Source organism: Dyadobacter psychrophilus (genome assembly GCF_900167945.1).
In the GTDB taxonomy this organism is placed as follows: Bacteria; Bacteroidota; Bacteroidia; order Cytophagales; family Spirosomataceae; genus Dyadobacter; species Dyadobacter psychrophilus.
This window is the reverse complement of sequence record NZ_FUZA01000002.1, coordinates 634388-865073: the sequence shown is the minus strand read 5'-3', so window position 1 is coordinate 865073 and position 230686 is coordinate 634388. Positions and strand designations below refer to the sequence as shown.

Annotated in this window: 175 protein-coding genes and 1 tRNA gene (2 of these 176 cut by a window edge); 87 read left to right on the top strand and 89 right to left on the bottom strand. The window is 46.4% G+C overall.

Annotated elements, in window-relative coordinates; translation table 11 throughout:
• The 4 genes in view from B5X68_RS10610 to B5X68_RS10595 are tightly spaced (at most 60 nt apart) and all read left to right on the top strand, a layout consistent with a single transcriptional unit that may run on beyond the window.
• Nucleotides 1–305: the final stretch of a hypothetical protein gene (locus B5X68_RS10610; protein WP_082214652.1), read on the top strand. 1045 nt of this gene lie to the left of the window's left edge; only the last 305 of its 1350 coding nucleotides appear in the window; the start codon falls outside the window, past its left edge; the stop codon is at nt 303–305.
• A gap of 60 nt (nt 306–365) precedes the next feature.
• Nucleotides 366–626, top strand: coding sequence for a hypothetical protein (locus B5X68_RS10605; RefSeq protein ID WP_082214651.1), 261 nt, complete (start codon nt 366–368; stop codon nt 624–626).
• Nucleotides 623–898: a Txe/YoeB family addiction module toxin gene (locus tag B5X68_RS10600; RefSeq protein WP_212567996.1), complete on the top strand. Its 276-nt coding sequence runs from the start codon at nt 623–625 to the stop codon at nt 896–898. Before B5X68_RS10605 ends, B5X68_RS10600 begins: the two co-directional genes overlap by 4 nt.
• A gap of 3 nt (nt 899–901) precedes the next feature.
• The gene (locus B5X68_RS10595) at nt 902–2176 is read left to right on the top strand and encodes a dipeptidase (protein WP_082214650.1); all 1275 of its coding nucleotides are present in this window, start codon (nt 902–904) and stop codon (nt 2174–2176) included.
• 13 nt (nt 2177–2189) lie between these two features.
• On the opposite strand, the gene B5X68_RS10590 is transcribed toward B5X68_RS10595, so the two are convergent.
• From B5X68_RS10590 to B5X68_RS10580, 3 genes are read right to left on the bottom strand one after another with little or no spacing between them, the layout of a single operon-like run.
• Nucleotides 2190–3296, bottom strand: a complete 1107-nt coding sequence (locus B5X68_RS10590; RefSeq protein WP_082214649.1) for an NADH:flavin oxidoreductase — start codon at nt 3294–3296, stop codon at nt 2190–2192.
• Between the two features lie 15 nt (nt 3297–3311).
• Nucleotides 3312–3611, bottom strand: coding sequence for an ArsR/SmtB family transcription factor (locus tag B5X68_RS10585; protein ID WP_082214648.1), 300 nt, complete (start codon nt 3609–3611; stop codon nt 3312–3314).
• A gap of 30 nt (nt 3612–3641) precedes the next feature.
• On the bottom strand, nt 3642–3878 hold the full coding sequence (locus tag B5X68_RS10580; RefSeq protein WP_082214647.1) for a hypothetical protein: 237 nt from the start codon (nt 3876–3878) through the stop codon (nt 3642–3644).
• A 21-nt stretch (nt 3879–3899) separates the two neighbouring features.
• Here B5X68_RS10580 and B5X68_RS10575 point away from each other — a divergent pair, with 21 nt between their 5' ends.
• Complete coding sequence (locus B5X68_RS10575; RefSeq protein ID WP_082214646.1) at nt 3900–6326, top strand: ABC transporter permease; 2427 nt, start codon at nt 3900–3902, stop codon at nt 6324–6326.
• Between the two features lie 63 nt (nt 6327–6389).
• On the opposite strand, the gene B5X68_RS10570 is transcribed toward B5X68_RS10575, so the two are convergent.
• From B5X68_RS10570 to B5X68_RS10550, 5 genes are all read right to left on the bottom strand, one after another.
• The gene (locus B5X68_RS10570; RefSeq protein ID WP_082215309.1) at nt 6390–7361 is read right to left on the bottom strand and encodes an endo alpha-1,4 polygalactosaminidase; all 972 of its coding nucleotides are present in this window, start codon (nt 7359–7361) and stop codon (nt 6390–6392) included.
• 122 nt (nt 7362–7483) lie between these two features.
• On the bottom strand, nt 7484–10669 hold the full coding sequence (locus B5X68_RS10565; RefSeq protein ID WP_082214645.1) for a M64 family metallopeptidase: 3186 nt from the start codon (nt 10667–10669) through the stop codon (nt 7484–7486).
• 56 nt (nt 10670–10725) lie between these two features.
• A complete protein-coding gene (locus tag B5X68_RS10560; protein WP_141110264.1) occupies nt 10726–11202 on the bottom strand; it encodes a hypothetical protein in 477 nt (158 codons plus the stop codon).
• A 324-nt stretch (nt 11203–11526) separates the two neighbouring features.
• Nucleotides 11527–12549 (bottom strand): LLM class flavin-dependent oxidoreductase, encoded by a 1023-nt coding sequence (locus tag B5X68_RS10555; RefSeq protein ID WP_082214643.1) that lies wholly within the window; start codon nt 12547–12549, stop codon nt 11527–11529.
• Between the two features lie 139 nt (nt 12550–12688).
• A complete protein-coding gene (locus B5X68_RS10550) occupies nt 12689–14821 on the bottom strand; it encodes a T9SS type A sorting domain-containing protein (RefSeq protein WP_082214642.1) in 2133 nt (710 codons plus the stop codon).
• Nucleotides 14822–15108: 287 nt separating this feature from the next.
• On the opposite strand from B5X68_RS10550, the gene B5X68_RS10545 reads away from it, so the two are divergent.
• Together B5X68_RS10545 and B5X68_RS10540 are read left to right on the top strand one after the other, a co-directional pair.
• Nucleotides 15109–15645, top strand: a complete 537-nt coding sequence (locus B5X68_RS10545; protein WP_082214641.1) for a YceI family protein — start codon at nt 15109–15111, stop codon at nt 15643–15645.
• Between the two features lie 165 nt (nt 15646–15810).
• Nucleotides 15811–16266, top strand: a complete 456-nt coding sequence (locus B5X68_RS10540; protein WP_082214640.1) for a hypothetical protein — start codon at nt 15811–15813, stop codon at nt 16264–16266.
• Here B5X68_RS10540 and B5X68_RS10535 read toward each other — a convergent pair.
• Nucleotides 16240–16815, bottom strand: coding sequence for a hypothetical protein (locus tag B5X68_RS10535; RefSeq protein ID WP_141110263.1), 576 nt, complete (start codon nt 16813–16815; stop codon nt 16240–16242). The genes B5X68_RS10540 and B5X68_RS10535 overlap by 27 nt on opposite strands.
• Nucleotides 16816–17080: 265 nt before the next feature.
• On the opposite strand from B5X68_RS10535, the gene B5X68_RS10530 reads away from it, so the two are divergent.
• Both B5X68_RS10530 and B5X68_RS10525 read left to right on the top strand, forming a co-directional pair.
• Nucleotides 17081–21190 (top strand): hybrid sensor histidine kinase/response regulator transcription factor, encoded by a 4110-nt coding sequence (locus tag B5X68_RS10530; protein WP_082214638.1) that lies wholly within the window; start codon nt 17081–17083, stop codon nt 21188–21190.
• A gap of 134 nt (nt 21191–21324) precedes the next feature.
• The gene (locus B5X68_RS10525) at nt 21325–22545 is read left to right on the top strand and encodes an amidohydrolase family protein (RefSeq protein ID WP_212567995.1); all 1221 of its coding nucleotides are present in this window, start codon (nt 21325–21327) and stop codon (nt 22543–22545) included.
• Between the two features lie 88 nt (nt 22546–22633).
• Here the strand turns inward: B5X68_RS10525 and B5X68_RS10520 are convergent, their stop codons facing one another.
• From B5X68_RS10520 to B5X68_RS10465, 11 genes are all read right to left on the bottom strand, one after another.
• Nucleotides 22634–25780, bottom strand: a complete 3147-nt coding sequence (locus B5X68_RS10520) for a glycoside hydrolase family 92 protein (RefSeq protein WP_082214637.1) — start codon at nt 25778–25780, stop codon at nt 22634–22636.
• A 14-nt stretch (nt 25781–25794) separates the two neighbouring features.
• Complete coding sequence (locus B5X68_RS10515; RefSeq protein WP_170916624.1) at nt 25795–27954, bottom strand: FN3 associated domain-containing protein; 2160 nt, start codon at nt 27952–27954, stop codon at nt 25795–25797.
• Nucleotides 27955–27967: 13 nt separating this feature from the next.
• Complete coding sequence (locus B5X68_RS10510; protein ID WP_082214635.1) at nt 27968–29428, bottom strand: DUF1501 domain-containing protein; 1461 nt, start codon at nt 29426–29428, stop codon at nt 27968–27970.
• A gap of 15 nt (nt 29429–29443) precedes the next feature.
• Nucleotides 29444–31765, bottom strand: coding sequence for a PSD1 and planctomycete cytochrome C domain-containing protein (locus B5X68_RS10505; RefSeq protein ID WP_082214634.1), 2322 nt, complete (start codon nt 31763–31765; stop codon nt 29444–29446).
• A gap of 313 nt (nt 31766–32078) precedes the next feature.
• Complete coding sequence (locus tag B5X68_RS10500) at nt 32079–33944, bottom strand: RagB/SusD family nutrient uptake outer membrane protein (protein ID WP_082214633.1); 1866 nt, start codon at nt 33942–33944, stop codon at nt 32079–32081.
• 14 nt (nt 33945–33958) lie between these two features.
• Nucleotides 33959–37126, bottom strand: a complete 3168-nt coding sequence (locus B5X68_RS10495) for a SusC/RagA family TonB-linked outer membrane protein (protein WP_082214632.1) — start codon at nt 37124–37126, stop codon at nt 33959–33961.
• Nucleotides 37127–37454: 328 nt separating this feature from the next.
• Nucleotides 37455–38186 (bottom strand): GntR family transcriptional regulator, encoded by a 732-nt coding sequence (locus tag B5X68_RS10485; RefSeq protein WP_082214630.1) that lies wholly within the window; start codon nt 38184–38186, stop codon nt 37455–37457.
• Nucleotides 38187–38252: 66 nt separating this feature from the next.
• Complete coding sequence (locus B5X68_RS10480) at nt 38253–40004, bottom strand: class I mannose-6-phosphate isomerase (protein WP_082214629.1); 1752 nt, start codon at nt 40002–40004, stop codon at nt 38253–38255.
• A 2-nt stretch (nt 40005–40006) separates the two neighbouring features.
• On the bottom strand, nt 40007–40945 hold the full coding sequence (locus B5X68_RS10475; protein WP_082214628.1) for an ROK family protein: 939 nt from the start codon (nt 40943–40945) through the stop codon (nt 40007–40009).
• Nucleotides 40946–40957: 12 nt separating this feature from the next.
• Nucleotides 40958–42328, bottom strand: coding sequence for a sugar porter family MFS transporter (locus B5X68_RS10470; protein ID WP_212567994.1), 1371 nt, complete (start codon nt 42326–42328; stop codon nt 40958–40960).
• 2 nt (nt 42329–42330) lie between these two features.
• Complete coding sequence (locus B5X68_RS10465; protein ID WP_170916623.1) at nt 42331–43557, bottom strand: DUF5005 domain-containing protein; 1227 nt, start codon at nt 43555–43557, stop codon at nt 42331–42333.
• A 203-nt stretch (nt 43558–43760) separates the two neighbouring features.
• Here B5X68_RS10465 and B5X68_RS29195 point away from each other — a divergent pair, with 203 nt between their 5' ends.
• The 4 genes from B5X68_RS29195 (at nt 43761) to B5X68_RS10450 (ending at nt 48868) form a co-directional block, all read left to right on the top strand.
• Nucleotides 43761–44969 carry a glycoside hydrolase domain-containing protein gene (locus tag B5X68_RS29195; protein WP_229208360.1) on the top strand — a complete coding sequence of 403 codons (1209 nt, stop codon included), beginning with the start codon at nt 43761–43763 and terminating at the stop codon, nt 44967–44969.
• Nucleotides 44932–46128, top strand: coding sequence for a glycoside hydrolase family 92 protein (locus tag B5X68_RS29190; RefSeq protein ID WP_229208359.1), 1197 nt, complete (start codon nt 44932–44934; stop codon nt 46126–46128). The genes B5X68_RS29195 and B5X68_RS29190 overlap by 38 nt, the downstream gene beginning before the upstream one ends.
• 118 nt (nt 46129–46246) lie before the next feature.
• The gene (locus tag B5X68_RS10455; protein WP_082214626.1) at nt 46247–47239 is read left to right on the top strand and encodes an exonuclease/endonuclease/phosphatase family protein; all 993 of its coding nucleotides are present in this window, start codon (nt 46247–46249) and stop codon (nt 47237–47239) included.
• A gap of 138 nt (nt 47240–47377) precedes the next feature.
• Nucleotides 47378–48868, top strand: a complete 1491-nt coding sequence (locus B5X68_RS10450; protein WP_082214625.1) for a choice-of-anchor I family protein — start codon at nt 47378–47380, stop codon at nt 48866–48868.
• Nucleotides 48869–48924: 56 nt separating this feature from the next.
• Here B5X68_RS10450 and B5X68_RS10445 read toward each other — a convergent pair whose 3' ends face one another.
• Genes B5X68_RS10445 through B5X68_RS10435 form a run of 3 tightly spaced genes read right to left on the bottom strand, consistent with a single transcriptional unit; the run spans nt 48925 to nt 52243 of the window.
• Nucleotides 48925–50088: a glycosyltransferase family 4 protein gene (locus B5X68_RS10445; protein ID WP_082214624.1), complete on the bottom strand. Its 1164-nt coding sequence runs from the start codon at nt 50086–50088 to the stop codon at nt 48925–48927.
• Nucleotides 50089–50090: 2 nt separating this feature from the next.
• The gene (locus B5X68_RS10440) at nt 50091–51074 is read right to left on the bottom strand and encodes a lysylphosphatidylglycerol synthase transmembrane domain-containing protein (RefSeq protein ID WP_141110262.1); all 984 of its coding nucleotides are present in this window, start codon (nt 51072–51074) and stop codon (nt 50091–50093) included.
• The gene (locus tag B5X68_RS10435; protein WP_082214622.1) at nt 51071–52243 is read right to left on the bottom strand and encodes a glycosyltransferase family 4 protein; all 1173 of its coding nucleotides are present in this window, start codon (nt 52241–52243) and stop codon (nt 51071–51073) included. The genes B5X68_RS10440 and B5X68_RS10435 overlap by 4 nt, the downstream gene beginning before the upstream one ends.
• A 382-nt stretch (nt 52244–52625) precedes the next feature.
• Between B5X68_RS10435 and B5X68_RS10430 the strand changes: the two genes are divergently transcribed.
• The 3 genes from B5X68_RS10430 (at nt 52626) to B5X68_RS10420 (ending at nt 58599) form a co-directional block, all read left to right on the top strand.
• Entirely contained in the window at nt 52626–55985 is a 3360-nt protein-coding gene (locus tag B5X68_RS10430) for a SusC/RagA family TonB-linked outer membrane protein (RefSeq protein WP_082214621.1), read from the top strand.
• Between the two features lie 10 nt (nt 55986–55995).
• Complete coding sequence (locus tag B5X68_RS10425; RefSeq protein ID WP_082214620.1) at nt 55996–57534, top strand: RagB/SusD family nutrient uptake outer membrane protein; 1539 nt, start codon at nt 55996–55998, stop codon at nt 57532–57534.
• 147 nt (nt 57535–57681) lie between these two features.
• Nucleotides 57682–58599, top strand: a complete 918-nt coding sequence (locus B5X68_RS10420) for a cation diffusion facilitator family transporter (RefSeq protein ID WP_082214619.1) — start codon at nt 57682–57684, stop codon at nt 58597–58599.
• Between the two features lie 23 nt (nt 58600–58622).
• On the opposite strand, the gene B5X68_RS10415 is transcribed toward B5X68_RS10420, so the two are convergent.
• The gene (locus B5X68_RS10415; RefSeq protein ID WP_082214618.1) at nt 58623–60332 is read right to left on the bottom strand and encodes a tetratricopeptide repeat protein; all 1710 of its coding nucleotides are present in this window, start codon (nt 60330–60332) and stop codon (nt 58623–58625) included.
• 170 nt (nt 60333–60502) lie between these two features.
• Nucleotides 60503–61600, bottom strand: a complete 1098-nt coding sequence (locus tag B5X68_RS10410; RefSeq protein WP_082214617.1) for a class I SAM-dependent methyltransferase — start codon at nt 61598–61600, stop codon at nt 60503–60505.
• Between the two features lie 278 nt (nt 61601–61878).
• On the opposite strand from B5X68_RS10410, the gene B5X68_RS10405 reads away from it, so the two are divergent.
• The 5 genes from B5X68_RS10405 to B5X68_RS10385 all read left to right on the top strand — a co-directional run bounded on the left by B5X68_RS10405 (nt 61879) and on the right by B5X68_RS10385 (nt 66063).
• Nucleotides 61879–62592 carry an ABC transporter ATP-binding protein gene (locus B5X68_RS10405; RefSeq protein ID WP_212567993.1) on the top strand — a complete coding sequence of 238 codons (714 nt, stop codon included), beginning with the start codon at nt 61879–61881 and terminating at the stop codon, nt 62590–62592.
• On the top strand, nt 62592–63365 hold the full coding sequence (locus tag B5X68_RS10400) for an ABC transporter permease (RefSeq protein WP_082214616.1): 774 nt from the start codon (nt 62592–62594) through the stop codon (nt 63363–63365). Before B5X68_RS10405 ends, B5X68_RS10400 begins: the two co-directional genes overlap by 1 nt.
• A 46-nt stretch (nt 63366–63411) precedes the next feature.
• Nucleotides 63412–64443: a sensor histidine kinase gene (locus B5X68_RS10395; RefSeq protein ID WP_082214615.1), complete on the top strand. Its 1032-nt coding sequence runs from the start codon at nt 63412–63414 to the stop codon at nt 64441–64443.
• Nucleotides 64440–65123 carry a LytR/AlgR family response regulator transcription factor gene (locus B5X68_RS10390; RefSeq protein ID WP_082214614.1) on the top strand — a complete coding sequence of 228 codons (684 nt, stop codon included), beginning with the start codon at nt 64440–64442 and terminating at the stop codon, nt 65121–65123. The genes B5X68_RS10395 and B5X68_RS10390 overlap by 4 nt, the downstream gene beginning before the upstream one ends.
• A gap of 169 nt (nt 65124–65292) precedes the next feature.
• The gene (locus B5X68_RS10385; protein ID WP_170916622.1) at nt 65293–66063 is read left to right on the top strand and encodes a CPBP family intramembrane glutamic endopeptidase; all 771 of its coding nucleotides are present in this window, start codon (nt 65293–65295) and stop codon (nt 66061–66063) included.
• 10 nt (nt 66064–66073) lie between these two features.
• Here the strand turns inward: B5X68_RS10385 and B5X68_RS10380 are convergent, their stop codons facing one another.
• Nucleotides 66074–69622 (bottom strand): carboxypeptidase-like regulatory domain-containing protein, encoded by a 3549-nt coding sequence (locus tag B5X68_RS10380; protein ID WP_082214612.1) that lies wholly within the window; start codon nt 69620–69622, stop codon nt 66074–66076.
• Between the two features lie 200 nt (nt 69623–69822).
• Between B5X68_RS10380 and B5X68_RS10375 the strand changes: the two genes are divergently transcribed.
• From B5X68_RS10375 to B5X68_RS10365, 3 genes are read left to right on the top strand one after another with little or no spacing between them, the layout of a single operon-like run.
• Nucleotides 69823–70308: an RNA polymerase sigma factor gene (locus B5X68_RS10375; RefSeq protein WP_082215305.1), complete on the top strand. Its 486-nt coding sequence runs from the start codon at nt 69823–69825 to the stop codon at nt 70306–70308.
• Nucleotides 70301–70942 carry a hypothetical protein gene (locus tag B5X68_RS10370; RefSeq protein ID WP_082214611.1) on the top strand — a complete coding sequence of 214 codons (642 nt, stop codon included), beginning with the start codon at nt 70301–70303 and terminating at the stop codon, nt 70940–70942. The genes B5X68_RS10375 and B5X68_RS10370 overlap by 8 nt, the downstream gene beginning before the upstream one ends.
• Nucleotides 70943–70955: 13 nt before the next feature.
• A complete protein-coding gene (locus tag B5X68_RS10365) occupies nt 70956–71459 on the top strand; it encodes a hypothetical protein (protein ID WP_082214610.1) in 504 nt (167 codons plus the stop codon).
• A gap of 53 nt (nt 71460–71512) precedes the next feature.
• On the opposite strand, the gene B5X68_RS10360 is transcribed toward B5X68_RS10365, so the two are convergent.
• Nucleotides 71513–72118, bottom strand: a complete 606-nt coding sequence (locus B5X68_RS10360) for a DinB family protein (RefSeq protein WP_082214609.1) — start codon at nt 72116–72118, stop codon at nt 71513–71515.
• A gap of 219 nt (nt 72119–72337) precedes the next feature.
• On the opposite strand from B5X68_RS10360, the gene B5X68_RS10355 reads away from it, so the two are divergent.
• Complete coding sequence (locus B5X68_RS10355) at nt 72338–73315, top strand: hypothetical protein (RefSeq protein ID WP_082214608.1); 978 nt, start codon at nt 72338–72340, stop codon at nt 73313–73315.
• 51 nt (nt 73316–73366) lie between these two features.
• On the opposite strand, the gene B5X68_RS10350 is transcribed toward B5X68_RS10355, so the two are convergent.
• Nucleotides 73367–74533, bottom strand: coding sequence for an FAD-dependent oxidoreductase (locus B5X68_RS10350; RefSeq protein WP_082214607.1), 1167 nt, complete (start codon nt 74531–74533; stop codon nt 73367–73369).
• Nucleotides 74534–74624: 91 nt separating this feature from the next.
• Between B5X68_RS10350 and B5X68_RS10345 the strand changes: the two genes are divergently transcribed.
• Nucleotides 74625–75584: a helix-turn-helix transcriptional regulator gene (locus B5X68_RS10345; protein ID WP_082214606.1), complete on the top strand. Its 960-nt coding sequence runs from the start codon at nt 74625–74627 to the stop codon at nt 75582–75584.
• Nucleotides 75585–75591: 7 nt separating this feature from the next.
• On the opposite strand, the gene B5X68_RS10340 is transcribed toward B5X68_RS10345, so the two are convergent.
• The 8 genes from B5X68_RS10340 to kdpF all read right to left on the bottom strand — a co-directional run bounded on the left by B5X68_RS10340 (nt 75592) and on the right by kdpF (nt 85276).
• On the bottom strand, nt 75592–76614 hold the full coding sequence (locus B5X68_RS10340; protein WP_082214605.1) for an LLM class flavin-dependent oxidoreductase: 1023 nt from the start codon (nt 76612–76614) through the stop codon (nt 75592–75594).
• A 103-nt stretch (nt 76615–76717) separates the two neighbouring features.
• Nucleotides 76718–78451 carry a HAMP domain-containing sensor histidine kinase gene (locus B5X68_RS10335; RefSeq protein ID WP_082214604.1) on the bottom strand — a complete coding sequence of 578 codons (1734 nt, stop codon included), beginning with the start codon at nt 78449–78451 and terminating at the stop codon, nt 76718–76720.
• A 25-nt stretch (nt 78452–78476) separates the two neighbouring features.
• Nucleotides 78477–79601 (bottom strand): universal stress protein, encoded by a 1125-nt coding sequence (locus B5X68_RS10330; RefSeq protein ID WP_082214603.1) that lies wholly within the window; start codon nt 79599–79601, stop codon nt 78477–78479.
• Between the two features lie 14 nt (nt 79602–79615).
• On the bottom strand, nt 79616–80716 hold the full coding sequence (locus B5X68_RS10325; RefSeq protein ID WP_082214602.1) for a porin: 1101 nt from the start codon (nt 80714–80716) through the stop codon (nt 79616–79618).
• A gap of 82 nt (nt 80717–80798) precedes the next feature.
• Nucleotides 80799–81356, bottom strand: coding sequence for a K(+)-transporting ATPase subunit C (locus tag B5X68_RS10320; RefSeq protein WP_082215304.1), 558 nt, complete (start codon nt 81354–81356; stop codon nt 80799–80801).
• 35 nt (nt 81357–81391) lie between these two features.
• Nucleotides 81392–83431 carry a potassium-transporting ATPase subunit KdpB gene (gene kdpB / locus B5X68_RS10315; RefSeq protein ID WP_082214601.1) on the bottom strand — a complete coding sequence of 680 codons (2040 nt, stop codon included), beginning with the start codon at nt 83429–83431 and terminating at the stop codon, nt 81392–81394.
• A gap of 66 nt (nt 83432–83497) precedes the next feature.
• Nucleotides 83498–85186 (bottom strand): potassium-transporting ATPase subunit KdpA, encoded by a 1689-nt coding sequence (gene kdpA / locus B5X68_RS10310; RefSeq protein ID WP_082214600.1) that lies wholly within the window; start codon nt 85184–85186, stop codon nt 83498–83500.
• Between the two features lie 12 nt (nt 85187–85198).
• Nucleotides 85199–85276 carry a K(+)-transporting ATPase subunit F gene (gene kdpF / locus B5X68_RS29460; protein ID WP_141110293.1) on the bottom strand — a complete coding sequence of 26 codons (78 nt, stop codon included), beginning with the start codon at nt 85274–85276 and terminating at the stop codon, nt 85199–85201.
• A gap of 451 nt (nt 85277–85727) precedes the next feature.
• Here kdpF and B5X68_RS10300 point away from each other — a divergent pair, with 451 nt between their 5' ends.
• Together B5X68_RS10300 and B5X68_RS10295 are read left to right on the top strand one after the other, a co-directional pair.
• On the top strand, nt 85728–89264 hold the full coding sequence (locus B5X68_RS10300; protein WP_082214598.1) for a PAS domain S-box protein: 3537 nt from the start codon (nt 85728–85730) through the stop codon (nt 89262–89264).
• 11 nt (nt 89265–89275) lie between these two features.
• On the top strand, nt 89276–89677 hold the full coding sequence (locus tag B5X68_RS10295) for a response regulator (protein WP_082214597.1): 402 nt from the start codon (nt 89276–89278) through the stop codon (nt 89675–89677).
• A gap of 21 nt (nt 89678–89698) precedes the next feature.
• Here the strand turns inward: B5X68_RS10295 and B5X68_RS10290 are convergent, their stop codons facing one another.
• Together B5X68_RS10290 and B5X68_RS10285 are read right to left on the bottom strand one after the other, a co-directional pair.
• Nucleotides 89699–90286, bottom strand: a complete 588-nt coding sequence (locus tag B5X68_RS10290) for a Crp/Fnr family transcriptional regulator (RefSeq protein WP_082214596.1) — start codon at nt 90284–90286, stop codon at nt 89699–89701.
• Nucleotides 90287–90348: 62 nt separating this feature from the next.
• The gene (locus B5X68_RS10285) at nt 90349–90933 is read right to left on the bottom strand and encodes a DUF308 domain-containing protein (protein ID WP_082214595.1); all 585 of its coding nucleotides are present in this window, start codon (nt 90931–90933) and stop codon (nt 90349–90351) included.
• Between the two features lie 184 nt (nt 90934–91117).
• Here B5X68_RS10285 and B5X68_RS10280 point away from each other — a divergent pair, with 184 nt between their 5' ends.
• Together B5X68_RS10280 and B5X68_RS10275 are read left to right on the top strand one after the other, a co-directional pair.
• Entirely contained in the window at nt 91118–91936 is an 819-nt protein-coding gene (locus B5X68_RS10280; RefSeq protein ID WP_141110261.1) for a helix-turn-helix domain-containing protein, read from the top strand.
• A gap of 105 nt (nt 91937–92041) precedes the next feature.
• Nucleotides 92042–92464 carry an LIC_13387 family protein gene (locus tag B5X68_RS10275; RefSeq protein ID WP_082214594.1) on the top strand — a complete coding sequence of 141 codons (423 nt, stop codon included), beginning with the start codon at nt 92042–92044 and terminating at the stop codon, nt 92462–92464.
• Nucleotides 92465–92483: 19 nt separating this feature from the next.
• Here B5X68_RS10275 and B5X68_RS10270 read toward each other — a convergent pair whose 3' ends face one another.
• Entirely contained in the window at nt 92484–93158 is a 675-nt protein-coding gene (locus B5X68_RS10270) for a response regulator transcription factor (protein WP_082214593.1), read from the bottom strand.
• Nucleotides 93159–93161: 3 nt separating this feature from the next.
• Nucleotides 93162–94583, bottom strand: a complete 1422-nt coding sequence (locus tag B5X68_RS10265; RefSeq protein ID WP_082214592.1) for a sensor histidine kinase — start codon at nt 94581–94583, stop codon at nt 93162–93164.
• Between the two features lie 123 nt (nt 94584–94706).
• On the opposite strand from B5X68_RS10265, the gene B5X68_RS10260 reads away from it, so the two are divergent.
• The 13 genes from B5X68_RS10260 to B5X68_RS10200 all read left to right on the top strand — a co-directional run bounded on the left by B5X68_RS10260 (nt 94707) and on the right by B5X68_RS10200 (nt 112670).
• Nucleotides 94707–95480, top strand: coding sequence for a GLPGLI family protein (locus B5X68_RS10260; RefSeq protein ID WP_082214591.1), 774 nt, complete (start codon nt 94707–94709; stop codon nt 95478–95480).
• 4 nt (nt 95481–95484) lie between these two features.
• Nucleotides 95485–98277 (top strand): TonB-dependent receptor, encoded by a 2793-nt coding sequence (locus tag B5X68_RS10255; protein WP_082214590.1) that lies wholly within the window; start codon nt 95485–95487, stop codon nt 98275–98277.
• A 345-nt stretch (nt 98278–98622) separates the two neighbouring features.
• Nucleotides 98623–99054, top strand: coding sequence for a hypothetical protein (locus B5X68_RS10250; protein ID WP_082214589.1), 432 nt, complete (start codon nt 98623–98625; stop codon nt 99052–99054).
• Between the two features lie 12 nt (nt 99055–99066).
• A complete protein-coding gene (locus B5X68_RS10245) occupies nt 99067–100224 on the top strand; it encodes a hypothetical protein (protein WP_082214588.1) in 1158 nt (385 codons plus the stop codon).
• A 22-nt stretch (nt 100225–100246) separates the two neighbouring features.
• Complete coding sequence (locus B5X68_RS10240; RefSeq protein WP_082214587.1) at nt 100247–102595, top strand: protein kinase domain-containing protein; 2349 nt, start codon at nt 100247–100249, stop codon at nt 102593–102595.
• Nucleotides 102596–102742: 147 nt separating this feature from the next.
• A complete protein-coding gene (locus tag B5X68_RS10235; protein WP_082214586.1) occupies nt 102743–103714 on the top strand; it encodes an aldo/keto reductase in 972 nt (323 codons plus the stop codon).
• Entirely contained in the window at nt 103715–104548 is an 834-nt protein-coding gene (locus tag B5X68_RS10230; protein WP_082214585.1) for a helix-turn-helix domain-containing protein, read from the top strand.
• Nucleotides 104545–105114: a Crp/Fnr family transcriptional regulator gene (locus B5X68_RS10225; RefSeq protein ID WP_229208358.1), complete on the top strand. Its 570-nt coding sequence runs from the start codon at nt 104545–104547 to the stop codon at nt 105112–105114. The genes B5X68_RS10230 and B5X68_RS10225 overlap by 4 nt, the downstream gene beginning before the upstream one ends.
• A gap of 94 nt (nt 105115–105208) precedes the next feature.
• Nucleotides 105209–105598: a RidA family protein gene (locus B5X68_RS10220; protein WP_082214584.1), complete on the top strand. Its 390-nt coding sequence runs from the start codon at nt 105209–105211 to the stop codon at nt 105596–105598.
• Between the two features lie 219 nt (nt 105599–105817).
• Entirely contained in the window at nt 105818–106729 is a 912-nt protein-coding gene (locus tag B5X68_RS10215) for a helix-turn-helix domain-containing protein (protein ID WP_082214583.1), read from the top strand.
• Nucleotides 106730–106821: 92 nt separating this feature from the next.
• Nucleotides 106822–108210 carry a TolC family protein gene (locus B5X68_RS10210; protein WP_082214582.1) on the top strand — a complete coding sequence of 463 codons (1389 nt, stop codon included), beginning with the start codon at nt 106822–106824 and terminating at the stop codon, nt 108208–108210.
• Between the two features lie 41 nt (nt 108211–108251).
• The gene (locus B5X68_RS10205; RefSeq protein WP_082214581.1) at nt 108252–111512 is read left to right on the top strand and encodes an efflux RND transporter permease subunit; all 3261 of its coding nucleotides are present in this window, start codon (nt 108252–108254) and stop codon (nt 111510–111512) included.
• A 24-nt stretch (nt 111513–111536) separates the two neighbouring features.
• Nucleotides 111537–112670, top strand: coding sequence for an efflux RND transporter periplasmic adaptor subunit (locus B5X68_RS10200; protein ID WP_082214580.1), 1134 nt, complete (start codon nt 111537–111539; stop codon nt 112668–112670).
• A 63-nt stretch (nt 112671–112733) separates the two neighbouring features.
• Here B5X68_RS10200 and B5X68_RS10195 read toward each other — a convergent pair whose 3' ends face one another.
• The 9 genes from B5X68_RS10195 to B5X68_RS10155 all read right to left on the bottom strand — a co-directional run bounded on the left by B5X68_RS10195 (nt 112734) and on the right by B5X68_RS10155 (nt 125434).
• Nucleotides 112734–114362, bottom strand: a complete 1629-nt coding sequence (locus B5X68_RS10195; RefSeq protein ID WP_082214579.1) for a RagB/SusD family nutrient uptake outer membrane protein — start codon at nt 114360–114362, stop codon at nt 112734–112736.
• Between the two features lie 11 nt (nt 114363–114373).
• Nucleotides 114374–117430, bottom strand: a complete 3057-nt coding sequence (locus tag B5X68_RS10190; RefSeq protein WP_082214578.1) for a SusC/RagA family TonB-linked outer membrane protein — start codon at nt 117428–117430, stop codon at nt 114374–114376.
• A gap of 149 nt (nt 117431–117579) precedes the next feature.
• Nucleotides 117580–118587: a DUF6807 family protein gene (locus B5X68_RS10185; protein ID WP_082214577.1), complete on the bottom strand. Its 1008-nt coding sequence runs from the start codon at nt 118585–118587 to the stop codon at nt 117580–117582.
• 36 nt (nt 118588–118623) lie between these two features.
• Nucleotides 118624–119943 carry a Gfo/Idh/MocA family protein gene (locus B5X68_RS10180; RefSeq protein WP_170916621.1) on the bottom strand — a complete coding sequence of 440 codons (1320 nt, stop codon included), beginning with the start codon at nt 119941–119943 and terminating at the stop codon, nt 118624–118626.
• 35 nt (nt 119944–119978) lie between these two features.
• Nucleotides 119979–121154 carry a four-carbon acid sugar kinase family protein gene (locus B5X68_RS10175; protein ID WP_082214575.1) on the bottom strand — a complete coding sequence of 392 codons (1176 nt, stop codon included), beginning with the start codon at nt 121152–121154 and terminating at the stop codon, nt 119979–119981.
• 5 nt (nt 121155–121159) lie between these two features.
• Entirely contained in the window at nt 121160–122203 is a 1044-nt protein-coding gene (gene pdxA / locus B5X68_RS10170) for a 4-hydroxythreonine-4-phosphate dehydrogenase PdxA (RefSeq protein ID WP_082214574.1), read from the bottom strand.
• Entirely contained in the window at nt 122203–123126 is a 924-nt protein-coding gene (locus B5X68_RS10165) for a dihydrodipicolinate synthase family protein (protein ID WP_082214573.1), read from the bottom strand. Before B5X68_RS10165 ends, pdxA begins: the two co-directional genes overlap by 1 nt.
• Nucleotides 123110–124279 (bottom strand): iron-containing alcohol dehydrogenase, encoded by a 1170-nt coding sequence (locus tag B5X68_RS10160; RefSeq protein WP_082214572.1) that lies wholly within the window; start codon nt 124277–124279, stop codon nt 123110–123112. Before B5X68_RS10160 ends, B5X68_RS10165 begins: the two co-directional genes overlap by 17 nt.
• 123 nt (nt 124280–124402) lie before the next feature.
• Nucleotides 124403–125434, bottom strand: a complete 1032-nt coding sequence (locus tag B5X68_RS10155; RefSeq protein ID WP_082214571.1) for a LacI family DNA-binding transcriptional regulator — start codon at nt 125432–125434, stop codon at nt 124403–124405.
• Between the two features lie 238 nt (nt 125435–125672).
• On the opposite strand from B5X68_RS10155, the gene B5X68_RS10150 reads away from it, so the two are divergent.
• From B5X68_RS10150 to B5X68_RS10100, 10 genes are all read left to right on the top strand, one after another.
• Nucleotides 125673–127241: a sodium:solute symporter family protein gene (locus tag B5X68_RS10150; protein WP_082214570.1), complete on the top strand. Its 1569-nt coding sequence runs from the start codon at nt 125673–125675 to the stop codon at nt 127239–127241.
• A gap of 179 nt (nt 127242–127420) precedes the next feature.
• Nucleotides 127421–127690, top strand: coding sequence for a peptidase associated/transthyretin-like domain-containing protein (locus B5X68_RS10145; protein ID WP_141110260.1), 270 nt, complete (start codon nt 127421–127423; stop codon nt 127688–127690).
• Nucleotides 127691–127931: 241 nt separating this feature from the next.
• Entirely contained in the window at nt 127932–128855 is a 924-nt protein-coding gene (locus tag B5X68_RS10135) for an ABC transporter ATP-binding protein (RefSeq protein ID WP_082214567.1), read from the top strand.
• Nucleotides 128852–132463: an ABC transporter permease/M1 family aminopeptidase gene (locus B5X68_RS10130; protein WP_082214566.1), complete on the top strand. Its 3612-nt coding sequence runs from the start codon at nt 128852–128854 to the stop codon at nt 132461–132463. The genes B5X68_RS10135 and B5X68_RS10130 overlap by 4 nt, the downstream gene beginning before the upstream one ends.
• 204 nt (nt 132464–132667) lie before the next feature.
• A complete protein-coding gene (locus B5X68_RS10125; RefSeq protein ID WP_082214565.1) occupies nt 132668–132970 on the top strand; it encodes a hypothetical protein in 303 nt (100 codons plus the stop codon).
• 349 nt (nt 132971–133319) lie between these two features.
• Nucleotides 133320–133598: a transcriptional repressor gene (locus B5X68_RS10120; RefSeq protein WP_082214564.1), complete on the top strand. Its 279-nt coding sequence runs from the start codon at nt 133320–133322 to the stop codon at nt 133596–133598.
• A 195-nt stretch (nt 133599–133793) separates the two neighbouring features.
• Nucleotides 133794–134702 (top strand): TolB-like translocation protein, encoded by a 909-nt coding sequence (locus tag B5X68_RS10115; RefSeq protein WP_082214563.1) that lies wholly within the window; start codon nt 133794–133796, stop codon nt 134700–134702.
• A gap of 197 nt (nt 134703–134899) precedes the next feature.
• A complete protein-coding gene (locus B5X68_RS10110; RefSeq protein WP_082214562.1) occupies nt 134900–135460 on the top strand; it encodes a helix-turn-helix domain-containing protein in 561 nt (186 codons plus the stop codon).
• Nucleotides 135461–135556: 96 nt separating this feature from the next.
• On the top strand, nt 135557–136792 hold the full coding sequence (locus tag B5X68_RS10105; RefSeq protein WP_082214561.1) for an ice-binding family protein: 1236 nt from the start codon (nt 135557–135559) through the stop codon (nt 136790–136792).
• Nucleotides 136793–136879: 87 nt separating this feature from the next.
• Complete coding sequence (locus B5X68_RS10100) at nt 136880–137188, top strand: hypothetical protein (RefSeq protein WP_082214560.1); 309 nt, start codon at nt 136880–136882, stop codon at nt 137186–137188.
• A gap of 44 nt (nt 137189–137232) precedes the next feature.
• On the opposite strand, the gene B5X68_RS10095 is transcribed toward B5X68_RS10100, so the two are convergent.
• Nucleotides 137233–139434 carry an alpha-galactosidase gene (locus B5X68_RS10095; RefSeq protein WP_082214559.1) on the bottom strand — a complete coding sequence of 734 codons (2202 nt, stop codon included), beginning with the start codon at nt 139432–139434 and terminating at the stop codon, nt 137233–137235.
• A 65-nt stretch (nt 139435–139499) separates the two neighbouring features.
• A complete protein-coding gene (locus B5X68_RS10090; protein WP_229208357.1) occupies nt 139500–143474 on the bottom strand; it encodes a hybrid sensor histidine kinase/response regulator transcription factor in 3975 nt (1324 codons plus the stop codon).
• A 249-nt stretch (nt 143475–143723) separates the two neighbouring features.
• Here B5X68_RS10090 and B5X68_RS10085 point away from each other — a divergent pair, with 249 nt between their 5' ends.
• The 3 genes from B5X68_RS10085 to B5X68_RS10075 are packed head-to-tail and all read left to right on the top strand — an operon-like array spanning nt 143724 to nt 151554.
• A complete protein-coding gene (locus B5X68_RS10085; RefSeq protein WP_082214557.1) occupies nt 143724–146738 on the top strand; it encodes a SusC/RagA family TonB-linked outer membrane protein in 3015 nt (1004 codons plus the stop codon).
• 20 nt (nt 146739–146758) lie between these two features.
• Nucleotides 146759–148486, top strand: a complete 1728-nt coding sequence (locus tag B5X68_RS10080) for a RagB/SusD family nutrient uptake outer membrane protein (RefSeq protein ID WP_082214556.1) — start codon at nt 146759–146761, stop codon at nt 148484–148486.
• An 11-nt stretch (nt 148487–148497) separates the two neighbouring features.
• A complete protein-coding gene (locus tag B5X68_RS10075; RefSeq protein ID WP_082214555.1) occupies nt 148498–151554 on the top strand; it encodes a PA14 domain-containing protein in 3057 nt (1018 codons plus the stop codon).
• 44 nt (nt 151555–151598) lie between these two features.
• Here the strand turns inward: B5X68_RS10075 and B5X68_RS10070 are convergent, their stop codons facing one another.
• The 3 genes from B5X68_RS10070 to B5X68_RS10060 form a co-directional block, all read right to left on the bottom strand.
• On the bottom strand, nt 151599–153038 hold the full coding sequence (locus tag B5X68_RS10070) for an energy transducer TonB (protein WP_082214554.1): 1440 nt from the start codon (nt 153036–153038) through the stop codon (nt 151599–151601).
• Between the two features lie 190 nt (nt 153039–153228).
• Nucleotides 153229–154149, bottom strand: coding sequence for a helix-turn-helix domain-containing protein (locus tag B5X68_RS10065; RefSeq protein WP_082214553.1), 921 nt, complete (start codon nt 154147–154149; stop codon nt 153229–153231).
• 77 nt (nt 154150–154226) lie between these two features.
• Nucleotides 154227–154988: an SDR family NAD(P)-dependent oxidoreductase gene (locus B5X68_RS10060; RefSeq protein WP_229208356.1), complete on the bottom strand. Its 762-nt coding sequence runs from the start codon at nt 154986–154988 to the stop codon at nt 154227–154229.
• Between the two features lie 278 nt (nt 154989–155266).
• Between B5X68_RS10060 and B5X68_RS10055 the strand changes: the two genes are divergently transcribed.
• Entirely contained in the window at nt 155267–156316 is a 1050-nt protein-coding gene (locus B5X68_RS10055; RefSeq protein WP_082214552.1) for a PDDEXK nuclease domain-containing protein, read from the top strand.
• Nucleotides 156317–156392: 76 nt separating this feature from the next.
• On the opposite strand, the gene B5X68_RS10050 is transcribed toward B5X68_RS10055, so the two are convergent.
• Entirely contained in the window at nt 156393–156977 is a 585-nt protein-coding gene (locus B5X68_RS10050; RefSeq protein WP_082214551.1) for a DUF4142 domain-containing protein, read from the bottom strand.
• A gap of 229 nt (nt 156978–157206) precedes the next feature.
• On the opposite strand from B5X68_RS10050, the gene B5X68_RS10045 reads away from it, so the two are divergent.
• Nucleotides 157207–157851, top strand: a complete 645-nt coding sequence (locus B5X68_RS10045; RefSeq protein WP_082214550.1) for a hypothetical protein — start codon at nt 157207–157209, stop codon at nt 157849–157851.
• 50 nt (nt 157852–157901) lie between these two features.
• Here the strand turns inward: B5X68_RS10045 and B5X68_RS10040 are convergent, their stop codons facing one another.
• Nucleotides 157902–158729, bottom strand: coding sequence for a helix-turn-helix domain-containing protein (locus B5X68_RS10040; RefSeq protein WP_082214549.1), 828 nt, complete (start codon nt 158727–158729; stop codon nt 157902–157904).
• Between the two features lie 119 nt (nt 158730–158848).
• Between B5X68_RS10040 and B5X68_RS10035 the strand changes: the two genes are divergently transcribed.
• Nucleotides 158849–159721 (top strand): 3-keto-disaccharide hydrolase, encoded by an 873-nt coding sequence (locus tag B5X68_RS10035; RefSeq protein WP_082215300.1) that lies wholly within the window; start codon nt 158849–158851, stop codon nt 159719–159721.
• Here the strand turns inward: B5X68_RS10035 and B5X68_RS10030 are convergent.
• The 5 genes from B5X68_RS10030 to B5X68_RS10010 all read right to left on the bottom strand — a co-directional run bounded on the left by B5X68_RS10030 (nt 159681) and on the right by B5X68_RS10010 (nt 172677).
• Entirely contained in the window at nt 159681–162038 is a 2358-nt protein-coding gene (locus tag B5X68_RS10030) for a TIM-barrel domain-containing protein (protein ID WP_229208355.1), read from the bottom strand. The genes B5X68_RS10035 and B5X68_RS10030 overlap by 41 nt on opposite strands.
• A 144-nt stretch (nt 162039–162182) precedes the next feature.
• A complete protein-coding gene (locus B5X68_RS10025; RefSeq protein ID WP_082214547.1) occupies nt 162183–163349 on the bottom strand; it encodes a glycan-binding surface protein in 1167 nt (388 codons plus the stop codon).
• Between the two features lie 19 nt (nt 163350–163368).
• Complete coding sequence (locus B5X68_RS10020; protein WP_082214546.1) at nt 163369–164994, bottom strand: RagB/SusD family nutrient uptake outer membrane protein; 1626 nt, start codon at nt 164992–164994, stop codon at nt 163369–163371.
• A gap of 34 nt (nt 164995–165028) precedes the next feature.
• Nucleotides 165029–168238: a SusC/RagA family TonB-linked outer membrane protein gene (locus B5X68_RS10015; protein ID WP_082214545.1), complete on the bottom strand. Its 3210-nt coding sequence runs from the start codon at nt 168236–168238 to the stop codon at nt 165029–165031.
• Between the two features lie 302 nt (nt 168239–168540).
• Complete coding sequence (locus B5X68_RS10010) at nt 168541–172677, bottom strand: hybrid sensor histidine kinase/response regulator transcription factor (RefSeq protein WP_082214544.1); 4137 nt, start codon at nt 172675–172677, stop codon at nt 168541–168543.
• A gap of 152 nt (nt 172678–172829) precedes the next feature.
• Between B5X68_RS10010 and B5X68_RS10005 the strand changes: the two genes are divergently transcribed.
• The 3 genes from B5X68_RS10005 to B5X68_RS28610 all read left to right on the top strand — a co-directional run bounded on the left by B5X68_RS10005 (nt 172830) and on the right by B5X68_RS28610 (nt 175333).
• Nucleotides 172830–173672, top strand: coding sequence for a glycerophosphodiester phosphodiesterase family protein (locus tag B5X68_RS10005; protein WP_082214543.1), 843 nt, complete (start codon nt 172830–172832; stop codon nt 173670–173672).
• Between the two features lie 121 nt (nt 173673–173793).
• Nucleotides 173794–174183 (top strand): DoxX family protein, encoded by a 390-nt coding sequence (locus B5X68_RS10000; protein ID WP_082215299.1) that lies wholly within the window; start codon nt 173794–173796, stop codon nt 174181–174183.
• Between the two features lie 928 nt (nt 174184–175111).
• Complete coding sequence (locus B5X68_RS28610) at nt 175112–175333, top strand: hypothetical protein (protein ID WP_141110257.1); 222 nt, start codon at nt 175112–175114, stop codon at nt 175331–175333.
• 19 nt (nt 175334–175352) lie between these two features.
• Here B5X68_RS28610 and B5X68_RS09990 read toward each other — a convergent pair whose 3' ends face one another.
• From B5X68_RS09990 to B5X68_RS09975, 4 genes are all read right to left on the bottom strand, one after another.
• Nucleotides 175353–175865, bottom strand: a complete 513-nt coding sequence (locus tag B5X68_RS09990; protein WP_141110256.1) for a hypothetical protein — start codon at nt 175863–175865, stop codon at nt 175353–175355.
• Between the two features lie 59 nt (nt 175866–175924).
• On the bottom strand, nt 175925–176431 hold the full coding sequence (locus tag B5X68_RS09985; RefSeq protein WP_082214540.1) for a hypothetical protein: 507 nt from the start codon (nt 176429–176431) through the stop codon (nt 175925–175927).
• Nucleotides 176432–176567: 136 nt separating this feature from the next.
• Entirely contained in the window at nt 176568–177326 is a 759-nt protein-coding gene (locus B5X68_RS09980; protein ID WP_082214539.1) for a response regulator, read from the bottom strand.
• A 20-nt stretch (nt 177327–177346) separates the two neighbouring features.
• Complete coding sequence (locus B5X68_RS09975) at nt 177347–179131, bottom strand: sensor histidine kinase (protein ID WP_141110255.1); 1785 nt, start codon at nt 179129–179131, stop codon at nt 177347–177349.
• A 392-nt stretch (nt 179132–179523) separates the two neighbouring features.
• Here B5X68_RS09975 and B5X68_RS09970 point away from each other — a divergent pair, with 392 nt between their 5' ends.
• Nucleotides 179524–181746 (top strand): T9SS type A sorting domain-containing protein, encoded by a 2223-nt coding sequence (locus B5X68_RS09970; RefSeq protein WP_170916619.1) that lies wholly within the window; start codon nt 179524–179526, stop codon nt 181744–181746.
• 84 nt (nt 181747–181830) lie between these two features.
• On the opposite strand, the gene B5X68_RS09965 is transcribed toward B5X68_RS09970, so the two are convergent.
• Both B5X68_RS09965 and B5X68_RS09960 read right to left on the bottom strand, forming a co-directional pair.
• Nucleotides 181831–184431: an ABC transporter permease gene (locus B5X68_RS09965; RefSeq protein ID WP_082214536.1), complete on the bottom strand. Its 2601-nt coding sequence runs from the start codon at nt 184429–184431 to the stop codon at nt 181831–181833.
• A complete protein-coding gene (locus B5X68_RS09960; RefSeq protein ID WP_082214535.1) occupies nt 184428–184766 on the bottom strand; it encodes a PadR family transcriptional regulator in 339 nt (112 codons plus the stop codon). The genes B5X68_RS09965 and B5X68_RS09960 overlap by 4 nt, the downstream gene beginning before the upstream one ends.
• Before the next feature lie 338 nt (nt 184767–185104).
• Here B5X68_RS09960 and B5X68_RS09955 point away from each other — a divergent pair, with 338 nt between their 5' ends.
• Nucleotides 185105–185653 carry a DJ-1/PfpI family protein gene (locus B5X68_RS09955; protein ID WP_082214534.1) on the top strand — a complete coding sequence of 183 codons (549 nt, stop codon included), beginning with the start codon at nt 185105–185107 and terminating at the stop codon, nt 185651–185653.
• Nucleotides 185654–185682: 29 nt separating this feature from the next.
• Here the strand turns inward: B5X68_RS09955 and B5X68_RS09950 are convergent, their stop codons facing one another.
• From B5X68_RS09950 to B5X68_RS09940, 3 genes are read right to left on the bottom strand one after another with little or no spacing between them, the layout of a single operon-like run.
• On the bottom strand, nt 185683–187098 hold the full coding sequence (locus B5X68_RS09950) for a TolC family protein (RefSeq protein WP_082214533.1): 1416 nt from the start codon (nt 187096–187098) through the stop codon (nt 185683–185685).
• A gap of 14 nt (nt 187099–187112) precedes the next feature.
• The gene (locus tag B5X68_RS09945) at nt 187113–188450 is read right to left on the bottom strand and encodes an HlyD family secretion protein (RefSeq protein ID WP_229208354.1); all 1338 of its coding nucleotides are present in this window, start codon (nt 188448–188450) and stop codon (nt 187113–187115) included.
• Nucleotides 188425–190110 (bottom strand): ATP-binding cassette domain-containing protein, encoded by a 1686-nt coding sequence (locus tag B5X68_RS09940; RefSeq protein ID WP_082214532.1) that lies wholly within the window; start codon nt 190108–190110, stop codon nt 188425–188427. Before B5X68_RS09940 ends, B5X68_RS09945 begins: the two co-directional genes overlap by 26 nt.
• A 127-nt stretch (nt 190111–190237) precedes the next feature.
• Here B5X68_RS09940 and B5X68_RS09935 point away from each other — a divergent pair, with 127 nt between their 5' ends.
• From B5X68_RS09935 to B5X68_RS28600, 4 genes are all read left to right on the top strand, one after another.
• On the top strand, nt 190238–190933 hold the full coding sequence (locus B5X68_RS09935) for a TetR/AcrR family transcriptional regulator (protein ID WP_229208353.1): 696 nt from the start codon (nt 190238–190240) through the stop codon (nt 190931–190933).
• Nucleotides 190934–191021: 88 nt separating this feature from the next.
• Entirely contained in the window at nt 191022–191441 is a 420-nt protein-coding gene (locus tag B5X68_RS09930; protein WP_212567992.1) for an LLM class oxidoreductase, read from the top strand.
• A 29-nt stretch (nt 191442–191470) separates the two neighbouring features.
• Nucleotides 191471–191815, top strand: a complete 345-nt coding sequence (locus tag B5X68_RS28605) for an NAD(P)-binding domain-containing protein (protein WP_141110254.1) — start codon at nt 191471–191473, stop codon at nt 191813–191815.
• Nucleotides 191800–192066 (top strand): NADPH-dependent F420 reductase, encoded by a 267-nt coding sequence (locus B5X68_RS28600; protein ID WP_141110253.1) that lies wholly within the window; start codon nt 191800–191802, stop codon nt 192064–192066. The genes B5X68_RS28605 and B5X68_RS28600 overlap by 16 nt, the downstream gene beginning before the upstream one ends.
• 81 nt (nt 192067–192147) lie before the next feature.
• On the opposite strand, the gene B5X68_RS09920 is transcribed toward B5X68_RS28600, so the two are convergent.
• Nucleotides 192148–192447 (bottom strand): chemotaxis protein CheB, encoded by a 300-nt coding sequence (locus B5X68_RS09920; protein WP_262485861.1) that lies wholly within the window; start codon nt 192445–192447, stop codon nt 192148–192150.
• A 39-nt stretch (nt 192448–192486) separates the two neighbouring features.
• Between B5X68_RS09920 and B5X68_RS09915 the strand changes: the two genes are divergently transcribed.
• Nucleotides 192487–192684 carry a response regulator gene (locus tag B5X68_RS09915; RefSeq protein WP_082214529.1) on the top strand — a complete coding sequence of 66 codons (198 nt, stop codon included), beginning with the start codon at nt 192487–192489 and terminating at the stop codon, nt 192682–192684.
• 182 nt (nt 192685–192866) lie between these two features.
• Here the strand turns inward: B5X68_RS09915 and B5X68_RS09910 are convergent, their stop codons facing one another.
• The 3 genes from B5X68_RS09910 to B5X68_RS09900 form a co-directional block, all read right to left on the bottom strand.
• Nucleotides 192867–194084 carry a serine hydrolase domain-containing protein gene (locus B5X68_RS09910; protein WP_141110252.1) on the bottom strand — a complete coding sequence of 406 codons (1218 nt, stop codon included), beginning with the start codon at nt 194082–194084 and terminating at the stop codon, nt 192867–192869.
• Nucleotides 194085–194231: 147 nt separating this feature from the next.
• Nucleotides 194232–195239 carry a class I SAM-dependent methyltransferase gene (locus B5X68_RS09905; protein ID WP_082214527.1) on the bottom strand — a complete coding sequence of 336 codons (1008 nt, stop codon included), beginning with the start codon at nt 195237–195239 and terminating at the stop codon, nt 194232–194234.
• Nucleotides 195240–195284: 45 nt separating this feature from the next.
• Nucleotides 195285–196535 (bottom strand): styrene monooxygenase/indole monooxygenase family protein, encoded by a 1251-nt coding sequence (locus B5X68_RS09900; protein ID WP_141110251.1) that lies wholly within the window; start codon nt 196533–196535, stop codon nt 195285–195287.
• Nucleotides 196536–196727: 192 nt separating this feature from the next.
• On the opposite strand from B5X68_RS09900, the gene B5X68_RS09895 reads away from it, so the two are divergent.
• On the top strand, nt 196728–202358 hold the full coding sequence (locus B5X68_RS09895) for a hybrid sensor histidine kinase/response regulator (RefSeq protein WP_082214525.1): 5631 nt from the start codon (nt 196728–196730) through the stop codon (nt 202356–202358).
• A 10-nt stretch (nt 202359–202368) separates the two neighbouring features.
• On the opposite strand, the gene B5X68_RS09890 is transcribed toward B5X68_RS09895, so the two are convergent.
• Nucleotides 202369–202695, bottom strand: coding sequence for an Hpt domain-containing protein (locus tag B5X68_RS09890; RefSeq protein WP_141110250.1), 327 nt, complete (start codon nt 202693–202695; stop codon nt 202369–202371).
• A complete protein-coding gene (locus B5X68_RS09885; RefSeq protein ID WP_082214523.1) occupies nt 202692–203390 on the bottom strand; it encodes a response regulator transcription factor in 699 nt (232 codons plus the stop codon). The genes B5X68_RS09890 and B5X68_RS09885 overlap by 4 nt, the downstream gene beginning before the upstream one ends.
• 322 nt (nt 203391–203712) lie before the next feature.
• Here B5X68_RS09885 and B5X68_RS09880 point away from each other — a divergent pair, with 322 nt between their 5' ends.
• Nucleotides 203713–204510 (top strand): hypothetical protein, encoded by a 798-nt coding sequence (locus B5X68_RS09880; RefSeq protein ID WP_229208352.1) that lies wholly within the window; start codon nt 203713–203715, stop codon nt 204508–204510.
• A gap of 132 nt (nt 204511–204642) precedes the next feature.
• Here B5X68_RS09880 and B5X68_RS09875 read toward each other — a convergent pair whose 3' ends face one another.
• From B5X68_RS09875 to B5X68_RS09865, 3 genes are all read right to left on the bottom strand, one after another.
• Complete coding sequence (locus B5X68_RS09875) at nt 204643–205752, bottom strand: ThiF family adenylyltransferase (protein ID WP_082215296.1); 1110 nt, start codon at nt 205750–205752, stop codon at nt 204643–204645.
• 16 nt (nt 205753–205768) lie between these two features.
• The gene (locus tag B5X68_RS09870; protein WP_082214522.1) at nt 205769–206530 is read right to left on the bottom strand and encodes a hypothetical protein; all 762 of its coding nucleotides are present in this window, start codon (nt 206528–206530) and stop codon (nt 205769–205771) included.
• 323 nt (nt 206531–206853) lie between these two features.
• A complete protein-coding gene (locus tag B5X68_RS09865) occupies nt 206854–207234 on the bottom strand; it encodes a winged helix-turn-helix transcriptional regulator (protein ID WP_082214521.1) in 381 nt (126 codons plus the stop codon).
• 141 nt (nt 207235–207375) lie between these two features.
• Here B5X68_RS09865 and B5X68_RS09860 point away from each other — a divergent pair, with 141 nt between their 5' ends.
• The gene (locus tag B5X68_RS09860) at nt 207376–208167 is read left to right on the top strand and encodes an SDR family oxidoreductase (protein WP_082214520.1); all 792 of its coding nucleotides are present in this window, start codon (nt 207376–207378) and stop codon (nt 208165–208167) included.
• A 21-nt stretch (nt 208168–208188) separates the two neighbouring features.
• Nucleotides 208189–208512, top strand: a complete 324-nt coding sequence (locus tag B5X68_RS09855; protein ID WP_082214519.1) for a cupin domain-containing protein — start codon at nt 208189–208191, stop codon at nt 208510–208512.
• A 124-nt stretch (nt 208513–208636) separates the two neighbouring features.
• On the opposite strand, the gene B5X68_RS09850 is transcribed toward B5X68_RS09855, so the two are convergent.
• The gene (locus B5X68_RS09850) at nt 208637–209143 is read right to left on the bottom strand and encodes a cupin domain-containing protein (RefSeq protein WP_082214518.1); all 507 of its coding nucleotides are present in this window, start codon (nt 209141–209143) and stop codon (nt 208637–208639) included.
• Between the two features lie 18 nt (nt 209144–209161).
• Between B5X68_RS09850 and B5X68_RS28900 the strand changes: the two genes are divergently transcribed.
• Nucleotides 209162–209305 carry a hypothetical protein gene (locus B5X68_RS28900; protein WP_170916617.1) on the top strand — a complete coding sequence of 48 codons (144 nt, stop codon included), beginning with the start codon at nt 209162–209164 and terminating at the stop codon, nt 209303–209305.
• A 331-nt stretch (nt 209306–209636) separates the two neighbouring features.
• On the opposite strand, the gene B5X68_RS09845 is transcribed toward B5X68_RS28900, so the two are convergent.
• The 5 genes from B5X68_RS09845 to B5X68_RS09825 form a co-directional block, all read right to left on the bottom strand.
• Nucleotides 209637–209711 (bottom strand) — tRNA-Arg (locus B5X68_RS09845).
• 105 nt (nt 209712–209816) lie between these two features.
• Entirely contained in the window at nt 209817–210488 is a 672-nt protein-coding gene (locus B5X68_RS09840) for an NUDIX hydrolase (RefSeq protein ID WP_082214517.1), read from the bottom strand.
• Nucleotides 210489–210507: 19 nt separating this feature from the next.
• A complete protein-coding gene (locus tag B5X68_RS09835) occupies nt 210508–211191 on the bottom strand; it encodes a hypothetical protein (RefSeq protein ID WP_082214516.1) in 684 nt (227 codons plus the stop codon).
• 114 nt (nt 211192–211305) lie between these two features.
• The gene (gene glgB / locus B5X68_RS09830; RefSeq protein ID WP_082214515.1) at nt 211306–213315 is read right to left on the bottom strand and encodes a 1,4-alpha-glucan branching protein GlgB; all 2010 of its coding nucleotides are present in this window, start codon (nt 213313–213315) and stop codon (nt 211306–211308) included.
• A 123-nt stretch (nt 213316–213438) separates the two neighbouring features.
• Nucleotides 213439–214647 (bottom strand): dipeptidase, encoded by a 1209-nt coding sequence (locus B5X68_RS09825; RefSeq protein WP_082214514.1) that lies wholly within the window; start codon nt 214645–214647, stop codon nt 213439–213441.
• Between the two features lie 241 nt (nt 214648–214888).
• Here B5X68_RS09825 and budA point away from each other — a divergent pair, with 241 nt between their 5' ends.
• From budA to B5X68_RS09810, 3 genes are read left to right on the top strand one after another with little or no spacing between them, the layout of a single operon-like run.
• A complete protein-coding gene (gene budA, locus B5X68_RS09820; RefSeq protein ID WP_082214513.1) occupies nt 214889–215701 on the top strand; it encodes an acetolactate decarboxylase in 813 nt (270 codons plus the stop codon).
• A gap of 37 nt (nt 215702–215738) precedes the next feature.
• On the top strand, nt 215739–216761 hold the full coding sequence (locus tag B5X68_RS09815) for an alpha/beta hydrolase (protein WP_141110249.1): 1023 nt from the start codon (nt 215739–215741) through the stop codon (nt 216759–216761).
• Nucleotides 216762–216769: 8 nt separating this feature from the next.
• A complete protein-coding gene (locus B5X68_RS09810; RefSeq protein WP_082214511.1) occupies nt 216770–217399 on the top strand; it encodes an HAD family hydrolase in 630 nt (209 codons plus the stop codon).
• Here B5X68_RS09810 and B5X68_RS09805 read toward each other — a convergent pair.
• On the bottom strand, nt 217396–217899 hold the full coding sequence (locus B5X68_RS09805) for a DinB family protein (protein WP_082214510.1): 504 nt from the start codon (nt 217897–217899) through the stop codon (nt 217396–217398). The genes B5X68_RS09810 and B5X68_RS09805 overlap by 4 nt on opposite strands.
• Before the next feature lie 96 nt (nt 217900–217995).
• On the opposite strand from B5X68_RS09805, the gene B5X68_RS09800 reads away from it, so the two are divergent.
• Both B5X68_RS09800 and B5X68_RS09795 read left to right on the top strand, forming a co-directional pair.
• The gene (locus tag B5X68_RS09800; protein ID WP_082214509.1) at nt 217996–218808 is read left to right on the top strand and encodes an AraC family transcriptional regulator; all 813 of its coding nucleotides are present in this window, start codon (nt 217996–217998) and stop codon (nt 218806–218808) included.
• 79 nt (nt 218809–218887) lie between these two features.
• Complete coding sequence (locus tag B5X68_RS09795) at nt 218888–219271, top strand: VOC family protein (RefSeq protein WP_082214508.1); 384 nt, start codon at nt 218888–218890, stop codon at nt 219269–219271.
• Nucleotides 219272–219559: 288 nt separating this feature from the next.
• On the opposite strand, the gene B5X68_RS09790 is transcribed toward B5X68_RS09795, so the two are convergent.
• Nucleotides 219560–222028, bottom strand: coding sequence for a M1 family metallopeptidase (locus tag B5X68_RS09790; protein ID WP_374754818.1), 2469 nt, complete (start codon nt 222026–222028; stop codon nt 219560–219562).
• 150 nt (nt 222029–222178) lie between these two features.
• Here B5X68_RS09790 and B5X68_RS28895 point away from each other — a divergent pair, with 150 nt between their 5' ends.
• The 3 genes from B5X68_RS28895 to B5X68_RS09780 are packed head-to-tail and all read left to right on the top strand — an operon-like array spanning nt 222179 to nt 225074.
• On the top strand, nt 222179–222340 hold the full coding sequence (locus tag B5X68_RS28895) for a hypothetical protein (RefSeq protein WP_170916616.1): 162 nt from the start codon (nt 222179–222181) through the stop codon (nt 222338–222340).
• Nucleotides 222341–222363: 23 nt separating this feature from the next.
• Nucleotides 222364–222651 (top strand): hypothetical protein, encoded by a 288-nt coding sequence (locus B5X68_RS09785; protein WP_141110248.1) that lies wholly within the window; start codon nt 222364–222366, stop codon nt 222649–222651.
• Nucleotides 222652–222698: 47 nt separating this feature from the next.
• A complete protein-coding gene (locus tag B5X68_RS09780; protein WP_082214505.1) occupies nt 222699–225074 on the top strand; it encodes a prolyl oligopeptidase family serine peptidase in 2376 nt (791 codons plus the stop codon).
• Between the two features lie 52 nt (nt 225075–225126).
• Here B5X68_RS09780 and B5X68_RS09775 read toward each other — a convergent pair whose 3' ends face one another.
• Nucleotides 225127–225636 (bottom strand): hypothetical protein, encoded by a 510-nt coding sequence (locus B5X68_RS09775; protein ID WP_082214504.1) that lies wholly within the window; start codon nt 225634–225636, stop codon nt 225127–225129.
• Nucleotides 225637–225913: 277 nt separating this feature from the next.
• On the opposite strand from B5X68_RS09775, the gene B5X68_RS09770 reads away from it, so the two are divergent.
• From B5X68_RS09770 to B5X68_RS09760, 3 genes are all read left to right on the top strand, one after another.
• On the top strand, nt 225914–226699 hold the full coding sequence (locus tag B5X68_RS09770; protein ID WP_082215295.1) for a 3-keto-disaccharide hydrolase: 786 nt from the start codon (nt 225914–225916) through the stop codon (nt 226697–226699).
• A gap of 99 nt (nt 226700–226798) precedes the next feature.
• Nucleotides 226799–227683 (top strand): cyclase family protein, encoded by an 885-nt coding sequence (locus tag B5X68_RS09765; protein ID WP_082214503.1) that lies wholly within the window; start codon nt 226799–226801, stop codon nt 227681–227683.
• Nucleotides 227684–227712: 29 nt separating this feature from the next.
• The gene (locus B5X68_RS09760; protein ID WP_082215294.1) at nt 227713–228477 is read left to right on the top strand and encodes an SDR family NAD(P)-dependent oxidoreductase; all 765 of its coding nucleotides are present in this window, start codon (nt 227713–227715) and stop codon (nt 228475–228477) included.
• A gap of 2 nt (nt 228478–228479) precedes the next feature.
• Here the strand turns inward: B5X68_RS09760 and B5X68_RS09755 are convergent, their stop codons facing one another.
• Nucleotides 228480–229763, bottom strand: a complete 1284-nt coding sequence (locus B5X68_RS09755; protein ID WP_082214502.1) for a PQQ-dependent sugar dehydrogenase — start codon at nt 229761–229763, stop codon at nt 228480–228482.
• A 218-nt stretch (nt 229764–229981) separates the two neighbouring features.
• Between B5X68_RS09755 and B5X68_RS09750 the strand changes: the two genes are divergently transcribed.
• Nucleotides 229982–230311 (top strand): hypothetical protein, encoded by a 330-nt coding sequence (locus tag B5X68_RS09750; RefSeq protein ID WP_082214501.1) that lies wholly within the window; start codon nt 229982–229984, stop codon nt 230309–230311.
• 126 nt (nt 230312–230437) lie between these two features.
• Nucleotides 230438–230686: the 5' portion of an AGE family epimerase/isomerase gene (locus tag B5X68_RS09745; protein WP_082214500.1), read on the top strand. 930 nt of this gene lie beyond the right edge of the window; 249 of the gene's 1179 nt are visible here — the first part of the coding sequence; the start codon lies at nt 230438–230440; its stop codon lies beyond the right edge, outside the window.

Here is a 230686-nt window from a genome sequence, read left to right as displayed (position 1 = left end):
TGATCTCCATGCTCGACTGGCCTGGTCCCTTTTCGCAGTATCACGCCTCCAACTCCCAGCCTCATTGGATCACCGAGATGATGGTAACCAAAAAGGAACCATTCAATGCGGAGCGACTGCTTTTATCGACCGGGATCGTTGCATATAATATGGAATCAAACTGGGAAAACGGCAAGTACTCCGCCGTGGGGCGCCGCATCGAAACGCCATTTATGAACATGAAATACCGTTCCACAAGAGGCGCGCAATTCAGCACCGGCCAGCGCCCGCCGAATGTGCCTTATATGCGGGGGTTCAGTGAATAGGTTTCAGTAAGTTTTTATCTCATAAAACTTTTTATATTTGTGTACCAAAAAAAGTACACTATGGCAATCATCGAAACAACAAGCAGACAGTTCAGAGAGAGGCAAAAGGATTTTTTCGAAATGGCCGACAGAGGAGAAAAAGTGGTCATCAGAAGAGGACGTAAACAAACATATGTGCTTACTCCTGTATCGGAAGACGACCTTTATTTCACTCCCGAAATGATTCAGCGCATCAAAGATTCGCAACAGGAGATTAAAGACGGGAAGTCCACAGTTATCAAGACGAAAGAGGAGCTCGACGCATTTTTTGATAGCCTGTGATATATACCATTGTTTTTTCGGATAAAGCAAAAGAAGACTTACAATTCCTGAAAAAATCTGAGCCGCAGGCATATAAGAAGGCTAGGCTGTTAATCGAGGAGCTTTCAGAACATCCTAAAACAGGACGTGGGAAACCGCAGCTTAAAAGGCATGACCTCGCAGGATTATATGCACGAAAGATAACCGACAAGCACCGACTTCTATATTCGGTGGATGAAGATACCATTACAGTTTACATTATTTCTTCCAAAGGTCATTACGACGATAAATAGCGAATGAAACGCAGAGATGTAATAAAATCCTTAACCCTTTTGCCCGCAGCCGGTCATGTCTTTTCAAAAAATCAATCTTTATCCACTGGTGTGGCTGGCAATGAATTTTTTCTGAATTCCCAAAGCAAACCAATGCCGGACCTGCATCGTGATGCGTTTGTGATGGATGGGCATACCCATGTGATGAGCCGCGAGCTGATATTGAAAACGGATATTGGCCAGCGTTATCCGGATGGGACCGTCGATCTTCCAAGGGCTAAGGAAGGCGGATTGGACGCGATGTTCTTTTCAGTGTATACACCTGAAAACTATTATCCGGGAAGGTTCGAGACTAAAAATACTTTCCGGGTTGTAAACCTGGCACTGGACCAAATCAAAAAAAACAATTCGGTGATCGAGCTGGCACTAACGGCATCCGATATCGAACGTATCCATAAAAAAGGTAAGATAGCCGCCTTCCTGGATTTGGAAGGCGGTTATGACCTTCATGGTGACCTTGACCTGCTTCGCGCCCTTTACAAGCTGGGCTTGCGCTCCATGCAGCTGACTGCCCACAGTACTACAAACGCTTTTATCGATGCCTGCAACGATGTGTACACCTGGGGCGGCATCAATGATCACGGAAAAGCAGTAATCAGGGAAATGAACGACCTCGGCATGGTCATCAATGTGGCGCACGCATCCAACGATGCCATTATGCAATCGGCAGCTGCCAGTCGTCACCCGGTAATTTATAGCCACGGTGGTTTTCACAAAATCGTTGATCATCCACGCTGCATTACGGACGAAGCTGCAAAAGCCATTGCCGCAAAAGGGGGCGTTATCGGCGTACATTTTGGCAGCCTGTTCAACAATCCAAAATATTGGGCATGGCAGAAAGAGAACAATCCAGCCCGGGTACAGCCCAGTCCGCAGCCCGAAACGCCACGGATACTCACCACCCAGGTTACTACCCAAACCATCGAGGATGTTGACAGAGAATTCGCGCGCGAGCTGCCATTTACCTTTAAAGGAACTATCCCCGATGCATACTGGATGCACGTAGATCAGCTGGCTGACGTAATTGACTATGGCGTTAAATTAGTCGGCGAGGATCACATTGCCCTCGGTTCCGATCTGGATGGCGGACCCGAACTACCACGTGAAATCAAAGACATCAGCGATTATCCGCAGATCACGATTGCAATGCAGAAGTTGGGTTACAGCGACCAGCGAATCAAAAAGATTTTAGGCTTGAACTGGCTGCGCGTGATCCGACAGGTAACCGAGGGAAAATGAGAGTTAGGAGCAACTAGTCTAAAACCAGCTCACGGAGTGCTTCTTTCGTGAAACCTTTAAGCTCGCTGGTCCGCGATTCGTGAATTTTTCTTGTCCATGACGGATCTGCCAGCAATGGCCTTCCCACGGCGACAAGATCAAAATCCCCGCGTTCCATACGTCTTACCAGCTCGTCGAGTGAACTTGGCTCCGAACTTTCACCTGCAAATGCAGCCAGAAATTCGCCCGTTAAACCGATTGAACCAACAGTGATTGTTGCTTTTCCGGTAAGCTTTTTGGCCCAACCCGCAAAATTCAGGTCGGATTCTGCGAATTCGGGTTCCCAGAAACGGCGCTGGGAGCAATGAAAGATGTCAATCCCTGCATCGGCCAGTGGATTCAGCCACGCTTCCATTTCCTGTGGTGTCTTTGCCAGTTTGTTGTCATATGCGGAAGGCTTGAACTGCGACAAACGAATGATAACGGCAAAATCAGGGCCAACCCGCCTGCGGACTTCCTTGATCACTTCAATTCCAAAGCGGCTACGTTCCGGCAACGTTTTTCCGCCAAAAATATCGGTGCGCTTATTTGTTTCTTCCCAAAAAAACTGGTCGATCAGGTAACCGTGTGCACCATGAAGCTCGATCGTGTCAAAACCCAGCTCCTTTGCATCGGCTGCAGCTTGTCCGAACGCAGCAATTACATCTGCTATATCACTGTCTGTCATTGTTTTACCATTAACGAAACCAGGCCTTCCCATGCCTGACGGCCCTTCGAACGGTTCGGCAGGAACCCAGCCCGAATGATGGTTGTCCATGATGCCCATGTGCCAGAGCTGCGGGCCCATCGCCCCGCCGGAAGCGTGTACACTGCTGATTACTTTTTGCCAGCCAGCCAGTGCTTCTGCACCGTGAAAATGCGGAACATTAGCGTCGTTGGAAGAGGAAACGCGGTTGATGACGGTCCCTTCCGAGAGGATCAGGCCGACCTCGCCGTACGCACGCTTGGTGTAATACGCTGCTACTGTGTCTGTTGGAATGCCATTAGGAGAGAATGAACGTGTCATGGGTGCCATGACAATGCGGTTTTTTATATTTAATGATTTCAGGCTAAACGGCCTGAACAGGGTGTCTGTTTGCATGCTTTTTGAAATTTACTAAATTTTTGATTGGACAATTTGGCTCAGGACCTGGAAAGCTTCCTCATTACGCTTATAATATGTCCACTGGCCGACACGCTTGGACGTCACAAGCCCTGCCCGCTGAAGAATGGATAAATATTCGGAAACTGTGGACTGGGTAAGCCCAGCTTTTTGCTGAATCTGACCTACACATACACCATGTTCGAAGCCAAAGACCTGCTGCCCGGGGAAGCTTGTCTCAGGTTCTTTAAGCCAGTTCAGGATTTCCAGCCTGGCTTTGTTTGATAGGGCTTTAAAAATTTCCAAGTGATCCATATTGCCTTATATCGACTTTTCCCGATATGCCTATGAACCTCCGTTTGAAAACATTAGTTCACGGGCGGTGATAAAAATGTGCAATTTCCTCATGCGTGTAAGATACTGGCATATGATCCGCCGAAGAAGGAATAACCATCCGATCAATCCGTATCCGAACTGTCCGATATCGTACATCTGAATGCTGATAAATGGCGTTTTGAGCTTGTATACGAGGATTTTCTGTTGGGTATAATATTTAGGATATGTAAATGCGATCTGTGTCATTGGGATTGATAAACATCAGTTATGCTTAAAAATTATATCAAAATTGCCCTGCGTGTTATCAGGAAAGATAACATGTTCACACTGATCAACATTGTGGGCCTGGCCACTGGTTTGGCAGTTGCATTGCTGATTATCCAATATGTGCGCTTCGAATTGAGTTACGAAAAATCGTACCCGCTGTCCGATCGGATCGTGCGGGTTACGATGGATTATCTGAACGGCGGCGCCCTGGACGCTCAGGATGCTGAGATGTATCCGCCGGTTGGCGCCAGGGCCCTGCGGGAAATGAATGAAATCGTGAATTTCACCCGCGCCTATCCCCTGCGCAAACCCAATGTAACGGTCCAGCTTGGCGATAAATATTACTTGGTTGATAATGTCTACGCAGTCGATTCATCCTTTTTCTCCATGTTTGGCTATCCGCTGCTAAGGGGAAGCCGTAAAGATATTTTCACCAAACCCCGCCAGGTTGTTCTTACAAAATCGCTGGCTTTGACCTACTTCAACACACTTGATGTGGTGGGCAAAACCTTGAAAATTCCAAGAACAAAAGGCAGCGTGTTGCTGGATGTAGTGGGTGTAGTGCCGGACAGTCCTATTAATACGCATTTGAAATTCGACATGATCCTTTCCTATCCGACTATGCTGTCGGACTTTGGTGAAAACGAAGATAACTGGAACAACAATAACACTTACACCTATCTGCAACTCGACGAAAACACAACATATGATGCTTTTGCGAAGTCTTTGGCGGCTTTCAGCGATAAATTGATCAGTGAAAAGAAGATTGTTAATGAGCGTGTTGTCGCACAAAAGATCAGTGACATTCACCTTTATTCACATAAAACTTACGAAACCGAACCAAATGGTGAAGCCAGGTCGGTGTATTTTTTGCTGGGCGTTGCAATCCTGGTGCTCCTTACTGCTTTTGTTAATTATATAAATTTAACCACTTCCAAATCCCTCGATCGCGCTCGGGAAATTGGCATGCGAAAAGTCGTTGGTTCTACAAGGAACCAGATCAGGGCACAAATTCTGATGGAGACCATTCTTGTCAACGTGCTCGCAGGAGTCGTGGCGATTGGATTAGTGGCAGCGCTTCAATCTGTATTTGTCGATATGGCGGGCCTGCCCGAGGGTTTTACAGTATTTACAGACAAATTTTTCTGGAAGACTGTCGGCGCATTCCTGTTGCTGAGCATCTGTATATCGGGCTTTTATCCAGCATTTGTCCTGTCTTCGTTCGATCCGGTGACAGTGCTCAAAGGTAATTTTTCCCGTTCAGTAAAAGGCATAGTTCTTCGTAAGTCCCTGGTAGTCTTCCAATTTACAATCACTATTATTCTGCTGGTGCAAACATTTGCCGTGTACCGGCAGGTAAAGTTTTTGCGGCAGCAAAGCCTGGGCCTGAACATTGATCACACTTTGGTTGTGGAGGCGCCGGTTACCAGCAATGCCGGGCAGGATTATGGTGCATTCCGGCAAATGCTGCTCGACCAATCGCAAGTAAAATCAGTGTCGTTCTCCGGCACCGTCCCAGGTCTGGGTTCAACCCAAATGGGCACCACTACGGGCGTCAACTTAGCTGATGCTATCACCAAAACTTACTACAACTATTATATAACTGAAATAGATACGTCCTTTTTCAATGTAATGGGAATTAAGCTGCTGGCTGGTCAGAATTTCGACGCGTTAACCCGTCCCGGTTTTGCTGACACCACAGACCGCCAACTTATTGTTAACGAGGAAACGATCCGGCTTTGGGGAATCCCTACTCCTGCCGAGGCAATCGGAACGCGTGTAAGTCTGTGGAATCGCAAAGCAACGATCAGGGGAGTTGTCAAAAATTACCATTACGAATCGCCAAAAGCCGCACACATTCCGATCGTTCATATGTACTCTCCCAATTTCAAATCTTACGCAAGCGTGAAGTTCCGGCCGGGAAACACCGAAGAGCAGCTTGCAACATTGAAAAAGGTTTACGGGGCCAACTTTCCATATTCACCGTTCAGCTATTTCTTTCTGGACAGCGAATATGACAAACAATATAAATCTGACGACAGGTTTCAGCACGTGTTTAGTGCCTTAACGACCTTCGCGATTCTCATCTCCTGTTTGGGCCTGTTCGGTTTGGCTACTTTCACGGTGTCAAAGCGTACCAAAGAAATTGGGATCCGCAAGGTAATTGGCGCAAGCACTACGAACCTGATGCTTTTGCTTTCAAAAGATTTTATCAGAACTGTCCTGATAGCGATTCTCATCGGGTTGCCTATAACTTACTTTTTAGTGAAGAACTGGCTTGCCCATTACGCAGTGCGCATTGAGTTGAGCTGGTGGCTTTTCTCAGCTCCTGCCCTGTTCGTCTTGCTATTGGTAGTCATTTCAATATCCAGCAAAACAATAACCACCGCGCTCATGAACCCGGTCAAATCTTTGCGAAGCGAATGAGTTGATGGTGCGTAACTTTCCCGTCTGATCCTGCGTGAACGCTACATTGCCTCGAAAATCTGCTTAATCTTCAAAATATTCAAAGGCATCAATAATATCAAGGTAAACCCCGTCGAAACCGGAGGCAACAATTTTGCTAAGGTAGGAGTCCTGGTTCTTATAAATAAGGCCCTGCCATTCCTCATTCCAGTATTTCACTTTGTAGTTACCGGGCCAGTCGGGATTTTCAGCTGCTATCCAGGCAGGCTTGTTTTTTGCCCAGGTTTCCTGCCAGTAATAACGATAATCTTCGGCCTCTCCTATGGACATATAACAAATTACCAGTCGACTGCCTCCATTGGACTTTACGCGTAACTGTTCCACTTCGGCAGCGGTAAATGGTTCGTCATTGAGAAATAAGTCCATGATAACCGCATCGTAGTTTGTGGCAGCAACCGCATCAATAAAAGCTGCCTTTGTAGCATAACGCTCAGGATTTATAAGATACAAAAAGTTCTTTGCCTGGCTCAATGACGTAATGTTTCCTGCATTTACATTGTTAGGAACGGAGGTTGGAATAACATCGAGACTGCGTTGCGTCGCAGCGTACGATACATAGCCCGCGGCAGCATTTTTTTGGTAAGAGTCGGCAATTTTTGATGCTGTTGCAGTGTAGTCTGTAACCAGAATTTTTTTACCTGCATTTTTGGAAACATCGAGCAGTCGCCGCAAATAGTTGGAATTCTCCGGTTCCGTAGCCTGGTCATCATTTTCATAACCAAAGAAAAGATCTTCCTGGCCATTACCGTCGATAGCGGATAGGTAAGCGGTGGAAGGGCCGCCATCATCTTCTCCATTGGTTGTAACCAATTCGATTCCATTTTGCGGAATAACAGCAAAGTCAGGGTTCACTGCCTTGGCTGACTTGCTGATTCCTATCACATAATCCCGCATGTCCTGCTTAAAGTTGCGCCCGTTTTCGTCTTCAATCCCGATGTCGTCATTATTGCAGCTTACCAAAAGCAATGCGAAGAATGTCACCAGGGTAAATTTCATATTTTTCATTTTATGGAATTATCTCATTCCCGAACGAAGATGCTGAAATATTATTCTTCTGAAAGATTTCATTTTGAACAATAAGTTCTTGTATGATATCGCAGCAGTTCTGAATCCATCCATCAGAGCTCTTCTTCCTCGTCAAGCATTTGTCTGGCTTTTTCCAGGATCGCATGAAGCTTGCGTGAATCCTCCTTGGAGCGTTTACACTTGCAGCAATTAGCGATGAAAAGCTTTAACCATCCAAGCAACAGTACAATTTCCTCGCGTTCCTCGGGATGCTTTTCCGCCAGCCGCAATAATAAAGCGCCAAGCTGCTTCTGTACAGCTAGGGCTTTGCGGCAATCCGGATCGTTTCCTCCACCATTCGGATCCCCGCCGTTAGGGTCGCCGCCATTCGGGTCACCACCGGGTTGTCCCGGCTTGAAGACCAATCCCGTGAAAAGCCGGTAGCGGGTTACAATAGCACCAAGAGGGGTGGTGGCCATAACCACGGTTGACACAGGATAAACGCCCAATTGGTAGGTGTCGCTGAATGTTCCGCTGTATTGTCCATATGCAGTTTCTGTCAACGTGATGATGCGGACTACACCATCCGGTCGCGTAAAACGTGCTTCTACGGGGGCGTCGAGCTTAACCGGCTGTCCATATAAAGTTGGTTCGAGAACCAAGAGCATGGATGAACCGGGTTCATATGAGCTTTGCGAAAGAAAACCATTCAGACGCATGTCACTCCGCGCCTTAGCCATGACGGAATAGTAGAAATTCACACTGCTGCCCTGCGCGTACCCATGTTTCAGCACTGGCCGGCCCCGCCGACTGGCCATCCACACCCGCCAACGGCCAATGTGTGCCTGCGGACGATCCGGGAAAGCCGGGAATTGACATCTGAAATAAACATGGCCTTCACCCGTCACAAACATAAAATTCGGGAAAGTGCTTCCTGCGTCACCGGGGCGCACAATGGTACCATCGGGAGCCTCCAGCCACAATTCAATGGGCGGATAAGCAGAAGCTTTGCGATAAACGATGATGAAATCCACAGCCACATCCACCTCCCCAATGTATATGTCGGTAGCCTGTTCGGTACCCGGAAAGAGGATGTTGGTAGGATCTTGGACAAAGGCTTCATCGGCCACATCACTCAGGATCTGTACATAAAGCTTTTGAAGCAAAAACTCACGGTCACCCGCCAGCTCGCCTGTGATCTGCGCAACACCATTGTTGACTGAGGCCAGCTGTACAAGCTTGTCTTCCAACTGATTTAACCCCAATCCTACTGCAAACACGCGTTGCCGGGGAATCTTTCCAGCGACGGCTGTGCTTGCGGCGGGGATGTCCGGACTAGTGTTCTGGATTCCGTCCGTCAATACCACCACCGCCCTTGCATTGGCGACAGCGGTATCCAGCACCGTACTTCCTAGGATCGTCCCTCCTCCGATTGACGTTGCACCTGTCGGGCTGAGGTTGGCAGCCGTCAGCACGCCCCGTGCGGACGCCCTTCCTGCGCCTGTTTCAGGGTCTCCAGCAATAACCAGGGTTTGAAGCACATCGCCGGGATTATTGGCTGAATGGTTGAAACGGACTATACCAATGCGGTCATTGTCTTTCAGCAAAGCAATGTAAAGATTGGCAGCCTGGATTGCGAGATCCATTTTGGAAGCGCCCGGAACGCCTGTCGGCTCGCTCATACTTCCCGACCGGTCTATGACCAGCACCGAATCTACCGGCGGCGGGTCGATTGCACGGGCTACCAGGTTCAGGGTGACGGAAGGTGTTATTGCATCATCCGGAGTGGTGATGGTCAGGTTGCCGTTGAAGTCAGGTCCTCCTGCTACGGGGGATGAAAACGCCACATAAACACGCCGGGATGTGAAAGACTGAGCGGGCGTTGGGGCCGCTAATGTGAAGTTCAGGCTTGTTCCAGGTGCATATTCGAAACCGGCTGGCGTGCCGCCAAGTGTTACGTGCAACTGCGACGCGCAGGGTCGCTGGCGGTTGCGAACTTCAAACCAGCGATACATGGTAAGACGCCGGCTAACATCTCCGAAGTTCAGTGTCGTCGCTCCGTCTGCTGTCTGAATATCCATGCGCGCAGAAGGAGTACATACGTTCGCATCCAGCTCGATGCTGAGCGTAGGCGCATTACTTGTAATGAGAATCGTTCCGGTGCGGTCGCCGTTCGTGAATGCAGGCCCGAACGTAACCGATATCACTTGCGTCTCCCCTGCGGCCATGCTGGCGAACGAATTCGGCGCGACAGAAAAGTTGGGGCTATCGCTGTTCAGTGAAATACCGCTGACAGAAACACTGCCTACATTGCTGAGTTGAAAAGTAAGCGTTAGTGTTGACCCGCTACCGACGCTCCCAAAATCAAGCTCGGATACAGATGCAGCCAGGGCAGGAGCAGTAAAAAATGGCCTTAAACGTTCCTGTACCGCTTCGGCACATACACGGCAAAACGGTTGGGAAGAACTGCGCATCCGGCAAGTATAGGCCGGCCGAAAATATCCGCAATGATAATAGCCAGCACCCTCATATAGGCCAATTTCTTGATCGTCCGGTCTTACATTAGCGCGGTTGTCACAGGCCGAACAATCGGGATTCTGCATGGTGGGCACCGGGGTCAGCGGCCCCACAAGGTGTGCCCATTTCAGGCCAGCAAGACTGGAACTGGCCGTAATGTTCGGATCTGCCGGCTCCCCGGCAGGTGCATTGTCGCGATCTGTTTCTCCGCTTGAACATCCCTGCCAGGTGCTGTACTCGTCCGCGAGACGAAAGGCGGCGTGGCCCAGTTCATGCATGACCACATCGAGCCAGTCGGCGCTGAGTGCGGTGGCAAAAACATTCCCACTGGCGCAGCCACCCCGCTCAGCGCTGTTGACGAGCACTGCGCCCGCATGCCATTGCGGCAATTGCGCGGTAAGCGTGCTGCGAACAAGTGTCCAGTCGCAGGCCAGGCACCGCCTGATACCTGACGAACAATAAGTAGCATCGAAATAGGTGTCGGCTGAGACTGCCGTGGCAGTCGACATATCGGGGCAAGTGGCGGGGTTATCCGCGCCGGCATCATCCGAGCGGACATTAAGGCGATGAATATTAATAGAGGCCAGCAACCCTTCGCTAAACCAGGGCTCGGCGCGGAATGCGTCAACGATATCCTGGCAGCGGGTGTTGAAGTCAGTCTGGGCGGCGGCATTCGCACCCTGAAAGCCTTCGGCAACAATGACAATATTAAATCTTTGATTGTCGGGACCGTTGTCCAATATTTTGGTCAGTCCGAATATTTCTCCATCAGAAGCAGCCATAGTGATTTGATGTTTGAAACGGGTAAAAAAAAGTATGGAATGTGCCTGTTCAGCCGCTAGTGCTGATGTCCTCCGCCGGGGTGGTCGGGTATGTCGCCGCCTATCTCCCTGGGCAATGCCAGGACTGTGCGTTTTGGCCCGCTGGCGGTAGCTCCGTCCTGAGGCTTTTGGTTTGAGACGAGGTGTACTTCGGATATGCCTGCTACATCAGGTACGAGAATTTCGAGCGCAATGTCATGCGGCGGATGGTTTAAACGCGTCATTTCGCCGCCTTTTGCAAATTGCTCCATACCCAGCAACGGGTCGGGCATTACTTCGCGCTGGTAAATGCCTCCCTTGCCATCGACAGCCTCTATCCAAAAACCCAGGCTCTCCGCTCCGGCAGGCAATGTGTCCGGGGCAGGCAATGTCATGCTGGGAACGAGAACTTGTTTAACGATCTTCCATTCCTGCCTGCTCCATTGTATGGTGACGCGGCGGACGGGACAAGGATACCTGACTGCAATTAATCTGGATTGGTTTTCTGTAGACATAGCTTGGCTCCTTTCACTATTTAAGTAGGTAGAACTCTCAATGCACGTCCAAAACTGACGTACAGAAACAAGCAAAAAATCTTTAACGAAGCTGTTAGAAACTCATGAAATCCGGATCAAACGACGTCATACCCGAAGCAAAAAACAAGTACTACTTATTAACCGGCAAGCGCCACTTTTATCTTCTAACTGATTTACACTCAGGTATTTTTACGGAAAATGACAGGTAAATTCCCCTCTTCTCTCAGGGGTTTAAAAACACAAAACCCGCCCTACGATGAGGGCGGGTTGATTTTTTAAAAACAGGTTTCTTTGACAATTAGGCTAATCAGCTAAAATATTTTCAACCTGCACGCTTTTCAGGACTTCATAGCTGTGGATACGCGCTTCTGGATCATAGATGTGACTGGTGACCATCAACTCGTCGAGCTGAGTATGTTTTTGAAAATAGGCAAGATCACTGCCGACTTTTTTCCTGTCGCCGATAAACGTGTACTTCATCATTTGTCTCACTGCGGCTTCTTCATATTCTCCCCAAAGGCCTTCCATAGTTTCCACGGGTGGTTGCAAGGGACGGCGTTTGCCCGTAATAATTCCTGTGGCCAGCTGAAAGAACGAGGTAGCAAGACGCTCTGCTTCCTGGTTCGTGTCTGCTGCGATCACATTCACACAAGCCATTACATAAGGTTGGGCAAGATATCGCGACGGCCTGAAATTCCGGCGGTAAAGCTCTATCGCGGTCAGGAAATGGTTGGGGGCAAAGTGGCTTGCAAATGCATAGGGTAACCCCAGATGTGCAGCTAACTGCGCACTGTCTGTACTCGAACCCAGTATCCAGATCGGTATTTCCAGCCCTTCGCCGGGAATCGCCCGTACTTTGGAATTACTGTTCTCTTTTGAAAAAAATGTTTGCAAAGCAATCACATCATCGGGAAAGTCCTGGGCGGATTCCATGTAGTTGCGCCTGAGCGCGCGCGCAGTCACCTGGTCTGTGCCGGGTGCGCGCCCGAGTCCCAAATCAATGCGGCCCGGGTAAAGTGATGCCAATGTTCCGAACTGCTCGGCAACCACCAGCGGCGCATGGTTGGGCAGCATAATGCCGCCGCTTCCCACACGGATCGTATTTGTGCCGCCGGCAATGTAGCCAATCAGGACCGAGGTGGCCGAGCTGGCGACGCTTTCCATATTGTGGTGCTCGGCGAGCCAATATCTTTTATAGCCCAGTTCTTCAACGCGCTGTGCGAGGCGAAGGCTGTTTCCAAATGTTGTGGCTGCATTATTTCCCTCCGTGATCGGTGCAAGATCAAGAATTGAAAATGGTATATCCTGAATAAGTTTGTCTGCCATATCGATTAACTAACTGTAAGAATTCTGTTAGTTAAAATCATTTAATCCGCACGTGAGTTCCTTTTACCACAGGTTTGTTTACATTGAAGGGGCGGTCTACATGTCTTATTGGCTTTAATCACCAGACCGCCCCTTATTTTTACTGTGCAATAAGTATTTTCTTCGTTTCAAGAGAATCTCCCTTTTTTACTTGCAGCAAATAGATACCTGATGGTGCTCCTTCCAGGTTGATACGCTCCTGGTGCGTTCCTTTGCCTTTTACCTGTCGCTCATGCCAGGATCTCCCTTTCATATCTACAACGCTAAGCGTTCCTATCTTGCCCGGCTCTAATTGGAATACGGCTTTAAACTCTGATCTGGTGGGGTTTGGATATGCTTGCAGTGACAAAATATTTTCTCCTTCTTCACCGGCCTCCGGTGCAGCCATTCTTGCGTTTTGTCCTCCTCCGGTTATGCAAATCCTATCCTGCCGACAGCTTGCGCCAGGTAACCCCTGGATTCGTATCACATTGTTTCCTACTGACAGCGGAATGTTTAGTGTTTCCTCGCGCCAAACGATATTCCAGCTATGAGTGGCGGGAAGCTGCGCCGATGCGATGGCTATATTGCCGTTAACGGACACACTTACATTTGCAATGCGGGCGGCATAATAACGGAGTTTCAACTGGTAAGTTCCTGCGGTTTGCACGCCGGTTACGGGATAATCTAAATAATAATTATAATTGTTTTCGGCACCCCGTGTCCCGCCATTCGATGCATTGGGATCGGACGAGACCGGTCCGCTGCCACTTACATCCTCTGATTCTATACAGGTACTGAAAGGTTCCTGCACACCTCCGCAGTTGCTTACCCTGATATTGACGGTGGAGGTTTTAGGCGCACAAGCGTCTTTAACTGCTGTAACCGTGTAAGCGAATGTTCCATTGGATGCAGGAGCATTCACATCAATAAACCGGCCTGGCTTGTCAACGCCGTTGCCGCTCCATTGATAAGTAACCGCATTGCAGTCGTAACCCACGCATTCGGCTCGCAACGTAAATGCACCCGAACATACTGGCCTGTCATTCAAAGTGGTGGCCTCGATGGTAAAGTCGCAGAGCGGATTGTCGGGCCCGCCGTCGCCTCTGATACAAATTCTGTCTTGCCGAACCGGACTGTAAGATGGCTCTCCCACAATGCGGATCCTGTTATCTCCTTTATTCAGCTTAATGCGCAATGTATGCTCCGCCCAGACGATATTCCACGAATTTGTAGCTGGAAGGCCTGTCCGTATGCCAAATTCTCCGTTCACAATGACATTTACAATCCCATTTCCAGCGGCATAATAGCGTATCGTCAGCAAATGCCAGCCGGTAGCTTTCACACCGGTCACCATGTAGTCTACGTAATGGTTCCAGTTGTCCGGTGCACCTCTCGTCTTGCCATTTGATGCATTGGGATCGTCCGTAATCGGTCCGGTACCATTAGAATTTTCTGCTTCTATGCATGCAGTGAAAGGTTCAGGATCCGGCGTACAGCTGGTAACGGTTACCATTGTATTGGCAACTTTACCCGGACAACCCTCTTTGTTTGCAGCAACCGAGTAGTAATATGTTCCGTTCGCCGGAGGCGCATTCACTTTGGCCGACTGGCCTGTTACGGAAATATCAGAGCCCACCAAGGAATACACCAACCCGTCACAACCCGGCCCGGAGCAGCCTGCATCAAGCGTAAATTCTTCCGAGCATGCAGGGGTTGCAGTGGAAGTTGAGACTGTTACATTGAAGTCACACGAAACGGGTCCCTCATTACCGGCGCTCCCTGTCACACAGATCCTATCCTGGCGAACAGGACTGTAAAACGGCTCACCCATGATCCGGATCTTGTTATTGCCTTTGTTCAGGTTGACGTTCATGGTGTGTTCTGCCCAGACAATATTCCACGAATGCGTGGCGGGCAAGCCTACCCTGATACCAAATGCTCCATTCACCATGATATTTACGACACCATTACCGGCTGCATAGTAACGGAGCTTAAGGGTGTGCGAACCGGTGACTTTCACGTCATTCACCTCATACTCCACGTAATGGTTCCAGTTATCCTGTGCGCCACGCGTCTTGCCGTTGGATGCATTCGGATCTTCGGTAATCGGGCCGTCGCCCGTGGAATTCTCGGCTTCCACGCATACCGTGAATGTTTCTGCGCCGGCGGTCGACGGGCTGTTACCAAAGACCAGATTGTAAGGAGATAAACATAAAAGGCTAAAAAGTAGAGTCAATGCATAGCGTTTCATTGGACATGGTTGTTAAGTAGTGAAGATCTTTTGCGTTAAAGAATCGCTGAAACTTCAAATCAATCTTGATTTGCTATGGACAAGGACACGCTCACCCGATGAAACCGTGGCATTTTATGGACATTTCTTTTAATAAATATTCTTTTTGAGTGTTTTACAAAAGCAGTATACAAGAGGTTAGTGCTATCCTTTGGTATACTACTATATTTTGTATATCCAACATTCCTAATTTTGAATGTCAGAACAAACGGACGTTTGTATCAAAATGAAATTAAATACGCTTTAAAATGTCTAAAACAATTTGGAATGTAGATGCGCTGCATTCAGAAGTTCAATTCAAGGTGAAGCACCTTGTTATTTCAACAGTTACAGGCTCTTTCAAATCCTTCAATGGCAGGGCAGTTACCGAAGGAGATCAATTCGAAAATGCCGGAATAGAATTTAACGTCGATGTAAAGAGTGTAGACACTGGTCAGCCAGGAAGGGACGAACATTTGAAAAATGCCGATTTTTTTGAAGCTGAGACTTACCCTCAGTTTACATTTACATCAACGTCATTTACACAAATCAAAGGAGATTTATACAAGCTGGTTGGTGATCTTACCATGAAAGGAATAACCAAGGAGGTTGAGCTGGAAGCAGAATATGGCGGCACGGAAAGGGATCACTTGGGGAATATCAAAGTAGGTTTTGAAGTAAACGGAACCATTGACCGCAAGGACTTCAATGTTACGTTCAATTCGCTGACCGAGACCGGCGGGCTGGCACTCGGTGAAAAAATCAAGGTCATCGCGAACATTCAACTCGCCAAACAAGTGGCGTAATTGTTGCGAACTGAAACCGTCAGGTCGCTCTGTACAATCTAATTACTTGCTTCAAAAGCCGGCTTTGTGAATCGCCGGCTTTTTTGCTTTCAACTTTCAGATTTCCGCTTGAATATCAGTCGCTTGGAACGATTATTGCTCATCTGTAGAAAAACTTGTCCGACCATGGAGAACGTGAAACAGATTGTAAAACAGGTGATTAAAATTTGGCGCCTTTTTAAAGCCCAGCAGTCAGCGCTGACGGTTGCAATGCGGCAAGACATACCATTTGAGATGAGAAATTTGCTCAGCAGGGACTACATGATTTGTTTGGTGATCAAGAAAGAAATGGCAAACCTGTATGATTCGCTTAAATGCTGCATGCGCGACGGTTGCATAACACGGCCGGATAACTATAACGACGACATCGCGGTCCTCAGCGACGATGTGGGTATGGCATTCGACAAAATCGTAAATATGCACCAGCAAATTGCCATCGAATACCGAATTCTGCTTGACCTGATAAAAGACACGAGCATCAATGCCACCATTCTCCACCAGCATTTGAACCAGATAGATAAAATGAGCGAAGACCTTTCGGCTCAATCAAAAAGTTCACAAATGGAAGGCGTGGAGGAGTAAATTGCTGTCAATCTTTTGCATCCTAGCTCTTTGCCACAGGATGAGTGCCATTGAAGTCCAGGCGATTAGTGAATAGATATTTGAAAAATGTAAAACGATTGGCGTCCGGCTCAACACCATTGTAAGCGGGAACCACAAGCCCATAACAACTGGCAGCCAGCATTGGTATGGGCCGAGTACTTTGGCACGGACCGTGGCGATACCCACTAAAAGCATCAGTACGTGGCTTACCGGCCAGAAAATATCGAGCGCCCAAAATAAGGAAGGCTTATAATCCGGGGCGACCAGCTGCCATACATTAGATATATCCGCAAGAAACAATGCTATCATTACGAGCACAACCGCCCATTTGCCAAGCGGATCATTACCGGCTAGCCGAAGCCGTCGCATAGCTTCCATTCCTGCAAGCCAACCAGTGATATAAATCAGCCCCCAAACCCCGGTCCACCATGGCTGTCCCACTCCGGGAAATTTGGCTTCGACATAAACGCCGATACACATAAAGGGTGCGCCTATGAGCGCTGCCAGGATCAGTAATCTTGTGTTCATAATATTGTCTTCAATTTCGATCAATGAATATGTTTTGGAAAAGCGTTTCGATAGCCAAAGTTGCTGCCACGATCTTATTTGACAAAAACACTTGGGTATCAAATGGTAAGGATGATTAATGGATTGCTGAAAGAATGTGATAGATCGGATTTGTTAACAGATGCAACGTAACGGCATCCACGAAAATTAATTATCTTGTCTGAGGTTAGTATTCCGTGTAAACTGTTAGTAATTACGGGATTGCCGGAGCATAAACTAAGCTAGGATGAGAAAGTCAATAGGTTTATGGTTAGTAATGTTGCTGCTGTGCGCCGGCAGGACTGCAGCCCAGATAAATCCGGTTCGCTTTGCGCACTTATCTACGCGGCAAGGTTTATCAAATAATTTAATCAGCTCGATTTGCCAGGATCGTGAGGGCTTTTTGTGGTTTGGTACTGCTGATGGTCTCAACAAGTATGATGGATACAACTTTACTGCATTTCAATTTGATCCCAAAGCCGGAAACAGCACATTACAGCATACCATCATCACGGATATCCACGAAGATCAAAAAGGCCGCATTTGGGTGGCAACGATGGGCGGCGGTTTACACCAGGTTAACAAACAAACGGGCAAAGCAACTGCGTACAATCAGCTCCCCGGACTTTCTTATTATTGGAATGTTCACTTCAATATGTTTGAGGACCGACACGGTTTGTTATGGATTGGCACTCCCCTGGGACTTTTACGTTTTGATCCGGTAACGAGAAGATATAGCCGGTTCCCGATCGAACGGGTCAACCACATTATCGGGGAAGATGCCGGGGGTAACCTGCTGATAGAGGTGAAGTCCAGAGGGCAGCTTTTTCGGTTTGATAAACAAACAGGCCGCTTCACGCCCATCCACATTAATCTGCCTAAACTTTCCCATAACCCAAACGTATGGCGCAGGGCTGCCAGCGGGCGACAGTTTGCGTTGCCTTACCAGGCCGATAAACCGGTGAGCCCCTATGCTTTTTTACTGGACAAATCCGGTGAGCTTTGGATTGGAACGGAGGGCAATGGGTTGTTCCGGACAAAAATAACCGGCGATACACTTACGCCAGTTGCTTATAATCCGAAAGGATTAGTATATCAAACAATTTATGAAAGTGGCCTGTTTGAAGACATGGCCGGGTCTCTCTGGGTTTCTTCCCCCGAGGGCTTGCAGCATATCAACACGGAAACAGATGAACTAATAACTTATCGATCTGCCCCGGCGCAGATTGGAAGTCTGAGCAGTAATGACGTCCGTGCTGTTTTTCGTGACCGGACCGGCGCCGTCTGGATAGGCACGGATAATGGTATTGACCAGTTACCGGCAAATCCAAAGCCCTTCTATACATATCCCAGGCACCTGCCGCAGGCTCCCTTCCGCCTTGCGGAACATAATTTTCAGGCAGTGCTGCAAGATCATACGGGAACGATCTGGCTGGGAAGTCTTCAAAAAGGACTTTTTCGCTGGAAGGGTGCCACGGGACAGCTGGAACACATCTCTGCACAACCAACAGATGCGAATTCTTTGTCAAGTGAGGGCGTTTCAACCCTTTTCGAAGACCATGCCGGACAGGTGTGGGTTGGCACGAAGGAAGCCTTGCACCGGCTGGACAGGGCGAAGGGGACATTTACCCGTTACCCGACCAAAGTGCCGGCAATGTGCATTGACGAAGATCGGGACGGCAAACTCTGGATTGGCGGATCGGTGGGTTTGAAGGGAGCAATCGGATATATTGACCCGGCCACCGGACAATCCTTTTATTATACCCGGGATGTTTTGCAACCTAAAAGTGAGGCAGCCATGGCCCCGGCCCGCACACTAAGCCATTTCCTGATATTGGATTTGCTGGTGAGCAAAACCGGTGATATCTGGATTGCTACTGCTCAGGGGCTTAACAAGCTGGATCCGAGAACGGGTAAGTTCATTTATTATCAATCCGGCCGCGTTTATTCGCCAGGCCTGCTCACTGATAATTGGGTGCGCGCATTGTATGAGGACGAGAATGGCATTCTTTGGGTCGGCACGAGTCATGGCGGTTTGAACCGTTTCGATCCAGCCACCGGAAAATTCTCTTATTACTCAACCAAAAACGGGCTGCCTTCCAATCAAGTCGTCAGCATTGCCCCTGACAACCTGGGAAACCTTTGGCTGGGTACGGGCCACGGGATCAGCCAGTTCAACCCCGCTTCCGGCCATTTTAGAAACTTCGATATGAGTGACGGGCTGCCTGATAATGAATGCAACCTGGGCAGTGTGCACAGCCGCCAGGGACGGTTGCTGTTTGGCACAATCAATGGAGCGGTTGGTTTTGAAGCGGGCAGGATCAATCGAAACGCCATTGTTCCTCCCGTTCATCTGACGAGCTTAAAGGTCCAGGAAAAAAGGCGGCCAGTCCCTGCTGGTTTGCTGGAACTTCCGTATGAGGAAAACTTCGTTTCCTTTGAATTTGTGGCTTTAAATTTCAATTCCCCTGAAAAAAACCAATACGCATATCAATTAGCGGGTTTGGATAAAGACTGGATCTATACTGGTAACCAGCGCCTTGCACGTTACACGGACCTGCGACCCGGCACCTACACCTTTCGTGTGAAGGCTTCGAACAACGACGGCGTCTGGAACCAGGCGGGTACTTCACTGCTCGTCATCATTCATCCGCCGTGGTGGCAGACGGGGTGGGCATATGCATTATACACAATGCTCATTTTGAGCCTGATCTGGTTGGCAAGGCAACATCTTATCAATCGGGAACGGCTTCACAGCCAGTTGAAATTCGAGCGCCTTACCGCCGAAAAGTTGCAGGAAGTCGACGCGCTTAAATCAGAATTCTTCGCCAACCTCTCCCACGAATTCCGGACACCATTGTCAGTGATCAAGGGCACGATTGACAAGTTACAATTTGAGCATGAGAACAAACATCATTCAGATTACCAGCTCATTGAACGGCAAGCTGGTCAACTGCTTGACATGATCAACCAGTTGCTGGATCTTTCCAAACTGGAAGTGGGAAAATTAATGCTCAACCCACAGCCTATTGATCTGAGCAGCTTTTTGAAAGAGCTGGCCGGGTCTTATATTGGGCTCTTTGAAAGTCGCCGGATAATTTATCGCTACACCGTTCCTATGCAGGCTGTCTGGGTAAGCGCAGATCAGGACAAACTTACCAGGATCTTTTCTAACCTGCTGACCAATGCTGCCAAGTTTACCCCATCCGGCAAAATGGTGCAGTTTTCGGCTTTTGTAGAGGATTTGTATAGTAACCCCCTTTACTTGCGGGTTATCGTCCAGGATGCGGGGATAGGCATTCCCGAACACCAACGCCAACATGTTTTCGACCGGTTTTTCCAGGCGGATAGCTCTGTTACCCGCCGTTATGAAGGCACGGGAATCGGGCTGGCGCTGGCAAAAGAACTGGTAGCGCTACACGGAGGAGTGATAAGCCTGGAAAGCGAGCTGGAAAAAGGCACCACTTTTACTGTCACATTGCCTTTTCCTGTGGCCAGCCAACAGACTAATTCTCAAACGCCGGTTACCCTAACAAGTCCTGATGATACAGCTTTTGAGGAAATCTACGCGAACCCGGCACAACACAAAACCCGGCTGCTCATTATTGAAGACAATGCCGATTTGAGGCATTTTCTGGTGGATTGTTTTGCCCAAATATACGAAACACTGGCTGCTGGCAATGGTGATGAAGGCTTTGAACTGGCTGTAACACATTTACCAGATCTGATCATTAGCGACGTTATGATGCCGGGAACAGACGGTTTTGAACTTTGCCGCCGCCTGAAAACGGACGAGCGGACCAGCCATATCCCTGTTGTAATGCTGACGGCGAAAACGGGCATAACAAATAAACTGGCGGGCCTGGAAACAGGCGCGGATGATTACCTTACAAAACCATTTGAACGCGCGGAGCTGCTCATGCGCGTTAAGAATCTTCTTGCAAGCCGACAGCATTTAAGAGAACATTTCAGCCGACAATTGCTCGTCCAGCCGGCTGAAATAACAGTAACCTCAACAGACGAAAAATTCCTGACCAAAGTCTTTGCTTTGCTGGATACTAACCTTTCTAATGCCGACTTCGATGTAACAATGTTCAGTCAGGAAATTGGCATGAGCCAAACCCACCTCCACCGCAAGTTGAAGGCCCTGCTCGGGCAATCGGCGAACGAACTGATCAGGACCTTCCGCTTAAAACGCGCTGCCAGTCTGCTTTCTCAGCAACACGGCAACGTCAGCGAAATTGCATTTATGGTAGGCTTCACCAACCCGAACTATTTTACCAAATGTTTCCGGGACCAGTTTGGTCAAACCCCCACCGAATACGCACGGAGTCATGCAAGCTTGTCAGCAAAATAATTCCTTTTTCCTACAAAAATTGACCATGTTCTATTCTTGCTAGATACTGGCAAAAGTGTTATAACGCTTAACGGTCGGCTTATTTTAAGTTTGAAGGCATTCTCAATTTCTTCAAACCAAAAATCTTACATGCCATGTGTGCTCGCAAAACCAGTCCGTTTAATGATAACAAAATGAATACGCCGGTTAACCGCCGGACTGCATTGGCTCAGCTATCTGCATTTGCTGGTGTCGCCTCCTGGCCTGGCTCTATTGCACAGCCTGAGCCCGACAATGCCATGCAGCCGGTTGCCAAAAAAGCCGTCAGGAAGATCGCCACGGAAGAAGCTTTCATGATTCCGGAGGTGGCTGCTGCTATCCGTGATCTGGTGCGAAAAGGTGGGTCAAATTTGGATTTCAAGTTGCTGACATCGGTTTTTGACAGTCCCGCCGTTGCTGAGGACCCGTCAAAAACCCCACCCCCGGTATCAAACCGGGATGCGAGCGCAAGATTACTGCTACCTAAACTACTGGATTTAGATGAAGGCCGGATAGCCCATATGGATGCAACTGGTGTAGATATGCACCTGCTTTCAATGAGCCTGCCGGGTGTGCAGCTCTTTGAAGCCGACCAGGCCGTAAGCCTTGCCAGTCTTTCCAACGATCGGTTAAGCGAAGCAATTCGCCGCCATCCGACGCGGTTTGCTGGTCTGGCCTGTTTTGCTCCTCAAAATCCGCAGCAAGCTGCGAGGGAAATGGAACGCTCGATTAAAACACTGAAACTGAACGGCTTTCTGGTCAACTCGCATACGGGAAACGGGTATCTTGACGAACAGCGCTTTTGGCCCATCCTGGAAGCTGCCGAAGCGCTGGGCGCCCCGCTCTACATTCACCCGAGGGCTCCGTCTGACGGCATGGCCGCACCTTTCCAGGATTACCGATTGGAAGGGGCCATCTGGGGATACGGCATCGAAGCGGGCACACATGCCGTGCGTTTAATGCTTAGCGGTGTACTCGACCGTTTCCCGAAACTGCAAATCGTGCTGGGCCATATGGGTGAGGCACTGCCTTTCTGGCTTTGGCGACTTGATTTTATGGGTGCACCCGGGGCGCGTGCCGGACGTGGTAACCAGCTTAAACCGAGCGAGTATTTCAAACGAAACTTTTCAATAACAACCAGCGGCGTCGAAGATCCGCTTGTGCTTCGCTTTTGCATTGACAAACTTGGGATTGATTCTGTTATGTGGGCGATAGATTATCCCTTTCAACCCAGTGGCCCTGCGGTAGCATTCATGGATTCGGCACCGCTGACGGATGAAGAACGTGCAAAAGTGGCGCACGGCAATGCCGAACGCATCTTTCGTATTGCTACGTGAAGAAGTCGAATGATTCTTGAACCCCGAAACTAAAAGGAGTCCTGCAAAAGATTGTTATCGCAACCGCGGAATAAGCATTGCTGCTGTATCAAAAAGTGGCATCAGGGAGTTTTCCTATTCCCCATTCGGTATTGGGCATTGGCCCCATTTCCAGTATTAAGGAACCGCCTTTCAGCAAGTCGGAAGCTTTGAACCAGAAGTTGGTAAGCAGCTTGCCATTGAGTGATGCATTTTGGATGTAGATATTTTTTCGTGATGTATTTTTGGCTTCAATGGTAAAAGTCTTGCCCCTGCCAAACTGCTCGCCCAGGTTAATGACCGATTTTTTAAACATTGGGCTTCCGATTTCATAGATCGGGTCCATCCGTGTTCCACCGTCTGTCTGAAAAAGTCCAAGGGTGCTCATTACGAACCATGCGCTCATCTGTCCCTGGTCTTCATCCCCCAGATAGGCGTTGGAAACTTCATGTCCGTAATACCGGTCCACGACAGAACGGCTCCATTTTTGTGTAAGCCAGGGCTTTTTTACCCAATTAAAAAGAAATGCAAAATGCATGGATTGCTGATTGCCCTGCACGACGGGATAATCCCAATATTGATCATTAGGGCCATTAAACCGCCATTTGACGCTTTCGTTAAAACCCCAATCCAGTCTTTTTACAAATTCGCTTTCACCCATAGTTTTGGCAAGGCCGGGGACATCCTGCGGAACAAAAAAGGTGAGCTGCCAGGCATTACCCTCCACGTAATGATGGTTGGCGCCGGACTTAAAAGGATCAAAATCCGCCAGCCAGTTGCCTTTTGCGTCCTTCATCCGGGCAAAGCCGGTTTGAGGATCAATGACATTCTTCCACCATTGCCCTCTTTCACCGAACTTCTGGTAATCCTCCTTCTTGTTCAGTGCTTTGGCAAACTGGGATACGGTAAAATCGTCGAAACTATATTCCAATGAATTTGAAAACCGTCCTTCATCATAGGGCACATACTGATGTTTCAAATATGTTGTCAGATCTTCATTGCCCGCCCGCCCGCCGCCTATTGATTCGGCGGCTGTGGTTTGCATTTTGTAAACGGCTTCATACGCTTTGTTGACGTCGTAGTCGCGGATGCCCATTTGGTATGCACCCACGATCAGCGGGACCTCATGCTCGGCCACCATTACGGGAATGTACTCCATGCCCGCCGGCCCCTTCGCCAGCCAGCCGCCACGATCGTACATGGCCAACTGGGATTTCACCCATCTGTTGGACCATTCGGGCGTAACCAGGTTCCAGAACTGGTTGAGATTCCAGAAAGTATTCCAAAACGCGTCGCAACCCAGTGCAACATCATCTTTATTCCGGAATTTATTAACGACCTCATCGGCATCCCGCCAGCTGCCATCCACGTCGCTGAATGCATTCCTGCTCGCCAGCGACCGGTACATATTGGTATAAAATCGCTCTTTCTCGCGCTTGTCGTTACTCGATATGGTTACGCGGCCCAGCAGTTCATTCCATACTTTTTCCTGATTATCCCTTACTTTATCAAAATCCCATCCGAACGGATCTGAAATTTCTGTCTTCAAATTCAGTGCCGCATTTTCAACGCTTACATACGAAATACCGGACCTTACCTGAACAACTTGATTTGTTTTTGTGTCAAATTCAAAGAACAGCCCAGCGTTTTTTGCACTATCTGCCGAAAGATTGCTTTGCTGTTTGACTTCATCATTCAGCCAAGCTCCGTAGTTTTTTATGGGCTGATCAAATTCAATGACAAAATGGACTTTGTACTGCTGATCGATGCCGCCCGACCAAACATCGTTCGAAAGCTGATCGCTGAACCCTTCAATGCGCTGGGCGCTTACTTTATCAACTTTTATATTCTTCAATTTATAACCATACTCGGTCGGGATCTGCAAGTCGACCATTATGCGGCCAGTTTCACTATTGTTGTAGGTGTATTTCTGGAAAGATGCACGCGTCGTGGCGGTCAATTCTGCCGTAATGTTGTTATCCGTCAAATTCACTTTATAGTAACCCAAAGGCGCCTCTTCGGAACGCTTGTCGATTCGTGAACGGTAACCTTCATCCGGTTTGTTCTGGTCACCCATTTTAATTTGCAATGGTCCGGCTGTGGGGAAAATGCCAAGCCCTGTCATTGTCCATTCGTGAATGTGGCTGAATGTACCAATCGATTCAAAAGTAGGGTCATATCCCGCCTGCCAGCCATTATTCTGGTTATCAGGACTCAATTTCACCATGCTAAATGGCATCCACGGACCGGGAGCGATCATCCATCTGGAATGTCCTGCGCCCAACATCGTGTTCACATAACCTGCCGGCGTTCTTAGTTTTTGCTTACCTCTTTTAATTTTACCGGAACCAATGAGCTCTTTGTCAGCGAAAACCTGAAATGTTCCCGATCCCGGTTCTGTAACCGCAGGCATAGGCGCTTCAAGCATGTAACGGTCCTGTTCTATTTTTTGATTCAAAATTAACTTCCCATCCAGTTTCACCTCGATCAGCGGCTCGCCACGAAGCTGGGTTATGTCTATCAACAAGGGCTGAACGTGCTTTCCATCCACATTCAGTTCATAGTCAGCCGCACTAACATTTCTTAGCAAAGCTTTCCCGGGAACCGCCAGCACGGCCTGGGCTGGGCCTTCAAGCCGCACCTGATCAAATGCCAGCCAGCCGCCTTGCAGGGTTGTCATCACAATCTCATTTACTCCCGTTTTAATCAGCTCAGAGGGAATTTCGATTTTGACAAGCTGCTCTTTTGGGTTGGGTTTAAATTTGTCGGGATCTTTGTAACCGGATCCTTTTTCCAGCTGAAAATTCCACGATTTACCATTGACGGAAACCTTGAAAAAAGGTGCGGACAGTGAATCGGTCTCTAAAATATCCACCACAAGCTGCCACTTATCCGAAGCTGGTTTGCTTTTAATGTCAAATAAAACCGTAAGGAAATGCGACCTGATCCCGGAAGTGCCCCCTGTTCCGCCCCAGCCATTAACTGGGCCTGGGAGCACGTACGGCCAATTTTCGTTGCTATCGGATTGTCCAATCAGAAAAAAATTATCCTCATACCCGAAGTCCTTTTCCAGAAAACGTTTGAACTGATCGGGCGCCAGGGCCATGCCCGCAGGAGCATTATCGGCCTCCCCTATCTTCCATATCGTTTTTTGCTGCGCATTGGCCCGCAGGGAAGCGAAAATGAATACGGAAGCAATAAGTAATGTCCTTATCATATCGCGGGGTTGATTTAATTTACAAATACTTCATCTACAAACACCCAGGCTTTATTTCCCTTGTTTGAGTGCCATGACGGCAATTTTGGTAACGCTTTGGCGACCAGCTTGATACAGCTTACACTTTGTTTTTCGAATGGCACCTCGTACACGATGCCTTCCACTCCTGGAATGTCTTTCAGCGGGACTTCCGGGGTCAGGACTTTCAGTAATTTAAGCGATTTTTCGTCAGTGCCGCCCCATACTTCAATGCGGGTCGGAGGGAAAATAGAACCGCCGAGATTCCTGAGCATACTCAGCGTAATGCGGCTTGCATCAACCGGCTTTTTAAAGTACAGATAGCTTTGGAAGTCCTCGTTGTAGCCGAGCCATTTGCCGCTATTCTGCTCATTGTCGCTTTTCACTCCGTCAATAAGCGTCGCGCCGGCTCTGCCCGCATATCGCTGATCGGCCGGTTTTACGAGTCTGACACTGTCAACGTGCAGGCCCGCTTTGAAAAAGAGTCTGTTAACCGGCTTGCTGCCATACCATCCATCTTTATACGCCCTGGCTTTCAGAAGTGTATTTTTTGCAAGAAAAACAGGCTTACTGTAAACGAGTGAATGTATGCTGTCGGGTTCGGAGCCATCCAATGTGTAGCGAATGATTGTTTGGGGGATCTGATGTTTCAAGGAGACTAAGCCGTTGGCTGAAAGAATCTGGCTTTCATTCACAATGGTGGGCGGAGTAAGCGGCAGGATAACTGTATCGCTTCGGTAACCCGTCTCAAATGCTATTTTCTGAACCTTTCTTAATGCGGCCAGTTCGTCGGTGCTTAGTCCGGTGCTCCAAATAAATACCTTTTTTAAAGCCGGAAACGTTTCCAGCGACTTTACCTGAGCCATTTTAACGGCTGTTCCGCTTAGTGACAATTCTCTGAGTTTTTCGAGCTTTTTCAACTCGTTCAGCGTGGCGCCGGTAATGTCGGTGAAGTTCAGAATCAGCTTGCGAAGTTCCGGGAACTTGGCAAGGGTTTTTAAATCCTCGTCTTTTAAAGGCATTTTACTCAGATCCATTGAAACGATCTGCTTTTTCAGAGGCATTAACCCTTCTATTTCTTCACTTTTAAAGTTTGCACTATTATAAAAATTCACATACAATGCCGGTGACTCGGCCGACAGTGATTTAATCAGTCGGTAGGTAGAGTTCAGTTTTTTGACCTCGTCCGCGTCCGCTGCACTAAAATCGTATTGCTCCTCCGTCCGGTTGCCTCCCAATATTTTCTGCGCATAGGCATATACAGGATCCTGTCCCGATAAAGCGCTTACTTTTTGATTAAAACGCGAACCGGCCTTTACCCAGGCAGCCAGCAAAACCACCTCTTCTTCCGTAAGCTGCACTTTTCCTCGCGGCGGCATGTGCTTTTTGTCGTCCAACGGCAAATGCAGCCTGCTGATCATTAAACCAAGGTCCGCTTTGGTCGTGTCCCATAAAACACCATTCTTGCCTCCTTTAACCAGCAGTGCCTGCGTCTGCATCTGTAAATTGCCTTTTGATTTTTCTTCATTATGGCAGGAAATACATTTCTGTTCCAACACGGGTTTTACAAGATGTTCATATACTTGAGCCTCTTCCAATGCAACGCTTTGAGTTTCTTCTTCCAACGGGCCAAGGGGTGAGATCAGGAAATCTTCGCCGTGGGTTAAATTCCCCCCTAAATGTCCTCCCACAAATAAGACCAGTACAAACACCCCGGCAACGATTTTTGATACCAATTTCCAGGGCATCAGATACTTACGTAGTCCGAACCAGGCAATGCTCAAAAGCGAAATTGCCACGCCTAACCATTTATGCCAAAGCAATGTATCGGATTCATAGCCGTCTTCCCTGGATAAAACAAAGCCGGAAAATGCAGCAACAGCCGCAGTAAATGCGCCTATCACCAGCAAAGTATCTGCCACTTCTGCATTCCAGCGGGTCGACTCGGGCTTGTCGATTGTTACCACCCAAACGCTATAAAGAATCAATACGACCAAAGGAAAATGGAGCACCAAAGGGTGCATCCTTCCGACGGCCTGCATCCAGAATGGAACCTGGAAACGACTTTCGAAGATCAAAAGAAAAACAAGTAACCCATTCAGAAAGAAGGCTAAATTAAAAATCAGCCCTTTCCAATCTGATATATATCGACGCATTCTATACTTTAATTTACGCAATAATCCCTTTGACCAGCTTGCCCGCCACATCCGTCAGGCGGTAACGGCGTCCCTGGTGTTTATAAACCAATTTTTCATGATCGAGACCCAGCTGATTCAGTATCGTTGCGTGGAAATCGTGGACGTGTACCGGGTCTTTTGCAATGTTATAACCAAATTCATCCGTTTCGCCATATACGATCCCCGGTTTGACGCCGCCGCCTGCCATCCACACAGTGAATGCCCTGGGGTGGTGGTCGCGGCCATAGTTGTCTTTGGTTAATGTGCCCTGGCAATAGTTGGTGCGACCGAATTCACCTCCCCAGATAACCAGCGTTTCATCCAGTAACCCACGCTGTTTCAAGTCTGTTATCAGCGCCGCGGACGCCTGGTCCACATCGAGGCACTGGCCTTTGATTTCATTGGGTAGTCCGCCATGACTATCCCAGCCCTGGTGATAAAGCTGCACGAAACGCACACCCTGCTCGGAAAGTTTTCTGGCCAAAAGGCAATTGGCTGCATAAGTGCCCGGCACCAGACATTCAGGCCCGTACATTTTGACAATGGACTCGGGTTCTTTGCTCATATCTGTAATTTGCGGGACGGCGGTTTGCATGCGAAAAGCCATTTCGTATTGCTGCACCTTGGCCGTTATTTCCGGATCACCGAATTCACTATACGTTCCCTGGTTTAGCTCAGAAAGCTTGTCGAGCATATTGCGACGCTGCGTCCTGTCCATGCCGTCGGGGTCGTTCAGATACAGAACAGGGTTTTCGCCACTGCTGAACTGTACTCCCTGATGCACCGAATCCAGGAAACCATTTGTCCATAATTTGGAATAAACACCCTGACCATTTCCTTTCCCCCGCGAGAGCAGCACACAAAAACCGGGAAGATTCTGGTTTTCACTTCCCAAACCATAGCTAAGCCACGAACCAAAACTTGGCCGGTTGCCGACCTGCGCGCCGGTCTGAAAAAAAGTAAGGGCCGGATCATGGTTAATGGCTTCGGTGTTTAATGTTTTGATAATGCAAAGATCATCAACAATACCAGCCATATGCGGCAGCAGCTCGCTCATCCAGGCACCCGATTTACCGTATTGTTTGAAATTAAAAACTGAGCCTGCCAATGGAAATTTTGCCTGATTGGCTGTCATACCAGTCAACCGCTGGGTTCCGCGAATGGATTCCGGCAAGTCCTGGCCATGCATTTTATTCAGCATTGGTTTGTAGTCAAACAGGTCCAGCTGGGATGGCGCGCCGTTTTGAAACAGGTAAATCACCCGCTTCGCCTTCGGCGCAAAATGCGGCAGCCCGGCCATAATCGCATCTGAATTGACTTCTCCGCCGCCTCCTTTAAAAAGATCCGGGATCAGGAGCGATCCCAAAGCTGCACCGCCAAGGCCCAAACTCATTTTGGACAAAAAGTGTCTGCGGGTGGTATTTATTCCGTAATCAAAAACTTGTTTTTCCATGATTTGAAGCTTTTTTCAGCCTTTTGTAATCGTTTCTTCCATGTTGTACAGCGTATTGATCACCCGCATCAGCGCGGCGGCCTGTACTTCATTCACTTTTTCATTGCGCGGGTATTCCCCCACATTTAATACTTTGAAAGCATGTTTTTTATCCTTCGCAAACATGGAAGCTTCACTGTTATAATATTCGGTAAGCAGTTTCACTTCCTTGTCAGTTGGTTGCCTGCACACAATGCGCTGGAAAGATTCCTTAATGTTGGTTTCAATATTGGTTGATTTTGCCGTCAGCCTTTCTGCCAAAACGCGGGATGCTTCCAGGACGGTCGGATCATTCAGCATAACCAGGGCCTGCAATGGTGTATTGGTTTTGGAACGTTTGATCTCGCAATGGTCCCTGTTACTGGCATCGAAAATAATCATTGAAGGAGGCGGGACGGTCAGCTTAATGAATGTGTACATTCCTCTCCTGTACAATGCTTCATTTTTATCCTGCTGATATGTTTTCAATGTTCCTCTTCCTGATGTTGCTGCCTCCCATAATCCTTTCGGCTGGTAAGGTTTAACGCTGGGCCCTCCTATTTTCGGAACCAGCAAACCGCTTGTCGACAGCACCATATCCCTCACCAATTCGGCAGGAAGCCTGTACCGGGGACCTCGTGACAGATAAATATTGTCCGGGTCGGCTTTCATTTTTTCTTCGGTGATCTTGGCCGACTGCCGATATGTTGCGGATGTAACGATTTGTTTAACGAGCCTTTTGATATCCCAGCCGTGGTTCATAAAATCGACCGCGAGCCAGTCCAGCAGTGCCGGGTTTGTTGGCAAATCCCCCTGCATCCCAAAATCGCCTGTGCTTTTCACGATGCCCCTTCCCATGAATTCCTGCCAGACCTGGTTCACGAAAACGCGTGCGGTGAGCGGATTACTTTTACTGGTCGTCCATTTGGCTAATCCGAGCCTGTTTTGCGGAAGCCCGTTTGTATCAAATTTCATGACCGAAGGCAGCGCCGAGGCCGTTACTACGCGTCCAGGCGCATCATATACGCCCCTGTTTAAAATATGCGTTGGCCTGAGCGTATCCCGATCTCCCATAACCGAAACCATTAACAAGCTTGTATCCGGCTTGTTGATAAATGTCAGTAGTGACTTGGCTTCTTCGTCGGAAATGCGGAGGATCGGGTTTTTTGCGGTTTTTGTGCGCGAAATATCCCCCTCGAAACCGAGTTCTCTGGAATTATTAAAAAAGGCGAACAGCCGATAATAATCTTCCTGAGAAATGGGGTCATACTTGTGATCGTGGCACTGGGCGCACTCCACGGTTAGTCCCAGTACACCTGTGCTGTACGTTTTTGTCTTATCAATGTTATATTCGATCCTGTACTCTTCGGGAATTACGCCGCCTTCTTCGGTGTATTTATGATTTCGAAAAAATGCAGTGGCCAGGATCTGCTCCTTGTTCGCATTGGGCAGCATATCGCCGGCGATCTGCCAGGTAAGGAACTGATCATACCGCATATTTTTGTTAAAAGCACTGATGAGCCAGTCCCGCCAAGGCCATTGCGTGCGGACTTCATCGTCCTGGTAACCATACGAATCGGCATATCTTGCTACATCCAGCCAGTATATGGCCATTTTTTCTCCGTAAGTTTTTTGGCTAAGCAGTTCGTCGACTACTTTTTCGTAGGCGTTTTCCGACGCGTCGGCGGCAAATCTGTTTTGTAAGTCCAGCGAAGGCGGCAGTCCGGTCAGGTCAAGCGATACCCTTTTTAACAGGTGGCTTTTGTCGGCCTGTTCGTTTGGAGTAAGCCCCGCATCTTCCATTTTTTGTAAAACAAAGCGGTCTATTTCATTCTTCGCCCAATCTTTGTCTGACACTTCGGGGAGCGCAGGCGAAACGGGTGCTGTGAATGCCCAGTGTTTTTCATATTTGGCACCTTGCTCAATCCAATCACGGACCAGCCCGATTTCTGTTTCACTTAGCAGGCCCAGGTGTGATTCGGGTGTGGGCATTTGATAGGCAGGGTCCACCGAAGTGATCCGCTTATAAACCTCCGATTGTTCGGGCTTGCCGGGAAAGATCGCTACCCCTTTTCCATCTTTTAATTTGGCATAAGCACTTTCGGCAATGTCCAGTCGCAGGCCGGCCTCGCGTTTGTTCGCATCCGGGCCATGGCAAGCGTAACATTTATCGGACAGGATCGGACGAATGTCAAAATTGTAGCTTACAAGCCCCTTGTTAGAGCCTTTCTGCAGCGTGGTGTTTTTTTGAAAACAGGACACGGCCACAAATGCAGCCACACCACCTAACATCAGGAAAAGGAAAAGCTTTTTTTTCATATTAAAATCGATCTCAGAGAAACTGCCGTTACCCCAATATGTCTGTACAAAGTAGTGAGCTAATGTCAATATTAATCACAAAATATTGATTAAAGCCAAACAATTAAATGCATAGTGAAAATTTGAACGGTAACACAATAATAACACAATTAGTTTGTATATACAAAGTGTAACCGATAATCCGGGAAGTGCCTGGATTTAAACAGCTCTTTCCAACCCGCCACATACAAAAAAACCAATGGCGAAGCATTGCCCGCCATTGGTCTAAAGTACATTGCTTAATTAATCTAACCTACCTGATAAAGTCGTATTGTCAGTAACCAGGGTTCTGTTTAAGCGCCCCGTTACTTTTTCGTATTTCTGTATTCGGGATTGGGAAAAGGTAATAGTAATCGCCTTTCCACGGCTTTCTGACTTCGGCTTCCGGAATTACACCGTAAGTGTAAGTCAGCTTGCCAATTGCGTCGCCCGGTTTCGCACCGCTCCAGTCCATGGTCACTTTTGTAAGCCCGCGCACAGCGATATCCACGTTGCCCGGAGCAGCTTTCCAGCGCATAAGGTCAAAAAAACGGGAATCTTCCAAATGCAGCTCGATGGCTCTTTCGTTGCGGTAATCCCTGACCAGCGCAGCGCCCGTACTCTTAATATCAGGCATATGTACCGATGTTCTTCTTCTCACCTTGTTGATATACTCCCTCGCCATGGCCTCGTTGCCTAGTGCCATTTGTATTTCGGCGTAGTTGAGGTAAAACTCGGTTAACCTCATAAATACGATAACCTGGTTATAATCATTGTCAAAACTCGCGCGCGGCCCTGCAAAGTCATCCGTCTTTTTAAATGTATAGCCAGTTTGAACCCGCCAATGGAATGGGGTAAGTCCTTTAACCCAATAGGTTTTCGAATCCCTGCCGAAATCGAAAAGGTTCTGGCCATTTTTGGCATCGACCTTATTGGGATTAATGTACGGAGGCGCATTATCGGGATTTGGGTTCGCATCTTCCCAGTATTCATAATTCCGGACCGTGCTTTTGGAGCCGTCGATAATGTTCAGCGGGCCTGCTCCGGGATAGATCACCGCGTCATAAAAGCGTGGGTCGCGGTTTTTTTCAGGCTTCTGCGGATCATATCCAGAGGCTGCGTTCACGGTTACGCCATCTGCCAGATATGGATATTCGCCATTGGTGAGCTGGAACATATTTACGAAATTCTGGGTAGGAACCAGCCGCTGCTGCGCATCGAAGCCGCTCGGCCAGTAATCGTAATTATAACCCCAGCCCGGTATCCTGGTTGCGGGCGTAAATGATTTACCAAAAATGGTTTCGTCGGTTTTCAATGGCTTTTTAAAGAGCTCGGCGTATTGCGGATGCAAAGTGAATCCCATATCCAATACGGCTTTCGTGGCTGTTTCGGCGGCTTTCCATTTGGCCAAGTCTTTATTGGGGTTATTCAAAGGGCTTGCCAGATACAACAACACTCTCGCCTTAAAAGCCAGTGCAGCGGCTTTGCTGATTTTCCCGGTGTTGACAGGCTGGCCATCCAAAAATCCGATAGCAAGGTCTGCTTCGCTCAATATGAATTGCGCGCATTCGTCAAAAGTATTCCGGGGCACATCAAAGGTTTCTGAATTAAGCTGAAAGCTGTTTTTAATGATGGGCACACCACCAAATGTCCGCATCAGCTCAAAATACATCCACGCACGCAAAAAATGAACCTCTCCCTTCATGGGATCCAGCTGCTCGACGGCTATGGACGAACTTTCAATGTTCTCGAAAAACACGTTGGCCTTCCTGATGAACCCATATTCATAGTCCCAGAGAGGGATCGGCGTAGGCATCTCTTTTGCAACTGACAACAGATCATTCACATTATCGGCGGTCAGGTTTCCTTCCAGATAATTACGGATCCCTATCGACCGTTCGTGGGTTTCAGGCTGGTTTACTGCAATATCGGTAAGGGCATCGAAGCCGCCGGTTCCGGGTGCCCAGGGTGGTTTTATGCCGTTATAAATGTTGTAAACGTAGTTTTGCAAAAACACCGCATCGTTGAAAACCGCTTCATCGGATATGGCGTCAAGTGGTTTTTTGTCCAAAACATTACACGACGTGGCAGAGGCAATGATCCCGATAAATGAAATGGTCAGCGCCCTTTTTATCAATCTGTTTTTTATTAAATATTTCATAGGTCGTGGTCAGATTAGAAGGTAAGATTGGCTCCGAAGCTCAGCGTTTTCATGTTGGGATAAGTATTGCCCTTTTCGCTCAGAAATTCCGGGTCACCATTACCGAATTTTTTTAGTGAGTTGAAGATCATAAACACGTTGTCGCCTGAAACGTAGACTCTGAATGCAGCGATCTTGACTTTTGACAGCAGGTTTTTTGGCAGCGTATAACCCAGCTGGACGTTTTTCATACGCATCCAGGTCGCAGTGCGGTAATAGAAGTCGCTATCCGAATTCGCAAATCCAGTCGGCGATATCATGGGAAGTGGTGCATTCACATTATCCAATGTGTAACTGTTCAGCGCCACATATTCCAATCCGTTACCTCCGGCGCCGGAATTAAATCCGACATTCATGCGAAACTTCGCGCCGCTTTGGCCCTGCAGCAACATGGCCAGATCAAAATTCTTGTAATTCATTCCGATACTCAGCCCGTATTGGGTGCTTGGAAAAATAGTCGTGACGTCCAAGCCGGTAACAGGGTCCCGTTCTGTATTATTTGTTGTGTTGAACATGTACTGATCGTTGCTATCAATGACCTTATCTCCGTTCAGATCGGCAAAAATGAGGCCTCCCAACGATGCTCCCGGATAATTCACATTATTGTCGAGATCCTGCTGACTCCTGTAAATTCCGATAGATTTGTACACCAGCCGCGATCCGAATGGCTCCCCTTCCAGCTTCTGATATTCTTCTGCCTGTGGTGTTTCGTCGAGATAAATGATCTTGTTTTTGTTATAGGAAAAGTTTCCGTTGACCCGCACGGTGAGATCCGAGAAATTATGTCTGTACCCGGCCTGAAGTTCGATTCCCTTACTGTTCATCTTGCCAATGTTCTCATCTGGCAGCAGTAACCCGGTGTAACTGGGGATAGAAGCTTGTCTTCTTCCCAAAATGTTGGAGGTTTTGTTCTGGAAGAGATCCAGTTCGAAAGAGAGTCGGTTATTCAGAAACGCTGCTTCCAAACCAATATCCGTCTTTTCGCTCACTTCCCACGTAATGTTAGGGTTAGGCGTCGACTTCACCGCAATACCGCGGGCATCCACGCCGTTCACAACCCATCCTGCGTCATATCCATAGGCAGCAATATATTGGAAAGGGTTTACGCGGTCGTTCCCCAATCGTCCCCAGGAAGCTCTTAATTTCAAATTACTGACTACATTTTTCGGAATAAATGACTCGTTGCTGATTACCCAGCCAGCAGATACCTGTGGGAAAAATCCGAAACGCTTATCCTTGGGAAAGATCGGCGAACCGTCATACCGGGCACTGAACCCAAAAAGATATTTTTGTTTAAAATCATAGCTCAGGCGCCCGAAGAAATTCTGGCGGGACGATTCCGTAGCCGATCCGCTGTTGTTCCAGTTCAAACGGTTCGTAGTTCCTGCAAAAAGCTGATCGATCAACGGGGAATCGTAACCCAGGCGCTGAGCCCAGAAAGTGTTGTCGTCATAGGTCATTTGCTCATAAGCTACGAAGGCAGCAAGCTTATGATCTTGTGCAATCGTCCTGTTGTAGGTGAGCTTTATATTCCCTGTGGTGCGCAAACTCTGCCTGAAATCTTCCCGCAGGCCGATATCTTCTACCGACCTCGATATTTTTTCTACAATGTTTCCATCGGGATCCTTTTCAAAATACGGCCATACATAATTGAATTGTTTGTCATAACCGATCGTCTTCACGATGGACAGATATCCATCCAGCCCCAGCCCCTGCACAAATGGCATGTTATATTTGAAGCGGACCGTTCCGCTGGCAACATCGGTTTTGTATTTGCGATAACCGGGGCTGAGCAAACGCGCCGCAGGGTTTAAGTGCGACCACCCTTCTCCCGGATACCGGTAGTCCCCACCGATATAAGCTTCCTGCAAAGGGCTTGTGCTTGCCAGTGATCCCACTTCCCCGCCCGCCCCGCCCTGAGGCGTTTGGGTTGCTTTTTCGCGGATGGATAAGTCAAGTCCTACTTCCAGGTCTTTCGTGACGGTCACATCCACATTACTTCTGACGTTATACTGCCGGAGCTTCGATTTGTTGTCGCCGCGAAGGATACCGCCTTGTGAAGCCGTTCCCAGAGACACAAAATACCTTACCCGGTCCGTACCACCTCGCATGGTCAGCGAGTATCTGGTTTGTCTCACCGGTGGCCCGATCAAGGCTTTCCACCAGTCTTCGGGTCTTCTTGTTCCGTTCCTGAATGACTCTACCAATGCGTCAGGAAAATCCGGCGGCGTCCCTTCGAGCGCACGTCGGTCGTTGAGCGCCTCCATATATTGGAATGCATCGGCCGACTTCACTTTCATAGTCGGAGATTGCCATGACTGGGTTGTAGAAAAATCAAACGAGGGCTTACCGGTGACACCTCTTTTGGTAGTAACCAGTATTACGCCGCCCGCCGACTGGGCACCGTAGATGGCAGCCGAGGCATCTTTCAGCACTGAAATCGATTCAATATCATTCGGGTCGAGCCTGTTAAGCCCGTCGGGGTCGGCATTGGCAACCCCGTCAATTACAATCAGGGCCGAAGTGTTGCGGTATGTACTTGCGCCCCTTACCAGGATCTGTGCATCATCAAAACCGGGGGCAGCGCTTCTTTGTGTGACATATACCCCTGCCATGCGCCCTGCGAGCGAATTGGAGAGCGATGCCGCGCTGGATTTTTTTATTTCCGCACCGGTTGTTTGTACAACTGCATTAGTCAGTTCAGATCTTTTTTGCGTTCCATAACCTACCACGACGACATCGCTCAATTCCTGAGAGGACACTTCCATCTTAATGTCAAGAACTGCCTGAGAACCAGCCTTCAACTCTTTGGTAATGTAGCCAATGTAGGAGAAAACCAGCGTGCTGTTTGCGTCCTTTACCTGGATGGAATATTTTCCGTTTGCATCTGAAACCACACCATTCGTGGTCCCTTTTTCCAGCACATTCACACCGGGGATTCCTGCGTTGTTTTCATCCGTAATGTTTCCAGTGACAGTTTGTTCGGCCACAACGCGGGCTGTTCTCGTGTTTTTGGCCGAACCTGATGCCATAAGCAGTGGAATGTTTGCCTGCGCGGCAGAAGCCAGGAAGATTACCAGCGCAAACCCTAAATAGGTGCTCAACGATCTCCGCCCGTTTTTTGCAAGTAGTTTTGGTTTCATAAAAAGGAGTTAGTGGTTAAATGGCATTTTCTCCCCCGAAGCGGAGTTTTAGGAATAATCAGTACGCAAAGCACTCTATCTCAATACATTTTACATATGTACAAACATATAAACATATTTTGGGACAAACAAGGACTGCTAATATATTTTAATGAAATAATGACATTTTTATTATTGACACGTAAATGGAAGATAAATGCCAAAGCGTTTTCTCAGGAAGACTTTACGGATAAGGTGTTACGCAACACGCATGAGAGGACAACAGGCAGACACGTGCGTATATAACGCACATTAATATACGCAGTAATTATGTGTTTTAAAGATAGATTTACTCTCTTACGCTCTCAACTGTGTATACGAAACTGTCTGCGCGGTAATAGCCAAGATTATACTCGATAGGCCTGTCTCCCTGATCGAATACAAAGCGTTTTCTAAAAAGTATAGGGCTTCCAACTTCCACTTCGAGCTTAGCGGCAATGAACTTATCGGCAGCAATCGCCCCAACTTCTTCCTTGGAAAGCGTCGCGACGACCAAATGGTCTTTTTCGAGAATGTCGTAAAGTGGTCGTTTGAAATCTTCTTCGCCTGTCAAGCCCACCCTGGGATGGAAGTAGGAGATAAAATAAACAAACGGCCCTTCCACTTTGCCCCTGAGACGTTCCAGTTTCAGGATCTTTTTTCCGGGATCAATGCCAAAAAAATTGGCGGTTTTTTCGTCTGGCGCTACCCAGGTTACATGCAGCTCGAAATTCTTGACATTGATCCCCCTGGCATTCATTTCCTGGGTAAAACTAAGCCAATTCTTTGATTTTGAACTAATTACCGGCTCAGCTACTTTGGTCCCGATGCCCTTTTTTCTGATTAGCAATCCCTCATATACCAACTTGTTCAATGCTTGTCGGAGCGTAGATCTGGAAATGGCGAGCTGCTTGGCCAGCTCCACTTCATTAGGAAGGAATTTACCATTCAAATGCTCGGGATCATTTATCATCGTGCGCAGCAGGTTTTCCGCCTGAATGTGTAAAGGAACCGGGCTTTTATGATCTATGCTAAATTTCATATTCGACAAATTGGATGTAGAATCACAAAAATAGAAAATTCGGATGCCTTTTAAACAACCGAATTCCTAAGTTCTGATATATGCTTTCAGCGTTGCGCATTTGGCTCCGACAGATTTCCCGAACGGTGTAATGGTATAAACAGGCACATTAGCCGGCACGATAAATGTCTCGGCGTAATGGATCACATAAGGCTCGAACAAGTTGTCGGGGCTTTCCACAACCACTTCACGGCCTTCCACAAGATTGACAACATTGAGATTTCCGTGGGTATAATGGGTGACTTTGGCATCAAACCAGTGCCTTCTGGTTTCGATAAACTGTGTATCATGCAGACCCGTGGATTCTTCCTTCACGTGGCCATTGAGCGAGATGCTGGTAATGTTATTAAACAGGTTTTTCTTTACCCAATCTTCGTCCCGGGTGTAATCAATGACGTTTTTGCCATGTTCAATATTGATTGGCCGCGGCTTTCCATCCATGCCAAGGCGTCCCCAATCCCACAATTTGAAAGTAAAAATGTACGGAGTGGCCGAAATTTCCAGAACTACTGCATTCCTGCCCGAGCAATGGATCGTTCCTGCGGGAATCAGGATATGGTCGTGCTTTTTCACAGGCAGCTTATTCACATATTTTTCGGCGTCGAAATCAGTCATTTCCTTTTGCGCCTTTTCCAGGTCGGCAATCATGGCGTCGGCATTCACATTTTTGTGCGTGCCCAGGTACACACAGGCGTCTTCCTCAGCTTCAAGGAAATAATAACTTTCATCCTGCGTATAACTCATCCCGAAATGTTCCTGAATGTAGGCCCGTGTCGGATGCACCTGCAAACTGAGGTTACCGCCTTCCATGGTGTCCAGAAAATCAAACCGGATCGGAAATTCTGCCCCGAACTCATTAAAGATTGCATTCCCAAGCAGCTGCTTTGGCCGGGTGAGCACGAGATTAATCGAGGGAAGCTCGAAAATATGATCACCGATTTTAAATAGCAGACTATTCTCTTCGGGGACGCAATCGAAACCCCAGGCGTAATTGATCTCGTCGCGATCCAGATCAGCGACTTCTTTCAGCCACTGCCCGCCCCAGGGGCCCGGATCAAAAAAAGGCACGACCCTGAATGGCCGCCCTACGGTCTGATCGAGGCCTTTGTGATAAATTTCTGCACCTAACATTTTGGGTTCTCCGGCAATATTAGCATCAATAAAATAATGGATTTGTTCAAAAAATGCGAGCTTATGCCGGTCAAAAACACGCCAATCGAGAAAATACCCTTGTTTGTATTTCAATGCGAAGTTTTCATCCAGGTTATTGACTCCAAAATTGCCTGCCTCATTGCGTTTCATTCTTTTCTGGATCTCCCAGCGCGCCAGGTCCGCATAAATAAGTAAGTCAGCATCCGCAAAAAGCGCCGCACCTTCTCCAACGATGACAACTGTTCCCGATTCCGTTGCACGGATTTGCTCCTTTTGCCGGTCCAGCTTTTCTGTTTCAAAAAAATCCGCTATTTCCAGACTGTTTATTTTACCAAAAACCGGATCATCCGTTACAAATGGAAACACCATTTCCTGTATCTGGGTGGCATCTTTCAGAAAAGCATTCGTTTCAATTACCACGGCCATTTCCAGATTTTCTTTGATCGCCCCGACCATTTCCGAGACATTGACACCGTGATAAAGATCAATGCATATGATCGTTTTGTGCTTATTCTTGGCCTGAATAAGCCGGTTAATTTCAAGGAAAATCTGCTGCCAGCCTGCAAAACACAGATCTGACGATTCGCTTATTTCTACGTATGGAAACTTGTCGTAATTGGAATGCATCTTCAATAATTTTTTTGTTTCAATAATTCATAGACCCCTAATATCCCCGCATGCTCGGGCTGCGCAGCCACCACCAGATCTACGTCGTCGGAGCCGATCCAGGAATGCTTGTCGAGCATTTGTTTGATATAGGGTAAAATAATGTGACTGCTTTTCATAATTCCTCCGCCGAAGATCACTTTCTGCGGATCGTAAGCGTGGATCAGGTTGATCACACACAACGACCACACTTTCAGGCAGCGGTCCTGTAACGTTAACGCCAGGTTGTCCCCCGTTTCTGCCAGCTCAAACAGATTTTTAAAATCAATGATATCCAAGGCCGCCAACTTGCTCGTTGAGAACTCCGGGGATGCTCTGGCGATTTTTGTCAACGCCCATGTAGAGCTTTCACTTTCGACACACCCGATATTCCCGCAATTGCATATACTGCCTTCAAAATTGATGGTCGAATGTCCTCCCAGGTTGCCGCCCACGAAGTTTTTTCCCCGCAATGGCGCGCCATTTACCAACACGCCCGTGCCTACCCCGGTTCCGAGCGTCACCAAAACCAGATCGGTGCTTCCAGCGCCTGCACCATGTTTCCACTCCCCCACCAGTGCTGCCCGGGCATCATTTTCGACGGCAATCCGCACACCAAAATTAGCTTCCGCCCAATTATTTAAGTCAATATTTTCAGCACCGGGATATTTCACATATTTGGACAAAATCCTGCCTGTGTTGAAATTCACGATGCCAGGAAACGCAAAACCTAGCCCGGTAAGGTTGTATGAACCCTGCGACAGTAAATGATTCATTTCCAAACCAATATCTGTCAACCTCTGCTCAAATGTGAGTGCTGAGGCTGCTTCTATATTGGCATCCGCTATAATTTTCCCCTCGAAAACGAGCCCCAATTTAATCCTAGTGCCCCCAAAATCAACTCCTATAAAAATATCTTCCATGTTCTCATCCTATTACCAGCTTCTTTCGATCTCTTCGAGGGTCCTGTTCTTCGTTTCCGGGATTTTTTTAAGGGTAAAAATCCAGATGATCACAGCATTTACCATGAAAATCCAAAATGTGGTTGCCCCGCCAAATGTCCCCAGAAAATAAGGTGTTAACTGCGTAATAGCCACCACGCCGATCCATAACACCAGGGTTGCCAGCGACATAGCGATCCCGCGAATTTTCGTCGGGAATATTTCCGACATCAGCACCCAGGGAATTGGCCCCAGCGAAACGGCAAAACTGGCAATATATCCCAGGATAAAAATAAGCACCCACGGCCCCTTGTCGAAATGAAAATGGAAACAAATGCCTGTGGCAAAAAGGCAAATGATCATTCCGGCCACACCCCAGATGAGCAAGCTCCGCCGGCCGGCCCTGTCGATCAGCCAGATCGCCACCAATGTAAACAGCATATTGACCAGCCCGATAATGATGGTCTGGGTGAATGCTGACTCCGCACCAAAACCAATGCTTTTAAAAATTTCAGGCGCATAATAAATCACTGCATTAATGCCGGTGATCTGCGAAAACAATGCAAGCACAACGCCGATCAGTAGTGGTTTGCGCAGTTTCTTATCCATTAAGTCGCTCAGGCTTCCTTTTTCGTCACGCAGACTTTCGGAAATTTCAGCGAATATTTCTTGTGCAACGACTTTGCCATTGATCTTTTCCAAAATCTTTTTGGCCGCCTCGTCCTTTGCCTGTGCCGCCAGCCACCGCGGACTTTCGGGCACAAAAAATAATAATACAAAGAACACCGCCGCAGGAATCACCTCCGAGCCGAGCATATAACGCCAGCCATATTCGATATTCCAGGCTTCATCACCGGCCTGGCTAATTTTCAGATTAATTACATATATAATGTTGATACCCAACACAATGGCCAATTGATAAAGGGTAACCAGCCTGCCGCGGATGCGCGAGGGAGCGATCTCGGAAATGTACATCGGGCAAAGCATGGAAGCCGCGCCCACTCCTATCCCGCCAAGCAGCCGCATGATAATGAAGCTGGTGAGATCATTGACAACCGCAGAGCCGTAGGCCGGCAATGCAAAAAGTACCGCCGTTCCGATCAGTACTGCCTTGCGGCCATAGCGATCGCTGAGATAACCGGCAGACATTGCGCCCAACACACAACCCCATATAGCGCTGCTGGCAGCCCAGCCGACCATCAGCGGGGAAAGATTAAACTTGACCTGAAGATAACCGATTGCCCCGGCAATTACGGCTGTATCGTAGCCGAAAAGAAAACCTCCGAATGCTGCGACGCTGGTAATCAGAATGATATAAGGCAGCCTGTTTTTGGCAGGTAATGTATTAATTTCTTCGGTCATCATACTCAAGGGTTTGTTTGGGAAGATTGTTGCCTGAATTTAACCCTCACAAACCGCGGGCGATAAAGATTAGGCTTTTTTGTGATGACCTCCATAAATTTGAAACTATTCACATTGTAAGAAATCAAGAGCTCGCCAGGGGCTGACAGTGCCGGATGCACTTTGGCATTATAAGTGAACAAATCCGGATCCTGAATGTCATTTGTTGTTTTATAAAGCACGATCCTTGGGCCGAAAGGCCCAACCGGTGTGGGTCCCACCTGCATGCAAATTTCAGGAAAAATGCTGCCCAGCTGATAAACCAATGCATATTTGCCTTTTGAGAGATAGCTCACACTCATTTCATTGGAAACAGAATCGCTCAACGCTTTAACGGATTTTACATCTTTTGACCAGCCATTTCCGTTCCAAAACTCCCAATCCCCAAACGCCCCAACTTGAGCAGGTTTTACCCTTGCCGAAACGAGCTGTTTACTTTTACCTTTTATACCATATACATATACGAAACCGTCCGGCTCGGCTTCTCCGGCAGATTCGCTATTGTTGAAAACCCCCGCCCCAAAGGAAATGGTCTCTTCCCCGTTCCTATAATTATTGAATGGAAGCTGTGTTTGTTGCTGGTCGGTGTAGGGAAAACGGCTGCCCGCTGGTATGCGGATCAGGACATTGCCCGTTTCTTTGAATGGAAACGGCGATTTGTCGTGCGTATTGGTGATTTGATAGGCGAAAATGAATAAGTCTTTATTTGCATCGGGATTGGCAAAACCATCGCCGAGCCAGAAGTAAGTATCCTTGTCCGGCTTGTTCGTTTTCGGGCTAAAAATGGCTTTGTAAGCCCCCTTCTCACGCGCCATTCTGAATGCCAGGTTTGAGGAATCAGCAGTTTTGCCTTTCAGCAATGCTACTGAGTTATTGATCATTACAAAGCCGGGCTTCAATGAATCCCCACGAATTTCGCCAACCATCGTATCGCTGAACAAAAAAAGAAGGCTGTCATTTTTTTCAGAATCCTTTCCCGAAAATGGTATCGCAAAAATCCCGTCACCACCAAACCAGCCAGATTTTCTTAGAAACAGGTTGGTCCAGTCCGTGGCAGGTTCTGCCGTAAAAACCTTTTCATTGAACCTGGTTACTTCAACATCCTCTTTTTTGCTGGATGAATCCCCGCCACAGGAGCACATTGCCGCCATCAGAAACAGAACACTATAACGCAGAAGAGGTTGCAATTTCATTTTGAGGTAAGCTAGAATACCAAATCGAAAGACCATGTTCGTATGTATGAACATTTAAATGTATAGAAAATATGGTAAAACAAAAATAGTTTCGGTAAATTTTGACCTAAACTTTGGAGCGCATGATCATACATTGAAAAATACAACCGGAAACCCATAAGTTTATATTAAAATATTGAGAGCCGCTATTTAAATCTATCTATATGAAAGCTAAGTTCAGGTTAGCCACTGCTGTATTGGGTATGCTATTGACAAATTACGGTGTTATGGCTCAAAGTGTTCTCAAATACGTTGACCCTGATATTGGTACGGCACACAGCCGCTGGTTTTTTTACACACCAGCGGCTGTGCCTTATGGTATGGCTAAACTGGCTCCCTCAACAAACGGGCATTACGGTAACCCGTCGGGCTGGGAAGCTGTCGGGTATGATACACGGCAAAACTCGATAGAGGGCTTCGTGCACTTCCACGAATGGCAGATAGGCGGCGTCAGTTATATGCCAACTACGGGTCCGGTAAAAACCAAACCAGGTGATCTGGAAGGGATAAATACCGGCTACCGCTCCAAATTCAACAGGAAAAACCAGATTGCGGAACCCGGCTATTACAAGGTTCTGCTGGATGACTATGACATCACTGCAGAGCTTACTGCTACTAAAAGGGTTGGTTTTCAGCGCTATACTTTCCCAAAGCATGAGCAATCGCACATTATCCTGGATATCGGCAACAAGCAGGGCGAAAGCGATATCGTGACCGATGCCAGCATTAAAATGCTGGATGATACGCATTTTGAAGGTTATGTGTTGACTTATCCAAAATATGTAAAAATATATGACCCTGCTGGAAAAGTAGCCATGTTCTTTTATGGCGAGATCAGCAAAAAACCGGCATCCATTACAGCATTTACAGCTGATAATATAACGGAAAATAAAAGCACTGCAACCGGCAAGGGCGCGGGCCTTGTGCTCAGCTATCGGACAGCGGATCAGGAAAGGATTGAAGTTAAAACAGGCTTATCATATACTTCAACGGGGAATGCTAAACTAAATTTTCTTTCGGAGGCAAACGGTTTATCGTTTGATCAGGCAAAAGCACAGGCGCAAACCACCTGGCAGCAGCAATTGGGTAAAATTGCAGTAGAAGACGGGGACGAGCAAAACAAAACTAAATTTTATACCGGCCTTTTCCATGCATTGCTCGGTAGAGGAATAGCCAGCGATGTGAACGGCGCATACCCGAAACACGGCGGCCAGACCGGACAATTACCGGACCAATCCGGCAAAAACTTGAAACCTGAGTTTATTAATACGGACGCAATATGGGGTGCTTTCTGGAACATTACGCAATTATGGTCGCTATCCTATCCTGAATGGTATGGCAGCTTTGTCAAACACACATTTACAGATATTTAAAGATAAAGGCTGGTTTGGTGATGGCATAGCCAACAGCGAATTTGTGTCCGGCGTGGGCACGAACTTCGTTGGGCTTGCCATAGCAGGCGCTTATCATGCAGGCATACGAAATTATGATGTTGAATTGGCTTACCAAGCTGTAAAGGCAAACGAACTAAGTTATAAAAACCGCCCAATCGGCTCAGGTAAACTGGACACCAAGGCATTTGTAGAAAACGGCTTTGTACCGTTTTTGGAGCGGCAGGGTGATGATTTTGTCACAGATTCTACCGGATCCAACTTTTCAGGATCGCATACGCTGGAATATAGTTTCAGTGCATTTGCTGCTGCGCAAATGGCAAAAGCAATGGGCAAAACCGGGGATTATGATAAGTTCATCAAATTATCAAACGGCTGGCGGCAAATTTTAAACCCGCAAAACAAGCTGATGCAGCCGAAAAAGGCCAATGGTAGTTTCATAGAAAAGTTTGACCCATATCAACCCTGGCGCGGTTTTCAGGAAGGTAACTCTGTGCAATACAGCTTTTATGTGCCCCAAAACCCGGCGGGGCTGGTCGATGCCATTGGTAAAGACAATTTTAACAACAGGCTGGATAGTATTTTCACCGTGTCCGAAAAGCTTGGTTTTGGCGGAGGTAAAACCATTGACGCATTTGCAGGTGTTAATTCCATTTATAATCACGGCAATCAGCCCAACTTACATACCAGCTGGTTATTCAACTTTTCAGGAAAACCCTGGCTAACCCAAAAGTGGACGCGAGCTATCGGAAGAGACTTTTACGGCACGGAACCCATACACGGCTACGGCTATGGGCAAGATGAAGACCAGGGTCAGCTTGGGTCCTGGTATGTGATGAATGCCCTGGGTTTATTTGATGTAAAAGGTTTTACGGATCTCAGGCCGATTATTGAATTGGGAAGTCCGTTGTTTGAAAAAGTGACCATTACGCTGGGTAACGGCAAAACACTCACTATCGAAACAAAGAATAACTCTAAAAACAATGTTTACATTCAATCAGCAACCTTTAACGGAACTTCCCTTGATAATTGCTGGCTATATCGCGATGATTTAATGAAAGGTGGCAGGCTTACGTTTGTAATGGGATCGCAGCCAAATATCAGCTGGGGAACAAAGATACCGCCGCCATCAGCTCAATAAATGTTGTTGATAAGAATGGCAGTGAATGGTTTCTTCATAACATTTAACGATTCAATAACAACTGCTCTTCATTCAGGTCACACTGCAATTGTAATTTGGCATCAACTAATTCGATGGTATGCCAAACAATTACAAAAACAAAAGACAACTGAGTGTATGGGGACTCTTGGTGTTACTTTTAACCTGCAATAGCACGGAACGTTCCAACGGGTCGGGAGTAACGCTGCATATTGCCGGGAACCACTTCATGAAAGTGGAAACCGAAGGACAGTTCTCAGCGATCAGCTACAACATTGCCGGTTTGCCAGCCATCATTTGCAGCGCAAAAACGCCCAGAGCTGAAAGCATCGCAACCATTGGTAAAAAACTGCAGGATTTTGACATTGTCCATGTCCAGGAAGACTTCAATTATCACTCGCAATTATATGATAACGATAATGTTCACAATTACCGGACAGAAACCAAGGGGTCTGTCCCGTTTGGAGATGGCTTAAACACATTGTCCAAATTCCCCCTCAGTAATATAGTCCGCGTAAAATGGAACAACTGCACCGGCGCAGATTGCATGACTCCCAAAGGATTCACTTACAGCCAGATACAGGTCGCACTGAATGTTTATATCGATTTTTATAATGTGCATTCCAATGCATATAATACATTAAACGCCGCTTCGGCCCGGCGTGAAAACATCAAACAACTGTCTGATTACATTACTACGCACTCTGCGGGCAAGGCGGTTGTCCTGATGGGTGACTTAAACGGGCGTTATGGTTTTTTTTATGATAATATTCAAATCTTAACAACTAAAAACCAATTGCAGGATGCGTGGGTCATGCATATAAAAGGAGGAAAACTGCCTGATGCATTGAAAATCATCCCTGCCGCCAATATCCTTAACCTGACCGACAGCAGCGAGACCATTGATAAAATCTTCTACCGAAGCAGCGAAACCGTCGAGCTCAAAACAATCAGCTACTCTTTTCTAAATCAGATTTTCAATAACAAGGAAGGTTTGCCCCTATCCGACCACCATCCGGTTAGCGCGCAATTTTCCTGGCGGCTCAAACCGGCACGTGATTATCTATCCGGTCATTCATTCAAGGCGAAATAAAATTCATTGTTGACGACTGGCAGTGCATGTCAGCAGCTTGGGTGCTCGACTAATTATCAAATTGTTAAGCTTTCCAAATCGATCTCCTAGTGGGTTTACCCGTATCTATTTTTGTTTTTTATCATTCAAAACATCAAGATGAAAAACAAACCTTTACTCGCATTGACATTGTTGTCGGTGGCCTTGAATAGCTGTACTGACCATTTTCCGGAAGAGCCGCAGACGCCCGTGTCGTTCACGGAAGTTGCTTCCATTGACCTGGGAGAAACCGCGGCTTCGGAAATTTCGGCTTATGACCCTGCTTCACGCAGGCTCTTTACGGTCAACAATGAATCCACAGCAAAGGTAGAAGTGACGGACCTTTCCGCATTTCCAACCGTGTCCAAACTGCAATCCATCGACATTTCTTCCTTGGGAGGCGTTGCGAACAGTGTCGCTGTTTCGGATGGCAAACTTGCCATTGCACTGGAAGCTGCCAACAAGCAGGCCAATGGCAGCGTGATCGTGATGAACACAACAACTTTGGCAACCATTAAGCAAATCACAGTTGGTGCATTGCCCGATATGGTCACTTTTAGCCCGGATGGCAAATACATTGTTACGGCAAATGAAGGAGAGCCCAGTGCGGATTACACTGTTGACCCTGATGGATCGGTGTCCATTATTGACGTTACAGACAATTATAGTGTAAAAACATTGTCATTCGGCGCATTTGCCTCCACTTACAACCAGCTGGCTACCAATGGCTTCCGGGTTTATGGACCAGGTGCGAGCTTCGCCCAAGACATTGAGCCGGAATACGTGGCCATTTCCAGCGATTCTAAAAAAGCGTTTGTGACACTACAAGAAAATAACGGGATCGCAGAGCTGGACCTGACGTCCGGAACTATCCTGAAACTGCACCCGCTGGGCACCAGGGACATCAGCAAGCTGGTGAATGCGATGGATGCCAGCGATAAAGACAGTAAAGTTGCGCTGGCAACCTGGCCTGTGAAATCGTTCTACTTGCCGGACGCCATTGCGCCGTTTAGCGTTAATGGTTCAGAATACCTGATCACAGCGAATGAAGGCGATGCCCGCGAGTATACTGCTTTTGACGAGCAGAAAAGGGTTGGTGCACTTGTGCTTGACGCAACTGCCTTTCCGGATGCTGTCACCCTGCAAAAACCCGAAAATCTGGGACGCCTGCGCGTGACCAGCACGCGTGGTGATATTGATAATGATGGCGACTACGATGTGCTTTACGGCTTTGGTGGCCGTGGATTCAGTATTTTCAGTGCTGCCAGCGGTCAATTGGTATTTGATTCGGGAAGCATGCTGGAAGAGGAAGCGATTAAAGCTGGCATTTACGACGATGACCGCTCAGACGACAAAGGCGTTGAACCCGAAGGCGTTACGATTGGAACCATCAACAATAAGCCCGTCGCTTTCATTGCCCTTGAACGCGTGGATGCCATTGCCGTGTACGACGTCAGCACTCCAACAGCGCCTAAGTTTCTTCAAATGCTTAAAACCGGTGATGCACCGGAAGGCGTTCTTTTCATTGCACCGGAAAAAAGTCCAAATGGGAAGGGCTTACTGGTTACCAGTAACGAAGGAGACGGAACTGTGAAGTTCTATCAGATTTAATAAGTAAAAGGAATAGCTTGTAAGCATCTGTCTTCGATGGGCAATTGCTTTTGTGCCTACGACGACAGACGCTTGCAAGCTTCATAATATGCTTTTACCATCTTGTCCCAACTGTAATTTGCAGCGGTAAATTCCTGAAAGGCTTGCCGGTGCCTGTCAAACATTTCACGATCGTCAATTAGCTCGTTGAGTCTGGTCGCCCAGGTTTTGGCGTTTTGGCTCGGAAGCAAAAAGCCATTTTTCCCATCCTTAATAGCGTCCGGAATCCCGTCAATGTCCGCGGCGAATACCAGTGCCCCTGCCATGGCAGCTTCCAGACAAACCAGCCCGAAACCTTCCATATCACCGTCAACGTGAATATTGGGCATTACGAACGCGTCGGAAGATTGCAATATGATCCTTTTATGTTCGGAAGGAAGTCGGCCCAGATGCTTAAATGATCTGTTGAAATCGGGGTTGTCCAATAAAGATCTGATCGCCGCCGCGTCCGAACCGAAGCCCAGAAACAGCATAATGTTTTCGCGCAGCTTGTGTGGCAGTAGCGATAAAAGTCGTTCGGAAACTGTTGGGCGGTGTTCAAATGGCCCGATTAACAACACAAAAAATCGGGGATCCAATTTGGGAATCACCTCACGTATAAACCAGGAAAATCCTTTTCGCTTAACTGGCCTGCCAACTGCCACCAGCAGGTGACGGTCGACCGGAATCGCATATTTTTCAAGCAGTTCGGCCGTTCGTTTTGAATGTTGATGAGCCCGACCCGGTTCAGTATCGACGCCGTTAGGGATGACGATCACTTTGTCCGCGTTTATGCCCTGTGCAATTGCGTGGTCTGCCGTAGCACGGCTTACTGCGATGAACAGATCGAGCCGGTTAAACTTTGGAAAAATGCGTTTTCTGTAAATCTGGCTTGGAAAAACGACATCGAGTCCGTGTAGTGTGACAGTGCGTTTCAAGTGTTCGTAACCTTTGTGGCCAAGGCAAAATGTAGCCAGAAGGGCGTCATTGAAATGAATGACCGTAATATTGGGATGATCTTTGCAAGCTCGTAAAATGTTGCTCCTCAAACCCAGAAAAAACGTCAATATGCTTCCTTTCCCCTCGTACACAAGGCGGTGCACCTTGCAGTAACGTTCCATTCCGGTGATCAGCTCGAAACTTTGTTTTTCCATTCCTCCAACCGACGGGGGGAATTTATGGCTGACAAACAGGATTTCCATAATCAGGAGTAAAGCCGCTTTTTGTATATAAAAAAGGAATAAAAGATCGCCCCAATCACGATCCAAAACAATTGACGGGTCCGGCGTAAAGCCGAAACGGATAACCAGAGCGGAATGCTGCTGATCCCAACCAGTGCCAACATGATCTTATTCCCTAATTCTTCCACACCGATCTGACCCGGCACAAATGCACCCGCCGCTTTCACTGCGATGACGCCCATATCCAGCAAAAGACCGTCCAACACCGTTACATCGTATCCAAAGAGTTTTAATACAATGTAAAATTCCAGCGAACCGACCACCCAATGGAGCGTAAAAAAAATAAAGGCCAATGCGACTTCCTTAGGGTGCGAACGATAAAAATGGTTTAGCTCCGACCATACCTGGACAAGCCGCGCCTTGGCTCGCGCCAGCTTAGGGTATTTTTTGGAATGAAAATCAAAAACCAGAATTCTGTAAATGATCAAACCCAGTGACACGCAAATGATAGCAATCAGCAGGATAGATACATTAGGAAGCGACGCCCGGATTGGTAGCTTTCCATGAAAATAAAACCAAAGGACTGCCAGGATCAAAAGGCAAATTTGACTTAAAATCATTAAAATCCTGGAAATAATCACTGACGTCACAACCGTCGGCTGGCTCACAGAATACGGCCTTAACAGCACAATTTTAAGCATATCACCTCCCGCAAAACTCGCCGGATTAAACAAACCGACTGTTTCGCAGACATGCCGGATCATAAACAAATCAATTTTTGGAATGCTCGTTCTGGAATCACCCAGGCAATACCACCACCCCCATGTACCGAGTGCATAAGCCAGACTGGTACTGAGGATTACCCAGCCAAAACCAACCCCAACCTTCATTAAAGCAGCGCGCACCTGTTGCGGATCTATGACTTTTACATATTGCCAAAGCAGCACGAGCATGCTCACCACAAGCACCGCCTTAATGACTTTTATATAACGTGGACGTTTTCTCAAGCTCTCAGGTTTTCAGTAACAGATGCGGCTAATTCTTGCAGATCATTGAAGTAAATCTTAGCCAGTTGTTCCCAGTCAAAAGCTTTACTATGGCTTACCGCATTTCGGGAAAGTTGCTTCTGCAATGTCGGATCACCCAGGATCATCCGGATTTTCTCAGCATAATCACTTGCATTGTTGGGCTCGCATCTGAAACCATTGACACCATCGATAACCATATCTTTACTACCACCACCGTCCGCAATGACAGGAACCAATCCTGATGCCATCGCTTCCAGCACCACATTACCGAAAGTTTCGGATAAGGACGGGAAAATAAAAACGGAGGCAGAAGCGTATAGCACCGCTAATGCATCGTGATCCAACTGACCTACAAAAATTGCGTCCGGCATTTGTCGAATGCAATCCTTCATCGCAGATCCATCGCCTGCAATCACCCAATTGCAAGGAAATCCATCGGCTTTCAATTTGTTATAAACGGCTATCAGTGTTTCCAGATTTTTCTCCCAAACCAACCTGCTCGCAAAAAGAACTGTAGGAAGCGCATTACCAGTCAGACGTTTCAGATAGTCTGGATTTCTTTTATCCGGTGAGAATAAATTTGCATCAATACCGCGCTGCCAGATCTTCAAGTTTCCGGCAGACATTCCGGTCTGGATGAGTTCATTAGCCAGGCTTACGGAAGGAACATACACTTTGCGGCAAGCCTCGTAAAATTTATTCTGGATCGCTATAAGGCGGTTTTCCAAAGGTTTTATCACAAAAGGCAGATACTTGAAATAGTAACTAATGTAACTCAGGAAATGCGTGTGATAAATGCTGATGACCGGCAACTGCCTGTCATTGGCATAAGTCATAGCAAAGTGTCCCAAAAGTGACGGCGTGGCAATGTGTATTACGTCGGGATTGAAGCCGTCCAGCTGTATTTTGATTTCGTTTGCCGTCAATGAAGGAATGGCCAGCTTGTATTTAGGATTAAGCGGAATGCTAAATGAGCGCGTTTTAATGCACACGAACTGATTGATCCGGTCCGGCCCGCTGCCGCAGACAAAGAGAAATTCGAAGCGGTCGGCGTCAATCCTGTCCAACAGTTGATACATGGTCCTGGACGCACCATCGAAGTCGGGAATCAGGATTTCGGCAAAAAAAACAACTCTAATTTTTCTCATCAAAATTTTTAAAACCACTAAAATATGCTATCCACCAGGTTTGGAGGTTAACCCTGTGTTAAATATGCAGATTATCTTTTTAAGTATCACCTTCTCGTTTTCAGATGTTGAAAGCAAGGTCTCTCCGCTTGGCTGTTCCGCTATCTTATCGAAAAAACCAGTCTAAAATAATGTGCCACTTCAAACATTCAGTTGAATGAGGGGATTAATGCTTCCTAAGACCTACTTACATTCTTGTAAAATTCACATTACCATAACATTTATCGCCTAGTGGCTTAACATGGCGAAGCTAATTTTGCACCCGTATTTGGGCGTTTTCTGTGTTTGAAGTAGCGAAAAGCTGAAACTCCCATCATGTAAAAATCTAATTTATATTTATTTTATGAAGAAACTACTTTTACCCATTGTTCCTGTGGTAATTGCTGGTTCTTTGGTTTTCAGTGCGTTTAGCCCGGCAAGGGCAGCGAAGCCAGAGCACCTTGTATCAATCAGTCACGCGGGCAAGGATGCACCAAAAGTGCGGGTAACAGGCCGCGTGCTTGACGACAATGGCGACCCGTTGCTGGGTGTTACCATTGTCGAAAAGGGGAACAACAGTCGTGGCGCTGTGACGGATGTGAACGGAGAATTCGTTATCGACGCGGCCGCCGGATCTACCCTCGTGTTTTCTTTCGTTGGATTTCTTGCTCAGGAAGTGGTGATATCAGATGAAAAGCCATTGAATGTTCAATTGAAGCAAGATGCAATGATGCTCGACGAGGTTGTTGCGGTGGGTTATCAGACACTCAGAAAAAGCGATCTGACAGGAGCGGTTTCGAGTGTGAAAGCAAAAGAGCTGAACTTGACTACACCGACTGTGGGACAGGCCCTGGTTGGAAAAGTGGCAGGCGTGCAGATTTCACAAGTGAGTGGTGCACCCTACGTGGGCACGAAAATCCGTGTTCGGGGTGTCGGCTCCATCAATGCAAGCTCCGATCCGCTTTACGTGATTGATGGCTATCCGGCTGGCAATGACGTTTTCATCAATCCCAACGACATTGAATCGATCGATATATTGAAAGACGCTGCATCGGCGGCCATTTATGGTTCACGTGCAGCAGGCGGTGTGGTTTTGATTACAACGAAGCGCGGTAAGGAGGGCAAAGGAAAACTGGAATACGATTATCAGTTCGGAGTGCATCAGCTGGCGAAAAAGGTCGATATGCTCAATTCGTCCGAGTTTTCCCAATTGCTGATCGATGGCCGTAACAACACATATCGCGACCTGATGGTCAATGGTGGTAAGCCATGGAACGATGCGATGTTTTCGGACGACAATGCAACCCGGATCAAAAACCTGGGCGGCAGCGCCGGGTCTGTGAGTATCCCGACGGACATTTATGATTTCGCCAGCCAGCAACTTATCACGCCTAAATATAACACCGACTGGCAGGACGAGCTTTACCGCAACGCGCCGGTGAGCCGTCATAACATCAGTTTCAGCGGAGGTCAAAAAGGGCTTCGCTATGCGATTAGCGGAGGGCACCTTACCCAACAGGGCATTATCCTGAGCACCAAGCAGGAACGCACCAACTTCCGGGCGAACATTGATGCCGACGTTAACAAGAAATTGAAAGTCGGAGCCAACCTGGCATACACTTATAATACCAACAGAGAAGTGCAGGAAGGACGCTTTAACCAAGGCCCTATTCTTGGAGCGCTTGTGTATATGCCCATTTTTAAAGCGTATAACGAAGATGGTTCTCTTGCCAAAAATGAGGCAGCGGCATTGAGCTCGGGATTTGGGCTGCAATCTATTGAGAACCCGGTGGCGCTTGCAACAGAAACGCACATTAACCGGTCCGGCCAGCGCGGCACGTACAATGGTTTCGCCACGTTTGAAATCATTAAAGATCTGACCTTCAAAGTAAACCTGGGATTACAGACTTACAATGAAAAATATGAGTTCTACCGGCCAACGAGCCTGAGTGAGGGCGCAAATGCCCCCGGATCACCGCAAGCCGTAGCAGCAGCCAATGCAGTGGCCCGGAATGTGAGCTTTATGGACAAACTTGCGGAATTTACCCTGAATTATAAAAAAGCATGGGGTAAACACAATTTCGATGGATTGCTGGGTTACACGGCACAGCAGAATAAACGGGACGTAATCTCAGTGACCGCGCGCGGATTCCAAAACGACCGTATCGAGGAAATTACCGGAAAAGGTGCGGATGCCATTTATTTCGGGTTGAACACAGGGAATCCAGAAAGCGACGGCACCGGAAAAACCAACTGGACATTGCTTTCCTACCTGGCTCGCGCAGTTTACAATTTTGACAATAAATATTACCTGACGGCATCTTTCCGCACCGATGGGTCCTCGCGTTTCGGTCCCAATAACCGCTGGGGAAGCTTCCCGTCTGTTTCGGCAGGCTGGAACATTTCCAACGAACCATTCTATAATGATTTGCTGGGCAAAGCTTCCACCATGAAATTACGGGCAAGCTGGGGATTAAGCGGGAACAACAATATTGGGAACTACAACTTCCTGCAAACCATGGCCGCTCCGGGCGGTGTTGTTTTTGGAAACGGATCGGTTAATACCGCATTGTGGGCCGAAGGAATCAAGGATCAAAACCTGGGCTGGGAGTCTACTTCGCAATACAATGTGGGGCTCGACCTGGGGCTGTTTGAAGACAGACTTTCCATCATTGCAAACTATTATTTGAGCCGTTCTTATAATTTGTTGTTCAACCAGCCACTATCGGCGATTTCAGGTTCTTCGACAATCTTGACAAACCTCAGAAATTCAAAAGTGCAGAACACCGGTTTCGATATCCAGGCTGATGCACGCATCATTTCAAAGCGCGAATTTAACCTGAACGTAAGTGGCAATTTCTCCCTGAACCGCAACAAAGTGCTAGATATGGGCGGTGCGAACACCATACTTTCAACCGGTGCGGAACGCTCTTACATTACACACATTACCCAGCAGGGACAGCCGATCGGGATGTTTTATGGTTTCAAGGTAAAAGGCATGGTGCGCGAGTCGGATATGGAAAACCTGGCTGCCGACAATGCAGTTTACAATGCTTCAACACAGAAATTCCCTGACGGTTATGAGCTGAAAGGCCCGGCGCGTTCAACGGCTTCAACAAACCCGCTTCGTCCGGGTGATCTTTATTTTGAAGATATCAATGGCGATGGTGTTGTTAATGACACGGATAAGCAGGTGATCGGCACACCGCATCCTAAGTTCACTTATGGATTTGCCATCTCGGCCAGCTACAAGAATTTCGATTTCAGTTCGTCGTTCAATGGAATTTACGGAAACCAGGTGCTGGATGGGCAGGATTATTACATTTACAATATGGAAGGTTCGGGTAACCAGTATTCCAAAGTGCTGAACCGTTACCGCTCCGAAGCGCAGCCAGGCGATGGCAAAGTGTACCGCGCGGCGCGTGGAGGCACGCAAAGCAACAGCACGCGCCTTTCCACATTCTATCTGCAAGACGGATCATTTTTGAGATGTACCAATCTGACATTGGCCTATAACTTCCCTCAGATCGCCCAGATCAGCAAAAATGCGATCAGTAACCTGCGGATTTACGTGGGGGTAGACAATGCATTTACATTGACCAAATATCTTGGCTATAACCCGGAAGTGGACTACAACAATGGCTCCAACCTTACGCCGGGTGTAGATTTTGGTAAATATCCTCTTGCCCGTGCCTACAACATCGGCGCACGCATCACTTTTTAATTAAGCAGCTATGTTTGACAAAAAATATAAATTAACACATATCATTACCGGGTTCGCCCTTTGCGTGCTCAGTTCCTGCTCCACTGATTTTATTGATCTGGAAGACCCGAATGCAGTTTCCAATGCATCTTTTTACCAATCGCCCGGCGAAGTGGAAGCGGCCGTAAACGGCATTTACCAATCGCTGCGTAATGGCAATGGTATCGGAGAGACAAGCGCGCTTTACAGTGAGGAGCGTTCTGACAACACAGGTAGGAATGATAACCAGTCTAATGCAGGTGAACCGTTTCAGTTCAATGACTTTTCACTTCTGCCCAGTAACACTTATCTCAAAAGCCACTGGTTGGCATTATACCAGACGATTACGCGCTCCAATCAGGTTCTGGAAGGAATTGAGAAGGTGAATTTTACCGATAACGAACTGAAAGAGAAGTATAAGGCCGAAGCGAAGTTCATGCGTGCGCTTATTTACTTTCATCTAGTGCGCAGATGGGGCGATGTACCCTTGATTACCAGGCCATTGACATTTGCCGAAGTACAGCAAAACACGTTTCGGGAAAAACAGGATGTGGTTTACCAGCAGATTGTCACCGACCTCACCGAAGCCGTTAACAGCCCGCTACCTAATGTGCAGGCGACTGCATTAAAAGGAAAAGTGACCAAAGCGGCCGCAAATGCATTGCTCGGACAAGTGTACCTGACGATGGCGACTACGCTGGACCAATCAAACCGGACGGCAAATCTGACGCAGGCCAAAAATTACTTGACGGCCTGTTATGACCTGCGCACATTCGGGACGTTGAAAGAGATCCCGTATGCCGATGTTTTTGATGTGGCTAAAAAATCTACGGTTCCGGAGATCATTTTCCAGGTTGTTAACAAACAGGGCGACATTAATTTTTCATCGGCCATTGCGCGGAACAATCAGGCCAGGGGTGAAACGATTAATTCGCTTATCACTTCAACAGGCGCAGGCGGCAATGTTACTCCTGATCTTGTGCTGGACTACGAAGAAGCCGATGTCAGAAAGGATTTCAACATTAAGTTTGCCAACGATCCGATCGTACGTGATTACTTTATTACCAAATACCGTGATGCAAGCCCAGCAGCGACGAACCAGGGTTTTGGAGGAAATGACTGGATATTGATCCGTTACGCCGATGTAATTCTAATGTTGGCCGAAGTCAACGTGTATCTGGGTAACGAGCCTGCTGCCATTGGTTTCCTGGATCAGGTAAGGGAACGCGCGGGCCTGCCATTATATGCAGAATCTATCCGCAACACGACTTACCGCTCTAAATACCCAACATTAAAACTCGCGATCCTGCATGAGCGCCGCGCAGAGCTTGCTTTTGAAAACCACCGCTGGTTTGACCTGCTACGCTTCTTCACAACCGACGAGCTTGTAGCATATTTCAAAGCAAAAAGTCAGGATAATTTCGGCCTTGCCAAACTTTCAAACTTTGGCCCAAAAGACCGTTTCTACCCGATCCCGTTTGACGAATACAAGCTCGATCCGACAAAAATGTACCAGAATCCTGGTTATTAACCCAGTCTAATGCCTCACTGGCGGGGGTGCCTCAGATAGCAAATGAGGCACCCTCGCAAAGTAATAAACTCATCCAAAGTAGTGGCACATGATGCTCTTGGAATTATCAATGGATCACAAGGGTTTTTAATGTAAAATTCAAAGTAGATGAGCTCCCGGCAGAAAAGGATCCAGGAAAGAAAACTTATCAAAGTTTCCATTGCAATAGGCTCGGTTTTAACCGCCTGGGCAATTGGCGTGGGGATTGCCGGCGACTCCAAGTCCATTATTTTTGATGCGCTTTTCTCTATGGTGGGCCTGAGCCTGTCTGGCGTTTCGCTGCTGGTCAACAACTTCATTCGTAAACCCGATGACGATAACCTGCCATTTGGACGATCGCAATTTCAGCCGTTTGCAATCACGCTCCAGTCTTCTGTTATCATTTTCCTGTGCCTTTATTCTCTCGCCACATCGGTAATCGATATCATTAACGGTGGCAAAACGGTCGAGCTGGACGTAGCCCTGCCCTATCTGATCGCCTCCATCATTGTCTGCTTCCTGCTCTGGCTGTTTTTCAAAAACAAAGCGTCGGAGCTTGGTTCGGAATACCTGCGCATTGAATCTACGGAGTGGCAACTGGACGCCTGGTTGAGTATGGGCGTGCTTTGCGTGCTTTCGCTGGGTTATTTTCTGAAAGCCGGACCGCTCGCACACCTGATCCCCTATCTGGATCCGGCGATGGTTTTTATTATCTCATTGGTATTCCTGCGGATTCCAGCTAACACATTTTGGAAGAATGTTCGGGAATTGCTGCAATTTGCCCCTGACGACGAGGTTGAAGACAAAATTCATGATGCTTCTGAAAAGATATGCCAACAGTATCAATTTTTAGATTCCTGGGTCCGGGTTGCCAAAACGGGAAACAGCTATACCATTGAAATTGACTTTTTGCTGCCAAAAAGTCTATCTGGCACAACCGTTTCCCGGTTAGATCAAATCCGGCAGGAATTATACGATCAGATCAAAGGAGACTATGAAATGTGGCTTACGATTTCTTTCACGACCGAAAGAAAATGGATGATTTGATTGATTAACAACCTATTGTCTGACTACAAAATCCTGGACGAGGAAATTTCTATATCTGCATGCTTCCAGGCCTCTTTAAAACGGGCTCTGGTTTGCTCATACTGATCTTTATAACCAAGCTTTTCATACGCAGTCATCAATCCCCGTAATGCCCATCCGTTTTCGGGATAAAGTTTCAAATCTTCTTCATAGATACGTATTGCGTCTTTGTATTTCTGAGCTTCCAGCAGCACTGCGCCTAAATTTTGCCGAACAGAAAATGGCCAATCCGGCGGCTCGGCGTAGTTTAGTGAATCTTCGTCGATAACAGCCTCTTGTAACAATAAAATTGCTCCCGGGTAATTCTTTTCCTTTGCCCTTATTTCTCCTTCAAGCGTTTTTCCGGCAATCACACATTGTTTCCAGCTCGATTGAGATTTCAAAGCAGTGTCCCCCAACAACATCTTCATTTCGCTTAAATGCTTTCTTGCAACTTTCATATCGTGCTGGGAGAGATTTGCCATTCCCTGCGCATAATGCCAGATCACAGTTGGATATTTCAGATCTCTGTCTGTGGATGAACGCAAAATCTGATCCCATATGCCCAGTTTCACCGCAACATACCACTTCATGGAATAAAAGTTTTGAAACGGGGTCCAGGCTTTTTCAAGAAGCAACTTTTTGTTTGTATGCAATGCAATTTCCTGGGCTACTTTTAATGCAGTTTTACTTTCGCCACCCAGCGTTGCACAGGCAGCAACAAAATGGTAATTGTGCGGATAATAAGCGGATGGGTACATTCCCTGGGCATAACAGGTTTCGGTATACAAACTATCGGCTTGAATAGCTTTCAAGTTGGTTACAACGCCGTCGTGGTAGCGCCCTGTGCGTATGTAAGTGTGGGCGGGCATATGCACAAGATGTCCGGATCCGGGCACCAGATCACGCAGCAAGTTAGCACTCGCCATGGACTTTTCGGGATGCTGCGATGCCTCCATTGCATGAATGTACAAATGATTGGCTCCAACATGCGCAGGATCTTTTTGTAAACTTTTTTCAAGCACTTCAAGAATTTCCGGAGTCCAGGCTTGCGCTGAACCATCCTTTTTCCAAAGGTTCCACGGATGCAAATCCATTAGCGATTCGGCGAAGAGCGCGCCTATTGTGGCATCGTCTGCATACGTGGCATAAATACGCCGCATGGCAGCCGCATAGGATGAGTCGAGAACGGCCCGGGCAATGGTTGTATCGCTTGAATAACGGTGGGCAAGCGCGTCAATCAGGTCTTTTTCTTTCTGTGTGCAAGATGCGGAATACGATTTCGCCTTACGAACCGCATCAGTGGCACGTTGGAAATTACCAGGCTCCATGCCTGCATTATAATTCGGGCCCAGCACAAAAGCGTATCCCCACCAGCACATGGCCGCCGTCGAATCCTGCCTGGCTGCTTCAAAGAAAGAGCGCGCTGCTTCCGCATGATTGAATCCGTAAGCCAGCGTTAATCCCTGATTAAAATATTTTTGTGCCTCAGGACTTTTTGTTGTAATCAGATAGCTGACCCCATCCAATCCTTTTATCAGGGGAGCTTTTTTACCTGAAACATACCATGCCTTATCCGTCAAGTCCGGAATGCCACAGACCGGATAACTCTGGGAGACTTCCCGATAAACCTGCTCTTTTTTATTTTTAGATTGTCGATTACATGACGAAGAAAGGATGCACATTATAAGCATCCATAAAAAGTAGGTTCTCATGTCCGGTGGTTTCTAAATGATAATTAAACCAAAAGTCTGATCTATCGATTCGTTGATTGATCATAATATAGTCCCTGCACGTCTCTCTGGCCATAACTCCATATGATTTTTGACTGCTGAGCGCTCGCCGAAGCAAGTTTTCTTCGATCATGAACCGAAGAAACCTTAATCTACTTTTTGCCTTGAAATACACGGTTAAATGGTGTTTCGGTTACCCTTGTGAAGCTGCTGAATCCGGCTTTGCTCGCAACTTCTGCCAAAGCATCATCTGTGGCAACTGTTCCTAAGGCGTAAGGGCCCGAGGCGATGGCGTTCGGCGTACAGCATAATACAGACGCTCCTGAGTACACGCGGCCGACGGGGTTGAAGTTTTCTTCCGTCGTTCTTCCGGCCATTGGTTCAATGACCATGACCATTCCGTCCTGGGCAAGCGCTTTGTACGCTTGCTGAAGTGAGCCAACGGGATCACCCATGTCGTGAAGACAATCAAAATAAGTGATCAAGTCATAATTCTCACCCGGAAATTCCTGGGCACTTGCCACGTGAAATTCTGTCCTTTGTTCCAGTCCCTGCTCTTTGGCAATCTCATTGGCGCGCTCAATGGAGGGCTGATGATTATCAAAACCAAAGAAACGCGAATTGGGAAACGCTTCCGCCATAATCATGGTAGAAATGCCGTGACCGGTGCCAATATCGGCTACCCTGGCTCCCGCCTTAAGCTTTTTTTCTGCACCTTCCACTGCCGGCAACCAGTTCTGTAGAAGGTTTCCGATATAACTGGGTTTAAAAAAGCGTTCTGTGCCTTGAAACAAATTATGGTGATGTTCACCCCACAACATGCCTTTTCCGGTACGAAAGCCATCAATGATCCGCTCATCGGCCTTGTTCATTGCGTTGACAATCTGAAAACCGCCGACTACATAAAAAGGACTGTCTTCCACGGTCAGCGCAACCGCATGTTCATCTGGCAAAGTATATTGTTTAGTCTGCGGATTATAGTCCACGTATCCGCCAGCTGCCTGGTTGATAAGCCACTCCCGCACATATCGCGGGTCGGTTTGCGTTTTTTGAGCCAATTCTTCATGGGTAAGCGGGCCAGCAAAAGCCATGGCCTTGTACAAACCCAATTTGTCACCAATGTAACACAATGGGGCACTGAATGCTGCCCCGAAGTCAGTTACTACCCTGCCTAAAAAGGCTTCCATTTTCTGAGGATCAATAGTAGGCGATACGGCACCGGAAAAAGTTTCATCGGATAAATTTTTCATTGGGACGAATAGCTAAATGGTGGAAAAATGACCTGCGTAGTCAATAAGATCAGTTGTAACTTCAAATTAACTTATCTTATTATTATTATAAATTTAATTACATTTATCCAATTTTTTTAAAAATGTTTATGATAAAAATTCAGACTGTGCTCCTACCCAAAAAAGATAGACTTTAAACAGGATCATCTTGCAGGTGCTTTTGTTCATTTGGCAGAATATCCGGAGATTCAGAAATGCCGGCATTTACATTTGCATCGTTCAATTAAATCATTTGCAAAGTGTATATACTGGAAACCAACGGCTTATCCCATCAATTTGACGGAGATGGTCTTGTTGTCAACGAACTTGCCATGCGAGTCCCCAAAGGAAGCATTTACGGATTTTTGGGCCCGAACGGCGCAGGGAAAACAACCACGCTCAGGCTGATTCTCGGATTAATCAAAAAGCAGACTGGCCAGATCCATATTGATGGAAGACCGATGGAACAGAACCGCGTCGCGATCCTTAAAGAAGTCGGAAGCCTGATCGACAGCCCATCTTTTTACGGGCACCTAAATGCGGCCGAAAACCTTAGGGTATTTCAAAAACTTTATCAATCTCCTAAGGAACGAATTCACGAGGTCCTTGAACTGGTCGGGTTGTCCCGGACGGGTAATAAAAAAGCCGGTCGATTTTCATTAGGAATGAAGCAGCGGCTTGGAATTGCTATCGCATTGCTACATGATCCACGATTTCTGATACTGGACGAGCCAACAAATGGGCTGGATCCCGGCGGCATGTTCGAAATACGTGAGTTGTTGGGCAGGATGAATCAACAACATGGGATTTCGATCCTTATTTCCAGCCATTTACTGTCGGAAATGGAAAAACTTGTAAGCCACGTTGGAATTATAAACAAGGGCCAGCTGATTTTTGAAGGCACGCTCGACGCCCTGGTGGCTAAAAGCGAGCATAACCTTGAAAGTATTTTCATAGACCTGACCCGTAGATAATGATGGTAATTCTAAACAGTTTTCAAAGCGAGTGGATCAAGAGAAAGCATAGCTCAGCTTCCTGGCTCACCATATTCGGCGCACTTTTTATTCCTGCTATTGTGCTGATCAGACGAATGCTTGAGACGGAGAAGCTGATCGGGAGCAATTCATCTGGAAAGATCTGGAACATGCTTTATAGCCAGTGCTGGAATTATATGTCCATTTTTGTGTTGCCGATAGGCATTATTTTAACGGCTAGTTTAATCGCTCAGATCGAATACCGCAACAATTGCTGGAAGCAGGTGCACACCACGCCGCAAAGTTTTACAGTCCTCTTTTTTGCCAAATTCGGCATTGCAATCGCCCTATTGATCGAGTTTTTTCTGCTCTTCAATATAGGGATCATTCTCACTGGTATTTTACCGGCCCTGCTTTTTGCTGATGTGCCATTCCCTAAACAGGACTTTCCTTACCAGGCGTTTTTAATCGGAAATGCTAAATTCTTTCTTTACTGTCTTCCGATCCTGTCTTTACAATATCTGTTGAGTATCCACATCCGGAATTTCATGGTCCCAATCGGCATTGGCCTCGCAATGGTCATTGCGTCGCTGATTGCAGTATCCTGGAAGTATGGCTTTTTGTTGCCCTATACTTATTGTTCTATGCAATTTTTGATCCATGATAACCGTATCGATCCCAATGTGAATATCTATGGTTGGTCGCTTGGATATTTTGTGTTGTTCACCATTTTAAATTATATCCTTTATATTAAGCAAAAGAGCCGGGGCTGACACTTTCAAAAAGAGCATCGGATTGCTACTGGCTCACTTACATTACATGAAAAAATCGATCAGCGCATTGCTCCAGCTAGGATATTGGGTATTGTATGGAATGCTTCTCGCTGTGCTATTCTTTCTGTTGACAGCATTCCAAAGGCCGCCAATGAGCTTTACAAACTGGTGTCAGATCATGGCTGGTTTTGCGGTTATACCAGGTTTAACCGGCTTTTACTCATTCCATTCCTTTCTGTTTCCTTATTATCTGCGAACAAAAAAATCACTCCATTTACTATTGCTATCGGTGGTTGTTGCCGGGATCGCAACGCTCGCGGGTATGCTTTTGCTGACTTTACAGTTTAATACAACGTATCTGGAAAATGATGGAATAAGCGGCGTCATCGCCATAGCCATTCCGGTTGCTTTTATTGCTTTGGTTAATGGAGCGGCCGGGTTTGTGATCCGGGGTTTCGAAGCGTGGTTTCACGACATTAAACTAAAAGCAGAGCTAAATCACAAAAATTACCAGATGGAGCTTGCCCTGATCAAATCGCAGATAGATCCCCATTTTCTTTTCAATACTATTAATAACATTGATATATTAATTGAAAAAGACAGTATAAAAGCATCCGCATATTTAAACAAGCTTTCCGATATCATGCGGTTTATGCTCTATGAGACGAAAACGAACTCGATACTGCTGACGAAAGAACTTGCATATATTGAGAAATACATTGCATTACAAAAAGTCCGGACGTCCAATGTCAATGCCATAAATTGTATAATACAAGGCGATCCGGGTTCCAAAATGATAGCACCCATGTTGTTTATCCCTTTTATTGAAAATGCATTTAAGCATACCAACTTGACAATTGATGGCGCTGTAAAGATTATATTCGTTATTGGTAAAAAAATGGTCATGTTCGAATGCGAAAACCTAATTGAGCAAACCCCGCAACCGGAAGAACAGTCAGGAGGCCTTGGAAAAGAATTGATGGAAAGACGGCTCGCGCTGCTATATCCTGCAAAACATCATTTGCTAACTACTTTCGGCGATCATCATTATCGGGTCAAACTAACAGTGGAGGCATGAAAATCAGTTGCATAATTGTGGAAGATGAGCCTCTGGCAATGGAACGGGCAAGAGATTACGTGCTTCGTGTGCCGTTACTTGATCTCTTGGCAACTTTCACAAATGCAGTAGATGCTTTTTCTTTTTTGAAGTCCAACCGGGTCGATCTGGTCTTTCTGGACATTAACCTTGGAGCTGTTTCGGGAATAAATTTGCTGGAATCAATGCGTATAGATAGTCACGTGATCATCACCACGGCATATCACGAATTTGCGTTAAAAGGCTTTGAATTGAGTGTTACCGATTACCTGCTCAAACCATTTACATTTGAGCGGTTTATTGCGGCGGTTGGCAAAGTGGAGACCAGCCTGGTCAAAACAAGGCTCCCGGAAAAGAAATGGATATTTGTGAAAACCGATCACCGTCTGGAAAAAGTATTACTGGATGACATTATGTATATCGAGGGAATGCGGGATTATCGCCGGATTCATACTACTAACAAGAAGATTATGACCTTACAGACTTTTACCGATTTTGAAAAAGAGATTGCAAGCCACATTGTTTGCAGAGTGCACAAATCCTTTATGGTATCGCTTGATAAAATTGAAACGATTGAGAAAGAAAAGGTAAAGATCAATAACATTTTCATACCAATTTCCGCCACATACCGAAACCTGTTCTTCCGGCTGCTGGGGAAATAGCATTCCGCTGCTCGCAGACTCCCGCAAATGCTTGATCTGAAAGTACCCAACTAACAAAGCTGACCACATGAATGTAATGTTGCCTAAATTTTCCCGAACGCAGAATAACAGGATAATTTTCTTTTTGCTCGTTACTTTCATTTGGAGTTGGGTTAGCTTGGGAATTGCCTTGTATTGTCTTAAGAGTGGATTTGTTTCGAATGGGGTAACTTACTTTATTCGCTTCTTTTTCATCGGGGCTTACGGACCGACTATTTCTGCGATCATTACAACATTTCTCTTTGAAAAAAGTGGTGCCCTGCGCGCTTTATTAAAAAGGCTTCTTTTATGGCGGGCATCTTTTAAAACTTATCTGGCCATCGTTGCCATCCCTGTTTTATTTATGCTTTTTGGTATCTGGATCTACGATTTATTTATCGGACCTATCGGAGATTTTAGTACAGGCAAAGTTGCACTTATCCCGGCTATGCTTGGCTACGGCCTGTTTGCCGGACCTATGGGTGAAGAACTTGGATGGAGAGGCTATCTGCTTCCCAAACTGCTGGAAAAGTACTCTGCTACAAAATCGAGTGTAATAATTGGTATAATCTGGGCAACCTGGCATACCCCTCTTTTTTTCGGGCCAACCGGTGCATTAGTCTCAAATGGCGACATTACATTTTTGAATGTGTCCATATACATGCTTGCAACTATTTGCTTATCCTATCTATTCACCTCCATGTCATTTCAAACGAATGGTAGCGTTCTGATCGCGATCTTAACCCACTTTTCTGTAAATTCCGCTTTGCCAATCCTTTTTTTCCCCAACTTAACTTCCCATGAAAATTTCCTGACGGTATTCAATTTAGCTATAATCCCGCTTGTACCTCTTACAATATACGTTGCATTTAAGAATACGAGGCGATTCAAGGAATATGCAGAAAGCAAACCTGTGTTTTGAGCCTACTACCTTATTGAACCTGGATCAATTGAACGCCCAACACGGGACGCCCGTCTGCCGTAACGCCTTGTATAACCACACGCAACGTTCTGACAACGTCCGATAAGGGGAAACGAAGCTGACTTTGTCCCTTCATGTCGGTTTGCATCAGCGGTTTCCAGTACAGCACATCCCGGTCATCGACACGGCCGGAAATGGTGTCGGCTGTCACCTCTGCATCGTAGCGCGGCACATAAAATTCGCGTTGCACGGACGGATACCCGATGAATTGAATCGGCGTCATACCCTCGTTCGGTTTCGCGCCTGCATCCATGGAACGTGCACTTTTAGAGTAAAATGCAATTACGCCGTTGCTTCCCCGAACCCCGTATATACCCACTGCACCAGCATTTTTCAGCACTTCGACACGTTCAATGTCTTTGGGATTGAAGTTCATTAAAGCGTTTCCCTCACGGTCTTCAATCATTATGCCATCCATCAAAAACAACGGCTGTGTACCGCCCCGAATGGATACCAGATATCCAGGGGGCATTGCCGGGCCGTCTGGCTTTGCGACAGTTCGTAGTACGATCACGCCGGCAAAGCGTCCCTGAATCATTTCATACAGATTTGGGTAATTTGGCGATTTGTCATTGAAAATGACCGTGGCATCGGCCTCGTTGTGCAAACTACGCATTTGTATATCATCGGGTCTTTCATTATATTTTTTCGCCCGAACCGTCGCTTCTTCCAGCACTTTCACTGTTTTATCCCGGTAAAGATCGGCGTCTGCTTCCTGCCTTACCCGCGCAGCTTCCAGCTGATCCCGCATTGTTGACCAGCTTGGCGCACCAGCCAGGTTTCGGGATTCCCATAGTTTGCCAGGTCCTTCCTGAACCAGAAAGGCCTCTTTGACAGAGAATTTTTGGTGTCGGCGGTTAGCCAGCTGCATCATTAACTGCACCGTGTCGGCAATAGCCAAGCCGGCCAGCCGGAAGCGCCCCTCTTCGTCAGCGTCCGCCGATTTCACAAACGATTGCCCAGGTGCTGTCGACGCCACGATAATCTGCGCACCGGGTATTGGTTGGTTTTTCGCATTCAGGATTCTGCCGGTGAGCGATACTCCGCCGGGCATTTCAGTGTCGGGCGTGCCAGTGAGCCGTCGCCATCCCTGCGTCAGCAAAAGGTCGTCCAGGGCCAGGCGGGTTTCGGCAGAGTGATTCACCAGGTAATGATCGGGGTTCTCGATATGTCCCCGAAGCTCGCCCGTAAGTAATAAGTGTGCTCGCATAGAAGCGTTGGCGGTATCCTCAGGCACTTTACCCACGTCGGTAACCGAGGCTGATAGAGCTGCTGACGCAGGTGAGCCGTTGTCGTTCAGATGGACGCTCAGGGTAACTTGTTCGCGGGGTTGATAACGCGTCTTGTTGAATTTTAACACCACACCTACCGGAGGAACAAACTCAGGCACAAAAACCAATCGCTCCGCGTGGGGTTTGGCGAAGGCATCGTAAAGGGTTATTTGAGCCAGGCCCGGCAGCCAGGTCATCATGGGCAGACTTATCTTCGCCACCCCGTTTTGCAAGAGAATTTTCCGCTGGTCGATCACCCGGCCACGTTGCTGGATGAGAATATAAACGGAGTCCGTCGCGGCCCTGTCAGCGCTCGTGATTGTCAATCCCAACCTGGTTGTATCGCTGATGGCGTCGGTGGAAAGCAACAACCCTTCCGTTTCAGGTTTCAGCAAAGGCACGTGTTGCAGCTTATTGTTATACAAAACGTCTGCGTAGTAAGTCCGCTGCGATTCGGGCTGAAGCGACACACTTGTCATCCCCCTTTGGTTGGTTTTAAAACGGGCAACTTCAATACCCAGGTCGTCGACGATGCGTCCGGAGATAGACAATCCAAGCCCATCGGGCTGTACAATCTTGACGCCCAGGCGCGCTGGCAATCCCCAAATCCAACGACCACCTTCGGGTAAGATCTGAATGTCCAGTTGTTGAGCAGCAGAATCATTGTGTATTGATAAGTCTTTCCGAAACAAATTATAAATAGTCACTGACCGCTCAAAAGCCGGGCGTCTCTGAGCATTATCTTCATCTGTATAAGCGCGCAGGCGATATGTTCCCGTCATGAGGGTGTCAGACAAATGGAAATTGCCCTGGCCTCGCCCGTCAGCGATACGTATCCACTGGTGCTGCACGGGCTTTCCCTCAGACGTAAGCAGGTCAACATGTATGGCCGTTTCACCATTCGCCCGTTGGTTACTGGCAGCGTCGAGTAAGTACGTGCTCATCCAGAGCCGGTCCCCGGTTGCGTAAAAGGGCTTGTCAATATGCACAAACAAGGTGGGCGCCAGCACCTTGAATCGCTCGTTGAAGGCCGTCGTGATACGTCCCAGGCAGGTGTCTGGCGGCGCAAGTTTTCCCTGTGACGCCAACGGTCCGCTTGCAAGTGACTCCTTACCATTCTCTTCGGGTTTCCAGTTGGCTGGCAGCATAGTGGATAACCGGTCATCACCCATCGAGCCTTCCGCTTCCATACCTTCCGGCATTGTAATAACACCGTCAACTGTCATTTGCATCTGACCAGCAGGCAATTTCATTTCCGTATATGCAAAACGGGCATCCGGATAAGGCGAAAAACCCGAAGAGGCATTCGTGTAGAAAATGATCAGTTTTGCGGGCGAAACCAACCGGCGTTCGGTGGATAATCGACCAGGCAGAATTAGTTTAGAAGCCTCAATTGGAACCAGACGCTTATATTCACTAACCGCAGCGGCAAGCGTGATGATCCGTCGTTCGACCGGCATCGGCCTGGTGACATCTTCCTGATAAACCCAAAAACCTGCCTGCTCGAACGAATTGTCTATCAGGCTGGCCATTAAATGACGGGTAGATCCTTTATAGGCAGTCAGCCGGTTACGCCGAAACTGGCTTGCCTGCCGGTCGTTCTCGGGTTTAAGTTCTTCAAAACGCGCATTGCCAGCAGAATAGACCTTCCCGGACGGAGTTGCATCGAAATGTTGCAAATCATAAATCAGCCTGTACCCCAGCGCCTGATTATCAATAATCAAAGGCGCATCAGCCGTTGCATATAAATGATTCTTCTCCTCTTTAAAATTAAGGACCTCACTGTTTACAAGCAGACATTGCCCACCAAACGGCTCACCGAAAAGGTGCTTTTTAAACTGGCGTAAATGTCGTTCCGAGCGCTTCGAATTGCCTCGAACCGTAACAGCATTCAGCATTTGCTCACTTGCTTTCAACTGAAAACTGGCTTTTTGCGGAGATGTATTTTCGAAACGGATTTTTTGCGATGCAGACTGGTAACCCACAAATGAAGCCGCTATTTCGACCGTTCCCAACGGCACACCTGCCAGCGTATAATGTCCTTTTTCATCCGTGACTGCGCCCTGTGTTGATCCATTTATGTAGACGTGGGCGTACGGCATCGGTTGTCCCGTTGCAGCATCGGTTACATAGCCGGTCAAAAGGGCTGTCGTTTGTCCGTAAACCAGCCAGGGCAACCCCAAAAACAGAACGAAAGTTATCCAGCCGATAAAGAAAGAGCAACGCATAGCTATTGGGTTATTCTTCCAAAAGAACGCCGCTCCCTAATTATAACTATGACTGTGACATGCAATGGTGCGTTAAATTGCCGTCCGGCCAGCCTTCTTAGTAAAAAAATCCCGGAGAACTGTAATGTTTTTTGAAAACAGCCACTAACCAGGAAAACGAAAGATGCTATGAAGAAACTAATCGTACTAAAACAAACAAAGTGAGTACAGATTTCTACCAGTTATCGATTTTACCATTTGCAGGAATTATAATCAAAATCTGTCGGGCATATACCAATTCGCAGGAAGATTTTGAGGACTATTACCAGGAAGTCTGTCTGCAAATCTGGCGAAGCAGGGATAATTTCTGCCAGCAATGCGAATGGTCAACATGGGTTTACCGCATTTCAATAAACGTATGCCTGACGCTGCTCAAACGAAAGAAAAAAGATGGAAAAACGTATTTTACCTCCGACGCCCTGCCCGATGTAATGTTGATCGAAAACAATGCTTTCGAAGATGAATCTCTCAATTTATTATATGCTGCAATCAGGCATTTATCCGAAGTCGACAGGGCATTGATCCTCCTTTATCTGGATGAAAAATCTTATCAGGAAATTGCCGATGTTCTGAATACAAATGCGAATAATATAGGTGTCCGGGTTAACAGAATTAAAGAACGTTTAAAAAAAATACTTCATGGATAAATCAATTGAGGCAATTTGGAAAGAAGGTTTTCTGAATGAAAAAAGCCTGGTCGCTCCAAAAATTAACGATTTGTATAACCAAAAATCGATTCATCTCGTAGACAGGATGTTGAGAATGTTCAGGATTAACTTAATTGTCATTCTAATTACGGCGATTGTTTTTCCTGTCATCTATTATTTTTTAGATGCACTTTGGCAGGGACTTACTGCATCTGTACTGCTTCTCCTTACCGCATGGTATAACAAAAGACAAATTGACCGGATTAAAACACTAGACCAAGGATCAACGAGCCTGGATTATCTCAGGTCGCTGGATCAATGGCTTAGAGATATCCTCTCGAAAAGTGAAAAAATCGCACGTTTCTCCTATCCGCTTTATCTTCTGATCGCCATCAGTACGATATGGTCTGTCTGGGACAAACAAGGGCTGACCTTGAAAATACATCAGAAATTCCCGAACCTGACAGTTATTGGCAACATTCCATTATTTCTATTAATTGTGGCAGGGATTATCGTTTTGTTGATGTTCATTTTTTCAGCTAAAATTTACAAATGGGAGGTGCGGCTGATGTATGGACGCGTTTTTGGCAAATTGAAAGAAACGATTGCGGAAATGGAAAAATTGAAACAATAAACATTAAAACACCATGGCAGAATATCACACAAAATCAAACGACTCCCTTTCCTTTGATGTGACAAACAACGGCACATTAATCGGACAACTTTTATATAAAAGTTGGTTCAAATTTGACGCAGTGTTAAAGACTGTAAATGACAAAACATATCAGATTGAGCCAAAAGGTTTCTGGGGAACAACCATTGAACTCAAAGACTGCGGAAAATTATTGTTAAAATTCGAAATGAATTGGAACGGAGACATTGTGATACAGACCTCATTCAGCGATTTTGAAAAGGAATATCTCTTTACGCATCGTGGCATTTTCAGAGAATCGTATGTACTTACCGATCCCGAAGGAACTGAGCTTCTATTCATGAAGCCTCATTTGAAATGGCGGCTAATGAATTATGAATATCAGATCACTACCTCCGAAATCTTTGAGACCTTCCCGTACAAAGAACTGCTGCTGCTGAATTCAGTACACTGCGCCAACTATTACATGTCCATGATTGCAAATGTTACCGGAGCGTGATCTGTTATTAAGCGTTTCGGATAATCAAGGCTGTAATGCATTTTCGTGAGATCTTACTTTGGAAAGTTTGGGTCGGCTTTCACTTTCCTGATCTGTCTTAAATGCCTGTCCACATGCCCCCATTGATAAATGTAAACCTGATGCATATTTCTTGGGTTCGGCGTTGCGGTCAACTCAAAGTGCGCCCGCATATCTGCCTCCGTCTTTTTTAGGAATGCAGTATTCTGCTCGCGGCGGCTCAGAAAAAATTGGAGATTGTCTTTCCCTTTGATAAACCCTGTCGGAGCCGCAAAATCCGGTGCTACGTGGGGGTTTGTTTCCATAATAAAATCCGAATAATAGCTGTCCGGCCTGGAAGTTTTGTTCAGTTCGGGCTGAGGCTTACTGCGCGACCCCATACTGATTTCCCTGGCCCAGATGATTTCCCACAATGCAAGATGTTCCACAACTTCGCCAATCGACCACCGATCCGGCGACTCACGAAATGACCATTGCGCGGGTGTAAGATTTTCTGTTTCTGTTACCAATTCATCCCGGGTGCGATTAAATTGCTCGATCGTAAACTGACGGTCGGCCTCCGTCCACAGTTTTTCCTGAGCAAAAGACGAAGATGCAACACAAATGAATAAAAGCAAGCCAAAATAGTTTAAATGCTTCATTTTCTGTTAGTTTAGAGGTTCACCCAAAACTAATGGAAAATCAAAAAACCGTAAGAACACATTGCGTTAACGGCAAGTTTCTTTAGCGAACGGAGTTCGCTGCATTATGCTATCATTACTTTTACCTAACGGTTAGGATTTTGTGGCGTCAATTGAGAACTTAAATTATCCTTTGTTAGGTAAGGTCAAATTCATGTATCATTCAACCAGCCATTCGATATGCCATTTACGCTGATTAAAGGTAAGTTTCACGTCCGAAACTACTCCCCAGATGGTGACTCCATAAGATTTGAGCCCGACAATGCTGCTTTTGTTCAAGCACTTCCCGGCGGCAGGCCAAAATTTAATGCACGAAATCACGTACAATTGCGCCTCGAAGCGATTGATACTTTGGAAACACATTACACGCCACCTAGCGGAGGAGGTGTGTATCACCAGCCGTTAACCCTTGCTAACAAAGCAATGGATGTGCTCCTGGATTTTGTGGGGATTACAGATGTTGTTTGGGATGTGTCACATAAGACTGTCGTATCAGCAAATGATGGGTCGCCGGGCTATATTGTGACCAGGGCAATTGAAAAATATGGCCGGCCTATTGCTTTTGCTTTTGCAGGTGATATCGACAAAGAAGATGGCGCCAGCATTTTTCTAACCCCAAAAAAATTACGCGAGAGTTATAACTATCATGCATTGTTACAAGGGCTTGCCTACCCGACTTACTATGAAGGTTTGTTTTTCGACCTTCGCCAAACGCTTGACGGCGCTGTTGCAGAAGCCCGTGAACAGGCAAAGGAGTTGCACGCGGTAGACGGGACAAACAATGGATTTGACGCCAATTCACTGGTCGCCATCACCCAGGATATTTGCATTATGCCAAAATTATTTCGCAGGCTTTGTGAATATATGGTCAACTACGGAACGGCGATCGGTTTCAAAGAGAAGCTCGCGCAGTCAAAGGAACCTGTACTGGACCTTGTTAATAACAATTTTACACATTTCGACACCTTCATAGAGCAAGATCTGGACAGCGCCGTGATTCGTCTTACACGCCTCCCGGAACAACTGATCTTCGATCCAATGCCTGCGCGTACGGTCAACACATTTTCTGTCCTCATGAATTCAGAGATCGACGGTGCATTATCTGAAACCACAATTGATCGTCTGGTCCTGGGAAACCTGATGCAAGGCCTGGTTTAGAAAAAAGGCGGCCCTCCTTCCCGGGCCGCCTTACAATCTGCATTAGCGTCATCAGACTGTCTTTAATCCGTCAAAGAAATCAAGGACAAATTGAAGGCTGTTTTCGGAACACATCGCTCCCACCAGCTGTAATGCTTCTTCTGTTGCCACTGCGGTTCGCTTGCGCATCTTTTCTTCGAACGCTGTAATAGCTTGATGTATAGAACTGAAATTGTCCATACAAAGCACTTCATATAGTTCCAGCGCATCGAGCATTGCCTGATTTACGCCGTCTCCGGATGGCGGGGTTTGATGCGCGGCATCGCCGATCATCGTTAAATTTGGAATGCTCTGCCAGGATTGGTCTACGGGGAAATAGTATTGCGGACGCCCGACAAAATAGGATTCAGTGGATGAGAATATCTCGTGCCAGTCTTCACTCCAGTCGGAAAAGCGCTGTTTGAACCAGGCGTAAACCTGCTCCTGATTCGCAAAATCAATGCCTGATGTTCTCATCCAATCATCCGCTTCCTCCGTGATCGTGTAAAATGAAAGTGAACCTTCGCCTTTTGCACTCAGGACAATTGTCTTGCCATTCCAATGCGCAAAAATTTTGCCTCCGTTGATTAGCTCCCACAAGTGAGGTGCGTTCACCGCAGCATTATAAACATTTCCCTCAACAATGGTCACACCGGAATATATGCGCTCAATCCCAGTTATATACTTTCTGATTTTAGAATTCGCCCCGTCTGATCCTATGACTAGGTCCGCGTACGCCTTCGTTCCATTTTCGTAGACCATATCCCAGCCTTCACCATTTCTTATCAGTGCTGTAAATTTGGAATTCCATACAACTGTGTCCTCATTCAGGGATTCAATAAGAAGATCGCGGAGCGGACCGCGGTCTATTTCCGGTCGCGCATATCTGTTATTCAAATCTTGAATGGGATCATTATCGCGTTCCGTATAATGTACCAATGCATTGTTGTCCACAATGGTAACGCGTTCTGCACCAGGCCTGTAATTTTTCTCAAATTCTTCCATCAGCCCAGCTTCGCCTAATGCTTTCAGTCCCGACTCGAAGTGCAGGTCAAGCGTGGCACCTTGCTGACGCACAAATGGGTCAGAATCCCGTTCGTATACTTTGACTTGAACTCCTTGTTGCTGCAAAAGCCGGGCGAGCGTCAGGCCGCCGGGACCGCCACCGACGATGGCTACTTGTTTATCTTTTAGTAACATATCTCTGATTATTTATTCGTTTTAAATCATTACAAAATTCTGCATACTTTTGAGAATGAAATAGCCGAAAAACATTTTAAAATAGTCGTAAATGAAAATATCGATCACGGACAAAGGATCCGGTATTACAAAGGAGTTTGCCAAAGCAATCGGTGCGAATGTCGTTGGGCGATTTATTTATATTCCCGAAAGCAAGGGCGCAGGTTACCTCACCGGCTTTTGGTGGAGCAGCGATTTGCGCATGATGATCCGCAATTATCATCTCAAAGACGACGTATACATCGAGCGGACAAACGAGCTGGCCGAAGGGCAGGAAGACATTATTTTTCTGATAACCGGAATTCTCCCCTCCCTGGTTAATTCAGAAGAGCATTTGATGGCCGAACAACCGAATATTATGATCTGCCGGCATGCAGTTTCCACGGTCATGGCTATGCCATCCAATACACTTTTTGGAAGCGTAACGATCGCCGTGTCCAAGAAATATCTGCACCAGATGTTCGGTGAAATCGATAACCCAGTGGTATCGAGCGTGTTGGAGGCGAAGGATAACTTTGTGTTTGAGACGCCCGTTTCACCCGAAATTATTAAGACTGCCAGTGATCTTGTGCTGCAATCATTTCCCGAAATCCTTGAAAGCCGATACTTCAAACTGAAATGCGAAGAGTTGCTGTGCCACATCTTTATGATATTGTTAGATCGCGAAACTGTGCCTAGCAGCACTATGCATATCCAAGACATTAAAGCTATTTATGCAGTTAAGGCACGTTTGCAGTCCAATTTTGAAGAACCGCCGCATATCGCGGCACTGGCCCGGGAAGCGGGAATGAGTGAGCCCAAATTGCGCAAGCTATTCAAGCAAACATTCGGGAAGGGGGTTTTCGAGCATTACCAGTCTGGAAGAATGCAGAAAGCCGCTTACCTGTTAAAGGAAAAGCGGCTGACTGTCTCCGAAGTAGGTTATCAGCTGGGATTCACAAACCTCAGCCATTTTTCAAGGATCTTTGAACAACATCTTGGGTTTAAACCCAAAAAGTATTCAGCAATGTGAGCTGGTCTCAACGCCACCCCAAACCGGGTGCAACGTGGTTTAAAATGGAAGACAACACGTGTACGTTGTAGTCAACCCCTAATGTATTCGGGATCGTCAAAAGGATTGTATCTGCTTCCTGAACCGCTTCATCCTGCCCCAATTCTTTTATAAGCTGATCCGGTTCCGCAGCATAGCTTCTGCCGAAAATCGCGCGTTTGTCCTGTTCAATCATTCCGATTTTATCACGCCGACCGGCTTCCTGACCAAAATACTGACGATCCTGATCGGTCACCAATGCGAAGATAGACCGGCTCACCGAAACCCGGGGTTCGCGCTGATGTCCTGCTTTTTTCCACGCTTCTTTGTATAACCTGATCTGCTCGGCCTGCTGTACATGAAAAGGCTTGCCGCTTTCATCGTATTTTAAGGTAGAACTTTGCAGATACATTCCGTTTTCCGCTGCCCAGACAGCAGTTGCATTAGAAGCGGCTCCCCACCAAATGCGTTCCCGCAGCCCTTCCGAGTAAGGTTCCAAACGCAGTAATCCGGGCGGGTTCGGAAACATCGGGTATGGATTTGGCTGTGCAAACCCGACACCTTCTAGTCTTTCCAGAAATTCCAACGCCTTGCGACGTCCCATATCCGCGTCGGTTTCTCCCTCAGCCGGTTCGTATCCAAAATAGCGCCAACCGTCAATGACCTGTTCCGGCGAACCTCTGCTGATTCCCAGTTGCAATCGTCCTTCCGAAATCAAGTCCGCAGCCCCGGCATCCTCCACCATATACAGTGGATTTTCATAACGCATGTCGATGACACCGGTCCCGATCTCTATCTTGCTTGTTTTAGCTCCGACTGCGGAAAGCAACGGAAAAGGCGATGCCAGCTGCGATGCAAAATGATGCACGCGAAAATATGCGCCGTCTAAACCGATTTCTTCGGCTGCAACAGCCAGGTCAATGGATTGGAGCAATGTATCGCTCGCTGTCCGGGCATTGTAAGCCGGATGGTTGGACCAATGCCCGAACGATAAAAATCCTATTTTCTTCATGAAGCTTTTTTCAAAGTCAATTTCAAATTAGAAAGGTTATTTGGCTTTAAAAGTTCCCTGCAATGCATCAGAAGGAAATACTCAGTATGGTATTAATGATGTGCTATGCTGCGGCCAGTTCAAAGTAAAAAGTGCTACCCATCCCAATTTCGCTGGTGACTCCGATGCTGCCGCCCTGCGCTTCGATGAACTCCTTACTGATCGCAAGCCCGAGCCCCGTACCAGTCTTTGAACTGCCGGGCACCTGGAAATAGCGGTCAAATATTTTGCCACGGTAACGGCTGTCAATGCCTTTTCCTTCGTCCCGGACTAAGAACTTAACGCCTTGCCCGGTGCCCGTAAGCTGAATGTGGATTTTGCTTTCCTGTTGTGAGTAGCGGACTGCATTCGTTAAAAAATTGATTAGTACCCAGGCTGTTTTTTCCATGTCCGCCTTTACATCGGCGAGCTCATCGTCAGCTTGTACGACGAGGTCGATCTGCTTCTGGTCAACGGATGTTTTTACGGCATCCAATGCATATTTCAGGATCGCATATGGGCTGCTTTGCTGGATATTCAACTGGATGTTGCCCGTCTCTACCTGCGACATGTTCAGCAGCTCACCCGTGATTTTTAACAGGCGGTCGCTGTCCTCCTTAATGCTCAACATCAATTGTTTTTGGTCCTCGTTCAACGTTCCCGTATGCTGGCTTTCCAAGAGCTGCAAGCTCATTTTGATGGAAGCAATCGGTGTTTTCAGCTCATGTGAGACCGTGGCAATGAAATTCGTTTTAGCAAAATCCAGTTCTTTAAAAGGCGTAATGTTTTTCAGAAGAATTACCTGGCCAATGAATTTTTTAACACGCTCACCAGTCGGCACAATGGTGATATCGACCATTTCCTTTTCAAAATAACTTTCTTTGTCATCCGCATAAATTTTCAGCGAAGAGCCACTTTTATGGCCGTTGCTTTGATTCTCCCCGCCTTTTTCATGAATTAATGCCCGCATCAGATCGTTTTCAGCAGCCAGCTCGACCGCCGATTTTCCGAGCAGGTCGCTGATGGCAATTCCGGTGATCTTTACGGCCTGATCATTGGCAAACAGTATTTTTTGATTTTCATCCAGGCCGATCACCGGCTCATGCATGTTATTAATAAGCGCTTCAATGCGCTTTTTTTCAACCAAAATCTGCGACAGGTTACTATTGTCATACTCTTCAAGCTTCTCTGCCATGGTATTAAATGAGCTGGCCAACTCACCAAACTCGTCTTTACCTGCAAAGTGCAACCGTTCCGCATAATTCTTTGCTGCGATGGCCCTGATGCTTTCGGTCAGTTCGCGGATCGGGTTGCCAATGTTGCCCGGAAGATTGATCAGCAAGGTCAATGCGATCAGAAAACAGATAGTCCCTGTCAGCGCAATCCAGATAAATGCAGCCTGCACTGTCGTCAACGCCTTATCACTTTTAGCGCGGATCGCTTCCATATTGACCCGCGTGAGTTCGGCCAGATCGTTCCGGATCAAAACCGGCAGCTCCTGGTTATATGTGTCTTTTTTCAGTGCATTATAATGGTTCACAATTTCACCGGTTACCTGTTCTTCTCCAGGCTCGGTCACATTGGCTTGCTGACTTGTCAGGTTTTGTTCAAATTCATTCCATGCTTTCGGGTCGGTATGAATCTGATCGATGGCCAGAAACATGCTTCTGGTGTAATCCAATGTTTTATAGTTGTCCTGCAAAATATTCTCGGTGTCCTCTTTCAGGACGTAGATATATCGCGCCGCGATCAGCGACAATGCCAGGATCATCAAAAACAGGACGCCAAGTCCGAGCCGCAGTTTGGTTTTTATTTTCATTATAAAAAGTCATGGCTTGATTATGTTATGACAAGATAACCAGGTCAATGTCTGAGGATGATAGTTTTTTTAACAGATTATTGAAAAGATTGGTGGCCAAAATAACCCTTAGCAGGTTAATATGAGGCTTTCCAAGACATATCGTCGTAATTTCCCGCTGCTCAGCGACCTGAATAATGGCTTCTGACACATTGGTATTCTGAACCCGTATGATCTCCGCGCCCATTTCGGTGGCAAGTTTAAAATTATTAATCAAATGCCGCTGCTTGTCCAGCGCTATTTTGTCCTGGCTCTCGTTGGGTGTCTGAACGTACAGCACAAACCATTTGCTATTGTAATAGCTCGCCAGCCGGGCGGTTTTCCGGATCACATGCCGGGCAGTGCTCTCATTGCTGCTAATACAGGCCAGGAATTTTTCTCTCCGCGATGCGGCCAGTTTAGGAACTTCCAACTCGACTTTACGCTCCACCTGGCTGGCCACTTCTTTCAATGCAAGTTCTCTGAGCTGCAAAATATGGTCAGGCTTGAAAAAATGATTGAGCGCAGTCTGGATCTTTTCGGGTTTGTAGATTTTGCCTTCTTTCAGGCGGGTAATGAGTTCGTCGGCGGTCAGGTCAATGTTCACCACTTCATCGGCCGCTCCTAGCACGCTGTCCGGGATCCGTTCCCGCACTTCCACGCCGGTAATCCCCTTGATTTCTTCATTGAGCGATTCGATATGCTGAATGTTCACCGCGCTGATCACATTAATGCCCGCTTCCAGGATTTCGAGCACATCCTGCCAGCGCTTATCATTTTTACTGCCCTCAATGTTGGTATGCGCCAGTTCATCGACGACCACGACTTCGGGTCGCAAACTGATGACCGCCTGCACGTCCAGCTCATCCAGTTCTTTGCCTTTATAAAAAAGCTTGCGACGCGGAATAACGGGCAAGCCGTTGAGCAGGTCATGCGTTTCTTTCCGGTTATGGGTTTCAATGTACCCGATCTTGACATCAATGCCGTTGCGCAGCAGTGCATGCGCTTCCTGCAACATCCGGAATGTTTTGCCTACGCCGGCGCTCATGCCGATGTAGATCTTGAACTTTCCACGCCTGGATTTTTTGATCAGGTCTAAAAACTGCTGCGCGCTGGGATTGGTGTCAGACATTGGTTTCGGATTGATTAAAATGCGACAGAAAGTGAAGTGGTCAGAAAGAAATTATCCGTTTTAGAAATTGCATCGCCGCCCGGCTGATTTCTTTTTAGAAAAATCCGGTCTTTACTACTCAGGTTTCTGGCTTCCACGCGCCAGAGCACACCCGGGAAAACAGTATAATCAATGTTGGCCGAAACGCCGAAGGTCCTGAAACCATTTTCTGTCCCGGTTGCAATGATAACGCCGTTTTTATCCTGAAAATACTCACCCCTCGCTGCAATGCTTAATCTTGGCAATGGGGAATAGCGGGCGATCAGCACGGGCACAAACCAGTGGTTATGTTCGCTGCTACGCTTTACTTTTTGTTCAGTTCCATAGTCGAACCCGGCAGTAACACCAAATTTTTCAGCTAATTGAAAAACTCCGTAAAAGTTGTGGTGGAATCGCATCAGCCTTGCACTGTCGGGCTTGTCAGATCCCGTGAATGTGCTGTAATTCAATGTTACATTGGAAACTGGCTTATATGTAACCTGCGTTCCAAAAGCTGGCGTTGTGTTACCATCAACCCTTTGGATCCGCTGCCAGCCATTCAGATACATGGCGGATATGTATAGCTTTTCATCTTTTGTAGTAAATCCAATTTTCAGCCCCGACTCGAAATACGGCGTATTCTCAGCAACCAAACTTCTTGTTAATGCCCAATTATCCTTACCGATCGCGCTTTCAAAACCAATGTGGGACGGCATGATCCCCGCGTCGATCCAGAGGTTAGCGTTTTTTGAGATCTTCAAACCTATATTGGCCTCGAAAACATTTTTCAGCACGCCCGGTTCGGCAGCATAATTGGCATTTACATATGTTCCGGCGCCCAGTGCGAGGTTAGCACGCACGCGGTCGGTGGTGTAATTTGCCTTGATAAATCCCAGGTTCAGGTTCACTTCCCCGGCACGGTTGAAATTATAGAGAAAACCCGGCACCGTATTAGTAAGTGGCCTGTTGAAATCGTAATTGTAATAGGCTTCGGCATAGCCGCTTATGGTCAAAGGATTTTTTGTTCCGGTTGAATCCTGGGCCACAGCAGGTTTTAGAATCACTAATCCTAATGCAGCTAATAATAAACTTTTCATTGAAATAAGCACTAAAAATGAATGTAGCGGCGCATTTGAAAATCCTGGCGCCCGCGTCGCTGCTTGTGGGACCGGGGAATATTTACAATTTTTCCAAAGCCAGGTTCAGGCTTAGTACATTGACTTTTTCAGGGCCAAACATGCCCAAAAGCGGCTTTTCAATGTGTGAGCCAACGAGTTCAGTGATTTTTTCTTCGGATAATTTCCTGGCGGCCGCAACCCTTTTCACTTGCACCAATGCCGCTTTGGGCGAAATGTCCGGATCAAGACCACTTCCACTGGCCGTTACCAGCTCGACAGGAATGTCCTTTTTGTCGATGCCGGGGTTATGCATCAAAAAGGTGTCGATCCTTGCCTGCACTATTGCCAGATATTCAGGGTTGGAAGGCCCTTTGTTGCTGCCCCCACTTCCGGCAGCATTGTAGTCCACGGCTGATGGACGGCTGTTGAAGAACCGGTCTTCGGTAAATGCCTGACCAATGTTTGCATAATATTTTTTACCATTGGCGGTTACCACTTCACCGTGCCCGTTGTTGGGTGCCAGCTGGGCAATTGCCCATATCACAGCCGGATAAACCACGCAGAAAAACAGCAGCGTGACAATGGTTAGTTTGATTGCGGGAAATATGTTCGTTTTCATGTTTTTAAGCGTTTTTAGCTTCGTTATTTTTGATTTTATATCCAAATACTCACTAGCAGATCAATGGCTTTGATGCCTGCAAAAGGAATTAAAATACCTCCCAGACCATAGATCAGCAAGTTTCTTCGTAGCAGCGCGCTGGCGCCGATGGGCTTGTAGGCAACGCCTTTCAAAGCGAGCGGGATCAGGAACGGAATGATGACCGCGTTGAAGATCACTGCCGACAGGATTGCGCTTTCAGGGCTGTTGAGCCGCATAATGTTTAAACTTTGCAGCGCCGGGATACTGGCAATGAACAAGGCGGGAATGATAGCAAAATATTTCGCTACGTCATTGGCAATAGAGAAGGTGGTCAATGTGCCGCGCGTCATCAGAAGCTGCTTTCCGATCTCCACGATCTCGATCAGTTTTGTCGGGTCATTGTCGAGATCGACCATGTTACCCGCTTCCTTGGCGGCTTGCGTGCCGCTGTTCATCGCAACACCCACATCGGCCTGCGCAAGTGCTGGCGCATCGTTGGTACCGTCACCCATCATAGCCACCAGTTTGCCTGCCTCCTGCTCTTTTTTAATGTAATTCATCTTATCCTCGGGCCGGGCTTCGGCGATAAAATCGTCCACACCGGCCTTTTCGGCGATAAATTTGGCGGTTAGCGGGTTATCGCCGGTTACCATTACGGTTTTGACACCCATCTTGCGCAAGCGTTCAAAACGCTCGCTAATGCCCGGTTTTATAATGTCCTGCAACTCCACCACGCCCAGTACGCGCTCGTTTTCGCAGACCACCAGTGGGGTCCCGCCGTTGCTGGAAATTATTTTAACCTGTTCTTCGGTTTCCGCGGGGAATCCGTTTCCGGCTTGTGTTACGAGGTTCCTGATGGAGTCAAACGCTCCCTTGCGAATGCGCGTGTCTTCAAAATCAACTCCGGAACTACGGGTTTCGGCAGTAAATTTGATGAATTTAGGATGTGCAATCTGGTAAGTGGATGGCGTAGCATTGGCCAGTTCCAGGATTGATTTTCCTTCCGGGGTTTCGTCGGCGATGGAGCTGAGGACGGCTGCTCTCACAAAATGGTTGTCGGCAATGCCTTTTGCTACATGAAAATGCGTGGCCTTTCTGTTACCAATCGTGATTGTACCCGTTTTATCCAAAAGCAGCACATCAATATCACCCGCCGTTTCCACTGCCTTACCCGATTTGGTGATCACATTGGCGCGCAGCGCGCGATCCATACCCGCAATGCCGATCGCAGAAAGCAGCCCGCCGATGGTTGTCGGGATCAGGCACACAAAGAGTGAAATGAATGCGGCAATAGTGATAGGCGTATCCGCGAAATCCGCGAAGGGTTTCAATGTTACGCATACGATTACAAACACCAGTGTAAAGCCGGCCAGCAGGATTGTTAAAGCAATTTCATTCGGCGTTTTCTGACGGCTCGCGCCTTCCACCAAAGCAATCATTTTATCCAAAAAGCTTTCGCCCGGCGCGGTGGTGACCATCACCTTGATTTTGTCGGACAGAACCTTGGTTCCTCCGGTCACGCTGCTTTTGTCACCGCCCGCTTCACGTATTACGGGCGCAGATTCACCGGTAATGGCACTTTCATCAATGGTGGCCAGTCCTTCGATAATCTCGCCGTCTGTCGGGATGTTGTCGCCGGCTTCACAGATGAAAATATCGCCCTTCTTCATTTGGGCAGACATTACATTTTGGGTTGCCACAGAGAAACCCTGCTTGTTTTCAACGACCAATTTGGCTGGTGTTTCTTCCCGCGTTTTCCGTAAACTGTCGGCCTGCGCTTTTCCCCTTGCTTCGGCAATGGCTTCGGCGAAATTGGCAAACAGTAATGTGAGCAAAAGGATCAGGAAAATCACAAAATTATAACCGAAACTGCCCTGTGTCGTATTGCCGGACAATATCCACAAACAAACCACAAACATGACGAATGTGCCTATTTCTACGGTGAACATGACTGGGTTACGGAACAGGATTTTAGGGTTCAATTTAATAAAAGACTGCTTTAAAGCCTTGTTTACCAAATCCTTCTGGAACAAGGATGCATTTTGATTTTTCATTTTTTCAGAGCTATTGGCTATCAGCTTTTTTGTGCTGCCAGCTGTTATTTTATTTATTCAAATTAATTAACGCATGCTGAAATATTCGGCGATGGGGCCTAATGTCAATGCCGGGAAGAATGATAATGCGGTAATGATCACAATCACGGCCATAACCATCATTCCAAAAGTTGCTGAATCGGTGCGCAGCGTGCCTGCACTTTCGGGAATGTATTTCTTATTGGCCAACAGTCCTGCAATGGCCACAGGTCCGATGATCGGGATGAAGCGGGAAAGGATCAGTATGAAGCCCGTTGTAATGTTCCACCAGGGATTGTTGTCTCCTAATCCTTCAAAACCACTGCCATTATTGGCTGCCGATGATGTGTATTCGTAGAGCATTTCACTAAAACCGTGGAAGCCGGGATTATTCAGGTTTGCCGACGTGATCTGCGGAAAAGCCGCTGCGAGTGCGGTTCCTGCCAGAATTAGAAGCGGGTGAAGTAGCGCGACGATCATGGCGATCTTCATCTCGCGGCCTTCTATTTTTTTACCCAAAAACTCCGGTGTACGTCCTACCATTAAGCCACTGATAAAGACAGCCAGGATGATGAAGACAAAAAAATTCAGGATCCCTACTCCGCAGCCGCCGTAAAATGCATTGGTCATCATGGCCAGCAGCTGCATCATTCCGGAGAGCGGCATGGTGCTGTCGTGCATGGCATTCACCGAGCCTGTTGATATAACGGTGGTGGCTATACTCCAAAAGCCGGACGCCGCGCTGCCAAGCCTGGCTTCCTTCCCTTCCATCGCGCCTGATCCCATATCAACGCCCATCTGTGCGATTGCCGGATTTCCCTGAGTTTCCCAGATGATCGTGGGGACACAAAGCAACAGGAAGCCCAAAGTCATGACGCTAAAAATCATCCGCGCCATTTTTTTCCTCTTTAAAAAGAAGCCCAAGGCGAAGATCATGGCCAGCGGGATGATCATTTGAGAAAACATTTCAACCATATTGGTCAGGTAATTAGGGTTTTCCAACGGGTGCGCCGAGTTGGTCCCATAAAATCCGCCCCCATTTGTTCCCAAATGCTTAATGGCAACAAATGCTGCTACCGGGCCAGTGGAAACGCTGACCGTATCGCCCTGCATGCTAATCATGGTGTCTTTTCCATTGAACGTCATGGGCGTGCCGTTGAATGCGAGAATGCTGGCTACCACGATGGATGCCGGTAACAGGATCCGTGTGCACGAAATCAGCATGAGATTATAAAAGTTGCCGAGCTTATCGGCCGTTTTCTGTTTTAAGGCGATGAACAAGATAACGGCCGCTGCCATCCCTGTTGCTGCACTTACAAATTGCAAAAACATCAAAAACAGCTGAGAAAGATAGCTCACGCCGCTTTCTCCCGAATAATGCTGCAAATTACAGTTGACGACAAAGGATATACTCGTATTGAATGCCAGGTCGGCAGTCTGTCCGGGGTTACCATCCGGATTTAGCGGGAGCCAGCCCTGGTTCATCAGCACAAACATGCCCAGCAGGAACCAGACAAAGTTGATAGTGAGCATGGCTACCAGATGTTGTTTCCAGTTCATATCTGCTTTACGGTCGATTCCGCTGATACGAAAAAATAGATTTTCGAGAGGAGTAAATATGTTATCAAGCAGTGTTTTTTCGCCTGCATAGACTTTGGCAATATACTTACCAAATGGGACTGCCATCAGGATGGTAATTGCATACATGGCAATAACGCCAAAAATTTCAGTGTTCATTTTGTTGCAATGTTAGAATTTCTCGGGTTTGACAAGGACGTAACACATGTAGACAAACACACCGACGGATACGATAAGTAATGCTGCCATGGTTTTAGACTTTTTCAAAAAAGGTGACGGATTGATAAAAAAGCGCAAAGCACAAACAGCCTGCGGCAACTAAGAGGATTGTAAGCATGAGATATGATATTTAAGTTATTGCTAATGTGATTTCGGCCGGCCGATAACAACCATCCGGCCATGCCTGGATTAGCAAAGGATCATTCCCTACCGGATGACATTACAGTAATTTATTGGTTAACAAAAAGTTATACTTTTTACAATGCACAACAGAAACAATACAAGCCTATCATTTTGATAACCTATTCTCAAAATGATAATAGGTGACTTTAAGTGAATGTTGCATTAAGAAAACCCGCCAAAGGCTATCACATTATTTTTCTGTGATTTTTTTGCACAGGTTATATATTAATGGCATTATATTATTGAAATTTCCGACTACCTTCTGCGGGTAAGGCTAGTCTTCATCAATGGGAACATCATGAGCAGAAGTCTCAAAATAGTACATCTGGAAACTTCGTTGGAAGAAGCGTTGAAGGCCGAACACGCCTTGAATAAAGGAAAGTTATTTCCTGAAATTAAGGTCGTCGGTACGCGTGAGCAATTAAAAAAAACTGTTATTGATTTTTCTCCTGACATTGTTCTATGTGAGTTTTCCCTGCCTGATATACATTGCGCTCAGGTTGGGGAAGTTTTAAAAGAAAGTAATGCATACATCCCTTTTATCATCGTTTCCAGCGCAATATCAGATGAAATGGCCCTGGAAATCCTTGAAATTGGCGCAGATGATTATGTCATAAAGGACCAGATTGACCGTCTGCCTTTCGCCGTTCTCCGAAGTCTGGAGAAACATGAGTTTAAAAATCAGCAGCAACACTTATTGCAGCAATTGAGCAATAGCGAATTGCGGTTTCGTACGCTGGTTGAAAACAGTGCTGATGCGGTGGTCGTACTAAACACGGAGGCCGTTCCAACATATGTATCTTCTGCAGTGACAAATGTGCTGGGATACACACCGCAGGAAATTTTTGAAATGGACATTTTCACGATGGCGCATCCCGAAGACTTGGAAGGGCTGTCAAATGTTATGATGAAGGTTTTGGCTAATCCGGGCGTGCCTGTACAGGGGCATACCGGTCGAATGCTGCACAAAGACGGCAGCTGGCGCTGGATTGAGGCAACGGTGACCAATATGCTGCATGAGCCGGCAATCAGGGGAATCGTGGATAATTTCAGGGATGTAACCGATAAAAAAGCAAGCGAAGCCAAATTATTACATATAAACCGGCTATATGCGCTCCTGAGTCAGGTTAACAGGGCGCTGGTGCATGCGCCAGACCAGCAAACGCTTTTCAGGGAAGTATGCAGGATTGCGTGTGAAACCGGAGAGTTTCTGGCTGCCTGGATTGAATTGATTGATACAAATGGCAAAACACGCACGGCCGAAGCCAGCGGCGTTAAAAGAGAACACCTGGCGCAATTTAACAAGGCACAAAATGAGGTAACAGCAATCCTGAAATCGCAGCCCTTCTATGTATCCAATAATACTGCCCTGATACCATTTTCCGGGCCATGGAAAGAAGCAGCGGCAGTGGCAGGATATAAGTCATATATGGTTCTGCCTATTAAGAGATCAGGAGTTACCGTGGGATGCTTCAATCTCTTCGCATCGGAAACGGACTTTTTCACTCAGGCTGAAACAAATTTGCTTGAAGAAGCTGCTGCCGGAATTTCATTTGGATTGGATTATTTTGAAAAAGAACGGCTCAAAACCGAATCCGACAACCAGCTTAAACATAAAGAGTGGCGTTTGAGCCAGGCACAGGCCATCGCGCATCTCGGCAGTTGGGAAACAGACCTGGCAACGGCAACAAGTTTCTGGTCTGATGAGGCGTGCAGGATATACGGACTACCTGAAAATGATAACGTCCAGACGGGCGCATCCTGGCTCACATTTGTACATCCTGATGACCTTGACTATGTGGTCAAAATGAACAAGCACGCATTGGAATCCAAACAGGCTACGGCCTATTACAACCGCATAATCAGGAAGGATGGACAGATCCGATACCTGCATGTACAAACGCACGTCGAGGTTGATGATCAGGGGAAAGCGATCAGTTTGTACGGGGCGCTGCATGATGTATCTGAAATAGAAAAATCCCAGCAGGCGCTGCGCAATTCGGAATACAACTTGCGGGCAATATTTGAAAACACCTCGGAAGGATTTATCCTAACCGACAGCCATGCGACGATCAAGTATTTCAACAGCAAAGCCAGATATTTTTACAGCCTCACTATCGGCAAGAGTATTGTTCTGGGAAACACCCTGATGGATTCTATTAACGATGAGAAAAGAGAGGAATTTAACCAGGCAATTAAGGATGTGCTAAGTGGGCAAGTCAAGCAATTTGAGCACGCATATGGGAAAATTAAGGAAAAAAAGAGCTGGTTAAGCGTTACGATGACTCCGGTAGTCGAAAATGATCTGATCACGGGGCTTACGGTCAACATGACGGATATTACCGATCGCAAAATGGCGCAGGATTTGCTCCAGCGATCGGAATCGAACCTGAATGCCATCATGAATAACACAGATGCATTGTTGTATTCGCTCGACACCGATCTCAGATACATTACCTATAACCATGCATTGGAAAGTCTGATGCAGGAACGTTACGGTGTCAAAGTACAACCTGGCTACGACATCCGTGAATCTTTGAGCAGATTTGATCCAGGCGAGGCAGCCTATTGGGAAGAAATAAACAGACGGGCGCTTGGCGGAGAAATCCTCAAATTTGAAAAGGAACTTCCCTACAATGGCGCTTACAGCTGCCTGAAATTTTCTATTCACCCTATCAGAAAAAACAATACTGTTACGGGCCTCTCCTGCTTTGTGAATGACATTACCAGGGAAAAGCAGGCCGACGAAAAAGTACTGAAAGCGCTTGAAGAAAAAAATGTAATCCTGGAAAGTATTGGCGACTGCTTCTTTGCCGTCGACCGGAACTGGACTGTCGCTTATTGGAACAAGCAGGCAGAAAACATTTTAAGTTGCCCGAAAGAAAAGATCCTGGGCAGGTATCTCTGGGACGTATTTCCCGATGTAAAGGATACCCTGTTTGACCAATATTATCGAATGGCAATTGAGCAAAATACCATTCAGCATTTTGAATCCTATTACGAAAGGGACAGCGCATGGTTTGAGGTAACGGCATATCCCTCTGCCAGCGGACTTTCTGTTTATTTAAGGGAAATTACGGAGCGAAAGCGCGCTGAGTCGCAACTCCTGGAACTGAATAAAAATTTGCAGAATTACACAGAGGAACTGATTGATTCCAACAAGGGCCTTGAGCAATTTTCCTACATTGTATCGCACAACCTGCGTGCCCCGGTAGCAAATATCATTGGCCTGACCGGGCTTTTGAGCCAGCATAAATTCTCCCCGACCGAAAACGAGGAACTTCTGCAGGGAGTATTAGTGAATGTAAGAAGGCTGGATGATATTGTTTCCGACCTTAACACCATTCTTCAGGTAAAAAGAGAGGTGAGCGAAAACAAGGAGCCGGTGCAAATGCAGGAGCTGGTGAATAATATCCGGGCAAGCATTTACAATATCATTATACAGGAACGTGTGGAAATACAAACTGACTTCAGTGCGATCAACAATATATTTACGCTGAGAAGTTACCTGCATAGCATTTTCTACAACCTGATCATGAACAGTGTCAAATACAGGCAAAAAGATATTGACCCGGTGATCAGGATAAAAAGTGAAGTGAACAACGGAGATATCATTATTCTCTTTCAGGACAATGGCATGGGGATCGACCTGAAAAAAAAGGGCGGGCAGCTATTTGGCTTGTACAAACGCTTCCATCACCATGTGGAAGGAAAGGGAATGGGATTATTTATGGTCAAAACCCAGGTGGAAATGCTGGGAGGCAAAATTAATGTAACAAGCACTGTTAATGAAGGCACCGAATTCAGGATCCTGTTTCGTTCTACTAATTTCTAATTCTCCAGCATATGCAAATACCTTCCAATTTTATTGTTGTAGATGACGACCCTATCAACAATATAGTCTGTAAATATGTGATTGCCAATTTTGCCCCATTGTCCGGCATCCAGCTTTTCACAAACGCAGAGCACGCCCTTGAATGGTTCAGAAACGAATTTTCGTCTGTTGCAAATGATAAAGAATGCGTCCTTTTCCTGGACATTAATATGCCGTTAATGAGTGGGTGGGAGTTTCTGGATGAATTTGTAATGCTTCCCGACACATTGAAGGCAAAAGTCAATATATTCATCCTCTCTTCTTCCATCGATCCCGAGGACCGCGACCAGGCAGAAAATCATCCGCTTGTACACGGTTATTATTCCAAACCCCTGAGTAAGGAAACATTGAATTTGATATACCAACAAGACTGACCGAACTTGCCGGAGGAAAACTTATTTTTTTATCCGTTTTCTTATCCTGCTCAATGATGGATTTGTGATGCCTAAAAACGAGGAAATGTGATACGCGGGAATGCGCTCAACAATATTTGGGTGCTCTTCTAATAACCTCAGATATCGTTCCTCATGCGAAAAAAAGACAAATTCCTCCGTGCGCGTCTGGGCATAAGCAAAAAACAGCTCCGCAAGGAGCCGTCCGAATTTTGCCCAGTTGGCATTGGTTTCATACAAGCTATTGAGGTCCTTGTAAGAAATAAAAACAATTTCCGAATCTTCCATCGCTTCTATATAGTACCAGCAGGCCTTTTGGGATATAAAGCTCCTGAAAGAAACGACAAACTGATTCTCTGAGAAGAAAAACAAGTTCTTGTCCGTGTCTGTTTTCGGATCATGGTAGTATATCCGAAAAATTCCTTTTACCACTAACCCCAGATCGGTGCAGACCATGCTCTGCATATTGAAGAAATCTCCTTTTTTGATTGTCCGCGGTTTCCAGAAAGGCTGTCCCGCGGCAATATCATTATCTGTCAGCGAAGCAAAATTTCGCAGGTGCCGGGCTACGATCTCATTTTTGTCACTCATGATACAATGATTAATTGATACAAACGACGACATCAGCCTGCTATTTTCCAAATCAGCAAGCCCTATACCGGCTCATTTAATGTTGTTTTCCTCAGACGGAAAGCCGCCAATAAGAAATAAAACGCCCCAAATGCGGCATAACCGGCCAGGGTATTTACACCCGTGCCCGGCTTATGTGCTCCTAAAAAGATGGACACACCAGCCAGCATAGACTGTCCCCCGCTTAGGATCATCGGCCACTGACCGTCCATTTGTTTGCGCCTGCGCAAGCCCAAAATCAGCTGTATCAGGCCGGTCAGGATCGCCCAGGCACTAAATACGATTAACGCTTCGGCAATACCTTTTTGTAAGGCGACGATGACTGCAATTGTGGTGGTAATGCCGATGACAACGTTTACGTATTGTGGTAATTTGCTGGCAGCAGGCGGGCTCGATCTGATATCGAAAAATGTTGCGATCACATCCCATGCAGGGTAAATGATAAAAAGGACCATTGCAACCGTAGCATTGGTGTTGGCGAAGGCTGTAACCAGCAATACCCATAGAATGGAGAATGCAGCGCGGGTAAAATAGAGTGCCCGAAGAGATTTGGCAGTTTCAGCAGCTTCGGTGGAGAATGAACTTGTGGATGTGTTTGGTAATTTCATGATGTAACATTTGTTGTTATTGTTACATCAAAGGTCAACGATAATTACCATCCCGATTTTCACCTAAGTTAAAATGGACAACATTGAGACCATATTTGCAACGCATCGCCTTTAATATGTATCATTACTTCCGTAATATTAAATGCTAAAACAGTAAGTTGTCAGGAAAGGCCAGGGAAACAAAATGAAACTGCAACTCATAGAACCCAGATCTGAATTAAAGCCGTATGTGAGCAAAATTTGGGTTTTGGAAAGCGACGGAAGACTACCCGAAGAGGATATGAAACTGATCGTTCCTAACGGGATGGTTAAGCTCGTAATCCCGGTTAAGAACGGGCTGATAGGCAAATATGATAAATGCATTCACCGTTCGAAAGAAGGATCCATAACCCTGATTGGAATTTCAGACGCGCCTGCTATTGTCGATATTGAAAACGATAGTCCTCATTGCAACATTGGTATTGAGTTCTCCGCGTTAGGCGCTTACCGGATATTTCAGCTTCGGCAATTTGAGCTAAAAAATAAGATTTTCGATTTTGAAGATGTCATTGGAACCCAGGCGCGGCATTTAAGCGAACGCCTGATTAACACCGACGCAATCGAGAATAAAATAGAACAAATCCAATCCTATCTGATAAACCAGCTCTCCAGATCCAGCCCTGATTTAATTGTTGACTACTGCCTCGGCCAGATCGCAGATACCAGGGGTCTGATTACTGTGAATGAGCTGGAAAGAAAAACAGGGTTCAGCAGCCGCTGGCTGCGGGAGAAATTTACAGATAAAGTGGGCCTGAGTCCGAAAAATTTCTCTTCCGTCATTCGTTTCATGCAGTTTTACGAGGCTGGTGCGAGCGAAAACATGGATTTTTTCAAAAGCGAGCTTTATACCTATTTTCATGACCAGGCTCATTTTATCAAGGATTTTAAAAGGTTTACAGGCATGGCGCCTTCCAAATTCATGAAGACGGACAATGAATTCGGACATATTTTTTATAAAGGATAGCACTTCCGATTTTTACAATACTTGCACCTTCCTGCCTCATACCTTTGAGTTGTAAACAACATCAGACGATTTAAACCATTTGATAAATCATACAACTTTTATACAATGATGAGCTCGAAAATACTATTGAGAATTGCAGCTGCCCTGATCGTGGTGCATTTATTGGGGCATAGTGTCGGCCACTCAACCTGGGACGAACCGGAGGATCCAAAAATGGGTGCGGTGGTCAAGGTTATGAAAAGTTACAGCGCTAATTTTATGGGAGCCAGTAAAACGATGGCAGAATATTACCATGGCTACAGCCTGATGATCTTTGGCTTATTTATAATGACTATCCTGCTGCTCTGGTCTATCTCGGGGTTTGTAAACGAACAAAAAAACATTGCCAACAAACTGCTCTTACCAATCGGTATTATTTATATACTATTTGGCGTTGTTGAATTTCGCTATTTTTTCCCATTTGCGGCCGGTATAAGTCTTTGTGCAGGACTATGCACATTGCTTGCCGTTATTGTAAATAAAAAATGACACCTGCAAAAAAGAGCTTTCAAATTATCAGTTTATACCCAACGCCGCGGATGTTGACGATCTGCACCTGCGGGTCGTCTTTAAGATAGCGGCGGAGGCGTGTGATGAAGACATCCAGGCTGCGGCCATTGAAAAAAGTATCGTCCCCCCAAAGCTCCAGCAGCACAACATTCTTTTCCAAAACCTGATTGCGAAGCTGATACAAACGGCGTAACAGCTCTGCTTCCCGGTGAGAAAGAGACGTTTCATGCCCGTCGAAGGATAACTTCTGCTTGGCAGGATCAAAGGTATAATTGCCAATTTTGAAAACGGCCAGCGTTGAGGCAAATGCGTTTCTGGGACGAAGCAGCGCTTCAATGCGGACGATCAGCTCATCGAGACTGAATGGTTTTTTGAGATAATCATTGCCGCCCAGCTCGAAACCTTTCACTACATCAGCCGTTTGTGACCTGGCTGTCAGGAACATAATAGGCACATTCGGGTCTCTTTTGCGGATATGCCCGGCCATCGTAAATCCGTCCATATCGGGCATCATTACGTCGGCAACGACAATGTCAGGGCAATGCTCGTCAAACTGGGCCAGACCTGCGACGCCGTTTTCTGCATAGAAAACCGTGAACCCGCGATAGCTGAGGCTGTCTTTGACGATCATCCCTAATGCAGGCTCATCCTCAATGAGTAAAACTTTTGGCATGGATCAAAATTTCAAGATAAACTCACTTCCCTTCCCCGGCTCGCTGACCAGGTCTATTTTACCGCCATGCCGTTCTACCACCTGCCGCACATAGGCAAGCCCCAGCCCAAAGCCTTTTACGGCATGCAAATCACCTGCCGGCACCCGAAAAAAGCGCTCGAAAACAGCTTGCTGATGATTTTTTGCAATCCCCACCCCATTATCCGCCACGGCCAGTTGCCAATTATTACCATCATTTGTATAACGGAAAATCACAGTTACTTTTTCATTGGAATATTTCACTGCATTATCCACAAGGTTGCTCAGGACATTTGAGAAATGCATACGGTCTACGGAAACCACATCATTGTCCGGGATATTATGGTCAAAATGAACCGGTTTTGTGGCTTTGAGCATATAGCTTTCGGCAATTTCGGAAATAAGCTGGCGAAGGTTGACCGGCTCGCGATGCAGCTTCATTTCCTGTTTTTCTTCTACGGCAAGATTCAGCACTTTTTCCACTAGTTCCGACAGGCGGCCGAGGTTGTTCTGTGAAATAGCCAGGTAACTTTTTGTTTTTTCAGGATTATCAAGCACGCCGTAGTTCATCATCGCCTCCACAGCAGCGGTAACAGTCGCAATGGGCGTTTTCAGCTCGTGTGTCATATTATTGATAAAATCGTTCTTTATTTCTGAGAGCCGTTTTTGCCTTAAAATAGTGTGCAACATATAAATGAAGCAGCCGGTTGTCAGGCTTAGTAAAAAGAAGCTGGCCGCAAGCAACCCGCCCATTTTTTTAAACAAATAAAAAAACGGCGTATCGAAAGTAGCCTGAACAAAAAGGTTCTTTACGGGATTAATCGGCACAGGAAATGTCCTGAACTGCTTCGCTGCATCCAAACGACCCGTTCTTCTATCAATGAAAAAAGTATTTTCACCGCTGGATTCGGGTATGATGCGCAATGTGTCGATCAAAAATGCAGCCCGGATCCCACGTTTCTGAAGTTCCAGTTGGTAAATCTTGTATAGTTTTCTTTTGTCAATCTGATCACCTTCCGCCCAGCCCAGGACGAGCATTCTGGAAATCCGGTTTGCTAATGTGTCCCCCGGGGCTAACTTCTCGCTTTCGTCACCAGCATCTGAGCGGAAATACAGGCGTGTCTGCGCGTTCGGGCCCGATTGAAATTTTCTGACGATCATTTTAGACCGCGACAAAGGTGGTGGGCCGGGGGCGCCTGGTTTCTGACCATTACGGCCAAACATTGCATTTGCCCGCACGATCTGCTCTCTTTCGACCACCTGAAAAAGCGCCTCCTGGACGGTCTGCTGAAACTGGGAACGGTTGAGTCGGTATGTGCTCAATAGCCAATAACCCTGAAATGCATTGATCGCCACAATGCAAATGGCCATCAGCCAGAAAATGAACCGGATACGGGAACTGCTCATAGTACAAAGCTACAATGCCGCGAACAGCTTTGATACGGCTGTAACACTATTTAACACTAAATACCAGTGCTTAACATTGCTTCCTGCCACCTTTGGAACGTCAAAACTAAACAAGCAAATGCTATGAAAATCAAGATTTTGCTGGCCGCAATGTGGCTGGCCGCCGGGCAGGCCTATGCACAATTCTCAGGACAGATCAATTATGAGATAGTCCGCAAAATCGACCCTTCCCAACTGCGGATGGTTTTTAACGGCGAGCCCGTCAAGCCCGGCGACCCGAACTTCCCTACCGACCTACCCGATTCACGTACTGTTGGACAAAAAACCCTTTTTTCGGGAAATTTCGCCAGAGAGATTATGGATGATCAAAATACGATTGTTACCCGGGTTTTGCCGGATGGCGGGCCGCCGAAGACAACAAACCTGGGCAGGCCATTCGATGAATATAAATGTGTAGACCTGGCGGAAAGAAAAGTGATTACGTTCCTGACTATGAAAGGCCCGGAAGCAAAGACGTATAAAAGTGAGTCTCAGATAGAGGCTGTTTCGGGCTGGCAAATGTCCGATCAAACAAAGAAAATAGCAGGTTACCAATGCAAAAAGGCGATTGTGAAGTTCAAGGATGAACCTTACGCAGTCTGGTTTACCGAAGATCTGCCTGCAACCTATTCACCCGTCCAGGAGCTCACTCCGGAAAAAGGCGTGGTGCTGCTGATTGAAGGAACGCGCGAGCAGTTCAGGGCCACAAAGGTGCAGCCCAGGTTGGTGAATCCAACAGACGTAGAGCCACAGCCGGGCGCACAGCAAATTTCCAAAGAAGAACTAACAGAGATGCGGGAAAAAGCGCTGGCCGATTTTCGTCAGCAGAAAATGATGCCGGGAGACGGCGGAAGATAACTTTATGAGACTCACCCTGCTATTAGCCATCATTATCCTGACACACTTCAACGCCGCCGGACAGAAATCCACTGTCCGAGCGGAAGTGTCAGGCGTCGTCATCGATTCGACCAGTAAAAAACCTTTGCGTACTGCGTCGGTATCGCTGGTTATGCAACGCGACTCTGCCTACGTTATGGCAAGCATTACGGACGGGGACGGCAAATTTCGTTTTAAAAATGTTTCAACCGGAAGTTACCGTTTGCTTGTTACGTTTATAGGCTATCGTAACAAATCCGCGCTCTTCACATTATCCCTTAACAGCGCAGTCCGCCTCGATACATTATGGATGAGCGAACAGGGCAACGATTTACAGGAAGTGGTGATCAAACAGGAGGCTCCGCCTGTGGCACTCAAGGGCGATACAGTTCAATTTAATGCAGACGCATTTAAAACCGAGCCGAATGCCCAGCTGGAAGAATTGCTTAAAAAACTGCCCGGCGTGGAAGTCTCGCGTGACGGGGAAATCAAAAGCAATGGACAGGCCGTGCGCAGGGTGTTTGTGGATGGAAAGCCGTTTTTCGGAGATGATCCTAAAATGGCAACCCGTAATCTGCCCGCTGACATTGTGGATAAGGTCCAGGTCTATGATCAGTCGTCCGACCAGTCGCAATTTTCGGGCATGGATGATGGCAACCGGGAGCGGACGATCAACATTACGATCAAAAAAGATAAAGGGAAAGGTTATTTTGGTCAAAATTCGATCGGGGCTGGCCGCAATACGGAGACCAATGCAATGCGTTACCAGGGAAAACTGAGCCTCAACCGATTCAATAACCGAAACGGCGGGCCGGGCCGACAGATATCGCTGGTTGGCCAGGCTAACAATTTGAACCAACAGAATTTTTCACTAGGCGACGGCAGTTTGCCCGGCGGCGGAATGGGCGGCCCGATGTTCATTGGCCAGCCTGGCTCCTTCGGAAACGAAAACGGACAGACGCCAACCAGTATTACCAAGGTGACGGCTGGCGGGTTCAATTACCGCGCAGAGGGCGAAAAAGTGCGCTATGGAAAACGTGCGGAAATATCAGCCAGCTATTTTGCCAATAAGGCCGTCACGACCACCGATCAAAAAAGCCGGCGTGAATACATCCTTCCGGGACAGTCTTTCTTTACAGATCAATCCAATTATAACCGGAACCAGGCTTTCAATCAGCGCTTTAACGGACGGTTTGAGTTTCAGCTGGATTCTCTGACCAGCATTCGCCTGACGCCAAACATTTCCTGGCAGAATGTACGCTATAACAGCGATCTGAGTAATTTTTCCTATTCAAAAAACGGCGACTCCCTCAATGCGGGAGAAACGCACTACCGCTCCGCCGGCAACGGGTTGAATGGCTACAACAATCTGATCCTGATGCGAAAATTCGGAAAGTTGGGACGCACAATGTCGGCAAACCTGAACACGGTTCTGTCTGATGGACGAAATACAGGCTACAACCAGTCCCGAAACATGTTTTACGATTCTTTGGGTTTAGAAAAAGTGATCAGTAACATTGACCAACAGAACCGGCAGAACAGTTTTTCAGCACAAAACAACCTGAGCTTTTCTTTTACCGAGCCTCTTTCATTTCGCCAAAAACTGGAAGTTAGATATGCCTGGATGAATAGTCAGAACCGCCAGTCACGGTTTGTTTTTGATAAAAATGAAGAAACCAACAGCTTTTCCATTCCCGATTCAGTGCTAACGAACCGTTTTGCGGGAACATTTACCGCGCACAAAGCAGGTGCGACATTGCAAACGCAGCGGCTGAGGTTTAATTATACATTGGGTTTTGATGTACAGCGTTCTAAACAGCTGTCTGATAATCTGTCGCAGGATTCGCGCATCGACAAACAGTTTGTGCACTGGCTGCCCAACGCATTGTTTAGCTATACATTCTCCGGCAACCGGCGTGCGCGGCTGCAATATCGCACGCGTATTGCTCCGGCGAGTGTGACGCAGCTGCAGCCCGTTATCGACAATACGAATCCGCTTGATATAAAAAGCGGCAATCCGGCACTGCGGCCTGAATATTTCAACACTTTAACGCTAACTTATAACAGCTCGGAAAGCAGCGGCGACAGAAGTCTTTTCATTTTTGCAAATCTGAACCAGAGCAACAGCCGGATCAATAATGCAACCACGATCAGCGACAATGGTGCGCGTTTTTCAAAACCTATCAATACAGAGGGTTATTGGGCGCTGAATAGTTTTTTATCATGGAGCAAAAATATCAGCGCGTTGAAATTCGGCCTGACACTTAATACGCAAGCCAATGTTTCCGCTGGCCAAAGCCTGATCAACAACCTCAAAAACCAGGCGAAAACGACCTTGCTTGGTCAGGGGATCCGCATTCAGTCTGCATTTGATGGTACGATCGATTACGGATTTGGCGCGCGCATCAGCTATCAGCGGGCAAGTTATTCGCTTTTGCCTCAGCAGAATACCCAATATTGGTCACAGTATATGACCGCGGATCTGCACTGGCAGCTTCCGTTTCGGTTTGTATTCAGCTCAGACCTGACCTACACCGGTAACACGGGCCGCACGGCAGGGTTCAATCAAAAATTCACGCTTTGGAATGCTGCTCTGTCCCGTCAGTTTTTGAAGGGAAAACAGGGCGAAATCCGGTTGCAGGTCTTTGACATTTTGAACCAAAACCGCAGTCTCGCCCGCAACACGACCGAAACTTATATTGAAGATGTCCAGAGCATTGTGCTGAAAAGATATTTCCTTGTAAGTTTTGTTTATAACCTCCGCAAGTTTGGAATTTGACCGGCTGCTTTCCCGGTTGCAAACTACCCATATCACAAAACGTGTTTTTACCTGCTTACGCCAAAATACCTGATTTTCAAATCGGGTATTTTGGCGCTTAAAAACGGTTCATTCCAATTATAATTTTGTCAAGTTAAAAAATAACGAATTGAATAATGAGCGAAGATTAGAAATCGTGGAGGTATGCTTCATGCTGCCTTGTTTGTCGCAAAACGAAGGTCAAATTTCGATGAAAGGAGGTGAGCCATGGGATAGCCAGAAAGATTTGAAATACCGTTTTTCCTGAATTTTTTCGGACAAAAAGTCAGGAGCATGACCATTTAGCCATATATAAAAATAAGAAACATGAAAACTTTCAAATTCAAGGACCTTGCTGTTACAGTAAATTTTGATCCAAATAAGATCATACTCTGCCGGATCACAAATCCATCCGTTATTTGTCAAAATCCTACTGTATTCAACTGTCCGGGCCATACTTTTTGCCACTGGCCTACGGTTTGCCCTGCATTTACCTGCGGCGGCTGCAGTGTCATTGCGTGCAGTCATCTGCCTTCGCTCATTCCCACAGACTTTACGATCTGGAAAACCGGAACGCCCATCCAGCAGGGGGTTGACGAATTGGATGAAACAGAGCTGAACGAATTCCGGAATAACCTGGCCGAACTTCAAAAGTATGTCGACGTAAAGATCCAGGAAGCACCGAATCAGCTCGATATGCTCGAAAAAAAATTGCATGAAGCCATTGAGGAAATTCGTGTGCAGCGGGGAAACAGATAAAACAACAATCTGATGATCAAAGTCAAATTTCTTTTGCACTCAACTTTTCGGTCAAATCCGGCATTTGAATTGATTGAGCAGGGGAATTTAAATCAGCAAGAGCTTCATGCCCTTGCTGATTTAAGCAAAGATCCTGAATTCTTTGGCGTATTCCGGCGAAAGCATTCGGAAACGGTTGGCACTGCGAAGCTGGCCTATAAAGAAGTTGCGCTCCTGTTCTACTATTTGCAAAATCCGGGTGAATTACCACATTATTTTAAAGCTGGATATGATGATGAAGTCAACCTTACGATGGCCAAACTGGTACTGGAAGGAATTTTCGAAATTCAGATCGACCAGCGTTTTTATGGGGGGTTTGCCGCGCAGCATTTGCTTTATGAGTTTCAGGAGCAAAATCAGGATCGCCAGCACCCACTGCTGAAAATGTCGTCGAGGGCTATTCAATATGCGTTTCAAATGAATGAAGTGGATACTGCTTCGCTGGCAAACAAACTTTACGCATACAACACGGTGCCTCTTCTTTTAACGCCTGGTAATGGCCTGCAAACGTTTAAAGAAGTGGAAGAATTTTTGAGAATCGGCAATAATGACCCGTTGAACCGCGAACTGCTTGAAAATTGGAATAAGCATGAGCCAGATCCCAAATACAGCTGGATTTCGTGGAGCCGGAAGCAAAAGAAGCGTCACGATGCCAGGTTGAAGGCAACCTATAAAATTTACATCAGTCCTGTTCTGGAAGATCTGCCGGATGTATTTGAAAAAACAGTCCGCGTTCTTACAGGGTCTGATGCTTTCAGTTTTAAAATTGGCATGAATCGTGAAGGATTGCTCCGGCCCGACAAATTTGTGGCTTACTTCACTGATTATGAACATTTAATGAATGCAGCCGAACAACTTGCTCCTGTTTTAAAAGAACACAAGGCTCAGGGTGTTCCCTTCACGGCTTCGCTCGATGATTCGGGAATGTTATCATGGGGAATGGACAGCGCTACCGACGAAATTTTGAAGAATTGGGAAGGAGGAAGCTGGCGCGCCATAGTGACCGAAAAGTTGGCAGCATCCATCGCCCTGTCCAAAACAGAAAGGTTGAGCCAGGAGCAAAGTGTTGATTTTGTTTTGAAAAAAATGATACTGGAAGGAGTTGATCCGGTTACCTGGACAGCTGTTTAGAGAAAATTTAAATCTTACACTTATGGCTTCTAATCAACTATACATACTGCCGGAAGATGTTCAGGTGCTGCCCGTAAAGGAATTGCCTGAACAGGCGCTTGCCAAATTCGAATACGAAGCTGACGACTTCATCATTACTTATACACACGCCAGAAATACAAGCAAAATCGTCGATGCTTCCTCTGCGTCGCTTTTGCAGGAATTTCGTAAACCCAAATCCCTGCCGGAAGGCGTTCTCACGTATGCCCTGCTGAATAACCTGGATGCGCAACAGATCCTTGAAGGCTCATATACGTTTCTGGCAAGACTCCGAAATGAGGGTTTTTTGGTCTCCTACGACGATACATTTGGTAAAAACAAACAATCCTTAAAAGACGGTGACAAGTTTAAGGACTTTGAAATCGTATCCAAACTTGAAGGGGTCGCCGATACAGAAATTTACAAAATCAAGAAAAATGGCCGGTTATACGCACTCAAATTACTGAAAACGAGCAAGCAAACACCGCAGTTGCTGGCGAATTTTTACAACGAAATTGATATACTCAATGCACTCGACGATGCCGTAAATCCGTCTCTGACAGAACACGGTGAAAACGGGACAGATCATTATCTGATCATGGAGTGGGTCGATGGCGAAACTTGTTTGCAGGCAGCCGAGAAATATCATAATCTTCAGGATCATTCCAATGTGCTTTCCCTGCTCAATATTTCCTGCCGTGTTCTCAATGCTTACACGCATTTGCATAGCCAGGGAATTATTCACTCGGATGTGCATCCAGCCAACATTATCGTGTCCGAATCGGGTGAATTGAAGATCATCGATTTCGGACTTTCCAGAATGGTTTCAAAGGATCAGATTCCCATGCGTGGCGGGCTGGGATTTTTCTTCGAGCCTGAATATGCGCAATCAGTTCTTGACTCCAAACCTACCCCGCCTTCCACGTTTGAAGGTGAGCAATATGCTTTGGGTGCATTATTTTACCAGATTTTTACCGGCAAGCAGTATCTCAATTTTTCATATGACAAGAAAACACTGTTCACGCAAATTGTCAGTGAAACACCCGTTCCATTTAGAAACCTGGATATCGTTACTGACAATAATATTGAAAAAACGATCTTTAAAGCACTTGCCAAACGAAAAGAAGACCGTTATGAAAACATTGAAGATTTCTATTTAGCCATGATGAAAGTGCAGGAAAGTTTCCCGGATCGATTTGCCGAAGACAAGAAAATGTCGGTGCAGGTCTTCCGGGATTCCATACTGAAAGATTATGGTTTTGCGGGAGATCTATTAAAAACCGGACTTCAATTGGCACCGAAAAGTTCGGTTAATTTCGGCGCGGCGGGGATTGCCTACCTATTTTTACGCAAGGCATTAGTGAATTCAAGCGCCGAAACACTCGCCCTGGCAGATGTCTGGAGTGACCGGGCAGCAAGTTATATTCACGATCCTGAAAATGGTTTCTATTCAAAAGACATGGACCTCACTCCGTCTATTGTCGGACTTTCCTCCATATATCACACGCCGAGCGGGGTGGATCTGGTGCAGGCACTGGTAAGTCAGGCATCGGGGGACTATGGCAGTTACTATAATGCTGTCCGCAATTTTTTAATGCATGCCTCGCATCCCTGTGAAAATCTGGACCTTACGCTGGGCAAATCGGCCGCGCTGATTGGCGGTTCGCTTATCTTGGAAAGTATGCCCTCGTATGACAAATTCGTTAAGAATGATCTGCTCGCATTTGGGAAAGGTGTGATGGAAGAAATCTGGTCGATGGTCGATACATACGCAGCCATCAGCGAAAAAAACCCGATCAATTACCGGGGAATTGCACACGGCTGGGCGGGAATTTTATATGCTACTTTGAAATGGTGTAAGGTTTCCGGACAAAATTTACCTGTCAATTTCTTCGAAAGAGTTGAGCAGCTGATCAAGCTTGGCATTGAAGAAGATGGAATCTTACGCTGGGAAATCTCAAATACCGAACCGGCTTCATGGACAGGCTGGTGCCACGGATCGGCAGGATACACGTTTCTATGGACATCCTTATTCCATTTTACATCCGATGAACATTACCTTGATCTCGCGAAAAAATCGGTTGGCCACTTTTTGAATGCCGCCACTGCCGGCATGAACGGCAGCTTGTGTTGCGGCAGATCAGGCGAATGTTATGCACTTTTGAGTGTTTATAATGCTACCAAAGACGATTTTTACCTGACCGCGGCGAAACGGATAGCTAAACAAATGCTGCCACACATTTATTCCGGTCAGATGAAAAACCACAGCCTTTATAAAGGAAACATTGGCGCAGCGGTTTTGTTCGAAGAGCTTAACCGTCCGGAGTTCGCCCGGATGCCATTATTTGAATAAAAAACAATCAGCTGGCTTTATCTTAAAGCATGCCACTCCCGTCCTACCGGACTTTTGAAAACGCTTCGCCACAAGTGAGCCGTAGGAGCAAAACATTTGAGCCATGCAAGCAACTTCCACTCCGATGGGAAGGTTGATCTTTGCATTATGAAAAACATCAAAAAAATTCAGCTGGGTCAAAATGGCCCGTTCGTGTCCAAACTTGGTTTGGGCTGTATGCGTATGTCGTCTGTCTGGGGCAGTTCTACACCTGACGAAGCAGAGAGCATCGCGACGATCCATGAAGCATTGGATCATGGCATTAACTTTTTAAACACCGGAGACTTTTATGGTGCCGGTCATAATGAAATGTTGATAGGCAAAGCCATTAAGGGAAGGCGCGACGATGCGTTCATCAGTGTAAAATTTGGCGCTATCTTTCACAACGGTCAATGGCTGGGATTGGACCTGCGCCCTATCGCGATCAAAAACTTCATAAACTACTCTTTGACGCGTTTGGGCATTGAGACCATTGATCTGTACCAGCCCAGCCGAATGGATGGCAGCGTACCCGTGGAGGACATTATCGGAACGGTCGCTGACCTGATCAAAGAAGGCAAAGTGCGCTACATTGGCGTATCCGAAATTACGGCTGACCAACTGCGTAAAGCCAACAGCATTCACGCCATTAGCGCGTTAGAGATTGGTTATTCACTGGCCGACCGTCAGATAGAAAGCGATCTGCTGCCAACAGCAAAGGAATTGGGCATGGGTGTAGTGGCTTTCGCTAATACGGCGGAGGGGTTACTAACCGGTGAATTGAAAGCGCCGCTTGCAGAAAATGATCACCGGAACCATTTTTCCCGCTTCCAAGGCGACAACCTGATTAGTAACCTGGAAAAAGTAGAAGTTTTAAAGCAACTTGCCAACCATAAGGGTTGTACGCCAACACAGGCTGCGATCGCTTGGGTGAATGCGCAGGGCGAGCACATTATGCCTTTGGTGAGCATGAGCCGCAGGTCGCGTTTGCCCGAAAATATAGCAGCCATGGATATTGTGTTTACTCCGGAAGAATTGAACACCTTAAACACTACTTTTGCAAAAGGTGCGATCCTTGGCGGCACTTACTTACAACGCTAAATGACCAGTCCAGCAGAAATCCTTCCCGGTGTGATCTTTTATTCTTACCTCTCTGCTGAGCGGAAAGAGAAAGTCTGTTTTTGGAACCATCATACATTGGTATTGCAGGTTTCGGGACAATTTACCCTGGAAACCTCCTCACAAAAAATTTCAATGACGGGAGGGGAAATGCTGCTGGTCGGCAGAAACCAGCTGGGCACACTTACCAAGACTCCGGGGCCCGCAGGCTCCCCGTCTGCTCATTATGAAACGGTTGTAATATCCCTGCAGGAAGACCTGTTGCGCAGGATTGTGCTGGAAGAAAAGCTTGAATCGGACCAGAAATACATCGGCCCGCCCAATCTTCTGATTCCATCCAACGAATTCCTGCAGGGATATTTTCAATCGATCATTCCCTACGCCCGAAGTTCGGGAGCGGCCATGACGGACGAAATGGGCATCCTGAAAGTGAAGGAAGGTGTTAAATTATTGTTGCTTGCCGTGCCCGGACTCCGCAATTTTTTGTTCGACTTTTCACAACCTTATAAGATCGACCTGGAAAGGTTCATGCTTAGTAATTTTCATTTCAATGTCCCCATTGAAAAATTTGCGAAGCTTACCGGCCGCAGTCTGGCAGCCTTCAAACGCGATTTTCTGAAAACCTTCGGTGTTCCACCGCGGCAATGGCTGCAAGACAAACGACTAACCGAAGCAAAACACCTCATCGAAACCAAACATGAAAAACCCTCAGCCATTTATCTCGACCTGGGCTTTGAAAGCCTGTCACATTTTTCACATTCCTTCAAAAAGAAATTTGGCGTAACACCTAACGCACTGAAATGCTCAATTACATGATGCACTCAAAATTGCGGCAACACATTGAAAGACTAGTGCCTTTAACGGACGCCGAATATGCATTCGTTGAGAAGCATTTCGTTTTCAGGAAGTTCAAAAAACATCAGTTTATGGTGCAGCGGGGAGAGCCGGTGCCCTATAACTATTTTCTGCTGTCGGGCCTGACAAAGCTGGTTTACACGGACGAGGAGACCGAAAAACAATACATTTTAGCCTTCGCAATGGAGGATTGGTGGGACAACGACTTTGAGGCTTACTACACCCGCACGAAGGCGACACTTTCTATGGAATGCCTCGAAGATACCGAAGCGCTATGCTTGTCGCTGGACGATTTTAATGCATTACGCGCCGGGCTGCCCAAAATCGAGCATTTCTTTCTGGAAAAAGTAATGGCTGGCTTTCTAGCGGGCCAGCGCCGCATTCTTTCTCTCATGACATCCAGCGCCCAGGAACGCTATAAGCAGTTCGCCGGACAGCATCCTTCGCTGCTGCAACGCCTGCCCAAGACGCAACTCGCTGCATATCTGGGTGTTTCCCGCGAAACCCTTAGCAGGCTGGACTTTTAGTGTGATCTACCGCACACCAAAGTCGTGAGGCAGGTCACGGGACGGTTTTCGATGCGATCGCTAAGTTTGCATTGGAAATCAAATAAGTCTAAAAATGGAAAAAAGTATCATCAACCCCTGGAAATGGCAGGACGATCGCTCCTACAATCAGGGCGTGGAAGTGAAGCATATTGAAAGCACATTGTACTGTGCCGGTCAGGCGGCCGTGCATCCCGACGGCACATCAAGCGACGCGGACATGCGCACCCAGCTGCTCCTGGCCATGCATAATCTGGAGCAGGTCGTCAGTAAGGCCGGATACGAACTCAAAAACATCGCCCGTCTGAATATTTACACGACCAACCACCCGGAATTTTTCTCGGTCTTCGACACATTCACCGATTGGGTCGCCAAAAACGAAATAAAGCAAGTTTCGACAGTTGTTGAGGTAAAAACACTTTATGAAACGCTATGTGTGGAACTGGAAGCGACGCTTGTGAAGTAGGGCACCGGTTATCGTATTAATAAGTCAGGGGTAACCAGCATTGTGCCGGTTGCCCCTTTTCTTCTTCCCCGGGCAAGGCCCCCCTTCTTTCTTTGCTCCGATATAGTTTTGTTTTGCTAAAATTTGAAAAAATATAACGATATCAAGCTTACGTCAACTATAATGAAATTTTAACGCTGCTGATTTGTTGCGAATATTTGAATTTCATAATTTCAGCAAATGATATTAAGTGAGAGCGTAGAACATTTCTATCAGACCCACCCGGCGGCCAGAGGACTTAAAGGACCCGACAAATCCACCGGGGATGAGGGGCATTTTAATGTATTTTCCCGTGTGTTCTGTAATAAGTATACCTCCTATGCGAGAAGAGATTTTTACAAGATTTCACTGATCCTTGGAAAAGGGAGGATTTCTTATGGAGACCAGCAGATCGAGGTCAACCGAAATGCACTGGTTTTTTTTAATCGCAATGTACCTTATTCCTGGCAAGCCACCTCAGAAGACCAGTCCGGATACTTTTGCCTCTTCACTGACCATTTCCTGAGCACAATGACCCGCTCGATGACAGTCAATGATTGTCCTATCCTGCGGACAGACGGCATTCCGGTGTATTTTATAGATCCGGCGCAGGAGCAATATCTGCTAGGTGTGTTCAACAAGATGCAGGCTGATATTGAATCGAATTACGTGCATAAGTATGATCTGATGCGCAACTATGTGAATGTGATCGCGCATGAAGCGATGAAAATGCAGCCTTCGGAAATGCAGGACCTTCATGCGAACGGGTCGGCGCGGCTTTCGTCCCAGTTTCAGGAACTTCTGGAAAGGCAATTCCCAATCGAATCGCCTGAGCATAAGCTTAAACTGAAAACGGCCAAAGACTTTGCCGCAAGGCTTGGCGTCCACGTAAATCACCTCAACCGTACATTAAAAGAGAATACGGGTAAAACCACTACAGAGCACATTATCGACCGGATATTATCGCAGTCAAAGATCATGCTGAGGCACTCGAACTGGAGTGTTGCAGAAATTGCATTTTGCCTGGGATTTGAATATCCGGCCTATTTCAACAACCTCTTTAAGAAACAGACAGGTGTAACGCCCAAGTCTTACCGGACACATGTCAGGTAACTATGTTTGAATTTTATAAGATATTGTTTGAAAGCAGTAAAGATTACACGCGGTTACTTCCATACATTTGCATCAAAATCTGACAGCCACATATGTCGATCCGTCCTACCCGCTCCATATTTTTATTAGTAAACCTCCTTTTTATAAGTCTTGGACTTAACGCGCAGGTTTTAACATTGAATAACGCAGTTGAAACCGCGCTTACCAACTACGCCAGCATCAAGGCAAAAAACAATTACCTCAATGCCTCGAAAGCAACGGTGCAGCAAAGCAAAAAAGAGTATCTGCCCAACTTCAACTTATCTGCCCAGCAGGATTACGGAACTGTAAACGGCCAGAACGGCCCGCTTTATGGTCTCGGACTTTCAGTTGCCTCGTCGGGTCTGCCACTTCCGAAGCAAAACTGGAATGCTGCATTTGGCGCACTTTATCTGACGAATGTAAACTGGGATTTCTTTGCATTTGGCCGTGCTCGCGAACGCATCAATGTTTCCCAGTCCATTGTTACGCGTGACGAAAGTGACCTTGCACAAGAGCAATTTCAACACAGCATCCGGGTCGCGGCGGCTTACCTGAATTTACTTGCAGCCCAGCGACTGACCCAGTCCTGGCAAAACAATCTAGAACGGGCTAACGGGCTCAAAAATGTGGTGGTTACCAGAGCAAAAAACGGCCTGATTCCCGGCGTTGACTCTTCTCTGGCCAATGCAGAGGTTTCCAATGCGAAGATCAGCATTACGCAGGCCAGGGATTTCGAGCAGGAGCAGGCCAACACGCTTGCCCGGTTAATGGGCGTCACGGATCAGCAATTTGTACTGGACACCATGTTCATTACAAAAATGCCGCGGTCGTTATCCGACTCGGTTTATAAAACTGAAAGCCATCCTTTGCTGCAATATTATGCCAACCGCATTGCCGTCAGTAATCAGCAGGCCAAATATTTTCAGACGCTGGGAATGCCCACATTTACCGCATTTGGAGTCTTTCAAGGTCGTGGAGCCGGTTTTTCGTCTTCTTATGCTACCGATCAGCACGCTTACACGCAAAATTATTTCGAGGGCATCAAGCCGGTCCGGGCCAATTACCTGATCGGAATCGGCGCCACCTGGAATATGACAGGAATCCTAAGAACCAGGCAGCAGGTTTTAGCCCAGAATTTTATATCCAATGCATTAAAAGAAGAATATAATCTGGCCGACCAACAGATCAAGAACCAGCTTCTTTTATCTGAAAATAAGATCAGGAACGCGACTTTGAATTTCCAGGAGGCCCCTGTACAGGTTAAATCTGCGTCGGACGCTTATCTGCAAAAAAGTGTTTTATATAAAAATGGCCTGAGCAACATCGTGGACGTTACACAGTCCCTTTACATCCTGACACGCGCGGAAACCAACCGCGACATTGCATTAAGCAACTTATGGCAGGCATTATTGCTTAAAGCTGCCGCTGCGGGCGATTTTAACATTTTTATGAATCAATGATTTTTTGAATTGGTCAACCCCAACCAACCCGACCACTAAATATGGATTTAATACGTTTCGCATTACGTAAGCCGATTACCATCATGGTTTTAGTGGCCGGCTTATTTTTCTTTGGTATCAATGCAGTCCGGACGATCAAGGTGGACATTTTCCCAAAACTCGATCTGCCGGTTATGTACATTGCCCACCCGTTTGGCGGCTATACGCCGACACAGATGGAGACTTTTTTTGCCAAACAATACATTAATATCCTGCTGTATGTCAATGGCATCAAGTCCATTGAAACTAAAAATATCCAGGGGCTGACATTGATGAAAATCAATTTCTATCCCGGCACAAACATGGCGCAGGCCTCAGCCGAGCTTAGTTCGTTCACAAACCGGGCGCAGGCCATTTTTCCTCCGGGCTCCAACCCACCCTTCATTATCCGTTTCGACGCCTCCACATTACCGGTTGGGCAGCTTGTGATCAGCAGTGAAAAACGGAGTAACAATGAGTTGCTGGATATGGCAAACGTTTACGTCAGATCTACGTTTACGTCTATTCCCGGTCTGGTTTCAGCTCCGCCTTTTGGTGGTAACATCCGTACAATTGTGATCAAGGCCGATCCTGAGTTGATGCGCTCGCATAACATTTCTGCCGACCAACTGGTTGAAGCCTTGCGTGTTAACAATCAGACCGCTCCCTCGGGTAACGTCAGAATCGGGGATAAAAACTTCATTACCCCTACCAATACGACGGTTCGCAATATCAAGGATTTTGAAACCATTCCTTTGTTCAAAGGCTCCGTTCAAAATCTTTATCTGCGCGATGTGGCGACGGTGGAAGATGGCGCAGATATTACGGCTGGTTACGGTTTGGTGAACGGAAAAAGGAGCGTGTATCTGAGTATTGCCAAAAGCGCAGACGCTTCCACCTGGGAAGTTGTACAAAACTTAAAAAAGGCGATGCCGCGCATTCAGAGCACATTACCGGAAGATGTGAAGATCAGTTACGAATTCGACCAGTCTTCCTATGTAATGAATTCCGTGATGAGTTTGCTGACAGAGGGAGCCATCGGCGCGATCCTGACAGGCTTGATGGTGTTATTATTCTTGGGTGATGCGAGAGGCGCATTGATCGTGATCCTGACCATTCCAACCTCCATTATATCGGGAGTTTTGTTCCTGAGCCTTTTCGGACAAACGATCAACATTATGACGCTGAGTGGGTTGGCGTTAGCGATTGGGATTTTGGTCGATGAAAGTACGGTTACCATTGAAAATATTCACCAGCATTTTGATATGGGTAAACCAAAGGCGCTCGCCATATGGGATGCCTGTCAGGAAATTGCATTTCCCAAGTTGTTGATCCTGTTTTGTATCCTTGCCGTATTTGCGCCTGCATTCACGATGGGCGGCATTCCCGGGTCACTTTTCCTGCCGCTCGCATTGGCAATCGGTTTTAGTATGATCGTTTCCTACTTCCTGGCGCAGACTTTTGTGCCGGTGATGGCGAACTGGATCATGAAAGTGAAGCATCACAAAAAAGCCGACGGTTCGGATATGAGCGATGCCGAAGAGTTTGCAGCATCAGGCATAAGCAGAGACAAGGATGCACAAAAAGAAAACCTGATCCATCGTGCCGATACAGATAACGACGGTAAAGTGAAAGGTTTTGAGCGTGTCAGAGTAAGATTTATGCGATTTATTGCGCGCACCCTTCCCTACCGCGTGCCTATTGTGATCGCCTATCTGGTTATTACTACTGTCTTAGCCGGTTTCATGCTCAATTCAATCGGAAAAGATGTTTTGCCCAAAGTGAATGGCAAACAGTTTCAGGTCCGGTTGAGAGCTCCGGAAGGAACGCGGATTGAGAGAACGGAAGAAAAGACGCTGAAAACCATTCAAGCCATCAAAGACATTGTCGGACCGGAAAATGTGGCTGTTACCTCCGCCTACGTTGGTCAGCACCCTGCCTTATTTTCGATCAGCCCCATTTATTTGTGGATGGCAGGGCCGCAGGAAGCCGTTTTACAGGTTGGGCTACACGAAGACTTTGATATAAATCTGGAAGAATTGAAAGAAAAAATCAGGCAGCGCGTGAAAGAAACGCAGCCCGACGTCGCCCTTTCTTTTGAGCCAATGGAATTAACGGACAAAATTCTGAGCCAGGGATCGTCCACGCCTATTGAAGTCAGGATGTCGGGGCGGGACAAAAAAGTGAATGAGCAATATGCGAAAAAAGTGATCGCGGAGTTGAAAAAGATCAGTTACCTGCGTGACGTACAACTGGGTCAGTCCAATAAATATCCGGCTATCAATATCGAAGTAGACCGTACCCGCGCGGCACAGCTGGGTGTCGATATGAGCGACGTTTCGCGGTCATTGATCGCATCGACTTCTTCTTCACGATATACCGAAAAAAATATCTGGGTGGACGAAAAAGGTGGATTCAGCTATAATGTGCAGGTTCAGATACCCGAAAGCAAAATGAACAGCATCAATGATATGGGCGAAATTCCACTATTGCGCAATTCGAACCGCCCCGTGCTCGGCGACATTGCGACCATTACGCCGGATACGACTTACGGAGAAAATGATAACCTTGGTTCGATGCCCGTTCTTTCGGTAACTGCAAATTTGAACAACATTGACCTGGGTGTGGCGAAAGCGGATGTTGAGCAGGCAGTTGCCTCCCTGGGTGAGCTGCCACGCGGGCTTTCTGTCGAACTGGTGGGTATGAGCCAAACGCTGACAGACACGCTGGACAGTTTGCAAAACGGCTTGATCGTCGCGATTGTGGTGATATTTTTAATGCTTGCCGCTAATTTCCAGTCATTCAAAGTTTCGGCCATCGTCCTTGCAACAGTCCCGGCAGTTGTGCTCGGTTCGCTGACATTGCTGATAATCACTGGTTCAACATTGAACCTTCAATCTTATATGGGCATTATCATGTCGGTTGGCGTATCTATTTCAAATGCCGTTCTGCTGATTACCAATGCCGAGCAGCTGAGGAAACACAGTGGCGATGCGATTGCCGCTGCCCAGGAATCTGCCGGTTTGCGCCTGCGGCCAATCGTAATGACAGCCGTGGCGATGGTGGTGGGTATGGTGCCGATGGCGAGCGGACTTGGTGAGGCAGGTGACCAGTCGTCACCACTTGGCCGCGCGGTGATCGGCGGACTGATCGCCTCCACTTTTGCGGCGTTGTTTATTTTGCCGCTTTTGTTTGCATGGGGGCAAGGTAAGAGCACGACGCAAAGTGTTTCCCTTGATCCTGAGGATGAAGAAAGCAAGTTTTATGTTCCAATGACCAAATAACTCCTATTTTGAACCCGTCTTAAAATGAAAAATATACGTCATATCACCACCATATTAATGCTCGCGGCCACCACTGGCTTGTTGCAGAGCTGCGGATCTTCCAAAGCCGAGGAAGAGGAAGAAAAAAAGAAAGTGCCCGTTGAAGCGGCTGCCGTAGAGACATTTGTTCTTGAAAAAAAGCCGTTATCATCGAGCCTGCATATTCCTGGCGAACTGGTTGCTTTTCAGCAGGTTGACCTGTACGCCAAGGTCAGCAGCTTTGTCCGCAAGCTGCATGTGGATGTCGGTAGCGAGGTGAGCCAGGGACAATTGCTGGCGTCGATGGAAGCGCCCGAACTGACCGCACAGCTTTCGACGAGCCAGTCGCGTCTGCAATCTCAGGAGGCCATTTATGAAAATAGTAAAGCGGCCTACGAACGTCTACTGGAAACCAGCAAAACACCCGGAACTGTTTCCCGGAATGATCTGGATGCTGCATTGGCCAAACAAAAATCCGATCTCGCGCAGTTAGATGCGGCCAGATCCGCGATTCGTGAAATTTCTGACACCCGCAATTACCTTGAAATCCGGGCACCTTTCAGCGGCGTCATTACTGCACGCAACGTAAGCGCCGGTGCGTATGTAGGGCCAACGGGAAAAGGTTCTGAATTTCCGCTTTTCACATTGGTCGAGCAGCGAAAATTGAGGTTGGTCGTGAGTGTGCCTGAGGCTTATACGAGCTATCTGAAAAACCAGAGCGAGGTTACCTTCAAAGTAAAATCTTATCCAAACCAAAATTTCACGGCCAAAGTAAGCCGTCTCGCCGGTGCGCTCGATAACCGGCTAAGATCCCAACGGACAGAAATGGACGTGGTTAACAATGATAGAAAACTTTTACCTGGTATGATCACGGAAGTTTCTATTCCGTTGGCCGGCAATGTGAATTCTTTTGCGGTTCCAAGGTCGTCCGTCCTCAATTCGACTCAGGGATCGTATTTAATTAAAGTTGCTGACAAAAAGGCGGTCTGGGTGCCCATCAAAACGGGGACAAGTACAGACACGCAGACCGAAGTTTTCGGAGACGTCAAAGAAGGAGACGCCATTGTAAAAGTGGCAAACGAGGAGATCAGGGACAACGCAGCGATCGCGAACCAGAAGATGGTTAATGCAGGTAATTAGAATTAAAAGATCCTTGCAAATCGGTGATTTACAAGGATTTTATCGGCAAGGCGCCTTACTTGGTTAATAACCCGGATTTTGTTCTAAAACGGCACTTTTGTTGATCTCGTCCTGTGGAATAGGAAGTAGATAGGTGTTCGCCGGTAAAGCAAATTGAATAACCGGCGAGAACGAATATGTTTTCTTGCCAGCTGCCAGTTCAACATTCATTTTTAACAATGATGTATTTGCAGGAACCGTCAGTTTCCACCTTCTCATGTCAAAAAAGCGGTGTTCTTCGAGATACAGTTCTACTCTGCGCTCATTCTGGATTCGCGCCAAAAGCTTAACACCACTGTCTTTCACCGCTGGCATTTTCACACTCTCACGTGCCCTTACTTGATTTATGTATTCCCGGGCGCCAGCCTCATCTCCCAAATTATAAAGTGCTTCGGCATAATTTAGCAGGATCTCGGCATAGCGTGCATATGGCCAGTTTGGGCTCGATGAATTCGTAGCTCCGGGACCGTTGATGGATTCGTTTACAAACTTTTTGGTATAATAACCCGTATAACTTGCATTCCAGCCCTCATTTCCCTGATTAGAATCCATTCCTTTCGGTAAAAAGACTTCGATTTGCCGTCCTTTCCAGGGCGCACCGTCGTATAAAATGGTATCATAAAAACGCGGATCACGGTTTTCCCAGAACTTTTCGAGCTTATAACTCGGGTCGTCTTTGGGCAGCAGGCCATTTTTGGTTTCGTAGGTTTCGGCTTGCTGATGTGTGGGCACGGTTACTGCGTGTCCGCCGCTGCCATTTGGAAAAAAATATCGTTCAATGGTTTCCTGCCTAAGCACATCATTATTCATCACTTTTTCCCAAATCATTTCACTGTTGAAAGGAACCGTGAAAACCTTGCTATACTCGGGATAAAGCGAGTATAGTTTGAGATCGATAACCGCTTTGGCGGCATCTGCCGCAGCTTGCCATTTGGCCTTATCATTTGAAGTATTGTGCAAAGGGCTGGCAGCGTAAAGCAACGCCCTGGATTTGATGGCGAGGCATGCCCCTTTTGTAATCCGTCCCTTGTTTGCTACATCATGTGTCAAAGGAAGCAATGCTGCGGCTTCGTCCAGTTCCTTCACCACATAAGCAGTGATTTCATCATAAGAACTTTTTTCAATACTGAATTCATCTTCCAGGCCAAAAACGTTTTCAACCAACGGAACGCCGCCGAAAAATGCTGCCAGTCTGAAATAGGAAAATGCCCGCAGGAATTTCATTTCGCCGGTCATGCGGTTAACACGCTTCTCGTCGGCTGCTTTCAGGAGGTCCAGATTTGCGCCTTGCAGCTTCTCAAAAAAAATGTTGCTCTTTGTAATAATGGCGTAGTAATGCCCCCAGGCCCAGTTTAAATGACCGAGATTGGAGGGTGTTATCTGTCCGCGTTGTATCAGGTGTGCACCATCCCGCTCGCGTGCAAACGATTCGTCGGAGGTAACGCTCAGAGAACTGTGGTTGGGCCAACCGGTGCGCATGGTTGCGTAGGTCTCATTTACAAATGCTTCCACCAGTGGCACATCATTCCAAACCACGAGTTCGGAAACCGCATTAAGCGGTTCTTTTTCCAGAAAATCGTTGCAGGAAGACAATATGGCAAGCAATGTGCCAGCCAACACATGAACCGGTCTGAAATTAAATATGCTTTTCATATCCGTAAATTTTATAATGTAATGTTAAAACCAGCATTGAAAATTTTATTCTGGGGATAAAATGATCCGCGATCCGCATCTCCCTCAGGATCAAACCATTTCAATTTGTCCAGCGTGAGAATGTTGAATCCGTTCACATAAAGCCTTGCTCCGCTGATGCCTATTCTTTTCAAAAATCCCGATGGCAATGCATAACCGACCTCAACATTCTTCAAGCGAAGAAAAGAAGCGTCTTTTAACCAGAATTCGGAAGTCTGCGCACTTACCTGAGCTGCGTCGTAGGTCAGATTTGGATATTTGGAGTTTGGATTGTCGGCCGTTGGGCGGTTATCGGCCATTTCCTGCATTACATTGCCAAACAGTCCCTGTGGAAACCAGTAATAGCGCCATGCATTGCTTTGTCCCTGCAAAAGAATGCCCAGGTCTAAATTCTTATAGCCGACAGCGATCTGCGTACCGAAAATGATCTCCGGCGTATTGGATTTATCGAGACGGATCTGGTCAAGATTGTTAATTTTCCCATCATTGTTTACATCCTTATATTGCAGGTCATTAATGATCGTATTTGGCACATGCGGCGAACCGTCAATGGCTTCCTGCGTTCTGTAAATGCCTAGTGGGATCAGATAAAGGCCACTATTGATATTGTGTCCGGTTCGTCGCTGCCATTCAGGGACATTCTCAGGCTCATCAATGTCGATGACTTTATTGCGCGCAAAGGACATGTTGGGACGGATGCTGTAATTGAAATTCCCGATTGCTTTGCGGTGTGACAATTCAATTTCGAAACCTTTGTTTTCGACAATTCCGATGTTTTCGAGAGGCAATTTCAATCCGGTATAAATGGGAATGGAAGCATCACGGGCTGTTAGAATATTGCTTCTCCTGGTTTTAAAAACATCAAGTGTAATGCCTAATACTCCATCCCAGAATTCAGCATTTAAACCGATGTTTGTAGTCTTGGCAACTTCCCAGGTGATGTTCGGATTGGGCGCCACATTTTGGCTCAAACCTTTGTTCAAGACTTTTCCATCTCCCAAAAAATAGCCGTTCGTAAAGCTGTAAGTAGACAAATACTGAAATGGATCGATGGCATCGTTACCCATTTTACCCCACGAGAAGCGGAACTTTAAGAAATTCATGAAGTCATTTTTCAGGAAACTTTCATTGGAAGCCACCCAGCCGACTGAAATACCCGGAAAAAGGCCCCAACGCTTGTCTTTTGGAAAAGCTGACGAACCGTCGTAACGGACATTTAGATCTACCAGATATTTCCCTTTAAAATCATAATTAATCCTACCGAAGAAATTCTTTCGTGTAAATTCATTCGCACTCCCATCCGTCACCTGATTTGCTTCGCCACCCGCATAAAGCTGGTCAATGGCCGTGGAAATGTAGTTCCTTCGCTGCGCAGAAAAATAATTAGTCCGGTTATCTGCCAATTCCATGGCCACAAAGGAGTTGAATTTGTGGTTATTAAAGGTTTTGACATATTTCAATTTCACGTGACCAATGAGGCTGGACTTGTAATTAAAGCGTTCTGTAAGTTGCGGCTGGCTGTAAAAACGTGCGGCATTGGCCGTGTAAGTATTGTTTGTAGCATTATAGCTGTAAACCGAATAGGGTTTATTGAATTCCTTAATCTGCTCACTGTTCTTATCAAATGCCACAAAACCGTCCAGCCCCAACCCATCCACTTGCGGAATGTTCAGGTCAAAGGAAAGCCTGGTTTGGTAAATGTCGGTTTTGCTTTTTCTGTAACCGGCTTTATCCGAGGCCATCACAATCGGGTTATCACCTCTTTCTACACCGTCGCCGGGCAGGCCGTTCGGGTAAAAATCGACCAGGTAAGGATAGTTACGCCACATTGATTTTACAATGTCCGCTGCAACAATGCCGGGAAAGGTCCTGTTTTGCTCCTGGAAGGATAAATCGAGCGCAATTTTCAAGTTTTTAGTGATCGAAGCATCAATGTTCGAACGGCCGCCGAGCACATTGTAATTATTGATCCCATTCTTGAAAATCCCTTCTTGATTGGCATAATTGCCTGATACAAAATATTTCACCACGTCCGTCCCTCCGCGTACGGAAAGGCTGTGACGGCTTTGAGTACTCACATTTTTCAAGGTGGCTTTGGCCCAATCCGTGTTCGGATAATTCAACGGGTCAGAACCATCGCGAAATTTCTGGATCTGGTCGTCTGTATATCTTGGTGCTTGTCCCTGTGCCTGCAACTGGTCGTTTTGGAATCGGGCAAGCGTCTCAGAATCAGCATAATCGGGAATGCGTGTAGGCGTTGTAAACCCCTGATTAAAGCTGTAACTGATTGATGGCTTGCCTGACGCCCCTCTTTTTGTGGTGATAATAATGACTCCATTTGCTGCCCGCGCGCCATAAATGGAAGCCGAAGCATCTTTCAAAATGGAGATACTTTCCACATCCCTTGGATCGATCTGGTCAAAACCTTCACGACCCGGAACACCGTCAATCACGATCAGGGGAGCAGTGGATCCCAACGTGCTTTTCCCCCTTATCAACAGCTGCGCTACGTCGCTTCCCGGTTCACCGGAGCGGTTAAGTGCTTGCAAACCAGGCAAGCGCCCCGCAAAAGAATTGGAAAGGCTTACAGCAGGTGTTTGTTCCAACGTCTTGCCTTGTACCGTCACGATCGACCCGGTCACCGTTTTCTTTTCCTGTGCACCATAACCCACCACGACCACCTCACCAAGCGCCTTGACATCGTCTTTCAATTCAAGATCCAATGTGGATTTACCCACCACGCTAACACTTTCACTCAGAAAACCCACATAGCTGAACACCAGGATAGCGTCCTCGGCAACTTTAATGGAATATTGCCCGCTGCTGTTGGTAATAGCGGCGTTATTGGTCCCTTTTTCCAGCACATTAACACCCGGCAAGCCACCGTCGAGTGACGTTACCCTTCCGTTAACCGTTTTGGTTTGCGCATTGGCAAATCCTGTTAAGCAGATCTGCAAGAAAAGGCCTATTAGCAAATAAATGCCGCCTTTCCCGGCTAGTGCAATCAAATCATCGTAACACTTTTGCATAGTTAGCTTAGTTTAGAAATAATTTTTCACGATATAATGCAAATTAAATTTGGCAACAAAAATCCCGTCATACACTTTTCGTCCTGGCGGAGAAAAGTGTATGCAAAGGCAAAGCAGAATGTCCGGTAAGGAACTTTTAGTAAAAAATATTAGTCTTTCAGAACCTGTAAATAGTCCTGGTACGCGCCTTCGACGTCGGTTTTTTCACCTTTTGGTTTGCAATAGATCAGTACACCATAACCTAGCTCAAACTTTTCGCCCTTTTTTACAACGATTGCGCTTTTCTCACCCTGTTTCATGGCTTCCCTGCCGAAAGCATTGGCGGCCATTAAGCCATAGTCCCGCGTGTGGAACCAGCTCGGCCGGAAATTTCCGGGATCCGGCATAATGGTTACACCCACAGTGTTATCATCAATAATTCCACTGTAATCAACCCATTTAGAAGCCTTTCCCCAGGTCCCCTCCCCTTCTTTCAAGCCTTCTGCATTGGTCAGATGTCCTTTTCCGTACTGGACGGTAAACTTCGTATTGACACGCACACCAAGTCCCATTTCTTCCTGGTCACCAAAGGCAAGGTCTGCGGCATCGGATGAAAATGTACTGTTGGTGAGCAGCAATGTTCCCGAGGGCCTGATCAGTATAGTATATTTCACCAGTTCTGCCAGAACCCGATCCTTTCCATCCGCCGTCATGTAGTAGTTTCTGACAGTAAATGAACCTGATCCCGGGCCTCCTTTGGGTTGCTCCACAAACATTTCGTGCTCAACTTTTGATTTCAAACGCCAGTAATCGTTGCCATTAATGTCGCCAAAACTGAGCCAAATTCCCGGGTGAAATGTAGCATGATCCTTCGGATCACCTTCCTTGGGCGGATAATTGCGGGTAACCTGCACGCCACAGGACGATTTAACATGTGCAAAATAAGGCCGGCTGATTTTTGGATCTTCGTAAACATAGCTGGCAAACGGCTTTCCACCGATGGAGATCGTCAGGTCGCCCGGTTTTTGCTCAAATGCAACTACCGGCTGGCTGGAAGTCTTCTTTACTTTTTGTGCAATCGCATTGTTGCTGACAAACAGCATTGTGCAGGTTAATATGCTCAATAGGCTTGTCAATTGTTTGATAACGACGGTTAAGGTTTGATTTTTATTCATCATTCGGCGGTTTAAATTTAGTTATAGCAAAATTGGAGGTTAACCTTTCCAGGGAAGTTCATATCCTTTTCTGTAATCACGGCCTAATAGCGCATTAGCCTTCGCATCAAATCCGGGTGACTTTATGGTGACTTTCAGAGGGTCATATTCCAGTGAAGAAGCACCTATGCGCGTAGCAATGTTGGCCAAAAGCGCCATATTGGTCGCAATAGCGCCTTTTTCAATGGGTGAATGCAGTTTTGACGGATTATTTGCTCTCACTGCAGTCAGGAAATTGGGCATAATAGCCTCTACAACATCAGGCGACTCGATCTTGATCTGTTCCTTCCCTTTTGTAACAACCACTCCTGCGCGACCGAACTCCATTTTTCCATCCGTGCCGTAAGCTACATTGCCATTATCATGGCCTTCCAGGTTATACGGGGTCCAGAGGCGCATTTCCCATATAATCTGTGTGTCGTCGTATTCAAATATTGTAGTTTGCGTGTCCGGCGTCTCGTGGTCATCGTCATAGAAATACTGGCCTCCCGAGGACACGATCCGCTTTGGATAGCGGTCGCCGAGTGCCCACACAGCCACGTCTATCTGATGGACTCCATCATTAGCGGCGTCGCCATTACCATATTCCCAAAACCAACGCCAGTTATAATGCCAGCGATTTTTGGTAAACGGCACCTTGGGGGCTGCCCCAAGCCAAAGATCATAATCCACGCCCTCGGGAACCGGCTCCGCCTGCGCACGTCCGATCGCCTCACGGTGCTGGTGATCAATGGCCTTGATGGTGTGCACTTTACCAATAATGCCGTTTTGAAGCTGTTTCATTCCTTCCATATGCGCCCCGTTACTGCGGCGTTGCGTGCCATGCTGGACGCACTTATTAAAATGTTTGGACGCTTTCACGAGCAAATTCGTCTCCTTAATGTTATGGCTGCACGGCTTTTCAACGTAAACATGCTTTCCGGCCATCAACGCCCACAAAGCAATAGGCGTATGCCAGTGGTCCGGCGAGGCAATAGACACCGAATCAATCGATTTGTCTTTCAACAACTCCCTGAAATCGCCGTATTTCTCGATCTTATCCGCATTGGGCAAATCTTTGAGCGCTTTGGCAAGTTGCTGCGGGTCCACATCGCATAGCGCAACAAGATCGCATCCTTTGGTATTCGCAAAAGTTTTAACATGGTTCCGGCCCATGCTGCCCGTGCCGATGATCGCATGCCTGATCTGGTCGCTGGGCGGTGTCTGCGCCCATGCACTCTTAGCTATATACGGCGCTGCGATCACGCCAATTCCCGCGGACTTAATAAAAGTACGGCGGCTTAGCTCCGGGAGCGTTGTCTTGTCTGCGTTGTTCTTCATTGAATAGGATTTAGCATGGATAATTATTGGATGTTTCATTTCACCTGATGGTCCACCGGATATTCCCAGATCGAATCTGGCCAGACATAACTTCCTGGTTTCAATGTGAGGAAAATGTTTTTCTGCCCCTCGATCCGCATTCTGATCGATCCCGGCCCGAATTCGTGGGTCGGAAAAAAACGCGTATAGTTTAATCTTTGAATGATAGAAAATGATGTGGAACCGCCTTCAATGATGAGCTCGTGCACTTTTGTCCGCCCCAGCACATTTTCAACCACATCCGCAATTGCCTCCCTGATCCTGCCCGGAAGACTTTCCACTTCGTCACATTCCAGGTGATCGATCGCTATAATTACTCTGTTTTTGCTTTCCAGGCTATCAATAATTTCCCCCGTCCACTCCTCTATGAGCTTTTTGTCCTGCTCTTTTGAACAAAATAATTTTTCTGGCATGTATAACACTTCCTGTCCTGCTTCCCTGGAAGCTTTTACCAGCGCCCTGCTGTTCATGAAAGCGCTTCCGCACACATATAAGACTTTTTCTCCCAACTTGACCGCGTTAAAATTCTCTTTTCCGGCATCTTTCCGACTTCTTAAAATCGCATCGAAGAACCCGGAACCGCCGGAGGGGATTGTCTTTTCGTCTATTTTTTTTACCCATTCTTCCAAATCGCCGGAATTTGAAGTGTTACCGATCATTAAGCCTTTTTCCGGCAGGTCATCATGCGTTGAGATCACGCGGGCGTATGCGCTGGCCTTCTCACCAATCAAATCCAGAACCTGCGAGGATGCGCGCTTTTTAACCGACCCATTTGTAAAGCTGAATTCGTTGAGCGGGATGCCGTCGTAGTAGTAAATGCCGTCTAGAATGGTCCTTTTCAAAACAGGGTTCGCCGGAACCAACAATGCTCTTTCCTTGCCTGAAACACTTAGTTGCGCCAAAAGCTCATCCGCCACATTGCCCCTCAGGATCGAGTCCATTTTTTTATATATAAAATCGGGTCTGAGCGCGAGCAGGTCCGCTGTTGTTTTTTTGATCAAAGCCGTTGCCTGCTCCGGGTTTTGCGAGCGGGTGTCTGTGGCAATGATCAGAATGTCCGTTTCCACGCTGTTATCCACCTTTGTATCAATTATAACCCGGAAACCATTGCGTATCCCTACGCCTCCGATTTCGGCCGCACCGGTAAAATCATCTGCAATGACAGCTATCATAAATGCTAATAAGATTGAACCTTGTTCTCAAATAATTTGACTGCGTATTCAATAGCGAGCAGCATCGCGTCCGGACTTGCAATGCCTTTTCCGGCAATTTCCATTGCTGTCCCGTGGTCCACCGAAGTGCGGATAATGGGCAATCCAAGCGTAATGTTAACCCCTTTGACACTATTCATTTTCTGTGCTTTATCGTCCCACGTAAACCCAACCATTTTGAAAGGAATGTGCCCCTGATCGTGATACATGACCACGCACCCGTCGTAACGACCACCAATGGCTTTCGGAAAAAGTGTGTCGCCCGGAATGGGGCCTGTGACATTGTAACCACGACTTACTGCCTCTTCGATGGCCGGAATGATTTCCTCTTTCTCTTCCCAGCCGAAAATCCCCCCATCGCCCGCATGCGGGTTCAGGCCCGAAACTGCAATCCTCGGATCGCGGATCCCCAACTGGACGCAAGCCTGGTGCATCAGCTCGATTGTATCCAGGATCCTGTCTTTTTTTACCAGGTCGCAAGCTTGTCTTAATGAAACGTGTGTGGATACGTGAATGACCCGTAAATCATTCTCAACGAGCAGCATTGCATATTTTTTGGTACCAGTATAGTGTGCGTAAATCTCCGTATGACCTGAAAATTGATGCCCTGCCATGTGAATGGACTCTTTGTTAATAGGCCCGGTCACAGTGCCGTCGATCTCGCCTTTCATGGCCAGGTTTATCGTTGCTACAACCGTTTGAAAAGCCACATCGCCCGCCCTTGCAGACATCTCTCCTTTTTTAAGGTCTTCCAACACAACATTTTCAAGGTCATAAACGTCAATTTGCCCGAAAACAAACTCGGCATTGTTTACAGACTTCACTGCATTGACTTTCAAGTCGAGATTACAGAAACGCACGGCGTCTTCAATCACCCGCGCATCGCCCACTACAAGCGGACGGCATGCATCATATATTACTCTATTCGTAAAAGCCTTGGCAGCGACCTCCGGCCCAATACTTGCCGGATCGCCCATTGTAATGCCTAAAATTGGTCTGTGATCACTCATTAATTGATGCTGTTTATTTGTTTCAAATCGCCAAACTGCGACAAAGTGAAGTTTCTGATTGATTTTTCTTCGTCGACCGTCAACGGAAACATCGGCGGCAATACGCAGGATTGGCATAACCCGTAAGCTGACATCATCGCCTTTAATGCTGGTAATGAATGGCTTAATGTCCTGTCCTTTTGATAAACTTCGGATATTCTGTCGGCTTTTCCCTGGGCATTCTCAGCTGTCAAGTAATCCTGGTCCGCGACTGAATTAAGGAGTGTCTGGTATAGTTCAGGAGCCAGATTTCCTGTGCTCGGAATGATGCCGTCTGCTCCGAGCTGCAGAGCCCGCATGGATTGGGCCGCCCAGCCCGTAAGAAAAGAAAAATCCGCCCGGTCTTTCCAAAGCGAAACGGACATTTCCAATCGTTCAGCGCTCCGTTCTGAATCTTTAAAACCCACAATGTTTGGATGCTCGCTCAACCTCTGCACAACATCCAGCGGGATGGACAAGTGCGTTGTAGCCGGAATGTTGTAAATGATCAGCGGAGCCTGTAAGTTGTCGGCCAGCATTATGAAATAACGCAGCATCTGGTCGGCGTCGACGGGATAGTAACTGGTCATGGTGGCCACAAAAACGTCCGCGCCAAGATCGTGATAATGCCGGGCATCCTCGATGGAATCCATGATCGCATTGCCTGAAATGCCAGCGTAAACAATGCTTTTACCTGCCACAGCTTTTACCGTTGCTTCAATCAGCTTTTTCTTTTCAATCCTCGAAACAGATGCGGATTCTCCGGTTGTACCAAGGATAAACGGTGCCGTTCCATGGGTGGTCAGATAATTTACAATCGTCCCAGTGGCAACTAAATCAATCGTCAGATCCGCATTTACCGGCGTGATCATCGGCACCACCACTCCGCTAAATTTTTTCTTCATATTCCTGCATATTAAAAGCGCTGGTGTATATTTTTCCTGCGTCCGACAAGCTTATCGCACGCGGATTGTTTTTCAATAATCTTTGAACCGGCATCGCCGCTGCTGCCAGTTTTTCAATGGCTTCGAACGGAATGTTTACATCCGCAAGACTTCCCGGCAAGCCACAGTTTCTGATCAGTTCCTTGATAATCCTCACGCCCGACCTTGCTATATCTTCGTGGGAACCAACCTCCTGGTTTCCCAAAGCAACGGCAACTGCTGCATAGCGGTCAGGAATAGCGGCAATGTTGAACTCCATCACATAAGGCAGCAGCAGCGCCACCGATAATCCGTGTGGAATGTGAAATTCTGTACTGAGGGGATAAGCCAGTGCATGGACAGCCGCTGTATTAACCGGTCCCAAACACATTCCTCCATACATACTTCCCAGCGCCACATTTGTTCGCGCTTCATCGTCTTCACCATTCTGATAAGCTTTCAGTAATGATCCACCCAGTAATTTCACTCCTTCCAGTGCGAGCAGATCAATGACCGGATGCGCAAATTTGTTGGTATACGCCTCAATACAATGCGCCAGCGCATCTATTCCGGTGGCTGCTGTGACCGATGGCGGAACAGTTGTGGTCAAAGCCGGGTCAATGTATGCTGCATCGGGAACCAATTCTGGACTGATGACACCAATTTTGCTTCCTTTGGAATTGACAAAAATTGCGTTGGGCGAAACCTCGCTGCCTGTCCCTGCCGTTGTGGGCAAACATGCTACGTAGGTGCTCCTTTGCTTTTGAAATCCATTACTAAGCACTTCATCAACAGTCTGTTCACTGTGAAGTTGCGCGGCAATGAGTTTGGCAATGTCCATGACGCTTCCGCCTCCTATTCCTACCACGCTGTCGGCCCCAAATGCAACTGCTTCGGCAATAAGCCTTTCAAAATCTTCAAAAGTGGGTTCGTCCAGGATCGTTGTGTTAATGCTCGTAGCAACGCCTGCCTCCGTCAGCCGGGACAGTGTGTCGCCCAACTTGCCGATCATAGGGGGGATGGTTACCAGATACAACCTCTTGTGCGAAAGTTTAAGGAAATCCGCTACAAACTGATCCAGGCTATCCGCTCCGAATACGAGTTTTTTAGGATTGTAAATTTGAATGATGTTCATGCTTCAATGCTTTTCTCAATATTATTAACCTCAGATTTACCCGTCCTCGCGATCAAAAACCAAAATGTAATCGTTTACATTTTATTGCAAAAAAATATTCGCGCTCCTTTGCTAATGGCTGCCTTACATTCCTTTCAACTTAAAACCACACGAGTTGCGGACTATGAGTTCAGTCTTCAAAACAATGCTGACGAATGGCCTTGTCGGATCCGCAATCCGCTGATGCAGCAGTTCGATCGTAATCCTTCCAATTTCAAAACCTGACTGGCGCACCGCGGTAAGCGGTGGGTTAAGGGACATCGCCCAATACATATCATCAAAACCAACAATCGCAACCTGTTCAGGGATTTTCAGCCCTCTGCTATGGATTGTTTCAAGGGCTCCCAGCGTAAGCAGGTTGTTCGATGTAAAGATCGCAGTTGGCGGATTGGACATATCCAGCAACTGCGCCGATAGCTCCACCCCACTTTTATGATCCGAATTGCGGCCCACGATGATGTCCCTATCGATTGCAATACCATATTTATTCAATGCCGCCTCATATCCCGAAATCCTCTCTATGGTGGTCGGGATCAATGTATTGCCAGAGATATGCGCAATGCGAGTATGTCCTACATTGATCAAATGCTCAACTGCGTCAAACGCTCCCTGGTAATTATCGACCTTTACCACATCCAGATCCATATTGGCCAGCCCCCTATCGATACAAACCACCGCGTAACCTTCTTCTACCAGCTCTTTTACATATTCATTCATGCCCGGGAAGGGCGCCACAATGAACGCATCAACGGATTCTGACTTTAATATCTCAATGTAAAATTTCTGGCGTTCTTCATTTTGAGAGAAGTTTCCAATGACGATTGCAAAATTTTTAGCATATGCATATTGCTCAATGCCTCTTATTATATCGACGTAAAACGGATTTTGGATATCCGGAATCAGTAATCCAATGAGCTTGCTGGCTCCCCTCGTCGTCCGCAACCGCTGCGCAACCCGGTTCGGCCGGTAACCCAGCTGCTTGATCACTTTCTGAACACGCAATTCAGTTTCACCCTTCACGACCGTCTTGGAATTGATTACCCGTGAGACGGTTGCAGTAGAAACGCCAGCCTTATCAGCAACTTCTTTAAGACTAACACCCTTCTGACCTGCCATATCAATTTATGTAAACGATTGCAACAATATTAAATGTAAATTTTCAAATAAAAAAATATAATCTAACTATTTGTGCTTTCAATACCAATAAAACCCGCCATTCACCCCATTATTGGCACTTTACTTATAATTTTATGCAAATTCTTTTGTTATTTATGTAAACGTTTACATTTTTACAGTCCAAAATACAGTTTATGCTGTCTCAGATTTTACCTAACCCTAACCAGTTTTCTATTCTATGAACTCGCCTTTACATGTACTGGATTACTGCATCATTCTTGTGTTCCTGCTGGGCAGCCTTGGATTCGGTCTGTATTTTGCCAAAACCCAGAGAACAACCCAGAATTATTTTCTTGCAAAAGGAAAAATCCCTTCCTGGGCCTTGGGTATATCTTTGCTGGCAACATTAATCAGCAGTGTTACATTTCTGGCGTATCCGGGGACGGGCTACTCGTCCAACTGGATCCTTCTCGTACAAGGATTGATGGTGCCCATTGTGCTGCTTGTCGTTATCTGGTTCATCGTGCCGCTTTTCAGAAAGGTCATTAACCTTAGTACTTATGAATATTTCGAAAGGCGCTTCGGCATCTTCGCACGTTATTACAGTTCTATTGCGTTTGTTTTAAGGCAGTTTTCGGGAATGGGAACCGTGTTTTTCCTGTTGGCCATTTCCTTGGAGAAGATGACGAACATTGATACGGTTACCATCATTCTGGTGGTTGGCTCACTTATCATTATCATTAATTTGTTAGGTGGAATTGAAGCCGTGATCTGGCTTGACGTTTTCCAGGGATTTATGCTCTTTGCCAGTGGAATTATCTGCATCAGTGTATTGCTATTTTCAGTGGAAGGGGGCCCAGTCGAGGTCTGGAGGGTCGCGTCGCAAAACAACCGGACCGGCTTTGGCCCCTACGAATGGAATCTGACGAAATTAACTTTTGTCGTGATGGCGATCAATGGTGCTTTTTATGCGGTTCAGAAATATGCCACTGACCAGACTGTGGTGCAGCGTTACCTAACGGCGAAAACGGACAAATCAGCTATCAATGCATCGTTGCTGGGAATTTTGCTCACAGTGCCGGTGTGGACGTTATTTATGTTTATCGGCACCGCGCTTTTTGTATTTTATAAACAAAATCCCATCCCGTCCGACTTGCGTGCAGACGCGGTTTTCCCCTATTTTATTATGACTCAACTGCCAACCGGCGTCGTAGGCTTGATCCTGTCGGCCATGATTTCCGCCGCAGTCTGCAGCCTGAGCGCCGATCTGAATTCACTGGCTGCGGTCGGTGTGGAAGATTATTACAAAAAATTCAGCCCGGGGAAAACGGATAAGCAATATCTGTATGCCTCAAAAGTCATTGTGGTCATGTCTGGCATAATTTCCGTAGGAATTGCAATGCTCTATCTCAATGCTGGAGACGAGGGAGTTCTGGGCATTGTTTTCACATTGTATGCTATTTTCTCGGGCGGGATTGTAGGGATATTTTTGTTGGGATTATTTAGCGCAAGAGCTAATAATCAAGGGATTAATATTGCAATTGCCACTTGCATTTTATTCACATCGTACGCATTTCTAACGTCCACGCCGATTGGCCTCGGTGACAACAAACGTCTGCTACTGGATATGGGAGCATTGAATTTTACCCACCATAAACTTATGTTAGGCGTTTATAGCCATCTCATCGTGATTGGTGTCGGTTACGTGGCCAGTTTGTTTTTTCCAAAGCCTGTACTCGATAAAAGACTTTTATACAGCGGCTGGCGGGAAATTAGCAAACAAACAAAACAGGAATTTATTGCATAATTTAATTGATGAACTGATCCATCATTCTGCCGGCTACGGATCCACAATCCGCAGCTTCGACTTACAACTATCAAACCTACCCCTTCCCACAACATCAATGTTTTTTTAAAAAAGACTTTGGATTTCTCCATTGGTTCCATTTACTTTGAAAAACAAAGTACTTTTAAATTACCTCCACTTTGCAAAAAGATATACCATACGTATTCAGGCGTCTTAGTTTAGCACTCCTGGTCTTTTATTGCCCGATGACGGTCTTCTCCCAAAGCCGGGTTACCATCAGCGGCTTTGTGAAAGAGCTGACGAGTCATGAACTGCTATCCGGTGTAGATGTATATGTGGCCGGCACGGCTAATAATGTTGTCACCAACGCTTATGGATTTTACTCGCTTACGGTATTCACCAACCTTACCATCGCCTTGACCTGGCGGTGCGGTTTCACAAAAAACTGAAACGCTATGAACGAACGTGGGAGATCAGCATATACAATGCCTACAATCGCCGAAACCCGTTTTTTTACAATATAGATGCATTTGAACACTGATTTTCACTACTATCACTTCCATCACAGCATAAACATGCAGGACGATAATCCATTTGCAGAACCAGCAAGGGTTTACACAAACTTCACCGGCGGAATCGGCGTATTCGCCGCATATAACCAGACTCAGCAAATCATAAAAAATTGAACTCATGATGTTGGAAATCAAAAATTTATCAAAAACCTATCGGAATGACAGATCGGGTGGAATGGTTCAGGCATTAGCGGAAATAACCCTTGCCATACCCAGAGGCATGTATGGTTTGCTAGGCCCAAATGGAGCCGGCAAGTCTACATTTATGCGCATTCTGGCAACGTTGCAGGAGCCGGATTCCGGAAGTATAAGGCTTGGCGACATTGATGTTGTCAATCAGAAAGACGAGGTGCGTAAGACCCTGGGTTATCTGCCGCAGGAGTTTGGCGTATATCCTAAGGCAAGAGCGGAAGAATTGCTCGAATATTTCGCCGTATTAAAAGGTTTTTCAAGCCGGAAATCCCGGAAAGAGGTGGTTGAAGCACTATTACGCAAGACCAACCTGTGGGATGTGCGCAAGCAAAGGCTGGGCGGGTATTCAGGCGGAATGCGGCAACGCTTCGGTGTAGCTGTGGCGCTCCTGGGTAATCCCAAACTCCTGATCGTTGATGAGCCAACTGCCGGCCTGGACCCAGCCGAGCGTGTCAGGTTTCTTAATCTGCTCAGTGAACTGGGCGAAAACAGTGTTGTGATCCTATCCACGCACATTGTAGAGGACGTGTCCGAGCTCTGTACCAACATGGCTATCATTAACAAAGGAAGAATATTACTTGAAGCGCAACCGCTGCAAGCCGTATCCATCCTCAAAGGGAAGATCTGGCGCAAACTCATCGACAAAAATCAGCTGCCCGGTTTAGCGAATGACCACCGGATCATTTCAACGAAATTACTTAGCGGACGTACAATGGTACACGTTCACAGTAATGAGGCTCCTGGCAGCGGCTTCGAGCAGGTTGAACCCAGTCTGGAAGATGTCTATTTCAGTGCTGTGGCTGAAAACAACGGATCTGCCCCCACACCCAAATACGACCAGCGATCATGAAGTTTTTAGAGATCCTCCGTTTCGAATTTGCTTATCAGCATCGTCGTCCGTGGCTGTGGGTATTCTCCGTGGTAGTGCTTGTCCTCTCGTTTTTAATGACCAGAGACGGATCTGTATCCGAGGTGCTATACGCTGACTTTTTCCTTAATTCTCCCTTCTCCATTGCCATCACTACGGTTTTTGGCGGTTTAATATGGCTTGTAATAGCTGCCTCAGTGGCAGGAGAAGCGGCGGCAAGGGATGTGGCGTCACGCATGTATCCCCTCATTTATACGTCGTCGGTCGGCAAAGCTGATTACCTCGGAGGACGCTTCCTCGCTGCTTTACTGGTGAATGCTTTCGTGCTGCTTTTTGTTCAGGCGGGCATCCTATTGGGAGTCTATCTGCCCGGCGTCGATCCCGAACTGATCGGCCCTTTCCGCCCGGCTGCATTTTTTACGGCCTATATCTTCATTTCGCTTCCCAATGCGTTCGCTGCAACGGCGATTCAATTTTGGCTGGCGGGACGAAGCGGTCGGGTTATGGCGGCGTATCTGGGAAGCTTTTTTATCATTTTTATGGGTTTTTTTGTGGCTTCGCTGCTGCTTTTCAAGCGTAGTGTGGGAACGCTGCTGGACCCGATTGGCATTCGCTTCCTTGTTGAAGACATAGCTCATTTGTGGACACCCATTGAAAAGAATACCCGTTTGCTAGCATTGGAAGGGCCTTTGCTGACCAATCGCCTCGTGTGGCTCGGCATTGGTCTCCTTGTCATTCTCCTTACTGTGCTGGGTTTTCGTTTTGCGCACCGGGCGGGCAGTCGCATGCGCAACCCGTTCAGTACATTCGCTATGGAAGCGGACTTGCCGGTGAACGCCGATATGGGCGATCCAGGGAAAGCGAAATTAGTCGAAGATCTCCCGCGGAGCTTTGGATTTGCCTTTCATGCACGGCAGACATTGGCTGTTGCCTCGGCTTCATTCCGGTCCATTGCAACGAGCTGGGCAGGTCTGACGATCTTACTATTCATGCCTTTGCTTGCTATGCTGGTTATTATGGACCAGATGGGCGCGATGGGCACCCCGATCTTACCCACGACTTCACGTGTTACTGCGGAATTGACTGGTTCCATGTCGGATGAGCTCAATCGCTGGGTGGTCGTTCCGTTCTTGATCATCTTCTTCGCGGGAGAACTCGTATGGCGTGAGCGCGACGCCGGCATGAATGAAATGACCGACACTATGCCTGGTTCGGACTGGCCACTTTTCCTGGGCAAGTTCCTGGCGATCGCCACGCTGCTCGCGATGTTCATGGCCGCGCTGATCACAGCTGGTGTACTTTCCCAGCTCTTCATGGATTATCATGATTTCCAGATTGGCTTATATCTGAAAATCATGTTTGGCTTGCAGTTAGGCGAGTACTTACTTTTTGCGCTCCTGGCGTTGGTCGTGCATGTGGTGGCAGATCAAAAATACATCGGGCACCTGGTCGCTATTCTATGCTTCGTATTCATCGCTTTGCTGGCCGGAATGCTCGGAATTGAGCACAATTTTCTAATCTATGGAGCCGGCCCCAAATGGTCTCACACGGAAATGATCGGTTTTGGAAACTCAGTCGGGCCGTGGTTGTGGTTCAAACTGTACTGGGCGGCCTGGGCTGTGCTACTTGCAGTTATCGGGAGACTGTTATGGGTAAGGGGTATGGGAAAAAATTTGGCCGCAAGACTGCGGATCGCACGTTTTCGCCTGAGGCGTTCAACGATATGGGCGGGAAGTTCTGCTCTTGCGCTTATGCTCATTTTCGGAGGTTTTATTTTTTATAATACCTATTTTTTAAATAAATACCTGACGCCGTCCGATGTAAAACAACTCCAAGCTGAATACGAAAAGCAGTACAGACAATATGCAGGTAAACCCCAGCCAACGCTGACCTCCACCAGATTACATGTTGAAATGTACCCTGAGCAACGGGTCATTACCATTCAGGGCACCTACACATTGGTCAACACCCACACACAGCCAATTGACTCGATCCATATCGCCACTGCAACAGGCGCTGTCCAAATCGAAAAGTTGAACTTTGACCAAAAAAATAGGTTGTTCATCGTGGACAATCCGCACGGTTTCCGGGTTTACATCCTGGATAAGCCACTGGCAGCCGGAGACACCCTGCAGATGAATTTCAGCTTACGGATTGCACGCCGCGGCTTTGGCAACGAAGGGATCGATCCGGCTTTGACCGAAAATGGCAGCTATTTTACCAGTGAGCATTTGTTCCCATTTATCGGCTATCGGCGGCAACGCGAACTGATCGGCAGCGCAGATCGTAGAAAGTACGGACTTGAACCGCGCCCGGTGATTGCATCATTATATGAATATGAAGGTCAAGCGCCGGGTTCACGCGGCGGCGGCATCGCTTTTGAAGCGGTAGTAGGAACCAGTAAGGGCCAGGTGGCCGTGGCGCCGGGTGCATTGCGCCGAAGCTGGACCAGGGGCAACAGAAATTACTTCCATTATAATACGGACGCCCCGATAGGCAGCGAATGGGCTTTCTTTTCCGCGCATTTTGCGGTTCATAAAGTGCAGTTGCATGCCGACACGCCGGAAAACGATATCAACATCCGGATTTACCATTATCCTGCGCATGCCGCGCATGTGAAGCGCGTGGCGCGGAGTGCGCAAGCTGCTCTGGATTATTACATAAGTCAATTCGGTCCCTATCCTTACCGTCACCTGACGCTCGTTGAGCACCCCGGGGCGCGCGGCATTGGCGGGCACGCCGATGCCGGCCTGATCTCTTATGGTCAGGGCTTTGCATACTGGACTCCGCAGGATGACGACAAGAGCCTCGACTTCCCTTACTTTGTAATCGCCCATGAGGTGGCACATCAATGGACATTGCCATACGCTGTGGTGGAAGGTTTATCTTTTCTGAGTGAAGGACTTGCAACTTACTCCGCACTGCAGGCGGTGAAAGCCTCGCGGGGTGAGCAGCAGCTTAGCCAGCTCTTGCAACAGCTTCGGGAACACCATCCGCACGCGCCAATACGCCGGGGCGAGCCCTTACTTCGCGCATTAGATCCCTATCTCGGTTATCGAAGAGGCCCTTTCGCGATGTACGCCCTGAGCGAATACATTGGCGCGGAAAAGGTAAATGGCGCGCTTAGGGTTTTGATCAAAAAACATGACGCCCCCTCGGCCCCGCTTGCTACAACACTGGATCTGTACCGCGAGCTCAAAGCGGTCACCCCGGACTCATTGAAATACCTTTTACACGATCTGTTTGAGGTTAATACTTATTGGGAATTTAAAACGGAGCGCGCTGCGGCCAGGCAGACTAATGCAGGCACCTGGGAAGTTACATTGAATGCCCAGGCGCGTAAAACTGTGTACGACAGCGCAGGCGTAGTAACCGAGCCTCCAATGATGGACTGGGTACAGGTTGGCGTCTTCGCCGATGGCGACGCATTAGATAAACCGCTTCAAATCAGCATGCATCGCGTCCAATCCGGCCAGCAAACGATAAAGGTGACCGTACCCTTTAAGCCAGCCCGCGCAGGCCTGGATCCCTACCACCTGCTCGATTGGGAACAGGGATATGGTAATAATATTCAGGATATTAAGAATTAAAGAAGCAACTCAAAGCCTTTCTTGCCAAACTCCTCCTATCCATATTATGTGGCCTAAAACGCAGCTGCCAGACTCAAACATATGGATTCGACTTAATTTGTTCTGGCATGTATATAACTTTTTTTTAAGAAGCTCGTTAGTCTGACTCATATCAGTTAATAAAACAGTTATATATAATTAATTTTAATACAGGAGGTAACACAAATGTCAGAGAGCATTAATCTTCAGGCAGAAATCGTTGCGTTAATGCGTCGTCACCAGGAGATATTAAATAATTTTGATTCAGAAGCGATAGAGCTTCGCAAGCGACTCGCGGCCAGGAATTTCAGACGGATCGAGTCACTTGGCGATGACACCAGTTTCTTGACAAAAGCCAACCTGATGCGTAAACAGTTTCTGCAAGTACAACGCTTTAAAGTAAGACTGCAAAAAAAACGGGTGGAGCTGCTTCTACAACACGCAGCCGAATTGAAAGAGTTGAAATTGAAGTGGTCAAAATCCCGCTAGACCAACTGATAACTTCCCAGAAAACGCTTGACCTCCGTATCGTCTGATATGTCGACATGCAGCCCTTTACGTGAAAAAACCAGTTAGCACCATTTGGTTCGTATATACCCAAAGTCTTTCAATTGCTTAATTGGCTCCTGCAATTAATGGTTCGGCCGTCCATGTTCAGCAAATATATATGATCGCTAATGCCTAGCACATCTCGATAATAGTGATCTGTAACCCTTCCTGAACAGCGAAGATAATACCCGCTGTCAACGGTGGGCTTGCTAAAAAATTCAGGTAACAACTTCGGTAAAGGACATTTTGCGCTACATCATAGCACGGATATATTAACATCACAATTGAAATGTCTCTAATCAATGACATTAACTTGTATTGCAGGGAAAATAAAATTCGCCAGATCGGCAAACGAATTATCGTGGCACAACATTTCATGATAATCGGAGAAGAAGTAAACGGTGATGCTCTTTGGCGCTCATTAAGAAAGAGCCAAATCAAAATAAGCCTTGCTACCGTCTACTCCACATTGAACTGGCTCTATGAAGCAGGTTTAATTGACAAAAAAACTACCATTGAGAGGAAGAATTTGTTTGTTTTGAAAGGCTGTCCTGATAAAGCCCGATAGCTGCTGCGCGATCTATGCTGAGCGCCGCATGTTGTTCAATATCGAACAAATAGAGCGACCGCGAACAGTAATCGCTTATTTTGAAACTACATAAACGCCTCAAAGAGAAATAGTTAATTTGTGGCATAATATTCTTATGGGGTTAAAGCAATACGACCTTTCAGCCGGTAGCCATCCATCCAAATCATTTATGCTATGAATCATTTACAAAGCATTTTTACTGCGTTGCTTGTTTTGCCCCATGTACTGCTTGCGCAAAAGACGATATCAGAAAGCTCAACCTATCTCAACCAGAAATTCCCCGGAGCGGTGCCCACTGTGTTTGCCCCAGGTTTAATTTCCTTGAAAGACCACTATGAATACGGATCGGTGTTTTCGAAAGATGGAAAGGAATTCTATTATGCAGTTATTATTAATGAGAAGCCGCAAATCCGGTACAGCTATTTCGCGAATAATACATGGACATCACCCAAAACGGTCATTGGCAGCGATAAATATGAATATAATGACCCATTCCTGTCCGCTGATGGAAAGGGATTATTCTTCATTTCGGATCAGGCAAAAGATGGGAAAGGCGATAAGAAAGATTTTGACATCTGGTACCTGGAGCGGGAAAAAGACGGCTGGTCACAAATCCCTGTCAATGCTGGCACCAGTATTAATACCGGAAAAAATGAATATTATATGTCATTTACACAAACCGGTAAAATGTATTTCTCTTCGAATGGCGGCACCGACCAGGCTAGCGATAAAAACTATGATGTTCGTTCATCCCTTTTTTCAAAAAGCGGATTTACACCTTCAATTAAGTTGGGAAAAGCTGTAAATACCGAGCATTATGAAGCAGACGTTTTTGTTTCTCCGGATGAGCAGTATATAATTTTTTGCTCCGAACGTCCAGGCGGCCTGGGAAAAGGTGATCTCTACATTAGTTTCAAAAGTAAGAGTGGCGAGTGGCAAAATGCAAAAAACATGGGTAAGGAGGTCAATACCGAAGGATACGAATTTTGTCCTTTCGTCACAGGCGATGGCAAATATCTATTCTTTTCGCGCGATGGGGATATCTTCTGGATGTCAGCTAAGCTTATCGATTCCCTGAGATAACCGGAAAATGGCTGAATGTCCGCTTGACAATTTGGTAGTAATAAAGGCAGATATAATAGAATTTATTTTACAAAAAATGGGGTGCTTATGAATTAATTAGCTTTATTATCACTAATTTCCTTGATGTAACGGTGCAGTCACCTGGCAGAATCCAGTTAAAACTCGATAAACCCTTCCACCATTGAATGCCTCTATGAATGAAGCTCTATATTAAATACATGGTCAGTTTGCGGTGCAAGATGATGGTGGCCGAAGAACTGCAAAAGTTAAACATTCCTTTTACCGTCCTTGACCTGGGAATGGTAGACATTACCGGTGATATACTACCCGGCCAGCTGGCAGCATTTAAATCAAACCTGCTTCAATCAGGCTTGGAACTGATGGATGACAAAAAGAGTATCCTGATTGAGAAAATCAAGAATCTTGTCATCCAAATGGTTCACTACTCAGATGAACTGCCGCGAGTGAACCATTCCGAATACATTAGCGAGCAACTGGGTTACGATTACACCTATCTGGCCAACATATTCTCGGAGGTAAAGGGCATTACAATTCAGCAGTTTATCATCATTCATAAAATCGAAAGGGTGAAAGAATTGATTCTATATGACGAGCTGAACCTGACGGAAATCTCACACAAACTGCATTATAGCAGTGTTGCCTATCTGTCGAACCAGTTCAAACACATAACCGGTCTGTCTCCCTCCTTTTATAAACAATTAAAAGGCAAAAGAAAGAACAATCTGGAAAATGTGTGAATGTTACAACTAATTCGACATTAAGTATAACACTACCTGACCGCACTCGAGTCATATTTGTATTGTGAAAATTTCTTCACAGTATATATATGATACATGAAAACATCTTTCTTCAACATTCTGACAGTTACTTTCCTATCGATCTTTGCTATTAATTTTAGCTATGCTCAGACGGTGCCCAATTTCGGCGTCGCAGACCGTTTTGCTCTTTACACCTCGGTCGGGGAATTTGCCAATACCGGCACTACAACCGTAACGGGTGACATTGGCACGGGAGTAGGCGTCCAAACGGGCGATGCGATTACGGTCACCGGTCAAACTCATTTCGCAGATGTTACCGGAGTTGCCGCAGCCACTGACGTTGCTGCGGCCTATGCCCTGCTTGCCAGTCCTACCATTAATCCATGCGATTTTTCGCTAAGCTCAACAATCACGGACGGCACGGTATTGCTACCAGGTATCCATTGCAGCACAGCTGCAACTTCTCTCACGGGTAATCTGACCCTGAATGGCGATGTGGATGCCATTTTTATCATCAAGATCAATGGCGCATTTTCCGTTAATGCACCTGCGGCCATTATCCTTACAGGGGGGGTCTTAGCCAAAAACGTTTACTGGCAAGTTGGCGGCGCATTGAATCTGGCTGCGGGAGTTAGTTTTATTGGTAGCGTGGTCAATGACGGTGCTATATCGCTTGCTTCGGGCGCTACGCTTTCAGGCAGGGCCTTGTCTGTTGCTGGAAAAATTTCCCTTAACAATAACATTGTTTCAAATGCAGAGGTGTCGCTTCCTGTAACACTGGTTAGTTTTGAAGTGAAAAACGGCGAGAATGCTTCTGCAATGCTTACCTGGGCTACGACTTCGGAAACCAACAGCGACCGTTTCGAAATCCAGCGCAGCCAGAATGGAAAGACCTGGATCAAGATCGCAAGTGTGTTATCGAGTGGTGATAGCAAGCAGCTTCTCTCCTATTCTTTCGTGGATCTGACTCCTCGCCCGGGCAATAATTTGTACCGCTTGAAAATGATTGATAAGGACGAGACCTTTGGTTTCAGTCGCATCAGAAGCATTAACTCACAATTGGACAACAGGACGGCACTTTATCCAAATCCTGCTATCGACCGCTTAACGGTGCTTACAAGCGATCTGGATCAGATTGAGCGTGTGCAATTTATGGATGTGGCGGGGAAATTAATTCTGGATCAAAAACGCGCCGGTTCTTCTCATGTGATTTCAGAATTCAATATCAATAATTTCCCAGCCGGACTTTATATCGTTAAGGTAACATTTGCGGACGGATCAGTGGATGGTACTAAAATAGTGAAGAAATAGTCGCTCTCCCAAATTCTTTAGATAGGTGTAAGCAGCTATATGCACACTAATTTAATTAAATCCTCCCAGCCTAAATATCCCCCATCGATGATCACGTTTCACAACTTATTATTAGGTCACAGAGATAGAACCAATGCCGTTATCGGCAAATATGTAGATAAATATAAAACCTCCGGCGATGCCATTACAGTTATGATATGGAATACATTCGTGCTGGAAAATGCCCGGGACGTCATCGCCGAACTCACACAAAGTGGCGCAGAGGTTTTTCATCAGGCGATTATCAATAAAATCAAGCTTGAAAGTCGGGATTATGAAGCGATAAGGGAAGTTAACTTGGACGCAGCTTCTAAATATCAACAGGAACTTAAAGCACTTTTTGATCGAATCAGCTGAAAATTTATCCTAGGAACAATCATTGTTTAATTTACGTGCACATTTCACTCCATTACCAGCCAGGTGTAGCCATTCGCCGGAATTTTTACTGTCAAGTCCACTTGATAGTCGCGTCCGACATTGTAACTTTTGCCAGCGCCTTCCTTTTCCCTGATCCGGACAGTTGCATGCTGGCCTGAGTAATAAACAGGCAGCTTAATGGAGCGTGTAATGTCTTCCTTCAATGGATTATAGAGCATGACAAGTCCTTTATGTTTCAATTGCGGATCTACGTGCATGATCCCGTCCCAATCCCGGCCATCGGCGCGGCGAAGGTGGATAATGTCGGCATTCAGGATGTCGCGGTATTTTTTATACCAATCAATCACCTTAACGACCGTTTTACGTGTTTCTTCTGTGTCGTACAGCCTCGGCCCGCGGTAACAGGCCTGGATGCCGGCGCCATAATACTGCACCATCAGCTGCTCGTATGCGTCCAAATGTTCGGAAAGCGGTTCGAGGACTGCATCCGCATTGCCTCCCTGATATTTAGTAAGCGGCACAAATCCCCAGACCATCGAGGGCGTCTCATTCCACATAGCGTCGTAGATATTCTGGCGGTTGAGTATTTTTTGCTGATCACGTGACAATGAGAAATTCACTTCGCGGTAGCCGATCCCCACTTTGTTTGTTCCGTCCAGAAAATACCAATCGGGCGCGTTGACATAAATCCCGTTTTCATTGCACCAGTGATATAATCCTTTTTGCAATTCCATCTGCCGCCATTGCGAATCATGCAGGCCGTCATGCCCCGGGTGTGTGGTTGAGGCGCAGACGTCGCCCGGGTAAGGGCCGTCATTTTCAAAAATATTAAAGCCGGTATAGGCCATGAATTTCTTCAATTTTTGCAAATACCCCAATCCCCATTGACTGCCCATGCACGGCGCATTCCCAAAAAACGCACCGCCCGGCTTGCCCGTTTTCGGATCGATCACGTCGTCTTCATCACTGATTTTCCTTGAACTGAAAAGCGAATAACTGCCAATCTGCACCTGCTTATCGTGCGCATAGTCAGCCAGTTGCTTCCACTTTTGAAGATTTGCAGCCGACGTGTCTTCCATGTTACAATGACTGCCAAAACTCAAAATCAAAGCTTCATAACCTGTTGCGGCACATTGATCAATGGCAGTTTTCACTTCCTGGTCATTTTTGCTGACCAAATGCATGAAAATCGGGTTGGATGTGGTCCAGGGTGCGATGGTGCGATACATTTTGCGAATGGCGAGGCCTTTGCGTTCGCGGTCATAGTTATCTTGCAAAAGCTCATAAGTCCGGATGGATTCCAATTCCCCACCCTTTTTTAAAACTACGCCCATATCAATTTTGGGATGCACTTCGAGCAGGCAGGGCGTTTGAAATTCATAATTTACTTGCGAAGTGTAGGCTTTGTCCACCTTCCAATGCGTCGCCTGGTCGCTCAGCGGATAGCGCATGGCATTGTTAAAGGCGAAGTTATTTTCCACATAAATGCCATTTGGTTTGGCCATTTTTTCCGGACTTCCTACCACGGCACTCTCCTCTTCTACCACCGCCAAAATCTCATTCACTACCTGGTTTACCGTCACCATCCCGGCAGCATTATTTGCAATAGTTACCCACTTGCTGATTAATGGAATGCCATCAAACACCGAATAATGCACTTGCACATCCAGATCCTTAAATTGGCTTAAACTGGATTTAAAATGAAATGTAATCGTCTTCCCGGTCGGCATTTTAGACGAACCGGTCCACATGGATGTTTTCCAGTTCAGCGTATTTTCGATGTCCTTCACCGCATATCTGGTGAAATGAAAAGCGCTGTCCGAGCTCGTAAATTTGTCAACCCATTCCGGTAGCAAGTAACCATTCTCTTTCTGGCCATATAAGCCCCCGATGTTGTATTCTTTTCCGTTCAATGTCAGGCGCGCTTCTGCTTTTACGGCACGCAGAAGCTCCTGTCCATTACTTAAATTTTTGAAACCAATGCAAGCCAGATCGGGTGAAATGCGGAAAGTTCTTTTTATCAAACCATTATATAACACAATGTCCTTCCCGCCCTGCGTTTTGTAAATTTCAGCCTTTCGGGCAACCGGTTTGATAAGCCAGTCGTCTGGCTTTTTCGAATCAAATTCTGCGTTCCATTGCGGTAAGTTTTGCGCTGGTGCAGCATGAAAAAGGCTTATAATCAGGTAAATGAAGAAGAATAAGATGAATTTGGGCGCAAGCATGCATCGGTAAGGTTAGGGAAAGATCTATTACAAATCGTGAATATACAATGCAACCGGGAAGTTGATTACATCTGCCGCTCGGCTTGCAGCTTGATAATGTAATTGGAAGGGCTCACCCCAAATTGTTTTTGAAAATCCCTGGAAAAATTGGTTGGGACGCTGTATCCGACCATATCTGCGACTTCATTGATCTTGTATTTATTTTCGGCAAGCAGCTCGGCGGCGCGTTTCAGGCGTGACAAGTTGATAAGCTCGTTGGGGGTCATATCAGAGATGCCTTTGATCTTTCTATACAGGGTCGGTCGGCTCATGTTCATCAGCGAAGAGAGCAGGTCCACGTCCAGGTTATTATCCGCAATCCGCATTGAAATGATGGCATTGAGTTGTTCAAGGAAATTTTTATCCGCCTTTGTAAATGCAATCCCTTTAATGTGCGTTAAAGGCGACCGCGCAAAATATTCCTTGATAATGTTGCGGTTATTGATCAGGTTGGAGATCTGCGCCGCAAGGTGGTCAAATGAAAACGGCTTTTCAATGTACGCGTCCGCGCCTACTTCCAGCCCTTCGATTTTGGAATTGATCGAATTTTTTGCGGTCAGGAGAATGATGGGAATGTGGCTGAACCGCACGTCGTGCTTCATTTCACGGCAGAGCTCGATGCCATCCATAACGGGCATCATAATGTCGCTGATCACCAGATGCACATTTTCGCGCTGCATCACTTCAATTGCCTGCTGACCGTCCATGGCGCGCATGACGTGATAAGCAGCACTCAGCTCGCGGCTCAGGTAATTGAGGATTTCCACATTGTCCTCCACAACCAGAATAACAGGTTTGGCAGGATCTGCGGCTTCGTCCTGTCCTTCATTCAAAAAATATTCGGTTTGCGCACCTTCATCCTCCCCTTTCAGATCCATTTCGTAATCCTGATGAATTGGCAGCGAAAGCAGAAATGTGTTCTGACCGGCAACCTGATGTTTGAGTTCAAGCTTGCCTTTATGCAATTCCGCGAGCGAGCGCGCCAGCGGAAGGCCTATGCCAGTCCCTTGCTGCTTCTGGCTGGACTCCTTTCTGAAAAACGGTTCAAAAACTTTGTCGCTGTCTTCATCACCAATCATTAATCCGTCATTGCTGAATTCAATGTGAAAAAGCAAATCGTCGCTGTTGAATGGCAAAAGCTTGACACGCACCAGATTATCCGCGTATTTAATCGCATTGTCGATCAGGTTGCTCATGATCTTTTTGCAAGCCTCAATGTCTACGTAAGCATTTAATGTAATGCGCGGAAGCTCAATTTTGTAGGCCACGTTCTTCTGTTCTGCGGCGGGTTTGAATGTTACAAACACATCGCTAAGCAGTTCATTAATGTCGGTTTTGGTAAAATTCAGGCTAAAATTATTGGCTTCCGCTTTTCGGAAATCAAGCAGCTGATTCGTCAGGTCAATGAGCCGGTTAGCATTTCTGTTTATCATATTCAGGTTTTCAAAAGTCTCTGCACTGGCATGCTCATGGGCCAGGAGTTTGTCGAGCGGCATTTTTATCAATGTCAGCGGGGTTCTGATCTCGTGGGCGACGTTGGTGAAAAAATCGATTTTGGCATTATAGATCTCGCGCTCCTTTCCAATCTTGATCGCCTCGATTTCGCGCTTGCTTTTTTCACCCACGGCCAGGTGATAATAGCGAAATACAGTGATCGCGATTCCCGCAATAACCGCGAAATACAGCATATAAGCCCATATTGTGGCCCACCACGGAGGCAGCACATCAATGTTCAGCCGCGTTTCCCGGCCATTCCAAACCTGGTCGTTGTTGGAGCCCTTGATCCTTAACACATAATGACCCGGCGGGAGTTTTGAAAAAGAGATTTTTTTGCTGTTACTTAATGTAATCCATTGCGGTTCAAGCCCCTGCATCTGATATTTATAACTATTCATTTCAGGGATTACATAACTGAGTGCGGCCACGTCGAAGCTCAGGCTCGAACGGTCATAGGGCAGCTCGATCTCTTTGGTATAAATGGGCGACTTCGTCAGCGGCGAGTTTTTCTCATCCATACGCAGCTCCTGGTTATTGGCCTGGATACCCGTAATGTAAACCGGCGGCACATAAGTATTTTCAGTAAATGATAACGGTTTGAAGCTGATCAACCCCGCCACAGTTCCAAAAAACAAGGTTCCGTCGTCGTTTTTAAAGGACGAATTATAGTTGAACTGTTCGCTGGGAAGTCCGTTTGCTTCGGTATAATTGGTGAATTTGCCCGTTTTCGCATTCAGCATGGAAAGGCCCCGGGATGTTGAAATCCAGAAGTTCCCTATATCATCTTCCAGCACGCGAAAAACCTGGTTATCGGGCAGACCGTTTTCAATGCGGTAATTTTTGAATGCTTTTGTTACCGGGTTATATCTGGACAATCCATGTTCTGTGCAAAACCAAAGATCGCCGTCTTTACTTTGAAAAAGGCTGTTGATGTAGTTATCCAGCAGTCCGCCATGCTTTCCGGCAACATATCGTATCCTTCCTTTTTTGTTTGTTTTTGGGTTAAAATAAAAAACCCCGCCTCCATAGCTCGCCACCCAAAGTGTGCCTTCCCGATCCTCGTGAATGCTTTGGACCTGGGTATTCACAAAATCAATGGGTGAAAAATCGTCGGTTTTCCGGTTGTATTTAAATAACCCCGACCAAGTTCCCACCAGAATGTCTGATCCGCGGGTTTTGTAAAGGGTTACCACGAAGTTACTGCCAAAGGAATTGGGTAAGTTCGTCGTGTAATGCCGCTCAACTTTGTTTGTCTTCAAGTCCATCACATCCAGACCGTGCTCATAAGTCCCGATCCATAATTTGTCGCCGTCGGCAACGAGCCCGTGCAGGTTTCGGTAAGCAATGCTGCCCTTTTTCCCGTCGGGTAAAAATGCTCTGAATTTTCCTGTTGTAGGATCCAGCTGATTCAGGCCTGCGTCCTCGGTGCCCACCCAAAGCTTGCCGTATTGATCTTTGGTAATTTCGTGGACGAGGTTGCCGCTGATACTGTTGCCGGGCTGCTGAAAGTATTTTCGAAAACGGTTGAATTCTGAGGAATAATAATTGACCCCGCCAAACTGGGTCGTAACCCAGATCCCGCCTTCCCGATCCTTAAAAATAGCATTGATAATGTTGTCAGTGATCGAATAAGGATTGTACTTTTCCTTCACGATCTGCTCCATTTTCTTTCTTTTCAGGTCCAGAATATACAGTCCGGACTCTGAGCCAAGCCAATATTCGTCTTTACCGTTTTGGAAAAATGTATGAATGTAAATATCGTCCTTTTGTCGGGTTTGCTCGGAAATATCGGTAATGCCGCCTGTTTTGTAATTAAAAAGCAGCACCCGTTTCATATTTCCGATCAGCAAGGCAGAGTCAGAAACTGAGTGCATGCGCGTGTTGGAAAAAATCTCATTAACACGCCCCGAAAGGTTGTATTCAGCAACATGGGCCGTCTTGGGACTGTGGCAACGGATAATGCCGTTGCTATGTGCAACCCACACTTTTCCGCTGGCGGCCATGTGAATGGACACCGTGTTAGCCGCATCGGGAATTGATTTTACAGTGCCTTTTTTGGAATCAAACCGGTAAAGCTGGTTATCCGAAATGATCCAGACTCTTCCTTCCTTGTCGCCCCTGATCGTGCGCACTTCCCCGCTACGTATAAGCTTGAAGGGTTTGAACTCGTCCACGACGGGATCGTAAATGTATACGCCCTTATGCGTGCCGATCCACAGCTTTTCGTTTCCATCCTCAAAAATGGAGAAAACCGAGTTGCTGCCCAGGCTCGTTGAATCGCCCTGCTTACTGGTGAAAATCTTGAATGTTGTGCCGTCAAACCGGTTGAGCCCGTTGCGGCTGGCGATCCAGATAAAACCTTTTTTATCCTGGATAATGTCCCCGGTTGCATTGCCCGAAAGGCCATCGGAAACCTGGTAATTTTTGAAATAATAATCCCCGTTCTGGCCCATGCAGGCCAAAGCAAAAAACAAGCAGCAAACAGTCGTAAACAGATTTTTCACACAGCTTATTGAAGGCGCCTGCCGCCATGCAGACCTGGTTTTGCTTAAACACATTTATAAATATATCCCTGTAAAATCATTGCTGATTTATAAAAATCAATGTTGAGACATTTTGATCTAAAATTGAGACGCACAGATCATTCCATTAATTAGCAAAGCAGGAACTTCGCAACACTTTAAATTAATACAATTTATTAATCAGATAGTAACAAGTACGGACCTAACTAATCCGGTTAAACAACAATTTTAATGGAAAATAATTTGTACAAACGGGCAAAAGCTGCCGAAAAACCAAAGCTGATGCGCAGGTCTGCAAAGGCTGCGTGGGCAATGCTTTTCGGCATGTTCGTTGTCTTGTCGGGTGTGGCACAGGCCCAGACCGGCACTTCAATTTCGGGTAAAGTTTCCGATAAATCAGGCGCTTTGCCCGGGGTTTCGGTTATTGAAAAAGGAACATCTAACGGAACCACAACGGATGCCGAGGGGAAATTCACATTGCAACTTTCGACAGGCGCCAAAGCGCTTACGGTTTCCAGCGTAGGTTATTTGGCTCAGGATGTGGATGTAACAAACAAGTCAAATGTGGAGATCACATTGGCAGAAGATCAAAAAACCCTTAATGAAGTGGTCGTGATCGGATATGGATCTTTGAACAAAAGAGAAGTTTCGAGCGCGATCACGCACCTTTCTTCTTCGGACCTGCTTCGTGTGGGAAGCAACAACCCGCTGATGGCGATCCAGGGAAAAGTGGCCGGACTTTCGGTAACGAACACGTCCAGCGCGGATCCTAACTCCTCGCCTAACATTCAGCTGCGCGGTGCTTCTTCACGCAGCGCAGGTTTGGGGCCATTGTATGTCATCAACGGAATTCCGGGTGGTAACATTGATAACATTAACCAGAATGAGATCGAATCCATCGACGTGCTGAAAGGCGGTGCGGCTTCTGCCATCTACGGAACGCGCGGAAGCAACGGGGTGATCGTGATCACAACCAAAAAAGGCTCGGCCGAATCGCGCTTGTTCTATGACGGTTACACGACTTTCGACTATCTGACCAACCAGCTTGAAGTGCTTTCAAAAGACCAGTTTCTGGCAAACAAGCGCGGGGTCGATTTTGGCGGAAACACAAACTGGATGAAGGAAGTGAGCCGTCAGCCATCGTTTTCGCACAAGCATACATTGCAGTTTTCGGGTGGAAATGGCAAGACGAATTATTTCAGCTCGGTCGATTTCCGGGATGCACAAGGCATTGACCTTCGTGCCGGGAAAAGAGAATATGGTGGCCGCGTGAACATTAACCACACGACTGCCAATGATATGTTTGCATTGACATTTAGTGTGGCACCGCGTTATGCCAAAACAAGCGACGCTGATTACAGCGGATTCAATTATGCATTGACATTGAACCCGACGGTTTCAGTTCGAGATTCTGCGGGTCGTTACAACTACATCAACTCCGGATTTTTTGCCAATAACCCTGTTGAAAACGCTAAAACCGTGATCCGCGATTCGGAAATTAAATATCTGGACTTGAACGGTTCTGCGAAATGGAACATTCTGCAAAATCTGAACACGACTGTGACATTTGGAGAAGTGAGCAAATCGACGCGCAGATATTGGTTTACGCCATCCACCAACACAACAGTTGTTAACGGAAACAAGCGCAATTCCGCGAGGCAGTATCTGGACGACAACGATCAGAAGAGTTTGGAATGGTTGGGAAATTATTTCCTGGATCTGGACAAACATTCGATCAAATTGCTTGCGGGTTACTCTTATCAATATTTTACCAACTCCGGTTTTGATGCTGCCAACGAAAAATTCCCATCCGATGTGCTTTCCTATAATGGCCTCGGAACGGGATTATGGAACCTGGAAGAAGGCGTTAATGGGGTTGCTTCATACAAAAACACTGCGAAGCTGATTGCGTTCTTCGGCCGTGTGAACTACGATTTTGACCAGAAATACTACGTGTCTGCCAGTCTTCGCCGTGAGGGTTCTTCCAAATTCGGTTATGACAACAAATGGGGATATTTCCCAGCCGCATCGCTTGCATGGCGCGTGACGCAGGAAAGCTTTCTGAAAGACATTCCCTGGCTGAACGAATTAAAAGTGCGCGCCGATTATGGTGAAACGGGTAACCAGGATTTTGACAGTTATAAATCGCTTGATACATACGGCGGTTATGGATATTATCCTTACAATGGCAGTCCTTACCAGGTTTGGGGTCCCAACCAAAACACCAACTACAACCTTCGCTGGGAAAAAGCGATCAACTTCAATGCGGGTGTGGATTTTGAGCTTTTCAGCAGCAAGATCAATGGTAGTTTGAACTATTATGTGCGCACCAACAAGGATCTGTTGGGTAACTACAATGTGCCTAACCCGCCAAACATTCAGGGTCAGACATTTGCCAACGTAGGAACAATGCGCAATACGGGTGTGGAGTTGCAGTTGAATGCAGCGGTTGTAAACAAAGGCGATTTCAGCTATAACCTAGGCATCACCGGCGCATGGAATGACAACAAATTTGTTTCGTTTTCTAATGATCTGTACAAAGGACAAAAGTTTGTTGACGTTGTGGGCATGCCTGCACCGGGAAGCCCTGGAACATTGCAGCGTTTGCAGGAAGATCAGCGGATAGGCGGTTTTTATGCGCTTAAATCGGCGGGTGTAAATGACAATGGCGCATTGCTGGTTTACAACAGAAACGGGGACATTGTGCCTGCTAATGAAGCCAACAATGATGACAAGCAGTTTGTAGGAAATGGTCTTCCCAAGTTCACAACCGGGATTACCAACTCATTCAAATACAAAAACTGGGATCTGAGCGTGTTTCTGCGCGGCACATTTGGCTACAAGCTTTTCAACACGTATGCTTTCTATCTGGGAACACCGGCTGCTCAGGAAAATGCCAATGTGCTTACTTCGGCATATGACGGCAGCAAATATTCCAAGCTGACCAGCACTTCCACTTACTCGTCGCTTTCGGACTACTTTCTGGAACCGGGCGGTTTTTTGAAAATCGACAACATTACGCTAAGCTACACGCAGCCGCTGAAAACCAAATTTATGCAGTCGGCGCGAATTTATGCGACGACCAGAAACCTGGCGACATTCACCAAGTTCACAGGCGGAGATCCCGACCTGATCCAGGTGAACGGACTTTACCCGGGCGTTCGCACTAATGGCGACAACAACGGCACGCTGGATTACTATCCTTCGACGACTCAGTTGCTGCTGGGCTTACAACTTACATTCTAATAAGCTGACCTAATTCAAAAATGAAAAGGAATCAAATTTCAAAATATATGCTCCGGTTTGCTGCCTGTGCGCTGCTGTCTGTAACGGCGGGCTGCACCAACCTGGACGAAGAATTATACGACCGGATCACCTCAGAAAACTTCCTGCAAACGCGTGATGACGTAACGCGGGACTTTTTGAGGGCGTTTGAACACAGTTACTGGAGCATTCAGGGCGGAAGCACATTTATGCTGCAAGAGAACAGTTCGGATGAAATGATGACGCCGAACCGCCAGGGCGACTGGTTTGACGGCGGACAGTTCCAGCGCGTGCATTACCACACCTGGACTCCGCAGGACGGCTATACGAGCGATGCCTGGAACGCACTTTACGGAGGCGTAACGCTGGCAACCAACTCGCTGGAAGATCTGGAAGGCATTACCGATCCATCCAAATTTGAAATGACGCGTGAAGAGCTGGACGGCATGATCGCAGAATTGAAAGTGCTCCGCGCCTGGCTAAACCTTCGTTTGCTGGATTTTTACCGCAACATTGTTATCGTTACCAAAGTAAAAGGCCAGACCGAAGGCGGCGTGCAGTCTACTCCACAGGAATCATTTGCTTTCATTGAGCAGGAGTTAAAAGACGCGCTTCCGAAGCTTTCGACCAACACAACATTGGGCGATAATGTAAGTGGACGCTGGACCAAAGGCAGCGCGGCTGCATTGCTGGTCAGGCTTTACCTGAATGCAAAGGTTTACACAGGAACAGATCGTTTCAAAGACTGCGAAACGCTTGCGCAAGAGATCATTGATGGGAAATATGGCTCCTATGCATTGGAAACGCGCTGGGATGCACCATTTGATTATACTAACCCCACTTCCAAAGAAACCATGTTCGGTTTCCCCGGCAGCTTTGCACAAACGCACTGGCAGTATGACGGCGGAATGTATTTCTGGATGCTGCCAAACCTGGCACCAAGCTATTTCGGATTCACCGACTTTGGCAACGCGAACCCTAAATATGCCATGCAGCCTGGACGCGATGTCGACAGTGTTGAATACAGCTTTACGTTGGGAAAACCATTTATCAAATTCCAGAAATACAAGGATGATCTGCGTTTGAAAAAATACAAAAACCTGGGTGGCAGCAAGCGTGAGGGAATGTTCCTTTACGGATATTTGCCTTACAAAAATCCAGCGGGTAAACAGGACACAGTAAGAGGTTTCAAAGGCCCTTATCCCCTGTTCCTGCGTGATCAGGTCGGTAAATTTCTGGATGCAAAACCAGGAACCAAGATTGCCGACAAGGTTTCCAACATGAACAATGCGGATAACAACTCGGGCCTTTATCCGGTGAAATATCCTTACTACCCAAGTGATGATCCGAACAAGATTTCTTCGGCTTATGCAGAAATCCGTTTTGCAGAGATCTATTATTCTTTGGCTGAATGTAAATATCGCGCAGGCAACAAAGCGGCAGCGGCAACATTGCTGAACACCGTCCGCAAACGCAATTATCCAGCCGGCTCACCGAGCCTTTACAAAGCCAACGGCGCCGAGCTTACCGACCAGGAAATGCTAGATGAATGGATGCGTGAATTCCTGGCGGAAGGCCGAAGAAGAACAGATCTGATTCGCTGGGGTGTATTCAGCACGGGAACCTGGTGGGATAAAAAGCCGGATGGCGACAACCACACGGACATTTTCCCGATCGGACAAAATGTGCTGAACTCTTCACCACAATTGAAGCAAAACCCTGGTTACTAAAATTTATTTAAATGAAATTCAATAAGCCTTTTGCTGGGCTAAGTTTGACTGTGCTAAGTGCCGCAATAATCGTTGCGGTGCTTGGCTCAGCCTACCGAGGCCCGGAAAGTTTCAATTCAAAGCCAGCAACCCATGCTGGCTTTTCAGATGTAAAACGCCCGCGCGAAGCCTGGGTTTTACGCTCGGTGCTCGATTCGAGACCACGGATTCTCAGCATTGCATTGCACGATAATCTTTGGCTAGCCTATAACACGAAAACTGCCGCTTTATACAAAGCATGGAACGGAAGAATCGATTTCAGCGGACCGGTTTACACCTCTTCACACGGCCCGCAGCCCGTTTCCATCGGAACCACTTACATGGAGGAGCCGGACGAAAATCCGTGGCGCATCACTGCAGATGGCAAAGAAATCACGCCGGAGATCAGTTACAAAGGTCACACCGTGCTGGAAAATCAGGTAACATTGAAATATGACCTGGATTATCAGGGCAAGAAGATTTCAGTTGAAGAAAGACCTGAGTTTTTTGATGCCGGAAATGGAAAAGCGGGTTTTGAACGCGTATTCACTGTTGCCAATGCTCCTGCGGGCGCTCAGGTAACATTGAATCTACACTTGAATTCGCTGACTGCTGCAACAGATTACAAAACCGACGGCAAGTTTTCCGTGACCAATGAGCGTGACGAAACTGCTGGAAACAAAGCCTTCAAAGCCGTTGATGGAAAACTGGTTTTGAACAACAATGGCAAAACAACATTGTCAGTCAACCTAACCGAAAAACCTGCGCAGCCGCAATCCGCTCAGCAGGAAAGCAAGGCGGATATGGTTGCCGGGCTTTTTGCAAAAAGCGACTGTAACACGTGCCATAACCAGGAAGTCAAAACCGTTGGACCAGCTTACAAAGCCATTGCCGAACGCTACGATAATAATGATAAAAACAAGAATGCGCTCGTTACCAAAGTAATCAAAGGTGGTGCAGGCAATTGGGGACAAATCGCTATGTCGCCGCACCCGGATTTGAAAAAAGAGGACGCAGAAACAATGGTTTCCTACATTCTGGAATTGGACGCAGACAAGGAAAGAGCGCAGGCGGCAAACAAATTAATGCCGAAGCCAGCGTATCCGATTGTTCTTAAATCCATCGCTCCCGCAACAGTCGCTTCGGCAAATGAGAAACCGAGCGCGGCCCGACCTGCCGAGGCCCGACCCGGCATCGCGGTGAACATTTACCAATTCGCCAGCGGCATCGGCAGTGTTCCGGAAGTTAATGATGAAATGTTGCCCGTTAAATCCGGCTCGATCAATGCGTTGCATTTGGATGACAAAGATTTTGGTGATCTGAAAGACAACTTTGCCATTTACGCAAGTGGTTTTATCAACATTAAAAAAACGACCAACATTGTTTTCAGACTCGTATGCGACGATGGCGGAAAGCTTTTTATCGATAACCAAATGGTGATCGATAACGGCGTTAACCACGGATTGCAACCGACGGATGGCGAGATCATTTTGAAGCCAGGCAAACATCCTTTCCGCGTTGAGTATTATCAGGGCGCATTTGGCAAAGGACTTTCTTTGCAATGGCGGCCATATGGCAGTAAGGAGTTTGTAGTGGTTCCGCCAAGTGTTTTCACTTACAAAGGTGCCGATATTAAAAAGACCGGCGAAACACCCGTTGACGTTAAGAAAGAAGATGTTCCGGGAGATAAGTCGCCGCTCGTTGCCGTGCATCCAAGCTTTACATTGGCACAGGCAAGGCCGGATAATTTCCAGCCCAGAGTAGGCGGAATGGATTTTCTGACTGATGGCAGAATGGTTGTCAGCACGTGGGATTCATTGGGCTCCGTTTACATTGTCGACGGCCGCAAAGCAACAACGCCGAATGACATTAAGGTAAAACGCATTGCATACGGTCTGGCCGAGCCGCTGGGCTTGAAAGTGGTGGATGATGAAATTTACATCATGCAAAAACAGGAACTGACCAAGCTGGTCGACCTGAACAAAGATGAGCTCATTGACGAATATCAGACCATTTGCAACGGCTGGAAAGTCTCTGCCAACTTCCACGAATTCGCATTCGGGCTGGTGTACAAAGACGGCTATTTCTACGGAACATTGGCAACTGCCATTAACCCCGGTGGAGCGAGCACCAAACCACAGATCCCGGACCGTGGAAAAGTGGTTAAAATCTCTAAAAAGGACGGCTCATTCACATTCGTAGCATCCGGATTAAGGACACCAAATGGCATTGGGCTGGGCGTAGATGATGAGATTTTTATTGCCGATAACCAGGGTGATTGGCTGCCGGCCAACAAGATCATTCATTTGCAGGAAGGCGCATGGTACGGTTCACGTTCGGTGGATTTTGAAGGAACTGCAAATCGCAAAGAAACGCCTCCGGTAGTATGGCTTACTCAGGACGAGATCGGTAATTCACCCAGCCAGCCTGCAAAGCTGAATGTAGGTCCCTATCAAAATCAAATGATCCACGGCGACGTGACGCATGGCGGTATTAAACGGGTGTTTGCCGAGAAAGTAAACGGTGCTTACCAGGGCGCTGTGTTTCGGTTCACACAGGGATTGGAAGCGGGCGTTAACCGCCTGGTCTGGAGCCCGGATGGCTCGCTTTACATAGGCGGCGTGGGCTCTACCGGGAACTGGGGACATACAGGCAAGCTGGGTTACGGTTTGCAAAAATTGACTTTCAACAATAAAGTTGCATTTGAAATGCTGGCGGTCAGAGCCAAATCCGACGGTGTTGAAATTGAATTTACAGAACCATTAAAGGAAGGCGCTGGTGAAGCTGCATCCGATTATGAAATCCGTCAATGGTGGTTTAAGCCCACTGCGGATTATGGTGGCCCAAAGCTGGATGAAGAAAATCTGGCTGTAAAATCAGTGCAAGTCTCTGCTGACCGGAAGAAAGTAACATTGCAACTGGCCGGCATGAAAAGCAAACACATCGTTTACATTCACCTGAACGGCAAAACCGTCACGAGCAGGAACGGCAACAAACTTTGGAGCACCGAAGCTTGGTATAATATGAACGAAATCCCCAAAAGTCTTTAATCATTATGACCAGACTTCATGTAAATTTGACGGGCATTTCAATGCTATCTGCTTTCAAAGTTAATAGGCAGCGTATACCTGGTGGTCACTTTTTTGCCTTTTTTCACCGCCGGATCCCAGCCGCCACTCGTTTTCTTTATCATTTCCATGATTTGCCTATCTACATTTTTAGCAACACCCCTGTCAAGCGAATAGTCGCTAAGTTTTCCGTTTTCATGCACGATAAAGGAAACCAGGAGTTTGCCCTTTGGAATCCCGTTCGCGGGGTTCAATGTAGGGAAGATATCAACATGCTGGTTCAATAGTTTCACAAACTCATTGGGCCCTCCTCGGAACTTCGGCGGGATCGCGTCTATCGTGTATTCCGTCGGCTGTTCTCCGGGATTTCTCACACCTTTCATTAATATTCCATCCTGGTAATCTTCTTCGTAAACCAGATTATTGATAGAATGCCTGCCAATCCAATGACCCGTTTTTAAACCATTTACAACCGGCCCCTCTTCATAAACCATCTCCCCGTCATAAACTCCCGCCTGAATTCTGGCCGTTCCGGAACCTTCTTTTACCAGAATGGTTCCGTCCATATCCCAGTTTTCGATCACTGAAACCTTGTTTTTATGATCCAGCAGAATTACGTTTCCAAGCTGCCCGTTTTCGTACCAGCTGGTAATCTGCGTAAGGCTGTCTGCGGAGATCTTTTCTTCCCGTAACATTCCGCTCCTGAAAAAAGACTTGCTTACCGATGGTAGTTTCCCACTTCCCGGGTAGGCAACAAACGACAGAAGCCGGCCGTCCGCCTGGGTTATTATCTCTTCGGAAGGACTTTCCCAATTACCCATATTGGCAGAAATACGATAAGCTTGCACGGAATCCAGCTTAATCACACCAGTTAGTTTTACCCAAATTTCATCCTTCTGAAATGGAAAGGTTTTCACCGTTTTCCACTCTCCACCTCTTTTCTCCTGAAACAGAATATCCGCCCGTACATCCCCGTAACGGTCAACAGGAATTACATTTCTGAATTTGAATTTTTTGTCGTCGGAAACCATTATGTGATTTCTGTCAAAATATTCAATCATTGCACTTTGCGTGCTGTCATAGGAAGGGATGGGTGCCGTCCGGAAAACAACGGGGTATACCACAGCCTGCCGTACCGGCTGACCTTTCACGAGGGCAGGTTTCCAGGCTTTATATAGGCTCATCACGCGTAATGCCTCAATATCACACAAGCTATCCAGCGACCGCGCAACTCCAAGCCCTGTCATAGTTCCGTCTGTTTCCACAACACCTTTGATCAGAACCCGCGAATTAAGTCCTTTTGCGGCAGCATGTACGGGAATTCTCAGGTTGGCCGCAACAAACCGATTGAATAGTCCCAGCCCGCCAGCGGGCTCCGCAACTTTTTCTACCTCATTGACCTGGTAAATTGTTTGTGAAAACGTAGAAAAACTGATGAGACAAAACAGCGTTACTAAACCTTTCATTTGCTAATTTCTTGACTATACGAGGATAAAAATAAAAAATTCCGGCAGCGCAAGCTACAAAAAGTGTTCATACATCGGATATCCATGTTCCCTTGCGAACAGGCAAGATAGCCAGTCAAGCGCTCAGATCCCTGTGTAAAATGCGGACCGCAAATACCGGGTGGTCGAGCGCCAATGGCTGTGTAAACAATTAAGCATTAATAAACAGCTGCCTGAATTCCAGTGGCGATTGCTGGGTTTTATTCTTGAAAAACTTATTAAAACTCTGCGAATGCTCAAAACCAAGTTCGTAACCAATTGCACTGACAGTCAAATCGGTGGTGGATAACCTCTCCTTGGCTTTCACTACGAGCTTTTCGTGGATATATTGCTGTGCGTTCCGACCGATCAGCGAGCGTAGCATATCGCTTAAATATCCGGAAGAAACATTCAGTTGTTCCGATAAATACTGCACAGTTGGCAATCCCCTGTCGAGTGCCTTTTGGTTGTTGAGATAGTCATTGATGACACATTCGGTTTTTTCCAAAATAGTGGTACAGGAAGCTCTGCGGGTTACAAACTGACGTTTATAAAAACGGCTGGCATAGCTCAATAATAATTCAACCTGGGCAACAACGATCTCCTGGCTGAATTCATCGACACGGCTGTTCAGCTCCCGCTCAATAATTTGATAAACCGACAAAACGATGCCCTTTTCCTGATCAGATAAGTGTAAAGCCTCGTTTACCGAATACGAAAAATAACTGTACTGTTTTATCTTTTGTGCCAAAGGATATCCCAATAGAAAATCAGGATGTATCAGTAACACATAAGACTCTCCGCCCTCGTGATATTCCGTTGCGCCAACCAGTTGCTGAGGCGCCATAAACATCATACTTCCTTCTTCATAATCGTAATAACTCTGCCCATATTTCAGCCTGCCGCTATTTTGCACATTGAATGTCACTTTATAAAAATCCAATACATCGTAAGCAGGTGCTTTGGCGGGATTAAATGAATTGTTTTCATCAAAATGCGTAAGGCTTATTAAGGGGTGCTGCGGCTTCGGCAATCCAAAAGCCTGATGTATAGCTGAAATCGAATGGAACCGGAGATGACCTGATTTTTTCATTCTTTGCGTTTAAACGTGAAAAACAAAATCTGTGGCAAATTCATCGCCACAGATCCGATTTCTCACAATAAATATTTTTACCAGGGATAAACCTCCTGATTAGGTCCTGTAAATAGTGCCGTTGGTCCGTCTTCTTCCAAGGCCACCCGGATGGGCTCAAGAGAACCTACTTCCACCGAATCCGTTCCCTGAAAATTATTCAGGGCCGTTGCTGTAAAGCCGGGACTCACCGCACTTACCTTGATACCGCTCTTTTCCAGTTCATTAGCAAAGGCCACGGTCACTGCATTCAGAGCTGTTTTGGATGCACCATAAATCAGTTCAAAGTGCGGGGCATAAGGATTTTCCGGATCGCGGGCCAGCGCAAGCGAGGCTAACCCGCTGGATACGTTCACGATACGTGGCGACATGGCCTTCCGAAGCAGCGGCAAGAATATTTGCGTGACGACTACGACGCCAAAAACATTCGTTTCCCATACTGTTCGCATTTCGTCTACGGAGCTAATGCTCGGACGGTTGCTGGCCATAATTTCTTCCAAAGTCCTTCCCGGACTTCCTGCATGCGAAACGGCCGCATTGTTCACAAGCAAATCTATTTTGCCAAAGTCTTGCTGAACCGCTGCAGCAGCATTCTCAACAGAATTCTTGTCCGTAACATCTATTTGAATGGCCTTGGCTTTGTAGCCGATCTTTTCGGCAGCATCTAAGCCATTTTGTAAGTTACGTGACCCAACATAAACGATATAGCCATTCTCGGCGAGGGCCTTGGCAATCTGAAATCCTACTCCCTGATTGGCACCCGTAACCAATGCTACTTTATTTTCCTGTGCTTCCATCATTGTTTACTTTTAAGTTTTGAGGAAGCAAATTTCGGGCTCCGCAAAGCCAAGGTTGTAGCCAAATCAAGCCGATTTGTAGCCAGAACGAGGGTTTTTAAAAAGCACCAACCGTCGGCAACAGTACGCAACAACTCCGCCCGGTAAGATACATTGCAATGCCTGTAAGATATCCGGGCACTTCCCCGAGGATTTATATAAATTGCTTTTTTTAACAAAACAACATTTCCGAATGGCACATACTACCTCCAACCCACAGATTCACGAAGGCCGTAACACTTATGAATGAATTTGATGCTCCGTCAACGTCTTTGATAAAAGATGTTGTGCAAATTTTGCAGCTAGCCCGGCAAAAAGTTTATAGCGCAGTAAACAGTGAAATGGTAATTGCCTACTGGAAAATGGGAAGGCGTATAGTGCAGGAAGAGCAGCATGGGGAGCAAAAAGCAGCTTATGGCGAGGCGATACTAAAAACACTTTCCATTGCGCTCACGACCGAATTAGGCAAGGGCTTTTCCTATGCGAATATCAGAAATTTCAGGCAGTTTTATCTTACTTACCCTGATGAGGCAATTTGCTACGCGGTGTGTAGCAAATTATCATGGAGCCATAACCGATTGATAATGCGGATAGAAAGTCCGGAAGCAAGGGCCTATTACCTCAATGAGTGTGCTGATCAAATGTGGAGCACACGAACATTGGAGCGCAATATTAATTCCTCTTACTATCAGCGATTGCTTTCGTCTCAAAAGCAAAATACTCATCTGACAAATAATGAAAAATCTGAAATGCTCTCAGCAAATGAATTCATTAAAGATCCCTATGTTTTTGAATTTTTGAATATTCCCGAACCAATAAGTGCATTGGAGCAAGATATTGAAAAAGCGTTAATCGGAAATTTACAACAATTCTTACTCGAACTGGGAAAAGGATTTTCGTTTGTAGGAAGACAATTCAGGATCGGTACGGAAACAAGTCATTTTTACATTGATCTGGTTTTTTACAATTATCTTCTTAAATGCTTTGTTCTCTTTGATTTAAAAACGGGCAAGCTGACACACCAGGATACCGGGCAAATGGATATGTACATCCGCATGTTCGATGATCTGAAAAAGCAAGATGATGACAATCCCACGATTGGAATCATTCTTTGTACTGAAAAAGATGAAACTGTTGTAAAGTATAGTATTTTGAGTGATAGTAAGCAGCTCTTTGCTACTAAGTACATGCTTTATCTGCCAACAGAGGACGAGTTGATTGCGGAGATCGAGCGAGAGAAGCGAGCTATTGAAACGCAATTGCTAACATCTTCACAGAAATCAGGTACTTGAAACACAAAAATGCCGTTCCGGAAATCCGAAACGGCATTTTTGTGGAGATGCAGGGAGTTGAACCCGGCACCTATCCTTATTTGCTTTTATCAAGACTTTTTACATGTTCCGCATGCGCTTTGATCACCGGTAAGGTCTTGTCGATGAAAGCTTTTAACTCTGCATCTTTTACTTCTTTCTGCGCATCTTCAAAAAGTTTCACTGTCTTATCATGATCTTTTTTCATCTGCGATATGTATGCTTTGTCAAAATCGCTGCCGCTTTTGCCACCCAGGTCAGCTGCTGCCTTTTGTTTTTCTTCATTTGGCGCCGAAGGCAATGTGATATTTTTGCTCGATGCCAGTGTTTTCAACTCATCATTCGCTTTTGAATGGTCTGTCACCATTTGTTTTGCAAATGCTTTCACTTTCGGATCCGTGGCTTTTTCTTCGGCGATTTTGCTCAATGCCACTTCTGCCATTCCGCCATTTGCGGCTTCTACTGCAAACTCGGCGTCGTCGTCGGCGACTGCGGATGCCGAATCAGTGGAAGCGCTGTCGTCTAATGCCTCATTGGTACTGTCGGCAAACTCAGTTGTGTCAGTTGTTTCAGTCGATTTCGACCCGCAGCTCCATAACATGGCTACGGTTGCGAGTGTTAAGAATGTTGATGCAATTTTCATTGGTATTCATTGTTTAAGTGGTGATAAAATTCATGATGCCGGATAATTCCGGCACAGCTCGAAAATGTATCAAAAAGCGTACCTGTTGGCGTAAGTTATTCCCCTAAATCCAATGAGCTCCATAGAATTCCGTTTTTTGCTAAACATTTATAAAAAATGTGCAACGCTATTGACGAGTTTATTTGTCTGTGTTTAAGGCGATGAAGCCAATTTCTAAACTAATCTTTCCATGAAGAAACTGTTATTCTCCGCACTGATTTTGTCCTTTGCGCTTTTTGCCAGCTCCTGCACCGATGAAACTGTCGAAAAAGAGGAAGTGACCGCAGAAGAGTTTGATAAAGAAAAGTTTTACAGTCAACTCGGTACGGTACCTTTTTACATATCGAAAGCTTACCGGGTTGTTGGCCAAGACACCATCAACGTGCTCGCAGATTCACTTATGATTTTATACCGTGACGCTGTTTATGTGACATTCTGGGCTGGCAGTGGGTCGAAAGATGTGGGTTATGTAAACTTTTACAGCGGTTCTGTCTGGACAAACTCACCATTTGCGCCTCCTGCACGTGCTTTTGGCACAAATATGAAGTTTTCGAGACCCACCAGCATGACGTTTAACTGGGACGACACCAAAAAGACCGTAGTAATTACTTCTTCGGGATCAGATGAAGCATTCCGCCTCGTGCCTCCGGGAAAAAGTGCCTACCTCGACACCAGCCGCTTTCATTACAATTATGACTTCGAGGCTGCGAAAGCCGGAGCAGACCAGAGTATGACCTGGATTTTTGATGATTACACCATCGTGATGAAACCAATGTACATCTTTTACAGACATCCGGACAGCGCGTCCTGGGAAAGAGGCATTGTGGTATTTTAAATAGAAAGGCTTACGAGTAGAAGTCCGATATCGAATGCTAGATCTGATATCTACCCGCGCTGACGGAATAATGCGGGTGAAATGCCGGTGTATTTGCGAAATTGTTTGCAAAGGTGGCTCTCATCGGTGTACCCGAATTCGTCCGCTATTTCCGTCAGTGTATGCTTACTGTAAAGCAACCGCGATTCGATAATCCTGACTTTATACCTGATAATGTACTGTTTGAGCGATTCGCCGGTGTGCCTTTTGAAAAACAAGCTGATGTAAGCCGGTGCATAATTGAATCGCATCGCCAGATGCCCTATCGTAAGACTTTCGGGTTGGAAAATGTGCTGACGAATGTACATTAAAATTGCCTCCACAGAATATTTTCGGGCATCATCGGCCGGCGAATGGTTGAAAAGGTTCCGCGCAAGAACCAGCAGCATACTCCGCAAAATGCTATCGCGCACCATGTCAAAATAAGCAGATTTTTCATTCGCGCATTCCGCCTCCAGTACAGCCAGCAAATGCCGCAACTTTTGTTTTTCCTGCTTATCAGTCACAATGGAATTTGAACTTTGCGATGAAGTGCTGAGCAATGTCCTGATGATCGGCTGCCAGGCCGCTTCCTGCTGCTGCTTTTCAACAGACTCATTGAAGCGCACAAAACAGAATTCTGTGGTCTCGCTGATCTCAAAATGGTGGAAATCCTCTGGCCCCAGCAGGAACACATCGTCGCTTGCATATGCGTAAGCATGTCCGTTGATATGGTGCACCCCACTCCCATTTAAAATAAAAATGATCTCAAAATACGTGTGCTTGTGCACGGAATGCTGCCACACATCGGCCTCAAAATGATAAATGCTGAACGGCTCGTGAAGTATATATCTTTTCATGAAATAAGATCTTAATGTAAATCTACCGACAGATGATGGATTTATACAAAAGCCGGTGTTTCCTCATTCCTATTTTTGTAAAAGAAAACAGAATACGGCACTTTAAATCTGAATCGCATATGAGATTGACAATTTTACTTTTGGCTGCATTATTGAGCATTTGTATACTGCCTTCCATGCAAAATAAGGAAGAATGGGTCGTGCTTCTGGATAAGGACCTGAGTCAATGGGAGAATTATCTCAGCTATAAACATAAAGACAACTATAATGGAAAAATACCAACGGACGCGGCCGGTAAGGAAATAGCGCCCGTTGGATATAACAAGGACAAGGGTCAGGTTTTTAAAATGCTCGACGAGCCGGGCGGCCCGGTTTTACGCATTAGCGGAGAGACTTACGGATGCGTTTTTACCAAACAATCTTACAAAAACTATCACCTCAGATTACAGGTCAAATGGGGAGCAAACAAATACGAACCCCGAAAAACAAAACTACGCGACTCAGGTATTTTGTATCATTCCACCGGCGAAGCGGGCGCCGAATACTGGCGTACGTGGATGATGTCGCAGGAATTCCAGATCATGGAGGGGCATATGGGGGATTACTGGTGCCAGGCCAGCTCCGCAATTGATATCCGCTCATTTCCATCGGAAGGTGTGATGAACCGCGTCGCTGATGAAAGCCAGCCTTTTGGTACATTCAAATCAGGAAGTGATTATTTCTGTATGCGCTCCGGCAACTTTGAAAAACCGGATAATGAATGGAATACATTGGAATTAATCTGTTTTGAGGGACAAAGTCTGCATATTGTAAACGGGCATGTGGTGATGGTTTTGAAAAACTCACGTTACATTAAACCCGGCGGCGAAGAAGTGCCGATGACCAGCGGCAAGATCCAGCTGCAAAGCGAAGCCGCCGAAGTTTTTTATCGCGACGTGCGCATCAAACAGCTCAGCGCGCTGCCCGCCCAGTATCAAAAGTATTTTTTGTAAGTGAAAAGTTAACGCCCCTGCTCATCACCAGTTTCCTGCCTTTCTTAACAACCAAAACATCCTTCACCTGGCTTTCGCCTGGTAGGAAAAGCTTCATCGTCGTGCTCGCACTATTCACACTAAAACCGACCAGTTCAATATTTTTCCAATCAATCTGATCCGTAGACTGCGCCACTTTTACGTGCGGCAACACAACTCCTTCGCGAACTAACATGACCACTTCCAGCTCGCCAGCGGCGATATCATGCCAGCCGCCTTCATACACTTTGCGTGTTTGGTAATCTACCCATTTTCCCTTTGGCAAATACACCTGCCGGCTTTTGGTGTTTTCAAAAAATGGGGCAACCAGAATGTCCGATCCCAACATATATTCATTATCCACCATCCACGCGCCCGGATCGTCCGGGAATTCAACCAGCAATGCGCGCACCATTGGAAGCCCTTTTTCAGACGCAAGTTTGGACTGGGTGTAGATGTAGGGCATGAGCTTGTATTTCAGCTCAACCGCTTTTCGGAAATAATTTTGAAAGTCTTCCCCGTATTCCCATGGTTCTTTGGGCGCTTGTCCGTGCGTGCGTGTGTGGGAGCTGAGCAGGCCCATGAGCAACCATCGGCGATAAAGATCTTCCGGCGTTTTCATGGTAAAACCGCCTATATCATGGCTCCAAAATGTAAAACCGGAAAGTCCAAGTGACAATCCGCCACGGAGTTGCGCTTCCATTCCCTTATTCGTTGTCTCGGCATCGCCGCCCCAATGAATCGGATAACGCTGACTTCCTGCCCAGGTGCTCCTTGCCCAGATAATGTTGTCACCGGTCAATTTTTTTGTCAGTTCCGAAACGATCTTGTTGTAACGCAATGGATAAAGGTTATGCTCATAAAAGCCCGTACGACCGGACGCATATACGCCGGACAGTGGCGCTGCTTCACCGAAATCAACTTTAATCGCGCCCACACCCAGTTTCAGTAGTCCGGAGATTTTATCTTCATACCATTTGATTGTGTTGGGATTGGAAAAATCAAGCACAGCATCTTCATATGGAATGGTCCCGTTTGCATTCTTCACGGCCAGGCCTTTGCCCACAATCTCCGGATACAATGTGTTTTTTGGAACAAAATAAGGCAACTGCCACAGCGACGTGCGGAAACCCTGTTTTTTAAGATCGGCGATCATGCCTTCCGGATTTTTAAAACGACTTGGCGCGAAGTTGTAGTCACAACGCCAGTCGGTTTCAAACCAGCCCGTATCAAAATGTATCACGTCGGAAGGAATGCGGTTTTCGCGCAGTTTGGCGGCAACATTACGCCCATCTTGTTCTGAAAAGTAGGTTATACGGCTCATCCACAAACCAAATGACCATAGCGGCGGCATGGACGCTTTTCCGGTCAGGTTTGTGTATTCATCTAAAATGTCTTTCGGTTGACCCAAAAACACGAATAGGTCCAGGTTCTCGTCGCCAATCTGCATGGCATTGGATTCTCCGTAGGTCGCCCCAAAATCGCATGTAATCGGCGAAGTTGTGTGCATAAACACGCCATAACCCCGCGAACTCATGTAAAATGGAATGGGCTTGTACATGGTTTGCGTCTGAACACCATTCGGATCGTGCGTCCACAGAACCACCTTTTGCCCATTCTTGTCCAGCCTCGTGAATGACTCTCCGCAGCCAAAAATCTTCTCATCCGGCGAAATAGAAAACACCGCTGCAACACTCCGCGAGTAATCCGAAGCGCGGCGAACAAATGAGAACGGCAAAGTCGGCGTGTAGGAAGATCTCCCATCCGCCTGACCCCGCGTTTGTGTAAGCACCTTCCCATTCGCATCCCTAATTAATATCTTCCACGGATTTTCATAAATCGTAACAGATCCGTGGACATTCGTGTATTCGTGACCACCATTGATTTTTTTATACTCCCAGGAATCATCCTTCACAGGCTCCTTCACAAGCATTAAAGAAGGCTCTCCGGCAGCACCCTGAGCACCCGTATTCGCGCGGATGCGGACTGTACGAGGCGAAGTAAATTCAACCGAAAACGGCAAAACAGGATCCTGAGCGTATTCAATGGAAGGAAATTCGTTGCTATAAGACCGCTTATAGCTCAGCATGGAGTTATCAAAATTATGTGCAGAAAATGGCTCGTGCCGCTTCCATTTGATTTTCCCAATGCCGGTCGCAGGATCGAATGCAGCCAGACTATCCGCAAAAAACAAGGTGTTGGAAAAATCCCTGAAATCTCCGCTGATGTCAACAGGTTCGTTCACGAGCTTGCTCTGCTGGGCAGTGGCCTGAGAACCGATGAAGAGCAGGCTAAGCATTATTAATAGGGTAAATGCTTTTCGTAAATTAATTAAGATAACCATAATGGAATGCAATGTAATGCCCGTAAGTAAATAAGCAGGGCGCCCGGCAAACGAATGCCTGGCGCCCTGTCCATAGTGAATAATGTAATTTCCGACATGCTATTTTTTCACAATCCGGAAATTGTCAACACTCCCGTTAAATGACGCAATTGCAACGTCCGGCGTGCCGAATGATACTTTCAAATCGCTTACTTTGGATACGTCAGCGATAGTGCCGCCTGCTGCGCTTTTAAACTCCGAAAGCTCGATGACAGCAGTTCTCCAACCAGTGGTTTGATAACCGGTTGACGTAAATTCAGTGGAATTCCAGGGCTGGAATGCATAAGTGTATTCCGTGCCGCCTGCTGTGATGGTGATGTCGTATTTACCCGCTTTCCAAGGTTCTGCAATGTTGTGCTCGAACTTGAATTGTCTTTCCGCCGCCGGTCCTGCCGCCAGCTTGAAATCAAAATTGCAAGTGGCGAAAACCCATGCATCGGCATAGCCGGTTGCAGGCAACTTGGTTTGTTTGATCCTTGAATATTTACCTGAAATAGCACCCGGATCGGTTGCAGGCAAAATCGCAGCCGCTCCATAGCACACATCAGAACCCCAGGTTGTTGCAGGAACATCGAAATTGATCATATGCCCTTCCGTACCATTCACTTTGAATGCTGTTTTGACTGTGCCAAACTCTCCTTCCACTGTAACAACATCTGAAATTGCAGTAACGGGCATTTTGGCCGTGATCTGCTTTACAGTCGTGCTCAGGATCTGCAAGTTGGTTGCGCCTACTTTTACGGATTTAATGTTGTAAAAATAATCACCCTGAATCACGAGCGTGCCTCCAGGCTTTACAAACTCAGAGTACAATCCGGTTAAAACTGGCATCGGAGCCGATAATACGAAATCATAAGTCGTTTCCCCACCTTTGGTTTGCACCTTGATCTTGTTGGAAACGCCCGCATCCACCGCCTTCGTAGGCGCATTGGCTGGGATGGTCACGATCAGATTGGAGTTGCTGCCCAATGCTGCATTGAATGTCGCTTCGAAATCATTGAAATACACTTTCATCACACTGCCCAGGTTCTGGCCCTGGATCACGATCAGCGTGCCGGGTTCCGCTGCATTCAGCGAACTGTCGGCTTTGGTAGGATCGAGCAGGCGGACGTTGGTGATCGACGGTGCGCCGTCCACATCATCCTCATTACAGCTCTGGAACGTAAGCAGCATTCCTGCCGCCAGACACAATCCCAGCGCTGTGTTATATATATTTTTGAAGTTCATTTTGTCGTCAGAGTTTGGGTTAATCTACTAGTTTACTGAAATCAAACGGAACCGGTTCGTTTTTCAAAGAAGGCGCATTGACAAGCTCTCCCTCAGGAAATGGCAGGTAAAGCGTGTTTTCCGACAACGGATAATACTCAGCCGGCGAATACGTTACCGTGTATTTTTTCGGATTGGTAGAACCAGGCACATAAGTCATTGTATAGTTTTCCCTGCGTTGTGCAGCCGTGTAAGCGATTGCTTTGGCAGGATTGAAATAATACCAGCGAACGACCTCATTCCAGGAGTTACCCTCAAACACGGTTTCAATTCTTCTTTCTTTGAAAATATCCTCGAAAGTCAGCGACGTTTTAGCAGGCATGCCAGCTCGTTTACGCACTGCATTGAAATATTCCAATGCTTTTGCATCATTGGTTGTAGCCGCATTTCCCAAAACCGCATCTGCATAAATCAGGTAAACCTCTGCCAGACGCAGCATATAGGAATTGATATTGGCAGCCATAAATCCACCCAAACCACCATTATCTGCTGGTGAGCCAACAATGTATTTCTTGATAGCCGACAGTGCTGCTGGCCTGTTGTATTTCAAACCGCCGGTTGCTTTTTGAATGTTTGGATAAACATCGCTATCAAACATGGCGATTGACTTTCTGCGCAGTGAATCCGCTGGATTTTCGGTAAAATATTTTACTAAATCCGCCGACAAACCTTGCGCCGCGCCCCAGCCGTCACCCGTTGTGGTAATGTTGGCATCGTATGCAAAATATGCCTGGAATGAATTGTTAACACCCCACGGACTGCTAACCGGCATCCATTGCAGTGAAAACAAGCTTTCCGGATTGTTTTTGGAAGAGTTGTTATTGGCACTTTCAAAAAGCTCCCCGTAAGTCGGAGCCAAGGTCCGGCCGCTTTTGGTGATCACGTCTTCTGCATAAAACTTCGCACTATCCAGATCAGACTGGTTACGCGTTCCATTCTGGTTCAAACCGGCGCGCATCAGATACATTCTGGCCAGCATTCCTTCGGCTGAATATTTTGTCAAACGGCCTTGTTCTGCTGTTAATGGTAGGTTTTCTGCTGCAAAGCGGTAATCCTGGATCAACAGTTTCCAAACATCTTCAACACGGTTACGAACCGGCGGCGTGTTCAGCTGCGCAACGTTGTCATATACGATCGGCACAGCGCCCCAGTTAGTCACCAAGTAATAATAAGCGGTTGCACGCATGAAACGGCATTCACCCAGTCCCTGCGACTTTACAGCAGCAGAAGCCGTGCTCCCCGTCGCTTCTTTTATCGCCTTGTAAGCATTGTTGCTTTGCGCGATAATTTTATAAAATGATTTATAACCCGGCAAAAGCGTGTTCACATCCGTCGACGGGATCGCATGCTTCACATAAGCCGTGCGGTCATTGGAATTCAGGTTTCCGGCGCGGGCTTCCTGAAAAGACATATTGGCCTTATCATTGAAATCGAACCACACAATGTTGTAAAGCGGCGCCGTTCCGGCAAGGATTTCGGCATCGGTTTTATAAAAATTACCCGAAGTAAGTGCGTCCAGCGGCGGGCGGTCGAGGAAATCCTCGCCACATCCCTGCATGAGCATCATTGCGCTGATAGCCGCTAAGAGTTTGATTTTGAATTGCATATAAAAAGCTCTTTTGAAATTAAAATTGAATCGATTAGAAATCAGCTGTCAAACCGAAGGAATACATACGAACCGATGGATAACGGCCTGTGTCCACACCTGCCATCACGGTTCCGCCATAATTCACCATTCCGATCTCAGGATCATATCCTTTGTATTTGGTGATGGTAAACAGGTTTTGCGCACCCACCGAAGCCTTCAAACCGCGGATGAAAAGATCTTTCATCAGTGATTTTGGGAAGTTGTAGCTCAATGTGATGTTTTTCAAACGCACGTAGCTGCCGTCTTCAATGAAGTTGGTGCTCATCCGGTTGTTCCCATTCGGGTCACCCGGTGCGATCCGTGGGATCACATGGCCTGGGTTGGTAAGCGTCACCGTTTCTGCGTCACCGACTGCATAGCTGCTCGGGCGTGCATAGTTGGCCACCGATTTCCACTGATTTCCAAATACGCCACCATTGCCCGGTACTTCTGCACGGTAACGTGGGTAATTCAGGATATCATTCTTGAAACTTCCGGTCAGGAATGCATTCAGCTCGAAGTTTTTGTAGGTCATATTGTTATTGAAACCCAATGTGAACTTCGGCCATGGATTACCGATCACGGTGCGGTCTTCTGCATCAATGACGCCGTCGCCGTTCAGATCCTTGAATTTCGTATCGCCTACCCAGCTGCCTGTCAGCGGGTTGATGGTTAATTCATTGTTTGAAGTCTGGATGGCGTGGTTCTTAATGTCGTTGGCATCCTGATAAAGTCCCTCAGCCACGTAGCCCGTAAGCATACTCGCAGGTTGTCCCACTTCCGTTTTGAAACCAACCGAAGTTGCATTCCAGATCGGTGTGATCGGGTTCAAAAGCGAGGTTACTTTGTTGCGGTCGAATGAAAGGTTCACACCCGTTCTCCAGTAAAATCCGCCTTTATCAATGTTGACCGTGTTCAGCGTAAAGCCCACACCGCGGTTTTTCATAGAACCCGCATTTACAGCCGGCCAGCTCAGATATCCCGGTGAGTAAGCAATGTCACCGCCGTAAGTAAATGGATAAGAGTTCACCGTGATCAGGCTCGTAATGTTCTTGATATAAGCATCCACGATCAGCTCTACGCGGTTGCTGAACATGTGCAGGTCCAAACCTCCGTTAAGGACGTCATCTTTTTCCCAGGTAAGGAATTCATTGGCAAAGTTGGAAGCCAAGAATCCTGTCCCCCAGCCCGTCGGAACGGTTTGCAATGTTGAATAAATGGCATTACCGCCACTTCCCTGGTTACCCGAGCGACCGATCTCAAATCTTAGTTTCAAATCGTTGATAGCACTGACACTTTTCAGGAAAGGCTCTTCCGAAACGCGCCATGCAACAGAAACGGCCGGGAAGTTGCCCCAGCGACGTCCATCACGGAATGCCGAAGAACCGTCCATCCGGTAAGTTCCCTGCACAATGTAGCGCTCCATAAAGCTGTAATTCACACGTGCAAAATACGATTCACGTGATCCTGCGCCTTTGCCACTGTTGTTGCTAACATTGGAAATAACCGATGCATCGCCACCTGAAAGTTCTTCAATCGTGTTGGTAATGAACTTCTTGCGCTGAGCAGTAAGTGACTCATAAGTGAATGCCTGCGCCTCGTGGCCAGCCATAATGTTCACGTCGTGTTTGCCTAGTTTCAGATCATAGGTCAAACGGCTGTGCAAGCTCCACCAGTTATTGGTGTTCACCGAACGCACCGAAGTTGCTGCATCCTGCGAAACCACATATCCGCCGATTGTATAAGACGGGTGGAACGAGTAATATTTCAAAAACTCAGCACTCCCGTTCACTTCTGTGTGCCAGGTAAGGTTTTTCAACAGCTTTACGTCTGCGAAAAGACTTCCCAGGATCGACGTCCGGCGGTTGTAATCGTTGTAGATTTTAGAGATCATCACCGGGTTTGTAAACTGGAACTGCGTGGAAACAGGTCCGCCCCAGCTTCCGTCCGGATTGGTTACGGGCACACTTGGATTTTGGTCCAATGCAAGCTGGATAATGCCTCCATTGTTTGTATTAACCTTTTCTTCTGTAATACCAACGCTCAGATTCGCACCGATTTTCAGCCAGTTACGCGTCTGGTTTTCGAGGTTCAAACGACCGTTATAGCGCTTAAAACCAGAACCTTCTACAATCCCTTTTTGATTAAAATATTCACCTGAAAGATAATAAGTCGATTTCTCCGTGCCTCCGCTTAGCCCCACAGAATATTTCTGCAATGTAGTCGGGCGGAAAAGTGCGCTCTGCCAGTTTGTTCCTTCTCCCAAAACCGATGGATCAGCAAATTGCGGTTCCGTAGCAGTGCTTCCCACAGCCGCCGCTTCGTTCCGGAACTGCGCATATTCACGCAGGTTCATCACATCAATGTGCTTAGGCTCCGATTGTAATGTTAGCAGCGAGTTGAAAGTAATTTTCGCTTCGCCCGCCTTACCGCGTTTGGTGGTGATCATCACAACCCCGTTCGCTCCCACCGCACCGTAAATCGCTGTAGCAGAAGGACCTTGCAAAACGTTGATCGTTTCAATGTCGTCCGGGTTAATGCTCGAAAGAATGTTGGAAAAACCCGTTGGACGGTTGTTCGGATCATCCTTCATGTTATCCGGCTTGATCTGCACCCCGTCGATCACATATAATGGCTGCGTCGTGCCCGTCAGCGAGCTCAGACCGCGTATCAAAACCGAAGGCGCTGCTCCCGGCTGACCCGAGTTTTGCTGCACCATTACGTTGGCCGCACGTCCTTGCAAACCTTGTTCAAGCGAAGTATTAATGGTTTTGCTGAGATCTTTTCCTGAAACGGTCACCTGTGAGCTGGATACATCCGTTTTCTTCATTTCGCCATATCCTACCACCACCACTTCGTCCAGCGCAGCAACGTTTTCCTGCAACCTGATATCGATTTTCGTTTTGTTTCCTACTGGAATTTCCTGCGTCACATAGCCAATAAAGGAAATCACCAGTGTATTTCCCGAAGCCGCCTCAATCGAAAACTCCCCCGCAGTATTCGTAGTTGTTCCGTTAGAGGTTCCCTTCACGACCACGCTTGCGCCTGGAATTCCGTCGTCTCCATCCGCAGAAACCACCGTCCCGGTTACTGTTTTTTTCGCATCGCCCTGCGCAAAGACACCCAGCCCGGCGCCCATGATCCCCAATGTTAAAAGAAGAGGTCGTAGCAACCCGGCGAGGAACTGACTTACCCGCCTTGTTTCGTACAAATTTTGTTGCATGTTGTTTGGTTTTATAAAGTGACTATTTGTTAACCTCCGATTTAGATTTTTCCAATACGCCTGGCTGACGCACCGGATTTGGTATAAATCGAATGAATAGTTGGACAAATGTGCCTTTAAAAAACAATCAGCAGGGGATCCAAATGTTTACAAATAGGGGTTCATTTGTAAACTTTCGCAAAAAATCACCCTATTTTTTCGCCTGTGAGTGCATTTGGAGGAAGATTTTGTAAAAAGAAGATTGAGCAAGTAATGAGCAGTTACATGCCAAGCTTATGTTCGTATCAGAATGTTCTTTTGTATTATTCCTGGCCAAGATGCTCTTTGCGATATGCTGTGGGAAGCATATTATATTCTTCTTTGAAGAGTTTGGCGAAATATTTGGGGTTGTTGAAACCTATCTGATACGCAATTTCGGAGATCGATAGCTGGCTTTTTTCGAGCAGACTTGCACCCCTCCGGATCCTGATAATGCGGATGAATTCGATGGGTGTTTTGCCTGTCAGCGAAAGGATTTTTTTGTACAAATACATGCGGCTCATCGACATGGCGTCGCTCAGCTCCTCTACGGTAAACTCTGCATTCGGCAGGTTTTCCTCCACCACTTTTACGGCGCTGTTTACGAATTCTTCATCGAGCGAACGGATCGCGACTTCACTCGGACGAATCTCGACGTGCTGCTGAAATTGCTGCTGCAACTGCTCGCGCTGACGGATGAGGTTTGCCATCCTTACTTGCAGAATGTCGAGCCGGAAAGGTTTCGTCACGTAAGCATCTGCGCCGGTCTGGTAACCCTGCAATTGCTGCTCTTCCTCGGCGCGGGCCGTGAGCAACACCACCGGAATGTGGGAAATGCGCCGGTCGGTTTTAATAATGCGGCATAATTCGATCCCGTCCATTTCGGGCATCATCACGTCGCTCACGATCAGGTCGGGGATTTGTTCCAATGTGATTTCCAGTCCGATCTTCCCGTTGGCCGCTTCCAGAATGTCGTATTCTTTTTGAAAAACCTCTTTCAAATACACTCTGAATTCATCATTATCCTCCACGAGCAACACGAGTGGCTTGTTTTTCACCGGTTTTTCGGCCGGAAGCTCTATTTCCAAGGCAGTTTCCTCAGTTGGCGATGCTTCTGCCGCGGGCAAGGAATAAACACGCGGCGGACTTTCCAGCAATGGCAATGTGACCGTAAATGTGCTCCCCCTGCCCACTTCGCTTTCCAGTTCAATGGCGCCGCCGTGCATCCTGACAAATTCCCAGGCAATCGCAAGCCCAATGCCGCTGCCCTGGTTCATCATATTATCGGGCATCGGATGCTGGTAAAACCTTTCAAAAACCTTGGCCTGCGCCTCAGGCGGAATTCCTATCCCTGAATCCGCCACACTGATTTCCAAAGCTTCGCCCTCTTCCAGCGCTACAACGTGCAGGTTTACAGTAACCTGACCATTTTCAGGCGTGAATTTAAATGCGTTGGAAAGCAGGTTATACATGACTTTGGACAATTTATCCTGATCAAAATCGGCATAACGCGATGTTAGCTCACTTTCAAACCGGTAACGAATGTGCTTATGCTCAGACAGATCCGAGAATGTTTGTGCGATCTGGCGCAAAAACCGGACAATGTCCCCGCGCTCAGGCCGAAACTGCGTTTCCTCCACTTCCAGCTTTTTGAAATCGAGCATTTGGGTTACCAGATTAAAAAGCCGCTGCGCATTCCGGTGCACGAGCGACAGCTGCCTATGCACGGCGTGGTCCGAACGGATATTTTTCAGCAGGTTTTCCAGCGGCGTGAGCATGAGCGTGAGCGGCGTGCGGAACTCATGGCTAACATTGGTAAAAAACCGGATTTTCATCATGTCAAGCTCGTGTAACTGCTGCGCATAATGTCGCTCTTGTTCGAGTTTGAAGTTCATCCGCTCGCGCTCGATTAGGATCCAGCGTGCAGTCATCAATGCGCCAACCACAATCAGGAAATACAGAAAATAAGCCCACGGCGTACGCCAGAAAGGCGGCAGGATAACCACACGGAGGCTGCGCTCGGTGGACGCGCCGCCTTCTTTCATTTTCACTTTAAAAACATACGTCCTCGGATCGAGGTTGGTGTAAGTTACCTTGCGCGTGTTATCAGCGTCGAACCATTGTTCGTTAAAACCTTCCAATGTATACTGGTAATGGTTTTTTTCGGGATGCAGGAAATTCAGTGCGGCGAATTCAATCGTGAATACATTCTGGCTGTATTTCAACACAATGCGGTCCGTAAGCGAAATGGACTTTGCCAGGACAGCTTCACCATCGAATAGCTCTCCGGGCTGAACGCTTTTGTTGAAAATCTGGAAATCGGTGAGCATCACCTTTGTGGCGGTGCGCTCGTTTGTAATTTGTTTTGGGTCAAAAATCGAAAATCCGTTCGCACCGCCAAAAACCATTTCGCCCGATTGCAGCCGTAGCGCCGCATTTTCGTTGAACCCCCTACCCTGCAAACCATCGACCTCGTTAAAAGTACGCACCTGAATGCTTTTGGGCATGCTACCCGAACGCGTGGAAATGTTCACATTAACCAATCCTTTCGGCGTCCCAAGCCACAAGTTTTGCAAGGCATCGACAGCCACGGTGAGAATCGAATTATCCGGCAGGCCATGCCGCGTATCGTAGGCTACGAACGCGTTTTTCCGGGCATCATACAGGTTCAATCCTTCTGAAGTTCCGATCCAGATATTGCCGAAACTATCCTGCGCCAGCGAGGTTACGGCATCGCTGCTCAGGCTTGTTGGATCACCGGCTTTGTATGCATAATGTATAAAACGGCCCGTCTGCCGCATTAAAACATCGACTCCATTCGCCGTTCCGATCCAAATGTTGCCCTGCTTGTCTTCCAGCATGGCCGAAATGTAATCCGAGCTGACGGAGTTGGGCGCCAGCCTGCGATAATGGCGGAATGTCTTTTTGTTTCTATCAAATAAATCAAGGCCATCGGCGAGCGTTCCCACCCAAAGTCGTTTCTGGGAATCTTCAAAAATCTCCCACACGCGGTCGTCAATGAGGCTGGTCGAATTGGTGGGATCGTGCAGATAACGAGTGAAAGTTTTGCCGTCAAAACTGTTTAGTCCTCCGAAATAGGTCCCTATCCAAAGCACATTGCTTTTATCCAGACAAAGACTGACAATCACATTGTTACTCAAACTTTTCGGATCACCCGGAACATTCTTGTATTGCCTGAATGTGTTGTTTTTTCGATCAAAATAAACAAGACCGCCACCGTTCATGCCCAGCCAAAGATTGCCTTTCTGATCCTCTACAAACATATTGACGTCGTCGAAAGGCAGACTGCGCGGATCGCCGGGTGCATGCTGAATCAGCGAGAACTTGAAGATATTTTTATGGTAACTGCAAAACCCTTTTTTAAATGTCCCCGCCCATATCATGCCCGTCGGGTCCTTATAAAGCGCCTGAATGCTGTTCTGACTGATCGTCCTGGGATCGCCGGGATTGAAAAGCAATGTTGAAACCGTCCCGCTCTTTTTGTCCACAACATTTATGCCGCCGTGATCGGTGCCCATCCAGATGCGCCCGTCCGGGCCGGTGACCATGGAGCTCACGGTATTGTTACTAAGGCGAAAATCCTGGCCCGCAGTGTTGGCAATGCGCAGCACATTGTTTTTAAAATCAAAATAAAAAGCGCCTAATGCAGCTTTCACTACATAAACCCAGGGTTCGCCGTCATCATCCACGAAAACCTTGTGGTTGGACAAATTACCCAGGTTACGGTTTTGTAACAATGCACTTTGCACATCAATTACATTTGTTTGCGCCTGCACACGGGCGAGCAAACCGTCATCACATACCACCCAAAGATTACCCTGTGAATCCTCATCAAAATCGGAGATCAGCCGCTTAGCGGGTTCAGATGAATTTTCGGAAGGATTGAATTTGACCTTAACCAGCTTTTTGGCACTTGTTATAAATTTGACTAATCCCAGCCGGTTGTGGTTAATCCAGTAATCACCTGTGCGGGTTTTGATGATACGGCTAAAATTGGCGTCGGGCAATCCCAGCCTTTTGGCTCCCTGATCTGCATTGTGGTCAATGCGCTCAGTGATAGGGTCGTATATATCAAATCCGGTCTGTGTGTTGATCCAGATATAGCCCTGGGGATCTTCAAATATTGCATTGATGCGGTGATTAGAAATGGTGCTAGAATCGCCCTGAATGTGCTTGAAAACGCGGAACGAGTAACCATCGAACCGGTTCAGGCCATTGGCCGTGCCGATCCAGACAAAACCCTTGCTGTCTTTCAGAAAGCAGTTGACCTCATTATGGGATAATCCACGTTCGGTATTGTAGCGGGCAAACTGGTATTCATTGGATTGAGCCACGCCCCTTTCCACCCAACCCAGCACGATGGCTACGACCCAACAAATACACCAAAAGCAACTTCGCATCACACAAAAAAACGAATCTTTTTCGTCACTTCGTACACCAGATGTGCGTATCAGCAATGTCTGAAAGAAACTAACCGGGAAAATTTGGCCAGATGCACGCAGATATAATTTAAATTGGAACCATATTACTGATTCCGCAAAAAATTTAGTTCATGTTCGGTAGCCCAGGATTTGCCCGAAATTTCTTCAAATTTCTGAAATACACCCTTTTGTTTTTCGCCTCTGGCCCGATTGAAACTGCTCACGCCCAAGTAATTATTGCTGCCCATCGCGGTGGCTCGTACGCGCAGTTTCCCGAAAGTTCGTTGGCACTTTTCACCGCTACCAGCAATGCTTTCGGCAAAGACACCGTGTACATTGAGATCGATTTAAGGAGAAGTAAGGACGGCACCATTTACCTGATGCATGATCCGACTGCTGACAGGACTACAAATGGAAGCGGCAAATTGGAAGATTTAGACGATAAATATTTGAATTCCCTTCGGCTTAAAACAAAAGACGGAAATATTACGAACGAGCACATCCTGACATTGGAAGAAATATTATCATTTATAAAAAGGCGTAAGGTTAACCTCATGCTTGACATTAAATCACCCATTTACAAGGAAGCTCTCGATCAGGTAAAAAAGCACAAATTAGAGGATCGAATGCTGGTATTGACCTTCCAAAATCCCGTGACTGTCCAAGTGGCCGAGGCCAGTCAAAATGTTTTGATATCGGCTCTCATAGAAACAGAGGAAGCTTGGAAGAGATTTGAAGAAGTTCCTGTCAAAACCGGTAAACGCGTTGCCTACATTACGAGCAAAACGCCCGCTTCACTAGTAACCCGTTTACGAAAAGAAAATGTGCTCATAATGGCGGATGTAAGCGAGGATTTACGCCATGATGGAAAACCATTAAAGCGTGAACAATATCGCGCGAAAGTACAGGAGCAAAATTTAGATATACTTATTTCTGACTTCCCGGTGGAAGCACGCGAAGCGCTCAAAAGGTAAAGCGATATGGAAAACTCGATTTCCTCTCTTCAAAAGTTACAGAACAGATCGAAAAGTAGAGACAAATTTGCGTAACCGAAAAGTTGCAAGTACATTGGTAATCAATCAGCTGACAACGGTCATGAACAACAAAACTATTAACATTATTTACTGGATCTCAACAGGGTTGATATTGGGCATGATGCTTTTTTCGGCAGCCTCGAGTTTTATCGAAAACCCCGACGGCACAAAAATGATGGAAGCTATTGGTTATCGGCCGTATGTGTTCCATTTTTTAGCAGTAGCAAAAGTGTTAGGCGTAATAGCTATCCTTACACCAGGTTTTCCGCGGCTTAAAGAATGGGCTTATGCGGGTTATACATTTGATCTTATCGGCGCAAGCTACTCTTTTTATGCTTCGGGCTTTCCTCTCAAAGACTGGGTATTCATGCTGGTACTGATTGTCATACTCGCCTGCTCATATATTTTCTATCACAAACGATTGAATGCAAAAGCTGCTGGGGCGATATAAGTTATAGTCCACACCTGGCATCGTATGCAGAAGCGCTACAACCCGTATTCTCAGTAAGTTAAATGTGATTGTTAACCGCCTTTCTACAAGTTAACAACACACAGTTGGCATTGTTCCAAATTGAGGAAGCAAAACCCCAATTCTGGAATCGTCATGCTACGACCACAGTTTACCTATTTATAATTATTCTAAGTTTTCTAAATTCTCTCCCAGATCGGTTCCTACCGATTATTAAAACACCCGTAATTCCACATCAAATTCCAAAAGTGCCGTGTATGTAACCGTTAGGCTATGTACATGAAGACTTTATGGTAAATCGGTTATTTTTCTGGCACAGAATTTGTGCAATTTCATTCGTCTGTTAGGGGCTACACTATCCGCATACTTATGAACAATAAATGTATTTTACTAATAGCGTCTGTTCTTTTGATACTCTGTGTGTATTTGAAAGAGACGCGCACCAAGGCTGGGAAAGAAAGTCAATCAACATTACGGCTTCAAAATCAGGCGCTAGGCAATGTTGCTCCTGGCGTTTGACTCGTTGCCGTTAATAATAAGGTTGGAAGCGCATTCAAGACTGTTTTGCGCTGATTCAGGCTCTACTCAACGTGTTAATTTATCAGCCGGGTCGACTAATCTTCCGGGCTTTTGTTGTCGCCATGGCAGGCAATATCACTCACAATTCAATCAAAACCCGATAATCATAACTTAACGCTGAGCCTATATGCTACTTCTATCCTTTTTCATTTCTATATGCCTTAATTTGCTGGCATCGGACTTCGCAGCAGTATCACGAATTTGCCCACAGGATCGGAAAATTAACCACCAGCCGTTTTCCCTGGAGCCCGGATATTATTTTAGCCTTGCTTCAACACCCTTGTCTGAAAACCAATATATTTTCGTGGCTACCCCATTAAAAAGGGCGTATATGATAATTGATGGTCAAACCATCAATGTGAGTTATACTATGACCGTCAAGGAACGAAAAGGCTTTACAGATTATTTTTCAGGGGAAAAGTATAATGCCAGACTGATGATCAGGGACGAAGTAAAAAGTACTTCGGGGATTTCTGACTATCGCGGGATCCTGGAAGTCCAGCATGGCTCGCAAAACCGGAAATTCAAAATCCACGGACGCCGCTACTTATAAATGTAAAAAGGGCTGGCCGCTAATTTTTGACAAAATCAAGGACCAGATCGCATTCGACCAACGCATCCTGCATCGCAGTGGCATCCACGTTAAAAACGGAAGAAAACCCGTCCGTTTCTTTCAACGATCGCTGCGCTTGTTCCAGGTTCATCTGCCATTTCATGGTTTGGGAATCCGAGCTGAGCGTAAAGTATCCGATATCGTCAGGATCACCAAGTGCCAGTTCGGTTCCTTTAACCTTATAATCCCACCAATAAGTATCTGTCCCAAAGATGTCACCCGGATCATCTATCGTGCCATCGTCTTTGATGTCGATGACCTCAGCAGGTGTTCCTGCCCTATTGTTACTGGCCGACTGAATCGTACCATTCACCTTGACTTTGGCATTGAGCTTAGCGCTTTTCAGCCGCCATTTGCCGACAATGCTATTTTCGTCCGAAGGTGTTACATCCGAATCTTTTTTACAGCCGATCAGGGAGGCGAGGGCCATGAATAATATAAAAACGTAGTTTATTTTCTGATGTGATTTCATTGTGTAGTTTGCTTTTAGCGACTTTGATTACGTGTATTTGCTGACAGTCTGTAAAAATGTTACTTCTTCTCAAGCGCAATTGTCCCATCTCCCAGTGCTTTCAATTCAAACAGCGTTTTGACAGTTTCCGGCAAAGCGTCCCATAGCTCATCGGCCTGGCCGGTGTATTCGATACTGATCGTGGAGTTCGCCGTACTGAATTTCTTTGAAGTGCTTTTCACATTTGTCAGGGACTTTACATTTTCTTCCACTGTCTTCAGGTTGTTATAATCGACATTCATGATGGTCAGAACAATGACATTAGCTGGCTTTTCCGCGACGACATCCGGTGCGGCTTTGGACTTATCCTTGTCTTTTTTCTCAGGAATAAATCCCTTGATCAGCTGCACGCTCCTACTCAGGGCCGTAGCCGTATTACCTGCTGCTGTGGCGGTATTTGTAATCGTTGAAGCACCCTGATTTAAAGTGGCTGCACCCTGGTTGACCTTTACGATTGTTTCGCCTACCTGGGCCTGGACATTGAATGTGATAAAAAGAACGGATAAGATGAGTAAAGAGGCTTTCATAAGTCAGGTTTTTGAAGGTTCGGTTACAAACATCCTATTTCTGGGGATAGTTGTCAATTCCTTCTCGCCAAAACCTCCTAATCCTGAATGAACTGCGGTGAATGGGTCATGAGTCCATTTTTTTACTTATACATTATTAACTTTTTTTCGGACCTCGTACTACTGCCAGGCGTTTCATAAGTTCGGGGCGGCCGGCTTCGGGAATTGTCAGCAGCGTTCGTTCATCCTGAATCTTGATCTGCCCGCTTTCAATGCGTTCAATGTAGTTGAGGTTGATAAGAAGGGATCGGGAAAGTCTGTAAAAATTGGGAAGGGAAAAGTACTGCTCGAGATGTCCCATTGAAAGCTGGACGAGCCGGGGCTGCTTTTTATATATTTCAAAAATATGCACAGAATGCATTCCTTTCTGCGTGGAGATATAAGTCACCTCAGATTTAACTATTTTTTCAAATCCTTTTTCAACTGGCAAAAATACGCTGTCCTCCGATAATGCAGCGGAACCTGCCGATGAGAGCTGAGGTCGAAAATTCTGCCACGCAAGATCCACAGAACGCCTTAAATCCAGCGGACGGAAAGGCTTGGTAAGATATCCGGATGGAATGAATGTTTCCTTGACACGCTGGTAGGTTTCCTCCTCGGTACTCCCGGTCAATACCACGATGGGGATCTGCTCCCGCAGCAAAATTTCTTTCCCAACGGCAACACCATCCAGGGATCCGGACAAGACAATATCCAGCAATACAATGTCCGGGATTTGACGATCCACGGCAGAAACCGCTTCCCGGAAAGATCTGGCAACGGCAGTGATCTGATGTCCGGCTTTTTCAAGTGTCTTTCGAATATCTGTGGCTGTTAGCACGTCATCCTCGACAATTAATACATTGAGCTGTTGCATGTGTCAAAGTTACGGTTTGACTAATTGGCTATGTTACTGACAACTTCATTCTTGTATTTAGGGAAATTCATCCTGAAAACCGTACCATTCTCATATGTAAAATGATACACTCCATAAAGTTGGTCGGATTCCATTTTAATTAACCTCAACCCGAATCCGGATCCTTTCCTTTGCATATTGGCAGGACTATTTTTTCTGGTATTTATAAAAAAGTCACTGTATTTTTTCCCATTGTCCGCGATTTGCAATTGAATACACGGTTGCTTGCCCACCAATAATTCCCTGCACTCGATGAAAAGTGTCGGCTGCTCGTTTTCAGGAAAAGCATATTTGCAGGCATTGGTAATCAATTCATTGAGAATCAATCCAAGATGGACCGCCTTATCGGCAGACAGATAAATTACATCTGCTTCTATATTCAATTGTACGTCTTCATAACCGTATGAGTCCAGGACGCTTTCTACCAATTCATCCAAAAAATCGGGCACATAAACCTGGGCCAGCCTCTTACCATCGTACAATTTCCGATGAAGTATTGCCATTGTTTCCACCCGTAACCTACTCTCTTCAATGGCCATGATCGCAGTCGGATCTGTTAAGGCGTCAGATTGCAGGCTTAGCAGGCTGGATACTGCCTGCAAGTTATTTTTGACCCTATGATTTTGTTCCCGTACCAACACCTCATTTTGTTCGCTGATCCGTTTGTTCTTTTTATAAAGTCTGAAAAAAATAATACTCATCAAAGCAGTTGCCAGAAGCAAAATCGCCATGGCAATAGTGAACCGTTGCTGCGCTTTCAATGCGCTTGACCGAAGTGCGAGTTCGGTGTCTTTGGCCCTGAGCTGGACATCTTTTTTCTCAGCTTCATATTCTTTCCAGAGCCTCGAAAATGCCAGGTCACGATCCGCGAGATAAGTGGAAACTTGCAGGTTTCTAAGCTTTTCATTGTGTTCAAAAGCCCGCTTCCAATTTCCCGTCAGCCGATAATATCTTGTAAATGATTCCTCGAAATTTTGATTGATTAAAAACACATTGTATTTCTTCTGATTATAGATATCCCGGGCCTGCCCAAGGACTTTCCATGCAGTATCAAATTCGCCGGTGTCAAGGTAATGGTTCGCTAAATTCAGCAGTAAATCCATTATTTCCCGGTCCTTCTTTTTTGCTTGAAAAATAACCAGTGCCTTCTTCGAATAGCTCAAAAAATCTTCTCTATCATTGAAGTATCGCCAATGGTAACTTCCCAGGGTCTGATAGATAAATGCGATCCTTAATGAATCTTGATCTCTTTCGGCCAGTTGCAGGATTTTATTATAGTAATATAACACACTGTCTCTCCGGGGTTTTGGGAGATCTGGCTTCTTGCCTTCCTCCGACCAATCGATGTCGTGGATATTGGCCATGCTGCCATAGCTTCTGTCCAGGTTGATGCCGGAGCCGGTACGTCTGGCAACCGCTATCGCCAAAGTCACATATCTGTGGGCGGTTTTGTAGTTTCGTTGAACAAGCTTATTACCACCAAGCCGATTGTATATCCTGCTCAATTCCGGCGAATCCCCTCTTGGTTCCAGCAAACGGAGTGACCGTAAAAACCAGCGTTCGGACGTGATCAGATCGCCGGTGGATTCCGAAGTTTTTCCATACAAATAGTAGGCTTCGGCCAGCAAAAGCGTATCCTTTTCTTTTAAAGCTTTATTGTAAATGGTATCGGCATATAGCAGCTTGTGGGGTTGTGGTGCTAAAAATTTTGGCTGCTGCGCCAATACAGTAATGGCAGGCATCAGAACCAGCAAAAGACGAGCCATTATCAGCGGGATTTTCACAACAGAAATCAGGAGGATTTGTTGTTAAAAATATAAAAGTTTGAAGATAAACTAAAACAAGTTCACGTCACATTTGCCCGCTTTCATTCATGATTTTCCCCTTTTAATGCAGTGAGATTGAAAAGGATATGTGGAAAGGTGATGTTTGCTGAAAGAGTTTGCCATGAATCTTTAATTATAGCAGCATTGCAAACCACGTAAATATGGGACCTCGAACATTCATGAAATCACAAAGCATCTCTATCTTTTGGTTGTTCGCTTGGCTATTTCTTTTATTAACTAGGCAGGAAATCAGAGCACAAACTCCGGTTTTAGTACGTGATATCAATCCTGAGGGAAACGGCATTTATTCGTCTACTTTCAGATTTACTTTTTTGGATGATTTGATTTTTTTTGAAGGCTTCGATAATAACCTCTGGCGATCCGACGGCACGGAACAGGGCACATATTCAATTAATTCCAATCCCACCAAAGTCCTGGCAGAATACACGATGTACCCGTTCCAGGGCAAGCTTTACTTCACACGTGCCCTTCCGTCAAAACATAGCGGAGGTGCGACGATTTTTGATAATAAGATTGGGTTGAGTGACGGTTCACCGACAGGTACAATTTTACTTGGTGATTTCAAAACACCTCTTGGAAATTCCCGGCCACGTTACAAGTTCATGGAGTCTGACGGGCAACTGCGTTTTTGGAGTTTGGATGATGGCAATGCGGTGCATAGAGTCGGCACATCCCCGGAGGAAACACGTTTTGAGAGGCGTCTCATCAACAGTCCTGCTGATCATTTTAATGTGTTTTATGCACACGGAATGTATTATGCCCCTTATAATTTGATGGGCGGATTTCAAGTAATACGTGAAAGTGATTGGGCTAGTTTTCAGCTGAAAGCGCTTAAGCCGTCCAGCTTTCTTGAATTCGGAAACCTGATGCTTTTCTCGGGAGCAACGCAAAATGGAGATAAAACCTATCACAATGAATTATGGCAGTCGGATGGCACTGAGCAGGGCACGAGCATTAGCCAGGTATTTCCAGCGAAAAGCAGGATTGAACAAATTGGAAAATTGAATGACAACCTGATCATTTTTTGCCAGGCCGAGTTGGCTGCTGACCTTGCATCATTTGAAATATGGCTTGGTAACGGCGCACCGGGATCGGCTAAAAAGACTATTTCGGTAAGTTATGAAGGTTTCAATGCTTACATCGGTTGGGAATTGCTCAAAGGAGAAGATAAATTCTATGCATTAAGCAACGGCATCAATCAGAAAGCTGCGAAATCAGTTATACAGAGCGACGGTACAAGCGCCGGGACCAAGCTTTTCAATTTTCCCTACGCCGATAGCATCAGACAAACATATTTACTTGACGATGAACTTCATTTTCTGACCAGCGTTCGAGGTGACAAGAGCCACCAGAAAATTTACGCCTTAACCAAGGAAGGTCAATTCGTGCAAAAGTACGAGCAGCGCGAAAGTGACATCGGAATGGCGATTGATTTTTTGGTCCCCTACAAAAACGGGAAAACTTATATTTATTCAACCACATTCACCCCTTTGAACAGCAGCAAAAATGGTATTGGGGAATTGTGGAAGATGAACTTTTGCCCGCAAGCTGTTAATGTAACCTCAAATACTGATTTTGCTTTATGCCAGGGAAGTTCATCCGAACTCGTGGCAAACGTCACCGGAGGTTCAGGAAATTACTCTTACAAATGGTCCACTGGAAACACAGCAAACAAAATCATCGTAGATAAGGCGGGCGACTATTCAGTAACCGTTGCTGACGGAAAAGGTTGTGAGGTGAGCAGTACAGTCAAGGTCGTTTCCGGTGGCGGTCTTAAAATTGCAGTGGAGGGTCCTGTTTCTATGTGCTCCGGGCAAACTGCAACACTTTCAGCAACTGTTTCGGGAGGCAGTGGTACGTATACATATCAATGGCTCAGTAATGGTACAGCTGTTGCAGGAGCTACAACAAAAACTTACTCAGCAAATAAGGCAGGCACCTATTCCGTTAAGGTGGCTGACACCAAAGGCTGCTCAGCTGTGTCAGATACGAGGACGTTGAAGGAAGTGAATGAATCAACAGTAAAAATCGTTTCAAGCACAGGGACGAATGTATTTATTCCAGGTAAAATGCTAATGCTTAGCATCATCCCTTCGCCTGGACAAACATATCAATGGCGTAGGAATAGTCAGGATATTATTGGTGCGGTAACCAACAGTTATGTGGTTAAAGAAGAGGGTTCCTATACAATTACAGTAACTTCAAACGGATGTACGTTTGTCTCCACGCCTTTCATCATATCTGTCATTCTCGCTGCTGAACCCAGCTTAAACGTTGGCTATCAGGTCGCTATTTTTCCAAATCCTACAAACAGCACCGCCAGAGCATTATTTACCCTTCCAAAGCCTATGAAAGCAAGGGTATGCATTTATGACATTAACGGAAGAAAAATGTCGCAGATATCTTCGTCTGTAAAACTAATGAACCATGATCTATCTCTGGATCTCTCGTCACTGCCCGCAGGAACGTATATAGTAAAGATGAAAGCGCTCGATACGGAAAAGGAAATAGCTACCAGAATAATAAAAAGGTAACCCTAACACGCCCAATGTGAAAAGGATCGCTGCTACCATTTGATCGCATTTGCATTGTTGAGCTGTAAGAAGGATAGCTTATGCTTACTCGCTCCTCAAACTTTTTACGGGATCCATTAGCGCTGCTTTAATACTCTGAAAGCTGATTGTAAATAATGCGATACCGGTCGCCAATATCGCTGCCAGGGCAATGACCCACCATTCGAGGGTGGTTTGATAGGCAAATCCCTGTAACCATTTATTCATGGCATACCACGCAATCGGCGAGGCGATGATGATGGCAATTAAAATCAGTTTCAAAAAATCCTGAGAAAGTAATCCCACCACTCCGGCGACGCTAGCACCCAGCACTTTCCGCACGCCTATTTCTTTGGTGCGCTGCTCAGCCATGAATGCGGACAGTCCATACAGGCCCAGACAGGAAATAAAAATGGCCAGGCCGGCAAACAAGTTAAAAATACTTCCCATTTGTTGCTCGCTGCGGTAAAGATTATCCAGGTCTTTATCCAGAAAACCAAATGTGAAAGGAAAGGCGGGATTGAGCTGTTGATTGATCCTTCCCAACGCTTTGATTGCTTGCTCGTTACTTCCCGCAGTGGTACGCACCAACACTACGCCGCCCCATTTATTGAGCCGGAGTACCAGCGGCTCCATGGCATATTGCAGCGATTTAAAATGAAAGTCCTTCACAACACCAATGATTGTCCCCTTAGTCTCCCCAAATGTCAGGCTTTTTCCCACCGCATTTTCCAGGTTCATCCCCATGATCTGCATCGCCTTTTCATTGATCATATAGCTCGAACTGTCTCCTGAAAATGCTTTGTCGAAGCCACGGCCTGCCAACACTTGTGATTTGAAGACTTTCACGAAATTTTCGTCCACATCAAACGAGGGAAACACGACCTGGTTTTTGGTTGTTTGTCCGTCCCAGATCACATCAATAGTGCCAGATTCATGGTTTGTAGGCAGACCAGAAATGACGGTAAAATTTTCCGTCAGCGGATTTTGTGCCAGCGACGCTTTCAATGCCTGTTGCTTGCCACCCAGCTCGCCGGTCATGGGCAGGTAAAGCAGGTTGGACTTATCAAAACCCAGATTCCGTTTCTTGATAAAATCCAGCTGTTTGTAAACCACCGCCGTGCCCACTAGCAATACAATCGCAACCACAAACTGCGTTACCACCAGCGCATTTCGGAAAAGCAGGTTTCCACCGGCGACTCTCATTTTGCCTTTGAGTACTTTTACGGGCGCAAACCCGGACAGAAACAATGCGGGATAACTGCCGGAAAGTAAACCGGTTAGTACCGCAATGGCGATCAAGCTCAGCAACAATTTCCCATCCAGCAAATTGATAGCAAGCGTTTTCTCGGTGAGCATTCTGAAAACCGGCAGCAACATGTATACGATCCCGACCGCGATTACCAGCGAGAGGAACGAAAAAATGAGCGATTCGCCAAGAAACTGGTAAACAAGCTGATAGCGGTTTGCACCCACTACTTTCCGCAGCCCTACCTCCTTGGCTCTGCGTTCGGAGCGCGCCGTGGACAGATTCATAAAATTGATGCAGGCAACCACCAAAATGAAAATCGCAACAATAAGAAAGATATTGACATACTGAATGTTACCGTGGCCGGGAAGATCGATTTGCAAATTGGAATGCAAGTGAATGTCCGTTAACGGTTGCAGTTGAAAGTCAAGTTTGATATCCTGGCCGCGAGCCTTGAACACATTGGCTATTTGCAGCAAAACTTTTTGTTGGGCCGGAACAGATGCGGCCGTCTTAGGGTCGAGTTCGAGATAGGTGTAAAAGTTGAAATTGTTCCATGTGTCGTTTTGTAAATCCGAGTTCCATTTGGCCATGGTTTTCATCGGGATGATCGCATCAAATTGCAAATGCGAATTGGAAGGTGAATTGGCCAGAATGCCCGCGATGGTAAAGTTTTCGTTGTTGTTAATACGGATGGTCTTACCTACGGCATCGCTTGTTCCGTAGTATTTTTTGGCCGTTTCTTCGGTGATCAGGATCGCCCCCGGATCTTTCAGGGCCGTAGCCGCATTTCCTGCCAGCAGGGGAAATGAAAAAACTTCAAGAAAATTGGAATCTGCATAAAAGACGCGTTTTTCTTCCACCTTTTTTTCTCCCACCTCAAACAGCATCGGATTAAGTTTGCTGATCCTTACCCCGCTCTTTATTTGGGGTAGTTGTGCCTGCAAGCCTCCGGCCATGCCCGCTGCGCTTACGGCCGTTTTGAAATCGCCAGCACTACAGGTTAGTCGAAAAAGCTGGCTGGCTCGGGCATGGAAGCGGTCGTAACTCAGCTCATTCTGCACCCACAAGAGGATGAGAATGCTACACGCCATACCGATGGATAAACCGGCAATGTTTAATATCGAATAAGCTTTTTGACGGACAATGTTACGCCAGGCGATTTTGAAATAGTTTTTTAACATATCAGGGCTAAGAGAAAGTGATGGTTCATATTTTGTTTTACGACGGCGTACAAATGGCGGAAGTACAGAGACGACATTGAGCAAATAACGCAGCAGTGCTTTCCCTTTCCCAAAACGTTGATACGAATATGCATACAGCTCGTCCAGGTCTCCTTCAACTTCTTCGATCGTGTTTTCCGGATGAAGCCACCGAAGCAGCATTTTCGCCCACCGCGGCGGTAGTGGCGTATTCATAGGTCGCTTAGTTTTAATGGGGCATCCGGCATTAATGTCCAAAGCTTGTTACGCAACTGCTGGACGTCGGCTAAGGCGCTTTTTCCGAGCGTTGTTACCTTAAAAAGGCGTTTTCGCCTGCCGCCGCGTTCTGCCGTAGCCCCGCCTAGCCCGGAGGTTACAAACCCCTTTTCTTCCAGGCGGATCAATGTATTGTGAACCGCGCCAAAAGTCACTACCCTACCCGTATGCTGCTCAATTTCCTGCGATACGGTAACACCGTATGCGTGTCCGTCGAGGATTGCGATCATGAGTAGCACAAGCTCTTCAAATTCTCCCAAATACGTTCTCCGCATTCAAAAAATGATTAGTTTATATTTTATAGTATAAATGCATGCCAGGTTTGAGAAAGAGTAAAAATGGGCTTTTGATGCATATTAATACATTTTGGAAAGAGCTTGCTGTTCGCGACAGAACGTGCGGTGTCCGATATCGAACAGCCGGGGAGCTGCAATGAGATAAGCACCGCTTACAGGTTGCTGTGTTACTTTTTACACATTTAAAAAGTAGCCATTGAGAAAATCCGCATCCTAGCGGATCAAACCAGGTAGGTAGGACTCACCTGGTTTTGCCTTTTGATTTTTTAGCCGCGTAAAATGGCTCTATGAACATTCCATATTAAAAGCTTTAAGCCATGAATCGCAAAATTTTGATTGTCACCGGAGATGGTGGCGAAAGTTACGAAACCCTTTATGCCGTTCACCGCTTTCAGGAAGAAGGTGACATTGCCGTGATTGCTGCTCCCAGCAAGCGCCGGCTTAACCTCGTGATGCACGATTTTGAACTCGGCTGGGATACCTATGTAGAGCGGCCCGGTTACTGTCTGTCCTCTGATCTAACTATTGAACAGGTGGTGGTATCAGATTATGACGCCATTCTGCTGCTGGGCGGCCGAGCGCCAGAATACCTACGCAACCACGCCGGGCTATTGGATGTAGTCCGCGAGTTTGACCGGCAGGAAAAATGGATTTTTGCCATCTGTCACGGTATTCAGATTCTGGTTACAGCCGGACTAGCAAAAAGCCGAACGTTAACTGCTTACGAACATGTGCGTACCGAAATCGAAATGGGTGGCGGCATGTATTCTACCCAACAATCCGTCCGCGACGGAAATATTATCACCGGACAGACCTGGCAATCCCACCCCGAGTTTTATCGCGAAGTTTTCGCCTGTCTCAAATAATAGGAAATTACAGGAAGGCGCAGGCTTGCTCAGTTAAGCAAGCCTGCACTCCATTGCAAACCATAAATCGCTTTAAAGTATTTGGCTTTTAGCTCAATCAACTTTTGCCTTGCTTCAATGGCTTTGTTTTCGCGGCTATTGATCAGGAACAGGGAGCTTTCTCCGTTTCTGAACCTGATCTCTTCGGCTTTTACGAGTTGCAGGTAATTACCCAAATTTAGATTTTGTAGTTTAATCTGTTCCCTCAGATTCACCAGATCGTTATGGTATTGCCTGATTTTGACTTGCAGTTCGAGCCGTTTTTGCATTTGGGCTAGTTGCGATTCCTCGATTTTGAGCTTTGTCTTTTTGTATTCGCCGCGTCCGGCTGACAGTCGCATTGGAATTTCAAACTTGAACCCATATTGGTAATTATTGTCGAAAATCGGCGATTCTGGCACGCTTGCGAATGCATTGTAACCCTTGCTCAAATGGTTGTACCTGAAATCCGCTTTGGGCAAAAGCTGCTGAAATTTGAGTTTTTTCTCAATGTCGAGCGCCCTTAACTTGAAATCATAGGCCTGTAATTCCGGATGGCTTTGTTGGGTCGTCGAAAGCAGGCTGGCCAGATCCAGATCAAAGTCCTTCGTGATTTGCTCGTTGTCCCAGTCTGCTGGTGGAACGATGGTTTCGGGTAAGTTATAGGGTTCACCAATTGCTGTCCATAAAAAGGCAGACAGCTGCAAACCGGCATTACGGAATTCGACACGAAGTTGATTTTGCTGATACTGAAAGCTTTGCAATTGTGCCAGCGTCTCAATTGTATCAATGGCCGCGCGCTCGCCGTTCATCAAGGATTTTCGCACGAAATCAAGGCGCTGCTGATTGATATCAACGTTGGCCTGCATGAGCTGATATTGATTGTATGTGCTCACCCATTGCCAGTATGCATCCATCGCATTCATTAACAAGTCGTTGAGCACCAGCCTTTGCTCTGTATCTGCTAATGTCCTGAATATCCGGGCTTGCTTTAAAGCAGCGCGCCGTTTGTCCATCAGCAAATCTTTGGCAAGCGGGATACTCACGCCCACGTACGCCGACTGTCCTTTGGTCATGGTCGGATCCAAACGTTCTCCTGTGTAATTCTCAATGCCGCTGTGGATTTCAAGGCCATACCAGGTTGGAATGGTGATTTCGGGTGAGACACGATTGTAATAGTTGGTGCCGCCAAAACGTTTGCGGGCAACATATGCACCCAGCACGGGATCGAATCCGCCACGGGCGGTAACCAGGTCTGCCTCAGCCTGGCCGACCTGGATCGCTGCTTGTTTGGCAACGGGATGAAATGCCCGCACCAATTCTAAAACCTGCTCAGCGCGCAAAGTGTTAGCAGAATCCTGAGCAATGGCGGGCTTAAAAATCCATGTCCCGACCAGCACCGTTAGCTGTATAACGAACCTTTTCATAGGAAGCAGTTGTTTTATTTTTTCGCAGAACCTTTTTCCGCCGCATCGTCCAGTGTGTAATAATCCGGTGGGAACCCGTTGATATTACGCCAGAGCTCATACCAGACCGGCACATCTTTCAACAAAGCAATGCCCTGTGCACCCGTGCCCAGTTTCAACTGCTGCGGCCAGGGACGGTCAGTCGGATCTTCAGCTACCAGCACCCGGAACATTCCGTTGGCGCTGATCGTATGCTCAAAGGCGACTACTTTGCCCCCAAACGTTCCGTAACTGTTTTCGGGCCAGCCGCTGAAAATGATCGCCGGGAAGCCATCAAACATAAACCTTACCTTTTGCCCAATGCTCACCAGTGGCAGATCCACGGGCCGCACATACATTTCGACAGCATAGTTCACTCGGGTAGGAACGATAACCGTGATCCGCTCGCCGTCTTTGAGTATTTCGCCGATCCCGGCTTTGCTCGCCTGCACGATCTGGCCGTCTTGCGGGGCCAGAATGAAATACATTCCGTTCCTGATCTTGTAATTGGTTACCTGGTTTTCCAGCTTCGCCATTTCACCCTGGCCGGAAGCAATATTGCTCAGACTTTGCAGCCGGTCTCCTTCGGCCTTACTGATCTTTTCTGCATACTCCTGCTCCACCCCGTTCTGGTCTATTTCCACGATCAGCAGTTCCTGTTTTGTCTGCGCGATCTTATTTTCGGCGGTAATTTTTTTAGCCAAAGCATTCTGAAAACTTGTGTTGCGCTGTTGCAGCTGGGTCTGAGAAACTAGCCCTTCCAGAAACATTTTTTGCTGGCGTTCATATTGGTCTTTGGCCAGATTGAATTCGTTGGTAACCGCTTCCAGCTCAGCCTGCTCACCGCTGAGCTTGTTATTAAGCTGGACGAGCTTATTTTTGAGCTGTTCAAGCTTAAAATTCTTTGCAGCCAGCAGCGCTTGCATCTGTGAAGACGACGTTGCCGCTTTGCCTTTGTAGAACTTGATCGCGCCCTTTTTTGCTTCCACCTGTTCCTGGGTGCGGCCCACCAGATTGGGGTCCAGGTAATCTTCCTTGATTTCGGAAATCTGCATGATCGTATCCCCCGCTTTCACAAAATCACCTTCCTTAACATACCATTTGGCTATTTTGCCAGGAATGGGTGAATTGATATTTTGCGGGCGTTGCTCTTGAAATAAAGTCGTAATGTCACCTTTTGCTTTAATGTTTTGCGTCCAGGGCAAAAACAGCGCAAGGCCAAGCAACAGAATGATGCCGTAAAACCAATATCTGACCTTGCTTTCCTGATCACGCAGATAAATGGTGTCCAGGGATTTAAGCGGGATTTTATAAGTTGCCTGTTCCATTTTCATGATTGCTAATGATGGTGATCGCTTTGTTGTTGAGTATAATTTGATAATCGCATTGTCTGGAAAATTCCGGATCATTGGCTACCACAATGATGGTCGCGTTATTGGGTTTGCTCAGCAAATACGCCATCATACGCTGCCGTTCCGGCCCTGTCAGCATTTGCCACGGATCTTCCAAAAGCAGCAGATCGGGTTTGCCCAGCAGCGTTCTTAACAGACAAATGCGCTTAATGTAGTCGCTGGGGAGGTTTTTGCCATTTGGGTCCACCGGCGTTTCGAAACCTTCCGGCAGCGAATCGAGAAAGCCAGACAACCCGCATTTAGCGGCGAGCGACATAATTTCCTGCGAGTTGATGTCATTTCTGCCCATTAAAATGTTCTCCAAAACAGAGCCGATGAAAATTTCCCGTTGATTCAGATACAAACCGATCCTTTCCCTCAGCGATGCAAGTGCGTAGTTGCCCAACGGAATTTTATTGATCAGCATCGATCCCGAGAATTGCTGGTAATGTCCTGCGAGCACCTTTAAGAAAGTAGATTTACCAGAAAAATCTGCCGGAGAAACAGCCACCAGGCTTCCCGCGGGAATATGAATGTTGGTATTGCTGAGCAGCTTGCGGCCATTCGGGAATGCAAATGAAAAGTCGATCAGGTCAATGGCGAGACCTGCGTTGGTGGGTTCCAGAGCAAGTTTTCCGTCTCGCTCGGTCAGGTTTTCGGTTACCGTCGCAAGTTTTTCCAGACCGGTAGCCACATCATAGACGCTATCCAAGTTAATGATCAGCTTTTCGACCGCATTGATCACCATAAGCACTACAATTTCCGCTGCGATAAACTCACCAATGTTAAGCTGCTGTCTGAGCAACAGGAACGAACCGCCCGCCAGCATCGCCAGCGTAATCGCCACTTTCGTAACGACGAGCGTCTTATATTGGACAAGCAGGACTTTAAAATGATCCGTGCGTGAATGCAGATATTTGCTCACATGATCGTCCGTTTTGGTCAGATTTAAATGCGAGGCGTAGCTCAGCTTAAAGGGATTGATCACTTTCGCCATTTCTTCGAGCCAGCCAACCGTCTTGTATTTATTGACACTTTCCTGTAAGCTCGTTTTCAACCCATTAACACCGGTAAATTTAAAAATCAGTGTTAGAACTAATAGTAATGTAAGGCCAAAAACGATAAAGAACGGGTGATACACAGCCAACAGCAGCAAACCAAAAATTAATTGAATGCTGGCAATGGGCACTTCCAACAGCAGTTTTGACAAACTTTTCTGCACGATCAGCACATCAAAAAAACGGTTCACTTTCTCAGGCAGATAAAAGCGGTCAGTCGTCAGCAAGTCGAAACGCGGAATCTTGTCGGCAAACTCAAATGCGTAGCGGGTGAATATTTTTTGCTGGATCTTCTCAATGATTTTCATCTGATTGATCTGCATAATGCCGACTGCGGCTACACCAAAAACTACGAGAATGATCAGTATATAAATGGACGTAACCATCGAGGCGCCGAGCACAAAACCAATGATGGCTTGTATACCCAGGGGCAGACTGAGATTGACAAGACCACTCAATAACGCGTAAAAATAAACCGCGCCTACGTCAGACCGGCTGAGTGAAATCAAATTCCAGAACCTTAAAAAGGGGTTGACCTTTTCCATAATTTTTGCGTTCAATACACACAAATATAAAACGCTTTCTCAAATTATAGTATTACTATCAACAAAAGTAGTTAAAATATTTTTTCTAATACATTAGCTGTTACTTGCATATTGTTTACTATTTTCGATGAATAATCGACTTCGTATGGACTTCCAGGTAAGTTTTAATTTGAATGAAAAGGTCTTTTTGAGAGACCCCGAAAGTAGTGAGGTAGGGAAAAAGCTGGTAAAAAGCGCAATAGACCTGATTTATGAGCTAGGTTTTGAACATTTCACGTTCAAAAAGCTCGCAGTGGAAGTCAATACAACTGAGGCTACGGTTTATCGGTATTTTGAAAACAAACATCGCCTACTGCTGTACATTCTTAATTGGTATTGGAACTACATGGAGTTTCTGTTGGAATTCAGATTGCAGAATGTGACGGATACGAAGGTGAAATTGCAAACCATCATTGAGCTGCTGACCCAGGAGCTGCCTGAGAGCTCGGGGAAAATGGATTATAATAAGCGTTACCTCAACCAGATCATTATCTCCGAAAGCAGCAAGGTTTACCTTGTAAAAGAGGTGAAGGAGATCAACAAGTCCGAAGTTTTTAAGCCTTACAAAGATCTGTGCGGAAAAATTGCAGAGGTGGTCAGCGAATACAATCCTGCGTATCAGTTTCCAAGATCACTAAGCAGCACGCTGATCGAAACCTCGCATTATCAGCAGTTTTTCTGCAATTATCTTCCACGACTCACCGACAGCAAAGGCGGAGACCAGAAGACCTTCACTGCCGGATTTTTATCGGACCTGCTTTTTAAAACACTGGATCATAGTTAGTCCGAGCGAGTATTGACGTGCGGCACTTGACCGCCGGATTCAATTAACAGGGCATTCATTCCGCCAAAGGGCTGGTTATCTGCAACAAATGCTAGGCATTCCAATTGATGCGACCCGGCTTGATGAACCAATTTCAAAAGAACTGTTGCAAGATGCCCGCCCGTCCCGTTATGATCCCCGTGCACCGCATGCTTTGAAAATTGCAAAAGAAGGATGGAGTCTGCGTGATATTTTGGCACATGGTGTGATCGATTATCATCCTGTAATTGTTGGTCCGGGAATTGAAGCTGCCGATCATATGCAGGCGTGGTTTGAAGCTGGTGCAGCCGATGGATTCTGGATTTCGCCAGACGTGAACTCAGACGGGATTGATGCTTTTGTGGACGAAGTCGTTCCCATTTTACAAGAGCGCGGGCTTTTTCATAAGGAATACGAAGGCAAAACCCTGCGCCAACATCTGGGCGCGCCGGACCAGTATGGAATTGATCCGCGTGTTTCAAACAAATAAATTAATTAGAAAAACTAAATACAAACATCATGGAAATAGGAATCATAGGATCCGGAAACATTGGAAGCACATTGGCCGGATATTTAACAGCGCTTGGCCATCAGGTCATGATTGCAAACTCGCGCGGACCAAAATCACTTGGCGACATTGCTGCTAAAACAGGTGCAACTGCCGTGACAACGGAAGCAGCAGCAGGAGCAGAAGACCTTATCATTATTGCTATTCCCAATAAGGCCATTGTCAATCTTCCAAAAGAAATACTTTCCGCGTCGAAAGCCACCATTGTTGATGCCGGGAATTATTACCCTTCACGAGACGGGCAGATTGACGATATCCAGGGTGGACTGACAGACAGTGAATGGGTAGCGAAGTAATCGGTCATCCCGTGATCAAGGCATTTAATAACATTGTCGCGCCAAGCCTGGCTTCAAAGGCAATTCCTGCCGGCAGCCCAAACCGGATTGCATTGTCGGTTGCCGGTGATGATCAGCAGCAAAAACAGACGGTTATTGATCTCGTTGATGAGATTGGCTTCGATGCCATCGATGGAGGCACACTTTCAGAATCTTGGAGACAGCAACCAGGTGCGCCAGCGTTTGATAATTTCACTTGTTCTGCGTTTTAATAAAGATTCCTATCTAAAACATCTGGCAACTAAACATTTACATGTGGACATGGGTGTGCAAATAGGCTGTCAGCGCATGGGTCAATTTACGAGGTGACAATATTTGGTTAGCTCCCTGGCACCGTCAGTGCCCAAACCCGACAGGATAATGCCAACTGCCCTGGTGGCTGAGTCATCTGCCAGGGAATTAAAGAAAATGTCCACCGCCCAATTGCTGCGGTCAGTGGGGTCGCGGTCCGTTGTCCGCAAAATCCCATCCGATATCGTCATGAATTTGTTAGGTGCCAGCAGGTAGATATGGTTCGCTTCAACAAGTTCATGATCTGTTGCCCAACAAATTGGCAAATTTGTGAATGGGGCCAGTAAGCCATCTGCGGCCAATGCTATCAGGCATAGATATAAGCGCTATCTTTACTTGCTATGAACAAACAAGGCCCGATCATCATTATCGAAGACGATGCAGACGACAGGTTCCTGCTGGAAGAAGTCTTTACATCACTGGGCTATCCAAACAAAAGGATCTATTTTGTAGATGACCAAGAAGCACTGGATTATCTGCACCAAATGGATAAGTGCCCTGCAACATTTCCAGTGAAGAGGGAAAAATATAAGAGTTAGCCCAGGTTATCTTTCAATAATTAGTCTGCCTCAAACCAAACTCAGTACACCGATTCCATACAGTATTCGCCACTACTGGTAATGGATCAAAGCCAGCGTTTTAATAAACACTGGCTTTTTCAAGCGAACCATGCGAGCAAGGTTGAATTGAACTTATCTCTATTCCGCTGACATTTATTCAGTTAAAGATTTTTAAAGGATGCATCGTAAAACTGCGCCAGGATCTTGGGATCTGTGATCTGGCTGTGTGTTGATGTGGCGAATACTGCAACCTGCACTTTTCCAAAATCCATAATCATCGCTTCGGAATTGTTCTCCGCTCCTTTCTTCCAATAAAAAATGCTCTTGTTACCAGCGATACTGCCGTCAAAGCCAAGCAATTTGGACTTCATCAGGTCCAAGTGATCGAAGCTGATCACCCTGAACTGCGCCACGGCTGACTGGAACTTCGCAAACTGCTCAGCACTCATATACAGGCCAGTAACGCCACAATCGACAAGGTGTAGTTCTTTTGGAAGACCCGGCTCGCTTCCGTTTTTGGTTGGATAACCCATATTTGTAGCGCTGGATAGGATCGTGCCATTTTCATTCCATCCACGCCAGTCGATCACAGAGGCATTAGCCAATCCGGCTGCCTTAAAGACATTGTTTCTCACATAAGCCCGATATTGCTCGCCATATTCGATGAAATTATTATTCACGGATTCAAGCTTGTTCAGCTTGGCGATGCTTCCCTGGGCAGCTAGTTTTTTGGCCTCCAGATAAGGCAGAATAACGCCTAACAGCAGGTAATTAACATCACTGTTTACCCTCTCATTTTTATCAAAAGCATTTTTATCAAGCACCCCGCCTACGGTCAAAGAAAGTTTTTTGTAATCATGATAATCGATTAGTCCTGACCGGTGTGCAAGCAGCCTTTCAAAAGTAACGGCCTTAAAATCTTTGCTTATGGTCCAGTATTTGGGAAGATACGGCCAGACTGCCGCATTTATTGGCACATTGTATTTTTGCAGGGCGTGCAGCATCGCGACTGCGGTTACGTACTGCGTAACGGTTGAGATCTCTTGTTTGGCAAGCGCGCTGTGTAGGCTCATGGGCGTATCAACGTGCTTGCGGGCGAAGCCGTCGCCTCCGTTTGTTGCATAGTAAGGCACCCCATCGTTGTAAATGGTGTAGCCAAAACCCGCTACGAGCGGCTCCATATATGATTCGATTTTCAGTGCAAATTCGTGCTGATCGAACTTGGTAGGGACACCGAATTTTGCGGAACGTGTCGAATCCAGGTTCTTTTCAGTTGTTAGCTCTTCGGACAACAGCTCGTCTTCGCGGCAGCTGGTGGCCAGCATCGTTGACATTAATATAAAGCAGAATGTAATTGACTTCAAAAACTGAGTTTTCATTTTGATTGGATAAATAGTTGAGTAAACGGATTGTAAATGGGCATGCGTCTTCTTTGGCGCGTCCGCTGGGGACCCGCGCATTGCGTTTTTCATTTTGAGTAAATTATGGTGTGGAAAAAATTGAATAAAAGACTGGATGGCAGATCGCTAGTTCATACAAAGCGTTGACTGCCCGGCTGGAATGGCACTGCGGATTTTAAGGAATAAGTTGATGCCTAATGGCTCCTGTTCGACGGTAATGTTGTCTGGATGCACACCAGCTTCTAACGAAAGGCGCTTTAATTCTGCTACGCTTCTGTGGATCAGCACCCATTCACCGAAAATCTCCATATAACCTCTGGTTGGGTTATTTTCCGAGAAATTACCGATCAGGATCTCGCCGCCTGGTTTGAGAAAAGTGAGTAGTCTTCTGAGTGCCAGGATGAAAACGCGGTCTTCAAAATAATCGAAAAGGCCTGCGGACCAGATCACGTCATATTTCTCAGCCCCCGAAAAACGCAGCACATTTTGTCGGCGAAAATGAATTTGATCTGCATACGGCCGGCAAAGTTCACTCGCAAACGCAACGGCATCTGCATCAATATCGACGCAAGTTGTGTTGAGCATGCCGGGATCGATCATTTGATAAAGCTCGAATAAATCCCTGGCCGGGCCGCTGGCTACATTCAGCAAATTCAAAGGTACGTTGCGGCCTTCCAGCTTTTCAAGCAGTTTGCTTTTGAAAAACGCTTTCCGGTTTCGCACTGCCTGCGTGGCTGCATGATAGTGAAAGTAGCGGTCCCAGTTCTGGTAAGCAGGGTGGCCGAAACTGTCATAGGTGTAGATCATGTCAATCAGTGCATAATCGCCTGCATATCCCAGCGGCTTGCGTAAAACGTAACCATGAATCGTGTTTTGAAGGAATTCATCGTCGAAAATGCTTTGGAGAAAATCGGTTTCCTTCTGGCCGATCCGACCATTCTGCTTCATACGGTACAATTGCTGCATCAATTCATCAAGAGCAGGATAGTCGCATTCCTCAGGCCCGCCATTTGAGACCAACTTATACAACATGGAAATGGCAGCGGATTGAAATTTGAAGTCATTTTTTGATTGAACAGGGACATAGATGTCCTGTTCTGCATCCGCCGGGAATGCAAGGCTGAGCTTGTTCATTAAGCAAAATTTTTTGGTTGAGTAAATAATGTTTTGGTGACCTGTTTACATCACAGCTTCGGCCGTCCCGACTTTGCTGGCCAGGTATTTTTTAGCCTCCTCTGCGTCGTCAAGCCAGGGGAAAATCGAAGGCGGATGGTTGAATCCGTTGACAAAGTCAAATGCGATTTCAGGGTTTTGCGTTGCTGCGCCCAGCACTTCGATCACGTGTGGCTGCGCTGGTGCGAGGAATATGTCTGAGAACCGGTTCACGTATTTGGAGTAATTCCAGAATTCTTCAAACGTCTCATTCATCCATTTCACATCGAAAGGCTCGTTGCCTCTTGCAATGATCGCTTTGGCATATACGTTAGCCATTTTGGATGCATTATTGCCACCCTGACCGACGATAGGATCATTTAAAATCACCGTATCCCCCACTCCCAGCACCGCCGCAGTCGAGTTCAGCTCCACAACCGGTTTCCGCACGACCGGCGTGAATGCGCCTTTCAAAAATGCATTGTCTGCGATCACCTCCGCATTGGCAAAAGCCGGGTAACGCCACGGCAAGTAAGTGCGGATCATTTCTTTTGCTTTTGCAAGCAATTCCGAAGCCGTTGTAGCCTCGTCAAAAACATCCATCGGGCCGCCGGGGATACATTCAAAAAGCACGAATGAACATTGAATGTCATCTTTTTGATAAAACGGAGCCGTGATAATCTCCCCGCCGCCCAAGAGTGCGTCCAAAGTTATGGAAGTAAATTTGGTCTTATCACTGTGTTCAAAATCATTGATATGCAGCTGTACAAGCTTGCGGGCCGGCTTTTCATGTGTAGAACGCTCCTCATCTTTGGTGAACAACCTTGCCAGCGGACCTTTGCCCGAGGAAACGATTACCAGATCAAACTGCGACGTGCAGGCCAGTAAATCGGAAGGCGTTGTATCACTAACCACAAATTTTCCGCCCAGTTTTTCAAAAAGCTTGATCCATTGGTAAAATTTAAGACGCTGATCAATGGATACGCCAGGCTTGCTGGTGCGGGATTTAATGCCGAACGCGAAGTTGCCGTCGGTCTTACCAAAATTAATGTTGAAGCCTGTTGAATGATAAGCGGTGTCGCTCCAAAAGTCCAGGCCGAGCTCGCGTTCCAGTTGCAGGGAATCGTGGAAAAGATAAGTAGCACCTGTCGGCTGGCCATTGAAAATTTCTTCTGCTGAGCGTTCCGAAATGATCGTCACATCATACCCGTTTTTGACAAGTCTAATCGCCAGGTGCAATCCCGACTGGCCGGCTCCCATAATTGCTATCTTTCTCATTGATCCTTAAAGTTTTAATTTCGTTTTGACAGTGACAAAGGTAATGCAGTGCGCCGTGAGCAAATCGAAAGAACTCCTTAAAAAGTATAAAAAATTATAAAAATCGGGCTGCACGAATTTGACGGCAAATGCTGATTCCTACCTTTACATTACTTTGAGATACAACATATTAAGATAACGCTCGCCGCTGCTATGATAACCATCCCCGATTACCGGATCATCGCTGAACTGCATAAAGAATCGAACAAATCCCTCGTCCGCGCCGTGGAGCAAATCACCGGCAAAAACGTCATTTTAAAGATTATTCCTTTCACTGGTATCGTGGATTCACATTACAAAGAGATCGATCAGGAATTCAGTTTTGGCAGCGCATTCGCATTCAGCCGGATATTGAATCACCATCGGATGCTCAGGCCCGAAAATTACCTGGTGCTTGAAATGGACGATTTCGAAGGTTGCAGATTGGAAGATTATCTGGTAGAAAATAAACCTTCTGTTCAGGCAGCACTGCGCATTGCATTGGCGCTTACCCAAATCGTCGAAGAGCTGCATTATCTCGGAATCTCCCACCCCGACCTCCGGCCTGCACATTTCCTGATAAATCCCGAAACTTTTGATGTTAGACTTGCTGATCTGACCTGCGCTGTGGCGGAAGATCGTCCGGATGAGTCTGCATGCCAGAGTAAAGGCGCAATTGCGCTGCAATATATGTCCCCCGAGCAAAGCGGGTTGATGGATATTCCCGTTGATTTCCGATCGGATTATTATCATTTAGGAGTTATATTCTATCAGCTTTTTACGGGCATTTTGCCCTTTGAAAATGCGGACGCTAACGAGCTGGTGCACGCGCATCTGGCCCGTTCGGCTGCATCCCCGTCGGCAGTTGCTCCGGCAATTCCGGCGATTGTATCTGACATCATATTAAAGCTATTATCAAAAAAGCCCTCAGAGCGTTACCAGACCACATTGGGCATCCGGTCTGACCTTTTAGTTTGCCAGACATGCATTGAAAACAGCAGCATTCCCGCGCAATTCCAAATTGGCAAATGCGACCTTCCCGGCCGGTTCCATTTGGCTGAAAAGCTTTACGGCAGAGAAAAGGAAATGGCATTGTTGCGTGCTGCCTTTGAGAAAATCAGTGAGCGTAATGAAATGGTGCTGGTGTCGGGCAATTCCGGCATTGGCAAATCGTCTCTTATCCGGGAATTGCAACGGAAAGTCGAGTCCACAAATGTGCTTTTTATTACGGGTAAGTTTGATCAATATGTTCAAAACATTCCTTTTGAAGCCATTATAAAAGCATTTAATGAGCTGGTTTGTAAAATATCGCACGGCCAGACGCACTATTGGAAGAAGGAAATCCTGGATGCAGTAGGCCACTTCGGACGCGTCGTTACTGATGTGATTCCGGAGCTGGAAAAGATCATCGGCACCCAGCCGGCCGTGGAAGCATTGACGCCCGTTGAAGCGCAGAACCGCTTTGTGAATGTGTTTACAAAGTTTATCAATGTATTTACCAAAAAAGAACACCCGCTCGTCATTTTCCTGGATGACCTGCATTGGGCCGATCCGTCGAGTTTACGGTTTCTGAGTCGCGTTACCTACGCAGTCGAAGGTTCTAATCTGCTGATCGTGGGCACTTATCGCGATAATGAATTAGCAGAAGACCATCCACTGAAAGCGGCCCTTAAATCCATGGACGCAGCATCCGGTTTGTCGCAGCTCAGACTGTATCCGCTACGATCAGCCGACATTATCGAAATGATCTCGGAAACATTCTCTTGCCCGCCGAAAGTCGCCGGACAGCTGGCAGAAATTGTGCTCACGCGCACGCTCGGTAATCCATTTTTTGTTACCGAAACCATTAAAGATCTGGTTGCCAAAGGGTTTGTAACCTACAACACACAGTCGCGCAAATGGACCTGGGAGCAGCAGCGTGTGCTCAACTACGCATTGTCTGGCTCTTCCCAACAGTTGCTGACATCCAGAATTAATGCATTAAGTGAGGCTGCCCGCCACGCATTGGTCACGGCTTCGTGCATCGGTTCGGATTTTGAACTGACCATGCTTTCGGCATTGACCGACAAAACGCCGCAGGAAACTGCGGAAGATCTTCGTGAATGTGTTACGGAAAATTTGCTTCGGCTAACCGCAGAACGTGGCCATGAAAATCAGTTTTTATCCGCAAATCGCTACCAGTTTGTACACGATCAGGTGCAGCAAGCAGCATATCATGTGCTCTCGCCGGAATCCAGGGACGAGATGCACGTTAACATTGGCTACTTTTTGCTGGAAAGACTTTCAGCGGCCGAGCGTTATGAACAGTTGTTTGAAATAGTCAACCACCTGAACCACTATCCGAATGTGTTTGGGCTGGCCGAAGAGCGATACAAAATTGCCAGTCTGAATCTTGACGCAGGCAAAAAAGCCCGGTCGTCGGCTGCTTACTCGGTTGCGATGGCCTATTTTCAGATTGGGAAAGACCTGCTGGTGACCGAAGATTGGGCTGATGAATATCCGCTGACATTTACCTTGCATTTGAACCTGGCTGAAAGCGCCTATCTGGCTGGCCACGCGGAAAAGTGCAGGGAAGTTGCTGAAACAGCACTTACTCACGCAAATACGACGGACCAGATTGAGCTCTATCATATCCAGATTCAAAGCCTGATTTTCCATGAGCAGCATTTGGATGCAGTTCTACTTTCATTGAAAGTTTTGAAAACGCTTGACATCAGTTTTCCTTCGAAAGTCACAAAACTGCACACTGCGGCTGCCTACCTGAAATCAAAATGGCTGATGCGCGGGAAAACGATCGAGGAGCTGGAAAATTTGCCTAAGATGACCGCTCCGGACAAGCTGACGGTCATGCGTTTTTTACAAAATATAACAGCAGCATCCTTCTCGGCTATCCCGGAATTATATCCCTTGATGGTGCTCAAAATGGTTGAATTATCGCTCAAATACGGCATTGCACCGGAGTCTGCGATTACATTCGCGACGTACGGAGCGATTGTGAATGCAATTGAAACCAACCATCAGGCTTGTTACCGTTATGGCAATGTGGCATTGAAGCTGGCGGACCGGATGGAAAATTCGGACGCGAAAGCACGCACATTACTGCTCTATAATATCGTGAACAGGTCGTCAGGCGAGCATATTAATGAATCGCTCGAACCGTTCCGCACTTCCTACCAGACCGGCCTCGAACGCGGCGATGTTGAATATTGCTCTTACGCATCGAGTTCATACAGCTTTCATTTAGTGCTTTCGGGTAAAAACCTGCACTGGGCAAAGCATGAAATGATTGCCTATAATCAGCTGCCCAAGTCGCTTTCAAAAGGATCTTTATCGCATTATAATGAGCCCCTGATCCAGATCGCTTCCAATCTGCTCGGTGAAAATAATGATCCTTTGTCCCTTACCGGTGATTATTTTGATGAAGGAGAGGCTTTCGAGGGCATTTTTGCGATGAAGAATAATTCCCGGATGTTCGTCGCTTTCACTTATAAAATGATCCTGGCTTATTTCTCCGGGGAATTGGAAAAAGGGCTGGTCTTCGCGCAAACTGCAACGCGTTTTGCGACCAATGTGCGCGGAACGCATTTTGAAGCGCTTTTCTCCTTCTTTTTTGCACTGCTTAACATTGCCGTTTATAGAACCCGTCGGCAAGATGCGGCTGGTTTGAAAACAGCTATCACACATTACAACAAACTCCGCAAACTATCGCGGCATATCCTGGTTAACCTGGAACATAGAGTGTTTTTACTAGAAGCTGAAATCTACGCGGCGAAAGGAAAAAGCGAAGAGGCCGCCGCCTGTTACGATAAGGCCATTAAAGCCGGCAATGTGAACCGGCACCCGCATGAAGCTGCATTGGCCAATGAGCTTTGCGGTAAATATTGGCACGAAAAAGGCCAGCATAAAATGGCGCTTACCTATCTGACCGCCGCTGTGGAAGGATACAGAGAATGGGGCTGTATTCTGAAAGTGCGGCTTTTACTGGATGCATTCCCATCACTTTCGCAGCATAACACTGAATTCTCATCTCCTTTTGCAGCCAAAAATGTCGCTGGTGAAAGCATTGTTTCCACATTGGATCTGGCTACACTGATGAAAGCGTCCATTGCCATTTCCAGCGAAGTGGTTTTCAGCCGGTTAATGGACAAGCTAATGCAGTTTGCCATTGAAAATGCTGGGGCGCAATCGGGTTATTTTGTCTTGGACTGGGGAGGTGAACTATACATCGAGGCGCGGCGGTCAGTCGTGGACGAAGGCAGCGAAATCCGGAAATTGCGGCTGGCAGATTCCGATCAGGTTCCTGTGAGCATTATCAAACACGTTTTTGAAACAAAATCAGACGTCATTTTGCATGACGCACTTGCCAGCGATGCATTTGGCAACGACCCGGTCATTGTTGAAAAGCAGATCCGATCTACGTTATGCATTCCGGCATTGAATCAGGGCAAACTCGTTGGCGTGCTTTATCTTGAAAACAATCTTGCGACCGCTGTATTTACCAATGAACGGACGCAGCTTTTGAAATTGCTTTCGGGGCAAATCGCCGTTTCGATCGAGAATGCGATCCTGTACGAAAAGCTGGAACAAAAAGTGGCTGTGCGGACAGCTGAGATCCAGGTGCAGAAAGAAGAAATCGAGCGTCAAAAACTTTTGGTAGAAGAAAAATCGAGGTTCAAGGAGCAGTTTTTCGCCAATATGAGCCACGAGATTCGCACGCCGATGACGGCTATTCTGGGCATGTCGGAGCTGATATTTGATACACCATTAAACCCAAAACAAACCGAATATGCGAAGGGAATCCGCTATTCTTCGGAGAACCTGCTTGCCATTATCAACGACATTCTGGACTATTCGAAAATTGAAGCTGGCAAATTTTCATTTGTAAACAAACCATTTCAGGTCCGTGACCGGATGAACCGGCTGGTTTACATTATGAAAGTGATTGCCGAGGAAAAAGGGCTCCAGTTGGAGCTCAGCGTGGATGAAAACGTGAGTCCGCAACTCATCGGGGACCCGATTCGGCTGCATCAGATATTGCTTAATTTGGCTGGAAATGCGGTTAAGTTCACCGACAATGGCGCAGTCCGTATTAAGGTTAGCATGGTCAGCCGCGACCATGAAAGTGAAGAACTGCTTTTTGAAGTCATTGACACGGGGATGGGCATTGCGCAGGATAAGCTGGCGTATATTTTCGAAACTTTTACCCGCATTGACGACGATCTGAACACCAAACAGTCGGGGACGGGACTTGGATTATTCATTGCCAAAAAACTGGTGGAAGAACAAGGCGGCACCATGCATGTGCACAGCGAGCTGGGAAAAGGTACCAATTTCAGTTTCAACCTGACTTTTGAAATTTGTAATCCGGGTGAACAAGTTGACGATGAAGACAATCAAAAAGTGCTTTCCGGCGTGAACATTCTGCTGGTTGAAGACAATCTTTTCAATCAGGTGGTGGCAGAGGAAACATTGAAAAAGATCATTCAGAATTTGCGTGTTACGATTGCAGATCATGGAGCAATCGCGCTGCAAAAACTGGATGAAGCCAGCTTTGACATTATCTTAATGGATGTAAAAATGCCAATTATGGATGGTTACAAAGCCACGCAGGCAATCCGGGCTCGTGAAAAAGACAGGCACACGCCTATTCTGGCGTTCACGTCCAATGCTAATCCAGCCGAAGCGCAAAAGTGCCGGAATGCAGGAATGGATGATTACATTACAAAACCGATTGAAGCGAAAAAGTTGAAATTTAAAATCAGGAAATTGCTGGAAGCAGCAGCAAAGACGGAAGAAACGCTTTGAAGATAATGTGTCAGTTTTCAGGAAATTCGTTTTGCCAGAAATGATTAAACTTAGTGGTGAATTCTGCTATGCGGGTTGCAATGAATGCGGTTTCACCATTGTCGACACTTTCCTCCATCTCGCGCATCTGTTCGGCAAACTCGGTCATTAACATGTAATTGAACTGCGTTTTAAGACTGTGAAATGCGGATGAAAGTTCTTCCCAATCTTCATTTTCACATAAGCCCGGCAACTGACTAACCTGAGCTGGGACCTGCGTTTTAAAAATGGAAACAAAGCGGGCGACAAGTTTCTCATCACCAGCCATTTGCCCCCTCAGAAAAGAAAGATCCATCATGAAGTAACACGCTGTTTGGACACCAGTTTGTAACCTTCGCCGTGCAAATTAAGAATCTCAACAGATGGATCCGGTTTGAAAAATTTGCGCAGCTTGCTTACATACACATTCAGGCTGTAACCGCGATAATGCTCTTCGTCGCCCCAGATTCCCATCATCGCCACTTCCCGGGTGAGCACTTTGTTCTGGTGTTCACAGAATAATTTGAGCAGCTTGGATTCGATGGAAGTGAGCTTGATTTTTTCTCCCGCAACAGTAAGCTCGCGTAATTCAAGATCAAATTTCGAATTTCCCCATTGATACTGGTCGATTACAATGGCTTTTTCCTGCACTTTGACCCTTTTCAGAATCGCTTTTATCCGCAGATAAAGCTCTTCCATACTGAACGGTTTGGTAAGATAATCGTCGGCGCCAAGCATGAGTCCTTTGATTTTATCTTCTTTGAGCGATTGTCCGGTCAGGAAAATGATAGGCGTCATTTCATTGATTTCCTTGATCTCCTCAGCCAGCGTGAAGCCATCCTTTTTGGGCATTTTAATATCGAGTACGCAAAGGTCAAATGGATGCAGTTTGAATGCGTCTAACCCGGCTTGTCCATCGTGTTTCAGCACCACATTACAGCCCTTCATTTCCAGATATTCCTTGGTCAGTTCACTGTACTGGACTTCGTCGTCAATCAATAAAAGGCTTGTCATCTTTAAAGCGTGAGTTTAGTTGAGAATCCCAGATGTAACGGCGCCAAAAATAGAATAATCTCCTCTTTTACACCTGTATTTTCCAAAGTTCTTATTTAAAGGTTTGGCTATAAAAACTCCGCTTATCTGTGATAAACTAATTTAAGATTACAAGTCACAAAAACGCATTAGTCTCTTGATAACCAATGAACTATAATCTATTTTTTGAAGCTCATTTTAATACTTTTTTAGAGTTTTTAGCATTTCTTTCAATTTGCACAATCCCGCGACAGGTAATTTTGTCGAGTCAAAAAAGTAAAAGAATTTAAATCAAAACTCAATTATGAAATCACAAAGTTCTTTCGAAAAAACGATTAAAAATGCTGGCGCAATGATGTGTATTGCAATCATGTCTGCGTGCAGTTCCAACAGTGACGAGCCTGAAACTCCGGCACCATCCGTGAACTTCACCGAAGTAAAAGGCAGCGGAGACATTAGTTCGCAATTGGCATCTTTCAGAAGTATGCTTGGTGACCAGCTGAATACAACGCCCGGACAAACCACCGGACGCCGCGAAATAAACTGGGACGCAGTTCCCGACAATCAGACCAATACAGACACCTTTCCCGGCGACTTTTTCAATAGCACAGACCCGAATGTTGCAGCCGGAAGAAAGCGTGGCGCCATTTTCACCACGCCAGGAAACGGGCTGCGGATCAGTGATAAAAATTTCAGCGATCTGGTATCAAACTACAAAGACCAGTTCAATGCATTCAGCCCGGCCCGTACATTCGCCGCCACTGGAAGCAACAAAATGGATGTTACATTCAAGGTGCCCGGAACGGCAACGGCGGCTTTTGTGAAAGGATTTGGCGTAGTATTATCAGATGTCGACAAGGCGAATTCTACGACTTTGGAATTCTTTGAAGGCGATAAAAGCCTCGGAAAGTTCGCCGCACCAACCAGAAAAGACGACAAAGGATTTTCTTTCCTGGGAGCCGTTTTCCCGGATAGCAAGGTGACAAAAGTGACCATTACTTCGGGTTCGGCCGCCATAAGCAACAAATATGCGGATAATGCTGAAAATGACCTGGTTGTGATGGATGATTTCCTTTATAGCGAACCGGCTGCATTGCAATAGCACATTGATTTTTTAAACCAATGCAAAATAAAACCGCCACTTTAATGGCGGTTTTATTTGTTATTTACTAAATCCATTTCATTAACGTTACTTCTTCTCACATCGTAATTCTGGTGCCGATAAGTGAACAACTTAAACTCCAACTATCTTGTCAATGTCAACATAATATCGTCCTGATTTAACATTGACATCCAGGAGGATTTTGCGGCAAGTATCGGCGGTGATAGCGCCACCCAGTGCCACGGCGGAAGCTAATTGGGGCCAGGATAGGATTGTCTTACCAATCTGGGTCATTGAAAATTTCAAGCGATCTGAAATGTTATTCGTATCAATGATCTCACCCACCAATTTTACTTTCTGTTCTGTTGTCAGTTTCGTCATGGTGTTTGTATCAAAATCTTTCAATAATCCGTGAAATATCGGGCGTTGCGGCTCCATGTCGAAACGCTCAATATCAATCATTCCCCGATCGCTTGTATCCATCACAACCGGAATTTCAAATGCGCGCGCCCGATGTCGCGCCATAAACTTAATGTCCAGGCCATCACAAACCTCCACCAACAGGTCAAGCTTTCCTCCCTCCGTCAGAAACTGATCAATATTGATTTCCGAAATTCCATCCCGATATACATGGACATTGATAAACGGATCAATTTCTGCAATGGCCCTGGCCGCAACGATAGCCTTATTGATGCCCAAATTGTGCGTACTCGTCTGGATCCGGTTCAGGTTTGAAAGTTCAATTTGATCATAATCAGCCAGGCGCAGTTCGCCGACGGAGCGTTCTGTGGCCAGCGTCATGGCGACGGCATGTCCAATCGACAAGCCAATGATGCCCACTTTTTTGGTTGACAAAACCTGCTGTTCCTGATTGGTGATCTTGCAGTTATTCCGGTTGGTCCGCACTTTATAGAACTCTTCACGGTCAAGCAGGTGCACCAGCCTGCGGCTCCATGGGTAAAAGACCCAGACACCGTATTCTTGCAAGTCCCGGCCATTAAGATGGTTTTGAAGACCCTCTTCTGCCTGCTTCTGACTCAATCTGACGCCCGCGTTTTCAATCTTTATGAGCTCTATAAGCTGATCGTAAATCGTATCAAATACTAAAACATCAGCATCTCGTTCGAGCAAAAGGTCCAACCTTTCTTTGTCATCTAAATCAACCAGCCGGAATATCAGCGGTTTAAAAGTGATGCTTAATTGCTCTGAAATATTTTGGGTATAATTCGTTATTGAATCCATGTATTGGTGTGAAGATTTATAAAGCGAAAGATGGAAGTTGTTGAACGGCATCGGTTTTCCCGAAAAAATTATCTCCTAACACACCAATTCCATATCTGCAAACAGTGCCGGCAAGAATAGCCTGGTTCATCTGTTTTGGCGAAATATGTTGGATTGCAGATAGGACAGCCGCAGACGATGTCGGGAATTTAAATCCTGGATAACCATATTCTTTTTGCATTGCCGTGATATTCTCCATCATGGGCACCAGATCTTCATGAAATTTTACTGCGCTCGTCGAGCAAGAATAAAGACAATATTCAGCCTTGTCCAAAATCGAAATTCCGATCGCTGCCAGCATTGCAAACCGGCACAAACCTATTCCTCTATACGCATCTGCTACTGCAACCCTGCTGAGTTCGACAGTTGCATCATTGTAAACCGGGCATCTTTCTGAGTTTACATCAAATGCATATTCAGTTGGCAGAACATCGGATAAATCGGGCTGGATTTGGAGGTGAAACTTTTGATTAATGTTCTGCAGCTGTTTTTCAATCGATCTGTTAACGTGTCTTTTCACAACCCTAATCGTTGCGATTTGTTCTCCCCGGGAATATATCCCGATCAAGTTTGCTTTCCAATCACTGGGTAGCAAATCATATTGATTGTCCCTGTATTCGCGGGAATACTCCTTTTTATAGATCTCTCGTCGCAAAGCAAGGTGATCTACGATATCCGTCTCACTTCTGAGTTCTCTGAGTTCGAAGTTTTCAATTAAATGGTGAAAGTTGAATGACATTGGAGCTGGAATTAAATGATTTAAAATGTTTCGCGCCGATGGTCTAAAACTTTAAATAATTGAAATCCCCTTTTGCAAAGAGTTAAATCAAAATGGCATCGGCGCAACAAAATTACCTCCCGCTCAAACCGCAGTTTTTCAATAATTCTTAATAAGTATAAAAAATTATTAAATAGGAATGCAGGACAATGATTATTCAGTTTGCGCTTCATTGCGAAAAAGCATTCAATAATGTTATCATTTTTTTATCCGTCTTTTATTTCCAGCAGACTATCATTTCATCACCAGCGTATTGATGGATTGTTCGTTCATATACTGATCAACTAATTGCGTACGTCAATATCAGAACTTACCGGCTGTTTCAAAATCACCTCCCGCAACCGCTCTTCGTGTTCATCGCTCCACTGACCCAATGTGGCAATCACGGGGATTAACGTTTTTCCAAAATCGGTCAGGCTGTATTCTACTTTTGGTGGTACGACGGGATAAATTTTCCTTGTAACCAGTTCATGATCTTCCAATTCTTTCAACTGGATATTCAGAACCCTGCGGGAAGCGTCGGGGATTTTACGTTGCAATTCGCTCGGTCGTTGATAACCCTGGTCAATAAACCACAGCAAGCGGATTTTCCATTTGCCATAAAGTACTTCACCGATCAGGTCAAGTCCGCAATTCAGGTTTGGTGTTGTCTTTCTCTCATACATATTTCAAAATTAAGCGTATGTATCAGTTAGTGCAATAGGGGATCAATTTATCCCTATATGAATCGTAATTCCGTACTTGTCTAAACTTCATTTACACGCCAATTTTGTCCTATCATTCATTTTTAACCAAAGGACAATACAATGGAACAATTTAATTTCGACAATGAATTATCAGGTAAAATTGCCCTGGTAACCGGGGGTACAAAAGGAGCAGGAAGAGCAATTGCAGAGAGGCTTTTGCAAGCTGGTGCAACCGTTATTATTACCGCAAGGAATGCGCCGGAAGAGGAAAACGAAAAGTTGCATTTCATTTCCGCTGATTTAAGTAAGGCAGACGGATCACAAAAGGTGGTCAGCGAGGTGCTATCCGCTTATGGAAGGCTGGATATTCTGGTAAACAACCTTGGATCGTCATCAACGCCTGCTGGTGGATTTGCTGTGTTGAGTGATGAAGATTGGGAATCAACGTTACAGGCCAATTTGCTTGCCCCGGTTCGGCTGGACAGAGGATTTTTACCACAAATGGTCGATCGAAAAAGTGGTGTTATCATTCACATTGCTTCCATACAGGGCATACTGCCTTTGTACGATTCAACTTTGCCATACGCAGCTGCAAAAGCAGCATTGAGAAATTACAGTAAAAGCTTATCCAACGGGGTTGCATCTTCGGGTGTGCGGGTGCTGACTGTTTCGCCAGGCTGGATAAATACCACAGCTTCGGAAGCCTGGCTGGGCGAAATTGCAAGAAACGCGAATAGTACGGTACAAGAAGCGCAACAGGGTGTAATGGATGCACTAGGTGGAATTCCGTTCGGGAGACCTGCCCAACCAGAAGAAGTGGCTGAATTTGTCGGTTTTTTGGTTTCGCCAAGAGCAAGCTACCTCACAGGGACAGAATATGTCATTGACGGCGGAACTGTTCCCACTATTTAACCGCCTCAAAAAAAAACAAAAATGAACTTACCAAAAGTAGTAGCCGATTTAGTAGAAACGCAAAACAGCTTTGATAGCGTCGCATACGCAAATTGCTTTTCTGAAACAGCCGTAGTGTTTGACGAAGGAAAAACGCACAATGGAAAAAAAGAAATAGAACGTTGGATTGCCGATTCCAACGAGCGATACAAGGCGACTATAAAGCCTGTCGGCTTTGAGGAAAAAGAAACGGAAAGCCTTTTGATGGCAGAAACTTCGGGAAATTTTCCCGGAAGCCCTATTGTATTAACTTATCACATGGAAATAGCTGATGGATTAATACAGTCATTAAAAGTTACGGGATAATTGGGAATGGCTAACATTAGCCATTCCCAATTTCTATTGCTGTCAACAAAGCGCTCCCAGTATTTCCACGGACTCCATAGTGGCACCAAGAACCAACTTCATAAAAGATGGAACTTAGAGTTGACTATTTATTTTCAAGGAAGTCGGGCGGATATATTACCTGACCATGCTTTTCTGCAATGGCCTGTATTTTTTTAATAGATTCAGGATCCATTGGCTGCGGCGGAAGAAACTCACCAACAGCTACTGGCTTGCCTATTTCCTCAAAAAATTCTTCCAGCCCGGCAGGCACAACGATGCAAAGTAATCGAGCCAGCTTATCGCTGACGTTTTTAAAATAATGCACGATGCCTCCTTCGGGTACCACAACAAATGAATCCTTCTTTGCCGTATAGGACCCAGCTTCGGAATGCACTTCAACTTCACCGTCAAGGATGTAAAAAGACTCATGAAAATTTGCATGAGAATGCGGTCCCGGGCCATTTTTCGGCGGTACCAGCATTTCGATCGTCGAAAACGCCCCGTTGGTTTGCTTACCCGAAACAAGTATCCGATAGTTGCCCCCTGCTACTGATAATATTTCGCCGCCTTCCGGGTCTACTGTGATTGGCGCAGGCTTTGTATTTTCCATATGAATAATTGTTTATTTATGAAAGGTGCAGCAATGGTTTATCTATTCAATGTCAGGATTTTAATCGAGCTCGATGATTTAAATTCGCTGATCCAGGATTGCGGCAGTGGCTGGAGGCTTTTGCTGCATCCCGATTTTCTATACGGGCATGCGCTTAATTAAACACATCTCAGTCAGTTGAGCTGACCTATAATCAAAATTTTCATGGAAAAGTGGACTACAGATAAAGCCCTTCTAACAGTGGCCCATTATAGCCCAAAAGGAAACAAAGTCTGCTGAAATTGTCCAAGCTAGACTTTTTATACGAAAATGGATCAGTTGAAGATCGAAGGCGAAAAATAAGTTCGATGTTTCCTTAAAATCTACATTTTGATGGAAAAGCATTTCGAACTCCAAGAATTAGTGAGGGCGTCGACCTTATATATATCAGAAAATAAGGGACTTATAGAGCAAAAAAACGAGACAAATCCAGAAAATCTGGCTTTGTCTCGTGTGGTGCACCCAACGAGATTCGAACTCATATCGTCGGTACCGGAAACCGAAATTCTATCCATTGAACTATGGGTGCTTGGTGCGGCTTCTGGCCGGTAATGGGGTGCAAATATAGCCGCTATTTTCAATTATGACCAATTGCAGAAAGAAATGTTTTCCAAATTTCCGTTTGCCCTGTCATTTAAAGTTGCTTCAAAAGGTCCCAGTCCTGGACGCCTTTCAAATACAAATAATCGAGTAAAATCCCGTTCACGTTGGTAATCAGCTTGTGACCTTCCGCGAATGGAACTACATGGGTGTTGATATACTCGTGATCGGAAAGTAGTCCTTGCGTTTGGTTGTGGTATGAACGGATCATTTCTGCGCTCAATTCCAGCTCGCAGTAGAACATGTACATGGCTTCATCGCTGGTGCCGGTCGAAGGATAAAAAGGTTTATCATTAACCTTTGTCAGTTGCTCTTTTTGAACCAAAATTCCTGTTTCTTCAAACACTTCCCTGGCTGCAACTGCGGCAGCATCGCTTTCGCTGTCTAGCATTCCCGCAGGGTGTTCAAAGGTCATTGATCCGTCGCAAATCCTCCTTTGCTGAACAAGCAGCAAATATTTTTCCCGACTGTCTATGTCAACAAAACAGATTAATACGCTGACAACTTCGCCTTTCAGAAAACAAATAGGTGGAATTTTGTTGCCTTCGGGAGTGGTGGCATCTGTATACAGCAATGAAAAGAGCACTTCTCCATGGCCGTTCCTGCGACTGTAAAGCTCATCGATGCGATGAATGTCGAGGCCATTGCTTTCAAGCTTGCCCTTCCAGAGTTTGTATTTATGAGAATCGGTAAGCTTTTCGCTCATGACAGGAAATGTGTGCTTATTAATTATATAATGGAAATGAAATGGAAAGGTTTGGGACGCCGTAGGTTTTGCTGAAACGCTTCTGCCCGTTGTCCAGTTTGGCTTCGGTTGCGTAGGTAATGCGTCCCGCCATATAAGCCAGTTTTACGCCTATGCGGTCGGTGATCCAATAGCGCAGGAAAACCTCCGAATTCCCGTTCTGGTTATCCAGCGCAAGTGGTAAAAGGTTTAATGTGCTGGGATTGCTTTTTACATAAGCATTGTAATATTTAGCGCCTTCTCCTTCTGAGAAGCCTGGTTTGGTATATAATCCGTTTCTCCTCAATCCAAATACGATGCCAAAAATGTCTGTATTTGCGCCAACGTCAAATCTCCATAACCTGACGTTTGCACCAAGGATAAAACTTAAACCATTCGCTGTCAATCGTCCAAATTCAAGTGTATCCCGAGACAATGCGTTGTCTTTTGGTAATAAATTTGTCCTGCCTGCATAATAACCCCAGGTCCGCACGCCCCAGCCTATTCTGAACCATTGAAAGTTGGCCAGACTTAATTCCTGGTGATACAAAGCTGCCGGCACCCATTCGTCCTCCTGATATCCGAGCCCCAGATCAATGCCTGAGGTTACACGGGAAAGACTTTGTGTAAACCCCTGAATTGAACCAATAAAAATAAAAAGTACTATTAATCGGAAGCTTTTCATTGATTTTTAAATGATGTGATGGGCAAAGGTAAAAAAATGTACAAAAAAATAAGGCAGAGATCTGCTTCTCTGCCTTAAGTATGCTGACAATTTAAGTAAACGGCCGAAAACTAATTATATTCGTCTTGTTGCCGCATTTTTCTTGAGTACAATTGCTCCCATCGGCGGCAGGTCCAGGATTACAGAGTTCGCTTTGCCATGCCATTGATGCGCTTCTGAAGTAACGGGATCAAAATTAATTACGCCGCTTCCCTGAAATTCGGCCGCATCTGAGTTAAATATTTCCTGCCAGCTGCCTTCTGTTAGCACGCCAACGCGGTAACCGATGCGCGGAACCGGCGTCAGATTGAGTACGACAACCACATTCTGACTTGGGTCTATAGCCTTTCTGGCAAAAACCAAAACCGAGTTTTCCCGGTCCTGCGTATCAATCCATTCGAAACCATCGTGGGAGAATGAAAAGTCATACATGGCCGGCTCCGTTTTATATAATTTATTCAGAGCGGTCACGCAGTCTTTCATTCCCTTATGCATCGGGTTTTCCAGCAAATGCCAGTCCAAACTTTGCTGAAATGCCCATTCAGAGGTTTGCCCGAATTCACAACCCATGAACATGAGCTTCGTACCTGGATGGGTAAACATATAGGTGAACATTAATCTCAAATTCGCAAACTTCTGCCATTCATCACCGGGCATTTTATTGATCAGCGATTTCTTGCCGTAAACCACTTCGTCATGCGAGAAGGGCAACATGAAGTTTTCAGAAAATGCATATACCAGGCTGAATGTCAGCTGGTCCTGGTGCCATTTCCGGAATGCTGAGTCTTTTTCAAAATACTTCAATGTATCGTTCATCCATCCCATCATCCATTTCATCCCGAAACCAAGTCCGCCTACAAATACAGGACGGGACACGCCTGGAAACGCGGTTGATTCTTCGGCAATGGTTTGAATGTCAGGAAATTCTGTGTAAGCAGCCACATTCATTTCGCGCAGTAAAGAAATTGCTTCCAGGTTTTCCCTTCCGCCGAATTCATTCGGAATCCATTCGCCGTGCTTTCTTGAATAATCGAGATAAAGCATGGAAGCAACGGCATCCACACGAAGGCCGTCCGTGTGATAGCGATCCAGCCAGAAAATAGCATTACTGATCAAAAACGACCTTACTTCATTGCGGCCATAGTTGAAAATATAGCTCTTCCAGTCGGGATGGTAACCTTTGCGCGGATCTTCATGCTCGTAGAGCGACGTGCCGTCGAAACGGAAAAGTCCATGCGCATCGCCTGGAAAATGGGAAGGAACCCAGTCTACATAAACGCCGATTCCTGCCTGGTGAAGCTGATCAATAAGATACATCAGTTCCTGCGGCGTGCCCATTCTGGACGCGCAGGAAAAATAACCGGTGATCTGGTAACCCCACGACGGCGGATAGGGATGCTCCATGATCGGCATCAGTTCTACGTGCGTGAAGCCCATTTCCTTAACATATGGAACGAGGCTTACGGCAATTTCTTTGTAAGTCAAATACCTTTCCGGATCGGACGGATCACGTTGCCATGAACCCAAATGTACTTCATACACTGAAATGGGAGCATTGAGCTTGTTCTTCTCTTTGCGAACCTTCATCCAATCCGAGTCACCCCATTCGTACCACGTATCCCACACAATGGAGGCCGTACGCGGAGCAACTTCGCACCAGAGTGCAAAAGGATCTGATTTTTCCTGCGACTGGCCGTTTTCAGCTACAATGTAATATTTGTAAACTTCTCCTACGCCCACGTCGGGAATCCAGCCTTCCCATATTCCCGAGCTGTCCCAACGCGGAGCAAGTGAATGTGCACCCTGGTTCCAGCCATTAAAATTTCCTACAACCGATATATAAGAAGCATTAGGAGCCCAAACCGCAAAGTAGGTTCCGGTAACGCCTTTAAAATCCATGACGTGTGAGCCCAGCTTTTCATAAAGCTTGAAATGCTTGCCCTGGCGAAAGAGGTGGATATCAAAATCTGTAAAACGGCTTATCGTTTCTACCGCATTCAACTCTCGGTCGCTGACAATGTCCGCCTTGCTCTCAGCGGGATCAGAAGTTGAGTCTGTCTTTTTCTTACCAGTTAACTTAGCCATTTGCAATACACAATTTTAATAATTCCTATGAGCATGTAAGATTTACAATTTTATTAAACTATTTCTTAAAATGTATATATTTTTTTAGCCCTAATTGCTAAATCCGTCAGATACAGCAGCATATTACATGGCGCCCGCTGCTTTCTCTACCTGATCCAAAACCCGCATAATGTTACCGCCCCAAATCTTTTCGATGTCCTTTGCAGAATAACCTCGCTGTACAAGCTCTTCTGTAATGCCGCCGATCTGGCTCACATCATGCAGGCCGATCACCTCTCCGCCTCCGTCCAGGTCCATGCCTATGCCCACATGATCTACGGAAGTGAGTTTGATCACGTGCTCAATGTGGTCAACAGCCTCTTTCAATGTTGGCATATCCGACTTGTATTTCTCATTAATAGCTTTCATTTCATCACGAAGTGCCTTTTTATCTGCATCTGACAAATCAGTCTGGCGAATTTTCAAGCGCAACGCTTTCAGTGACATTTCATGCGGCTGAGAAGGCTTTTTGACAAAACCAGGAACAAAATTGATCTGGATTACGCCACCGTTTTTTGCCAGGGTTTTGATCATATCATCTGTCATATTGCGCGGGACATCGCATAATGCGCGACACGAGGAATGCGATGCAATTACCGGGGCTTTTGTAAGCTTGATCACATCATAAAATGTGGAATCTGACACGTGGGAGATGTCGACCATCATTCCCAGCCTGTTCATTTCCTTGACAACTTCCTCACCAAAAGCACTCAAACCATTGTGCTCGGGGCCGTCACCGTCGGTGGAAGAATCGCAAATATCATTGTTTGAGGAGTGCGAGAGGGTCACATATCGCAGGCCGAGATCGTAGTATTGCTTAATGCTTGACAAATCCTTTCCGATCGGCCAGCCATTTTCCATGCCGATAAAAACGGCGCGCTTTCCTTCTTTTTGTAGTCTGTATGCGTCTTTTGAAGTCGTTGCAATGCCGGCCACTGCTGGATTCAGCTTGACTGATTCGTGTATTTTGTCAAAAATCGCCAGTGCTTTTTTCTTGGCTTCTGCATTTGCTTCCTCAGATCTTTTGCCCTGCCCTAAATAAACGGCGAAGAACATGCCGTCCATTCCGCCTTTGATCATTCTCGGAAAGTCAATTTGCGACCGGTCCTTTTCGTAATCGTGCTCCACCGCAATGTCGAAGCCCGGCTTCATCATGTTGATAGGAACGTCGGCGTGGGTGTCAATGGTGAGCGCTTTTGCGTGGATCTTCGCGGCCTTTGGCGACATGGTAACACCCTCATTTTGCCCGAATGAGAGCACAGGCAGGGAAAGCATTAGTAGAAGCTTTTTCATTTTAAGGAGTGATTGGTTAAGGTATCTAACTGTTTTTAAGTTGAACCTTTTTTTCTAAAATATCAACTATGCGCAGCTTTTCCTTACTTTTCTCCTAATTAACATCGACAAGGTTCTATTAATGTCAAAATTCCGATAATGCCCGCAGGCTGTTGAATTTATGATTGTGAGTAGACGAAATTTGTTTTGCGTTTTAACTGAACGGGAAGGCCCGAAATCTAACGATCTCCGTATCATTTCTATGAAGAATTATTTTACCAATTGCCATGTGACGTCCATTTTCCTGGCCGCATTTCTTTCCATTTCTCTGATATGCTGCCGATCGGCAAAAATGCCGGTTTCGGGGACAGGTTCGGATTTTATGTACCAATATTCCATCATCGATGCCTTAATGGCTGGCGTTTTTGACGGGGATTTGAGAATCGGAGATTTAAAACCAAAAGGCGATTTTGGTGTGGGTACATTCAATAAAGTCGATGGCGAACTGATTATGCTGAAAGGAAAAGTGTATAAAATGAGCGCTGAGGGCATTGTTAAGGAGGTTTCCGACAGCGACAGCACTTCCGCTGCTTTTGTTAAATTTTTCAAGGCGGATACAACGATCTTTTTCAAGGAACCGAATTTGAGTTACGAGAAGCTGCAGGAATATCTGGTCGAGAAATTAAACGCAAACACCATATATGCCATCAAAATCACTGGTTCATTTTCCACAATGACGACGCGAGCAGCCAGTCCGGCAAAGCCTCCCTACACCACGCTGACGGCACATTTAGGCGAAAACCAGAAACTTTTCAACTACAATAACACCACCGGCACCTGCGTTGGGTTCCTGCTCCCGCCCTATCTGGCCAGAACCAATGTTCCCGGCTTTCACCTGCATTACATTGCAGATGATTTGAAGGCGGGCGGTCATATTTTTAAGTTTAATACAGATGCCGTTGCCGTAGAAATTGATTTTGCCAAAGGTTTTACCATTGAAAATAACACTAATGCGGAGTTTCTGAATGTAAACCTTAAACCGGACCGCGGTGCTGAACTGAAAAAAATCGAGTAATTTTATGTTTCTGCCCCGATGGAGATTCTTAATAACCATGTATTTTTTATCAAAAAACATACTCTTATGCTGCACCTTAACCCTCTTAGGTTGCAGCTCGTCGTACGGACAAGTTACTTATTTCGCTGACATTCTGGGGCACGGCTTCAAACAAGCAACCATTGTACAACCTTCTGATTATGAAGGCAGTGTAACTTGTACAGTGATCAAAAAACAAACACCTGAAAAAAGTGATAAGGCGGTGCTTTATGTGCATGGCTTTAACGACTATTTTTTCCAGGAAGAGATGGCCGAGCGATTCATTAAGGAAGGTTATAATTTTTACGCGGTAGATTTACGCAAATACGGAAGGTCTTACCTGGCCAATCAGAAGTTCAATAATGTGCGCGACCTTTCTGAATATTTCGCGGACATTGATACGGTCTTAAATATCATAAAAAGCGAAGGATCAGACAAGGTTCTGCTAAGCGGACATTCCACCGGCGGCTTAACCGTCTCCCTTTACGCGGCCGAGCGCGGCGGAAAAGAAATGTTTGACGCCATTTTATTGAACAGTCCGTTTTTTGATCTGAATGTCAAATCAGTTTTAAAGAAAACGGCCATTCCTGTCATTGTTAAGAGAGCGGAAAAGCATCCGGAAACCACAATCAGCGCCGGGCTTAGTCCCTTATACGGAGAGAGCTTGCATAAAGATGCCCACGGGGAGTGGAGTTATAACCTCGGATGGAAACCACACATTGCGCCGCCTGTCAACTTCGGGTGGATCAGGGCCATCCATTTGGGGCAACTCAAATTAGCGCAGGGTTTACAGATCAATAAGCCTGTCCTGGTGCTCCATTCCGCAAAATCGATTGAAGAGAAAAAGTGGAGCGATGTCATGTTCACCGGAGATGCCGTCCTTAATGTGGAAGAAATAGCAAAACAGGCTCAAAATATCGTCGGGCAATACAGCATTCAGGCTATCCAGGGCGGCATGCACGACCTCATCCTTTCCCGGAAACCGGTCAGGGAAGAAGTGTATTCAACGATATTCAACTGGGCCAAGCGGAACGTAAAATAATCAAACACATGCAAATCAGCGACCTCAAAATTCTTTTTTTCGATATCGGCGGCGTGCTGCTGAGCAACGGTTGGGGCCATGAGTCCCGGTTGCTGGCGGCCGAAAAATTCGGGCTGGATTACAAGGAAATGGACCAGCTCCATAATTTCATTTTCAATGTTTATGAAATTGGAAGCATTAACCTGGACCAATATTTGGACACGGTGATCTTCAACCATCCCAGGGATTTTGTTCGTGAAGATTTTAAAGAGTTTATGTACGCGCAGTCCGTCGAGCTTCCGGGGATGCTTGCCTGGCTCAAAGAATGGAAAAGAGATTGCGGCTTTCGTATCATTTCTATTAATAATGAAGGCAAGGAATTGAACGATTACCGCGTTCAGAAATTCAAACTTCATACGGCCTTTGATGCCTTCATTTCATCCTGCGAGGTCAAAATGCGCAAGCCGGACCCGCGCATTTTTGAACTCGCAATGGGCATTGCACAGGCAACACCCAGTCAATGTGTGTATTTCGATGACCGCATCATGTTTGCCAACATGGCTAAAAAACTCGGTCTGCGCGCTTTTCACCATACTGGTTTCGAATCGACCAAAGAAATCCTGGAAGATTTAAAGAAAGAAAGGTTCGAACGGGTTTAGCTAAACCCTTTGTCATCTGCGGAAGGGCCGTAAATTGAAGGAACCGCAATGTCATTCAGCCGCATATAAACAGTTAATTGGCCCCTGTGATGAACCCAATGGTTGATCGTTGATCCCACGGCAGCGATCATGGGCTGTGCATACAACAGTTCGCCCTTGTTTTTTAGTCTGAATTCCTTTGCAAGGTCGTCTTCTGTCGCATTTTGCAAAGCCGCTTTAGCTCGTTCAATATTTTCATCATAATGCCTCACTACGGCTTCTCTTTCCCTCACATCCATATGTTTGAAGGTCACGAAATCGATTTCTCCTTCTTCCACCATCACCGCAACCCATAGCGGAATTTCGGCGACGAGCAATGTGAGGTAACCCATTTCCATTGACTTGGGATGCGGTTTGAAATTGTACACTGTTTCAGGAATTCTTTCGAGACATTTCCTTGTGGAAGTGTACTCTGCCTCTATTTCCTGAATGTAGGCAAGCGCAAAAGATTTGTTTTCCATAGCGTTTAGTTTTTATTTGTAAAGTCAAAAAAATAATGCCCGGTAATTTTTAACCATCGGACATTCAGCACATTACTAAATCTAAAACGTACAGTTTTGAGGGAGTTAGCAGAAATAAGACAGCTTTACAAACCCATTCAGCCCACCGTAAAGCAGTCGGCGAAACATGTCAACTACGTTGAATTCTTACCCGATTTGCGTCTCCAAAACTACATTTACTGTTACTGGCAGCTACAAACTTCCCAAGCGTTGGAGGAACCATTCCATTACCGCGTGGTCGCCGACGGCTGCATCGACATTTTTTTTGAGCTGACAGATCCAGCAGACAGTTATGTAATGGGATTTTGTAAAAAATATACTGAGTTTCCGCTGGATAATAATTTCAATTACGTTGGCGTGCGCTTTCTGCCCACCATGTTTCCACAACTTTTCCGGGTTAATGCTGCGGAGCTAAGCAATCGGTATGAACAATTGGAACTAGTGATCCCGGCAACCGCAAAATTTATCCGCACGCATTTCCATAACAGCCTTTCCGCGGATACTATCAGATCTCTTTTTGATAATTATTTCATCCAGTTACTGGCAAATGTAAAATTCGATCACGACCGGCGTTTTTATAGTGCACTATCCATTATCCTGAAAAATTTTGGGGTTATCAATGTCGAGACAGACCTTGACACCGGCGTCAGCCCTCGTCAGCTGCGGCGGCTTTTTTCGTATTACATCGGCGACTCGGCCAAGACATTCAGCAAGGTTGTCAGGTTTCAGAACATTCTCCGCGCCAAACCGTCGCAGCAAAGTTTGCGGGAAAACAAGCTGTTCTTTGACGGTTATTACGACCAGGCGCATTTCATCAAAGAGTTTAAGAATTTATATGGCGTGACGCCGGGCAGAGCCTTCGGAAGGTGATTTGTCCGATTTTTACAATGTTATGGCTTCCAATTCAGGGAAATTTGTAACATATTATTAACCAATAACAGCCGGAAAAATGAAACTTAATGCAGGCATTATCACGTCTAAAATCGCTGAAACAAAAGCTTTTTATACAAAAACACTTGGTTTCGGTGTGACATTCGAAAACGAATTTTATTTGCTCTTGCACACGCCTGGGCGCGAGGCCGAAATCAGCTTCCTGTTGCCCGAACACACCTCCCAGCAGCCACTTTTTCATAAGCCGTTCACCGGGCAGGGAGTGTTTCTGACCATTGAGGTTAAGGACGTTGACAAGCTTTACAGAGACCTTAAAAAGAAAGGAGCTGAGATCAAAATTGAACTTCGGGACGAACCCTGGGGCGACCGCCACTTCGCCATTGTCGACCCGAACGGCATCGGTATCGACCTGGTAAAATACGCCCCGGCTGAGCAGAAATAACGTGCACGCGGTTTCCCATTACATCCCTCCGGGATTTTGGTTCGTGCGGTCAATGTATTGTTTCTACCAATATTCCATCGCTCCGCGATTTATATTTCGATAATCCCGGAGGGATAAAATATTGGTAGCAACAATATATCCGTGTCAACGGAAATCCCAGAGGGATTACATATTGGTAGCAACGAGGTAGCCGTGTTAACGAAATCCCGGAGGGATAAAATATTGGTAAAACAATATATCCGTGTTAACGAATCCCGGAGGGATGTAACGTAATGCAATACGCGTTTATCAACGCTTCAACCTGGCTGCCCTTTGCGGCATATCAATGGCCTGTAGAACTTTATTCCTGAGGAAGTAAGGATAACCAGGATGCTCGTGCAGAAACTTTGCGGCAATGTGGGTCGCCTCCGCGGATGAATGTCCCGAAAATGTTGTATTGGTCCAGCGCGTGGGGAAGAAAATATCGCCCGTAAGCTGGATTTCCTGCAACAGATCCAGCGACGGCCGCAAATATTTGATAGCGCTTCCCGAGCGCAATGGATGATGCAGATTTGACAGCCCGTCCAGCACCCAAGCCTCTTTCTCCCGGTTTTCGGGCTTTTTCAAGGACTCAAAAAATGCATCCCGCTCCGCTTCGTCCTGGCTTAACGACGGAATTACGAACTGCATTCTGGCTTTGCGGTCGGGATTTTTAGTGCTGTCCAGCTGTGTTTGCAAAATGGCTTTTACATCGCCTTTCCCTCTGATAGCCAAATCATAAGCTAATGAAATCTTATCTTCTTCGGATAAAGTAAGATCCTTGACAACCAACGTTTTATTCCAAAGCGACTCCATTTTTTGATAAGCGTCGTCGCTGAGTGCCACGCGTTTGAATGCCCGAAAGTACGACTTCTTGATGCCCTTATCCGTTGTCTCATTAAGCAAATTCCAGGTCACTTTTTCGACCTCCGACTGATACTTGTTTCTTTTTTCATCGCTTAAAAACGACCACCAAAGGCTCTGCAAGCGCCCGAGCAAATAGTCTGTCAGCAACGGATCTTTCTCCTTCGGTAACGTAAGCAGCACATCTTTCAAAAATTCTTCCGCATCCGGTCCATCGCCTCTCAGAAAACCCTCCCAGACATTAACCAGCATTGCACCGCGAAAAACGGGTTTCGAGAGAACCGAGTCGCCAGCTTTGTTATAGTTCCTGAAAAAATACGATGTGCTCGCGCTATCCATCTGAAAATAACCATAAGCAATTCCATCCGGATTTGGGAAGTAGAGACGTTTTTGCCCCAATTTAACATCCTTATAACCAACCGTTTGTTGCCACGTGCGATTGGAAACAGAATCTTGTTTTTGGCTGTATTTGGTTTTCGGCTCGTTTGAAAGAGTATATTCGGGCATTCCCGGTGTCTTTACCCATACGTTGCTCCAATCAGCAATGTCGAGCGGTGTTTTTTTGTCTATAATGCCGATCAGATCGTCCCAGCGGGCATTACTGTAAGCGTAATTTTTTAAATATTCACCCAGACTTTCACGCATTAATTTCCCGCCTATTTTCCTTTCCAGCTGCCGCATGACAATCGGTGCTTTCATGTAAATAATGGCACCATACAATGTTCCCGCGTTTTTCAAATTGCCCAGATCCTGCAAAATCGGGTTTGTGCCCGCTGTCCGGTCCACTTCGTAGGCACTTGGATAATGTGCCAGAAGAAAGCGCAGTTCGTGGTTGATTTCGGGAAAGCTTGGATGCACGATTTTGGCTGCCATGAAATTGGCAAAAACTTCTTTCAGCCACACATCATTGAACCAATCCATCGTCACCAGATCGCCAAACCACATATGCGCCGACTCATGCGCGATGACGCTTGCACGTGCCATTTTCTCATTAACCGACGCATTTTCGTCCAGAAAAAGAGCTGACTCGTTGTAAAAAATAGAACCCGGATGCTCCATACCTCCATATTGAAATGACGGGATCAGCACGAAATCAAACTTTTCAAACGGGTAAGGAATGCTGGTGTAATTTTCCAGCCACGATAGGGATTTTGCATGCAGATTGAAAATTTCATCCTTGTTGCGATTCACTTTCGCAGCATCGGTTTCGCGGTAATACATGGTCATAGGCCTGCCTTTCACCGTTTTCTCCGTCTTGAAAAACTTGCCCGCTGCAAAAGCAAACAGATAGGAGCTGATGGGTTTGGTTTCTGCAAACTGGAAGACACATTTTCCGCTGCGCGAGGTTTTTGATTTTAAACTGCCGTTCGAAACAGCCTCCCAGCCGTCGGGAATGCTTAATGTTAATGAATAGGTTGCTTTTAAATTGGGTTGGTCAAAAAGCGGAAAGCAGGTTGACGCGCGGTCCGTGACAAAGAGTGTGTATAAATATTCGTCACTCCTGTTCAGGGAAAGATTGCCAGCTATAAATCCGATCGTTAATGTATTATGGCCTTTTTTGAGCCCGCCAGGTCCAATTACAATGTGCTGGTTAGCAACTTCGAACTCGATCTCCTCCCCTTCCGACTGAACCGAAATAATATGCGTGCTATCCGAATTAAAATCCAGAACCAATGCCGAATCGAGCGCATTCAGGTTAAAGGAAATGGTTTCAATTCCCTTTATAGATTCATTTTTCTTGCCTGGAATGTCAAGCTGAATGTTGTAACGAATGCTGTCTATTGTTTTTTTCCGCCGCTCATTCAACTGATAACTAACACCTTTTTCCGGAATTTTAGACTTATGGTCAGTACAAGTCAGTTGAAACAAAAACACAATTATTAAAGCAAGCCAGCAAGAAATTTTCATAAGTGAGTTATCAGTTCGCGCCAAAAATAGTACTTAGCACTTTAAATTTACACCATCATTGATTTGTTACGTATCGTAACATTTTTTATATTTAGCAACTTATAACTGTACACACCTGTGAATGAAATTGATCTGAGAATGCGGCTTGCCGCTTTAAGGCAGTATTTGCGTGACAATCAGGACACACTTACTTCAAGAGAAGTTGATGAGATTTTAGATGTTATTTCTAAAATAATGGAAGTGCTGGCGGTGATTAGTAAGAAGCCAGGCAATTCTTAATGGTTAAAAACACAACATACGATATGGAAACGCTAACAAAACTTAAATCCGAAGAATTGACGACATTGTTGTCGGAAAGCCGCGGGGCACTTGAAGAGGCAAAAAATTATTTATCCAAAAATGGAAAGAAGTACGAGTTGCATGACTGGATCACCATTGCAGAATATTGCAAACGCTTTAACATTCCGAACACACAGACTGTGAGTAACTGGATCAAGCGCGGGATAATTTCCGAAGAGAATACCGTCGTGATTGAAGAATATAACAATATCAGGCTCATCAAAGCCATTCCATATAACGATCATTCGTGATTCAATCATTGATTCATTTCATATTGGCCCCACATCGTTCGCCTTTCATGCGCAGATATTTTGGTTACACGCTGGTTGCTCTTTACTTATTATCCAGCCCATTAAAAGCCCAAACTTTGGGTTCGCTTACTGTTGAAAAAATAATGCGGGATCCGAAGCAATGGATCGGGACTTCTCCGACGGATATTGCCTGGTCGGAGGATAGCAAGACGATTTATTTCAATTGGAATCCGGATAAAAATGTAGCGGATTCGCTGTATGGCTACGATTTGTCTTCCAAAAAGATTAATAAAATAGCTCCGGCTGATCGCAAAACATTACCCGCTAAAAGTGCTGTTTTCAATAAACAAAAAACGCAGCGGCTCTATGAAAAGAATGGAGACATTTTCCTGATTTCCACTACGGACTTCAAGATCCGGCAACTAACAAACACCGTCGAACGGGAAAGTGACCCGGCTTTTAGCAGTGATGATCAGAAAGTCATTTTTACAAGGGGGATGAACCTTTTTAGCATTGCGCTGGATGGCGGACTTTTAAGCCAACTTACTGACTTTAAAACCGGAACGAAAAAAGCGGACGCTAAACCGGAAGGCCAGGAAAAGTTCTTGAAAGATGACCAGCTGGCTATGTTTGAGGTTTTGAAGGAAAGAAAAGAGAAAAAAGATGCGGGTAAAAAAATCACAGATGCTGAAAAAGCGGCTTACCCAAAGGAGATTTATCTCGGTGAAAAGAATGTATCTAACCAGGAAATCAGTCCGGATGGGCAGTATATCACTTACAGATTGACGCAAACCAATAAGTCAGCCAAGTCAACGATTGTGCCTAATTATGTTACCGAGTCTGGTTTTACCGAGGATATTTCCGGAAGAACCAAAGTGGGCGCACCCGCTTCCGACTCCGAGTTTTGGGTTTATAATATTAAAAAAGACACGACAGCGAAGGTGAGCGTAAAGGGTATTCCAGGTATTAGTGACAAGCCCGACTACCTTAAAGATTATCCTAAACTCGACTCTGCGTGGAAAAACAAGGAGCGGGATGTGGTTATTAACGGGCCATTCTGGTCGGAAAATGGCAAACACGCCGTTATCATTGTACGCTCGCTGGATGCAAAAGATCGGTGGATTATGGCGCTCGATCCGGAAACAATGGCATTGAAATTGCTCGATCGCCAGCGGGACGAAGCCTGGATCGGCGGGCCTGGGATAGGCGGTTACCCCATGAGTTCGGGGGAAATTGGGTATATTGATGAAAACAACATTTACTTCCAAAGCGAAGAAACGGGTTACTCCCACCTTTACAGCCTGAATGTTGAAACCGGCAAGAAAACGGCGCTGACTTCCGGTAATTTTGAAGTTCAGCATGTTGACCTTTCCAAAGACAAAAAGACCTTTTACATTATAACCAACGAAGTGCATCCTGGTGAGCAGCACTTTTACAGCATGTCCGTAACAGGCGGTCAGCGTGTACGCATTACACGACAAGCCGGCGCAAATGAAGTTACCCTTTCGCCAGATGAAACCAAACTTGCTATTCGCTATTCACAGAGCAATGTTCCCTGGGAATTGTATGTAATGGATAACCCCGCCATCTCGAACACAAAAACCGCTCAACCTGAACAAATTACCAAATCCGTTAGGCAGGAATTTTTGTCATACCCGTGGCGGAAAGCAAAAGTTGTAACCATTAAGGCAACAGACGGCCAGAATATCTACGCCCGCGTTTATGAACCCAAAAAATCGAATGGCAAAGCAGTCATTTTTGTACATGGAGCCGGTTATCTGCAAAATGCACATAAATGGTGGAGCCAGTATTTCAGGGAATATATGTTTAATAACATGCTGGTAGACAAGGGTTATACTGTGCTGGACCTGGATTATCGAGCAAGCTCGGGTTATGGCCGGAACTGGCGCACCGGCATTTACAGGTTTATGGGCGGTAAAGACCTTACGGACAACACGGACGGTGCGAAATGGCTGATCAAAAATTACGGCATTAACCCAAAGAAAATCGGCATTTATGGTGGTTCCTATGGTGGTTTTATCACATTAATGGGCTTGTTTACAACGCCAGATGTCTTTGCTGCCGGAGCTGCACTACGACCGGTTACAGACTGGGCCGCTTATAACCATCCCTACACAGCCAACATTTTGAATGAACCGCAGTCAGATAGCCTGGCTTACCGAAAAAGTTCACCCATTTATTATGCGGCCGGTCTTAAAAACAGCCTGTTAATGTGCCACGGAATGGTGGATGTGAATGTTCATTATCAGGACGTTGTGCGACTTTCGCAGCGATTGATCGAGTTGGGTAAGAATGATTGGGAACTGGCTTCTTATCCAATGGAAGATCACGCATTTGTAGAAGCATCGTCCTGGACGGACGAATACAAGCGTATTTTGAAGCTTTTCGAAGAGAAATTATAAAATGGAAGCCGTGCGGAATATTCCAGCACGGCTTCTTCTTATTTTGGAAACCTTACGCAGCGTTGCTGATCTTTCTGACCAGCGAATAGCCGCCGTAATTTTCCCAAAGGTTCATAATAAGGCTGCGTTCCTTTACATTATGAAGGCCGAAGTCAATCAGAATTTCGCCTTCCTGAATACGCCTTTGAAAATAAGTGGCATATTCATCGGATAGAACGGTGCTTGCAACTGCCCGCTGCCCGCCTTCATCCAATTTTCCTGCCACTACAAGTGCCAGTCCCGGAATCGCCACAAACCTACCAAACACATCCAAAGCATCCGAGATCCTGGTTACCTGTAGCTTTTTACCTTCGCCTAACCCTGACTTTCGATTATCGTCAAAATCCGAGTCGTGATATTGATAAAGTCTTTCGCAAGTTTCTTCGGACATGATCAGGGTGATCTCCCCTGCTTCGTATCCCAATTTCAATAACGCCTTATATGCATTTTCTGCATCTGTTCTCGTTGCAAACACACTCGTTACTGTGCTTACACTTTTTGGGATATGTGTGTCATTCATCATCTTTCGCCTCGTAATAATTCAACATGTACTTCGATTAATTATGATCGATTGGTAAAGAACTGTTCCATCAGCGAAATACCTGATATTATTCCTGAAAGCGCTGGGATTGTGGAAGTACCTGATTTTTACAATATTATACGTCGGATTACCTGTGGCTTTTGTTCTACATCAAAACAAAAAACAGTCAAAAAGAGTATTTACAAAAACAGCTAGACTTATATCCCATGCCAAACCACGGCACGGACATTAAAATCGCTTATTACTTAACATGATCTATATGAAGCAGATATTTTCTCAGATAAAGACATTCATTACAGTTCAGGGCGTTCTGGCGCTGACATTCGCCGCTGTTTCGCACGGACAGACAGGCGTAGGGACGAAGGCGCCACAGGGAGCCGAGGTTTTTATGGATGGCAGCCGCAAAATGCTTGATGAAAAATGGGTCTATTGGGAAGGCCCGCGCTTTTCAGCAAAGCCGCCGATCAAATGGACCGTTGTGAATGACCCGGTCGATAAAGGAACCGTCATCAATTGCAATGATCCCGCATCGGCCGGTGGTAAATATGGCTCTGCCGACATTGTCACGAAAAAGCAGTTCAAGGACTTTCGTGCACATGTGGAATTTTTGATTACCAAAGAAGGCGGTAACAGCGGCGTTTATCTGCAAAACCGCTACGAAATTCAAGTTTTGGACGGCGACACAACTTCGCACGGAATGGCGGCGGTTATCAATGAGTCGAAGTCGCCCTATGCTGCTTATAATGGCATCGGCAAGTGGAATTCATATGACATTCTGTTCCGGGCGGCGCGCTTTAAGGATGGGAAACTGGTTGAAAAGCCAATGGTCACATTATATTTTAATGGTAAAAAAGTGCATACCAATCAGCAGATCAGCCAGGTCTGGGGCGGTCCCAACTCAGGCATCGACGGTGGTAACGATGGTGGCAAAGGCATAACAGATACGCCGGGAGGTTTAAAGCTGCAATCGGAAGGCCACGACGTCTATTACCGCAACATTTGGGTAAAAGATATGACATTGGATAAAGCAGACACTGACTTTTGAAACCATATAACACGTTCCAATGCCTGCCTGAATTTTTGGGCAGGCATTTTTTTTAGTAAAGCTTATTGCTTAATTGCGAAAATAAGCTTTCAGACCACTATGGAACACAGGGTTGTTTTTGATTTTGCTATTGAATTTACCAATGGCGGCGGCATCCAGGGCCAGGATTTCAGGCTCGATATTGCCGGTGAAACCATTTCAGACCAGGAATTAGCAGATTACATCATTGAAGACCTGCGCTTGCTGATGGTAGGGAAAGTTCATATTCTGAATAAGGCTTACATACAGGAAGAGCATAAGCGCAAGCCCATTGACGCAGTAGCCAAAGAAAAACTGATTGATCTAAGCCATACGATTTTTGACGGACTCATTACTTATAAAGGGCTCCCCGCCCCCATTATCTGCGATTTTCTGAGCCGTGAAGATTCAAAAGGTAAATACGAAGAAGGGACTGAATTTCAAATCGGAAAAATTGAGATGGTCAGTAACACGGGCACTTATATAGACTGCCCGTTTCACCGGTATGCGCATGGAAAAGACTTGTCGGAAGTGGAACTGGATGCATTTGCCAACCTGGATGCAATAACGATTAATGCTGTCGGGACACTGGAAATTGGCATTAATTATTTCAAAGACAAGGAGATCAGAAATAGGGCCGTCATTGTTAGAACCGACTGGTCAAAGCATTGGAATACAAATGTATATTTTGAAAACCATCCATTTTTAAACCGCGAAGCTGCTGAGTATCTGCGCGATTGCGGTGTCAAACTGGTTGGCATAGACAGCCATAACATCGACGATACACGCGGTAACAGCCGACCCGTTCATACTGTCTTACTCGGTTCAGAAATTTTAATCGTTGAGCATATGTGTAACCTGGACGCTCTGCCAGAAGCCGGTTATTTTTTCAGCGCAGTTCCTCCGAAATTTAAAGGTGTGGGCACTTTTCCCGTGCGGGCCTTTGCAGCATTGGCATGCAAATAATGTTTTCGGTAACATAAAACATGAACGTTATGATCTCTGAAAATTTTAATTTGTCAGGAAAAACAGCGCTGGTAACCGGTTCAAGTCAGGGCATAGGCGAAGGCATTGCTTTGGCATTTGCGGAATACGGCGCGGATGTGATTCTGCATTGCCGGAAAGATAAAGATGAAGCAGAAAAAGTAGCGGAAAAGATCAGGGAATTCGGGGTGAAATGTTTTATCGCCGAATCGGATCTTTCCAGGGCCGGTGCCGCTGCCGAAATTTTTGAGTTTGTAAAGCAAAATATGCAAAAGGTGGACATACTTGTCCTCAATGCTTCCGTTCAAATCCCAAAAGCCTGGGACGAAATCAGTAGTGATGATTTCGATACACAAATCAACGCAAATTTCAGGTCCTCCCTTTTACTCATCCAACAATTTGCACCGTACATGATCCAGAATGGCTGGGGACGTATTTTGACGCTCGGAAGTGTTCAGCAAACCCGGCCGCATCCTTTCATGCTCGTTTATGCCGCCACAAAATCGGCGGTTCTGAATATGGTGCAAAACCTGGCCATGCAATTCGCGGATAAAGGCGTGACTGTTAATAATCTGGCTCCGGGCGTTATCGGAACGCCACGTCTGGAGCAGGACGTGCCCGAGGTTGAAGAAAGGATCAATAAGCGTTTGGAAACACCTTCGGGCCAGATTGGTGACCCGAAGGATTGTGCTGCCACGGCCGTTTTGCTTTGTTCCGAAGCGGGACGCTTCATCACCGGCCAGAATATTTATGTCGATGGCGGTTTAAGCCTGTAAAATTATTTCTTCTTGTAATCGATTTTGAAAATTGTGCCGTTCAGATCGTCGGTCACGTAAAGTGCGCCGTCGGGGCCTTGTGCGAGGCCGCAAGGCCGATGCTGGATCGGGCCGGTTGGTTTAACGAGGTCCGTTCCAGCGAAATTATCAGCAAAAATCTCCCATTTACCAGCCTTACCATTCACAAAAGGCACAAATGCAACCATATAGCCCTTTTTCAACTCTGATGACTGGCTATGAAAAGCAATGAATGCGCCATTTTTGTATTTCGCAGGAAACATATTCCCCGTATAAAACATGATCGCGTTGGGTCCAAGATGGGCTGGAAATGCGACCAAAGGATTGATTGCTTTTTCACCTGCAGTTTTTTTGCCGTCACCTCCATATTCTGGAGCAAGGATCTTCTTGTTCTGAAAATGATCGTAGTAAATGTATGGCCAGCCGGCATCGTCACCTTCTTTCAATTTGTAAAGCGTTTCCGCAGGAAGTTCAGCACTTTGCTTCGGCGTATAGTATTGAGGGTAAAAGTCGTCAAACTTGCCTCTGCCGTGCACCGTTACATACAGCGCATTGGTTTTTTCATCCCAATTAATGCCTACCGCATTTTTCACGCCCGTTGCGTAACGAACGCCGTCCGAGAATGTCTGCCCTGCTTTATCTGCTTTGAATTTCCAGACGCCGCCCGCCGAATCCAGAATGCTGCATGGCGACATGCCTTTGCCCGATCCCGCCTCGCGGCAGTTGTCATTATATGAACCCACCGTGACGTAAATGTTGCCATTATTATCCAGGGCGATCGGTTTGGCATTGTCCCGGCCGTGATCCGTTAGTCCTTCAATGATCTTTTCAGGTTTTTCAAAATCAACAATTTCTTCCTTTTCGTTGAGCTTATAGCGGAAAACGCCCTTATTTGAAGAACTGTACAAATAGCCGTTTTTGATCGCAATGCCCGTTCCGGGATAGTCACCAAAAAGCGTTTTGGCCTCGATTTCGCCGTCGCCGTTTGTATCCTTAATGTGATAAATTCCTTTTCCGTCTTTCAGTTTGGAAAGCTTCACATACATATCACCGTTTTTGCCGATGACCATATGCCGCGTGGAGCCCAGGTCCGTAGCCAGGATCTTCGCTGAAAAGCCTGCGGGCAATTTGAGATCGCTTGCTTCAATAGGAAATTTTTTGTTGCCAGACGTTGGAGGATTGACGGGAACATTCGTGTAAGCAAACAGGCCGGTGGCGCCCGCTAATGCTAAAAATGTCCCTTTGATTTTTGATAAATTGCTGCTCATGTAATGAGTTATAAAGAGTTAAATAAATAAAATGTAAGCCGCTGGGCGGGTTACATTCGTAGCTATATTAGAAAGCATTCGACCGAAAGTTTATTACTTGTTGAGCCGCTTCAATTTTCCTTGTATAAATGTAAATTGGAATGATTTTTTTTAACATCTTTGAAACGTGGAAGGAAAAAACCTCACTGATAACTAGCAAACCAATAAATTTTTAAGCTATGAATCCATACGATGATGATGACGATGACTTGTTTGACGACGATTTGCCAGGAAATTATCCCGCGGAAGAAGACATTTTTCGTCAGGGCTTAATCGATAGTGACATTGATCCGGAAGACATTTCGAAAGTAAAAAGTGAAATTGAACTGGAATCGGATGACTGGAATGAAAAATCCTTCGACGATGATCTGGTAGGTGATGACCTGGACGTTCCCGGATCAGAATATGACGATGACGACGAAATGATCGGCAGAGAAGACGAAGAAAACAACTATTACAGCATCGGCGGGGATAATCACGACAGCCTGGAAGAAAATCAGGGCGACTAGTCTCCTCAGACATATTCACCAAAACCGGACAACCGCATTGCCCGGTTTTTTTATGTCCTATTTGCTCAAAAAGCGAATAAGTATGAATTGTTGAGCGGATCCTTTTTCTAAAAAACGAATTGGAACATGGCTGAATTTACGCCCGAAGCATTCAAGAAAGAACTACTCAGCATCCTGACTTACTGGGAAAAATACGGCCCTGATCCCGATAAAGGCGGATTTTATGGCCGTGTGAACTATGAGAATCAGGCTGTGAAGGATTCTGAACGCTCTGTGGTTTTGACTGGCCGGATCTTGTGGACCTATTCTCTTGCACACCGGATTTTTAAAGAAGCAAAATATCTGACATTGGCCGACCGCGCTTATCAGCAACTG

Bases quoted from the DNA above. Each gene is read 5' to 3' on its own strand.
- B5X68_RS10605 (WP_082214651.1), top strand. From the start codon at position 366: ATGGCAATCATCGAAACAACAAGCAGACAGTTCAGAGAGAGGCAAAAG.
- B5X68_RS10595 (WP_082214650.1), top strand. From the start codon at position 902: ATGAAACGCAGAGATGTAATAAAATCCTTAACCCTTTTGCCCGCAGCC.
- B5X68_RS10590 (WP_082214649.1), bottom strand. From the start codon at position 3,296: ATGCAAACAGACACCCTGTTCAGGCCGTTTAGCCTGAAATCATTAAAT.
- B5X68_RS10585 (WP_082214648.1), bottom strand. From the start codon at position 3,611: ATGGATCACTTGGAAATTTTTAAAGCCCTATCAAACAAAGCCAGGCTG.
- B5X68_RS10580 (WP_082214647.1), bottom strand. From the start codon at position 3,878: ATGACACAGATCGCATTTACATATCCTAAATATTATACCCAACAGAAA.
- B5X68_RS10575 (WP_082214646.1), top strand. From the start codon at position 3,900: ATGCTTAAAAATTATATCAAAATTGCCCTGCGTGTTATCAGGAAAGAT.
- B5X68_RS10570 (WP_082215309.1), bottom strand. From the start codon at position 7,361: ATGAAATTTACCCTGGTGACATTCTTCGCATTGCTTTTGGTAAGCTGC.
- B5X68_RS10565 (WP_082214645.1), bottom strand. From the start codon at position 10,669: ATGGCTGCTTCTGATGGAGAAATATTCGGACTGACCAAAATATTGGAC.
- B5X68_RS10560 (WP_141110264.1), bottom strand. From the start codon at position 11,202: ATGTCTACAGAAAACCAATCCAGATTAATTGCAGTCAGGTATCCTTGT.
- B5X68_RS10555 (WP_082214643.1), bottom strand. From the start codon at position 12,549: ATGGCAGACAAACTTATTCAGGATATACCATTTTCAATTCTTGATCTT.
- B5X68_RS10550 (WP_082214642.1), bottom strand. From the start codon at position 14,821: ATGAAACGCTATGCATTGACTCTACTTTTTAGCCTTTTATGTTTATCT.
- B5X68_RS10545 (WP_082214641.1), top strand. From the start codon at position 15,109: ATGTCTAAAACAATTTGGAATGTAGATGCGCTGCATTCAGAAGTTCAA.
- B5X68_RS10540 (WP_082214640.1), top strand. From the start codon at position 15,811: ATGGAGAACGTGAAACAGATTGTAAAACAGGTGATTAAAATTTGGCGC.
- B5X68_RS10535 (WP_141110263.1), bottom strand. From the start codon at position 16,815: ATGAACACAAGATTACTGATCCTGGCAGCGCTCATAGGCGCACCCTTT.
- B5X68_RS10530 (WP_082214638.1), top strand. From the start codon at position 17,081: ATGAGAAAGTCAATAGGTTTATGGTTAGTAATGTTGCTGCTGTGCGCC.
- B5X68_RS10525 (WP_212567995.1), top strand. From the start codon at position 21,325: ATGTGTGCTCGCAAAACCAGTCCGTTTAATGATAACAAAATGAATACG.
- B5X68_RS10520 (WP_082214637.1), bottom strand. From the start codon at position 25,780: ATGATAAGGACATTACTTATTGCTTCCGTATTCATTTTCGCTTCCCTG.
- B5X68_RS10515 (WP_170916624.1), bottom strand. From the start codon at position 27,954: ATGCGTCGATATATATCAGATTGGAAAGGGCTGATTTTTAATTTAGCC.
- B5X68_RS10510 (WP_082214635.1), bottom strand. From the start codon at position 29,428: ATGGAAAAACAAGTTTTTGATTACGGAATAAATACCACCCGCAGACAC.
- B5X68_RS10505 (WP_082214634.1), bottom strand. From the start codon at position 31,765: ATGAAAAAAAAGCTTTTCCTTTTCCTGATGTTAGGTGGTGTGGCTGCA.
- B5X68_RS10500 (WP_082214633.1), bottom strand. From the start codon at position 33,944: ATGAAATATTTAATAAAAAACAGATTGATAAAAAGGGCGCTGACCATT.
- B5X68_RS10495 (WP_082214632.1), bottom strand. From the start codon at position 37,126: ATGAAACCAAAACTACTTGCAAAAAACGGGCGGAGATCGTTGAGCACC.
- B5X68_RS10485 (WP_082214630.1), bottom strand. From the start codon at position 38,186: ATGAAATTTAGCATAGATCATAAAAGCCCGGTTCCTTTACACATTCAG.
- B5X68_RS10480 (WP_082214629.1), bottom strand. From the start codon at position 40,004: ATGCATTCCAATTACGACAAGTTTCCATACGTAGAAATAAGCGAATCG.
- B5X68_RS10475 (WP_082214628.1), bottom strand. From the start codon at position 40,945: ATGGAAGATATTTTTATAGGAGTTGATTTTGGGGGCACTAGGATTAAA.
- B5X68_RS10470 (WP_212567994.1), bottom strand. From the start codon at position 42,328: ATGATGACCGAAGAAATTAATACATTACCTGCCAAAAACAGGCTGCCT.
- B5X68_RS10465 (WP_170916623.1), bottom strand. From the start codon at position 43,557: ATGAAATTGCAACCTCTTCTGCGTTATAGTGTTCTGTTTCTGATGGCG.
- B5X68_RS29195 (WP_229208360.1), top strand. From the start codon at position 43,761: ATGAAAGCTAAGTTCAGGTTAGCCACTGCTGTATTGGGTATGCTATTG.
- B5X68_RS29190 (WP_229208359.1), top strand. From the start codon at position 44,932: ATGGCAGCTTTGTCAAACACACATTTACAGATATTTAAAGATAAAGGC.
- B5X68_RS10455 (WP_082214626.1), top strand. From the start codon at position 46,247: ATGCCAAACAATTACAAAAACAAAAGACAACTGAGTGTATGGGGACTC.
- B5X68_RS10450 (WP_082214625.1), top strand. From the start codon at position 47,378: ATGAAAAACAAACCTTTACTCGCATTGACATTGTTGTCGGTGGCCTTG.
- B5X68_RS10445 (WP_082214624.1), bottom strand. From the start codon at position 50,088: ATGGAAATCCTGTTTGTCAGCCATAAATTCCCCCCGTCGGTTGGAGGA.
- B5X68_RS10435 (WP_082214622.1), bottom strand. From the start codon at position 52,243: ATGAGAAAAATTAGAGTTGTTTTTTTTGCCGAAATCCTGATTCCCGAC.
- B5X68_RS10430 (WP_082214621.1), top strand. From the start codon at position 52,626: ATGAAGAAACTACTTTTACCCATTGTTCCTGTGGTAATTGCTGGTTCT.
- B5X68_RS10425 (WP_082214620.1), top strand. From the start codon at position 55,996: ATGTTTGACAAAAAATATAAATTAACACATATCATTACCGGGTTCGCC.
- B5X68_RS10420 (WP_082214619.1), top strand. From the start codon at position 57,682: ATGAGCTCCCGGCAGAAAAGGATCCAGGAAAGAAAACTTATCAAAGTT.
- B5X68_RS10415 (WP_082214618.1), bottom strand. From the start codon at position 60,332: ATGAGAACCTACTTTTTATGGATGCTTATAATGTGCATCCTTTCTTCG.
- B5X68_RS10410 (WP_082214617.1), bottom strand. From the start codon at position 61,600: ATGAAAAATTTATCCGATGAAACTTTTTCCGGTGCCGTATCGCCTACT.
- B5X68_RS10400 (WP_082214616.1), top strand. From the start codon at position 62,592: ATGATGGTAATTCTAAACAGTTTTCAAAGCGAGTGGATCAAGAGAAAG.
- B5X68_RS10395 (WP_082214615.1), top strand. From the start codon at position 63,412: ATGAAAAAATCGATCAGCGCATTGCTCCAGCTAGGATATTGGGTATTG.
- B5X68_RS10390 (WP_082214614.1), top strand. From the start codon at position 64,440: ATGAAAATCAGTTGCATAATTGTGGAAGATGAGCCTCTGGCAATGGAA.
- B5X68_RS10380 (WP_082214612.1), bottom strand. From the start codon at position 69,622: ATGCGTTGCTCTTTCTTTATCGGCTGGATAACTTTCGTTCTGTTTTTG.
- B5X68_RS10370 (WP_082214611.1), top strand. From the start codon at position 70,301: ATGGATAAATCAATTGAGGCAATTTGGAAAGAAGGTTTTCTGAATGAA.
- B5X68_RS10365 (WP_082214610.1), top strand. From the start codon at position 70,956: ATGGCAGAATATCACACAAAATCAAACGACTCCCTTTCCTTTGATGTG.
- B5X68_RS10360 (WP_082214609.1), bottom strand. From the start codon at position 72,118: ATGAAGCATTTAAACTATTTTGGCTTGCTTTTATTCATTTGTGTTGCA.
- B5X68_RS10355 (WP_082214608.1), top strand. From the start codon at position 72,338: ATGCCATTTACGCTGATTAAAGGTAAGTTTCACGTCCGAAACTACTCC.
- B5X68_RS10350 (WP_082214607.1), bottom strand. From the start codon at position 74,533: ATGTTACTAAAAGATAAACAAGTAGCCATCGTCGGTGGCGGTCCCGGC.
- B5X68_RS10345 (WP_082214606.1), top strand. From the start codon at position 74,625: ATGAAAATATCGATCACGGACAAAGGATCCGGTATTACAAAGGAGTTT.
- B5X68_RS10340 (WP_082214605.1), bottom strand. From the start codon at position 76,614: ATGAAGAAAATAGGATTTTTATCGTTCGGGCATTGGTCCAACCATCCG.
- B5X68_RS10335 (WP_082214604.1), bottom strand. From the start codon at position 78,451: ATGAAAATAAAAACCAAACTGCGGCTCGGACTTGGCGTCCTGTTTTTG.
- B5X68_RS10330 (WP_082214603.1), bottom strand. From the start codon at position 79,601: ATGTCTGACACCAATCCCAGCGCGCAGCAGTTTTTAGACCTGATCAAA.
- B5X68_RS10325 (WP_082214602.1), bottom strand. From the start codon at position 80,716: ATGAAAAGTTTATTATTAGCTGCATTAGGATTAGTGATTCTAAAACCT.
- B5X68_RS10320 (WP_082215304.1), bottom strand. From the start codon at position 81,356: ATGAAAACGAACATATTTCCCGCAATCAAACTAACCATTGTCACGCTG.
- kdpB (WP_082214601.1), bottom strand. From the start codon at position 83,431: ATGAAAAATCAAAATGCATCCTTGTTCCAGAAGGATTTGGTAAACAAG.
- kdpA (WP_082214600.1), bottom strand. From the start codon at position 85,186: ATGAACACTGAAATTTTTGGCGTTATTGCCATGTATGCAATTACCATC.
- kdpF (WP_141110293.1), bottom strand. From the start codon at position 85,276: ATGGCAGCATTACTTATCGTATCCGTCGGTGTGTTTGTCTACATGTGT.
- B5X68_RS10300 (WP_082214598.1), top strand. From the start codon at position 85,728: ATGAGCAGAAGTCTCAAAATAGTACATCTGGAAACTTCGTTGGAAGAA.
- B5X68_RS10295 (WP_082214597.1), top strand. From the start codon at position 89,276: ATGCAAATACCTTCCAATTTTATTGTTGTAGATGACGACCCTATCAAC.
- B5X68_RS10290 (WP_082214596.1), bottom strand. From the start codon at position 90,286: ATGAGTGACAAAAATGAGATCGTAGCCCGGCACCTGCGAAATTTTGCT.
- B5X68_RS10285 (WP_082214595.1), bottom strand. From the start codon at position 90,933: ATGAAATTACCAAACACATCCACAAGTTCATTCTCCACCGAAGCTGCT.
- B5X68_RS10280 (WP_141110261.1), top strand. From the start codon at position 91,118: ATGAAACTGCAACTCATAGAACCCAGATCTGAATTAAAGCCGTATGTG.
- B5X68_RS10275 (WP_082214594.1), top strand. From the start codon at position 92,042: ATGATGAGCTCGAAAATACTATTGAGAATTGCAGCTGCCCTGATCGTG.
- B5X68_RS10270 (WP_082214593.1), bottom strand. From the start codon at position 93,158: ATGCCAAAAGTTTTACTCATTGAGGATGAGCCTGCATTAGGGATGATC.
- B5X68_RS10265 (WP_082214592.1), bottom strand. From the start codon at position 94,583: ATGAGCAGTTCCCGTATCCGGTTCATTTTCTGGCTGATGGCCATTTGC.
- B5X68_RS10260 (WP_082214591.1), top strand. From the start codon at position 94,707: ATGAAAATCAAGATTTTGCTGGCCGCAATGTGGCTGGCCGCCGGGCAG.
- B5X68_RS10255 (WP_082214590.1), top strand. From the start codon at position 95,485: ATGAGACTCACCCTGCTATTAGCCATCATTATCCTGACACACTTCAAC.
- B5X68_RS10250 (WP_082214589.1), top strand. From the start codon at position 98,623: ATGAAAACTTTCAAATTCAAGGACCTTGCTGTTACAGTAAATTTTGAT.
- B5X68_RS10245 (WP_082214588.1), top strand. From the start codon at position 99,067: ATGATCAAAGTCAAATTTCTTTTGCACTCAACTTTTCGGTCAAATCCG.
- B5X68_RS10240 (WP_082214587.1), top strand. From the start codon at position 100,247: ATGGCTTCTAATCAACTATACATACTGCCGGAAGATGTTCAGGTGCTG.
- B5X68_RS10235 (WP_082214586.1), top strand. From the start codon at position 102,743: ATGAAAAACATCAAAAAAATTCAGCTGGGTCAAAATGGCCCGTTCGTG.
- B5X68_RS10230 (WP_082214585.1), top strand. From the start codon at position 103,715: ATGACCAGTCCAGCAGAAATCCTTCCCGGTGTGATCTTTTATTCTTAC.
- B5X68_RS10225 (WP_229208358.1), top strand. From the start codon at position 104,545: ATGATGCACTCAAAATTGCGGCAACACATTGAAAGACTAGTGCCTTTA.
- B5X68_RS10220 (WP_082214584.1), top strand. From the start codon at position 105,209: ATGGAAAAAAGTATCATCAACCCCTGGAAATGGCAGGACGATCGCTCC.
- B5X68_RS10215 (WP_082214583.1), top strand. From the start codon at position 105,818: ATGATATTAAGTGAGAGCGTAGAACATTTCTATCAGACCCACCCGGCG.
- B5X68_RS10210 (WP_082214582.1), top strand. From the start codon at position 106,822: ATGTCGATCCGTCCTACCCGCTCCATATTTTTATTAGTAAACCTCCTT.
- B5X68_RS10205 (WP_082214581.1), top strand. From the start codon at position 108,252: ATGGATTTAATACGTTTCGCATTACGTAAGCCGATTACCATCATGGTT.
- B5X68_RS10200 (WP_082214580.1), top strand. From the start codon at position 111,537: ATGAAAAATATACGTCATATCACCACCATATTAATGCTCGCGGCCACC.
- B5X68_RS10195 (WP_082214579.1), bottom strand. From the start codon at position 114,362: ATGAAAAGCATATTTAATTTCAGACCGGTTCATGTGTTGGCTGGCACA.
- B5X68_RS10190 (WP_082214578.1), bottom strand. From the start codon at position 117,430: ATGCAAAAGTGTTACGATGATTTGATTGCACTAGCCGGGAAAGGCGGC.
- B5X68_RS10185 (WP_082214577.1), bottom strand. From the start codon at position 118,587: ATGATGAATAAAAATCAAACCTTAACCGTCGTTATCAAACAATTGACA.
- B5X68_RS10180 (WP_170916621.1), bottom strand. From the start codon at position 119,943: ATGAAGAACAACGCAGACAAGACAACGCTCCCGGAGCTAAGCCGCCGT.
- B5X68_RS10175 (WP_082214575.1), bottom strand. From the start codon at position 121,154: ATGATAGCTGTCATTGCAGATGATTTTACCGGTGCGGCCGAAATCGGA.
- pdxA (WP_082214574.1), bottom strand. From the start codon at position 122,203: ATGAGTGATCACAGACCAATTTTAGGCATTACAATGGGCGATCCGGCA.
- B5X68_RS10165 (WP_082214573.1), bottom strand. From the start codon at position 123,126: ATGAAGAAAAAATTTAGCGGAGTGGTGGTGCCGATGATCACGCCGGTA.
- B5X68_RS10160 (WP_082214572.1), bottom strand. From the start codon at position 124,279: ATGAACATCATTCAAATTTACAATCCTAAAAAACTCGTATTCGGAGCG.
- B5X68_RS10155 (WP_082214571.1), bottom strand. From the start codon at position 125,434: ATGGCAGGTCAGAAGGGTGTTAGTCTTAAAGAAGTTGCTGATAAGGCT.
- B5X68_RS10150 (WP_082214570.1), top strand. From the start codon at position 125,673: ATGAACTCGCCTTTACATGTACTGGATTACTGCATCATTCTTGTGTTC.
- B5X68_RS10135 (WP_082214567.1), top strand. From the start codon at position 127,932: ATGATGTTGGAAATCAAAAATTTATCAAAAACCTATCGGAATGACAGA.
- B5X68_RS10130 (WP_082214566.1), top strand. From the start codon at position 128,852: ATGAAGTTTTTAGAGATCCTCCGTTTCGAATTTGCTTATCAGCATCGT.
- B5X68_RS10125 (WP_082214565.1), top strand. From the start codon at position 132,668: ATGTCAGAGAGCATTAATCTTCAGGCAGAAATCGTTGCGTTAATGCGT.
- B5X68_RS10120 (WP_082214564.1), top strand. From the start codon at position 133,320: ATGTCTCTAATCAATGACATTAACTTGTATTGCAGGGAAAATAAAATT.
- B5X68_RS10115 (WP_082214563.1), top strand. From the start codon at position 133,794: ATGAATCATTTACAAAGCATTTTTACTGCGTTGCTTGTTTTGCCCCAT.
- B5X68_RS10110 (WP_082214562.1), top strand. From the start codon at position 134,900: ATGAAGCTCTATATTAAATACATGGTCAGTTTGCGGTGCAAGATGATG.
- B5X68_RS10105 (WP_082214561.1), top strand. From the start codon at position 135,557: ATGAAAACATCTTTCTTCAACATTCTGACAGTTACTTTCCTATCGATC.
- B5X68_RS10100 (WP_082214560.1), top strand. From the start codon at position 136,880: ATGATCACGTTTCACAACTTATTATTAGGTCACAGAGATAGAACCAAT.
- B5X68_RS10095 (WP_082214559.1), bottom strand. From the start codon at position 139,434: ATGCTTGCGCCCAAATTCATCTTATTCTTCTTCATTTACCTGATTATA.
- B5X68_RS10085 (WP_082214557.1), top strand. From the start codon at position 143,724: ATGGAAAATAATTTGTACAAACGGGCAAAAGCTGCCGAAAAACCAAAG.
- B5X68_RS10080 (WP_082214556.1), top strand. From the start codon at position 146,759: ATGAAAAGGAATCAAATTTCAAAATATATGCTCCGGTTTGCTGCCTGT.
- B5X68_RS10075 (WP_082214555.1), top strand. From the start codon at position 148,498: ATGAAATTCAATAAGCCTTTTGCTGGGCTAAGTTTGACTGTGCTAAGT.
- B5X68_RS10070 (WP_082214554.1), bottom strand. From the start codon at position 153,038: ATGAAAGGTTTAGTAACGCTGTTTTGTCTCATCAGTTTTTCTACGTTT.
- B5X68_RS10065 (WP_082214553.1), bottom strand. From the start codon at position 154,149: ATGAAAAAATCAGGTCATCTCCGGTTCCATTCGATTTCAGCTATACAT.
- B5X68_RS10060 (WP_229208356.1), bottom strand. From the start codon at position 154,988: ATGATGGAAGCACAGGAAAATAAAGTAGCATTGGTTACGGGTGCCAAT.
- B5X68_RS10055 (WP_082214552.1), top strand. From the start codon at position 155,267: ATGAATGAATTTGATGCTCCGTCAACGTCTTTGATAAAAGATGTTGTG.
- B5X68_RS10050 (WP_082214551.1), bottom strand. From the start codon at position 156,977: ATGAAAATTGCATCAACATTCTTAACACTCGCAACCGTAGCCATGTTA.
- B5X68_RS10045 (WP_082214550.1), top strand. From the start codon at position 157,207: ATGAAGAAACTGTTATTCTCCGCACTGATTTTGTCCTTTGCGCTTTTT.
- B5X68_RS10040 (WP_082214549.1), bottom strand. From the start codon at position 158,729: ATGAAAAGATATATACTTCACGAGCCGTTCAGCATTTATCATTTTGAG.
- B5X68_RS10035 (WP_082215300.1), top strand. From the start codon at position 158,849: ATGAGATTGACAATTTTACTTTTGGCTGCATTATTGAGCATTTGTATA.
- B5X68_RS10030 (WP_229208355.1), bottom strand. From the start codon at position 162,038: ATGCTTAGCCTGCTCTTCATCGGTTCTCAGGCCACTGCCCAGCAGAGC.
- B5X68_RS10025 (WP_082214547.1), bottom strand. From the start codon at position 163,349: ATGAACTTCAAAAATATATATAACACAGCGCTGGGATTGTGTCTGGCG.
- B5X68_RS10020 (WP_082214546.1), bottom strand. From the start codon at position 164,994: ATGCAATTCAAAATCAAACTCTTAGCGGCTATCAGCGCAATGATGCTC.
- B5X68_RS10015 (WP_082214545.1), bottom strand. From the start codon at position 168,238: ATGCAACAAAATTTGTACGAAACAAGGCGGGTAAGTCAGTTCCTCGCC.
- B5X68_RS10010 (WP_082214544.1), bottom strand. From the start codon at position 172,677: ATGCGAAGTTGCTTTTGGTGTATTTGTTGGGTCGTAGCCATCGTGCTG.
- B5X68_RS10005 (WP_082214543.1), top strand. From the start codon at position 172,830: ATGTTCGGTAGCCCAGGATTTGCCCGAAATTTCTTCAAATTTCTGAAA.
- B5X68_RS10000 (WP_082215299.1), top strand. From the start codon at position 173,794: ATGAACAACAAAACTATTAACATTATTTACTGGATCTCAACAGGGTTG.
- B5X68_RS28610 (WP_141110257.1), top strand. From the start codon at position 175,112: ATGATAATTGATGGTCAAACCATCAATGTGAGTTATACTATGACCGTC.
- B5X68_RS09990 (WP_141110256.1), bottom strand. From the start codon at position 175,865: ATGAAATCACATCAGAAAATAAACTACGTTTTTATATTATTCATGGCC.
- B5X68_RS09985 (WP_082214540.1), bottom strand. From the start codon at position 176,431: ATGAAAGCCTCTTTACTCATCTTATCCGTTCTTTTTATCACATTCAAT.
- B5X68_RS09980 (WP_082214539.1), bottom strand. From the start codon at position 177,326: ATGCAACAGCTCAATGTATTAATTGTCGAGGATGACGTGCTAACAGCC.
- B5X68_RS09975 (WP_141110255.1), bottom strand. From the start codon at position 179,131: ATGGCTCGTCTTTTGCTGGTTCTGATGCCTGCCATTACTGTATTGGCG.
- B5X68_RS09965 (WP_082214536.1), bottom strand. From the start codon at position 184,431: ATGAATACGCCACTACCGCCGCGGTGGGCGAAAATGCTGCTTCGGTGG.
- B5X68_RS09960 (WP_082214535.1), bottom strand. From the start codon at position 184,766: ATGCGGAGAACGTATTTGGGAGAATTTGAAGAGCTTGTGCTACTCATG.
- B5X68_RS09955 (WP_082214534.1), top strand. From the start codon at position 185,105: ATGAATCGCAAAATTTTGATTGTCACCGGAGATGGTGGCGAAAGTTAC.
- B5X68_RS09950 (WP_082214533.1), bottom strand. From the start codon at position 187,098: ATGAAAAGGTTCGTTATACAGCTAACGGTGCTGGTCGGGACATGGATT.
- B5X68_RS09945 (WP_229208354.1), bottom strand. From the start codon at position 188,450: ATGAAAATGGAACAGGCAACTTATAAAATCCCGCTTAAATCCCTGGAC.
- B5X68_RS09940 (WP_082214532.1), bottom strand. From the start codon at position 190,110: ATGGAAAAGGTCAACCCCTTTTTAAGGTTCTGGAATTTGATTTCACTC.
- B5X68_RS09935 (WP_229208353.1), top strand. From the start codon at position 190,238: ATGAATAATCGACTTCGTATGGACTTCCAGGTAAGTTTTAATTTGAAT.
- B5X68_RS09930 (WP_212567992.1), top strand. From the start codon at position 191,022: ATGCTAGGCATTCCAATTGATGCGACCCGGCTTGATGAACCAATTTCA.
- B5X68_RS28605 (WP_141110254.1), top strand. From the start codon at position 191,471: ATGGAAATAGGAATCATAGGATCCGGAAACATTGGAAGCACATTGGCC.
- B5X68_RS28600 (WP_141110253.1), top strand. From the start codon at position 191,800: ATGGGTAGCGAAGTAATCGGTCATCCCGTGATCAAGGCATTTAATAAC.
- B5X68_RS09915 (WP_082214529.1), top strand. From the start codon at position 192,487: ATGAACAAACAAGGCCCGATCATCATTATCGAAGACGATGCAGACGAC.
- B5X68_RS09910 (WP_141110252.1), bottom strand. From the start codon at position 194,084: ATGAAAACTCAGTTTTTGAAGTCAATTACATTCTGCTTTATATTAATG.
- B5X68_RS09905 (WP_082214527.1), bottom strand. From the start codon at position 195,239: ATGAACAAGCTCAGCCTTGCATTCCCGGCGGATGCAGAACAGGACATC.
- B5X68_RS09900 (WP_141110251.1), bottom strand. From the start codon at position 196,535: ATGAGAAAGATAGCAATTATGGGAGCCGGCCAGTCGGGATTGCACCTG.
- B5X68_RS09895 (WP_082214525.1), top strand. From the start codon at position 196,728: ATGATAACCATCCCCGATTACCGGATCATCGCTGAACTGCATAAAGAA.
- B5X68_RS09890 (WP_141110250.1), bottom strand. From the start codon at position 202,695: ATGATGGATCTTTCTTTTCTGAGGGGGCAAATGGCTGGTGATGAGAAA.
- B5X68_RS09885 (WP_082214523.1), bottom strand. From the start codon at position 203,390: ATGACAAGCCTTTTATTGATTGACGACGAAGTCCAGTACAGTGAACTG.
- B5X68_RS09880 (WP_229208352.1), top strand. From the start codon at position 203,713: ATGAAATCACAAAGTTCTTTCGAAAAAACGATTAAAAATGCTGGCGCA.
- B5X68_RS09875 (WP_082215296.1), bottom strand. From the start codon at position 205,752: ATGGATTCAATAACGAATTATACCCAAAATATTTCAGAGCAATTAAGC.
- B5X68_RS09870 (WP_082214522.1), bottom strand. From the start codon at position 206,530: ATGTCATTCAACTTTCACCATTTAATTGAAAACTTCGAACTCAGAGAA.
- B5X68_RS09865 (WP_082214521.1), bottom strand. From the start codon at position 207,234: ATGTATGAGAGAAAGACAACACCAAACCTGAATTGCGGACTTGACCTG.
- B5X68_RS09860 (WP_082214520.1), top strand. From the start codon at position 207,376: ATGGAACAATTTAATTTCGACAATGAATTATCAGGTAAAATTGCCCTG.
- B5X68_RS09855 (WP_082214519.1), top strand. From the start codon at position 208,189: ATGAACTTACCAAAAGTAGTAGCCGATTTAGTAGAAACGCAAAACAGC.
- B5X68_RS09850 (WP_082214518.1), bottom strand. From the start codon at position 209,143: ATGGAAAATACAAAGCCTGCGCCAATCACAGTAGACCCGGAAGGCGGC.
- B5X68_RS28900 (WP_170916617.1), top strand. From the start codon at position 209,162: ATGAAAGGTGCAGCAATGGTTTATCTATTCAATGTCAGGATTTTAATC.
- B5X68_RS09840 (WP_082214517.1), bottom strand. From the start codon at position 210,488: ATGAGCGAAAAGCTTACCGATTCTCATAAATACAAACTCTGGAAGGGC.
- B5X68_RS09835 (WP_082214516.1), bottom strand. From the start codon at position 211,191: ATGAAAAGCTTCCGATTAATAGTACTTTTTATTTTTATTGGTTCAATT.
- glgB (WP_082214515.1), bottom strand. From the start codon at position 213,315: ATGGCTAAGTTAACTGGTAAGAAAAAGACAGACTCAACTTCTGATCCC.
- B5X68_RS09825 (WP_082214514.1), bottom strand. From the start codon at position 214,647: ATGAAAAAGCTTCTACTAATGCTTTCCCTGCCTGTGCTCTCATTCGGG.
- budA (WP_082214513.1), top strand. From the start codon at position 214,889: ATGAAGAATTATTTTACCAATTGCCATGTGACGTCCATTTTCCTGGCC.
- B5X68_RS09815 (WP_141110249.1), top strand. From the start codon at position 215,739: ATGTATTTTTTATCAAAAAACATACTCTTATGCTGCACCTTAACCCTC.
- B5X68_RS09810 (WP_082214511.1), top strand. From the start codon at position 216,770: ATGCAAATCAGCGACCTCAAAATTCTTTTTTTCGATATCGGCGGCGTG.
- B5X68_RS09805 (WP_082214510.1), bottom strand. From the start codon at position 217,899: ATGGAAAACAAATCTTTTGCGCTTGCCTACATTCAGGAAATAGAGGCA.
- B5X68_RS09795 (WP_082214508.1), top strand. From the start codon at position 218,888: ATGAAACTTAATGCAGGCATTATCACGTCTAAAATCGCTGAAACAAAA.
- B5X68_RS09785 (WP_141110248.1), top strand. From the start codon at position 222,364: ATGGAAACGCTAACAAAACTTAAATCCGAAGAATTGACGACATTGTTG.
- B5X68_RS09780 (WP_082214505.1), top strand. From the start codon at position 222,699: ATGCGCAGATATTTTGGTTACACGCTGGTTGCTCTTTACTTATTATCC.
- B5X68_RS09775 (WP_082214504.1), bottom strand. From the start codon at position 225,636: ATGATGAATGACACACATATCCCAAAAAGTGTAAGCACAGTAACGAGT.
- B5X68_RS09770 (WP_082215295.1), top strand. From the start codon at position 225,914: ATGAAGCAGATATTTTCTCAGATAAAGACATTCATTACAGTTCAGGGC.
- B5X68_RS09765 (WP_082214503.1), top strand. From the start codon at position 226,799: ATGGAACACAGGGTTGTTTTTGATTTTGCTATTGAATTTACCAATGGC.
- B5X68_RS09760 (WP_082215294.1), top strand. From the start codon at position 227,713: ATGATCTCTGAAAATTTTAATTTGTCAGGAAAAACAGCGCTGGTAACC.
- B5X68_RS09755 (WP_082214502.1), bottom strand. From the start codon at position 229,763: ATGAGCAGCAATTTATCAAAAATCAAAGGGACATTTTTAGCATTAGCG.
- B5X68_RS09750 (WP_082214501.1), top strand. From the start codon at position 229,982: ATGAATCCATACGATGATGATGACGATGACTTGTTTGACGACGATTTG.